213 protein-coding genes and 1 tRNA gene (1 of these 214 running past the window's edge) are annotated in these 226041 nt (G+C 72.6%); 83 read left to right on the top strand and 131 right to left on the bottom strand.

What is annotated here, in order from left to right; all coding sequences use genetic code 11:
* The first annotated feature begins 128 nt into the window (after positions 1 to 128).
* Positions 129 to 689, top strand: coding sequence for a GNAT family N-acetyltransferase (locus JOD48_RS05140; RefSeq protein ID WP_191791729.1), 561 nt, complete (start codon positions 129 to 131; stop codon positions 687 to 689).
* A 240-nt stretch (positions 690 to 929) separates the two neighbouring features.
* On the opposite strand, the gene JOD48_RS05135 is transcribed toward JOD48_RS05140, so the two are convergent.
* From JOD48_RS05135 to JOD48_RS05120, 4 genes are all read right to left on the bottom strand, one after another.
* Entirely contained in the window at positions 930 to 2564 is a 1635-nt protein-coding gene (locus JOD48_RS05135) for a S1C family serine protease (RefSeq protein ID WP_204807873.1), read from the bottom strand.
* A 113-nt stretch (positions 2565 to 2677) separates the two neighbouring features.
* Complete coding sequence (menD, locus tag JOD48_RS05130) at positions 2678 to 4516, bottom strand: 2-succinyl-5-enolpyruvyl-6-hydroxy-3-cyclohexene-1-carboxylic-acid synthase (protein ID WP_204807871.1); 1839 nt, start codon at positions 4514 to 4516, stop codon at positions 2678 to 2680.
* Positions 4513 to 5523 carry an o-succinylbenzoate synthase gene (locus tag JOD48_RS05125; protein WP_372440689.1) on the bottom strand — a complete coding sequence of 337 codons (1011 nt, stop codon included), beginning with the start codon at positions 5521 to 5523 and terminating at the stop codon, positions 4513 to 4515. The genes menD and JOD48_RS05125 overlap by 4 nt, the downstream gene beginning before the upstream one ends.
* A gap of 42 nt (positions 5524 to 5565) precedes the next feature.
* Entirely contained in the window at positions 5566 to 6174 is a 609-nt protein-coding gene (locus tag JOD48_RS05120) for a TetR/AcrR family transcriptional regulator (protein ID WP_191791725.1), read from the bottom strand.
* A 266-nt stretch (positions 6175 to 6440) separates the two neighbouring features.
* On the opposite strand from JOD48_RS05120, the gene JOD48_RS05115 reads away from it, so the two are divergent.
* Positions 6441 to 7406 carry a 1,4-dihydroxy-2-naphthoyl-CoA synthase gene (locus JOD48_RS05115; RefSeq protein ID WP_191791724.1) on the top strand — a complete coding sequence of 322 codons (966 nt, stop codon included), beginning with the start codon at positions 6441 to 6443 and terminating at the stop codon, positions 7404 to 7406.
* A gap of 35 nt (positions 7407 to 7441) precedes the next feature.
* Here JOD48_RS05115 and JOD48_RS05110 read toward each other — a convergent pair whose 3' ends face one another.
* Positions 7442 to 7696: a hypothetical protein gene (locus JOD48_RS05110; protein ID WP_191791723.1), complete on the bottom strand. Its 255-nt coding sequence runs from the start codon at positions 7694 to 7696 to the stop codon at positions 7442 to 7444.
* A gap of 196 nt (positions 7697 to 7892) precedes the next feature.
* On the opposite strand from JOD48_RS05110, the gene JOD48_RS05105 reads away from it, so the two are divergent.
* Positions 7893 to 8555, top strand: a complete 663-nt coding sequence (locus JOD48_RS05105) for an RBBP9/YdeN family alpha/beta hydrolase (RefSeq protein WP_204807867.1) — start codon at positions 7893 to 7895, stop codon at positions 8553 to 8555.
* Here JOD48_RS05105 and JOD48_RS05100 read toward each other — a convergent pair.
* Positions 8548 to 9612, bottom strand: a complete 1065-nt coding sequence (locus JOD48_RS05100) for a DUF3048 domain-containing protein (protein WP_239527335.1) — start codon at positions 9610 to 9612, stop codon at positions 8548 to 8550. The genes JOD48_RS05105 and JOD48_RS05100 overlap by 8 nt on opposite strands.
* A gap of 67 nt (positions 9613 to 9679) precedes the next feature.
* Here JOD48_RS05100 and JOD48_RS05095 point away from each other — a divergent pair, with 67 nt between their 5' ends.
* Complete coding sequence (locus tag JOD48_RS05095) at positions 9680 to 10897, top strand: AMP-binding protein (RefSeq protein WP_204807864.1); 1218 nt, start codon at positions 9680 to 9682, stop codon at positions 10895 to 10897.
* Positions 10898 to 10907: 10 nt separating this feature from the next.
* Entirely contained in the window at positions 10908 to 11777 is an 870-nt protein-coding gene (locus tag JOD48_RS05090; protein WP_138825685.1) for a 1,4-dihydroxy-2-naphthoate polyprenyltransferase, read from the top strand.
* Here the strand turns inward: JOD48_RS05090 and JOD48_RS05085 are convergent.
* Complete coding sequence (locus JOD48_RS05085) at positions 11774 to 12115, bottom strand: DUF4229 domain-containing protein (RefSeq protein ID WP_225227339.1); 342 nt, start codon at positions 12113 to 12115, stop codon at positions 11774 to 11776. The genes JOD48_RS05090 and JOD48_RS05085 overlap by 4 nt on opposite strands.
* A gap of 90 nt (positions 12116 to 12205) precedes the next feature.
* Between JOD48_RS05085 and JOD48_RS05080 the strand changes: the two genes are divergently transcribed.
* A complete protein-coding gene (locus JOD48_RS05080; RefSeq protein WP_191791719.1) occupies positions 12206 to 12691 on the top strand; it encodes a PLD nuclease N-terminal domain-containing protein in 486 nt (161 codons plus the stop codon).
* Between the two features lie 67 nt (positions 12692 to 12758).
* Here JOD48_RS05080 and JOD48_RS05075 read toward each other — a convergent pair whose 3' ends face one another.
* The 7 genes from JOD48_RS05075 to JOD48_RS05045 all read right to left on the bottom strand — a co-directional run bounded on the left by JOD48_RS05075 (position 12759) and on the right by JOD48_RS05045 (position 19792).
* Entirely contained in the window at positions 12759 to 14069 is a 1311-nt protein-coding gene (locus JOD48_RS05075; protein ID WP_204807862.1) for an LCP family protein, read from the bottom strand.
* Between the two features lie 104 nt (positions 14070 to 14173).
* Positions 14174 to 15136, bottom strand: a complete 963-nt coding sequence (gene ccsB / locus JOD48_RS05070; RefSeq protein WP_191791717.1) for a c-type cytochrome biogenesis protein CcsB — start codon at positions 15134 to 15136, stop codon at positions 14174 to 14176.
* Positions 15133 to 17010, bottom strand: coding sequence for a cytochrome c biogenesis protein ResB (gene resB, locus JOD48_RS05065; RefSeq protein WP_204807860.1), 1878 nt, complete (start codon positions 17008 to 17010; stop codon positions 15133 to 15135). Before resB ends, ccsB begins: the two co-directional genes overlap by 4 nt.
* Entirely contained in the window at positions 17010 to 17831 is an 822-nt protein-coding gene (locus JOD48_RS05060) for a cytochrome c biogenesis CcdA family protein (protein ID WP_204807858.1), read from the bottom strand. Before JOD48_RS05060 ends, resB begins: the two co-directional genes overlap by 1 nt.
* A gap of 3 nt (positions 17832 to 17834) precedes the next feature.
* Positions 17835 to 18452 (bottom strand): TlpA family protein disulfide reductase, encoded by a 618-nt coding sequence (locus JOD48_RS05055; protein WP_191791714.1) that lies wholly within the window; start codon positions 18450 to 18452, stop codon positions 17835 to 17837.
* A 52-nt stretch (positions 18453 to 18504) separates the two neighbouring features.
* On the bottom strand, positions 18505 to 19194 hold the full coding sequence (locus JOD48_RS05050) for a histidine phosphatase family protein (RefSeq protein WP_138825696.1): 690 nt from the start codon (positions 19192 to 19194) through the stop codon (positions 18505 to 18507).
* Positions 19195 to 19282: 88 nt separating this feature from the next.
* On the bottom strand, positions 19283 to 19792 hold the full coding sequence (locus JOD48_RS05045; protein ID WP_204807856.1) for a MarR family winged helix-turn-helix transcriptional regulator: 510 nt from the start codon (positions 19790 to 19792) through the stop codon (positions 19283 to 19285).
* A 196-nt stretch (positions 19793 to 19988) separates the two neighbouring features.
* Here JOD48_RS05045 and JOD48_RS05040 point away from each other — a divergent pair, with 196 nt between their 5' ends.
* Positions 19989 to 20540, top strand: a complete 552-nt coding sequence (locus tag JOD48_RS05040; protein ID WP_191791712.1) for a YceI family protein — start codon at positions 19989 to 19991, stop codon at positions 20538 to 20540.
* A gap of 101 nt (positions 20541 to 20641) precedes the next feature.
* Here JOD48_RS05040 and JOD48_RS05035 read toward each other — a convergent pair whose 3' ends face one another.
* The gene (locus JOD48_RS05035; protein WP_191791711.1) at positions 20642 to 21337 is read right to left on the bottom strand and encodes a redox-sensing transcriptional repressor Rex; all 696 of its coding nucleotides are present in this window, start codon (positions 21335 to 21337) and stop codon (positions 20642 to 20644) included.
* Positions 21338 to 21434: 97 nt separating this feature from the next.
* A complete protein-coding gene (locus JOD48_RS05030) occupies positions 21435 to 21770 on the bottom strand; it encodes a glutaredoxin family protein (RefSeq protein WP_307823979.1) in 336 nt (111 codons plus the stop codon).
* A 106-nt stretch (positions 21771 to 21876) separates the two neighbouring features.
* On the opposite strand from JOD48_RS05030, the gene JOD48_RS05025 reads away from it, so the two are divergent.
* Positions 21877 to 22686 (top strand): HAD family hydrolase, encoded by an 810-nt coding sequence (locus tag JOD48_RS05025; protein ID WP_204807853.1) that lies wholly within the window; start codon positions 21877 to 21879, stop codon positions 22684 to 22686.
* A 117-nt stretch (positions 22687 to 22803) separates the two neighbouring features.
* Here the strand turns inward: JOD48_RS05025 and JOD48_RS05020 are convergent, their stop codons facing one another.
* Both JOD48_RS05020 and JOD48_RS05015 read right to left on the bottom strand, forming a co-directional pair.
* Positions 22804 to 22902: a 30S ribosomal protein bS22 gene (locus JOD48_RS05020; RefSeq protein ID WP_003792170.1), complete on the bottom strand. Its 99-nt coding sequence runs from the start codon at positions 22900 to 22902 to the stop codon at positions 22804 to 22806.
* 191 nt (positions 22903 to 23093) lie between these two features.
* The gene (locus JOD48_RS05015; RefSeq protein WP_307823978.1) at positions 23094 to 24290 is read right to left on the bottom strand and encodes an acetoin utilization protein AcuC; all 1197 of its coding nucleotides are present in this window, start codon (positions 24288 to 24290) and stop codon (positions 23094 to 23096) included.
* Positions 24291 to 24506: 216 nt separating this feature from the next.
* On the opposite strand from JOD48_RS05015, the gene JOD48_RS05010 reads away from it, so the two are divergent.
* Both JOD48_RS05010 and JOD48_RS05005 read left to right on the top strand, forming a co-directional pair.
* Positions 24507 to 25883, top strand: coding sequence for a TrkH family potassium uptake protein (locus tag JOD48_RS05010; protein WP_191791709.1), 1377 nt, complete (start codon positions 24507 to 24509; stop codon positions 25881 to 25883).
* A 99-nt stretch (positions 25884 to 25982) separates the two neighbouring features.
* On the top strand, positions 25983 to 26654 hold the full coding sequence (locus JOD48_RS05005) for a potassium channel family protein (protein ID WP_191791708.1): 672 nt from the start codon (positions 25983 to 25985) through the stop codon (positions 26652 to 26654).
* A gap of 48 nt (positions 26655 to 26702) precedes the next feature.
* Here the strand turns inward: JOD48_RS05005 and JOD48_RS05000 are convergent, their stop codons facing one another.
* The 18 genes from JOD48_RS05000 to JOD48_RS04905 all read right to left on the bottom strand — a co-directional run bounded on the left by JOD48_RS05000 (position 26703) and on the right by JOD48_RS04905 (position 54988).
* Entirely contained in the window at positions 26703 to 27437 is a 735-nt protein-coding gene (locus JOD48_RS05000; protein ID WP_204807851.1) for a hypothetical protein, read from the bottom strand.
* 96 nt (positions 27438 to 27533) lie between these two features.
* On the bottom strand, positions 27534 to 28253 hold the full coding sequence (locus JOD48_RS04995; RefSeq protein ID WP_191791768.1) for an ABC transporter permease: 720 nt from the start codon (positions 28251 to 28253) through the stop codon (positions 27534 to 27536).
* Positions 28254 to 28354: 101 nt separating this feature from the next.
* A complete protein-coding gene (locus tag JOD48_RS04990; RefSeq protein ID WP_204807849.1) occupies positions 28355 to 29131 on the bottom strand; it encodes an ABC transporter ATP-binding protein in 777 nt (258 codons plus the stop codon).
* Positions 29121 to 29771, bottom strand: coding sequence for a TetR/AcrR family transcriptional regulator (locus JOD48_RS04985; protein WP_191791705.1), 651 nt, complete (start codon positions 29769 to 29771; stop codon positions 29121 to 29123). Before JOD48_RS04985 ends, JOD48_RS04990 begins: the two co-directional genes overlap by 11 nt.
* 225 nt (positions 29772 to 29996) lie before the next feature.
* On the bottom strand, positions 29997 to 32792 hold the full coding sequence (locus tag JOD48_RS04980; protein ID WP_204807847.1) for an immunoglobulin-like domain-containing protein: 2796 nt from the start codon (positions 32790 to 32792) through the stop codon (positions 29997 to 29999).
* Positions 32793 to 32906: 114 nt separating this feature from the next.
* Positions 32907 to 37895 carry a family 43 glycosylhydrolase gene (locus JOD48_RS19440; RefSeq protein ID WP_239527334.1) on the bottom strand — a complete coding sequence of 1663 codons (4989 nt, stop codon included), beginning with the start codon at positions 37893 to 37895 and terminating at the stop codon, positions 32907 to 32909.
* 214 nt (positions 37896 to 38109) lie between these two features.
* The gene (locus JOD48_RS04960) at positions 38110 to 41940 is read right to left on the bottom strand and encodes an alpha-L-arabinofuranosidase family protein (protein WP_204807844.1); all 3831 of its coding nucleotides are present in this window, start codon (positions 41938 to 41940) and stop codon (positions 38110 to 38112) included.
* Between the two features lie 355 nt (positions 41941 to 42295).
* Positions 42296 to 43405, bottom strand: coding sequence for an ABC transporter permease subunit (locus JOD48_RS04955; RefSeq protein WP_239527333.1), 1110 nt, complete (start codon positions 43403 to 43405; stop codon positions 42296 to 42298).
* Complete coding sequence (locus tag JOD48_RS04950) at positions 43402 to 44544, bottom strand: ABC transporter permease (protein ID WP_191791702.1); 1143 nt, start codon at positions 44542 to 44544, stop codon at positions 43402 to 43404. The genes JOD48_RS04955 and JOD48_RS04950 overlap by 4 nt, the downstream gene beginning before the upstream one ends.
* Positions 44541 to 46079, bottom strand: a complete 1539-nt coding sequence (locus tag JOD48_RS04945; RefSeq protein WP_204807842.1) for a sugar ABC transporter ATP-binding protein — start codon at positions 46077 to 46079, stop codon at positions 44541 to 44543. The genes JOD48_RS04950 and JOD48_RS04945 overlap by 4 nt, the downstream gene beginning before the upstream one ends.
* A gap of 145 nt (positions 46080 to 46224) precedes the next feature.
* Complete coding sequence (locus tag JOD48_RS04940) at positions 46225 to 47214, bottom strand: ABC transporter substrate-binding protein (protein WP_191791700.1); 990 nt, start codon at positions 47212 to 47214, stop codon at positions 46225 to 46227.
* 205 nt (positions 47215 to 47419) lie between these two features.
* A complete protein-coding gene (gene araA / locus JOD48_RS04935) occupies positions 47420 to 48928 on the bottom strand; it encodes an L-arabinose isomerase (RefSeq protein WP_204807840.1) in 1509 nt (502 codons plus the stop codon).
* A 65-nt stretch (positions 48929 to 48993) separates the two neighbouring features.
* Positions 48994 to 49707, bottom strand: coding sequence for an L-ribulose-5-phosphate 4-epimerase (locus JOD48_RS04930; protein WP_191791698.1), 714 nt, complete (start codon positions 49705 to 49707; stop codon positions 48994 to 48996).
* Entirely contained in the window at positions 49704 to 51458 is a 1755-nt protein-coding gene (gene araB, locus JOD48_RS04925; protein ID WP_307823976.1) for a ribulokinase, read from the bottom strand. Before araB ends, JOD48_RS04930 begins: the two co-directional genes overlap by 4 nt.
* A 147-nt stretch (positions 51459 to 51605) precedes the next feature.
* A complete protein-coding gene (locus JOD48_RS04920; RefSeq protein WP_307823975.1) occupies positions 51606 to 52691 on the bottom strand; it encodes a LacI family DNA-binding transcriptional regulator in 1086 nt (361 codons plus the stop codon).
* Entirely contained in the window at positions 52688 to 53554 is an 867-nt protein-coding gene (gene proC / locus JOD48_RS04915; RefSeq protein ID WP_191791696.1) for a pyrroline-5-carboxylate reductase, read from the bottom strand. Before proC ends, JOD48_RS04920 begins: the two co-directional genes overlap by 4 nt.
* Before the next feature lie 117 nt (positions 53555 to 53671).
* Positions 53672 to 54370 (bottom strand): hypothetical protein, encoded by a 699-nt coding sequence (locus tag JOD48_RS04910; RefSeq protein WP_204807836.1) that lies wholly within the window; start codon positions 54368 to 54370, stop codon positions 53672 to 53674.
* Between the two features lie 87 nt (positions 54371 to 54457).
* Positions 54458 to 54988, bottom strand: a complete 531-nt coding sequence (locus tag JOD48_RS04905; protein WP_191791694.1) for a potassium channel family protein — start codon at positions 54986 to 54988, stop codon at positions 54458 to 54460.
* 151 nt (positions 54989 to 55139) lie between these two features.
* Between JOD48_RS04905 and radA the strand changes: the two genes are divergently transcribed.
* Both radA and disA read left to right on the top strand, forming a co-directional pair.
* Positions 55140 to 56624: a DNA repair protein RadA gene (gene radA / locus JOD48_RS04900; RefSeq protein ID WP_204807834.1), complete on the top strand. Its 1485-nt coding sequence runs from the start codon at positions 55140 to 55142 to the stop codon at positions 56622 to 56624.
* 116 nt (positions 56625 to 56740) lie between these two features.
* A complete protein-coding gene (disA, locus tag JOD48_RS04895) occupies positions 56741 to 57796 on the top strand; it encodes a DNA integrity scanning diadenylate cyclase DisA (RefSeq protein WP_191791764.1) in 1056 nt (351 codons plus the stop codon).
* Between the two features lie 68 nt (positions 57797 to 57864).
* Here the strand turns inward: disA and JOD48_RS04890 are convergent, their stop codons facing one another.
* Complete coding sequence (locus JOD48_RS04890; RefSeq protein ID WP_204807832.1) at positions 57865 to 58695, bottom strand: hypothetical protein; 831 nt, start codon at positions 58693 to 58695, stop codon at positions 57865 to 57867.
* Between the two features lie 147 nt (positions 58696 to 58842).
* On the opposite strand from JOD48_RS04890, the gene JOD48_RS04885 reads away from it, so the two are divergent.
* Positions 58843 to 59814 (top strand): iron-sulfur binding domain-containing protein, encoded by a 972-nt coding sequence (locus JOD48_RS04885; protein WP_204807830.1) that lies wholly within the window; start codon positions 58843 to 58845, stop codon positions 59812 to 59814.
* A 42-nt stretch (positions 59815 to 59856) separates the two neighbouring features.
* On the opposite strand, the gene JOD48_RS04880 is transcribed toward JOD48_RS04885, so the two are convergent.
* Positions 59857 to 60384, bottom strand: a complete 528-nt coding sequence (locus tag JOD48_RS04880; RefSeq protein ID WP_191791690.1) for an amino-acid N-acetyltransferase — start codon at positions 60382 to 60384, stop codon at positions 59857 to 59859.
* Between the two features lie 37 nt (positions 60385 to 60421).
* A complete protein-coding gene (locus JOD48_RS04875; protein ID WP_191791689.1) occupies positions 60422 to 61426 on the bottom strand; it encodes a sugar-binding transcriptional regulator in 1005 nt (334 codons plus the stop codon).
* 252 nt (positions 61427 to 61678) lie between these two features.
* Here JOD48_RS04875 and JOD48_RS04870 point away from each other — a divergent pair, with 252 nt between their 5' ends.
* From JOD48_RS04870 to JOD48_RS20080, 5 genes are all read left to right on the top strand, one after another.
* The gene (locus tag JOD48_RS04870) at positions 61679 to 63427 is read left to right on the top strand and encodes a glycerol-3-phosphate dehydrogenase/oxidase (protein WP_191791688.1); all 1749 of its coding nucleotides are present in this window, start codon (positions 61679 to 61681) and stop codon (positions 63425 to 63427) included.
* Positions 63428 to 63645: 218 nt separating this feature from the next.
* Entirely contained in the window at positions 63646 to 64407 is a 762-nt protein-coding gene (locus tag JOD48_RS04865) for an MIP/aquaporin family protein (protein WP_191791687.1), read from the top strand.
* 184 nt (positions 64408 to 64591) lie between these two features.
* Positions 64592 to 66109, top strand: a complete 1518-nt coding sequence (glpK, locus tag JOD48_RS04860; protein WP_204807827.1) for a glycerol kinase GlpK — start codon at positions 64592 to 64594, stop codon at positions 66107 to 66109.
* Between the two features lie 95 nt (positions 66110 to 66204).
* Entirely contained in the window at positions 66205 to 67503 is a 1299-nt protein-coding gene (locus tag JOD48_RS04855) for an alpha/beta fold hydrolase (protein ID WP_204807825.1), read from the top strand.
* Between the two features lie 220 nt (positions 67504 to 67723).
* Entirely contained in the window at positions 67724 to 70354 is a 2631-nt protein-coding gene (locus JOD48_RS20080) for a helix-turn-helix transcriptional regulator (RefSeq protein WP_191791684.1), read from the top strand.
* A 57-nt stretch (positions 70355 to 70411) separates the two neighbouring features.
* Here the strand turns inward: JOD48_RS20080 and JOD48_RS04845 are convergent, their stop codons facing one another.
* Positions 70412 to 71011: a hypothetical protein gene (locus tag JOD48_RS04845; RefSeq protein WP_191791683.1), complete on the bottom strand. Its 600-nt coding sequence runs from the start codon at positions 71009 to 71011 to the stop codon at positions 70412 to 70414.
* 386 nt (positions 71012 to 71397) lie between these two features.
* Here JOD48_RS04845 and JOD48_RS04840 point away from each other — a divergent pair, with 386 nt between their 5' ends.
* Positions 71398 to 72354, top strand: coding sequence for a hypothetical protein (locus JOD48_RS04840; RefSeq protein WP_191791682.1), 957 nt, complete (start codon positions 71398 to 71400; stop codon positions 72352 to 72354).
* A 153-nt stretch (positions 72355 to 72507) separates the two neighbouring features.
* Complete coding sequence (locus tag JOD48_RS04835; protein ID WP_191791681.1) at positions 72508 to 73779, top strand: hypothetical protein; 1272 nt, start codon at positions 72508 to 72510, stop codon at positions 73777 to 73779.
* 98 nt (positions 73780 to 73877) lie between these two features.
* On the opposite strand, the gene csrA is transcribed toward JOD48_RS04835, so the two are convergent.
* The 32 genes from csrA to JOD48_RS04675 form a co-directional block, all read right to left on the bottom strand.
* Complete coding sequence (gene csrA, locus JOD48_RS04830) at positions 73878 to 74135, bottom strand: carbon storage regulator CsrA (protein ID WP_307823973.1); 258 nt, start codon at positions 74133 to 74135, stop codon at positions 73878 to 73880.
* Positions 74136 to 74184: 49 nt separating this feature from the next.
* Complete coding sequence (locus tag JOD48_RS04825; protein WP_191791680.1) at positions 74185 to 75033, bottom strand: hypothetical protein; 849 nt, start codon at positions 75031 to 75033, stop codon at positions 74185 to 74187.
* Complete coding sequence (locus JOD48_RS04820; protein ID WP_191791762.1) at positions 75005 to 77053, bottom strand: flagellar biosynthesis protein FlhA; 2049 nt, start codon at positions 77051 to 77053, stop codon at positions 75005 to 75007. The genes JOD48_RS04825 and JOD48_RS04820 overlap by 29 nt, the downstream gene beginning before the upstream one ends.
* A 178-nt stretch (positions 77054 to 77231) precedes the next feature.
* Positions 77232 to 78380, bottom strand: a complete 1149-nt coding sequence (locus JOD48_RS04815; RefSeq protein ID WP_191791679.1) for an EscU/YscU/HrcU family type III secretion system export apparatus switch protein — start codon at positions 78378 to 78380, stop codon at positions 77232 to 77234.
* Complete coding sequence (locus JOD48_RS04810) at positions 78380 to 79132, bottom strand: flagellar biosynthetic protein FliR (RefSeq protein ID WP_191791678.1); 753 nt, start codon at positions 79130 to 79132, stop codon at positions 78380 to 78382. The genes JOD48_RS04815 and JOD48_RS04810 overlap by 1 nt, the downstream gene beginning before the upstream one ends.
* A 5-nt stretch (positions 79133 to 79137) precedes the next feature.
* On the bottom strand, positions 79138 to 79413 hold the full coding sequence (fliQ, locus tag JOD48_RS04805) for a flagellar biosynthesis protein FliQ (RefSeq protein ID WP_191791677.1): 276 nt from the start codon (positions 79411 to 79413) through the stop codon (positions 79138 to 79140).
* A 1-nt stretch (position 79414) separates the two neighbouring features.
* Positions 79415 to 80263: a flagellar type III secretion system pore protein FliP gene (gene fliP / locus JOD48_RS04800; protein WP_204807823.1), complete on the bottom strand. Its 849-nt coding sequence runs from the start codon at positions 80261 to 80263 to the stop codon at positions 79415 to 79417.
* Positions 80260 to 80937: a FliO/MopB family protein gene (locus JOD48_RS04795; protein ID WP_204807821.1), complete on the bottom strand. Its 678-nt coding sequence runs from the start codon at positions 80935 to 80937 to the stop codon at positions 80260 to 80262. Before JOD48_RS04795 ends, fliP begins: the two co-directional genes overlap by 4 nt.
* Before the next feature lie 4 nt (positions 80938 to 80941).
* Positions 80942 to 81646, bottom strand: a complete 705-nt coding sequence (gene fliN, locus JOD48_RS04790) for a flagellar motor switch protein FliN (protein ID WP_191791674.1) — start codon at positions 81644 to 81646, stop codon at positions 80942 to 80944.
* Between the two features lie 3 nt (positions 81647 to 81649).
* A complete protein-coding gene (locus tag JOD48_RS20075) occupies positions 81650 to 82549 on the bottom strand; it encodes a flagellar motor switch protein FliM (protein WP_307823972.1) in 900 nt (299 codons plus the stop codon).
* 61 nt (positions 82550 to 82610) lie between these two features.
* The gene (locus tag JOD48_RS04780; RefSeq protein WP_191791673.1) at positions 82611 to 83513 is read right to left on the bottom strand and encodes an OmpA/MotB family protein; all 903 of its coding nucleotides are present in this window, start codon (positions 83511 to 83513) and stop codon (positions 82611 to 82613) included.
* Positions 83513 to 84286: a motility protein A gene (locus JOD48_RS04775; protein WP_191791672.1), complete on the bottom strand. Its 774-nt coding sequence runs from the start codon at positions 84284 to 84286 to the stop codon at positions 83513 to 83515. Before JOD48_RS04775 ends, JOD48_RS04780 begins: the two co-directional genes overlap by 1 nt.
* A gap of 5 nt (positions 84287 to 84291) precedes the next feature.
* Complete coding sequence (locus tag JOD48_RS04770) at positions 84292 to 84597, bottom strand: flagellar FlbD family protein (RefSeq protein ID WP_191791671.1); 306 nt, start codon at positions 84595 to 84597, stop codon at positions 84292 to 84294.
* A gap of 238 nt (positions 84598 to 84835) precedes the next feature.
* Positions 84836 to 86017 (bottom strand): flagellar hook protein FlgE, encoded by a 1182-nt coding sequence (locus JOD48_RS04765; RefSeq protein WP_191791670.1) that lies wholly within the window; start codon positions 86015 to 86017, stop codon positions 84836 to 84838.
* Between the two features lie 15 nt (positions 86018 to 86032).
* A complete protein-coding gene (locus tag JOD48_RS04760; protein ID WP_191791669.1) occupies positions 86033 to 86551 on the bottom strand; it encodes a flagellar hook assembly protein FlgD in 519 nt (172 codons plus the stop codon).
* A 12-nt stretch (positions 86552 to 86563) separates the two neighbouring features.
* Complete coding sequence (locus tag JOD48_RS04755; RefSeq protein WP_204807819.1) at positions 86564 to 88102, bottom strand: flagellar hook-length control protein FliK; 1539 nt, start codon at positions 88100 to 88102, stop codon at positions 86564 to 86566.
* A complete protein-coding gene (locus JOD48_RS04750; RefSeq protein WP_204807817.1) occupies positions 88099 to 88848 on the bottom strand; it encodes a C40 family peptidase in 750 nt (249 codons plus the stop codon). Before JOD48_RS04750 ends, JOD48_RS04755 begins: the two co-directional genes overlap by 4 nt.
* Positions 88845 to 89282, bottom strand: a complete 438-nt coding sequence (locus JOD48_RS04745; RefSeq protein WP_191791666.1) for a flagellar export protein FliJ — start codon at positions 89280 to 89282, stop codon at positions 88845 to 88847. The genes JOD48_RS04750 and JOD48_RS04745 overlap by 4 nt, the downstream gene beginning before the upstream one ends.
* A complete protein-coding gene (locus JOD48_RS04740; RefSeq protein ID WP_191791665.1) occupies positions 89282 to 90685 on the bottom strand; it encodes a FliI/YscN family ATPase in 1404 nt (467 codons plus the stop codon). Before JOD48_RS04740 ends, JOD48_RS04745 begins: the two co-directional genes overlap by 1 nt.
* Positions 90682 to 91371 (bottom strand): FliH/SctL family protein, encoded by a 690-nt coding sequence (locus tag JOD48_RS04735; protein WP_204807815.1) that lies wholly within the window; start codon positions 91369 to 91371, stop codon positions 90682 to 90684. Before JOD48_RS04735 ends, JOD48_RS04740 begins: the two co-directional genes overlap by 4 nt.
* Positions 91361 to 92518, bottom strand: coding sequence for a flagellar motor switch protein FliG (gene fliG / locus JOD48_RS04730; protein WP_239527331.1), 1158 nt, complete (start codon positions 92516 to 92518; stop codon positions 91361 to 91363). Before fliG ends, JOD48_RS04735 begins: the two co-directional genes overlap by 11 nt.
* Positions 92515 to 94140: a flagellar basal-body MS-ring/collar protein FliF gene (fliF, locus tag JOD48_RS04725; protein ID WP_204807813.1), complete on the bottom strand. Its 1626-nt coding sequence runs from the start codon at positions 94138 to 94140 to the stop codon at positions 92515 to 92517. The genes fliG and fliF overlap by 4 nt, the downstream gene beginning before the upstream one ends.
* 1 nt (position 94141) lies before the next feature.
* Entirely contained in the window at positions 94142 to 94483 is a 342-nt protein-coding gene (gene fliE / locus JOD48_RS04720; RefSeq protein WP_204807811.1) for a flagellar hook-basal body complex protein FliE, read from the bottom strand.
* A 5-nt stretch (positions 94484 to 94488) separates the two neighbouring features.
* Positions 94489 to 94881 (bottom strand): flagellar basal body rod protein FlgC, encoded by a 393-nt coding sequence (locus tag JOD48_RS04715; RefSeq protein ID WP_191791661.1) that lies wholly within the window; start codon positions 94879 to 94881, stop codon positions 94489 to 94491.
* Position 94882: 1 nt separating this feature from the next.
* Entirely contained in the window at positions 94883 to 95224 is a 342-nt protein-coding gene (locus JOD48_RS04710) for a flagellar basal body rod protein FlgB (protein WP_191791660.1), read from the bottom strand.
* 266 nt (positions 95225 to 95490) lie between these two features.
* A complete protein-coding gene (locus JOD48_RS04705; RefSeq protein ID WP_204807809.1) occupies positions 95491 to 95988 on the bottom strand; it encodes a hypothetical protein in 498 nt (165 codons plus the stop codon).
* Complete coding sequence (gene fliS, locus JOD48_RS04700) at positions 95978 to 96403, bottom strand: flagellar export chaperone FliS (RefSeq protein WP_191791658.1); 426 nt, start codon at positions 96401 to 96403, stop codon at positions 95978 to 95980. The genes JOD48_RS04705 and fliS overlap by 11 nt, the downstream gene beginning before the upstream one ends.
* A 21-nt stretch (positions 96404 to 96424) precedes the next feature.
* Positions 96425 to 97795: a flagellar filament capping protein FliD gene (gene fliD / locus JOD48_RS04695; protein ID WP_191791657.1), complete on the bottom strand. Its 1371-nt coding sequence runs from the start codon at positions 97793 to 97795 to the stop codon at positions 96425 to 96427.
* A 120-nt stretch (positions 97796 to 97915) separates the two neighbouring features.
* Positions 97916 to 98776, bottom strand: a complete 861-nt coding sequence (locus tag JOD48_RS04690; RefSeq protein WP_191792309.1) for a flagellin N-terminal helical domain-containing protein — start codon at positions 98774 to 98776, stop codon at positions 97916 to 97918.
* Positions 98777 to 98969: 193 nt separating this feature from the next.
* Positions 98970 to 99857 carry a flagellin N-terminal helical domain-containing protein gene (locus tag JOD48_RS04685; RefSeq protein ID WP_138825796.1) on the bottom strand — a complete coding sequence of 296 codons (888 nt, stop codon included), beginning with the start codon at positions 99855 to 99857 and terminating at the stop codon, positions 98970 to 98972.
* A 263-nt stretch (positions 99858 to 100120) separates the two neighbouring features.
* Positions 100121 to 100975, bottom strand: a complete 855-nt coding sequence (locus tag JOD48_RS04680) for a flagellin N-terminal helical domain-containing protein (protein WP_138825798.1) — start codon at positions 100973 to 100975, stop codon at positions 100121 to 100123.
* A 145-nt stretch (positions 100976 to 101120) separates the two neighbouring features.
* Entirely contained in the window at positions 101121 to 101921 is an 801-nt protein-coding gene (locus tag JOD48_RS04675) for a sigma-70 family RNA polymerase sigma factor (RefSeq protein WP_191791656.1), read from the bottom strand.
* A gap of 233 nt (positions 101922 to 102154) precedes the next feature.
* On the opposite strand from JOD48_RS04675, the gene JOD48_RS04670 reads away from it, so the two are divergent.
* From JOD48_RS04670 to fliW, 4 genes are read left to right on the top strand one after another with little or no spacing between them, the layout of a single operon-like run.
* Positions 102155 to 102643: a flagellar protein FlgN gene (locus JOD48_RS04670; protein WP_138825802.1), complete on the top strand. Its 489-nt coding sequence runs from the start codon at positions 102155 to 102157 to the stop codon at positions 102641 to 102643.
* 12 nt (positions 102644 to 102655) lie between these two features.
* Positions 102656 to 104074, top strand: a complete 1419-nt coding sequence (gene flgK, locus JOD48_RS04665) for a flagellar hook-associated protein FlgK (protein ID WP_204807807.1) — start codon at positions 102656 to 102658, stop codon at positions 104072 to 104074.
* A 59-nt stretch (positions 104075 to 104133) separates the two neighbouring features.
* Entirely contained in the window at positions 104134 to 105009 is an 876-nt protein-coding gene (flgL, locus tag JOD48_RS20070) for a flagellar hook-associated protein FlgL (protein WP_307823970.1), read from the top strand.
* Positions 105009 to 105374 (top strand): flagellar assembly protein FliW, encoded by a 366-nt coding sequence (gene fliW, locus JOD48_RS04655; RefSeq protein ID WP_191791654.1) that lies wholly within the window; start codon positions 105009 to 105011, stop codon positions 105372 to 105374. The genes flgL and fliW overlap by 1 nt, the downstream gene beginning before the upstream one ends.
* 125 nt (positions 105375 to 105499) lie before the next feature.
* Here fliW and JOD48_RS04650 read toward each other — a convergent pair whose 3' ends face one another.
* From JOD48_RS04650 to trpS, 12 genes are all read right to left on the bottom strand, one after another.
* Positions 105500 to 105985, bottom strand: a complete 486-nt coding sequence (locus JOD48_RS04650; RefSeq protein WP_191791653.1) for a hypothetical protein — start codon at positions 105983 to 105985, stop codon at positions 105500 to 105502.
* Positions 105986 to 106044: 59 nt separating this feature from the next.
* Positions 106045 to 106407 carry a response regulator gene (locus JOD48_RS04645; protein WP_191791652.1) on the bottom strand — a complete coding sequence of 121 codons (363 nt, stop codon included), beginning with the start codon at positions 106405 to 106407 and terminating at the stop codon, positions 106045 to 106047.
* Positions 106404 to 106874 (bottom strand): chemotaxis protein CheX, encoded by a 471-nt coding sequence (locus JOD48_RS04640; RefSeq protein WP_204807805.1) that lies wholly within the window; start codon positions 106872 to 106874, stop codon positions 106404 to 106406. The genes JOD48_RS04645 and JOD48_RS04640 overlap by 4 nt, the downstream gene beginning before the upstream one ends.
* Positions 106871 to 107254 carry a response regulator gene (locus JOD48_RS04635; protein WP_138825814.1) on the bottom strand — a complete coding sequence of 128 codons (384 nt, stop codon included), beginning with the start codon at positions 107252 to 107254 and terminating at the stop codon, positions 106871 to 106873. The genes JOD48_RS04640 and JOD48_RS04635 overlap by 4 nt, the downstream gene beginning before the upstream one ends.
* Positions 107251 to 108063 carry a CheR family methyltransferase gene (locus JOD48_RS04630; protein WP_204807802.1) on the bottom strand — a complete coding sequence of 271 codons (813 nt, stop codon included), beginning with the start codon at positions 108061 to 108063 and terminating at the stop codon, positions 107251 to 107253. The genes JOD48_RS04635 and JOD48_RS04630 overlap by 4 nt, the downstream gene beginning before the upstream one ends.
* Positions 108060 to 109124 carry a protein-glutamate methylesterase/protein-glutamine glutaminase gene (locus JOD48_RS04625; RefSeq protein WP_204807800.1) on the bottom strand — a complete coding sequence of 355 codons (1065 nt, stop codon included), beginning with the start codon at positions 109122 to 109124 and terminating at the stop codon, positions 108060 to 108062. The genes JOD48_RS04630 and JOD48_RS04625 overlap by 4 nt, the downstream gene beginning before the upstream one ends.
* Before the next feature lie 103 nt (positions 109125 to 109227).
* On the bottom strand, positions 109228 to 110829 hold the full coding sequence (locus JOD48_RS04620) for a methyl-accepting chemotaxis protein (protein WP_204807797.1): 1602 nt from the start codon (positions 110827 to 110829) through the stop codon (positions 109228 to 109230).
* A 160-nt stretch (positions 110830 to 110989) separates the two neighbouring features.
* The gene (locus tag JOD48_RS04615; protein ID WP_307823969.1) at positions 110990 to 112753 is read right to left on the bottom strand and encodes a methyl-accepting chemotaxis protein; all 1764 of its coding nucleotides are present in this window, start codon (positions 112751 to 112753) and stop codon (positions 110990 to 110992) included.
* Between the two features lie 49 nt (positions 112754 to 112802).
* The gene (locus tag JOD48_RS04610; protein WP_204807795.1) at positions 112803 to 114416 is read right to left on the bottom strand and encodes a methyl-accepting chemotaxis protein; all 1614 of its coding nucleotides are present in this window, start codon (positions 114414 to 114416) and stop codon (positions 112803 to 112805) included.
* 110 nt (positions 114417 to 114526) lie between these two features.
* Positions 114527 to 114937, bottom strand: coding sequence for a chemotaxis protein CheW (locus JOD48_RS04605; protein WP_191791885.1), 411 nt, complete (start codon positions 114935 to 114937; stop codon positions 114527 to 114529).
* Positions 114934 to 115176 (bottom strand): hypothetical protein, encoded by a 243-nt coding sequence (locus JOD48_RS04600; RefSeq protein ID WP_204807793.1) that lies wholly within the window; start codon positions 115174 to 115176, stop codon positions 114934 to 114936. Before JOD48_RS04600 ends, JOD48_RS04605 begins: the two co-directional genes overlap by 4 nt.
* 45 nt (positions 115177 to 115221) lie before the next feature.
* Positions 115222 to 116364 (bottom strand): tryptophan--tRNA ligase, encoded by a 1143-nt coding sequence (trpS, locus tag JOD48_RS04595; protein WP_204807791.1) that lies wholly within the window; start codon positions 116362 to 116364, stop codon positions 115222 to 115224.
* 186 nt (positions 116365 to 116550) lie between these two features.
* On the opposite strand from trpS, the gene JOD48_RS04590 reads away from it, so the two are divergent.
* Positions 116551 to 117420 (top strand): SMP-30/gluconolactonase/LRE family protein, encoded by an 870-nt coding sequence (locus JOD48_RS04590; RefSeq protein WP_204807789.1) that lies wholly within the window; start codon positions 116551 to 116553, stop codon positions 117418 to 117420.
* An 82-nt stretch (positions 117421 to 117502) separates the two neighbouring features.
* Here JOD48_RS04590 and JOD48_RS04585 read toward each other — a convergent pair whose 3' ends face one another.
* Both JOD48_RS04585 and JOD48_RS04580 read right to left on the bottom strand, forming a co-directional pair.
* Entirely contained in the window at positions 117503 to 118360 is an 858-nt protein-coding gene (locus tag JOD48_RS04585; RefSeq protein WP_204807787.1) for a fumarylacetoacetate hydrolase family protein, read from the bottom strand.
* 41 nt (positions 118361 to 118401) lie between these two features.
* Positions 118402 to 119406, bottom strand: a complete 1005-nt coding sequence (locus JOD48_RS04580; protein ID WP_191791874.1) for a C-terminal binding protein — start codon at positions 119404 to 119406, stop codon at positions 118402 to 118404.
* Between the two features lie 91 nt (positions 119407 to 119497).
* Between JOD48_RS04580 and JOD48_RS04575 the strand changes: the two genes are divergently transcribed.
* The 5 genes from JOD48_RS04575 (at position 119498) to JOD48_RS04555 (ending at position 123326) form a co-directional block, all read left to right on the top strand.
* A complete protein-coding gene (locus JOD48_RS04575) occupies positions 119498 to 120265 on the top strand; it encodes an SDR family NAD(P)-dependent oxidoreductase (RefSeq protein WP_191791873.1) in 768 nt (255 codons plus the stop codon).
* A 42-nt stretch (positions 120266 to 120307) separates the two neighbouring features.
* Positions 120308 to 120646: a nuclear transport factor 2 family protein gene (locus tag JOD48_RS04570; protein ID WP_204807785.1), complete on the top strand. Its 339-nt coding sequence runs from the start codon at positions 120308 to 120310 to the stop codon at positions 120644 to 120646.
* Between the two features lie 202 nt (positions 120647 to 120848).
* Entirely contained in the window at positions 120849 to 121436 is a 588-nt protein-coding gene (locus JOD48_RS04565; RefSeq protein WP_204807783.1) for a hypothetical protein, read from the top strand.
* Between the two features lie 7 nt (positions 121437 to 121443).
* Positions 121444 to 122664, top strand: coding sequence for a sensor histidine kinase (locus tag JOD48_RS20065; RefSeq protein WP_204807781.1), 1221 nt, complete (start codon positions 121444 to 121446; stop codon positions 122662 to 122664).
* Entirely contained in the window at positions 122661 to 123326 is a 666-nt protein-coding gene (locus tag JOD48_RS04555; protein ID WP_191791869.1) for a response regulator, read from the top strand. Before JOD48_RS20065 ends, JOD48_RS04555 begins: the two co-directional genes overlap by 4 nt.
* 68 nt (positions 123327 to 123394) lie before the next feature.
* Here the strand turns inward: JOD48_RS04555 and JOD48_RS04550 are convergent, their stop codons facing one another.
* From JOD48_RS04550 to JOD48_RS04510, 9 genes are all read right to left on the bottom strand, one after another.
* Positions 123395 to 124474: a fatty acid desaturase family protein gene (locus JOD48_RS04550; protein WP_204807779.1), complete on the bottom strand. Its 1080-nt coding sequence runs from the start codon at positions 124472 to 124474 to the stop codon at positions 123395 to 123397.
* Positions 124475 to 124516: 42 nt separating this feature from the next.
* Positions 124517 to 125143, bottom strand: coding sequence for a hypothetical protein (locus JOD48_RS04545; protein WP_191791867.1), 627 nt, complete (start codon positions 125141 to 125143; stop codon positions 124517 to 124519).
* Positions 125144 to 125274: 131 nt separating this feature from the next.
* A complete protein-coding gene (locus JOD48_RS04540; protein ID WP_191791866.1) occupies positions 125275 to 125772 on the bottom strand; it encodes a DUF1269 domain-containing protein in 498 nt (165 codons plus the stop codon).
* Positions 125773 to 125884: 112 nt separating this feature from the next.
* Positions 125885 to 126673: a cation efflux transmembrane domain-containing protein gene (locus tag JOD48_RS04535; RefSeq protein ID WP_191791899.1), complete on the bottom strand. Its 789-nt coding sequence runs from the start codon at positions 126671 to 126673 to the stop codon at positions 125885 to 125887.
* The gene (locus JOD48_RS04530) at positions 126670 to 127002 is read right to left on the bottom strand and encodes an ArsR/SmtB family transcription factor (protein ID WP_204807777.1); all 333 of its coding nucleotides are present in this window, start codon (positions 127000 to 127002) and stop codon (positions 126670 to 126672) included. The genes JOD48_RS04535 and JOD48_RS04530 overlap by 4 nt, the downstream gene beginning before the upstream one ends.
* 54 nt (positions 127003 to 127056) lie before the next feature.
* Complete coding sequence (locus JOD48_RS04525) at positions 127057 to 127980, bottom strand: SDR family NAD(P)-dependent oxidoreductase (RefSeq protein WP_204807775.1); 924 nt, start codon at positions 127978 to 127980, stop codon at positions 127057 to 127059.
* A complete protein-coding gene (locus tag JOD48_RS04520) occupies positions 127977 to 129302 on the bottom strand; it encodes an enolase C-terminal domain-like protein (RefSeq protein ID WP_204807770.1) in 1326 nt (441 codons plus the stop codon). Before JOD48_RS04520 ends, JOD48_RS04525 begins: the two co-directional genes overlap by 4 nt.
* A complete protein-coding gene (locus JOD48_RS04515; protein ID WP_204807768.1) occupies positions 129299 to 130111 on the bottom strand; it encodes an SDR family NAD(P)-dependent oxidoreductase in 813 nt (270 codons plus the stop codon). The genes JOD48_RS04520 and JOD48_RS04515 overlap by 4 nt, the downstream gene beginning before the upstream one ends.
* Positions 130108 to 131748, bottom strand: a complete 1641-nt coding sequence (locus tag JOD48_RS04510) for a hypothetical protein (RefSeq protein WP_204807766.1) — start codon at positions 131746 to 131748, stop codon at positions 130108 to 130110. Before JOD48_RS04510 ends, JOD48_RS04515 begins: the two co-directional genes overlap by 4 nt.
* A gap of 218 nt (positions 131749 to 131966) precedes the next feature.
* On the opposite strand from JOD48_RS04510, the gene JOD48_RS04505 reads away from it, so the two are divergent.
* Entirely contained in the window at positions 131967 to 132671 is a 705-nt protein-coding gene (locus JOD48_RS04505) for a GntR family transcriptional regulator (RefSeq protein WP_204807764.1), read from the top strand.
* A 28-nt stretch (positions 132672 to 132699) separates the two neighbouring features.
* Here JOD48_RS04505 and JOD48_RS04500 read toward each other — a convergent pair whose 3' ends face one another.
* Both JOD48_RS04500 and JOD48_RS19845 read right to left on the bottom strand, forming a co-directional pair.
* Positions 132700 to 133191: a hypothetical protein gene (locus tag JOD48_RS04500; RefSeq protein ID WP_204807762.1), complete on the bottom strand. Its 492-nt coding sequence runs from the start codon at positions 133189 to 133191 to the stop codon at positions 132700 to 132702.
* Positions 133188 to 133322, bottom strand: a complete 135-nt coding sequence (locus JOD48_RS19845) for a hypothetical protein (RefSeq protein WP_275581435.1) — start codon at positions 133320 to 133322, stop codon at positions 133188 to 133190. Before JOD48_RS19845 ends, JOD48_RS04500 begins: the two co-directional genes overlap by 4 nt.
* A gap of 274 nt (positions 133323 to 133596) precedes the next feature.
* On the opposite strand from JOD48_RS19845, the gene JOD48_RS04495 reads away from it, so the two are divergent.
* The 12 genes from JOD48_RS04495 (at position 133597) to JOD48_RS04440 (ending at position 148893) form a co-directional block, all read left to right on the top strand.
* Complete coding sequence (locus JOD48_RS04495; RefSeq protein ID WP_204807760.1) at positions 133597 to 134658, top strand: GNAT family N-acetyltransferase; 1062 nt, start codon at positions 133597 to 133599, stop codon at positions 134656 to 134658.
* Between the two features lie 297 nt (positions 134659 to 134955).
* Entirely contained in the window at positions 134956 to 137220 is a 2265-nt protein-coding gene (locus JOD48_RS04490; protein WP_307823967.1) for a peptidase C14, read from the top strand.
* A gap of 56 nt (positions 137221 to 137276) precedes the next feature.
* Positions 137277 to 139532, top strand: coding sequence for a peptidase C14 (locus tag JOD48_RS04485; RefSeq protein WP_204807758.1), 2256 nt, complete (start codon positions 137277 to 137279; stop codon positions 139530 to 139532).
* Positions 139533 to 139815: 283 nt separating this feature from the next.
* Positions 139816 to 141087 carry a Gfo/Idh/MocA family protein gene (locus tag JOD48_RS04480; RefSeq protein ID WP_204807756.1) on the top strand — a complete coding sequence of 424 codons (1272 nt, stop codon included), beginning with the start codon at positions 139816 to 139818 and terminating at the stop codon, positions 141085 to 141087.
* Positions 141088 to 141226: 139 nt separating this feature from the next.
* A complete protein-coding gene (locus tag JOD48_RS04475; RefSeq protein ID WP_191791857.1) occupies positions 141227 to 142498 on the top strand; it encodes an ABC transporter substrate-binding protein in 1272 nt (423 codons plus the stop codon).
* A gap of 78 nt (positions 142499 to 142576) precedes the next feature.
* Complete coding sequence (locus tag JOD48_RS04470; RefSeq protein ID WP_239527329.1) at positions 142577 to 143590, top strand: carbohydrate ABC transporter permease; 1014 nt, start codon at positions 142577 to 142579, stop codon at positions 143588 to 143590.
* Positions 143587 to 144513 (top strand): carbohydrate ABC transporter permease, encoded by a 927-nt coding sequence (locus JOD48_RS04465; RefSeq protein WP_051703238.1) that lies wholly within the window; start codon positions 143587 to 143589, stop codon positions 144511 to 144513. The genes JOD48_RS04470 and JOD48_RS04465 overlap by 4 nt, the downstream gene beginning before the upstream one ends.
* A 5-nt stretch (positions 144514 to 144518) precedes the next feature.
* The gene (locus tag JOD48_RS04460) at positions 144519 to 145625 is read left to right on the top strand and encodes an NAD-dependent epimerase/dehydratase family protein (RefSeq protein ID WP_307823966.1); all 1107 of its coding nucleotides are present in this window, start codon (positions 144519 to 144521) and stop codon (positions 145623 to 145625) included.
* Positions 145625 to 146779 carry a dihydrodipicolinate synthase family protein gene (locus JOD48_RS04455; protein ID WP_239527328.1) on the top strand — a complete coding sequence of 385 codons (1155 nt, stop codon included), beginning with the start codon at positions 145625 to 145627 and terminating at the stop codon, positions 146777 to 146779. The genes JOD48_RS04460 and JOD48_RS04455 overlap by 1 nt, the downstream gene beginning before the upstream one ends.
* A gap of 7 nt (positions 146780 to 146786) precedes the next feature.
* Positions 146787 to 147812 carry a hydroxyacid dehydrogenase gene (locus JOD48_RS04450; protein ID WP_191791856.1) on the top strand — a complete coding sequence of 342 codons (1026 nt, stop codon included), beginning with the start codon at positions 146787 to 146789 and terminating at the stop codon, positions 147810 to 147812.
* A 156-nt stretch (positions 147813 to 147968) separates the two neighbouring features.
* On the top strand, positions 147969 to 148433 hold the full coding sequence (locus JOD48_RS04445; RefSeq protein WP_225227372.1) for a tRNA (cytidine(34)-2'-O)-methyltransferase: 465 nt from the start codon (positions 147969 to 147971) through the stop codon (positions 148431 to 148433).
* 127 nt (positions 148434 to 148560) lie between these two features.
* A complete protein-coding gene (locus JOD48_RS04440; RefSeq protein WP_138825874.1) occupies positions 148561 to 148893 on the top strand; it encodes a hypothetical protein in 333 nt (110 codons plus the stop codon).
* Between the two features lie 83 nt (positions 148894 to 148976).
* Here the strand turns inward: JOD48_RS04440 and JOD48_RS04435 are convergent, their stop codons facing one another.
* The gene (locus JOD48_RS04435) at positions 148977 to 149507 is read right to left on the bottom strand and encodes a hypothetical protein (RefSeq protein WP_204807754.1); all 531 of its coding nucleotides are present in this window, start codon (positions 149505 to 149507) and stop codon (positions 148977 to 148979) included.
* A gap of 119 nt (positions 149508 to 149626) precedes the next feature.
* On the opposite strand from JOD48_RS04435, the gene JOD48_RS04430 reads away from it, so the two are divergent.
* From JOD48_RS04430 to JOD48_RS04415, 4 genes are all read left to right on the top strand, one after another.
* A complete protein-coding gene (locus JOD48_RS04430; RefSeq protein ID WP_204807752.1) occupies positions 149627 to 150181 on the top strand; it encodes a hypothetical protein in 555 nt (184 codons plus the stop codon).
* A 155-nt stretch (positions 150182 to 150336) separates the two neighbouring features.
* Entirely contained in the window at positions 150337 to 151077 is a 741-nt protein-coding gene (locus JOD48_RS04425; RefSeq protein WP_204807750.1) for a YcnI family copper-binding membrane protein, read from the top strand.
* Positions 151078 to 151085: 8 nt separating this feature from the next.
* Entirely contained in the window at positions 151086 to 152771 is a 1686-nt protein-coding gene (locus JOD48_RS04420; protein ID WP_204807748.1) for a copper resistance CopC/CopD family protein, read from the top strand.
* Complete coding sequence (locus JOD48_RS04415; protein ID WP_204807745.1) at positions 152768 to 153373, top strand: DUF1775 domain-containing protein; 606 nt, start codon at positions 152768 to 152770, stop codon at positions 153371 to 153373. Before JOD48_RS04420 ends, JOD48_RS04415 begins: the two co-directional genes overlap by 4 nt.
* Positions 153374 to 153458: 85 nt before the next feature.
* Here JOD48_RS04415 and xylB read toward each other — a convergent pair whose 3' ends face one another.
* Together xylB and xylA are read right to left on the bottom strand one after the other, a co-directional pair.
* The gene (xylB, locus tag JOD48_RS04410) at positions 153459 to 154955 is read right to left on the bottom strand and encodes a xylulokinase (RefSeq protein ID WP_204807743.1); all 1497 of its coding nucleotides are present in this window, start codon (positions 154953 to 154955) and stop codon (positions 153459 to 153461) included.
* Positions 154955 to 156172, bottom strand: coding sequence for a xylose isomerase (xylA, locus tag JOD48_RS04405; RefSeq protein ID WP_204807740.1), 1218 nt, complete (start codon positions 156170 to 156172; stop codon positions 154955 to 154957). Before xylA ends, xylB begins: the two co-directional genes overlap by 1 nt.
* Before the next feature lie 61 nt (positions 156173 to 156233).
* Here xylA and JOD48_RS04400 point away from each other — a divergent pair, with 61 nt between their 5' ends.
* Together JOD48_RS04400 and JOD48_RS04395 are read left to right on the top strand one after the other, a co-directional pair.
* Positions 156234 to 157493 (top strand): ROK family transcriptional regulator, encoded by a 1260-nt coding sequence (locus tag JOD48_RS04400; RefSeq protein WP_191791847.1) that lies wholly within the window; start codon positions 156234 to 156236, stop codon positions 157491 to 157493.
* Positions 157494 to 157661: 168 nt separating this feature from the next.
* Entirely contained in the window at positions 157662 to 158435 is a 774-nt protein-coding gene (locus JOD48_RS04395; RefSeq protein ID WP_191791846.1) for an ABC transporter ATP-binding protein, read from the top strand.
* 81 nt (positions 158436 to 158516) lie between these two features.
* Here JOD48_RS04395 and mgrA read toward each other — a convergent pair whose 3' ends face one another.
* Together mgrA and JOD48_RS04385 are read right to left on the bottom strand one after the other, a co-directional pair.
* Positions 158517 to 159560 carry an L-glyceraldehyde 3-phosphate reductase gene (gene mgrA, locus JOD48_RS04390; RefSeq protein ID WP_191791845.1) on the bottom strand — a complete coding sequence of 348 codons (1044 nt, stop codon included), beginning with the start codon at positions 159558 to 159560 and terminating at the stop codon, positions 158517 to 158519.
* 71 nt (positions 159561 to 159631) lie between these two features.
* Positions 159632 to 161908: an LLM class flavin-dependent oxidoreductase gene (locus JOD48_RS04385; RefSeq protein WP_204807737.1), complete on the bottom strand. Its 2277-nt coding sequence runs from the start codon at positions 161906 to 161908 to the stop codon at positions 159632 to 159634.
* Between the two features lie 117 nt (positions 161909 to 162025).
* Between JOD48_RS04385 and JOD48_RS04380 the strand changes: the two genes are divergently transcribed.
* On the top strand, positions 162026 to 162544 hold the full coding sequence (locus JOD48_RS04380) for a MarR family winged helix-turn-helix transcriptional regulator (protein WP_307823964.1): 519 nt from the start codon (positions 162026 to 162028) through the stop codon (positions 162542 to 162544).
* Between the two features lie 6 nt (positions 162545 to 162550).
* On the opposite strand, the gene JOD48_RS04375 is transcribed toward JOD48_RS04380, so the two are convergent.
* Both JOD48_RS04375 and JOD48_RS04370 read right to left on the bottom strand, forming a co-directional pair.
* Positions 162551 to 163219 (bottom strand): YrhK family protein, encoded by a 669-nt coding sequence (locus JOD48_RS04375; protein ID WP_191791842.1) that lies wholly within the window; start codon positions 163217 to 163219, stop codon positions 162551 to 162553.
* A 45-nt stretch (positions 163220 to 163264) separates the two neighbouring features.
* Positions 163265 to 164287 (bottom strand): beta-ketoacyl-ACP synthase III, encoded by a 1023-nt coding sequence (locus tag JOD48_RS04370; protein WP_191796437.1) that lies wholly within the window; start codon positions 164285 to 164287, stop codon positions 163265 to 163267.
* Positions 164288 to 164484: 197 nt separating this feature from the next.
* On the opposite strand from JOD48_RS04370, the gene bsh reads away from it, so the two are divergent.
* Positions 164485 to 165432: a choloylglycine hydrolase gene (gene bsh / locus JOD48_RS04365; protein WP_191791840.1), complete on the top strand. Its 948-nt coding sequence runs from the start codon at positions 164485 to 164487 to the stop codon at positions 165430 to 165432.
* A 38-nt stretch (positions 165433 to 165470) separates the two neighbouring features.
* Here the strand turns inward: bsh and JOD48_RS04360 are convergent, their stop codons facing one another.
* On the bottom strand, positions 165471 to 166940 hold the full coding sequence (locus JOD48_RS04360; RefSeq protein ID WP_204807733.1) for a carboxylesterase/lipase family protein: 1470 nt from the start codon (positions 166938 to 166940) through the stop codon (positions 165471 to 165473).
* Positions 166941 to 167055: 115 nt separating this feature from the next.
* On the opposite strand from JOD48_RS04360, the gene JOD48_RS04355 reads away from it, so the two are divergent.
* From JOD48_RS04355 to JOD48_RS04335, 5 genes are all read left to right on the top strand, one after another.
* A complete protein-coding gene (locus JOD48_RS04355) occupies positions 167056 to 167469 on the top strand; it encodes a hypothetical protein (RefSeq protein ID WP_191791838.1) in 414 nt (137 codons plus the stop codon).
* A 10-nt stretch (positions 167470 to 167479) separates the two neighbouring features.
* The gene (locus tag JOD48_RS04350; protein WP_204807730.1) at positions 167480 to 168076 is read left to right on the top strand and encodes a hypothetical protein; all 597 of its coding nucleotides are present in this window, start codon (positions 167480 to 167482) and stop codon (positions 168074 to 168076) included.
* Between the two features lie 39 nt (positions 168077 to 168115).
* The gene (locus tag JOD48_RS04345) at positions 168116 to 168787 is read left to right on the top strand and encodes an AIM24 family protein (RefSeq protein WP_191791836.1); all 672 of its coding nucleotides are present in this window, start codon (positions 168116 to 168118) and stop codon (positions 168785 to 168787) included.
* 57 nt (positions 168788 to 168844) lie between these two features.
* The gene (locus tag JOD48_RS04340; RefSeq protein ID WP_204807716.1) at positions 168845 to 170446 is read left to right on the top strand and encodes a Na+/H+ antiporter; all 1602 of its coding nucleotides are present in this window, start codon (positions 168845 to 168847) and stop codon (positions 170444 to 170446) included.
* Positions 170447 to 170609: 163 nt separating this feature from the next.
* Positions 170610 to 172262, top strand: a complete 1653-nt coding sequence (locus JOD48_RS04335) for a peptide chain release factor 3 (RefSeq protein ID WP_191791834.1) — start codon at positions 170610 to 170612, stop codon at positions 172260 to 172262.
* 128 nt (positions 172263 to 172390) lie between these two features.
* Here JOD48_RS04335 and JOD48_RS04330 read toward each other — a convergent pair whose 3' ends face one another.
* Complete coding sequence (locus JOD48_RS04330) at positions 172391 to 172957, bottom strand: ArsR/SmtB family transcription factor (RefSeq protein WP_191791833.1); 567 nt, start codon at positions 172955 to 172957, stop codon at positions 172391 to 172393.
* 90 nt (positions 172958 to 173047) lie between these two features.
* Between JOD48_RS04330 and JOD48_RS04325 the strand changes: the two genes are divergently transcribed.
* The gene (locus tag JOD48_RS04325) at positions 173048 to 174430 is read left to right on the top strand and encodes an MFS transporter (protein WP_204807662.1); all 1383 of its coding nucleotides are present in this window, start codon (positions 173048 to 173050) and stop codon (positions 174428 to 174430) included.
* 69 nt (positions 174431 to 174499) lie between these two features.
* Here the strand turns inward: JOD48_RS04325 and JOD48_RS04320 are convergent, their stop codons facing one another.
* Together JOD48_RS04320 and JOD48_RS04315 are read right to left on the bottom strand one after the other, a co-directional pair.
* On the bottom strand, positions 174500 to 175444 hold the full coding sequence (locus JOD48_RS04320) for a threonine/serine dehydratase (RefSeq protein WP_191791831.1): 945 nt from the start codon (positions 175442 to 175444) through the stop codon (positions 174500 to 174502).
* Between the two features lie 137 nt (positions 175445 to 175581).
* On the bottom strand, positions 175582 to 176268 hold the full coding sequence (locus tag JOD48_RS04315; RefSeq protein WP_191791830.1) for a FadR/GntR family transcriptional regulator: 687 nt from the start codon (positions 176266 to 176268) through the stop codon (positions 175582 to 175584).
* A gap of 255 nt (positions 176269 to 176523) precedes the next feature.
* Between JOD48_RS04315 and JOD48_RS04310 the strand changes: the two genes are divergently transcribed.
* Genes JOD48_RS04310 through JOD48_RS04300 form a run of 3 tightly spaced genes read left to right on the top strand, consistent with a single transcriptional unit; the run spans position 176524 to position 179590 of the window.
* Positions 176524 to 177330, top strand: coding sequence for a (Fe-S)-binding protein (locus JOD48_RS04310; protein WP_204807651.1), 807 nt, complete (start codon positions 176524 to 176526; stop codon positions 177328 to 177330).
* Positions 177327 to 178928, top strand: a complete 1602-nt coding sequence (locus JOD48_RS04305) for a LutB/LldF family L-lactate oxidation iron-sulfur protein (RefSeq protein WP_191791828.1) — start codon at positions 177327 to 177329, stop codon at positions 178926 to 178928. The genes JOD48_RS04310 and JOD48_RS04305 overlap by 4 nt, the downstream gene beginning before the upstream one ends.
* Positions 178925 to 179590 carry a LutC/YkgG family protein gene (locus JOD48_RS04300; protein ID WP_204807648.1) on the top strand — a complete coding sequence of 222 codons (666 nt, stop codon included), beginning with the start codon at positions 178925 to 178927 and terminating at the stop codon, positions 179588 to 179590. The genes JOD48_RS04305 and JOD48_RS04300 overlap by 4 nt, the downstream gene beginning before the upstream one ends.
* A gap of 34 nt (positions 179591 to 179624) precedes the next feature.
* Here JOD48_RS04300 and JOD48_RS04295 read toward each other — a convergent pair whose 3' ends face one another.
* From JOD48_RS04295 to JOD48_RS04280, 4 genes are all read right to left on the bottom strand, one after another.
* On the bottom strand, positions 179625 to 180173 hold the full coding sequence (locus JOD48_RS04295; RefSeq protein WP_204807646.1) for a TetR/AcrR family transcriptional regulator: 549 nt from the start codon (positions 180171 to 180173) through the stop codon (positions 179625 to 179627).
* 5 nt (positions 180174 to 180178) lie between these two features.
* Positions 180179 to 180763, bottom strand: coding sequence for a sugar O-acetyltransferase (locus JOD48_RS04290; RefSeq protein ID WP_204807644.1), 585 nt, complete (start codon positions 180761 to 180763; stop codon positions 180179 to 180181).
* Between the two features lie 32 nt (positions 180764 to 180795).
* Positions 180796 to 181380, bottom strand: coding sequence for an NUDIX domain-containing protein (locus JOD48_RS04285; RefSeq protein WP_204807642.1), 585 nt, complete (start codon positions 181378 to 181380; stop codon positions 180796 to 180798).
* Positions 181381 to 181490: 110 nt separating this feature from the next.
* Positions 181491 to 184130, bottom strand: a complete 2640-nt coding sequence (locus JOD48_RS04280; RefSeq protein ID WP_204807640.1) for a glycosyl hydrolase family 18 protein — start codon at positions 184128 to 184130, stop codon at positions 181491 to 181493.
* Positions 184131 to 184388: 258 nt separating this feature from the next.
* Between JOD48_RS04280 and JOD48_RS04275 the strand changes: the two genes are divergently transcribed.
* Positions 184389 to 185015 carry a uridine kinase family protein gene (locus JOD48_RS04275; RefSeq protein WP_204807638.1) on the top strand — a complete coding sequence of 209 codons (627 nt, stop codon included), beginning with the start codon at positions 184389 to 184391 and terminating at the stop codon, positions 185013 to 185015.
* A 40-nt stretch (positions 185016 to 185055) separates the two neighbouring features.
* On the opposite strand, the gene JOD48_RS04270 is transcribed toward JOD48_RS04275, so the two are convergent.
* Both JOD48_RS04270 and JOD48_RS04265 read right to left on the bottom strand, forming a co-directional pair.
* On the bottom strand, positions 185056 to 186591 hold the full coding sequence (locus JOD48_RS04270) for an MFS transporter (RefSeq protein WP_239527327.1): 1536 nt from the start codon (positions 186589 to 186591) through the stop codon (positions 185056 to 185058).
* 242 nt (positions 186592 to 186833) lie between these two features.
* The gene (locus tag JOD48_RS04265) at positions 186834 to 187325 is read right to left on the bottom strand and encodes a hypothetical protein (RefSeq protein WP_204807636.1); all 492 of its coding nucleotides are present in this window, start codon (positions 187323 to 187325) and stop codon (positions 186834 to 186836) included.
* A gap of 176 nt (positions 187326 to 187501) precedes the next feature.
* On the opposite strand from JOD48_RS04265, the gene JOD48_RS04260 reads away from it, so the two are divergent.
* The 5 genes from JOD48_RS04260 to JOD48_RS04240 all read left to right on the top strand — a co-directional run bounded on the left by JOD48_RS04260 (position 187502) and on the right by JOD48_RS04240 (position 191853).
* On the top strand, positions 187502 to 188176 hold the full coding sequence (locus JOD48_RS04260) for a DUF998 domain-containing protein (RefSeq protein WP_204807634.1): 675 nt from the start codon (positions 187502 to 187504) through the stop codon (positions 188174 to 188176).
* A 44-nt stretch (positions 188177 to 188220) separates the two neighbouring features.
* Complete coding sequence (locus JOD48_RS04255; protein ID WP_204807632.1) at positions 188221 to 188592, top strand: YciI family protein; 372 nt, start codon at positions 188221 to 188223, stop codon at positions 188590 to 188592.
* A 1-nt stretch (position 188593) separates the two neighbouring features.
* Positions 188594 to 189877 carry an RNA polymerase sigma factor gene (locus tag JOD48_RS04250; RefSeq protein WP_204807630.1) on the top strand — a complete coding sequence of 428 codons (1284 nt, stop codon included), beginning with the start codon at positions 188594 to 188596 and terminating at the stop codon, positions 189875 to 189877.
* Positions 189878 to 190112: 235 nt separating this feature from the next.
* A complete protein-coding gene (locus JOD48_RS04245; protein WP_204807628.1) occupies positions 190113 to 191300 on the top strand; it encodes an aminotransferase class I/II-fold pyridoxal phosphate-dependent enzyme in 1188 nt (395 codons plus the stop codon).
* A gap of 139 nt (positions 191301 to 191439) precedes the next feature.
* Positions 191440 to 191853 carry an SRPBCC family protein gene (locus JOD48_RS04240; protein WP_191792274.1) on the top strand — a complete coding sequence of 138 codons (414 nt, stop codon included), beginning with the start codon at positions 191440 to 191442 and terminating at the stop codon, positions 191851 to 191853.
* A gap of 104 nt (positions 191854 to 191957) precedes the next feature.
* Here the strand turns inward: JOD48_RS04240 and JOD48_RS04235 are convergent, their stop codons facing one another.
* From JOD48_RS04235 to JOD48_RS04225, 3 genes are all read right to left on the bottom strand, one after another.
* Positions 191958 to 192416, bottom strand: coding sequence for an OsmC family protein (locus JOD48_RS04235; RefSeq protein ID WP_191792273.1), 459 nt, complete (start codon positions 192414 to 192416; stop codon positions 191958 to 191960).
* Positions 192417 to 192615: 199 nt separating this feature from the next.
* Positions 192616 to 195183 carry an ATP-dependent Clp protease ATP-binding subunit gene (locus JOD48_RS04230; RefSeq protein WP_138825941.1) on the bottom strand — a complete coding sequence of 856 codons (2568 nt, stop codon included), beginning with the start codon at positions 195181 to 195183 and terminating at the stop codon, positions 192616 to 192618.
* Between the two features lie 230 nt (positions 195184 to 195413).
* Positions 195414 to 196361, bottom strand: coding sequence for a YwiC-like family protein (locus JOD48_RS04225; protein ID WP_204807626.1), 948 nt, complete (start codon positions 196359 to 196361; stop codon positions 195414 to 195416).
* Positions 196362 to 196544: 183 nt separating this feature from the next.
* Between JOD48_RS04225 and JOD48_RS04220 the strand changes: the two genes are divergently transcribed.
* A complete protein-coding gene (locus JOD48_RS04220) occupies positions 196545 to 197177 on the top strand; it encodes a hypothetical protein (RefSeq protein WP_191792271.1) in 633 nt (210 codons plus the stop codon).
* Positions 197178 to 197329: 152 nt separating this feature from the next.
* Positions 197330 to 198238, top strand: a complete 909-nt coding sequence (locus JOD48_RS04215; RefSeq protein WP_191792270.1) for a universal stress protein — start codon at positions 197330 to 197332, stop codon at positions 198236 to 198238.
* 6 nt (positions 198239 to 198244) lie between these two features.
* On the opposite strand, the gene JOD48_RS04210 is transcribed toward JOD48_RS04215, so the two are convergent.
* From JOD48_RS04210 to JOD48_RS04190, 5 genes are all read right to left on the bottom strand, one after another.
* Positions 198245 to 200269, bottom strand: coding sequence for a sigma-70 family RNA polymerase sigma factor (locus JOD48_RS04210; protein ID WP_204807624.1), 2025 nt, complete (start codon positions 200267 to 200269; stop codon positions 198245 to 198247).
* A gap of 186 nt (positions 200270 to 200455) precedes the next feature.
* Positions 200456 to 201076 carry a pentapeptide repeat-containing protein gene (locus tag JOD48_RS04205; RefSeq protein ID WP_191792268.1) on the bottom strand — a complete coding sequence of 207 codons (621 nt, stop codon included), beginning with the start codon at positions 201074 to 201076 and terminating at the stop codon, positions 200456 to 200458.
* 39 nt (positions 201077 to 201115) lie between these two features.
* On the bottom strand, positions 201116 to 201388 hold the full coding sequence (locus JOD48_RS04200) for a hypothetical protein (RefSeq protein WP_204807622.1): 273 nt from the start codon (positions 201386 to 201388) through the stop codon (positions 201116 to 201118).
* Between the two features lie 118 nt (positions 201389 to 201506).
* On the bottom strand, positions 201507 to 202433 hold the full coding sequence (locus JOD48_RS04195) for a ribonuclease Z (RefSeq protein WP_191792266.1): 927 nt from the start codon (positions 202431 to 202433) through the stop codon (positions 201507 to 201509).
* A 3-nt stretch (positions 202434 to 202436) separates the two neighbouring features.
* A complete protein-coding gene (locus tag JOD48_RS04190) occupies positions 202437 to 204524 on the bottom strand; it encodes an ABC1 kinase family protein (RefSeq protein WP_204807620.1) in 2088 nt (695 codons plus the stop codon).
* Between the two features lie 206 nt (positions 204525 to 204730).
* Here JOD48_RS04190 and JOD48_RS04185 point away from each other — a divergent pair, with 206 nt between their 5' ends.
* Together JOD48_RS04185 and JOD48_RS04180 are read left to right on the top strand one after the other, a co-directional pair.
* Positions 204731 to 206344, top strand: a complete 1614-nt coding sequence (locus JOD48_RS04185; protein ID WP_204807618.1) for an alpha/beta hydrolase — start codon at positions 204731 to 204733, stop codon at positions 206342 to 206344.
* Between the two features lie 136 nt (positions 206345 to 206480).
* The gene (locus JOD48_RS04180; RefSeq protein WP_191792263.1) at positions 206481 to 207074 is read left to right on the top strand and encodes a DUF6993 domain-containing protein; all 594 of its coding nucleotides are present in this window, start codon (positions 206481 to 206483) and stop codon (positions 207072 to 207074) included.
* A gap of 51 nt (positions 207075 to 207125) precedes the next feature.
* On the opposite strand, the gene JOD48_RS04175 is transcribed toward JOD48_RS04180, so the two are convergent.
* On the bottom strand, positions 207126 to 207362 hold the full coding sequence (locus JOD48_RS04175; protein ID WP_191792262.1) for a hypothetical protein: 237 nt from the start codon (positions 207360 to 207362) through the stop codon (positions 207126 to 207128).
* A 137-nt stretch (positions 207363 to 207499) separates the two neighbouring features.
* On the opposite strand from JOD48_RS04175, the gene JOD48_RS04170 reads away from it, so the two are divergent.
* Together JOD48_RS04170 and JOD48_RS04165 are read left to right on the top strand one after the other, a co-directional pair.
* The gene (locus JOD48_RS04170) at positions 207500 to 208378 is read left to right on the top strand and encodes an SDR family oxidoreductase (protein WP_204807615.1); all 879 of its coding nucleotides are present in this window, start codon (positions 207500 to 207502) and stop codon (positions 208376 to 208378) included.
* Positions 208379 to 208520: 142 nt separating this feature from the next.
* On the top strand, positions 208521 to 208853 hold the full coding sequence (locus tag JOD48_RS04165) for a cupin domain-containing protein (protein WP_191792260.1): 333 nt from the start codon (positions 208521 to 208523) through the stop codon (positions 208851 to 208853).
* Between the two features lie 24 nt (positions 208854 to 208877).
* Here JOD48_RS04165 and JOD48_RS04160 read toward each other — a convergent pair whose 3' ends face one another.
* Positions 208878 to 210092, bottom strand: coding sequence for an alpha/beta hydrolase family protein (locus JOD48_RS04160; protein WP_191792259.1), 1215 nt, complete (start codon positions 210090 to 210092; stop codon positions 208878 to 208880).
* Between the two features lie 191 nt (positions 210093 to 210283).
* Between JOD48_RS04160 and JOD48_RS04155 the strand changes: the two genes are divergently transcribed.
* From JOD48_RS04155 to JOD48_RS04135, 5 genes are all read left to right on the top strand, one after another.
* Positions 210284 to 212551, top strand: coding sequence for a heavy metal translocating P-type ATPase (locus tag JOD48_RS04155; protein WP_372440687.1), 2268 nt, complete (start codon positions 210284 to 210286; stop codon positions 212549 to 212551).
* Positions 212552 to 212563: 12 nt separating this feature from the next.
* On the top strand, positions 212564 to 213016 hold the full coding sequence (locus tag JOD48_RS04150; protein WP_204807613.1) for a DUF6153 family protein: 453 nt from the start codon (positions 212564 to 212566) through the stop codon (positions 213014 to 213016).
* 84 nt (positions 213017 to 213100) lie between these two features.
* The gene (locus JOD48_RS04145) at positions 213101 to 213712 is read left to right on the top strand and encodes a DUF305 domain-containing protein (RefSeq protein ID WP_204807611.1); all 612 of its coding nucleotides are present in this window, start codon (positions 213101 to 213103) and stop codon (positions 213710 to 213712) included.
* Positions 213713 to 213829: 117 nt separating this feature from the next.
* Positions 213830 to 214405, top strand: coding sequence for an alpha/beta hydrolase family protein (locus JOD48_RS04140; protein WP_204807609.1), 576 nt, complete (start codon positions 213830 to 213832; stop codon positions 214403 to 214405).
* Positions 214406 to 214615: 210 nt separating this feature from the next.
* A complete protein-coding gene (locus tag JOD48_RS04135) occupies positions 214616 to 215386 on the top strand; it encodes a hypothetical protein (protein WP_204807607.1) in 771 nt (256 codons plus the stop codon).
* A gap of 114 nt (positions 215387 to 215500) precedes the next feature.
* Here JOD48_RS04135 and def read toward each other — a convergent pair whose 3' ends face one another.
* The gene (def, locus tag JOD48_RS04130; RefSeq protein WP_204807605.1) at positions 215501 to 216184 is read right to left on the bottom strand and encodes a peptide deformylase; all 684 of its coding nucleotides are present in this window, start codon (positions 216182 to 216184) and stop codon (positions 215501 to 215503) included.
* Between the two features lie 249 nt (positions 216185 to 216433).
* Here def and JOD48_RS04125 point away from each other — a divergent pair, with 249 nt between their 5' ends.
* Positions 216434 to 217279 (top strand): M15 family metallopeptidase, encoded by an 846-nt coding sequence (locus JOD48_RS04125; protein ID WP_204807602.1) that lies wholly within the window; start codon positions 216434 to 216436, stop codon positions 217277 to 217279.
* Between the two features lie 431 nt (positions 217280 to 217710).
* The gene (locus JOD48_RS04120; protein ID WP_204807599.1) at positions 217711 to 217878 is read left to right on the top strand and encodes a hypothetical protein; all 168 of its coding nucleotides are present in this window, start codon (positions 217711 to 217713) and stop codon (positions 217876 to 217878) included.
* Between the two features lie 112 nt (positions 217879 to 217990).
* Here JOD48_RS04120 and JOD48_RS04115 read toward each other — a convergent pair.
* The 4 genes from JOD48_RS04115 to JOD48_RS04100 form a co-directional block, all read right to left on the bottom strand.
* A tRNA-Thr gene (locus tag JOD48_RS04115) sits at positions 217991 to 218063 on the bottom strand.
* Positions 218064 to 218272: 209 nt separating this feature from the next.
* Positions 218273 to 219817 (bottom strand): alpha/beta hydrolase, encoded by a 1545-nt coding sequence (locus tag JOD48_RS04110; protein ID WP_204807597.1) that lies wholly within the window; start codon positions 219815 to 219817, stop codon positions 218273 to 218275.
* A 128-nt stretch (positions 219818 to 219945) separates the two neighbouring features.
* The gene (locus JOD48_RS04105; RefSeq protein WP_204807595.1) at positions 219946 to 220509 is read right to left on the bottom strand and encodes a hypothetical protein; all 564 of its coding nucleotides are present in this window, start codon (positions 220507 to 220509) and stop codon (positions 219946 to 219948) included.
* 106 nt (positions 220510 to 220615) lie between these two features.
* Positions 220616 to 221554 carry a LysR family transcriptional regulator gene (locus tag JOD48_RS04100; RefSeq protein ID WP_204807592.1) on the bottom strand — a complete coding sequence of 313 codons (939 nt, stop codon included), beginning with the start codon at positions 221552 to 221554 and terminating at the stop codon, positions 220616 to 220618.
* A gap of 71 nt (positions 221555 to 221625) precedes the next feature.
* Here JOD48_RS04100 and JOD48_RS04095 point away from each other — a divergent pair, with 71 nt between their 5' ends.
* On the top strand, positions 221626 to 222939 hold the full coding sequence (locus JOD48_RS04095; protein WP_204807589.1) for an MFS transporter: 1314 nt from the start codon (positions 221626 to 221628) through the stop codon (positions 222937 to 222939).
* Here JOD48_RS04095 and JOD48_RS04090 read toward each other — a convergent pair.
* Both JOD48_RS04090 and JOD48_RS04085 read right to left on the bottom strand, forming a co-directional pair.
* The gene (locus JOD48_RS04090) at positions 222869 to 223429 is read right to left on the bottom strand and encodes a hypothetical protein (protein ID WP_204807587.1); all 561 of its coding nucleotides are present in this window, start codon (positions 223427 to 223429) and stop codon (positions 222869 to 222871) included. The two genes, JOD48_RS04095 and JOD48_RS04090, sit on opposite strands and share 71 nt — an antisense overlap.
* Positions 223426 to 224070 (bottom strand): LysE family translocator, encoded by a 645-nt coding sequence (locus JOD48_RS04085; RefSeq protein ID WP_191791782.1) that lies wholly within the window; start codon positions 224068 to 224070, stop codon positions 223426 to 223428. The genes JOD48_RS04090 and JOD48_RS04085 overlap by 4 nt, the downstream gene beginning before the upstream one ends.
* Before the next feature lie 241 nt (positions 224071 to 224311).
* On the opposite strand from JOD48_RS04085, the gene JOD48_RS04080 reads away from it, so the two are divergent.
* The 3 genes from JOD48_RS04080 to JOD48_RS04070 all read left to right on the top strand — a co-directional run.
* A complete protein-coding gene (locus tag JOD48_RS04080; protein WP_204807584.1) occupies positions 224312 to 225199 on the top strand; it encodes an alpha/beta fold hydrolase in 888 nt (295 codons plus the stop codon).
* A 62-nt stretch (positions 225200 to 225261) separates the two neighbouring features.
* Positions 225262 to 225633 (top strand): YybH family protein, encoded by a 372-nt coding sequence (locus tag JOD48_RS04075; protein ID WP_191791784.1) that lies wholly within the window; start codon positions 225262 to 225264, stop codon positions 225631 to 225633.
* Between the two features lie 76 nt (positions 225634 to 225709).
* On the top strand, positions 225710 to 226041 hold the 5' end (the start) of the coding sequence (locus JOD48_RS04070; RefSeq protein ID WP_204807581.1) for a low temperature requirement protein A. The gene runs 976 nt beyond the window's last position; 332 of the gene's 1308 nt are visible here — the first part of the coding sequence; it begins with the start codon at positions 225710 to 225712; its stop codon lies off the right edge, out of view.

Genomic DNA, 226041 nt, shown 5'->3' with positions numbered 1-226041 from the left:
CGCGTGACCACCCTGGGAATGGCGTCAGGACGCCGAACTCCACCGGTAGTTTCGTGAAGTACGCGACGAATGGACCGTTCGACGGACACCTTCCGGAAGTGTGCGGTTCCGCCTGTTAAGTTCACCCGGTGACCGACGCGACGACGATGACTCTGGCCCCCACGCACGACGACGTCACCGTACGTCGCGCCACCACCGCCGACCGCGAGGACCTCTGGCTCCTCGTCGTCCGTCTCCAGCCGGACGCGCCGGACCGCGCCACCCACGACCGCGTCGTCGGCCCCCTGCTCCGGGCCCTCGACACGCTGCTGCTGGTCGCCGAGGACGCGACGGGCGTCGTCGGCTACCTCCTGGCCAGCCAGCGCCTGACGTTCACGGCCAACGGAGCCGTCGTCGAGATCGACGAGATCGCGGTCGACCCCGCCGCCGACCGGACGACCGTCGCCAGCCAGCTCGTCGCCGCGGTCGAGGCGTGGGGCCAGGAGTTCCGCGCGACGCGCGTCACGCTCGCCGACGTCCTGCCCCGCGAGGTCGCCGACGGGCTCGGGTACACGACGACCGAGGTCCGCTCGACCAAGGCCCTCGTGCTGCTCGACGCCGACCCCGTCCTCACCTCTCCGTGGGACGGACCCGCCGTGCCCGCCCGGCCGACCCCGGACGACGAGGCGCTGCCGGTCCGCGACCAGTAGGCCTGGCCGCCCCGAGCACGACGACGCCCCGGCCCGTACGGCGAACCGTACGGACCGGGGCATCCGTGCCGAGGGGCACCTGCAGGGGAACAGTGCCGCACCTCGGCGGTCCCGCCGGTCGACAGGGGGGAACGCGGACCGGGGGACGGTCGAAGGACCGCGGTGGCGTCGGCCCACGGCGGGCACAGGGGGAGGTTCCCACCGTCACCGCCGACGCCACCGGGTCCGGCTCGTGCTGCCTCAGCCCTGACCGTTGAACCAGTCGAAGGGGTTGGGCAGGTTGTTCGGGTTGGTCTGGTCGGACTGCCCCTGACCGGAGCCGTCCTGGCTCGAACCGTCCTGGCCGGAGCCCGGGAGCTGCTGGCCGGAACCGCCCTGGTCGGAACCCGAGCCCTGCTGGCCCGAGCCGCTCTGGCCGTCCGTGCTCGTCTCGGTCGGCTTCGCGGCGAGCGTCACGTCGACGTCGACCGTCTTGCCGTCCCGGACCAGAGTGACCTTCGCGACGTCTCCGGTCGCACGCTCGCGCACGAACCCGGTCAACGACTCCGCGCCGCTCACGGGGTTGCCGTCGATCGCGACGATCACGTCACCGGTCTTGATGCCGGCCTCGGCGGCCGGGGAGCCGTCCGAGACGGACTTGACCTCGGCGCCGCGGCGCGTGACGCCGTCGGCCGTGGCCGTCGCGTCCGTCATGCTCACGCCCAGGAACGCGTGCTCGGCCGTGCCGTTCTCGATGAGCTGCGCGCTGATGTTCTTCGCGAGGTTCACCGGGATGGCGAAGCCCAGGCCGATCGAGCCGGACTGGTTCGAGGTCGTCGCGATCGACGAGGTGATGCCGATGACCTCGCCCTGCGCGTTGAACAGCGGCCCGCCGGAGTTGCCGGGGTTGATCGCGGCGTCGATCTGGATCGCGTTCGTGACCACGGTGCTGCCGCCGTCGGAGCCCGACGCGGCGACCGGGCGGTCGAGCGCGGACACGATGCCGGTCGTGGCCGTGTTGGCCAGGCCGAGCGGGTTGCCGACGGCCAGGACCGACTCGCCCACGGTGACGTCGTCGGAGTCGCCGAACGAGGCCGGCGTGAGGTTGCTCGGCGGGTCGACGAGCTCGACCACCGCGAGGTCGGTCGTCGGGTCGAGACCCACGATCTTCGCCTCGTACAGGCGGCCGTCGCTGAGCGTGACCTGGACGGTGTCGTCCTGCGCACCCTCGACGACGTGGTTGTTCGTCAGGACGTGGCCCTCGGTGTCGATCACGACACCGGATCCCTCGGCTCCACCCGCGGCCGTGGTGACCTGGATCGAGACGACCGACGGCGCGACGGCGCTCGTCACGGCCTGCCAGTTCGGGTTCTCCGACGTCGAGTCGGCGACGGGGACCGTCGAGTTCTCCTTGGTCTCCCCGACCGAGGCCAGCGAGCTGGGCGACGAGCCGTTGCCGTCGAGCACGCCGAGCAGACCGGCGGTGCCGGCGCTCGCGAGGACGGCGGCCGCGGCGGCCGCGCCGACCACGGGGATCCAGGTCTTGCTCTTCCTGGTCGCGACCTGGGGCTGCTCGGGCGCCACCGGCGCGGGCGGCATGCCGGCCGCGGAGTACGGGGTGCTCGTCGGGGCGCCGTGCTGAGCCTGCGCCCCGTAGGGAGCCTGCGCGCCGTAGGGGGCGTGCTGCGGCTGCTGCGGTGCGTGCTGCGCGGGCGGCGCGGGCACGGGCGCCGGGTGCGGGGCCGCGAAGTGCTGCTGCGCGGGGGCCTGCGGCGCGGGGGCGGCAGGGGCCGTCGGGGTGACGGGAAGCTGCTGCGTGGGCTGCGCCTCGATGCGCTGGGTGTCGCCGTCGCGCGGAGCCTGGTGCTCGGGGACCTGCGGGGTGTTCTCGGTCATGGGGTGTTCCCTCCTCGTTCGTTCTGAGGACTACTTCACACCCCGGCGCTGGAACGTCGCTTGAACGATCCTGTGAGTTCGCTGCGAGTTCCGGACGACTCCTGGGAGGGTTCTCAGGCGTCCCGACCTGCGGCGTCCTGGCCCTCGCGCCCCCGCGGGAGGCTCCGCGCGACCGCGGCGCCCACGTCGGCCGCGAGGGATGCGCCCTCCGCGCGGCGCCCCGCACGTTCGACCCGCACCTCGACGACCTCGACACCGTGGGACGGGCGCGCGAGCTCCGCCCGCAGGGCCGCGGTGTCCGTGACGAGCCGGTGCCGGACGCCGTACCCCGCGCACAGTGCGGCGAGGTCCGCCCCGTGCGGGGTCGAGAACACGCGCTCGAACGCGGTCGCCGTCTCGGGGGCGTCCTCGGCGAGCGCCCCGTACTCGAGGGTCGCGAAGATCGACCCGCCGTCGTCGTTGACCACGACGACCTGGAGGTCGGCGGCCGGCTCGTGCGGTCCGCGCAGGAGCCCGCCCACGTCGTGCAGGAACGTGAGGTCGCCCACGAGGGCGCGCGTGCGCCGCCCGGCACGCGCCGCGGCGAGCGCGACGCCCGTCGCGGTCGAGAGCATCCCGTCGATGCCCGCGAGCCCGCGGTTGGCGAGCACGAGCGGCGACACGTCCCAGTCGACGACGAGGTCGAGGTCCCGCACCGGGTTGCTCGACCCGACCACGAGCACGTCGTCGGGGCCCGAGGCCTCGGCGACCGCCGCGGCGACGGCGAGCGGCGTCATCGGGCCGGGGGCGGACACCCGGTCGGCGACGGCCTTCCGGGCCGCCTGCCCCGCACCGCGCCACGCGTCGAGCCACGTCCGGTCACCCGTCGGCCCCGACCACCACGCGTCCGGGACGCCGGGCAGGATCGCGCTCGCCGAGCGTGCCGCGTCGGGCCAGGGCCCTCCTCCGGGCGCGACGACGAGCACCTCGACGTCCTCGCGCGCGAGGAGCTGCTGGACCGGGCGCGAGAGCGTGGGGCGTCCCAGGACGACGACGCGCTCGACCCCGTGACCGAGGCTCCCCAGCACGAGCCGGTGCGCGGCGACCGCGTGGCTGCCCGCGGCCGCCCCGGACGACGCCTCGGCGAGCAGGGGCCAGCCCCGCGCCTCGGCGAGCCGCCGGGCGTCCGCGCCGGCACCATCGCCCGCGACGAGCACGGTCGCCGGGGCGGGGTCGAGCGGCCACGGCCCGACGTCGTCGCGCGCGCCCGCCACGAGGGCCCGGTCGGGCGAGACCCCGGCCTCGTGGGCAGCGGACGGCAGCGCTCCCAGCGGTGCGGGCGGCACGAGGGGCTCGCGGAACGCCACGTTGACGTGCACCGGCCCGGGGTACCGGGACCGGGTCCCGCGGGCCGCGACGAGCGCCCGCACCAGGAGCGCACGCAGGTCGCGCAGCTCGCCCGGACGCCCGTCAGGAGCCGGGACGTCGGCCGACTGGCGCACGGCGGTCCCGTACAGGGCGACCTGGTCGGTCGTCTGGTTCGCCCCCGTGCCGCGCAGCTCGTGCGGCCGGTCGGCCGTGAGCAGCACGAGCGGGACCCCCGCGTGATGGGCCTCGAGCACCGCGGGGTGCAGGTTGGCGGCAGCGGTGCCCGACGTCGTGACCACGGCGACGGGGCGCAGGCCGCCCGGTCCCTCGGCCTGCGACCCGCGCGAGAGCCCCAGGGCCAGGAAGGCTGCGGCCCGCTCGTCGATCCGCACGTGCAGCGTCAGCAGGCCCGCCGCGTCGGCCGCGGCGAGCGCGTAGGCGAGCGCCGCGCTGCGGGACCCCGGCGACACGACGACGTCGCGCACCCCGTCCGCGACCAGGCCCGCGACGATCTCGCGCGCCGCGGCGACGGCCGGCGGCAGCACCGGGGAACCGGCGGGCACGGCGGGCACGGCGGGCACCGCGGGCACCGCGGCGGCGCTCATGCCGCTGCTCCGTCGAGGAGGGCACCCACGCGCCGGTACCGCTCGGCCCAGCGCTCGGCCGTGGCCGGCTCCGCGCGCGCGAGCGCCAGTGCGGCGGCCGACGGCTCGGGACGCCGCACCGCGATCTCGCCGCCCACGGGGAGCAACGGCTCGTCGACCACGTCGTGGGCCAGGAGCTGGGACGTCGCGAGGCCGCACGCGAAGGGCAGCTCGGGCAGCGCGGCAGCGAGCGCCAGCCCCGCCGCGAGCCCGACCGAGGACTCGAGCGCCGACGAGACCACCACGGGCAGACCGACCCGCTCGGCCAGGTCGAGGCACGCCCGGACCCCGCCGAGCGGCTGGACCTTGAGCACCACGACGTCCGCGGCCTCGGCCCGCAGCACCTCGAACGGGTCCTCGGCGCGGCGGATCGACTCGTCGGCCGCCACCAGGACCGACGTCGCACGTCGCACCGTCGCGAGGTCCGCGACGCTCGCGCACGGCTGCTCGACGTACTCGAGGCCGCCGGCCGCGCGGTCCAGCAGCGGCAGTCTCCGCAGGGCCTCGTCGAGCTCCCAGCCACCGTTCGCGTCGAGCCGGATCCGGCCCCCCGGCCCCAGGGCGTCCCGCACCGCCTCGAGGCGCGCGATCTCCCGGTCGACGGACTCGACGACGCCGGCGGCGTCGCGCTGGGCGACCTTGACCTTGGCGGTCCGGCACCCGTCCGACGACGTCACGATGTCGTGCGCGCGCCGTGGGTCCGTCGCGGGGACCGTGACGTTGACCGGCACGCTCGCCCGGACGGGCGCCGGCCAGCCGAGGTCCGCCGCCTCCCGCGCGGCACGCAGCCACGCCCCCGACTCGGCGTCGTCGTACTCCCAGAAGGGCGAGAACTCGGCCCAGCCCGCCTCGCCCCGCACCAGCAGACCGTCCCGGACGTCGAGCCCGCGGAAGCGGGTGCGCAGGGGCGTGGACCAGGCGACGAGACGAGGGGTCCGGCTCGAGGGGGACGTGGGAGGCACGGTCACAGGCTATCTCCGCGACCGCGCCGAGGCCGCGCAGCCCCCGCGTCAGGAGGTGCCGAGGAGCTCCGTGACGCAGTCGACCGCGAGGTCGCGGACGTTGCGCCCCTCGCACAGCGCGGTGACCGCGGCGCCGTCGACGACCGCGATCAGCAGGACCGCGGAGAAGCGCAGACCGAGCTGGGCGAGCAGTGCGTCGACCACGACGTCGAGCTCTCCCCTGCCCTGCGCGAACGCCGAGGCGAGGACCGGGCTGCGCCCCGCGCTGACCACGTGCTCGTAGAAGCCCAGGAGCTCCCCGTGGTCCCCGGGCGGGAGCACGGCGTCGACGAGCAGGAGGGCCCGTGACCGCGTGCTGAGCGCGTCGACCCCGCCGTCGGTGACGGCGTCCGCGACCGCATGGCCGATCGCCTGCGCGCGCTCCGCCCAGTCCCGGACGATGCGCTGCCCCGCCGCCGCGAGGAGGTCGTCGAGACCCGAGAAGTAGTAGGTCGTCGCGGCGAGCGGGACGTCGGCCTGCGCGGCCACGGACCGGTGCGTCACGCTCGAGGGACCGTCACGCAGGATCAGCTCGGCCGCGGCCGACACGATGAGGTCGCGGCGCTGCGTGCCTCGGGCCTGCCTGCGGGGGACGTGCTTCTCGGACTCTGGCGCCATCAGTGACTTCCTCCGGGACGGTACGAGGCCGTCGATCCCGCCACGACGAGGACCAGCGACATGATCTTGAACACAGAAAGGGCTTCACCGAATTACACGACCGCACGCACTGCCGTCAAGACCTCCAAGGTCCCCACCCCCACACCGTAGGGCACGAGGACGGGCCACGACGCCCGGGTCCGGGCCCGCGCGGTCCCCGCCACGCGGTCCGGCGCCCGGTCCGGCGCGCCGCTCACCCACCGCCACGGGCGGCTAGGGTGACGGTCGTGAGCAGCATCCCCGCACAGGTGTCCGAGACGTTCGACCCCCAGGCATGGCGCACCGTCGCCGGCTTCGAGGGGCTCACCGACATCACCTACCACCGTGGTGTCGAACGCGGCACGCGCGACGGCGTGGCGCACGAGCGCGACCTGCCCGTCGTCCGTGTCGCCTTCCACCGGCCCGAGGTCCGCAACGCGTTCCGTCCCCACACCGTGGACGAGCTCTACCGGGTGCTCGACCACGCGCGCATGACGTCCGACGTCGGCACCGTCCTCCTCACGGGCAACGGCCCCTCGGCCAAGGACGGCGGCTGGGCGTTCTGCTCGGGCGGCGACCAACGCATCCGTGGCCGTGACGGGTACCGGTACACGACGAGCGAGGACGCCCAGACGGCCGACGCGATCGACCCTGCCAAGGCGGGGCGGTTGCACATCCTCGAGGTGCAACGCCTCATCCGGACCATGCCCAAGGTCGTGATCGCGGTCGTCAACGGCTGGGCCGCGGGCGGCGGGCACTCGCTGCACGTGGTCGCGGACCTGTCGATCGCGAGCCGCGAGCACGCCCGCTTCAAGCAGACCGACGCCAACGTGGGCTCGTTCGACGCGGGCTACGGCTCGGCGCTCTTCGCCCGGCAGGTGGGCCAGAAGCGCGCGCGCGAGGTGTTCTTCCTCGCCCGCGAGTACTCGGCCCAGGACGCGTACGAGTGGGGCGCGGTCAACGAGGTCGCGGACCACGCGGACCTCGAACCGCTCGCGCTCGAGTACGCGCGGATCATCGCGACCAAGTCTCCGCAGGCGATCCGCATGCTCAAGTTCGCGTTCAACCTCGCGGACGACGGTCTCGCGGGTCAGCAGGTCTTCGCCGGCGAGGCCACCCGACTGGCGTACATGACCGACGAGGCGGTCGAGGGACGTGACGCGTTCCTCGAGCGCCGGGACCCGCAGTGGGACGAGTTCCCGTACTACTTCTGACGGGCCAGGTCCCGACGGGTCGGCTGGCGGACCGGTCAGGAACCGGCGGCGAAGCCGCTGAGCATCTCGACGATCCCGCGCCCCGCGAAGGCCACCGCGACGGCCAGGCCGAACAGCAGGACGATCGAGACGACGACCGGCCCGATCGACGCGGCCGGGCGTGCGCCGGTCTCGTCGTCGTCCGGCTCCTCGGCGCGCAGGGCAGGGCGGGTAGGGGCGATCGAGGGCGGGAACGGGGTGACCGTGGGCGCGGGCTCGAACGGGCTCTGGGTGGGGTTCATCGTTGCCATGCCTCTACGTTCCCGCGGACCCCGCAGTCGCCGCATCGGTCCAGCGTCTCGACCTCACCGGTGCGCCGTCAGCCTCAGGGGTGAGCGCGTCCTCCCCCGTGAGGATGAGGGGTGGGCGGGGGCTTCGGGCGCCTCTCACGGCGCGACCCGCGGCGACCGCCCGCACGCCCCTCGCGCGGGGCGATACGGTTCCGGCATGACCGTTCTCGACGACGCCGCGGCGTCCGACCGCTCCGCCGCACAGCCGCTCGACACGCTCCCACCCGTGACCAGGGTCGTGGTCGTGCACGGCCTGGGCGCCACGGCCGACAACCACTGGTTCGGGGCGGTCCGCGACCGCTACGCGGCCCAGGGCCTCGAGGTCGTCGTCCCCGACCTGCCGCACTCGCAGGCGCCCGACCTCGACGTGTGGCTCGTGACCCTCGCCGGAGTGATCGGCCCCCTCGACGAGAGGACCGTGCTCGTGGGGCACAGCCTGGGCTGCGTCACCATCCTCCAGCACCTCGGAGCCCGGCAGGACGACTGGCGGCTCGGTGGGCTCGCCCTGGTCGCCGGGTTCGTCGACGAGGTCCCGGGGATCCCCGAGGTCGACCGTTTCGTCGAGCGTCCGCTCGACCCGGCCGGCATCGCGGCCCGCACCGCACGGCGGCACGTCGTGGTCGCCGACGACGACCCGGTCGTCCCGCGGGCCCACACCGAGGCCCTCGCGCGGGTCCTCGACGCCGAGCTCACGGTCGTCGAGGGCGGCGGGCACTTCGTCGCAGGGGGAGGGTTCGACCGGCTGCCGGCCCTCGAGGACGTCCTGGACGCCTGGGTGTCTCGCCCCGGCCGGGACGAGCGCCTGACGACGGTCAGCTGACCGCGTAGCTCCCGGACCCGCGCGGGACGAGCTCGACCCAGGTCGTGCCCTGCTCCAGGAGGACGGGGGCGCCGTCGGGCCCCGTGAGGACCAGCGGCGCCTCGACCGCGTCCTTGGACCACGTCACCGCGACCTGCTTGCCGCCGCTCGCCACGAGCCCCTCCCCCGTGCCGACGAGCTTGGTCTCCGGCACGGGAGTTCCCGCCGGGTCCACGAACGTGGTGTTGACCATCTCGACGCTCAGCACGACCACGTTCGCCGCGGAGAGACGCACCCCCTCGGGGGAGACCGCGGGGGTCGTGCCCTCGCTCCGCAGGAAGGCGTTCTCCGCGGTCCCCCACTGCCACTGCGCCCGGCTCGAGTGGGTCAGCTTGACGTCGAGGAGCGCGAAGGGCGCCCCGGCCACCGTGGCCGTACCCTGCCCCGGGGTCCGCGTGTGCCGGAACTGCTCGGGCGGGGCCGTGCGGTCCCCTTCTGCCTGCGAGAAGAAGTCGGCCATGGTGCCGTACAGGTTGTGCGGGGCTCTCTTGCCCTTCTTGAGGAAGAAGCCGCCGTCGCCCTCGTCGTGGACGATCGACTGCAGGCCCGCCTCACCGACCGCCGCGACGAAGGGCGGCTGCCCACCGCTGTAGACGAGGACGCCCGCGGTCGGGCCGAAGATCGACGGGTCCATGGGTCGCACGGACCGGATGGGACCGACGGTCTCCGGGACCTGGGAGTGGAAGACCGCGACGAACCGGGTGATCCCGCCCTCGACCACCTCCTCCCAGACCATGTCGGCCTGGTCCAGCCCGGTCTGGGGGCGGGCCGCAGGAAGGTTCTCGATCTTCACCGCCACCGCCGGGCGTGCGTCCACGGTCTCCGTGGCGACTCCCGTGAGCGGCCACACGACGGGCACGACGGGCGCGGGCGGAGAGGCCTTGGCCGCGTCGACAGCGGACGGGACGACCTTCGTCGTGGCGTCCGTCGGCGCGCCCCCGCCACAGGCGGAGAGCACCAGCAGACCTGCCACCACCGTCGTGGCCCATCCGACCCGCGACATCCTCACCTTGTCCATCCGTACCCTCACGCTCGTCGATTCCGCTGGTTCCCCGTCACCCTACGGCTCGATCTACGCTGGAGGGATGCCACGCGCCGAGGGAACCGCACCTGCTGACGTCGCCGACCTGCGGGCCGCGGTGGCCGACGCCCTCGCCGGGCGCGGACCGGCCGTCGCACCCTCCCCGCTCGCGTTCTCGGGCCCCCTCCCGGCGGGGACGGCGCTCGTGCTGCAGACCTCTGGCTCGACCGGGCTGCCCCGCGAGGTCGCGCTCGGCGCGGACGCGCTGGTCGCCTCCGCGCGCTCGACGCACCAGCGCCTCGGTGGGGACGGGCAGTGGCTCCTGACCCTGCCCCCCACGCACGTGGCCGGGCTCCAGGTCGTCCTGCGGTCGGTCGTCGCCGGGACGCGGCTCGTCGCCGCCGACCTCGACGCCCCGTTCACCGCCGCGGGCTTCGCCGCCGCCGCGGCCCGCATGGACGCAGGCCGTCGGTACGTGTCGCTCGTCCCGACCCAGCTCCACCGACTCCTGCACCCGGGACCGGGGAGCGAGCCCGCGCTCGCCGCGCTGCGCTCGTTCGACGCGATCCTCCTCGGCGGCGCCGCGGCGTCGCCCGTGCTCCTCGCGCGAGCGCGCGAGGCGGGCGCCACGGTCGTCACCACCTACGGCATGACCGAGACGAGCGGCGGCTGCGTGTACGACGGCGTCGCGCTCGAGGGCGTCCGGGTGCGGGTCGTGGACGGGGCGTCCGGGCACGAGCTCGGGCCCGACACCGCGGGCGTCGTCGAGATCTCGGGACCCGTGCTCGCCACGGGGTACCTGGGCGACGAGGCGCTCACGGCCGCGACCTTCCGCATCGACCCTGACGGGACACGGTGGCTGCGCACGAGCGACCTGGGCGCTCTCGCCCCGGACGGCGTCCTGACGGTGCTCGGGCGGGCGGACGACGTGATCGTCACGGGTGGGGTCAACGTGGCGCCGGCAGCGGTCGAGGCCGTGCTCGCCGCGGCGCTCGCAGGCACCGACGGGCTGGGCGAGGTCAGCGTCGTCGGCGTCCCGGACGCCGAGTGGGGGCAGCGCGTCGTCGCCGTGGTCGAGACGACGACCGGCGAGCGACGCTCCCCGTCGGCGGACGGGGAGCTGCTGGCCCGGGCGCGCCACGCGGTCGCGACTACGCTGGGACCGCCCGCCGCCCCACGCGACCTGCTCGTCGTGTCGGCCCTGCCCCGCCGGGGGCCGGGCAAGATCGACCGGACGGCCGTGACCGAGCTCGCCGTCCGCACCGCACCACGCACCCACTGAACGGAGCACCATGGCCACCTCTGCCGAATGGGTCGCAGGCGCCCGCCTGCGGACCCTCCCCGCGGCGGCCGCACCCGTCCTCGTCGGCTCGGGCGCTGCCGCCCAGGTCGACTCCTTCGCGTTCTGGCCCGCGCTCCTGGCGCTGGGCGTCGCGCTCGCGCTCCAGGTCGGCGTGAACTACGCGAACGACTACTCGGACGGGGTCCGTGGGACGGACGTCGACCGCGTCGGGCCCATGCGGCTCACGGCCTCGGGGGCGGCCCTCGCGTCCCAGGTGCGCAACGCCGCGTTCGCGTGCTTCGGGGTCGCCGCCGTGCTGGGACTGGGTCTCGTCGCCCTCACGGGGCACTGGTGGCTCCTGGCCGTCGGGGCGCTCGCGATCGTCGCGGCGTGGTTCTACACGGGCGGCAAGAACCCGTACGGGTACCGGGGCCTCGGGGAGGTCGGCGTGTTCGTGTTCTTCGGGCTCGTGGCGGTCCTCGGCACCACGTACACGCAGGCCGACCGCGTGACGTGGGTCGCGGGGGTCGGGGCCGTGGCCGTGGGCCTCCTCGCGTGCGCGCTGCTGATGATCAACAACGTGCGCGACATCCCCACGGACGTGCTCGCGGGCAAGCGCACCGTCGCGGTACGCCTCGGCGACTTCCGGGCCCGGCGCGCGTACGTCGCCATGATCTGGGTCCCGCTCCTGCTGGGCGTGGTGTGCGCGTTCGCCGCGCCGTGGTCGCTGCTCGTGCTGCTCCTGCTGCTGCCCGCGGTGCTGCTGACCCTGCCCGTGGTCGCCGGGGCGCGTGGCCCGCTCCTCGTCCCCGTCCTCGCGGGCACGGGGATGTTCGAGCTCGGGTACGGGGTGCTGCTGGGCCTGGGGCTCGCGCTCTAGGCGTCCGTGGCCGGGGTGCGCCCCGGTCGGTCCGCGGGCGCCTCGGCCGGGGTGGCCGAGGCCGTGGACCCGGCGGACTCGACGGCAGCGTCCTCGAACGCCGCGTCGTCCTCGATCTCCCGCGAGAACTTCTCGCCCGTTACCCTGCGCCGCGCGGCGCGGTCGGCGAGGTACTGGGCGGCACGCTCGCGCGGGCCGCGCAGCGCGAGGTAGGAGACCAGGAACGCCAGGACGGCCGCGATGACCGCGCACACGACCCAGTGACCCAGGTTCAGGGCGTACAGGACGACGAAGAGGACCGCGAAGATCGCCAGGCGCAGCGCGGAGTAGATGACCATAGGCACCCGTCCAGGGTAGGTGCCTTACCTGGGTGCGCCGAACCGTGCCCTCCCGTGCCTCCGGGTTGCCAGGACGCATAGGCTGGGGTCATGTCCCGCGTCCTGCTGACCCTGCTCGCCGTAGGCCTCGCGGTCTACGCCCTCTCCGACTGTGCCACGAGCGACGAGAACGACCGGAGCGGGATCCCCAAGGGCCTGTGGATCGTGATGATCATCTTCCTGCCCTTCGTCGGGCCGCTCGCCTGGATCCTCGTCTCGCGCACGCAGCGCGCCCGGCACGCGACCGCGGGCGGCTCGCCTGCGCCGGGCCGGGCCCGTCCTGGGGCACGTCGACGCCCGGCGGCCCCGGTAGCCCCGGACGACGACCCGGACTTCCTGTGGAAGCTCGAGCAGCAGCGCCGCCGCGAGGCCCGCGGCGAGGGCACGGACCCCGGCCCGACGGCGGGCCCCACCCCGGGAGGCCCCTCTGGTTCCCCCCGCGGGACCTCGGACGACGACGGCCCGCGCGACACCTCGCCCGGCGAGACGGACGGGGCACCCGGCACGCCGTCGTCGGGCAGCGGCGACCCCGCCTAGACCACGTCTCGCAGGCCTCCTGGCAGCGGCGACCTGCGCCGCGCCTGCCGACGGGCGCCGTGCACGCTCAGCACGCGGCCTGGGCGTCGGCCGAGGTGATCGCCTCACCAGGCTTGCGGTCGGCCAGCGGGTCGACCGGCGCCGCCGGCTCGGGGGTCGTCGGGGCCGGCGGGACCGGGTCGGCTCCGTTCGGCGTGCTGGGCTCCTGGGGCGTCGTGGGCGTGGGTGCCACGGGTTCGACCTCCGGCTCGGGGACGACCGGCTGGTCCGCCGCGAGCCTCGCCCACACGTCGGCGGCGGCCGGCGTCAGTATCACGCGGTTGACGTTGCTCGGCTGAGGACCCGACGGGATCGTCAGGAACGTCACGGCGTCGGGCCGCACCGACCTCAGCGAGAACGCGAGGCCCTTGAGGTCGACTCCCCCGCTGATCGACAGCGAGCTGGTCGCGGCGTCCAGGAACTGGAGCAGGTTCGGCAGGTCCGTGAGGACGTTCTGCGACAGGACGGACTTCGTCATCGCCGCGAGCAACGCCTGCTGCCGGCCCATCCGATAGGTGTCGGACCCGTCGCTCAGGCCGTGCCGGGCGCGAGCGAGCGCGAGCGCCTGGGCTCCGGTCAGGGTCTGCGTCCCCGCGCTGAGGTGAAGGTTCGACTCCTTGTCGTCCATGTCCTCGGGGATGCACATCGGCACCCCGTCGAGGGCGTCGACCATGGTCTGGAAGCCAGCGAAGTCCACGACCAGGAAGCCGTCCGTCCGCACGCCCGACATCTTCTCGACGGTCATCTGCGTGCACGTCGCCGCCGACGCGAGGTCCTTGCCCCCGACCCAGCCCCGGGAGAACGCCTCGTTGAACGTCGCCTGGGACGACGCCCGCGTCGTCCCACCTCCCGTGACCGTGCACGACGGGATGGCGATCCGCAGGTCGCGCGGGACCGAGACGAGCTCGACGCGCGAGCGGTCGGCCGAGACGTGCAGGAGCATCGTGGTGTCCGAGCGCATGCCGTCCTCGGCTCCGCCGATCGCTGCGTTCGCCCCGGACCGGTCGTCCGACCCGATCAGCACGAGGTTGACGGGCAGCCCCGCGAGCGGGTCCTCGGGGTCGGGCACCGGGGCCGGTGGGCGGTCGGCCTCCGGGGCGACGAGCCCCTTGTTGTCGACCTGGTCGACGTTCCCCAACGTCTTGACGAGCACCGCGGTCGCCCCCGAGACCCCGAACGCGAGGACCGCCGTCGTGACGAGGCCGACGACCCTCAGGACGCGATGCTCACGCCGCGACCGGACGTGGCGCTCCCCCTGCCCGCCGCCTGCCGGCATGTCGCCGCCGCCCGTCTCGTGGTCCGTGCCGGACGCCTTGCGTCCCCCTCGTGCTTGTCTCACGAGGGGTCACGCTAGCGGTTCCGCGGTCCCGGCCGGGGGACGTCGCACCGGGAACCTGTCGACGTGCGGTGAAGGTCGGGTGCGGACCGCCCAGGAGGTGCCGCTCACTCCTGCGTCGTGATGCCCGAGTACGAGTGCTTGCCGTTGAAGATCAGGTTGACGCCCGTGAAGTTGAAGAGCACGCACGCGTAGCCGACGAGCACGAAGTACGCCGCGCGACGCCCCGACCAGCCGCGCGTGGTCCGGGCGTGCAGGTAGGCCGCGTACACGACCCACACGACGAAGCTCCAGACCTCCTTGGGGTCCCAGCCCCAGTAGCGGCCCCAGGCGTGCTCGGCCCAGATCGCTCCGCCGATGATCGTGAAGGTCCACAGCACGAAAGCGACCGCGTTGAGGCGGAAGCTCAGGGCTTCGAGCTGCGCGGGCCGGGGCGTCGTGTCGAGCCACCGCCAGGCCGGGTGCCCCAGGAAGCCGTTGCCGTTCTCGCGGGAGTCGCGCAGGAGCTGGATCGAGGACATGACGAACGCGACCGTGAAGATGCCCGTGGCGATGATCGCGACCCCCACGTGGATCACGAGCCAGTAGGACTGGAGTGCGGGCTGCACGCCCGTGGCGTCGAGGAAGAACGAGTTCTGCGCGACCACGAGGAACAGCACCGCGAGCCCCGTGACGAACGCCCCGAGGAACCGCACGTCGCGGCGCAGGCTCACGCCGAGGAAGACCGCCATCGCGACGAACGCGCCGACGAGCGTGAACTCGTACATGTTGGCCCAGGGCGCACGGCCCGCCGCGATGCCCCGGGTCACGATCGCGGCGAGCAGCAGGGCGGTGCCCAGCCAGCCCGTCGAGATGCCGATGCCGGCGGCCTTGCGCGAGACCGGCTTGGCGGGGGTGGCGAGGGCCACGGCGACCGAGGCGTCCCCCTCGGCGGCGGTGGTATCGACCTCCGCCGGGAGCGGCTCCTTGGCGCCCAGCCTGGACAGGTCGATCGCGAACGCGACGAACGCGACCGTGAGGGCGGTCGCGGCCGCCCACACCAGGTCGGAGCTCAGGTCGGCAACGGTCATCGGTCAGCCTTTCGTGGTCGGTCGGTGCGAGCCTGACCGGTCGAGCGGGGGGAGGACGGGGTGCGTGGCGCAGCGGGGCGCTCGGCGGGTGGGTCGGTCGTGGGCGGGGCGCCGGGCAGCGACTCCACCACGCGGTCGACCTCGCCCTGGAGGCCCGCGTCGTCACCGCGGGCGAGGCCCGCGACACTCACGACGGTACGCCGTGCGGGCGACGCGCCGTCGGGCGTCTCCTCGCTCCACACGCGCAGCCAGACGCGACGGCGCGGCGTGAAGAGCGAGACGGCGAGCCCTCCGAGCGCACCGAGCGCGAAGACGAGGATCCAGACGAGCGCCGGGTCGTGGCGCAGGTCGAGCGCGACGTAGCGCGGGACCTCGCCCTCGGCGAGCGTGATGGTGCCCAGTCCGTCGGGCAGCTCGACGGTCTCGCCCGGGGCGACGAGCACCCTCACGCGTTCCCCCTCGGCGTCGACCGAGGGCGTGAGCGTGTCCGTGTTGAGGCGGTACACGTTCTGCGGCAGGCCTTCGTCGAGACCCAGGTCGCCCCGGTAGACCTCGAGCACCAGCAGGGGGTTGATCGGTTGCGGGAAGGTCGAGCGCGCGCCGACCTCGTCGACCTCGGCCGTGGGCAGGAAGTACCCGACCAGCCCGATCTGGTCGAGACCGGCCGAGGTGTCCGGGACCTTCACGACGCCGCGCGAGGTGTACATGGTGTCCTCGGGCAGGAAGGGCACGCGGCCGGCGAACGCGACCTGGCCCTCGGCGTCGTGGATCGTGATCTCGGGCGCGTAGCCGTTGCCCTGGAGGTAGATCTTGGCGCCGCCGGCCACGATGGGGTGGTTGACCTTGATCTGCTCCTGCTGGGACGTGCCGTCGGGGTCGCGCACCGTGACGTGGGCCGTGAAGTCGCGCGACTGCGCGAACGCCACGGCGTCCATCGCGAACTGCGCGTCGAACGAGTCGAGCGTCATGGAGAACGGGACGAGCGAGGACGGGCTGAACAGCGAGCCGTTCTCGAACGTGTCGTAGTCGACGACCGCGTTCGCGAACCCGCGCCCCTCGGTGATGATCGCCTGGCCGCGGAAGTGCAGGAGCTGGCCCGTGGCGACGGCCACGAGCAGCCCGAGGAGCGACAGGTGGAAGACGAGGTTCCCGGACTCGCGCAGGTAGCCGCGCTCTGCGGCCACGGTCCGCCGCTCGGGCAGCCCCCGGGCCGGGTCGGCGGGCTCGGTCCCGACGTCGACGCGGAACGTCGGCAGCCAGCGCAGCCGACCACGCAGGTGCTTGACCGCCGCGTCCACGACCTCGTCGGGCGTCGCGGTGCTGGTCGTCTCGGCCTTGGCCGGGAAGCGGTCGAACCTGCGGGGGGTGCGGGGTGGGCGGTTGCGCACGGCCTGGAGGTGCGCCTTGGTGCGCGGCAGGATGCAGCCCACGAGCGAGACGAACAGCAGGATGTAGATCGCGGAGAACCACACCGACGCGTAGACGTCGAAGAACCCGAGCCGGTCGAGCCACTCGCCGGTGCCGGGGTTGTCCTGGAGGTAGGTGAGGACGGCGGCCGGGTCCTGGGGGCGCTGCGGCAGCACCGAGCCGGGGACGGCGGCGACGGCGAGCAGCATGAGCAGCATGAGCGCGACGCGCATGCTGGTCACCTGGCGCCACGTCCAGCGCAGCGTGCCGCGCAGGCCGAGCGCGGGGAGCTGCGGGGCAGGTCCGCCGGCGGCGTCGGTGCCGGTGGGCGTCGCGCGCCCCTTCCGGCCCGACGGCGCCGCTCCCGTCGGCGGGGTCGTCTCGCCGTCGGTCCGGCCCGCGTCGGGCTCGGGGTGGCTGAACGCGTCGTCGATGCCCTCGGGGCGGTACAGGTCCTTGTCGCTCATCAGATCACCGTCTCGAAGCCGGTGATGAGCCCGCTGAGGCGCGCGGTCCAGGTGCCCCAGACGCCCGTCACGAGGGCCAGGCCGATGAGGATGAGCATGCCGCCGCCGATGCGCATGATCGCGACGCGGTGGCGACGGAGGAACGCCACGGCCTTCTTGGAGCGCTCGAGCCCGATCCCGATGAGCAGGAACGGGATGCCCAGGCCCAGGCTGTAGGCGATCCCGAGGATCGCCCCCCGTCCCACGGTGGCCTCGTCGAGCGAGAGCGCCACGACGGCCGTGAGGGTCGGGCCGATGCAGGGCGCCCAGCCGAGCCCGAACACGATGCCGAGCAGCGGGGCGCCCCAGAGTCCGGCGGTGGGGCTCAGGTGCAGGCGGCGGTCGCGCTGGAGGAACGGCATGGCGCCCATGAACGCGAAGCCCATGAGGATCACGACGACCCCGAGGACGCGCGTGATGACGCCCTCCCACTCCTTGACGTGGACCCCGATGGCGCCCGCGGCGACCATGAGCAGCACGAACACGAGCGTGAAGCCCGCGACGAACAGCCCCACGCCGGTCACGACGCGCCATCGCCCGGTGGTCCGGCCCGTCTTCAGGGCGGTGCCTCCGCCACCCGCACGGGTGCCGGTCCCGGCGTTGGCCGCCGCGAGCCCGCTCACGTACCCGACGTAGCCGGGGACGAGCGGCAGGACGCACGGAGACGCGAACGACACGAGCCCCGCGAGGATCGCGACGGGCACGGCCAGGAGCATCGAGCCGCTGAACGCGGTCGTGGCGAACGTGCTGCCGACGTCGCCGGCGAACGAGAGGGGACCCATGCGTCAGACGCTCTCGGCGAGCAGGTCGTCGACGATGGCTCCGAGCGTCGAGCCCTCGGCGCGGCCGATGACGCGCGCGGCGACCCGGCCCTCGCGGTCGAGCACGACCGTCGTCGGGACGGCCTGCAGCGGGACCGAGCCCTCGAGCGTCGCGATGGCCTCGCCGCGCGTGTCCTCGATCGAGGGGTAGGGCACCTCGAACGTGCGCTCGAACGCGAGCGCCGCACCGGCGTCGTCGGTGCTGTTGATGCCGAGCAGGTGCACGCCCTCGGGGCCGCGGTCGTTCGCGAGCGCGACCAGGTCCGGCGCCTCGGCCCGGCAGGGCGCGCACGCGGCGTACCAGGTGTTGATGACGACCACGTCGCCCAACCACTGCGAGGTGTCGACCGCGCCGCCCTCGAAGTCCGTGCCGGTCAGGACCACGGGCTCGTCGCGGTCGGAGACCTCCCAGGTCTTGACCGAGCCGTCGCCCGAGACGTAGCCCTGGCCCACGACGTCGTCGGGGCTCGTGGCCCCCGACTCCTGGGAGCAGGCGGACAGGACCAGGCCGAGCGAGACGAGCGCGACGATCCCGGAGGTCGCGCGGGCGCGACCTGGCCGGGCACGGAAGGGGCGGATCATGGCAGCACTGTCTCCCACCTGCCTGGGCACAACCTGAGAAGCGGCTGGTGCGTCACGCGCCCGAGACCTTCGCAGCCCCGGGCAGCAGGTCCGCGACCGGCTCGGTGTAGTGGATGCCGACGAGACGGTCGCCGTCGAAGCGCAGCGACGTGAGCGACGCGAGCGAGCACTGGCGGTTGCGCGGGTCGTGCCACAGGCGCTTGCCCTCGAAGGCCAGGCGGGAGATCCAGATGGGGAGCTGGTGGCTCACGAGCACGACCTCGCGCCCCTCGGCCTGGGCGCGGGCGTCGTGGATCGCGGCGTGCATGCGCGCGACCTGCTGCTTGTACGGCTCGCCCCACGACGGACGCATCGGGTTCCACAGGTAGGGCCAGTGGCCGGGGTGGCGCAGCGAGCCGTCGCCGACGCCGAACTTCATCCCCTCGAAGTGGTTGCCTGCCTCGATGAGGCGCTCGTCCGTCCCGAGCGGCAGCCCGAAGGCCTCGGCGACGGGCGTCGCGGTCTCCTGCGCCCGCTGGAGCGGGGAGGCGATGACCAGGGCGACGTCGAAGGGTTCGGGCGTGACGTCGTCGGGCAGCGCGGGCGCACCCTCGGCGGGCTTGCCCGACAGGTGCCCCGCGACGCGACGCGCCATGGTGTGCCCGAGCTCCGAGAGGTGGTACCCGGGGATTCGACCGTAGAGGATGCCGTCCGGGTTGAAGACTTCACCGTGACGCATGAGGTGGACCGTGGTTGCGACCATGGGGACCAGTGTCCCAAAGTTCTGCCCGCACGGTGCACGCAGGCGGCGTGCTCCCGGACACAGCGCCCGCGCGCCCGAGCCCGTGCGCCTAGCGCGGCTCGGGCTCCTCCGCGAGGCGGCAGGCCTCGGCGATCGCCGCCATGGCCTCGCCGAGGTTGCGGAGCTGCTCGGGGGTCAGGACGTCGACCATGAAGCGGCGCACCGCACGGACGTGCCCCGGCGCCGAGGCGACGAGCTCGGCGTACCCCGCGTCGGTCATGACGCAGTTCACCCCGCGACGGTCGGTCTCGCTCGCGGAGCGGCGGACGAGGCCGCGCTGCTCCATGCGGTGCACGGTGTGCGTGACGCGGGACCGGGACCGGGCGAGCCCGTCGGCCAGTGCGGACATGCGCATGGTGTGGTCGCCGGCCTCCGAGAGCCGTACGAGCAGCTCGTACTCGCCGAGCGTGAGGGCCGAGTGCTCCTCGTGGTCCCTGCCGAGAGCTTCGACGAACCGCGCCGTGCCGTCGAGGTACTGGCGCCACGAGTGCTGCTGTCCCTCGTCGAGCCAGGGTGCGTCCTGCGGCGCGTCCGCGCGCCTGTCCTGCTGAACCGTCATCTCCGCCTTCATCCGCCACGCCCCCACCGTCCGAACAACCGTCCCAGTCTCCCATCCGAGAACTGGTCCGCCCACCAGGGAATAGAGGGGTGGGGGCTTGCGTTGATGCGTTCGTATGAAGTTGAATCTTCAACTAATGGCGCGTCGGACGGCGCGCCTGACGCATACGCACCACGACTTCCACAGGAGAGCACCCATGGCCACGACCCTTCCCGCCGGACTGACCGCAGGCACCTACGCCATCGACCCCTCGCACTCGCAGGCGACCTTCACGGTCCGCCACGCAGGCATCTCCAAGGTCCGCGGCTCGCTCGCGATCGCCGAGGGCACGCTGAACATCGGCGACGACGTCGAGTCGTCCAACGTCGTCGCGGCGATCGACGCCAAGTCCGTCAACACCGGCGACGCAGGGCGCGACGGCCACCTCCAGTCGGCCGACTTCTGGGACGCCGAGAAGAACCCCACCTGGAACTTCGTCTCGACCGCCGTCGAGGCCGACGACGACGACTTCGTCATCGCGGGCGACCTGACGATCAACGGCGTGACCAAGCCGGTCAAGCTCGAGACCGAGTTCACGGGCACCGCAGTCGACGCCTACGGCAACTCGCGCGCCGGGTTCGAGGCCGAGACCGAGATCTCCCGCAAGGAGTTCGGCCTGACCTGGAACGTGGCCCTCGAGGCCGGTGGCGTGCTCGTCGGCGACAAGATCAAGATCGCGCTCGACCTCTCGGCGATCAAGCAGGCCTGAGCCTCTCGCCCCCGACCGGCCCCCGCGTCCTGACGCGGCCCGGTGTGCCAGGAGCCGGCGACCCGTGACGGGTCGCCGGCTCCTGCGCTGTCCGGACGCCCCTAGGCGCCCTCGCTCTCGGCCCCTCGGCCCTCCTCGCCCCGGCCCCGGTTCGCGAGCGCCCTGGCCTGCGCGTGGAACGCCAGGATCTGCAGCTCGCTCCCGACGTCGACCGACCGCACGATCACGTCCTCGGGAAGCTGGAGCGCGCGCGGTGCGAAGTTCAGGATCTCCCGCACCCCCGCGGCGACGACCCTCTCCGCGACGTCCTGCGCCACGTGCGCCGGGGTCGCCAGGACGACGATCGTCACGTTCTCGCGGGCGAAGACCTCCTCGAGCGCGTCGACGTGCTCGATCACGAGCCCCGCGGCCTCGGTGCCGACGACGTGCGGCGAGGCGTCCAGCAACGCCGCGACCTCGAACCCTCGCGTGCCGTAGCCCGAGTAGTTCGCGAGGGCGTGCCCCAGGGAGCCGATGCCGACGATCGCGATCCGGTGCTCGTCCTCGACCCCCAGCGCGGACGTGATGTACGTCGCGAGCGAGTCGACGACGTATCCCACCCCGCGGGTGCCGTACGACCCCAGGAAGGACAGGTCCTTGCGCAGCTGCGCGGACCCGACGCCCGCGAGCTCCGCGAGCTCGGTCGACGAGGTCGTCTCGACGCCGCGCCCCTCGAGGTCGCGCAGCGCGCGCAGGTACGCGGGGAGGCGCGCCACGGTCGCGCCAGGAATGCCGGTATCACCCAGGGTCTCTGCCACCCGAACCACCCATGCTTCGTCATGTCGTCGTCATCGTTGACGATCTCGCTGTCCTGCTGTCTCGGATCATCCCAGGCTCGGCGCCCGCGGCGGAACGTCAGCCAGTGGCGCGCCCCCGCGAGAGCGCCCGGGCGAGCCTCGCCCGGTCGACCTGCCAGAACCCCTGCTGGACGCCGTCCACGGTCACGACCGGGACGTAGTCACCGTACTGTGCCGCGAGCGCGCCCGACGGGTCGGAGTCCACGTCGACCTCGGTCCAGCCCGCCCCCTGGTCCGCGCACACGGAGCCCACCACCTCGCGGGCCTCCTCGCACAGGTGGCACCCGACGCGGCCGTAGAGCACGACGCGCACGGGCGCGCTCACGACCTGGTCTGCGTCACGTCCGGCGGCGGTCTCAGGAACCTGTCCTGCGGCGGGATCTGCGGGGCTCACGACCTCAGCCTACGCATCTCGGACACCCCCTTCCGCCGACCCCCCGGCGGCCGTGCCCGGTGAACGCCGTCGGCGAGGGTCTGCGAGCGCCGATAGAGTGGACGCCATGCCGACGTCTGCTCCTGGGTCCACCCATCCCACGGCAGCCTTCTTCGACGTCGACAACACGATCATCCGCGGCGCCAGCTCGTTCCACCTCGCCCGCGCGCTGTACCAGCGAGGCTTCTTCTCCACGCCGGACCTCGTGACGTTCGCCCTCCACCAGGCCCGCTACCTCCTCCTCGGCGAGAACAAGCGCCAGATCGACCAGGTGCGCAGCCGGGCCCTGGACCTCGTCGCGGGCCGCTCGGTCGCGGAGGTCGTCGCGATCGGCGAGGAGGTCTACGACCAGGTCCTGTCGCTGCGCATCTTCCCCGGCACCCAGAAGCTCCTCGACGAGCACATCGCGGCCGGCCACCAGGTGTGGCTCGTGTCCGCGACCCCGCTCGAGATCGGGCAGCTCATCGCCCGCCGCCTCGGCGCCACCGGTGCCCTCGGTACGGTCGCCGAGCACGAGGAGGGCCTCTACACGGGTCGGCTCGTGGGCGACATGATGCACGGACGGGCCAAGGCGGCAGGTGTGCGCGAGCTCGCCGAGTTCCACGGGATCGACCTGGCGTCGTCGTACGCCTACGGGGACTCGCTCAACGACGTGACCATGATGCAGTCCGTGGGGCACCCGTGCGCCATCAACCCGGACACGCGCCTGCGCCGTCACGCCAAGGACGTGGGCTGGCCCATCCGCGAGTTCCGCGGCAGGCGCCGTCGGGTCGCGGGGCGGGGGCTCAAGACCGCGAGCTGGGCCGGGGCGGCGTGGGTCCTCGGGCTCGTGCTGCGCTCCATCCGGCGCTCGATCAAGGGCCGCGCAGGACTCTGACCGGCCCTGGCGCCCGCCCCGGGCGCGCACGGCGGGATCGGTCCAGGCATGCGAAGAGCCCGGACCCCTGCGGGGACCGGGCTCTCGCGACAGCATGCGCGTGACCGCGCAGAGCTGCTACTTCTTGTTGCGACGCTGGTGGCGCGTCTTGCGAAGCAGCTTGCGGTGCTTCTTCTTGGCCATACGCTTGCGGCGCTTCTTGATGACGGAGCCCATGGGTCCTCACAATGCTGGATCGGTGTGCGATCGGGATCGCCCCGATCATGGTGGTCCACGGCTGATCGGGAACCGACCAACACGAGAAAAAGTCCGTCTCCTAGACTACCTGCTCCCGGCGGGTGGCCCGAAATCGACGCCGGGTGACGTCGTCGGGCCGCACGGTCCGGCGCTTGCCGTAGGCGCTCGGGTCAGTCGAAGTGTGCGTCCAGCCCCAGCAGCGGGAAGACCGCCTTGCGGGTCGCGACCACGGCGCGGTCCACCTCGTCCTCGGGGTCGTACCCCTTGCCCCACGCGCTGAACTCGACGTCGCCGTCGCCCATGAACGCGGGGGTCTCACGGTGCGCGACCGCACTGATGTGGTCCCGCCACGCCCCCGGTACGGGCGTCGAGGGGGCCACGGGCGCGTGCACGACCTCGGCCACGACGTTCGACCACGCGTACGGGACGACCGACGTGACCGAGTAGCCCCCGCCGCCCAGGGCGACCCAGCGCCCCCCGGCGAGCTCGTGCGCGAGCTCGTGGATCCAGTGCACGGCGGCACGCTGCGCGTCGACGCTCACGTCGAGGTCGCTGAGCGGGTCGTGACCGTGCGCGTCGCACCCGTGCTGGGACACGAGGACCTGCGGCTCGAAGGCCCGCAGGACGGCCGGGACCACGGCGTCGACGGCCCGCAGCCAGCGCGAGCCGTCGGTGCGGCGCGGCAGGGCCACGTTGACGGCCGTCCCCGCGGCCCGGGGGCCGCCCGTGTCGGTGGCGTGCCCCGTGCCGGGGAACAGCGTCGCGCCGCTCTGGTGCACCGAGACGGTCAGGACCCGCGGGTCGTCCCAGAACGCCTGCTCGACCCCGTCGCCGTGGTGCGCGTCGAGGTCGACGTACGCGACGCGCTCGGCCCCGTCGTCGAGCAACCGGCGGACCGCGGCCGCGGCGTCGTTGTAGATGCAGAAGCCCGACGCCGCCCCGCGCTGGGCGTGGTGCATGCCGCCGGCGATGTTGACGGCGTGCAGCGCCCGCCCCGACCACACGGCCCCGGCGGCCTCGTACGAGCCGGACAGGATGCGGGCCGCGGCCTCGTGCATGCCCGCGAAGACGGGGTCGTCCTCGGTACCCAGCCCCAGGGCCGGGTTCTCGACGCCGTGCTCCGAGGCCTCGTGGACCGCGGCGACGTAGGCCGGGTCGTGGACCAGGGCGAGCACCTCGTCGGACGCGGGCGACGTGCCGACGACCTCCACGCCCGGCGCGTCGAGCAGGCCCAGCGCGCGCACGAGGCGCATCGTCAGGTCGAGCCGCGTCGGGGACATGGGGTGCCCGTGCCCGAAGTCGTAGCCCAGGAGGTCCGGGCTCCACACGACCTGCGCGGCGAACGGCACGGCGCCTGGCTCGTTCACGTGCGCTCCTTGGTCCGGTGGTCGGTGGCGGGCAGGGAACACGGTATCCCCCGCACGGCCCGACGGCGCCCCGCGGTTCAGCCGGTGGGCACCGGCCGTCCTGTGGCAGAGTTGGGCGACACATCGGCACGCACGGCGACCGGTTCGGTCCCGCAGGGGCCCCGGCACCACCCGTCCACCCGGACGAGGACGCACGGACAGGGAGACGGAGGACCGATGGCCCAGGGCGTCTCCGGGCGTTTCTTCGCAGGTCGCGAGCTGGTCGACCGCCTCGCCCGACACTCCCCTGCCCGCCTCGCGGTGACGGTCTTCGCGGCCGTGATCTCCCTCTTCACGCTGCTCCTCATGGCGCCGTGGGCCACGACGTCCGGGAGATCGGCGCCGTTCATCGACGCGCTGTTCACGGCGACGTCGGCCGTGTGCGTCACGGGCCTCGTGGTCGTCCCGACCGGGACGTACTGGTCCACCTACGGGCAGGTCGTGATCCTCGTGGGGATCAAGATCGGCGGCCTGGGCGTCATGACGCTCGCCTCGATCCTCGGCATGGCCGTCTCGCGACGCATCGGCCTCACGCAGAAGCTGCTCACCGCCTCGGAGACCAAGACGACGCGGCTCGGCGAGGTCGGCTCGCTCGTCCGGGTCGTCATCATCACGTCGACCACCATCGAGCTGACCATCGCGCTCCTGCTCCTGCCGCGCTTCATCGTGCTCGAGGAGACGTTCGGGGAGGCGGCCTGGCACGGGTTGTTCTACGGGATCTCGGCGTTCAACAACGCGGGCTTCATCCCGACGGCCGAGGGCCTGACGCCCTACGTGGGCGACTGGATGCTGCTCATGCCGATCATCGTCGGCGTCTTCATCGGGTCGCTCGGCTTCCCCGTCATCCTCAACATCATGCGCAACCGCAGGCGCGCCTCGCGGTGGAGCCTGCACACCAAGCTGACGCTGACGACGAGCGCGGTCCTGGTCGTCGTGGCCGTGGTCCTGTTCGCGGCGTTCGAGTGGACCAACGAGAAGACCCTGGGGCCGCTGAGCCTCAACGAGAAGGTCCTCGCCTCGCTCTTCGCCGGGGTCATGCCGCGGTCGGCGGGCTTCTCGACGATCGACATCAACGGCATGCACGAGTCGAGCTGGCTCATCACCGACGCGCTCATGTTCGTCGGTGGCGGCAGCGCGTCGACCGCAGGCGGCATCAAGGTCACGACGCTCGCTGTCATGCTGCTCGCGATCGTCTCGGAAGCCCGCGGGGACCGCGACCTGGAGGCCTTCGGACGTCGCGTCCCGCGCGAGACCCTGCGGCTCGCGGTCGCCGTGTCGTTCATCGGCGCCACGGCCGTGCTCGTCGCGAGCCTCCTGCTCCTGGAGATCACGGGCTGGACGCTCGACGTGATCCTCTTCGAGACCATCTCCGCGTTCGCGACCGTGGGCCTGTCGACGGGCGTGACCGCCGACCTGCCGACGGCCGGCAAGTACGTGCTCGTCGTGTTGATGTTCATCGGCCGTACCGGGACCATGACATTGGCGGCAGCGCTCGCGCTGCGCGACCGGCGCCGCGTCATCCGCTATCCCGAGGAACGCCCCATCATCGGCTGACCGGCCCGGGCCGGCCGCCGCACAGGTCGCTCAGAACCCCTCAGAGACCCCAGTACCTACCCCAGCCTCCAGTACCCCTCTCGACGAAAGGCCCCCAAGGTGCCCGACAAGAAGGCCCCCGAGAAGAACGCGGGCGTGCTCGTGATCGGCCTCGGCCGGTTCGGGTCCGCGATCGCGGCGACGCTCGACCGGCTCGGGCAGGACGTGCTCGCGGTCGAGCGCTCCCCCGAGCTCATCGCGCAGTGGTCGGGCCAGATCCCCCTCGTCGAGGCCGACGCCTCGAACCCGACCGCCCTCGAGCAGCTCGGCGCGCGCGACTTCCCCGTCGCGGTGGTCGGCGTGGGCACGTCGCTCGAGGCGAGCGTGCTCATCACGGGCAACCTCGTGGACCTCGGGACCCCGCAGATCTGGGCCAAGGCCATCTCCGCCGAGCACGGGCGTATCCTGCAGCGCATCGGCGCGCACCACGTCGTCTTCCCGGAGGCCGACGCGGGCAGTCGCGTCGCGCACCTGGTCTCGGGCAAGCTGCTCGACTACATCGAGGTCGAGGACGGTTTCACGATCGTCAAGATGCGCCCCCCGAAGGAGACGCAGGGCTTCACGATCGAGCAGACGAAGGTCCGCGAACGGTACGGCGTGACGATCATCGGCGTGAAGTCCCCGGGGCAGGACTTCGTGTACGCCGAGCCCAGCACGCGCATCTCGGCGAACGACCTGCTCATCGTCTCGGGGCACGCCGAGCTGCTGGAACGGTTCGCGGCCCGCCCCTGAGGGCCCGCCGAGGTGGCTCGCGCAGGCGCCCGGGCCCGACGGCGTCGCTCAGGTCGTCCGCGCGCGTCGCCGGCGTCGGGCTCCCGTGAGCGCGACGACGCCCGCGACGACGAGCGCTCCCGCAGCGGCGAGCGCCCCCACGACGGCCGCCCCGGTGAACGCCAGGCCTGCTGCGTCGTCCGCCTCGAGGTGCGCCTTCCCGGCAGCGACCGGCTCGGCGTCGAGCGGGCCGGTCGCCGCCAGGCCTCCGTCGTCGGCGCCGCCCACCACGGGTCCCGCCCCGGTGCCCGGCTCTGCGCCGCCCGCGCTCCCGCCGGGCTCGGCAGGCGCCCCGATCTCGAAGGGCGCCGTGTCGAGGTAGCCCCCGGTCCCGGGGTCGGTCACGCGCACGAAGTGCGTCCCTGGCTGCACCGAGCCGGGCAGGAGGGCCGAGAGCCCGAACGTGCCGTCGGCGAGGGAGATCGCGGTGGCGAGCCGGACGGGTGCCGCGTAGGCGGAGTGGAGGTGGACGTCGTAGGGCGTGAGCGGGACCAGCCCCGAGCCGCGGACGCCCAGCGCGCCGCCTGGCACCGCGCCCTGCGCGTCGGCCTCGACCTGCGACTGGCTGGTGACCCCTGAGACGTCGACCTGGAGGCCGACGCCCTGCGGGTCGCGGTCACCGGTGAGCGACCCCGCGCTCGCCGCAGCGGGTCCGGTGCCGAGCAGCAGGCCGCCGAGCAGCAGCGAGGCCGCTGCCGCACCGCCGAGCGGGCGGGAGCCTGCCCGTGGGTCCACGATTCGCACGTACGTACTCCTTTGTCGCTTTCCGCCCCCGAGCGCGCTGATCCTCCCACGGAGGTCGGCCCCGTCGGAAGGTGGGAGCGGGTGAGAAGTCGTCTGCTAGACCGTGCGGCGCCGCAAGGTCAGGGTCCCCAGCACGATCGCTCCGACGATGAACGCGACGATGACGGCGACGGCGCCGCTCACGTCCGCGAAGGTCCCGCCGGCTGCGACGTCCTGCAGCGCCGAGACGCCGTACGTCAGGGGCAGCACGCGGCTGATCGCCTCGAGCACCGCGGGCATCTCGTCGCGGGGCATGAGCAGCCCGCACGTGATGAGCTGCGGGAACAGGATCACGGGCATGAGCTGGACCGCCTGGAACTCCGAGCGCGCCAGCGCCGAGGCCGCGAGCCCGAGGCACGAGCCCAGGATCGCGTCGAGCACCGCGACGAGCACGACGACCCACACCGGTCCGGACACCTCCATGCCGCAGACCCACACGGCGAACGCCACGACGACGAGGGCCTGCACGGTCGCGAGCAGCGCGAACGCCAGGGCGTACCCGCCCACGAAGTCGCCCTTGCCGATCGGCATGGTCATGAGGCGCTCGAGCGTCCCGGACTGACGCTCGCGCAGCGTCGTGACGCTCGTGACGAGGAACATGATGATCATGGGGAACAGGCCCACGAGGATCGGGCCGAACTGGTCGAGCACGGGCGTGCCGTCGAACATCCAGGCGATGAGACCCAGCAGCACGCACGGCAGCACGACGAGCAGGGCGATGGTCCGCGGGTCGTGGCGTACCTGGCGCAGGACCCTGCCTGCGGTCGCGAGGGTCAGGCGCGGGCTGGCCGCACGCGGGGCCCGCCGGTCGGGCGCGGCTCCCTGGTGCGTCGACGTGCCCGTCGAGAGGGTGGCCGAGCCGCGTGCGTCGGGCGTGCTCACGACGGCTCCCCTCCGAGGTGGCGCGGACTCCTGGCGGGCGCGGCGCCGTCGGGCACGGACGTGTCCTCGACGAGGCGCAGGAACGCGTGCTCGACGTCGTGGGCGCCCGTGCGCTCCAGGAGCCCGGGGAGGGTGTCGTCCGCGAGCAGGCGACCGTCGCGCAGCAGCAGGAGCCGGTCGCAGCGGGTCGCCTCGTCCATGACGTGCGACGACACGAGCAACGACGTCCCGGCGTCGCGCAGCCGGGCGAACAGGTCCCACAGGTCACGGCGCAGGACGGGGTCGAGACCGACGGTCGGCTCGTCGAGCACGAGCAGCCGCGGCTCGCCCAGGAGCGCGGCCGCGAGCGAGACGCGCGAGCGCTCGCCGCCCGACAGCGTGCCGACCCGGCGGCGAGCGTGCCGTGCGAGGTCCACCGCGTCGATCACGCGTGAGACGTCGCGGGGGCCCACCCCGAGGATCGACGCGAAGTAGCGCAGGTTCTCGGTCACGCTGAGGTCGGCGTAGACGCTGGGCGACTGGGTCACGTAGCCGACCTGGTGGCGCAGCGTGGGGTGCCCCGCGGGCCGCCCGAGCACGTGCACGGTCCCGGCCGTGACCATCTGGACACCGACGAGCGTGCGCAGGAGCGTGGTCTTGCCGCTGCCGCTGGGCCCGAGGAGCCCGACGACCTGCCGCTCGGGCACGGTGAGGTCGAGGGCGTGCAGCACCGTGGTCCCGCCGCGGTCGACGCGCAGCCCCTGGACGCTGATGACGGGCCCGTTATTCCCCATGTGAGGAATTGTGCTCCTCGTGCGGACCCGGCACAAGACCCTCGTCCGCACCCTCGAGGAAGCGCTGGAGCGTCGGAGCGATCGAGAGCGCGAGCTCGTCCGCCGGCATCGACGCCACGGGCTCGAGGCGCAGCAGGTGACGCGCGACCAGCACCCCGAGCACCTGGCTCGCCACGAGGCTCACGCGCCGGGCCGCGACGGCCCGCGGCAGGAGGGCCGCGACCTGGTCGAACACCGTCCGCTGGAGATAGCGCGGCAGCTCCTGGACGTGCTCGTCCGCCGACAGCATCCCGGACAGCACGAGCCGCAGCTGGACCTGGCCGTCCGGGGCGTCCCACACCGCGAGGACCGTGCGGGCCAGCCGCTCCCCCAGCCCGTCCAGCCCGCCCTGCGCGAACCGGCCCGCGAGCGCCTGCGGGTCCGCTCCAGCGGGGACGAGCGAGGCCGCGAACAGCTCGCCCTTGCCGTCGAAGTAGTGCCGGACGAGCCCGGGATCCACCCCGGCCGCCCGGGCCACGCCGCGCATGCTGACCGCGTCGAAGCCCTTGGCGGCGAACTCCTCGCGCGCCGCGGCCACGATCGCCGCCCGGGTGTCCTCCCCCGCGGGTCGACGCCCCCGCCTCACCGCACCAGCGCTCATGCCCCGATTGTGCCCGACGGCGCGGCACGCCCGCGCTCCCGGGTGCGCTGCCCTGGGCGGCGACGCGAGTCGCGACGACTCTCGCGGAATCACGATCAACCCGTGTCGTCGAGCACCCGGGGGACGGCGACGCCCGGTCCTCTCCCGGCGCTCCGTCGCGCGGCCGGGGCGGACCGTGGGGCGAGGCAGGACTCCTCGCCCCACGGCTGTCGTCGGGTCAGCGCATCAACCGCACGCGAGGGCCGGGTACGAGGCCTCGATCGTCGCGGTCACGGGCGAGGCGCCCGTCGTGCTCGCGGTGATCGTGACGACCCCCTCCGCGACCGAGCCCTCGCGCGTCGCGAACGCCTGGGACGCCGACCTGCCGGGAGCCACGCCGGTGAACGTCTTGGACCCGAACGGCGAGGTCGCCTTGAGGTCGACCGGCACGTCCTCATGGTTGACCGCACGCACCGACACGGCGACCTTGCCCGCCACGCACTTCGCCGTGGCCGAGACCTCGACCGCGAGGTCGGGGTCGGGCTCGGGGTCGACGGGGGCCGTCACGGTGACCGTGGCGGCGGCCCGCGTCGTGATCGACGGACCGAACGACCCGCTGACCGCGAACGTGCCGGCCTGCGCCCAGGACGCGGGGTCGACCGCGTCCCACGTGACCGCGAGGTCCTTGGTCGCACCGTCGCCGTACGTCGCGGCGACCGTGGCCGGCAGGACCGGCGCTGTACCCGCGGCAGTCGTGACCGTGACGGGGGCGGCCGAGGCCACGAACGCGTCGGGCTGGTAGTGCGCGAGCAGGCGGTCGTACTCGGCCTGCGTGACCGGGAGCACCGTGCCGTGGCGAGGGCTCACAGGCAGCGTCGCGGGCTCGGACTTGGTCCAGACCCCCGAGTCGAGGTCCGTCGACTCGAACGGGACGTAGCCCTTGCCGCCGTGGTAGCTGGGCTGGTCCATGAAGACGTACCACTTCTCCTCGGTGTTGGACTTGAAGACCGTGGGTCCCTCGCCCGCCGTGAAGGTGCCGCCGTAGCCGTTGGGCTGCCCCACGCCGATGTTCTCGGTGATGAGGTCCCAGCTCGTGGCGCGCAGGTCCGTGGACTTCTCGCTCCGGACCGTCATGTACTTCTCGTCCTTGATGAAGCGGTAGTACGTGTCGCCCACCCTGGTCACCGAGGCGTCGATGATGCCGAGGCCCGTGCCGCGCTTGTTGTCGACCCAGATCCGGGGCTCGCTGAAGGTCACGAAGTCACGCGTCGTGGCGTACATCATGCGCTGGTAGCTCGTGGCGATCTTGCGGTCGCTGCTGTCGGTCGTCGGGTAGAGAGCCGAGGCCCAGTACACGACGTACTCGCCCGCGGCCTCGTCGTAGAACGCCTCGGGGGCCCAGGTGTTGCCCGCGTAGTCGCTCGAGACCTTGACCATGCGCTGGTCGGACCAGCTCACGAGGTCGGTCGACTCCCAGACCATGAGGCTCAGCGAGCCGCGCTCCTGCGCGTTGCCGAAGTTGTTGCCGCCGTAGATCTTGAGGTCGGTCGCGACGAGGAAGAACTTGTCGCCCTCGGGCGAGCGGATGACGAACGGGTCGCGCAGACCCTTCTCCCCCAGGCCCGAGTGCAGGACGGTCTTGTCGTCGTTCAGCTCCTGCCACTTGAGCGGGTCGTTGCCCTGGCTCGCGGCGAAGTAGATCTCCTCACCGTCGGCCGTGCTCTCGCCCTTGAAGTAGGGGAAGAAGTACGCCGCGGGCTCCTGGGCCTCGGGGGCCTGGCGGACCGTCGCGGTGCGGGGCTGGGTCGAGGTCGCGGTGCCCTTGGTCGCGGTGACCGTGAGCGTCACCTCGGTGTCGCCCGCGCCGTGCACGGGGCGGTGCACCACTCCCGTGTCGCTCACGGTGCCGGGCGCCGAGGACGTCCACGTCAGGGTCGAGCCCTGCGCACCCTTGGTCGGGAGCGTGAGGTTGCCGCGGACGTCGGCGATGTTGGTCACGACGGCGTGCTGCGCGTCCCAGGCGGCCGCCTGGGCGTCGTCGAGGGCCGGGGGGACGACCACGGTGAAGGCCCGCGGGAGCGTCACGGCGCCGCGCGTGACCGAGGCCGTCAGGGTCACGCTCGCGGCCGGCCGGCCGGCGGCGGGCTGGGTGACCTTGCCCGACGACGTCACGACGTCCGCGTGCGAGGTCGTCCACGCGATGGTCGAGCCCTGCGCGCCCGTGACCGGGAGCGTGAGGTTGCTCGTGACGGCGCTCGTGTCGCCCAGGTCGAGGGCGGCGGCGTCGGCTCCTGCGGCCGCTGCCGAGGTCTTCTGCGCGAGGTCCGCGACGTCGTTGGCGGGCAGCGCCCGGTCGTAGACGCGGAAGTCGCGGACCTGGCCCTTGAGGTACTTGTCGCCCGAGTAGAGCGAGCGGCCGATGTAGTTGGCGGTCGTCGTCCCGGCGCCGATCGAGCCGGGGGTCGTGGTGACCGCGGTGTTCTGCGCGACCTGGACTCCGTCCTCGTAGAGGGTCCCGGTCGTGCCGGTCTGCGTGTAGGTCAGGTGCTTCCACACCCCGCGCGCGAGGTTGGTGCCCTTGGTCGTGTTCTGCTCGGTCGACCAGTTGCCGGACGCGATCCCGGTCCGGTAGGCGTTGCCCGTGGTGAACAGGTAGCCGTTGCCGTTCGAGCCGCTCGTGTTGCCCATGCCCCAGATGAAGTAGGGCGTGGCCTGGGCCGTGTCGACCAGGACGTCGAGGTCGACCGTGACCGAGGTCAGGTTCTTGAGCAAGCTGTCGGGGAGCCGGACGTGGTCGTCGGTCCCGTCGAGCGTGATGCCGTTCGCGCTGCGCGCGGCCCCGACGACCGTGGCCGCCCCGAACGTAGAGCCCGGCGCGGAGTTCGCGGCCGACGTGCCGCTCGCCTCGTCGAGCTTGTACCAGGCGACGAGCCCGGCCTCGGGCAGGGCCGGATCAGCGGCTGCCACGGCGGTGGTCGTCAGCCCGGTGCTCAGGGCGACGGCGACGCTCGCTGCAACGAGACGTCCCCTGGTTCTTCTCACGATGTGCTCCTTCGGTTCGTGGTGCGGGCGGGACCCTCGCCGAGAAGTGAGTAGATGCCCCTCTTGAGCCCACATCTGGGGCATCTACTCACTTCTCGGCGGGGGCCAGGTGGGTCAGCCGCAGCTGGTCGCTGCGTAGGTGACGTCGTAGGCCGTGGTGACCGGGGCGCCGTCGAGCACGGCCTGGGCCGTGACCGTGACCTTCCCGGCCGCGAGCGTCACCGCGCGGGCCGAGAGCGTCTGCGACGCGAGCCTGCCCGGCGCGACCTGGAGGAAGGTCTTGGTCCCGAGCGGCGTGGTCACGACCACGTCGACGGGCACCTCCTCGATGTTCCGTACGAGCACCGTGAGCGCGGCCTTGCCGGCCACGCACTTGGGCGCGACCGTGACGTCGACCTCGACCTGGGCGGGCTCGGTCACGTCGAGCGGCGGCACGCTCTCGAGCGTCGGGACGACCTTCTGGATGAGGCCGTCCTCACCGAACGTGAGCCGGTCGATGGTCGTCTCGCGGTGGTTCCCGTCGCCGCCGGGGATCGCGAAGCGGTGGTACGCGATGTACCACTCGTCGGTCCCGGGGACCTGGACGATCGAGCTGTGGCCGGTCCCGAGGATGCCCTGGGACACGTCCTTCTCGAGGATCACGCCGCGGTAGGTCCACGGCCCGTCGATGCTCGTCGACGTCGCGTACCCGACCCGGTAGTTCTCCGAGCCCGTGTCGTCGATCGAGTAGGTCAGGTGGTAGGTCCCCTCGCGGTAGTTGAGGAACAGGCCCTCGCGGAAGTTCGTCAGACCACCGAACTTCGTGATGGTGTCCTGCTTGACCGAGACCATGTCGTCGTTCAGCTCCGCGTACAGCGGCGCGTTGCTGCCGTTGCCCCAGAACAGGTAGAACGTGCCGGTCTGCGGGTCCTCGAACGCCGCTGGGTCGATCGCCTGCCCCGTCGTGACGGCCTCCCCGTTGGTGATCATGGCCGTCGGCTGCGCGGTGAAGGGCCCCTCGGGGCTGTCCGCGACCGCGACACCGATCGTCTTGCGGTCGTAGGTCGGGTTGTGGCCCGAGAAGTAGAAGTAGTACTTCCCGTCGCGCTCGATGATGGTCGGCGCCCACGCGTTGCCCGTGGCCCAGGAGACGTCGCCCGCAGCGCCGTCGAGCGTGAGGAACGGCTCGGCCGAGCGCTCCCAGCTCGCGAGGTCGGTCGACTTCCACACGTAGAAGTCCTTGCCGCCCCAGCCGGGGGTGCCGTCCGTGGTCGCGTAGATGTAGTAGACCCCGTCGAAGACCGCGATGTTCGGGTCCGCGTACAGGCCCGGCAGGACCGGGCTGCGCATCTCCTTGGCCTGGACGGTCCACGTGCGCGCGGCCCCGTCGGGGCCGGTCACGGTGTAGGTCACGGGCTGCGTGAGGTCCTGCACCGAGCCGTTGGCGGGCGTCACGGTCGCACGGTCGGACACGACCAGGCGAGGCGCGAGCGCGGAGCGGTCGGTGCCGGGCACCACGGGGAGCGTGACCGTGCTGGACCCGCCGTCGACGATCGCGGCGACCTTGAGCTCGGCGAGCTCGGCTCCCGTGACGGCCGAGTGGTCCTGACCGAGGTCCTTGACCTCGTCGGCGCTCAGGGCGTGGTCGTAGACGCGGAAGTCGCGGACGTCGCCCTTGAGGTACTTGTCGCCCGAGTAGAGCGAGCGGCCGATGTAGTTCGCGACCGTGGTGCCGTTACCGATCGATCCGGGGGTCGTGGTCACGTCGGTGTTCCGCGCGACCTGGATCCCGTCCTCGTAGAGGGTGCCGGTGGTGCCCGACTGCGTGTACGTCAGGTGCTTCCACACGCCGCGGGCGAGGTTCGAGCCCTTGGTCGTGTTCTGCTCGGTCGTGTAGTTCCCCGAGGCGATGGCCGTGCGGTACGCGTCCCCCGTCGTGAAGAGGTAGCCGTTGCCGCTCGACCCGCTCGTGTTGCCCAGGCCGTAGATGAAGTAGGGCGTGGACTGGGCGATGTCGATGCGCACGTCGAGCGAGACGGTGATCTCCGTCAGGCCCTTGAGCACGTCGTCGGGCAGCCTGACGTGGTCGTCGACCCCGTCGAGACGCACGCCGTCCGTGCCGTTTCGAGCGGCCCCGCCCACGACGGTCGCGGGACCGACGGCGCTGCTCGGCGCCGAGTTCACGGCCTGCGTGCCGCTCGTCTCGTCCAGGCGGTACTGGACCACCAGGCCCGGGATCTCCTTCGTCACGTCGATCGTGACGGTCGCGGTGCGCGACCCGTCCGCGGTCGTGGCGGTCACGGTCGTGCTGCCCGCCGCGACGCCGCGCACGGTGCCCGCGGAGGGCCCGTTGGAGACGACGGTCGCGACCGACGGGTCGGCGCTCGTCCAGGTGATGGTGCGGGCCGTGGCGTTGGCGGGGGTCACGGTCGCGGTGAGCGAGCGTGCCGATCCGACCGTGACCTGCGTCGAGGTGGGCGAGACCGTCAGGCCCGTGACGGGGACGTCGCCCTCGACCACGGTCACGACGGCCTTGGCACGCACGCTCACGCCGGCGCCGAGCGAGCCCGTGACCTCGAAGGTCCCGGCCTGCGCGTAGCTCGCGGGGTCGATCGCGTCCCACGTGACCGCGGTCTGGGTGGTCGTGCCGGCTGCGGTGCGTGTGGCGACCGTGGCCGGCAGGACCGGTGCGTCACCGACGCTCACGACGGCCGTGACGTCCTGCGCCGACTCGACGAACGCGTCGGGCTGGTAGCCCTTGAGCAGCGCGTCGTACTCGGTCTGCGTCACGGGCAGGACCGTGCCGTGGCGCGGTCGCGAGGGCATCTCGTAGCCCGTGGACATCTTCCACTCGTCGGCGTTGAGGTCGGTCGTCTCGAAGGGCACGTAGCCGCGGCCGCCGAACTCGTCGATGAACAGGTACCACTTCTCCTCGGTGTTCGACTTGAAGATGGTCGGGCCCTCGCCCTGGTTGATGCCGCCGCCGAGCGAGTTGGCCTTGCCGATGCAGTCGGTGATGAAGTCGTAGCTCAGCGAGCGCAGCTCGCTCGCCTTCTCGCCCAGCACGAACTTGGAGCACGGCGTCGTGGACGTGTTGTTCCGCTCGTCCTTGGTGAAGCGGTAGAACTCGCCGTCGTGCTCGATCACGGTCGAGTCGATGACCGAGTAGCCCGGGTCGACCCACACCTGCGGCTCGGTGAACGTGTAGAAGTCGCGGGTCGTGGTGTACATCATGCGGTTGTAGGTGTTGGCCGTGTGGCCCGGGTCGTCCTCCTCGTAGAGCTTGGAGGCCCAGAACACGACGTAGGCGCCGATCGTCTCGTCGTAGTACGCCTCCGGGGCCCACGTGTTGCCCGCGGTCTCCGGGGAGACCTGGACGAGGCGCTGGTCGGTCCAGCTCACCAGGTCGGTCGACTCCCAGACCATGATCGACTTGGAGCCCGTGCGCTGGGACGCGTCCCAGTTGCCGTTGCCGTGGATCTTGAGGTCGGTCGCGATCTGGTAGAACTTGTCGCCCTCGGGCGAACGGATGACGAACGGGTCGCGCAGCCCCTGCTCCCCCAGGCTCGACGTCAGCACGGGCTGGTTGTCGTTGAGGTTGCGGTACCTGAGCGGGTCGTTGCCCTTGCTCAGGCCGAAGTAGACCTGCTCGCCGGTCGCGTAGCCCTCACCGATGAAGTAGGAGAACAGGTAGCCCGCGAAGTCCTGCTGCTCGGGGAGCGCGGGGACCGTCGCGGCGAACGCCCGCGTGGCCGTGGCCTGCCCCTTGCTCACGGTCGCGGTCAGCGTGACCGTCTGGTCGGCCTGGCCGTGCGCGGGGCGCGTGACCTCGCCCGACGGCGTGACGACCGTGGGGGCCGTGGTCGCCCAGGTGACCGTGGTGCCCTCGGATCCCGTGGTCGGCAGCGTGAGGTTGCCGCGGACGTCGTCGAGGTTCTTGACCTCGAGCGCGGCGGCCGCGGCGTCGACGACGCCCTGGTCGCCCGTGCCGGGCACCACGGTGACGTCGAACGTCCTGGTGGCGCTCTGGCCGCGCAGCGAGAGCGTCGCGGTCAGTGTCGCGGTGTGCGCCTGACCGACGGGCTGGGTGATGACGCCCGACGACGTCACGACGCTCGCGTCCGAGGTCGCCCAGGTGACGGTCGAGCCGCCCGTGCCCTTCGCGGGCAGCGTGAGGTTCTTGGCCACGGCGCTCGTGTCCCCGAGGGACAGGGCGCTGACGTCGGCGGAGAGCGACGCCGCGGCGTTCGTGGTGCTGAGGTCGGCGACCTCGGCGGCCGTGAGCGCGCGGTCGTAGAGGCGGAAGTCCTTGATGCGCCCCTTGAAGAGGTTGTCGGCCGCATAGGCGGACTTGCCGAGGTAGTTGGCGGTCGTCTTCCCGTTGCCGATCGAGCCCGGCGTGTGGGTCACGGCCGTGTTGACGCCGACCTGCGCGCCGTCCTCGTAGAGGCGCCCCGTGCCGGCGCCCTGCGTGTAGGTGACGGTCTTCCAGACGCCACGCGCGAGGGCCGCGGACGGCGACTTGGCCGTGTTCTGCTCGGCACCCCACGCGGCGTTCGAGACGGACGCGCGGTAGTTCGCGTTGCCCGAGGAGAAGAGGTAGCCGCTGCCCGACTGCGGTGAGCCCACGGCCGTGTTGCCCAGGTTGTAGAAGAAGTAGTTGCCGCTCAGCGACGAGTCGATCCACACGTCGGCGCTGACCGTCACGGCCGAGTAGCCGGCCAGGAGGTCGTCGGGGAGGTCCACGTAGCTCGAGCCGCCGAACGTGAGCCCCTGCCCGTCGGTCCAGTCTCCGCCGCCGACGAGCGTGCCGTCACGGCCCGAGCCCGAGGCGTCGTGGGCGACCGTGCCGCTCAGCTCGTCGAGCTTGTACCAGAGCTTCAGGCCGTCGGCCGTGGGGGTGGGGGCCTCTGTGGCACTCGTCTCGGTGGCGGCCGGCACCGCCGGGGCGAGCGCCGTCGTCGGGCGTGCGGGGGCCGGGGCCAGGGCCGCCGCCGGTCCTGCCAGGGCCATCGGGGCGAGCAGAGCGATGCTCAGCGCGCCCCCGAGGACGTCTCTCGCCCCGCGGGGGGCCCTCCGTCGGGCCGAGGGCGTGGTCTGCGCCGGGTCGTGTCGGGTGGTCATGTGGTTCGTGGCCTCTCGCCGTCTCGTCGTTGAGCGCCCCCTGCTGGGGGCCGTCGGGCCGGTCGTGCCGGCCCGACGGTCCCCCGCGTCCTTGTGGTGCGGGTGGTGCAGGTACTGCAGGTCGTGCTCGTGCTGTCACCGGCCCGGGTGGACCGGAGGGGTCACGCCGGGTCCGCGAGGTGGTCCCGCGACCCCGGCGGAGCTGGTGCGGTCGTCAGCCGCAGGTCGTGGCCGGGTACTCGACGTCGAACGTGGTCGAGCGGGCCCCCGGCCCCGTGCCGATCGTGCCCACGACCGTCGCGGTCCCCGCAGGGACCGAGACCGCGCGCGAGTTGAACGACTGCGACGCGCTCTTGCCGGGTCCGACCGACGCGAACGTCTTGGTCCCGAACGGCGTCGTGAACGCCACGGTCACGGCTTCGTCCTCGCCGTTGACCGCACGCACCGAGAGGTTCGCGCGGCCCGCGACGCACTGCGCCTTGGCCGTGACCGCGAGGTCCACGGGCTCGGCCTCGGTGCCGGCCGCCTGCAGGCGCAGGAACGTGACCGAGTAGGCCGGGAACGTGTAGTCGAACGCGTTGGACGCCCCGCCCCAGGTCCGCTCGACGGGCACGATCGCCCGCGGGTTCGCCTTGGTGTTGGTGTCCGTGGGCGCGCCGACCATCTCGGTGACCGTGGCCTGGGCCGCGATCTCCTGGCCCGCGACCGTCACGGCCGTGTCCGCCGCGGTCGCGGTCGGGTTGACGACCTTGACCACGAGGTCGCCGGACTCCTCGTCGCGCGTGACGACCTGGTAGAGCGACTTCGCGGCGGGCTGCTCGTACGAGATCTGGAGCTGGCCGTCCAGGTAGAGCTCGATGGTGCTGCCCTGGACCACGACCTTGACCTTGTAGCCCTGGCCCGTCTCGACGCTCTTGTTCTCGACCGCGGCGATCTCGGCGGCGCTGCCGCCGTCGGCCCGCTGGAGGACCGAACGGGTGTTGTTCCAGCCGCCGATGTTCCACCAGTAGTAGTCGTCCGGGCCGCCCGCGGCGAAGCCCACCAGGAACCCCTCGGACCCGGCGATCTTGCGGGCGTCGAGCTCGAGCGTGTAGTTCTTCCAGTCCTTGGCGTACGCGCCCGTGACGATCGAGCGCGCGTCGGTCACGGACGTCGAGGACTGCGTGTAGACGCCGTCCTGCGCGGCCCACGTCCCGGTCACGGGAGACCACTGGGTGGCGTCGTCGAACCCGTCCTGGAACAGGACGTCGCCGCTCGCGTTGTCGGTGACCACGACGTTGTCGTACGACGCGCTGGTCGACCACGTGGACAGGAAGACACCCCCGTCCAGAAGACCGGCCGCGTCGCCCGTGCTTGCCGTGTGCACCGACGGGACGACCTCGTCACCCACGTTGTTCGCGAACAGCTCCTGGACGTAGTAGTTGGGCGTGCCCCACGACTCGTCGTTGTCGAACCAGATCGCGTCGGGCGACCACTGCACGTACGACTCGTTGGAGAGCAGCGGCGCGTACGACGCGAGCTCGACGACGTCGGAGTTGCGCTCGAGGCCCGTCATGAAGGCGGCCTCGGACAGCGCGTTGAAGAACGTGTTGCCGCGCGACGCGTACTCGCCGAGGAACACGTGCGGGCCCTCGCGGTCGTAGTCGTCGTAGCGGTCGGCGTTCTCGAGGAACCAGCTCGGGTCGTTGTAGTAGTGCTCGTCGACCAGGTCGACCTCCTGCGCACGGTTGAACTCCCAGAGCTCGTCGAACCGCTGGCCCGTGTCGTCCGGACCCGAGTTCGAGATGATCTGGACGTCGGGGTACGCGGCGCGCACGGCGTCCTTGAACTTCGGGAAGTTCGCCTCGAACGTCTTGGTGTTCTCCTCGTTGCCGAGTCCGAGGTACTTCAGGCCGAACGGCTCGGGGTGGCCTAGCTCGGCGCGCACCGCGCCCCACTCGGTCGTGACGTCACCGTTGGCGAACTCGACGAGGTCGAGCGTGTCCTGGACCCAGCGCTGGATCCGGACGTCGTCCTTCATCTCGGGGATGGTGCTGCCGCAGCCGTTGGCGCCGACCGACAGGACGGGCAGGGGCGTCGCGCCGAGGTCCTCGGCGAACGTGAAGTACTCGTAGTACCCGATCCCGTACGACTGGTTGTAGCCCCAGAAGTTCCAGTTCGTGGCCCGCTCCTCGACCGGCCCGATGGTCTCCTTCCACTGGTACGTGCGCCGACGGTCGGTGCCGTTGCTCTCGAGGTAGGTGTCGAACGTGCCCGCGTTGGTCACGCAGCCGCCCGGGAACCGCAGGAACTGCGGGTTCATGGCGTCGATCTTCTCGGCGAGGTCCTTACGCAGGTGGGTCTTGCCGTTGACCGGCCCGACCCAGGTGTCCTGCGGCATGAGCGAGACCATGTCGAAGCGCACGGTGCCTGCGGCCCCCGCGAGGACCGCGAGGCGCCCGGCCGAGGTGGTCTCGGTCGCGGTGAGGGTCACCGAGTACTTCTTCCAGGTGTCGGTGCCGGCGACGGTCACCTTCCCGGTCGCGTAGGTGGTCCCCGCCGCGGCGTCCTCCACCTGCACGGTCAGGTCCTGCCCGACGGCGGAGCGCGCCCACACCGAGAAGTCGTACTTCTGGCCCTTCTCGAGGAAGAGGCCCGTGTTGAAGCCCGCGTTGCGCACGCCCGCGCCGGCCGCGGTCGCGTCGAGCCGGAGGTAGTAGCGGTTGCTGTCGTTGAGGCGCTGCGCGTCGGTCACCACCGTCGTGGTCGCGGTGCCGCCGTTGCGGTCGACCCGCTCCCAGGCCGTGAGCCCCGTGAAGGACGAGTTGTCCGACGAGTTGAACTCGAACGAGCGGTTGCGCACGAGCTCGGCGTACAGCCCGCCGTCCGCGGCGTAGTTGATGTCCTCGTAGAAGATGCCGTACAGGTCGTCGCTCATCTCGACGGTCTCGCCCGCGGCGTCGATCGCGAGCGTGTGCTCGGCCGACGACAGTGCGGTGAGCGTGAGCCTGACGGCCGCGTCCTCGGCGCCGAGCACCAGGGCTCCGTCCGCGGCGCGCACCCCCGCGAACTCCCCGGCAGCGGCGCCCGGCACGCGCAGCGCGAGCTTGCCGCCGCCCACGTCGGTCAGCCGCACCTGGGCCGGGGCGGCGTCGGCGGCCCCGAGCGTGATCCGCCCGTCGCTCGCGACGACCACCGGCAGACCGGTGCCCGCCTGCGCGAGCGTCGCGGCGCCGTCGGGCCCGCCGGCGACCGCCGTGGCCACCAGGCCCAGCGGCGACGCCGGGCGTTGCGCGACGAACGACAGGCCCGTGTCCGTCAGGACGAGGTGCTTGTGGTCGGCCGGGCCGTCGAGCGAGAACGTGCCCGTCGGGACGACGTCCTGGCCCTCGGCCGCGTCGACCGCGACGTAGTCGAACGTCGCGGCGTGCGTCGAACCGTCCTGCGCCGCGAGGGCGTAGAGGCCGACCTGGGTGACGTCGAACGTGACCGTCGTCGAGCCCGCGGGCTTCCAGTCCCCCGCGGTGGCGTCCCAGTAGGACACCGCGAGCGTGTCACCGGTGCGCTGCATGCGCAGCGTCTCGCCCGTCGAGCCCGCACGGTCGGTGAACGACGCGGCCGTGAACTTCCCGCCCGTCTCGTTGTCGAGCTCGATCGCGCGCGCCGAGGGCGACAGGCTGCCCACGTACGTCAGACCTGCACGGACGTAGTTGTCCATGTCCTTCCACGCGATGAGGCCCGCGCCCTGGTAGACCTTGCCGACCGGGGCCGACACCTTGGTCACGACCGTGAAGTCGCCCACGGGGACGTCCACCATGAAGACGTTCTTCGCGGTGTTCGCCTCCTGGTAGGTGTCGCCCGTCTGGGACGTCAGGGTCAACGACCCGGGCGTCGTCGCGAGCGACCACGCCGACGGGACCGGGTTGACGACGTCCCAGGCCGAGCCGAGCTCGGCCGTGTCGAACTGGTCGACCCAGGCGCCCGCCGGAAGGACCGGCTCGGTGGCCGCGAAGGCCGCCGGGGTGACCGCGAGGGCGGTCGTCGCCCCCAGTGCGAGGACCCCCACGGCGGCCGCCCACGGTCGCGCCGTCCGGCTGCGGGACGGACGGGACGTCCGGCCTCGGGTTGTGCTGCGGGCAGGGGAATCAGAGATGATCACGTTGCTCCAACCTTGCTGCGACGAGGAAGGGAGCGATGCCGGGTGTATCCCGTGCGCTCCATTGCTGTACGGGGTGCGCCCGGCAGCCACGCCCTCCCGGTCGTCCGAGCCCGTCCCGGGTACCAGCCGGGACCTGCTCGACCGGGAGGGGGTGGCCTCCGGGTCCTTCTCGGCCCGTCACCCTCGACGGTCCGCGCTGTGACGCCTCGCACGGGGCCCGGCTCCATGGCCGACGCGCGCGAGGCGGTGGTGCTGGGGGGGGCTAGGTGGCGGCCCCTCGTCCCTGACGGAACGTCATGGCCCGCTGCAGCAGGACGAACGCGAGCAGGACCACGCCGATGAAGACCTTGGTCCACCAGGAGTCCAGGCCCTCGCGGGCGATGAGCACCTGGATCAGCCCGTAGACGAGCACGCCCGCGACCGACCCCAGGACGAACCCGCCGCCGCCCGTCAGGAGCGCGCCACCGATCACGACCGCCGCGATCGCGTCGAGCTCCATGCCGATGCCCGTGAGGTTGAAGCCCGACTTGGTGTAGAGGGCGAACAGGATGCCCGCGATCCCGGCACACGTGCCGCTGATCACGTAGACCCACACCTTGGTCGAGCTGCCCTTGAGACCCATGAGGTTCACGGCCGTGCCGTTGTCACCCGTGCCCAGCCCGTAGACCGTGCGGCCGAAGCGCGTGTAGTGCAGCAGGTAGATCGCGATCAGCAGGACCACGAACGCGACGACCATGCTCAGGTTGATGCTCCAGGCCTCACGACCCTCGCCGAACTTGATCTTCCACGAGGCCAGGGCCGCAAAGCCCTCGTCCTTGATCGCGAGCGACTGGACGCTCACGACGTTGGCCAGGCCGCGCGCGAGGAACATCGCGGCGAGCGAGGCGATGAAGGGTTGTATGTCGAAGTACTGGACCATCACGCCGATCAGCAGGCCGAACGTCGTGCCGATCAGCACGCCCAGGATCAGGACCACGGGGAGCGGCGCTCCCGCGATCAGGAGCTTGGCAACGACCAGGCCGACGAGGGCGACCACGGCACCGACCGACAGGTCGATCCCACCCGTGATGATCACGAACGTCATGCCGATCGCCAGGACGATCAGGTACGAGTTGTCGACGAGCAGGTTGGAGAAGAGCCGCATGCTCAGGAAGTCGCGGCGGTCCGTGCTGTAACGGACCTGCCCCACGATCAGGATGACCGCGAGGGCCACGAGCGTGCCCGTGACGGGCAGGAGCCGGCGGTCCGAGAGCCTGCGGACCACAGGGTTGGTCATGAGGCGGGCGACGAAGCCCGTGTCGTGGCCTCCGCGCGGCCCCTTGCCCTCGTGGGGATTCTTGGACGCCCGGGGCGCCGTCTGGACGGTGCTCATGCTGCGACCCCCTTCACACTCGTCGTCGCCGTGCCCGCGCCCAGGGTGGGTCGCTTCCTCGGTCGTCGGGACGTGAGGAGCGAGCGCAGACGCTCGGACGCCGCGATGCACACGACGATCAGCACGAGCGCCTTGAACAGCGGCGTGATCTGCGAGCTGATGTGGAAGATGACCACGGCCCGCTCGAGCGTCGACAGGAGCAGCGCCCCGACGACCACGCCCGCGAGGCTGAACTTGCCGCCGTCGAGCTTGGTGCCGCCCAGGACGACGACCATGATCGCGTCGAGCTCCTTCATGAGGCCGATGTTGTTGGCGTCGGCCGCCATCGTCGGCGCGCCGTAGACGATCCCCGCGAGCCCGGCCAGGAGGCCGCACAGCAGGTAGACGAACCACGTGATGTTGCGCGACTGGACGCCCGCGAGGCGGCTGGCCTCGCGGTTGATGCCGATGGACTCGACCAGCATGCCGAGGGCCGTCCGACGCACCAGCAGCGCGACCAGGGCGAACACGACCGCGGCGATGACCACGGGGGTCGGGATGCCCAGGACGAAGCCCGAGCCGATCGACTTGAAGGGCGGGCTCGTGGTCGTGGTGATCTGGCCCTTGGTGATGAGCATCGCGATGCCCCGACCCGCGACCATGAGGATCATGGTCGCGATGAACGGCTGGATGCCCAGGACCGTGACCAGGAAGCCGTTGAACGCACCGATCACCGCGGCGACCAGGAGGCCGATCGCGACCGCGGTCAGGGCCGTGCCGACCGTCCCACCCGTGCCGCTCGCGTCGATGTAGGTCAGCGACACCGCGAGCGAGATCGCCATGACGGCGCCCACCGAGAGGTCGATACCGCCCGTCGCGATCACGAGGCACATGCCGATGCCGAGCAGGAGCGGGGTCGCGCTCGCCCGCATGATGTCGATCAGCTGGCCGAACAGGTGGCCGTCCATGATCGTCACGTCGAGGAAACCGGGGCTGCGCAGGCCGCACGCGAGGAGCATGACGACGAGCGCGACGACAGGCCAGAACAGGTGGTGGTGCGTCACGCGGCGCAGCGCGCCCTGGGCGCCCCGCGGTGCGGGACCGCCGGACACGGGCGGCGACGCCGACGGCGTCGTCGGAGTCGTGGTGGTCGTGCTCATGATGCGCTCCCGCTCGCTGCGATCGTCTCGAGGATCGTGGTGGACGTGACGTCCGGGCCGTTGGTGATCTCGCCGATCTTCTGGCGGTCACGCATGACGACGACGCGCTGGCTCAGGCGCAGCACCTCGTCGAGCTCGGACGAGATGAAGACCACGCCCATCCCGTCACCTGCCAGCTCGGCGACGAGCCGCTGGATCTCGGCCTTGGCCCCCACGTCGATGCCACGCGTGGGCTCGTCGAGGATGATGAGGCGCGGTGCGGTCGCGAGCCAGCGGGCCAGGAGTACCTTCTGCTGGTTGCCGCCCGACAAGTTCTTGATGAGCATGTTCGGGTTCGCCGGGTAGACGTTGAGCGCCTTCATGTAGCGGTCGACGACCGCGTCCAGCTCCTTGGCCGGGATGGGGCGCCACGGGCCGCGGCTCGCCTGCATCGCGAGGGCGATGTTCTCGCGGACCGTGAGGTCACCGATGATGCCCTCCTTCTTGCGGTCCTCCGAGGAGAACGCGACGCCTCGCTTGATCGAGGTCAGGGGGGCCGCGCCTCGCGTCGCGCCGTCGAAGGTCAGCTTTCCGCTGCCCGCCCTGTCGGCGCCGTAGAGGAGGCGGGCGACCTCCGTGCGGCCCGAGCCGAGCAGGCCCGCGACGCCGACGATCTCGCCCGCGTGCACGTCGAGGTCGAACGGTTCGACCGAGCCGTCGCGTCCCAGCGCGACGGCCCGGAGCAGAGGCTCCTCGTCGTGCTCGGAGGCGACGCGGTGCGCGCGCTCCTCGACGTCGGCCAGGGCCTCACCGGACCTGCCGATCATCGCGGAGATGAGCTCCATGCGCGGAAGCTCCTTCGTGAGGTGCTCGGAGATGAGGCGTCCGTTGCGCAGGATCGTCAGGCGGTCGGTGATCTCGTAGATCTGGTCGAGGAAGTGCGACACGAAGAGGATCGCGACGCCCTTGTCCCGCAACGAGCGGATCACGTCGAAGAGCTCGGCGACCTCGGCCTTGTCGAGGCTCGAGGTGGGCTCGTCGAGGATCAGGACCTTCGCGTCGACGACCATGGCCCGCGCGATCGCGCAGAGCTGCTGCACGGCGATCGAGTGGGAGGACAGAGCCGACGAGGGGTCGATGTCCAGGTTGAGGAGGGCGAGGTGCTCGCGGGCCTTGCGGCGCGTCGCGGGCCAGTTGATGAAGGGACCGAACCGGATCTCGTGCCCGAGCATGATGTTCTCGGCGACCGAGAGGTTCGAGCAGAGGTTGACCTCCTGGTACACGGTGCTGATGCCCGCGTCCTGGGAGTCGCGGGTCCGCGTGAACCGGTGCTCGGCACCCGAGACCACGATGCGGCCCGCGTCGATCTGGTAGACCCCCGTGAGGGCCTTGATGAGGGTGGACTTGCCGGCGCCGTTCTCACCCATGAGGGCGTGGACCTCGCCGGGGCGGAGGGTGAGGTCGACGCCGTCGAGAGCCTTGACGCCCGGGAACTCGATGGTGATCCCGGTCATCTCCACCACGGGCGCCGCGTACGCGGCGGTCGTCGTTGACATGTGTTCTTCCGTCCTGGGGAAGGGGATGGAGCTCAGGCACCGGCCGGCAGGGACGAGGGCTCGTCCCTGCCGCGCGGTGTGTGCGCCCGCCCCGGTCGCCGCGCCGAGGAGGGCGGCGACCGGGCGGGCCGTCAGGTGCTGCGCGTCAGAACGAGCGGGCGTCGATGACGTCCTGCGTGATGGTCTGGTCGAACGCCTGGTCGACGACGATGGTCTCCTTCTCCACGTCCTCGCCGGCCGCGACCTGCTTGATGAGCTCGAGGAGCTGGTCGCCGAAGGCCGGGTTGCACTCGACCACGAAGTTGAACTTGCCGTCGAGGAGAGCGGTCAGGCCGTCCTTGACCCCGTCGACCGTGACGATCTGGATGTCCTTGCCCGGGACCTTGCCCGCGGCCTCGATGGCCTCGATGGCGCCGAGGCCCATGTCGTCGTTGTGGGCGAAGATGAGGTTCATGTCGGGGTATGCCTGGAGTGCTGCCTCGGTGGCCGCCTTGCCCTCGGCGCGCGTGAAGTTGCCGGTCGCCTCGCCGACGATCTGGTCCTCGACGACCGAGCGGAAGCCTTCCTGACGGTTGGTCTGGGCGCCCGAGCCCATGGTGCCCTGGAGCTCGAAGACCTTGGCGTCGGGTGCGTTCTCCGCGACCCACTCGCCCGCGGTGACTCCCTCTGCCGTGAAGTCGGCGCCGATCCAGGTGACGAACGGGTCCTCGACCGTGGTGTCGACCGTGCGGTCCACGAGGACGACGGGGATCTCGGCGTCCTTGATCTCCTGGAGGACCTCGTCCCATCCGGTCTCGATGACCGGGGAGAACGCGATGACGTCGACGTCCTGGTCGATGAAGTCGCGGAGGGCCTTGATCTGGTTCTCCTGCTTCTGCTGCGCGTCGACGAACGTCAGGTCGATGCCGTTCTCGGCCGTGAGGTTGGCCTTGACCGACTCGGTGTTGGCGGTGCGCCAGCCGCTCTCCGCGCCGAGCTGGGAGAAGCCGACGCGGATGTTCTCGCCGCCTCCGCCCGCTCCGGCGGTGCCGTCGGCCGAGTCGGTGCTGCCGCCGCTGCAGGCCGCGAGCGCGAGGACCGCTGCGCCTGCGAGGATCCCGGTGAACCGCACGCGTGCCGTGGTCTTGTTGAACATGATCTCCTCCTTGAGATGTCCCGCTGCGCCCGCCGTGGGCGTCGAACGGTTCTTGCGGGCCTGAGCCCTGTCAGTCGATGGGATGGTCGGTCGTGCGTGGTGAGCGCTCACACGAGCGCTCGGCCTACCGGGGCTACCGGGCGGTAAGTGTTCCCCATCGCCCGGGTCCCCCCGCACTGCGTCCGGTCTACGAGCAGGTCCGTCCTCAGAAGCCCTGCGCGAGCCGGTAGTACGCCTGGTTCCATCGCAGCTCTCGCGCGAAGGACCGGGTGGTCGTGGACTCGTCGATCACGGCGAGCTCCGTGCCGGCGATCTGGGCGAAGTCCTCGAAGGCCTCGAGCCCCAGGGCCGTGGTCATGACGGTGTGGTGCGCGCCTCCCGCGGTGAGCCACGCCTCGGCCGAGACCGCGAAGCTCGGCGCGGGCTCCCACAGGGCACGTGCCACGGGCAGCCTGGGCAGGTCGTGCTCCGGCGCCACGACCTCGATCACGTTGGCCACGAGGCGGAACCGCTCGCGCATGTCGCTCAGGGCGACGACGAGAGCGGGACCCGCGTCGGTGTCGAACACGAGCCGCACGGGGTCCTCGCGGCCCCCGATCCCCAGCGCGTGCACCTCGAGGCGGGGCCGCGCCGTCGTGAGGCTCGGGCAGACCTCGAGCATGTGCGCCCCGAGGATCCGCTCGGCACCGGGCACCATGTCGTAGGTGTAGTCCTCCATGAGCGAGGCCCCGCCGGGCAGCCCGTGGCCCATGACCTTCGCGGCGCGAACGAGCAGCGCGGTCTTCCAGTCCCCCTCCGCGCCGAACCCGTAGCCGTCAGCCATGAGGCGCTGGACGGCGAGCCCAGGGAGCTGGCGCAGCCCACCCAGGTCCTCGAAGTTCGTCGTGAAGGCGCCGAACCCGCCCTCCTCGAGGAAGGAGCGCAGCCCCAGCTCGATGCGTGCCCCGTAGCGCAGCGACGCGTGCCTCTCCGCACCGGGGAGCAGCTCGGGGGCCACGTCGTACATCCCGACGTACTCCTTGACGAGGATGTCGACGTCGCTCTCGTCGACCGCGTCGACCCGTTCGACGAGGTCGTTGACGCCCCACGTGTTGACGGAGACGCCGAACCGGACCTCGGCCTCGGTCTTGTCGCCCTCGGTCACGGCCACGCCGCGCATGTTGTCGCCGAACCGGGCGAGCCGCAGCGAGCCCACCTCGGCCCAGGCCGTCGCGGCGCGCGCCCAGGTCCCGATCCTCGCGGTGACGTCCGGGTTGCTCACGTGACCCACGACGGTCTTGCGCGAGACTCCGAGCCGCGACTGGATGTACCCGAACTCGCGGTCGCCGTGGGCGGCCTGGTTGAGGTTCATGAAGTCCATGTCGATCTCGGACCACGGCAGCTCGACGTTGGCCTGCGTGTGCAGGTGGAGCAGCGGGGTGCCGAGGGCCTCGAGCCCGCGGATCCACATCTTCGCCGGGGAGAACGTGTGCATCCACACGACGAGCCCCACGCACGCGTCGTCCGCGTTGGCGTCGAGCGCGGCCCGTCGGATCGCGTCCGAGTCCTTGAGCACGGGCTTCCAGACGATGCGGACCGGGACGTCGCTCGACGCGTCGATCGCCGCCGCGATCTCCTGGGACTGCGCTGCGACCTGGCGGAGGGTCTCCTCGCCGTAGAGATCCTGGCTCCCGGTCAGGAACCAGATCTCCCTGGTGTCGAAGGGGTTCTTCATGTGCGTCGTTTCCTCACTGAAATAGCACGCGGTGGTTCTGGTCGTGGGGTGGGCGGGGCCCGGGGTCAACCGCCCGCGGGCGCCTGGCCGTACACGTTCTGGTAGCGGTCGTGGAGCGAGTCGACGTCGCCCTGCGCGATGGGCAGCGGCTCGCCGAGCTGGCGCGCGACGTGCACGGTCCGCGCGACCTCCTCGCACATCACGGCGGCCTTGACCGCGCCGCGCGCGTCCTTGCCGATCGTGAAGGGGCCGTGGTTGCGCATCAGGACGGCGGGGCTCCGCGAGGTGCGGAGCGTGTCGACGATGCCTTTGCCGATCGAGTCGTCGCCGATCAGCGCGAAGGGTCCTACGGGGATCTCGCCGCCGAACTCGTCGGCCATCATCGTCAGGACGCACGGCACGGGCTCGGCGCGCGCGGCCCAGGCGGTCGCGTACGTCGAGTGCGTGTGCACGACCCCCCCGACGTGCGACATGTGCCGGTAGACGTACGCGTGCGCCGCGGTGTCCGACGACGGTGCGCGCGTCCCCTCGACCAGGTTCCCGTCGAGGTCGCACACGACCATCGACCCGGGAGTCAGGTCGTCGTACGCGACGCCGGACGGCTTGATGACGAACAGGTCGGCACCCTCGACGCGCTCGGAGACGTTCCCTGCGGTCCAGACGACGAGCTCGTAGCGGGTCAGCTCGCGGTGCAGGGCCGCGACCCGCTCGCGCGAGGCCTCGACCGCCGCGCGGACCGCGGGGGCGAGCTCCGCCGTCGCGCTGGTGGTGGCGCTCATGCGGGGACCCCCTCGAGAGCGACGCCCCGCGTGCCGGTACCCGACGGCGCCACGCCCGCGCGCAGCGAGCGCGCCTCGCGGCGGATCGCCTTGAGGCGGTGCATGACCGGGTCGACACCGGGGGTCTCGAGCCGTCCGAAGTGGTCGTGCAGCCCGGAGTAGAGCGCGAACAGCTCGTCGTAGCGCACCGCGTTCTCCTCGATCGGGAGGTAGGCCGCGACCGTGCGCCGTCCCATGACCTGGGCGGCGGCGCGCACGTCGGGGTACGCGCCCGCGGCGACGGCCGCGTGGATCGCCGACCCGAGCGCCGGCCCCTGCTCGGAGTCGATCGTGCTGAGCGGCAGTCGCGTCACGTCCGCGTAGATCTGCATGAGCAGGCGGTTCTTGAGCAGCCCGCCCGCGACGACCAGCTCGACGACCGGGACGCCGGCGCGCTGGAACTCCTCGACGATGGTCCGGGTCCCGAACGCCGTGGCCTCCAGGAGCGCGCGGTAGGTGTCCTCAGGTCGGGTCGCGAGCGTCTGCCCGACGAGCAGGCCCGACAGCTCGTGGTCGACCAGGACCGAACGGTTGCCCGAGTGCCAGTCGAGCGCGACGAGGCCGTGCTCGCCGATCTCCTGGCCGGCCGCGAGATCGGTGAGGTACTCGTGCACCGACTGGTCACGGTCCGCCGCCGCCTGCGCGTACGAGCCGGGGACCGCGGTGTCGACGAACCAGCCGAAGATGTCCCCGACGCCGCTCTGCCCCGCCTCGTAGCCCCACAGGCCCGAGACGATCCCGCCGTCGACGACCCCGCACATGCCGGGCACCTCGTGCAGCTCCTCGCCGTTCATGACGTGGCACGTGGACGTGCCCATGATCGCGGTCATCTGCCCGGGCTCGACGGCCTGCGCGGCCGGAGCCGTGACGTGCGCGTCGACGTTGCCGACCGCGACCGCGATGCCCTCGGGCAGTCCGGTCCAGGCCGCCGCCTTGGCCGTGAGCGTGCCCGCGACCTCGCCGAGCCGACCGATCGCGTGCTCGAGCTTGTCGGCCACGAACCCCGCGAACTCGGGGTTGAGCGCCTCGAGGAACTCGGTCGAGGGGTAGCGGCCGTCCTGGTAAATGCCCTTGTAGCCTGCGGTGCACGCGTTGCGCACGTAGACCCCGCCGAGCTGCCACACGATCCAGTCGGCGGCCTCGACCCAGTGGTCGGTCGCGGCGTAGACCTCGGGGTCCTCCTCGAGGAGCTGGAGCCCCTTGGCGAACTCCCACTCCGACGAGATCAGGCCGCCGTAGCGTGAGATCCACTGCTCGCCACGCTCGTGCGCCAGGATGTTGATGCGGTCGGCCTGTGCCTGGGCCGCGTGGTGCTTCCACAGCTTGACGTAGGCGTGGGGACGGTCCGCGAACCGCTCGAGCTCGCACAGCGGGGTCCCGTCGGCGGTCGTGGGGACCATGGTGCAGGCCGTGAAGTCGGTCGCGATGCCGATCACGTCGACGGGATCGACCCCCGCCGCGACCAGCGCGGCCGGGACTGCGGTGCGCAGGACGTCGACGTAGTCGGAGGGCACCTGCAGGGCCCACTCGGGCGGGAGGGGCAGGCCGGCGGTGCCCTCGAAGGGTCCTGCGACGAGCGCGGTGTCCATGACGGCGTGGGAGTACTCGTGCACCCCGCTGCCCATCTCGGCCCCGTCGCTCACGCGCACCACGACCGCTCGTCCCGAGAGCGTCCCGTAGTCGACGCCGATCACGTACGAGGGGGGCTGCACTGCCTGCTCCACCGCCATTGGTGTGTCTCCAGTCGTTCTCCCTTGCGGCCTCGCAAGGATGTGAGCGCTAACTTAGTGCCGAACGAGACAATTGTTAGCGCTCACATCCGACCCTGTCAAGAACCTGCCCGGTCCGAGACCGGACCGTTACGCAGAGGCCGCTCCCGTCAGGGCGGGCCCCGAGCTCGACCGCACCACGAGGATCGGGGGGATCTGCGTCGACTCGGGCGTCACACCCGCGAAGGCGTCGAGCAGCAGCGCCATGCACCGGCGTCCCAGCTCGGCGAAGGGCTGGCGGACCGTCGTGAGCGGCGGGATGAAGTGCGCCGCCCCCTCGACGTCGTCGAACCCCACGACCGACACGTCGCGCGGCACCACGACCCCCGCCTCCCAGAACGCCTGCAGGACACCGAGAGCCAGGTGATCGTTCCCCGCGAAGACCGCGCTCGGCCCGTCCCCGGCCAGGACACGCCCGGCCAGGCCCCGCCCGACCTCGTACCCTGCGTCTGACGACCACGTGCACCGGATCATCTCCCGCTCCTCCTCCGGGACCGCCCGCGCAGCGAGGGCGTCGTTCCAGCCCGTGGCCCGCTCGCGCGCGTCGAACCAGTCGAGAGGGCCACTGAGGTGCACGACCGTGCGGTGCCCCATGTCCAGCAGGTGCTCGGTGGCCAGTCGCGCTCCGAGGCGCTGATCCACCGCGATGGGCAGGATGCTCGCTGCACCGACCCGATCCTCGACGGTCGACACCTCCCCCGGCTCGCGCGCCGCGATGAGGATGACGGGCACCGGCGCGCGGAACGAGTCCACCGCGGCGGCGACGTCGGTCTGGGGCGCGATGACGACGATCCCCTCGACCCCCTGCGCCATGAAGTGCTCGAGGACCGTGTGCATGGTCGTGGCGTCGTAGCTGCGGATCGTCGCGACCGACACGAAGTAGCCCTCCTCGCGCGCCGCGCCCTCGACCGCGATGAGCGTGCTCGTCGGCCCGTACAGCGCCGAGCCCGTCGTCACGACGCCGATCGTCCCCGAGCGCGCCGTGGCAAGCGCGCGCGCCGCGCTGTTGCGCCGGTAGCCGAGCGTCGCGATCGCGTCCATGACCCGATCGCGGGTCTGCGGCCGCACGCTCGGGTGGTCGTTGAGGACCCGGGACACCGTCTGGTGCGAGACCCCGGCGAGCTCCGCGACGTCGGACATCGCCGGGGGCCGAGCACGCCCCGGCTCTCCGGTCACGACCGTTCCTCGAGGGCCGCAGCCAGCTCCTGGGACCGGTCGCGCGCCGCCTCGAGCGCGGACAGGAACGAGGCCCGGACCCCGCCCTCGTCGAGCGCCCGTAGGGCCGCGACCGTGGTCCCGCCGGGCGAGGAGACCTTCTCGCGCAGGATCACGGGGTGCTCGCCCGTCTCGTCGAGCATCCTGGCCGAGCCCAGCACGGTCGCCGTCGCGAGCTCGAGCGCCACGGACCGTGTCAGGCCGAGCAGCACGCCGGCCTCGGCGAGCGCGTCCACGACGTAGAAGACGTAGGCGGGCCCGGAGCCCGACAGCGCACCGACCGCGTCCTGGTCCTTCTCCGCGACCCGCACCACGAGGCCCGTCTCGCTCAGGAGCCGCTCGACGAGGCGCACGTCGTCCTCGCTCGCCGCCGACCCGCCGCTGACCGCGCTGACCCCGGCGCCGATCACCGACGGCGTGTTGGGCATGACGCGCACGACCGACGTCCCGGCCGGGAGCCTGTCCTCGTAGAAGCGCGCCCGGAGCCCGACGACGACGCTCACCACGACCGCACCCTGGCCCAGGTGCTCCGAGACCTGCGCGAGCAGGGCGGCCACGTCCTTGGGCTTGACGGCGACCACGACCAGCCCCGCGCCGCGCACGGCCTCGGTGTTGTCGGTCGTCGTGGTCACGCCATGACGCTCGCGCAGCTCCTCGCCGCGCTCGGGGCGTCGTACGGTCGCGACCACGTCGGACGCCGACCAGCCGGCGCGCAGCGCCCCCGCGAGAACCGTCTCCCCCATGACACCGGTCCCGAGGACCGCGAGCCGCGGGGTGAGGCCGGCAGGCTCTGCCTGGTGGGTCGTCGTGCTCGAAGTGGACATGGTCGTCTCCTGCTTCCTCGTCGTGCGTCCCGGTCGACCGCTGCGGGCCTGCCGAAGGGGCGAGACCGACGACGAGCACCGGAGGGCCACCGTTCCCTCGGTGCCCCTCGTCGCAGACTAGAGGGGGAACGCCGTGTAGAACGTCTCGATCTCGTCGGCGGGCCCCGTCGCCTGCAGGACGACCGTGCCGTTGCGCCACGTGACCGTCGCCGTCGCGGCCGCGCCGTCGACGGGAGCGACCGGGGTGACCGCGTAGGCGCCGGCAGGTTCACCGTCGACCTCGACGTCCCCCGTCGACGTGGCCGCACCGCCGGCCGCGACGGCCGTCGCGAGCAGCTCGTCGTACGCGGCCGTCGCCTCGTCGTCGGTGCCCCACTGGCCCGCGAGCACCGTGACGCTGGTCGCCCCCTCGCCCTCGGCGTCCGCGTAGGTCAGCTCGTGACCCTCGATCGCCCCCGCGTCGACGTACGCCTCGGTCGGCGCCTCGGAGCGGAGCGCGAACTGGAGCACGCTCGCCGGGAGAGCCTTGGCCAGCTCGGTCGTCGCGGTGCGCTCGACCGGTGCGATCGTCGGGGTCGCGGGCGGCGCGGTCACCGTGACCTCGTCCGGCTCCTCGGCCCCGCCGCTCGCGGCGAACCCGGGCCACACGAAGGCGAGGAGGGCGACGACGGCACCTACCAGAGCGAGCAGGAGGACCAGGGCGACCAGGCGCCGTCGGGCGAAGACGGCCGACGAGCGAGCCCGGTGGTGGCGACTGTCCCGCAACCCCGGCCCGGCCGGGGTGGACTGACGCGGGCGTCCCGTCTGCTGGCTCATTGCACTCTCCTCGTGGCGACGCTGTGACCGCGCCAGACTAGTGCGCACGCGCCCCCGGTCCACGCAGGCCGCGCAGACCCGCGCGGGTCAATTCCCGCCGGGGGGATGCGGATGGTGCAGCTCCGCGCGCTCCTTCAGCCGTTGCGTCGCGACCGCGACCAGCACACCGATGACCGCCAGGTCGAACAGGATCTGGACCATCGTGATGACGCGCGCCGCCTGCCCCACCGGATGGACGTCCCCGAACCCGACGGTCCCGAGCGTGACGACCGTGAAGTACAGCGCGTCGGTCCGGGTCTCGATCCCCACGAACTCGGCGTCGCTGTGGATGGCCAGGAGGTAGTAGGCGAGCGAGAAGAACACGATGATCGGGGAGAGGAGCCCGACGACCGACTGGACCCGAACGCTCGGCTCCCGCCCGGCGCGGAGCTGGCGGCGCACCTGGAACCTGATGAGGTAGCAGAGCCCCACGAAGCCGACCGCGAACAGCAGGATCTGCACCCACTCGCGGTCGGAGTCCCCGAGCGGCACGCCGTAGTAGAGGAGCAGGCACGCCGCGAGCGAGCCGAGCGTGGTGATGACGGTCCACCACGGGCTGTCCTTCCGGAGCCTGCGCATGGGTTCATGATGGGCACGCGCCGCGTGCTGCGCCATCGGGACGGCCGGCACGCACCGGCACGCACCACCCGCGCCCCTCGGCCGAGGGACGCGGGTGGTGGGAAGCCGGTGGGAGCGGGGACGTGTGGGTGCCGGCGGCTAGCGTGACCGCGTGACCACATCGACCTCCGCCTCGCGCGCCACCAGCAAGCGCCCGGCAAAGCCCGCCTACCGGTGCAGCGAGTGCGGCTGGACCACCGCCAAGTGGGTCGGTCGCTGCGGCGAGTGCCAGGAGTGGGGCACCGTCACGGAGGAGGCCGCGGCGAGCGCCGGGCCACGCACCGCGGCCGTCGCCCCGACCCGCAACCCGGCGCGTCCCATCGGGGAGATCGACGTCGAGACCGCGCGCGCCACGCCCACGGGCGTCGCCGAGTTCGACCGCGTGCTGGGCGGCGGCCTGGTCCCGGGGGCCGTGGTGCTGCTCGCGGGCGAGCCGGGAGTGGGCAAGTCGACGCTGCTGCTCAAGGTCGCGAGCAACGTCGCGGCGGGCGTGAGCGACAAGGCCACCACCCCGGACGACGCCGGACGTCCCGCGCCCCGGCCCCGCACCGTCCTGTACGTCACGGGCGAGGAGTCCGCCGGGCAGGTCAGGCTGCGCGCCGAGCGCGTCGGGGCGCTGGCCCCGGGGTTGCTGCTCGCGGCCGAGACGGACCTCGCGACCGTGCTCGGGCACATCGAGGCCACCGACCCGGCGCTGCTCGTCGTCGACTCGGTCCAGACGATCGCCTCGGCACAGGTCGACGGCTCGCCCGGAGGCGTGAGCCAGGTCCGCGAGGTCGCCGCAGCGCTCATCGCCGCGGCCAAGGAGCGGGAGCTGCCCGTCATCCTCGTGGGGCACGTGACCAAGGACGGGTCGGTCGCCGGACCGCGCACGCTCGAGCACCTCGTCGACGTCGTGTGCCAGTTCGAGGGCGACCGGCACTCGCGACTGCGCCTCGTGCGGGCCGTCAAGAACCGCTACGGGCCGACCGACGAGGTCGGTTGCTTCGACCTCTCGGAGACCGGGATCGTGGGCCTCGCGGACCCCAGCGGGCTCTTCATGTCGCACGCGGGGGCCGGGGCGCCCGGCACGTTCATCACCGTGACGCTCGAGGGGCGCCGCCCCCTCGCGCTCGAGATCCAGTCGCTCGTGGTGCCCAGCTCGCTGACCAACCCACGACGCACCACGAGCGGCGTCGACTCGAGCCGGCTCGCGATGATCCTCGCGGTGATGCACCGGCACGCCGGGGTCCGGCTCGTCGACCAGGACGTGTACGTCTCGACGATCGGCGGTGCCCGCGTCACCGAGCCCGCCGCGGACCTGGCGATCGCGCTCGCGACCTTCTCGGCACGCGAGGACCAGGTGATGCCGCCCGGGACCATCGCGATCGGCGAGGTCGGGCTCGCGGGCGACATCCGCCCGGTCTCGGGCCTGGATCGGCGTCTGGGCGAGGCCGCACGCCTCGGTTTCACGCGGGCGGTGGTGCCTCGCGGGTCCTCGCCCAAGCCCCCTCCGGGCATGACCGTGCTGCCTGCGCAGCACCTCGGCGAGGCCGTCGAGCTCGCCCGGGGTGGCCACCTCCCGCCGCAGCAGGAGCGCACCCGGTTCGACGAGTGAGAACCGTTGCGCCATCGTGACCTGCGGATGTCCCACGGAGGGCGTTTTCCCACCCCTGGGACGGCCCGGCAGCGTAGGATGCCCACGTGGCCAACTCCCCCGTGCACCCTGACGACATGCTCCGGGAGACCCTCGCAGCAGTGGCTCCGGGCACCGAGCTCCGTGACGGCCTCGAGCGCATCCTGCGGGGCCGGACGGGCGCACTGATCGTCCTCGGCCTCGACAAGGTCGTCGAGACCATGTGCTCGGGTGGCTTCGTCCTGGACGTCGGCTTCTCCGCGACCCGTCTGCGCGAGCTCTCCAAGATGGACGGCGCCGTGGTCCTCGACCGGGACGCCAACCGCATCCTGCGCGCCGCGGTCCAGCTCCTGCCGGACGCGACGATCGAGACCACCGAGTCCGGCACGCGTCACCGCACGGCCGAGCGCGTCGCCAAGCAGTGCGGGTTCCCCGTGATCTCGGTGAGCCAGTCCATGCGGATCGTCGCGCTCTACGTGGGCGGCCAGCGCTACGTGCTGGAGGACTCGGACACCATCCTGTCGCGCGCCAACCAGGCCCTCGCGACGCTCGAGCGCTACCGTGCCCGCCTCGACGAGGTCAGCGGCACGCTCTCGGCCCTCGAGATCGAGGACCTCGTCACGGTCCGGGACGTGTGCGCCGTGGTGCAGCGCCTCGAGATGGTCGGCCGCATCTCCGAGGAGATCGCGGGCTACGTCGTCGAGCTCGGCACGGACGGCCGCCTGCTCGCGCTCCAGCTCGACGAGCTCATCGGCGGGATCGGCTCGGACCGCGAGTCCGTCATCCGCGACTACGTCGAGCTCGGCCGCAAGGACCGCTCGCTCGCGGACGTCAAGAACGCGCTCGGAGCCCTCGACTCGACGCAGCTCCTCGACCTCACGCTCATCGGCCGGGTCCTCGACCTCCCCGGCGGCGGAGAGGCTCTCGACGCCGCGGTCGCCCCGCACGGCTACCGGCTCCTGTCCAAGGTCCCCCGCCTGCCCGGCACCATCATCGACCGCCTGGTCTCCCACTTCGGCGGGCTGCAGAAGCTCCTGGCCGCGAGCATCGACGACCTCATGGCCGTGGACGGCGTGGGCGAGCAGCGGGCGCGTGCGGTGCGCGAGGGCCTGTCGCGCCTCGCCGAGTCGAGCATCCTCGAGCGGTACGTCTAGCCCTTCCCGAGCGCACAGCTCGGGCGAGGCCCGAGGCGCCGAGCCGTGAGCGGTCGTTCAGCGAGCCGTCAGCCCTGCGGCGGCGCGTCGCCCGCCGGTGTGCCGGTCCCGTCCTCGGGGGCCGCCGCTCCGCCTGCGGGAGGTTCCGCGCCCTCCGCGGGGACCTGAGCGGTCCCGTCCGTCGGCGGCTCGCCCTCAGTGGGGGCCTCGCTCGCGGGTGCCTCGGGCGGGGGTGCAGGAGCCACGAGCGTGAACGGCACGGCCGGGCTCGTCAGCCCCTCGGCCTCGTTCGACGCCGCGACGGCGCTGTAGCTCCCCGCCTGTGTCGCGGGCAGACCGGTCGGGCACCCGGGAGCCGAGCGGTCCCTGTTCCACGTGAGGGTCTCGGGCCACACGTCGCCCGGTGCCATGAGCAGGTCCTTCGACGGGGCCGGGCAGTCGGCCGACGACCAGATGCGGTCGGTGCCCGACGTGATCGTGATCTCCTGGACGGCGGACGAGGCGTCGATCAGGCAGGGTCGGGGTCCCACGTGCGTGAGGGTCGTGGTGAAGGAGGGCTGCTCGCCGACCGCGTACTGGGTCTTGGAGACCGTGAGCGAGAGCGTCACGTCCTTGGCCTTGCAGGCCTTGTACCCGGTCGCCGTGACCTCCTGGGGCGCGGGCGGTGCGACCTTGCCCTGCGGTTCGTCGGCGAGCAGGCCCGCCCCGAACGCGATCGCGGCCTTGACCAGCATCACGACTCCGACGACGATCACGGCGAGCAGGACGAGCGCCATGACCCGGCGGACCCGCAGGGTCCTGGACGTGGGTCTGCCCGACGCCGCCGCGCCGGAGCCCGCGGGTCGCCCCTGGCCCGGGGTCGGCCCGGTCGGTGGCCGGGTGCCCTGCGGCGTGCTCACGTGCTGCTCCGTTCGACGGTCGGCGCGGGTGCTTCCTGCGCTGGGGCAGCGGTACGTCCCCTCGGGCGCCCTTCCGGCGCTGCCACACCGCGCGACGGTCATCGTGGTGACGACCGGATCGCGCGCGTCGGTGAGAATGGTCGGACAATGTCGCCCTCGTCGCCCTCCCCCGCCACGTCCGCTCCTGCGGCCGCCACCCGCTCGACCGGCCCCCGCACGCCCCTGACGACCCTCGCCGGCCCGGACCCGCACGCGGACCTGCGCGACGCCGTCGGGCGGTGGTTCGTGGCGAACGCCCGCGACCTGCCGTGGCGTCACGACGACTGCTCGCCCTGGGGCGTCCTGGTCAGCGAGGTCATGCTGCAGCAGACGCCCGTGGTGCGGGTCGAGCCCGCGTGGCGCGCCTGGATGGAGCGGTGGCCCGAGCCCGCGGACCTGGCCGCAGCCTCGACGGCCGACGTGCTGCGCGCCTGGGGGCGCCTCGGCTACCCACGCCGGGCGCTGCGCCTGCAGGACTGCGCGCGGGCGGTCGTCGAGCGTCACGCGGGCCGCGTCCCGCAGGACGCCGACGCGCTGCTCGCGCTGCCTGGCGTCGGGGAGTACACGGCCGCGGCCGTCTCGGCCTTCGCGCACGGGCGGCGGGCCGTCGTCGTCGACACGAACGTGCGACGGGTCCTGGCGCGCGCCGTGTCGGGGACGGCGCTTCCCGCACCGTCCTACACCGCGGCCGAGCGCCGGCTCGCGATGCAGGTCGCTCCCGCCGAGGACGCCGACGCCGCGCTGTGGGCCGCGGCCTCGATGGAGCTGGGCGCGCTGGTGTGCACGGCGCGCTCGCCGCGCTGCGAGGCGTGCCCGGTCGCGGACCGCTGCGCGTGGCGCGCCGCGGGCAGCCCGCCGGACGAGCACGGTGCCCGACGCCGGACCCAGGCCTGGGAGGGCACCGACCGGCAGGCGCGGGGCCGGGTCATGGCCGCGCTGCGCGGGGCGGACGGTCCGGTGCACCGCGAGGTGGTCGCGGGGCTGTGGCCCGACGCGACCCAGCTCGGGCGGTGCGTCGCGAGCCTGGTCGAGGACGGGCTGCTCGAACAGGACGGCGACGTCTACCGGCTGCCGGCCTGAGGCACTGCCCGCTCGGGCGTTCGGAGGGTGATCAGAGGGGGATCAGAGGGTGATCAGCATCCGGGTGTTGCCGAGGGTGTTGGGCTTGACCCGAGCGAGGTCGAGGAACTCGGCCACGCCGTCGTCGTGCGAGCGCAGGAGCTCGGCGTACACGTCGGGCGAGACGGGGGTGCCCTCGATCGCCTCGAACCCGTGCGCGCGGAAGAAGTCGACCTCGAACGTCAGGCAGAAGACCCGCTTCAGGCCCAGAGCCCTCGCGCGGTCGAGGAGCTCGACCACGAGGCGGTGGCCGACCCCGGTGCCGAGCCACGCGCGGTCCACCGCGAGCGTGCGGATCTCGGCCAGGTCGTCCCACATGACGTGCAGCGCGCCGCACCCGACGACCTCGGGCGCATCCGGTCCCCCGACGTCGGCGACCACGAACTCCTGGACCGCCTCGTAGTAGCCGACCATCTCCTTGGCCAGCAGGATGCGTTCCTCGGCGTACGGCTCGACGAGCGATCGGATCGCGCGCACGTCGGCCGGCAGGGCGGGGCGGAGCGTCAGGGTGGGCGTGGGGCTGCTCGTCACGCGGACAATCTACGCCTCCTCGACGCCGGGTGCGTACTCATGCACCGGACTGCATACCTTCGAGCCGTGTCCGTGCGACCGCGATCCTCCCCGTCTCCTGCTCGATCAGGTGCGAGGCGGTGATCTCGTCGACGACGAGGTGCGTCACGACCCCCGCGCGCAGCGCTGCCCGCAGCGGGGCGACCTTGTTGTCCCCCGCGACCGCGCAGATGCGCTGCGGGATGCGCTTGAGCTCGTCGGGCCCGGGACCGGTGGCCCGCTCGTTGAGCGCGATGTCCTTGTAGGTCCCGTCGGCGCGCAGGAAGACCGTGCACACGTCGCCGACCACGCCCTCGGCGTCCAGGACCGCGATGTCCTCGGCCTCCAGGTAGCCCGCCGAGTACACGTGGCTCGGCACGCCGCCCGAGACGGCCCCCACCGAGAACAGCGCGACGTCGGCGCGTCGCTGGACGTCGAGCACCCGCCGGACCGACCGCTCGCGCCACATCGCCCGCTTGGTCTCGGCGTAGTCGAAGAACGCGGGCACTGGGAAATGGTGCACGTGCGCGTCGAACGCCTCGCCGAACCCCGCGATGAGGTCGCCCGCGTAGTGCACCCCCGACGTACGGGTGTTGGCCGCCCCGTTGAGCTGCACGACGGCCGAGCCCCGCGTCGGCTTGCGGCTCAGGTGTCGCGAGACGGCCGCGAGCGTGGTGCCCCACGCGATCCCCAGGATCATGTCGGAGTCGAACCATGACCCGAGCAGGCGGGCGGTCGTGAGAGCCACCTGGTCGAGCCGGTCGACCTGCTGGGTCGAGTCCGGGACGGGGACGACGTAGGCGTCGATGCCGTAGGTGGCGGAGATGTGCGCCCCGAGCCCGGGGGCCCTGCTCTGGGTAGGCCGGAGCGTGATCTCCACCAGACCCGTCTCACGCGCTCTCTTGACCAGACGCGAGACGGTCGAGCGCGAGGTGCGCAGGTGCTTGGCGATGGCCTCCATCTTCATGTCCTGGAGGTAGTACATCGAGGCTGCCCGGAGGACGTCCTGCTCCCGATCGGCCATCTGCTGGTCTCCTGCCACTGGTACCGCCCCGGCTGCACGTTTGTGCACTGCGCTTGCGCGTTCGTTCCTGACATGTTGACGTTAATACGTGCAGCGCCGTTCCGACAGCGCTGTACTGCGGCACGGTGCCCTCCTGGGTCCCGCCACGCACCGCTAGCGCGGGACGCGGAGCCGTGGGAACGTCACAGGAGGGAGTCCTTCACGGGACCCCGCCGATGACGCACCAGATCGACGACGAGAGAAGGCCATCGGATGACTTCCAGCAGACTCACCGCAGAGTCTCGCCAGCGGGCGCTCAACGCGCTCGAGGCGAGCACGAGCGCGGACCAGGAGCTCGACGTCCTCGTGATCGGCGGCGGCGTGACCGGGGCGGGGATCGCCCTCGATGCCGTGACCCGCGGGCTCTCGACCGCGATCGTCGAGGGCCAGGACTGGGCGTCCGGCACGTCGAGCCGATCGAGCAAGCTGGTCCACGGAGGTCTGCGCTACCTCCAGATGCTCGACTTCCACCTCGTCCACGAGGCCCTGACCGAGCGCGACCTCCTCATCAAGGACCTCGCGCCGCACCTCGTGCGCCCGGTCCCCTTCCTCTACCCGCTCGAGCACCGTGTGTGGGAGCGGGCCTACGTCGGTGCCGGCATCGCGCTGTACGACACGCTCGCGAGCATGGCTCCCGGCAAGCGCGCCCTGCCCCTGCACCGCCACCTCTCGCGCAAGCAGATGGAGCGCAAGTTCCCCGACCTCGCGCACGACGCCGCGATCGGCGCCGTCCAGTACTGGGACGCCTCGGTCGACGACGCGCGCCTGGTCTCGACGCTCGTCCGCACCGCGACGTCCTACGGCGCGCACGCCGCGTCCCGCACCCAGGTGGTCGAGCTGACCAAGGGGTCGACCGGGGCGGTCAACGGCGCGATCCTCGAGGACCTCGAGACGGGCAAGCGCATCACGGTCCGTGCCCGCGCCGTCATCAACGCGACGGGCGTGTGGACCGAGGACACCGAGTCCCTCGCGGGCTCCGAGGGCGGACTGCGCGTCCTCGCCTCCAAGGGCGTGCACATCGTCGTCCCGCGCGAGCGCATCAAGGGCCAGGTCGGACTGATCCTGCAGACCGAGAAGTCGGTCCTGTTCATCATCCCGTGGTCCCGCTACTGGGTCATCGGCACGACCGACACCCCCTGGGAGCAGGACCTCACGCACCCGGTGGCGACGGCCGCCGACATCGACTACATCCTCGAGCACGCCAACGCGGTCCTCGCCCAGCCCCTGACACGCGACGACATCATCGGCACCTACGCGGGCCTGCGTCCGCTGCTCCAGCCCGGGACCAAGGAGGGCACGAGCTCGGCCAAGGTCTCGCGCGAGCACACCACGGCCTCCCCGACGCCCGGCCTCACGGTCATCGCGGGCGGCAAGCTCACGACCTACCGGGTCATGGCCAAGGACGCGGTCGACTTCGCGATCGGCCAGCGCTCCGCGGCACTGCCCTCGATCACGGACAAGATCCCGCTGGTCGGCGCCGTCGGTCTGGGTGCCGTCCGCCGCCAGGCCCGCCCGTGGGCCTCGAAGTTCGGCTGGACCCCGCAGATGGTGGACCACCTCCTGCACCGCTACGGCTCCAACCTGCGCGACATCGTCGCCCTGTGCGAGGCAGACCCCACGCTCGCACGGCCGCTCGAGCACGCGCCCGCCTACCTGCGGGCCGAGATCAGCTACGGCGTGACCCACGAGGGAGCCCTGCACCTCGAGGACCTGCTGCTGCACCGTACGCGGCTCAACTACGAGGTGCTCGACCGCGGGATCGGCGCCCTCCCGGAGATCGCCGACATCGCGGCACCGCTCCTCGGGTGGGACGACGAGCGCAAGGCCGCGGAGATCGCGTCCTACACCGCGCGCGCCGCCGCGGAGGAGGCGGCGGAGCAGGAGCCCGACGACGCCACGGCCGAGCGCACGCGCCTCGCCGCCGACGACGTCGCCCCGCTCAAGCCCCTCTCCGGAGCCTGACCACCGCGACCGACGCACCTGCCCCGGGAGCCGCGCCGGCTCCCCCGAGAACAACTTCATAGCCCGGCCCCGGCTCCGCCTCGACTCGCGCGAGGTGGAGCCGGACCGGCACCCCTCAACCTCACGGATGCGCGCAGTGCGACGCACGCCGGGGCCCCGCCGCACGGATGCGTCGGGGTGGTTGCGACAACGAAGTCCACCAAGAAAGAGAGAATCTGATGGACACACTCATCCTCAACGCCTTCTGGTCCGAGATACTCGGCACCGCGACCCTGATCCTGCTGGGTGCCGGCGTCGTAGCCAACGTGATCCTCCCCAAGACCAAGGGCTTCAACGGCGGCTGGCTCCTCATCAACTTCGGATGGGGCCTCGCCGTCTTCACCGGCGTCTACGTCGCGTACAAGTCAGGGGCGCACCTCAACCCCGCGGTCACCATCGGTCTCTTCACCGCGGACCGCCCGTTCTACTCGGTGACGGGCCCCGAAGGGATCCTCACCGCCACGATCGAGCCCACCGTGGGCAACATGTTCATCTACTTCGGTGCGCAGATGATCGGCGCGATCATCGGTGCCGTGCTCGCGTTCATCGCGTACAAGAAGCACTTCGACGAGGAGGCGCCCCCCGCCACCAAGCTCGCGGTCTTCTCGACGGGCCCCGAGCTCCGCTCGTACGGCTGGAACTTCATCACCGAGGTCATCGCGACGTTCGTGCTCGTGTTCTTCGTCGTCGCGTCCGGCAACACCCCCTCGGGGCTCGGCCCGCTCGCGGTCGCGCTGGTCGTGGTCGGTATCGGCGCCTCCCTCGGTGGTCCCACCGGGTACGCCATCAACCCTGCTCGTGACCTCGGTCCGCGCATCGCCCACGCCCTGCTGCCCATCAAGGGCAAGGGGTCGAGCGACTGGGCCTACTCGTGGGTCCCGGTCGCGGGCCCGCTCGTCGGCGGCGTGCTCGCCGGCCTCCTCGGCAAGGCCTGGGGCTGACCCCGGGCGCCTGCTCCTGACAGCCATCTGACACACACCGTGTGACCGGGACGGGGCGACCCGCCCCGGTCACACGACCACCCGCCGTCGGGCCTCTTCGCGGGCCCCGACGCCACCCTCGCACCCGGCCGCGCACCGCGCGGCACCCGCTCTCAAGCACACCGACGTGAAGGACTGACACACCATGGCCGACTACGTTCTCGCCATCGACCAGGGAACCACCAGCTCCCGGGCCATCGTCTTCAACCACTCCGGGGAGATCGTCTCCTCCGGCCAGCTCGAGCACGAGCAGATCTTCCCGCGGGCCGGCTGGGTCGAGCACAACCCCGAGCAGATCTGGAACAACGTCCGCGAGGCCGTCGGCCTGGCCCTGACCCGCGCCAACGTCACGTACACCGACATCGCCGCGGTCGGCATCACCAACCAGCGCGAGACCGCGGTCGTGTGGAACCGCAAGACGGGCAAGCCCGTCTACAACGCGATCGTCTGGCAGGACACCCGCACGCAGAAGATCGTCGACGAGCTCGGCGGCGACGCGGGACCCGAGAAGTACAAGGCGATCGTGGGCCTGCCGCTCGCGACCTACTTCTCCGGCCCCAAGGTCAAGTGGATCCTCGACAACGTCGAGGGCGCCCGCGCGGCGGCCGACGCCGGCGACCTCGTGTTCGGCAACACCGACACCTGGGTCCTGTGGAACATGACGGGCGGCGTCGACGGCGGGGTGCACGTCACCGACGTGACGAACGCGTCGCGCACCATGCTCATGGACCTCGACACCCTGTCGTGGCGCGAGGACATCGCGGCCGACATGGGCATCCCGCTCTCGATGCTCCCCGAGATCAAGTCGTCCTCCGAGGTCTACGGGAACGGGCGCCCCGGCGGGCTCCTCCCCGGGGTCCCGATCGCGGGCATCCTGGGCGACCAGCAGGCCGCGACGTTCGGCCAGGCGTGCTTCGAGGTCGGCCAGGCCAAGAACACGTACGGCACGGGCAACTTCATGCTCCTCAACACGGGCACCGAGAAGGTGGCCTCGAAGAACGGCCTGCTGACCACGGTCTGCTACAAGATCGGCGACCAGCCGGCCCGCTACGCGCTCGAGGGCTCGATCGCCGTCACGGGCTCGCTCATCCAGTGGCTGCGCGACAACCTGGGCATGTTCTCCGACGCGCCCGACGTCGAGTGGCTCGCCCGCAAGGTCGACGACAACGGTGGCGCGTACTTCGTGCCCGCGTTCTCGGGCCTGTTCGCACCGCACTGGCGCTCCGACGCCCGTGGCGCCCTCGTGGGCCTCACGCGCTACGTCAACAAGAACCACATCGCGCGCGCCGCGCTCGAGGCCGTCGCGTTCCAGACCCGTGAGGTCCTGGACGCCATGAACGCGGACTCGGGCGTCGACCTCACCGAGCTGCGCGTCGACGGCGGCATGGTCCAGAACGAGCTGCTCATGCAGTTCCAGGCGGACCAGCTCGGCGTGGACGTCGTGCGGCCCAAGGTCGCGGAGACGACGGCGCTCGGCGCCGCGTACGCCGCGGGCATCGCGGTCGGGTTCTGGCAGGGCGAGCAGGACGTCATCGCCAACTGGGCCGAGGACAAGCGCTGGACCCCGTCGATGGACGAGGACGAGCGCGAGCGCCTCTACCGCAACTGGAAGAAGGCCGTGAGCAAGACCCTCGACTGGGTCGACGAGGACGTCGAGAAGTAGCCCTTCTCGCCTCCACCGCCTGTCAGGACCAGCGTGACCTCGAGGTCACGCTGGTCCTGACATGTCCAGGGGCATTCGTGGCTAGGCTCGTCACCATGACCTCCGTGAGCTACACCCTCCCCGGGATGCACGTGACCGACCACGAGGTCGAGGTCCCCCTCGACTGGTTCGACGAGCGGGACCCGCGCCGGATCACGATCTTCGCGCGTGAGCTCGTCGACCCGGTCCGGCGGCGCGAGGACCTGCCGTTGCTCGTCTTCCTCCAGGGCGGCCCGGGCGGCAAGGGCCCGCGGCCGACCGGCCCCGAGGGATGGGTCGGGACCATGCTCGCGACGCACCGGGTGATCCTGCTCGACCAGCGCGGCACGGGCCGCAGCTCGGCCGTGCGCGGGCGCGCGCTCGCGGGGCTCGGCGACGCCGCCGCGCAGGCCGAGCACCTCACGCACTTCCGCGCGGACTCGATCGTGGCGGACGCCGAGCACCTGCGGCGCACCCTGTTCGGCGGTCGCCGCTGGGAGTCCCTCGGCCAGAGCTACGGCGGGTTCCTCACGCTCACGTACCTCTCGCGCGCCCCCGAGGGCCTCGCGGCCTGCTACGTCACGGGCGGCCTCGCGGGCCTCGAGGCCGACGCGACCGAGGTCTACCGCCGCACGTACCCGCGCACCGCGGCCAAGAACGCCCGTTTCGCGGCACGCTACCCCGACGACGTCGCGCTCCTGGGGCGTGTCGCGGACAGGATCGCGGTGGGTGACGTCACGCTGCCCGACGGTGACACGCTGTCGGTGCGTCGGCTCCAGACGCTCGGCATGGACTTCGGCATGAAGCCGGGCTTCGAGCGCGTGCACTGGCTGCTCGACGAGGCGTTCCACCACGGTGACGACGACCTGAGCGACACGTTCCTCAGCGAGGTCCGGGACCTCACGTCCTACCGGACGAACCCGCTGTACGCGGTGCTGCACGAGTCGATCTACGCCTCGGGTCGCGGGGCGACCGGCTGGGCCGCCGAGCGCGTACGTGCCGAGCACCCGCAGTTCGCCCCCGACGCCCGCCCGCTGCTCTTCACGGGCGAGATGATCTACCCCTGGATGTTCGAGGAGATCGCGGGCCTGCGGGACTTCCGCGGCGCGGCCGAGGAGCTGGCGCGGCGCGAGGACTGGACCGCGCTGTACGACCTCGACGCGCTCGCGGCCAACGAGGTCCCGGTCGCGGCCGCGGTCTACTACGACGACATGTTCGTCGACGCCCACCTGTCGCTCGACACGGCCTCCCGGGTGGGCAACGTGCAGGCGCTCGTCACGAACGAGTTCGAGCACGACGGGCTCCGGACGGGTGACGTGCTGGAGCGGCTGCTCCCCCTCGTGGACCAGCAGGGAGGGCCGCTCCCCCGCGGCTGACCCCACGCGGGCGTGATTGCCGGCCGCCCCTCCGATGCGGCCGCGCGCACCGAGCTCCGGGGTGTGTCGCGGACCGCCTACCCCGCGAAAACGCTCACCGTCACATAAAGTGGCACTCCGGAGAGCGGCGCGGTGCCGGCTCCAGTGCCAGAGGCGACGCAGCCGACGGCAGGCTGCCCAGGCACCTCACCAGGAGAGGGCGGGAGGCAGGATGCCGGTAGTGAGCACGACCCCCGGCAGACTGCACGGCGCTCCGCGACCACCCCACCTCGAGCTCGTGCGTGAACGGCTCGTCGACCGGCTCGACGCCGATGCGGCCCTGCGCGTGGTCCGTGGCCCGTCCGGCGGTGGGAAGACGTCCCTCCTCGCCGAGTGGGCGCGACGACGGGGGGCGGACGGGGTCTGGATCTCGACGAGCCCCGGCGCGACCCGGACCGAGCTCTGGCGCACCGTCGCCCGTCGGGCCACCCAGGCCGGCCTGCTGCGCTCGGAGACCACGACCGGTCTCGACGAGCTGACGACCGCGGCGCTGACGGCACGGCTCGCCGAGGCGTTCCTCACGGTCCCGGGCGAGGTGCTCGTCGTCGTCGACGACTACCAGAACGTCCGGGACGCCGAGGTCCACCAGGACGTCCTCGGGCTGCTGCGCACCTGCCCGAACCTGTCGTTCGCGCTCGCGACGACCACGAGCTCGATGCTCGAGGCGCCCGTCGTCGGCCTCGAGCTGACCCGCACCGTGATCACGGCCGACCAGCTCCCGCTCACGCTCGACGAGACCGCGCGGATGCTGCGTCAGGTCGGCGCGGACCTCGACCCGGCGCAGACGCACGTGAGCACGGGCGGGCAGCCCCTCTACCTGCGGGTCGCGATGCTCGCCGCCGAGCTCGCCGGCTCGCACGGCACCCCCGCCCATGTCCAGGTCGCGGCCGAGCTGCTCCGGGCGGCCGTCGACAAGCAGCTCCAGGGCCCCACCCGGCACCGGCTCGAGCTGTTCCTCGCGCGCTGCGTCGTCCCGGAGATCCTGACCGGAGACCTCGCGGTGGCGCTCACCCTCGATCCCGACGCGCCCGAGCTGCTGTCCGACCTCGAGGCGCGGGGACTCGGCACGTGGGAACGGCGCCCCACGGGTCTCGTCTTCGTCCTCTTCCCCGTCGTGCGGTCCCTCCTCCTGGAGACGTGCCGGCTCGAGGACCCCGAGGCGTCCCGCGTGGTCGAGGCGGCGACGGCCCGGTGGTACCTCCAGCACGGGTACCCGGTCGAAGCCGTCCGGCACGCGGTGACGGCCGGCGACCTCGCGATCGCCTCGGCCGCGGTGTCCCGCTACTGGACCCAGGTCTTCGAGGAGCGCACGATCGCGCACCTCGACGTCCTGCGCGCCGTCCCGGTCGCCGAGCTGCGCCCCTGGCCCCTGCTCGCGGGAGCGCTCGCACGGCACTACGACGCGATCCCCGGCGGGCGGGACGAGGCGATCGAGCTCTACCACGCAGCGCTCGCCGGGCTGCGTTCGGCGCCACGCCCCGCGGCACCGGGCGACCGCGTCGTGCTCGAGGTCCTCGAGAGCCTCGCGCTGCGGTCGACCGGCTCGGCCGAGCGCGCCCTGTATCCGGCGCGCCGCGCGGGGCGCATGCTGGGCGAGCTCCGGGTCACCGAACGACGCTCCATGGCGCGCGAACTGCCGCGGCTGCGCGCCGAGATCGCACGGTCGATGCTCCGTGGCGGCGCGGTGAGCGAGGCGCTCTCGATGCTGGAGGACCTCGGCGACCCGTTGGGGGACCCGCCCGGCGAGCCCCTGGCGCTGCACGGTCTGACGCTGCGTGCGCTCGCCCACGCCGTGCACGGCAACATGCCCGAGGCACGCCGCGACCTCGCCGTCGTCGAGGAGTCCTCGCACGAGGAGAACACCCCGCGGCGCAGCAAGGACGTCTACCACCTGGCGCACGCGCTCGTACGCATCGAGCGGTTCGACGCACGGGGTGCGCAGGCCCACCTGGACGCCGTGCGTCCCTACCTCTCGACGCTCGAGTCGCGACCGCAGTTCGCGCTGGCCCAGGCCTCGGTCGACCTCCTGACGTTCGAGCCGGCGCTCGGCGCGGAGCGGCTGCGCCGGTACATCGAGTCGGAGCGGGGCAGGCAGCGGATCTCCGCGCGGGACAGCGACCAGCTCGGCTACGCCGGCGGCCTGCTCGACCTCGCCCGTGGTCGGCTGGGCGCGGTGCACGCGACGCTCCGGGGCGCTTCCCCGTCGTCCGAGAACGCCCCGCTCCTGCGCGCCCACCTCGCGCTGCTCACCGAGTCCTGGCAGGTCGCGCGGGACGTCCTGGTCGAGCACACCCCGCCGGTCGACGCGTCGCCGCGCCTGAGGGTCGCGCACTCGCTGCTCCTCGCGGCCGCCCTCGTCAACGGCACCGACGAGTCCCACGCGTGCGACGCGCTCGGAAAGTTCGCGGCCGTCGCCGACGACCGCCAGCTGCTCTTCGCCCTCACGCTCCCGCCCCGGCGGGAGCTCGTCGCGCTCGTCGACCTGGCCGCGCGCAGCAAGGACAGGACGGCGCAGCGGGTGCTCGCCGCCGCAGGTCCGGTCCCCGAGAGGTTCGCCGCGATGGTGGGCTTCCCGCAGGCGCTGACGGACCGCGAGATCGTCGTGCTCGACAGCCTGCGCCGGCACGCCACGGCGGCCGAGATCTCGCTGAGCCTGACCGTCTCGGTCAACACCGTCAAGAGCCAGCTCCGGTCGGTCTACCGCAAGCTGGGGGTGCGCCGACGGGAGGACGCGCTCGCGAAGGGGATCGAGCTCGGGCTCATCGTGGCCGACCACGTCGACCCCGCGTCGGCGCGCGACGACCGGTGGTGACGCCGCACGACCGCGGGAGTCCCGACCGACCGTGACGACGCCGTCACACCGGGCGTGTCAGACGAGGTCGTCGACGATCCTGGCCGCAGCCCTCGTCCGCTCGTGCGACTCGCCGTCGTCGATCTGCCGCCCCGCCGCGACGAGAGCCGCGCGGCGGAGCCAGGAGAAGACGACCAGGACGGGGTACGTGTCCTCGCCGACGTAGACGCGGCGGCGCCAGGACGCCCAGGCGACCACACGGGCCAGCACAGGGACCGGGTCGTCGAGCTCGCTGGCCCGGTGCGCGACGTTCTCCCAGCCGTGCTCGGCGTCGCTCATGAGCTGTGCGCCGTCTCGGCCCAGCGGACGCGCGAGCGCTGCGAGTCCGATGTCCTCGCGGATCTCGGTGGCCTCGGTCGGGACGAGGTCCAGCCCGTCGCGGTACGTCCCGAACGCCGCGGGGTCGACGTGACGCCAGGGGTCGGCGTCCGGGAGCGAGTCGAGCAGGTCGGTGAGGGCCCCCGCGAGGAGGGTCACCGCGCGCAACCGCTGCTCGCGGGCCTGGGCTCTCATCGCCTCGAGGTCGGCGACACGGTCGTACGGATCGATCAGCGGTTCGACGAGCCCGACGGCCCACGCCGCCCAGGTCGTGTCGTCCCACGGGGCCGGGGTCGTCATCGCCGGCTCGCCCCGGCACGTCGTCGACGACCGCCTGCAGGGAGGCAGGTCCGACCCGGCGAGCACGCGCCGCGCGGGTGTGCGCCCGAGGAGTGCCTCGTCGTCGAGGACGGTGCGCAGGTCCTGCCGCCCATGCTCCACCTCCTGCTCGTCTGCGTGTCCGCGCCCAGGTCGGCGAGCGATCGCCGACGCGGAAGTGTATCCATCACCGGCACCGGCACAGAAGGGGCGGACGACACGAATCGCCGTCCGCGCGGGTGAATTCTCGACCCCGGGCCGCGGCAAGTCCCAGCATGGCACCACCTATAGCACCAGCGAGGGTGAACTCCGGTGTGAAAACCGTGTTCAGACGTGAAAGTAGTGCGAAGCGGCCGCATGCTGAGGGCATGAACGTGCGGCCCCCATCCGGCACGTGCCCGGACCGGGCGCGTGCAGCGCGCTCCCTGCGTGCCGCAGAGGAGCCGCTCCTCGACGACGACCACGACGCGCCCTCCGACGCCATGCGCTCCGAGGTGGCGCGCATCGTGCAGCTCGGCGACGACACCCGCTACGGCGCGGAGGTCTCCAGCTTCATCGCCGGCCACCGCGACCACTGGCGACGCATCGCCGCGAGGCTGTGCCGGACCAACTCGGTGCCGGTGACCCAGCACCTCGAGGACGTCGAGGCGATCGTCACGGAGACCGTCTGGGAGATGCTCGAGCGGTCGCGGCAGGACCCGACGTACCTGTCCACCATGCGCTCGTTCCTGGCGATCGTCGTCTACACCGCGCGCCCCAAGGTCCGCTCGTTCGTGGACCACGCGACGGCGCCCGCGTCGGGCATGGTCTCGGCCCAGCGGCGCCGGCGCGAGCTGGCCCGCACCCGCGCCGAGCTCGCCGCGCTGCGCGGCACCGTCCCGACGGTGCAGGAGGCGGTGCAGGCAGCCAACGACAGGCTCGGCGCACACCGCTCCGACGTCGTGCGTCAGGGGATGGTCGTCACCGAGGCCGACGAGCTCGTCCTGTCCGGCACGCTCTCCTTCGACGAGACCCTCGACTCCCCCCGGCTCGTCCAGGACGACCACGACTGCGTGCTGCACCCGGTCGAGGCGCCCACCCTGGTGCGCTCGGTGGTCGACGCCGCTCAGGCCGAGAACCCGACACGGGGCAAGGTCGCCGCCCTGTGGATGGCCGAGGCGTACGGCAGCGGACCGCTCCCGGGCCAGGACACCGTCGTGTGGATCTCCCGGACCCTCGGCCTGCCCCGTCGGAGCACCGCAGCCCACATCGACCGGGTCCGCGAGCTGGCTGCCGCCCGCCTGCACGCGATGGGCATCGGTACCGACCTCCTGGAGTCGGCGTGAGCGCGGCCGCCCTCCCGTCTCCTGCGGCTCTGCGCACGGGCACGTCCACCGACGGCACGAGGGCCTCGCGCCGGCGGGTGCCCGCACCACCGCACGATCGCCGTGACCACGGCCGTACCGACCTGCGTGCCCGTGGGCAGGAGAGAACGCTGCATGTCTGACGCACTTCCTGCGCGTCAACCCCTCGGGGTCGACGCACTTTCCGCCCTCGCCGCCCTGCCCGCACACGCCCGCGAGCACGCCCTCGCCGAGTTCCTGGCCTCCCGTGCGGGTGAGCTCGCCCGCGAAGCACGCCGCGTCGTGCGGACGTACCGGGTCGCTCCCGCCGACCGTGCGGCAGCGCACGACGCGGTGACTACCGCCCAGCAGGCGCTGATGCGCGACGTCGCCACGGGGCGCCGTAGCGTCGACGCCCGGAGCTGGGCCCCCACCGTGCGCGCCGAGTCGGCACGAGCGGTCCGCCGCTCGGCCGCCCAGGGCGCCTACGCCGTCGTTCCCTACCGGCAACGCCTCGCGGCGCAGCGCGCGACCCTGCTCGCGGTGCGTGAGACCGCCGCGGAGGGGGTCCCACCCGCTGCGGACCCACGGCCGGCCGCCGTCGCCCTCGCCTCGGCCGGGGTGCCGTCGGCAGTCCCCCCGACCTCTTCCCTCGTGGGTGGGACCGCTGCAGCGCATGTCGTGAAGGTACCGGTCGAGCACGTGACCCGCAGGCCCACCGGGCCCGCCGGCACTCCCCGGCACGCCCGCCGACAGGCCCGAGCCGTCCTGGGCAACGGCCTGTCCCCCCGCAAGTCCCTGCGGTGGAGTGCGGCGGCGCTGCTGTCCACCGTCACGATCGTGGTCGGCGCAGCGGTCGCTCCCGCCGAGGAGCGACCCGACGACGGGACGGGCGCATCGAACGTGACGTTCGTCGACCGGCTCACGATGCCCATCGTCGGCCTGTGGGACAACCTCGTCGGCAACGGCAAGGACAACGGCAAGGGCACCGTCGTACCGGTACCCGTCGAGTCCCCCACCCCGTCCCCTCCTGCGGTGCAGCCGACACCGGCTCCGACGGCCACGCAGGTCCCCGTCGCGCCGGCCGTGCCGGCGGTTCCAGCCGCACCCGCCGCGCCCGTCCCCGGCGGCGGGCCGGGTCGCTCGCAGGCCCCCCAGGACGGTGGTCGGCACGGCAACGGTGGCGGCTGGCGCGACCACGACGACCTCGGGCGCGGAGAGTGGCACGAGCGCGACGACGAGGACGACGACCGGGACGACGACGAACGGCGCGGCGACCGGCACGGACGCGACGATCAGCGAGGCCAGGGTCGGGGCGACCGGGACGGTGACCGCGGCGCCGGTCACCGCGACGACCGGTCGCGAGGCCGGGGTCGGAACGTCGGCGAGCGCAGGCACGGCCGGTCGAGCTCGGTCCCGCGCGTCTAGCGCGCGCGGACGACCCGGCACGGCGGCAGCCAGGTCGCGCCGCACGGCTGCCGCGGACTCCTGAGGCTCTGCGGGTACGTCGCCACGTCGTCGAGGACTCAGGACGCCGGTCGCAGGGCGAGCAGCGCACGCACCTCGTCGGCGCTCCCGTCGCCCGCGGCGGCTGCACGGTTGCCCTCGGCCACCTGGTCGACGATCTCCGCCCGGTGGATGCGCACGTCGCGCGGCGCCTCGATCCCGATCCGCACCCCGTCGCGGCCCGCGGAGACCACCGTCAGGACGATGTCCTCGCCGACGAGGATCCGTTCGCCCACCTTGCGCCCCAGCACCAGCATCGACGTCCTCCTGACGTTCACGACATGTCGTCCTGACCTTCCGGGAGCACCTATGCGGACCTGCCGTCGGTCAGCCCGCGTCCCATCCCTCGGGCAGCCCGAGGAGCTGGACCGTCTCCGGGGTGCGGGTCAGCGACCTGCCGACCACCACCATGGCGTGCACGTGCACGACCGCCCGCAGGCCGTCGACCCACGCCGCGGTGTCCGCGTGCTTGCGCGAGGCGTCGACCACGACCCACACCTGCTCGGGCGCGAGCTCGTCGAGCACCCGGAGACCGTCCACGAGATCCGCGGCGACCCCCACCGCGACCGCGGTCGCCGTGCCGGCGTGCACGCCGCGTGCCCGCGCCTCGGTCGCACCGCGCCGGTCGACGACCCGGTGGGACTCGCCGTCGTGCGCGTGGCCCGCCGAACCCGTGAGGAGGCCGAGGCGCGCGCGCATCGCGCGTGCGACCGGCAGGGCGTCACCCCCCAGGCCGACGAGGGCGACGAGGTCGCCGGGGGCTGTCGAGGGCCCCACCTGGCTCGGGGCCCGCGCCGGTTCGGGGAGGGCCGTCTCGGCGATCAGCTCGTCGAGCATCGCCGCGAAGTCGTCGCCCCCGGTCGACATCTCGAGGTCCTCCGACCGTGCCGAACGGGCCGGCTGGAGCCGGTCGGCCTCGTCGGCGTCGTCGAGCAGGGCGGCGATGCCCGCCCGGCGCGCCGCGGGGAAACGGACCGGGTGCTCGGTGGGACGCGACGGGGCCGGGGACGCGACCTCGACCACGGCCTCGTAGTGCTGCCTGCCGAAGAGTCCCTTGATGCCGCCCGTGATGACCCTCTCGGCGGACACGATCCGCACGTCGGGGCCGTGCTCGCGCCGTGCCTCGTCGAGGATGGCCTCCAGGGTGTCACCCGCGAGCCGCAATCGCCGGGGCATCGTTCACCACCCCGACCGTCTCGATGAGGGCGTTGCCCGAGGTCACCTCGGTGTACGAGAGCACCGCCAGGTCGGCGAGCTGCGTCGCCACCAGGCGACGGATCGCCGGGCGCAGCGACGGCGCACAGACCAGGACCACGTCGTGCCCGACCGCGCGCGCGGACTCGGCGACGTCGGCGACCGAGGTGCGGAACGCGTCGAGCCGGGCCGGGTCGACGACGATCACCGTGCCGTGCTCCCCTCCCGGTTGCCTGCCCGCGAGCATGGCCTGCTCGAGCACGGGCGCGATCGTCACGACCCGGATGGTCCCGTCGACCGTGTAGCGCGCCGGGACCGCCGGCCCGAGGGCGGCGCGCGCCGACTCGACGAGGTGCTCCGCGTCGGTCGACCGCTTGGCCGCGAGCGCGAGCGCCTCGTAGATGCGCGGCAGGTCGTTGACGGCCACGCGTTCCTCGAGCAGCCCCTGGAGCACGCGCTGGATCTCGGCGAGGGACAGCAGCGTCGGCGTGAGCTCGTCGACCGCCGAGGGGTTGGTGCGCTTGACCTCGTCGGTCAGCACGCGCACGTCCTCGCGCGAGAGCAGGCGCGCGGCGTTGGCCGAGATGATGGCCGACAGGTGGGTCACGAGCACCGAGACGCGATCGACGACCGTGGCGCCCGCCATCTCGGCGCTGTGCCGCATCTCGACGGGCACCCACTTGCCCTCCATGCCGAACACCGGGTCCACGGTGGCCTGACCGGGCAGCGACGCGAGGTTGTCCCCGAGCGCGAGGACCTTGCCCGCGGGTGCCTGGCCCCGACCCGCCTCGACGCCCGCGATCCGCACGGCGTAGGTCGAGGCGACGAGCTCGATCGAGTCGCGCGTGCGCACGGGCGGCACGACGACGCCCAGGTCCATCGCGATCTTGCGCCGCAGGGCGCGCACGCGCCCCAGGAGGTCGTCGTGCGCGCCCGTGACCAGGTCGACGAGGTCGGGGGCCAGCAGGATCTCCAGGGCGTGCACGCGCATCTGCTCGATGAGGTTCTCGGTACCGTCCGTCGAGGCGGCCGCGCCCTTCTCGAGCTGCTCGGCCGCGGCCCGCGCGACCTCGGCCCGCTGCTGGCGCGACTTGATCTGCTGCGCCGCCACGAGGAGGCCGATCCCGAGGACCAGGAACGGCAGCTTGGGCATGCCCTCGATGAGCGCCATGGCGAACGACGCGACGCCCGCGATCGCGATGGCGTGCCGCGACTGGACGAGCTGGCTCGAGGCCTGCGACCCGACGTCGCCCTCGCCCGAGTTGGAGCGGGTCACGATCATGCCGGTCGCGACGGCCATGAGCAGCGCCGGGACCTGCGTGACGAGGCCGTCGCCGATCGTCAGGATCGAGTAGGTGTCGACCGACTCCCCGATCGGCATGCCGTGCATGACGACGCCGATGACGATCCCGCCGACCAGGTTGATGATCGTGATGACGACGCCCGCGATCGCGTCGCCCTTCACGAACTTCGAGGCGCCGTCCATCGCACCGTAGAAGTCCGCCTCCGCGGAGACCTCGGCACGCCGCTCGCGGGCGTCGGTCTCGGAGATGAGGCCCGCGTTGAGGTCGGCGTCGATCGCCATCTGCTTGCCGGGCATCGCGTCGAGGGTGAACCGCGCCCCGACCTCGGCGACGCGCTCGGCGCCCTTGGTGATCACGAGGAACTGGATGACCACCAGGATCAGGAACACGACCATGCCGATGACCAGGTTCCCGTTGACCACGACGTGGCCGAACGCGCTGATGACCTCGCCCGCGTACCCGTTGCCCAGCACGAGGCGGGTCGAGGCGACGTTGAGGCCCAGCCGGAAGAGCGTCGCGACGAGCAGCAGCGACGGGAAGACGGAGAAGTCGAGCGGCTTGGTGACGAACATCGACGTCAGCAGGATCACGAGCGAGAGCAGGATGTTGACGATGATGAGCACGTCGAGCATCCCCGCGGGGATCGGCACGACGAGCAGCAGGACGATGCCGACGACGCCGAGGGGCACGGCGATCATGGCGAGGGAGCGGTTCTTCACGCGGAACCCTGGTCCTTCCCGGTCCGGAACGGTGGCAGGTGCTGCCGCGAGGCCCTATGCACGTCGCGCCGACGGCAGCGCGGGTCGGCCTCGCGGTCGGCCTCGCGGTCGGCCTCACGGTGGGCAGCGGCGCGGTCGGTCGGGCACGTCGGTCGCCTCACGCCGTGCGCGCCTCGCCGTCCCCCGCGGCGCCCTCGACCGGCCACTCCCCCGGCGCGATCGCCGGACGGCCCAGCCGGTGCGGCACGGAGGAGACCGCGGCCCCCCGGCGTGCGAGGGCCATGACGAACGCGAGGACGCGCGCGACGGCCATGTACAGCTCGACCGGGACCTCCTGCCCGACGTCGCAGACCTTGTGGAGGGCGCGCGCGAGCTGGACGTCGCGGACCATCGGCACGCGCGCCTCCTCGGCCTTCTCGCGGATGCGCGCGGCGAGGTGGTCCGCGCCCTTGGCGACGACGCGCGGTGCGGACTTCCCCGCTTCGTAGCGGATCGCGACCGCGACGTGCGTGGGGTTGACGATCACGACGTCGGCGTCAGCGACCGCGGCGAGCATGCGGTTGCGCGACAGGGAGCGCGCCATCGACCGGCGCTGCGACTTCACCATGGGGTCGCCGTCGCTGTTCTTGTGCTCGTCCTTGAGCTCCTTCTTCGTCATGCGCGTCTTCTTGCGGTTGCGCTTGGCGACGACGAGCACGTCGAGCAGCGCGAGCGAGATCCCCGCCGCGGTCGCCCAGAGCAGCAGCGCCCTGACCCCCGACCCGGCTGCCTCCAGCAGCGACGAGACCGGCAGCCCACCCGCGGACAGCAGCACGGGCATGAGCGACTGGATCACGACGTACAGCACGACCCCGACCACGGTCGTCTTGAGCAGCGCCTTGACGCCGTTCCACAACGCCTGCGGGCCGAGGATCCGCTTGAACCCGGAGACCGGGTTGAACTGCTGGAACTCACCCCGGAACTTCTTCAGGTGCAGGCCGCCCTGCACGACCGAACCGATGATCGCGGCGAGCGCCACGGCCGCGAGCAGCGCGCCGATCGTGGGCAGGATCGACCCGAGGGCCTCCTGCAGGAGCACGACCGCGACGGCCGGCTCGGGGTTCTCGATCACGGTGCGGATCGAGAGCACCTGCTCGGTCGCGGCACCCGCCGCGTTGCCGAGCGTCAGGGGCAGCAGCGCCCCCGCGACCGCGATCCCGACCCAGGCCGTGAGGTCCTGCGACCGGCCGAGCTGGCCCTTCTCGCGGACCTCCTTCATCTTGCGGTCGGAGGCCTGCTCGGTCCTCTCCTCGGACGTGTCCGCCATCAGCCCACGCCTCCCATCAGCTTCAGGGCCTGCGCCGTGAGCGCGGACAGGGCGTGCGGCAGGGCGATGAGCACCGTCCCGACGAGCGAGAGGGTCAGGAAGATCTTGAGCGGGAAGCCGAGCGCGAACGCGTTGAGCGCGGGGGCGACACGGGTGACCAGGCCCAGTCCGACGTCGGCCAGGAAGAGGACAACGACGATGGGCCCGGCGATCTGGAGACCCGCGACGAACGACCCCGTGAGCGCGTCGACGAACGACCCGGCCGGGACCCCGGCGAACGCCCCCACGGGCACCACGTCGTACGAGCGCGCGAGGCCGAGGATCACGAGCTGGTAGGCGTCCGAGGTGAACATCAGGACGACGGTGGCCAGCGCGAACAGACGCGTGAACTGCGACCCGCTCACGTTCGTCTGCGGGTCGAACGCCATGCCGACCGAGAATCCCCCGAACAGGTCGAGGTGCGAGCCGGCTGCGGTCACGGCCGAGAAGACGATCATGACCATCGTGCCCAGCATGGCGCCCGTCGCCGCCTCGGCGACCACGTGGGCGAAGAACGTCGCCGTGCCCACGGGTTCGTACGTCGGCGCGACCCGGCCCGAGACCACCAGGCCCAGCGAGACCGCGAGGATGGCGCGCACCTGGCGCGGGATGGCCTTGTGGGAGAACGGCGGCGCGAGCAGCATGAACGCGGCCAGGCGGACCCCCGCGAGCAGGGTCGCCTGGAGCCACGCCTGGTCGATGTCGAACGTCACCGACGTCAGCCGCCGCCCAGCAGCGACGGGATGAGGTCGAACATCGAGTGGGTGAACGAGACCAGCTCGCCGATCATCCAGTTCCCGCACACGATGAGCGCGACCGCGACCGCCGCGGCCTTGGGCACGAACGAGAGCGTGACCTCCTGGATCTGGGTCACCGACTGCACGAGCGAGATCGAGAACCCCACCACGAGCGAGGTGATGAGCACGGGGGCCGCGAGCTTCGCGGCGAGGATCATCGCCTGCGTCGCGATGTCGAGGACTGCCGAGGTCTCCATGTCACCCCACCCCGTACGAGCCGATGAGCGAGGTCGTGATGAGCGCCCACCCGTCGACGAGGACGAACAGCAACAGCTTGAACGGCAACGAGATCATGGTGGGCGGGAGCATCATCATGCCCATGCTCATGAGCGCCGCCGCCACGACCAGGTCGATCACGAGGAACGGCACGAAGATCACGAAGCCGATGATGAACGCGGCCCGCAGCTCCGAGATGACGAACGCCGGCACGAGCGTGGTCAGCGGGACGTCGGCCATGGTCGCCGGGTTGTCGAGGTCGGCCGCGCGCGTCATGAGCGCGAGGTCCTCCTCGCGCGTGTGCGCGAGCATGAACTCGCGCAGCGGCACGGAGCCCGCGTCGAGCGCCTGGCTGAACGTCGTGGTGCCCTCGAGGTAGGGCTGGACGGCGGCGTCGTTGATCTCGCCGAACACCGGCCACATGATGAACATCGACAGGAACAGCGCGAGCCCCGCGAGGACCATGTTGGGCGGCACGGTCCCCGTGCCGAGCGCGTTGCGCGTCAGGGACAGCACCACGAAGATCTTCGTGAACGACGTCATCATGAGCAGCAGCGTCGGGGCCAGCGACAGCAGCGTGATGCCCACGAGCGTCACGAGGGACGACGACGGCTCGCCGTTCGGACCGTTGATCTCGACCGAGAAGCTGCTGCCCCCGTCGGGAGCGGTCGGGTCGACCGGGGCGGTGGGCGCCGTGGGGTCGGTCGGGGCGGCGCTCGCGGACGGGGCGAGCAGCACGGTCGCCACGAGGACGAGCGCGACGAGGAGAAGGGCCGCGGCCAGGGCCACGACGCGGCGCGACCCCTGACGCGCCGGGGTGTCGAGGGTCATCGCCGGGGCCCCCACACGGCCCGCGCGGCCTGCCGCCAGGTGTCGACGGCCAGGAGCGAGCGCGCCGCGGCGGGCTCGAGCAGGGCGGTGGGGACGCCCGACGGCGCACCCGCCACCGCGAACACGGCCGCCGCGGGCGCGGGCGCGGGCCCTGCCGGACCGGAGGCCGACGGGTCGGTGGCCGCGTCGTCCGTCGGGACGGTCGTCTCGCCGAGCCAGACGTGCGCGGCGAGGACGGCCTCGTCGAAGGACTGGCTCGGCTCGGCGGGACCGGTGTCCCCGAGCGGGCCTGCCTCCGCTCCACCCACGGGGGCGGCCACGACCTGCGGCCCGGTCGTCGACTTCACCACGTTGAACGGCCCCACGCGCGAGGCCGTCGCTCCGCGCAGCGCGTGCTTGGGGGTCGCGGGGCCGGTCGTCGCGGGCGCGGGGCCCTGGTCGATCACCGTGACCGACGACTCGGTGACCCCCAGCAGGTAGCGGGTACCGCCCGAGTCGAGGAGCACGGCGGCGCTCTTCTGGCTCAGCCCCTGACGGGCGACGACGGTGAGCTGCGCGCCACGGCCCGCGGGGGCCGTGCGCCTGCTCCGGTCGGCGACCCGGTACGACAGCCACAGCAGCCCCATGACGACCGCCAAGGAGAAGGCGACGCGCAGCACGGTGGTGACGTCCACGGGCTCAGTCGTCCGCGTCGAGGATCTTGGTGATCCGCACGCCGTAGTCGCCGCCGTCGACGACCACGACCTCTCCCTTGGCGATGGTCCGACCGTTGAGCTGGACGTCGGCGGGCGCACCTGCCGAGCGGTCGAGCTCGACGACGGCGCCGGGCTCGAGGTTGAGCACCTCGCGCACGGGCATGCGCGTGTGCCCGACGACGACCGCGAGCCGCATCTCGACGTTGGAGATGCGCGCGAGCCTGCTGCCCGTCATGGCCTCGTCGGGCAGGCCGCGCAGGGTCTTGCGCGTGCGGACGACGAACCAGCCCGCGGTCGGCCCGCCCCCGGCGGAGAGCTCGAAGACGACGGCCTCCTCGTCCTCGAAGAGCTCGGTCGCGTCGGAGACGCGGACGTCGCCGAGCACACCGACGCCGGTCGTGGCACCAGCCGCCTCGAGCGCCGGGCGCAGGAGGTCGGTCACGTCGAGCGTCGGGGTCTCGGACGCGTCGGCGAGCGAGGACTCGTCGATGAGAGCGAGCGCCATGTCGGTGCCGGTGTCCCCGACGTACGAGGCGACGACGGCGGTCACGGCCTGCGGGCCGACCGGGGCCCCGCCGGAGATCGCGGCCGAGAGCGGCGTGCTCGTGGGGACGAGCTCGACGAGTGCCCGGGCGGCCTCCGCCGCGGCCTCGACGGCCGTGCGGTCGGCGGTGGTGGCGGTGCTCATGTGTCAGTTCTCCTCGGTGGTGACGATGCGGCAGGCGAGGCGGGAGCCGGACGAACCGACGGCGCCGCGCGCCAGGACGTGGCCGTCGACGATGACGTCGAGCGGGCGGGAGCGGTTGTGCGGCAGGCGGATGACGTCGCCGACCGCGAGGTCGACGACCTCGACGGGCGTCATCACCGCGCTCGAGAGCTCGACCGTGACGTCGACCAGGGAACGTGCGAGGTGTCGTCGCGTGCGGGCCGCGGCGTCGGCCGGGTCGTCGGCAGGGTTCGCCTCGCCGAGGTGCGGGAGCAGCGCGATCGCGGGCAGCGCCAGGGTGGCCGTGCACGGTCCGTCTCCGACGCGCAGGTTGAACTCCGCCACGATCATGAGCTCGGCGGTCGGCGCGGCCTGCACGAACTGCGAGTTGTGCTGGATGGACCCGATCTTGAGGGGGGTCTCCAGGAGACGCCCCATCGAGTGCCGCAGGTCGCGCAGCGTCTCCGTGACCAGCGAGGTCACGAGCGCTCGCTCGACGTCGGTGAACTTGCGGTCGATCGCCGGGATGTACGGGCCGGCGCCGAGCATGTGCGCGATCCACGTGAGTGCGTCGGTGTGGGGGAACTGCAGCACGGCACGCGGGTTGATGCCGTCGATCTCGCACACGACGACCGCGGTCGTGACCGGCAGGTCGGCCACGTAGTCGTCGTACGTGCGCATGGTCACCGCGGCCAGGCTCACCTGGGACACGACCCGGACGCGCGCCGTGAGCTGCGTGCCCCACTGGCGGGCGAAGCTCTCGAACGCCATCTCGAGGATGCGGTGGTGCTCACGCACGAGCGTCGTCGGACGACGGAAGTCGTAGACCTCGACCTTGCGCCGGTCGGCGGGACCCTGGACCCTGACGGGTGTCGTCGTGCTCACGCTGGTCTCCTATGCACGCACGCGCCGCAGAGCCTGCGCGTCGGCGGGAGCCCGTGGTGGGTCAGTCCTGCGCGGTCGCCGCCTCCGCCGCGCTCGCCTGGGCTGCGCGCTGCGCCGCCTCCGCCGCCGGCACGTCCGCCGCGGTGAGGGTGCCGCCGAGCACCTCGGGGATCAGCGCTCGCACGGCCTCGGGCTGGGCGGACAGCACCATGATGTCGACGCGCCGGTTCGTGGCGAGCGCCTCGTCGTGGGTGCCCGCGGCGAGCGGGCGGGCGGACCCGAACCCCACGGCCGCGATCCTGTGCTCGGTGAGTCCGCTGTGCTCGACGAGGTAGCGCAGCACCGAGGTGGCACGCGAGGAGGACAGCTCCCAGTTCGTCGGGTAGCGCGAGCCCACGGTCGCCTTGTAGTCCGCGTTCCCCTCGACCTGGATCTCGTAGGGCGTCGGAGCGAGCACGGGGCCGATGATCGCCAGCACCGCCCCCGCCTCCTCGGTGAGGTCGGCGCTGCCCGGCGAGAAGAACGTGTCGGCCGACACGAGACGGACGGTGAGGCCGCGCTCGTCGATCTCGAACCGCACGGTCTCGGACATGCCGTACGCCTGCAGGTCCTTCGACATCGCGTCGCGCAGCCCGGTCAGGTCGGCGACCTCGGCCAGGGCCCGCTCGAGGTCGGTCTCGACGTCGGCGGGCGGCTCGGTCGCGGGGTTGTCGATGACCGCCTCCACGACGTCGGCGTCCTCGATCGTGCCGAAGCCCGCCGCGAGCGACGACTTGAGCTCCTGGTACTTGTCCTGGTCGACCGAGCTGATCGCGAACAGCACGATGAACAGGCACATGATGACGGTGACCATGTCCATGTAGGACACCATCCAGCGACCGCTGCCGCCCGTGTCGTGCCCTCCACCACCACCGCCACCGCCACCGCCTCGCCTGCTCCGGCCGTGCCCACCGCGCCGGCTCATCAGGCTGCCTTGCCCGGGGGCAGCGACCACTCGGGGACCATGGTCTTGAGGCGTTCGTCGATGACGCGGGCGCGGGCGCCCGCCTGGATCGACATGTACCCCTCGAGCAGCACGTCGAGCCGCTGGATCTCGAGGTCGGAGATGCGCTTGAGCTTGGCGCCGATGGGCAGCCAGATGAAGTTCGCGGACAGGATGCCCCACAGGGTCGCGATGAACGCGGCGGCGATCATGTGCCCGAGCTCTGCGGGGTCGGACAGGTTCTCCAGGACGTGGGTCAGCGAGACGACGGTGCCGACGATGCCGATGGTCGGGGCGTACCCGCCGATCGCGTTGTAGAAGTCGTACGCGACCGCGTCCTCGCGGCTCTTGGTCTCGATCCGTTCCTCGAGCAGGGTGCGCAGCTGGTCCGCGTCGGCACCGTCGGCCAGGGACTGCAGGGCGCTGCGCTGGAACGGGTCGTCGGTCTTCTGCGACTCCGCCTCGAGCGCGAGGAGGCCGCCGTCGTTCTGCACGATCTCGGCAGCGCGCACGACCTCCTCGATCGCGTCCGCCGGGCGGGCGGGCTTGCTCATGAAGGCCCTCGGCAGCGCCTTGACCGCCTGGAGCGCGTCGCGCACCGTGCCCGACGCGACCGCGACGAGGATGCTGGCCCCGAAGACGAGGATGATCGGCGCGGGCAGCAGGATCGACGTGATCTGGGCGCCCTCGAGGAGCACCATCGCGACGAGCGCACCGAACGCGAACAGGATGCCGATGATGGTTGCGGGATCCATGGGGCCTACTTCCTCGGGGTGGGCAGCGGGGTCACGGGGACCGGGACCCGGTCGTGCGCGGCCGGCTCGGGCCGGTCCGGCACGATGCCGAGCGGCGTGCGCTCGTTCGTGACGGTCATGGACTGCGCGAGCAGCAGGACGCGAGCCTTGTGCTCCTCGACCAGCCGGATCACGTCCTCCATGGACTCGGTGACGATGTATCGAGAACCGTCGATCAGCGTGACCCGGGTGTCCGGGTTGGTCTCGACTCGGGCCACGAGGTCCGCGTTGATCGCGATGCGCTCGGAGCTGAAGCGCGTGAGGACGATCACGGTTCCACCTTCGGGTCGGGTCGGGTCGCAGGGTGCGAAGGGCGTCTGGCCAGGTCTTTCGCGGCGCGGTGCACCGGTCGGCCCTGCCCCGCTGATCCGTACTCTCGGCAGCCGTCGGGCTCTCGTGAAGGCGAGGGTGGCTGAACCGTCCGGGCCGCCCCGAGCATGACGGTGCCCCCGGGACGGGTCGTCCCGGGGGCACCGTGGTGACCGCGCGCCGCCCCGCGCGCGGCCGTCGTCAACGCTTGAGGTTGACGAGCTCGGTCAGCACCTCGTCGGAGGTGGTGATGACGCGCGAGTTCGCCTGGAACCCGCGCTGGGACACGATGAGGTTCGTGAACTCCTGCGAGAGGTCCACGTTCGACATCTCCAGGTAGCCGGCCGTGATGGAGCCCATGCCCTGGTCCCCTGCACCGCCCACGATGACCTCGCCCGAGTACTGCGTGGCGGCGTAGGTCGAGCCGCCCGCCTTCTCGAGGCCGCCCATGTTGGTGAAGGACGCCAGCGCCACCTGGCCGAGGACGGCCGTCTTGCCGTTCGAGTAGGTGCCGATGATCGACCCGTTGCCGGAGACCGAGTACGACTTGAGCGAGCCGGCCGCGGCGCCGTCCTTGGCCGAGACCGCGACGTTCGACAGCCCCGCGTAGGACGTGACGGTGCCGAGGTCGATGGCCACGCCCGCGACCGTGAGCGACCCGCCCGCCGTGAGGGCGCCGTCGGTGAAGGTCAGGTCCTGCGGCCCTCCGATGACGGTCCCCGTCGCGGCGTCGAGCGCGCTCACCGACCACGTGCCGCCGGTCGCGGTGAACTCGAGCGACATCTTGGTCGACGTGCCGAGCTCGTCGAAGATCTCGATGTCGCGCACCACCTTGGTGCCGTCCTTCGCGTCGGCCGGCAGGTTGCCGCCGAGCGTGACGCTCGTCGTGGCCTCGGGCGGGGCGACGTCGCCGACCGGGATCGTGAGACGGCCGAGGGGGCCGCTCGTGTTGACGACCCCGTTGACCGCCGTCCAGCCGCGGACGAACGCGCCGTCTGCGTTGACCAGTCGGCCGCTGGCGTCGAAGTCGAACGCACCGTTGCGGGTGTAGAGCTGCTGGCCGCCGCTCTCGACGACGAAGAACCCGTCGCCGTCGATCATGAGGTCGGTCGCGACGCCAGTGGCCTGGGACGCACCCTGCGTGAACTGCGTCGTGATCGCCGCGGTCGTGACGCCGAGGCCGATCTGGGCGGGGTTGGAGCCACCGACCTGCTGGTCAGGGGCGACACCCGCGGCGACGAGCTGCGAGAGCGTGTCCTGGAACTGGGTGCGCGAGGACTTGAAGCCCGTCGTGTTGACGTTGGCGATGTTGTTGCCCGTCACGTCCAGCATGGTCTGGTGGGCTCGCAGACCGGAGATTCCGGTGTTGAGAGAACGGAGCACGAGAGTCCTTTCGGGTCAGGCGGCTGCGCCGGCCTGGCTGTCGGTTGCGCCGTCCGTGGCGGGTGGGGGGTCGGTGGCATCCGTGCTGACCGTGCCGGTGACGCCGGAGACCTTGTCGAGCGCGATGCTCTTGTCGCCGATCGTCACCGTGGGGACGGCGTCCTTGTAGGACACCGCGGTGGCGATGCCCGTGTGCTCGACGCCGTCCGCGTCGAGGTAGGACACCTCCTTGCCGAGCAGGGTGGCGGCCGCGTCGCGCATCTGCAGCGCGAACGCCTCCTGCTGCCGCACCGCGGAGTCCTCGACGAGGGTCCGCATGGCGCTGAGGGACTCCATCATGGCCAGCGACGTCGTCTGGGCGACGATCTCGCTGGTCTCCATGGAGCTGGACGGGTCCTGGTTGCGGAGCTGCGTCACGAGCAGCCCGAGGAACAGCTCGCTGTCGTACTCCTGCTTGGGGGCGCGCGCGTTCTGCGTGCGCGGGGCGGTCTCCACGGGGGCGGAGACGGGCCCGGTGACGGGGGGGACCGGCACGTCGTTCCTCTCTCAGACGAGGACGTCGAGGCGCCGGGAGGCCCCCGGCGTCGTGTCGTCCACTGTCGGCTGGATGGTCTGGTCGGTGGTCGCCCCGGGGACACCGGGACGTGCACCGGTGCGGGACTGCCACGGGTGCTGCTCGCCGGGGCGACCGGCGGTGCCGGCTCCTGCGTCTCCCGCGGTGCCGTCGCCGGACCCGGCCTGGTGGCCGGTCCCCTGCGCCGGTGCCTCCTTCGCGTCCGAGACCGACAGCGACGCCGTGGGCGCGATGCCCGCGAGGTCGCGGCGGAGCTCGGCCGCGAGGGCACGCAGGGCGTCGCGGCCCGCGTCGTGCGGGGCGAAGAGCTCGATCCGCAGCTCGCCGCCCGCGATGTGGGCCCGGACGGTCACGGGGCCCAGGTTGTCGGGGGTCACCGACAACGTGAGCACGTGGTCGCCGTCGCCCGCGTCGAGGAGCTGGAACACGGGTCCGGAGACCTGGGCGTGGAGCGTGGGCGTCGCCTGGGGCGTGGCGGGGGCAGGGACGACCTGCCCGACGGCGCCGCTCACCGGGGCCTGCACCACCGGCACCGGCGCGGGGACGACCTGGCCGGGCGCCGCCGTCGGCTCGGGGGCGACCTCGGCCGCGCCGGTCGGGAGAGCCGCGCCGGAGCCGGGAGCGGTCGCGGCCGGTGCCGTTCCGGAGGTCGGCGACCCCGTCGACGTCACCGTCACGGCAGCGCCGGGGTGCTGCTGCCCGCCGCCCGACGAGGAGCCCGCCCCGCCGGAGCTCTGCCCGGCGGTGGTGGGAGCGGTCGCGGCACCGAGGGGCGGGGCGTCGGTCGGAGCGGTACCCGGCGCGGTCGCCCCTGTCGAGGTCCCGCTCGGAGCGACGCCCTGCCCGGCGATCTGCTCCGCCGTCCGGCCGACGCCGTCCGCAGGCTCCCCCGCGCCGCCGACCGGTGGCACGGGCGCGCTGGCCTGCTCTTCCGGTCCTGACGAGGCGGGCCCGCCGACGTCCACGTGGCCGCCCGCAGCGCCGAGAAGGCCGGGGACGCCGGCGCTCCCCGCCGTGCCCACCTCGTCCAGCGTGCCGGTCGGTCCCGGCAGCACGGGGACGACGGGCAGGAGCACGGCGGCCGCCTGACCGTCGAGCGTCCCGGCCCCCTCGACGCCGCTCCACCCGTCGGACCCGTCGGTGCCGTCGGCCCCGGCAGCGCCAGCTGCGCCACCGGACCCCGCAGCGCCTCCGGCCCCGACGAGACCGTCGGCCACCGTCCCGTCCGCCCCCGGCCCCCACCCCTGGCCCCCGTCGACTGGCGTGCTCGCCTGTCCGCCCGAGGACCCGGGCAGGCCGGGACGCCCCGGGTGCGCGGCGCCGTCGGGCAGGGTGCCCACGACGCTCGACCCCTCACCGGAGGTCGGTGCGTCCCCCGGCCCGGCGGCCTCGTCCGACGCCGCGGCGAGCGACCGGCCGAACGCGTCCGAGGAGTCCCCGGCACCGCGGCGCGCACCGGGCGCGGCAGCGGGCGCGAGGATGCTCGCGAGCGACGACGTGACCGCGGTCATGCCGCCACCCCCGCGCCCAGCACCCGACGGATCGTGGTCACGGACGCGTCCGTGACCGAGGTGATCTCGACCGTCTGCCCGGGCTTGGGCGAGTGGATCATCTGCCCGTCGCCCAGGTAGATGCCGATGTGCTTGCCACCCCGCTGGACGATCAGGTCGCCGGGCTGCGCCTGCGCGAGCGACGCGACCTCGGTGCCCTGACGCATCTGGTCGCGCGCGACCCGCGGGAGGTCGATGCCGTGCGCGCCGAACACGAGCTGGACGAGTCCCGAGCAGTCGAGACCGCCCTCGGCCAGGCTCTCCCCTCCCCAGACGTACGGCACCCCCAGATACTGCTTGGCGGTCTCGAGGATCGCTCCCGCGCTGCCCGTGGCACCCGTGCCGGCGGCCGGGGCCCCCGACGCCGGGGACACGGCAGCGGTCGCGCCCGCCGTGGTCGCGCGCCCCGTCCCGGCGAGCGACGAGAACAGCCCCGCGAGGTCGAGCGTCCCCGTCCCCGTCCCGGTGCCCGTGGCGGACCCGCCGAGCGAGGACAACAGGCTGCCGAACAGGTCGGACGAGCCGGCCCCCTCCCCCGCGCCGACGGCGGCGAGGACCGACGCGAAGTCGGTCGCGCCCGTCGCGCCCGTGCCCGAGGTGGTGCCCGTCCCGGACGTCGACGTGCTGCGCGTCGCCGTGGGGTCCTGGAGGGTCGCGATCTCGGTGCGGATCTCCCCGACGCGAGCCAGGGCCTGGGTCATGCTCATGCTCCGGTGGTCCTTCCGGTGGTCGGTCGCCACGTCGACGAGGCGACCTCGTCGAGCGTGACCTGCTCGGCGCGGCCCTCGGCGCGCGCGACGTCCTGGTCGTGGCGGTCCTCGAGCTTCTCGAGCCCGAGGCGCGCGGTCCGCGCTCCCTGGAGCCCGCTGAACGCCGCGTCGACCTCGGCCGACTTCCGTCGCGCCTCGGCCTCGAGAGCCGCGAACATCGCGCTCGTGGCGGCCCGCGAGGCCGCGATGGCGGCGAGGGACGCCCCCGTCGTCGCACGGTCGGGCGACGACTCGAGGTACGCCGAGAGCCCGCCCGCCTCCTCGACGGTCTGCGCGAGGTCCGCGTGGGCGCTCGCGAGCCGTGCCTTGGCCGTGTCCTCCTCGAGCCGCCGCAGCCGCAGCACCCCCGCGAGCCGGAACTTGGTGCTCATCACGCCTCCCCGTCGATCAGGGCCTCGGTCAGCCGCGCGAGGCGCGACCACGTCTCCTCGGCCGGTGTGCCGTCCGTCATGGCTTGCTGGAGAAAGGCGTCGATCGCGCGCTCGTGCGCGATCGCCGCGTCCACGAGCTGGTCGGTGCCCTTCTTGTAGGCCCCGATGTCGAGGATGTCCTGGGCCTTGCGACGTGCCGCGAGCACCTTGCGCAGGGTCAGCGCGAGCGACCTCTGCTCGGGAGTCGTCACGCGCGACGCGACGCGCGAGATCGACCCGAGCGGGTCCACGGCCGGGTAGTGGCCCGACACCGCGATGGCCCGGTCGAGCACCACGTGCCCGTCGAGGATCGAGCGCGCCTGGTCGGCGATCGGCTCGTTGTGGTCGTCCCCGTCGACCAGGACCGTGTAGATCCCCGTCACCGAACCGCGCACGCCCGTGCCGGCCCGCTCGAGCAGGTTCGCCATGAGGGAGAAGGTCGACGGCGGGTAGCCCCGCGTCGCGGGTGGCTCGCCGACCGACAGCCCGATCTCGCGCTGCGCCATGGACACGCGCGTGAGCGAGTCCATCATGAGGACGACGTGCGCGCCCTCGTCCCGGAACGCCTCGGCGATCCGGGTCGCCGTGAACGCAGCCCGACGGCGCATCATGGCCGGCTCGTCCGACGTCGCGACCACCACGACCGACCGGGCCAGGCCTTCGGGCCCCAGGTCGTCCTCGAGGAACTCGCGGACCTCACGACCGCGCTCGCCGACGAGGGCGATGACCGAGACCTCGGCGTCGGTCCCGCGCGCCACCATCGACAGCAGCGACGACTTGCCCACGCCCGAGCCCGCGAACAGGCCGATGCGCTGCCCGCGCCCGAGGGTCACGAGCGAGTCGAGCACGCGCACGCCCGTCTGGAGCGGCGTGTCGATGCGGGCACGATCCATCGCCGAGGGCGCCTCGTTGTCGACCGGCACCCGCGCGTCGCTGACGATCGGTCCCAGCCCGTCGACCGGGCGCCCGAGCGCGTCGATGACGCGGCCGAACAGGCCGCGACCCGTGGGGACGAGGATGCCCGTCCCGCTCGTGCGCACGGGGGCGCCGGCACCCACCCCGGTCAGCCTGCCCAGCGGCATGCACCGGGCCAGCCCCTGCGACGTCGCCACGACCTCGGCCGCGACACCGTGCGGCGCGTCCCCGATGTGCACCAGGTCGCCCAGGGCGCACCGCAGACCCGCGACCTCGACGCTCAGACCGACCGCCGACGACACGACCCCGACCCGCTCGGGGCGGGCGGCCGCGGCCAGCGCGTCGAGCGCGGCAGGGCGCCACGAGGCCCGCCCGAGGGCGTGGGCCGGCGCTGACGGAGCGCCAGGTGCGGGCCCGGACGGCTTCTCGGCCACGTCGGTCGCGGTCATGCCACGGCCCTCCCGGCACCGGGCCGTCGGCCCGGGTGGCGCCCCTCGGCCGAGCCGTCGAACCCACCCGTCCCGGGGTGCTCCGCCGCCTCGACGAGGGTCGCGAGCTCGGCCCGGGCGCGCTCGACCGCCGCCCCGACGCGGGCGTCGAGGTAGCCCTTCTCGAGGTCCGCCACGGCGTCGCCACGACGGAGCGACGCGTCGGGCACGAGCACGGGCTCCCGGACACCGGCCTCGGTGAGCAGGCGCACGTCGTCCGGGTGCAGGCGGACCTCGACGATCGCAGCCTCGGCGCTCGACGTCACGCGGGCGAGAGCCGCGTGCGCGGCCAGGGAGCGATCGGCGAGCTGCAGGCCGACGATCGCCTCGGCGAGGTCCAGCGCCCCGCGCAGGGTCGCCTCCTGCGCGGCCTCGACGACCGGCACCGCCCGCTCGGCGAGCGCTCGCGCGGCCTCGTGCAGCAGCACGACCGTGCGACGGATGCTCTCGACCTGCTCGGCCGCCCGGCGTGCGTGCTCCTCCTCGAGGGAGGCCCGCAGCCGGTCCACGCCCTCCTGTGCAGCACGGGCGCCCGCGGCGTACCCCGCGGCGTACCCGCGGGCGGACGCGGCCGCCTCGACCTCCTGGGCCCGCGAGCTGTGCAGCACCGGGACCGCGTTCGGGACGAACGCCGACTCAGTAGACAAGCTCGTCCCCGTCCGTGCGGTGGATCGTGATCTTCTCGTCGGCCTCGAGGTCCCGGACGATGCGGACGATCTCGGCTCGTGCCTCCTCGACCTGGCTCACGCGCACGCCACCCAGGCCCGCGATCTCCTCGTCGAGGAGCGTGCGGTTGCGCGCCGAGATGTTGGTCGTGACGGCCTCGACGACCCGCGCGGTCGTCCCCTTCATCGCGAGCGCGAGCACGGACATCTCCACGCCCCGCAGGATGATCTGGACGTCGCGCGCCTCGAACGAGGCGATGTCCTCGAACGTCAGCATGCGCGAGCGCACCTCGTCGGCGAGGGCAGGGTCCCGCGCCTCGAGGCCCTCGAGCAGCGCCTTCTCCGTCGCGACGTCCGAACGGTTGATGATGTCGACGAGCGGCTGGACGCCGCCGATGATCTCGACCGGCTGCCGAGGCGCGATGCTCGCCCCCATCCGGGCGCGGAACTGGTCCGAGACGAGCTTGACCGCCTCGGGGGACGCCGTACCCATCGTGGCCAGCGCCTGCGCCACGTCGGTGCGGTAGTCGTCGGCGAGGTTGGCCAGCACCGACGACGCGACGGTCGCGCTCAGGTGCGCGAGCACGAGGGCGACGGTCTGCGGGTGCTCACCGTCGAGCAGCGAGATGATCTGCCCCGGCTCGGTCCCGTCCAGGTACTCGAAGGCCTTGCCCTGCATGCTCGCCACGAGGCGCTCGACGACGTCGGCAGCCTTGTCGACTCCCAAGGAGGCCTCGAGCAGGCCCACCGCGAGGTCCTTGCCTCCTCGCGGGCGAGGGCTGCCGGACAGCGCCATGTCGTAGAACTCGTCGAGCGCAGCGACCGCGAGGTCCGGGTCGACGACCTGGGTGCGCATGATCTCCGCCGCGACCTCGCCCGTCTCCTCCTCGGAGAACAGCGACATGACCGTGGCCGCACGCTCCTGGCTCATCTGCATGAGGACGAGCGCGACCTTCTGGACACCGGACATGCCGGCGATCCTGCGCACCGTCTCGACAGGGAGCTGCGGCTCCCCGGAGGCCGGGGCGTCGACCGTGATCGTCTGCGTCACGCCCGCCCCCGAGGTGCCGACCGTCCCCGCCGGTGCATCCTGCACGCCGGTGCCCGGCGCGTTCGTCGTGATCGTCATCGCCGCACCGACCGGTCCTCGGCCAGCAGCACGCGCAGGTACTCGGCCGTCTTGTCCGGGTCGGCCCCGGCGAGCGCGTCCACCTCGGCCCGACGCTGGTCCAGGCTCGAGAAGCGGGGCGTCGGAGGCTGGATCTCGGGGCGCGTGGGCACCGGCTCGAGCAGACCGTCGCCGTCGTCACGACCGCCGCGCACCGGCCCGAACTCGTCGAGGCCGTCGTGCACGGGGCGCAGCTCGAGGTCCGCGATGTCGACCGTCTCGCGGCGCTCCCGGCGCCGGCGGGCCCGTGACCAGACCACGAGACCCAGGACGACGAGCAGGAGGATGCCCGTGACGACCGCCCCGGTCCTCAGCATCTGGCCCTGTTGCTCGGCGGCCGCTGCCGCCTCGGCAGCGGCGAGCGCGGCCTGGGCGGCATCCGCAGCCCCCGTGTCGAAGACGAGACGCTCGACCTCGATCACGTCCCCGCGCTCCGCGTTGATGCCGGCCGCAGCCGCCACGAGGCTCGTGATCGCCGCGGTGTTGCCCGCCCCGGCCGCGTCGGCGTTGAGCGCGACCGACACCGTCTGGCGCGTCAGGGCGCCCGCGGGCCGCGTCGTCGTCTCCGTGGTCTTGTCGATCGCGTTGTTGCGCGTCGCGTCCTGCGACGTGTAGCTGCTGTCACCGGTGCCGCCGTTGGGGACCGCGATGTTGTCCGGCCCCAGCACTCCCGCGCCGCCGCCTCCCATTCCGGTGTACTCCTCGGTCGTGGTCGACTCGTTGAGCACCGGCGCGTTCTCGGGAGCGGTGAACGTCTCCTCGAGACGCTCCGAGCTCGACACGTCCATCTCGGCGGTCACCGCGACGGTCGAGTTCCCCGCACCGACGACGCGGTCGAGCATGGCCTGCACCGCGCGGGCCGTGCGCTCCTCGTACTCCGAGCTCTGCTTGCCCGACGACCGGGTGCCCACGCCGACCTCCGAGAGGACCGCGCCGCTCTGGTCCACGACCGCGACGTCGGTGGGCGACATGCCGTCGATCGAGGCCGACACCAGGTGCACCATGGCCTCCACCTGCTCGGGGGCCAGCGACTTCCCACGGGTCGGGGCCACGAACACCGACGCCGTCGGGGTGCCCTTCTCCGCGGCGAAGACCGTGGCCTCCGGGATCGCGAGCTGCACGGTCGCGGTCGAGACGTTGTCCATGGCGCCGATCGTGCGCGCCAGCTCGCCCTCGAGCGCACGCTTGTACGTCACGTCCTGCTGGAACTCGCTCGACGTCACGCCCATCTCGTCGAGCAGCGAGTACCCGCCGGTCGACTCGTCGGCGGGCAGCCCCGCCGCGGCGGCCGCGAGCCGCTGCTCGTACACCTGCTCCTCGGGGACGAGCACCGTCGCTCCGCCGTCGGACAGCTGGTAGGGGACGCCCTGCGACCGGAGCTGGTCCACGATCGCCGAGGCGTCCGCGCTCGACATGCCCGAGTACAGGGGCGCGTAGCTCGGACGCGACACCCAGGACACGAGGCCGACCACGGCGACCACGAGGATCGCGAGGGCGAGGACCGCGAGCGTGCGCTGCGCGATCGTGAAGTCGCGGACGGCGCCGAACGCGCGCCCGAACGACGACTTGATCTTCTCCGGCATGTCAGGCCTGCATCCTCATGATCTCGTTGAACGCGTCGACCGCCTTGTTGCGCACGGTGGCGACGAGCTCGAGGGTGGTCGCGGCACGCGTCGAGGCGATCGTCGCCTGGTGGATGTCCGCCAGGTCGCCCGAGACGGCGGCGATCGTCAGCTCGTTGGACGCCGCCTGCAGCTGCTGGGTGTTGTCGACCGCGCCGCCGAGGGCCGAGGCGAACGCGCTCGCGCCCACCTGTCCGGTCGACGCGGGGGCCGTGGCCGGCGACAGGGCGGACAGGGCGGACGCCGCCTCGGCGCCCGACAGGTAGCCGGTCGCGGTCGTGGGCTCGATGGGAGACACAGGCATGGGGCTCACTTCCCGATCTGGAGTGCTGCTTCGTAGGCCGTCTTGGCCCGGTCGACGACCGCCGCGTTCGCCTGGTACCCGCGCTGGGCCAGGATGAGATGCCCCATCTGCTCGGACATGTCGATGTCCGGATAGCGCACGTACCCGTCCTCGTCGGCGAGCGGGTGGTCCGGCTCGTACGTGACGCGCCCCTCCTCGCTGCCCCAGGCGGCGCCCGCGACGAACGCTCCGGGGCTGTCGTTGCCACCCTCCTGGACGGTCACGTAGCGGGCGCGGAACGCGGCGTCGTCGGTCGACGTCACGGTGTTCACGTTGGAGAGGTTGTCGGCGACCGCGTCGAGCCACTTGCGGTGCACTGTCAGGCCGGAGCCGGCGATGCCGATCGCGTCGAAGGTCATCTCAGCTCGTCCTCATCGCCGCGCGCAGCGAGGCCGCCTCGCCACCGACGGCCTGCGTCGCGAACTGGTAGCGCAGCACGGTGTCGATGTTCGAGAGGGTCTCGGTGTCCAGGTTGACGTTCGAGCCGTTGAGCTGGGTCGGCTCGAGCGAGCGCGCCACGCTGAACGCCACACGTCCCTCGCCCGAGGCGACGGAGGAGGCCAACGCCTGCTCGAACTGCACCCGCTTGGCGGTGTACCCGGGGGTGTTGATGTTGGCGATGTTCTCCGCGATCACGCGTTGACGGGCGGAGAGCCCGTCGAGCGCGCTCTGGAGCGCCAAGGAGGTCACGGAGTCGAACACGTTCGCGGTATCCCCACGTCGAAGGTGTGTCGGCCGTCCCATGGCCTGCGGAGTGAGCGGTCCGTGCTCACCATGACCTCTCGGCCGCTCCGCGGCCGTCGTGCGTCGCGCACCCTGACCCGGGTCGCGGGTGAGGTGATGCGTCGTCGTGTCACTTCGAGCCCTATGCAGGGCTGCGGGGAGTCAGTCGTCGTCGACCGCGTGGCGGCGTGCGCGGAGGCGTCGGGCGCGCCGGGCGGCGTCGTCGAGCGCGCGGAACGGAACGGTCAGGCCTCGACGTCGAGGTAGGCAGCGACCGGTGCGTCGTGCACGGTCGGCACGGCGGACAGCGCTCGCGCGTGCCGGCGGTTCTCCGCGACCGCGTCGTGCAAGTGGTCGACGACGTGCGCATGGCCCGCCAGGACCTCGAGCGCGCGGTCCACCAGGGAGGCGGGCAGACGCCCCAGGTCGGTCGGCGGGGTCCACAGGACGAGCCTGCCCATGACCTCGCCGCCGGCGTCGGGGCCCGCGCCCGCCGCCATCGCCGCGAGGTCGTCCAGGACGCGGGACCAGGCGGCGTGCGGGTCCGCGGCCGCGTCGGTGTCACCGTGCGGGTCGAGGGCTCCGCGAAGGTCGAGGGCGGGGTCCGGCTCGGGAGCGGCCGGCGGTTCGGGCGCGTCCGCGAGGGGCGGGGCGCCCTGCATCCGCGAGGGCTCCCACACCGCCGGTGCCGCCGGTGCCGTCGTCCCTGGCCTGGCAGCCACGAGCTGCGAGTCAGGCGACACCGGACACACCGCCCGTGCGGACGGACGAGGTGCTGTCGTGCCCCGCCGGGAGCACCTCCGCAGCCTGGCGCCACGTCTCCTGCAGCGGCAGGACGAGCTCGAGCACCTCGTGCGTGCGCGCGATGTCCCGGTGGACGTTCGCCGCGACCAGCGCCTCGTGCACGTAGACGTACACGGCGAGGAGGTCCTCGCCGCCGTCCCAGACGGAGGTGTCGAGCGAGCCCATGAGCTCCGCGACGATCGCCTGCGCGTGCAGGAGCTGCTCGGAGGCCGCCGTCCAGCGCTCCTCGCCCTGCGCGACCTCGGCCCGGCGCAGGTCGAGCACCAGCCGGTCGTAGAGCATGGTCAGCAGACGCGCCGGCGACGCGGTGAGGATGGCGTCGCGCCCGTAGGCGCTCTGGGCGAGGTTGGTCACGGGGTTTCCTTCGCGGGAGGGTCAGCGCTTGGACGGGTTCAGGGCGTTGAGCTGTCCCGTGAGCCACTGCTGCTGGGAGTCGAGCTTCGCGAGCTGCACCTCCATCGAGGTGAACTGCGCGCTGAGCCGGTTGTAACGCTGCTCGAGGCGCGTGTCCCACCGGACGATCTGCTCGTCCATCCGCTTCGCGTTGGTCTCGCGGTTCTGGATCGAGGTGGTCAGCTGGCCGTCGTACTTGTCCGACAGCGACTCCGCGGCCTCCTGGACGCGGGCAGCGACCTTGTTGAACGTGGCCGTGACCTTGTTCGGGTCCGCGGCCAGGGCTGCGTCGAGCTTCTTGGGGTCGAACACGACCTCGCCGGTACGCGTGATCTCGATGCCGATCGCGGACAGCGACTCGCCGTCGATCGGGTAGGACGCGGCGTCGGTCAGCATCTGGCGCGCGTTGCGCACGACGGACTCCCCGGCCAGCGTCGCGCCCGTCGTCGATCCGTCGGCCGCGATCGTGACCTTGGTCAGCGCGGCCATGCGGGACAGGATCGACTGGACCGAGTCGACGAAGCCCTTGACCGTGGCGGTCCGTGCCTCGGTGTCCTCGTTGACCGTGATGGTCACCGGGTTGGCGGAGGCCTTGGCGACCGTGACGTCCACGCCCGGGAGCAGATCCGTGAAGACCGCGGTGGACGACGTCACGGTCTGCTCGGCGGGCGTCCCTGCCCACAGGCGCACCTTCGAGTCGGCGGCGGCCGTCACGGTCGCCGCCCCCGGGGCGGTGAGGAGGTCGGTCGCGGTGCCGCCGTCCACCTCGGCCGCGGTCCCGGCGTGGAACGAGAACGCGTTCTCGGCACCGGTCTCGGTCGACGTGAGCTGCAGGCGGTAGAGCTTCTCGCCCGTGCCGGGGTCGGTGCCGGCGGACACCTTGACGGCACGGACGCCCGTGTCCGACCCGTTGAGGGCCGTGACGACGTCGTCGAGCGAGGAGGAAGCCGCCGTGACCTCGGTGTGCGCGCCCTTGGCGTCGGTGATCGTGAACTTCGTGCCGGGGGCCGTGCTCATGGCACCGGTCACGGACTTCTGGCCCGCGGCGACCGAGTCGACGACGAGGTCGATCGTGCCCGCTCCGGCCGCCGGCTTGGCCGTCACCGCGACGGCGTCCGACGAGCTCGTCGCCTTGAACTGCGCGAGGGCGTTGGGAGACGTGAGGTCCTTGGCGGACTTCGCGAGCGCGGCGATGCGCGTGTTGAGGTCCTGGAGCGCCGTGATCTCGGTGCGCTGGAGCTTGACCTTGGCCTGGAGGTTGAGCTGGGGGATCGATTCGACCTTCATGAGGTCCGCCACCAGCGCCTTGACGTCGAGACCGCTCGACGTCAGGCCGGAGAGAGTGATGCCCACGGGAAAAGCCTCCAGGACGTTGGGGTCGGCTGGGTCAGCCAGGATCAGGTCGGTGAGGGAAGAGCACCCGACGGACGGCGACCTGTGCGGACGCCGCCGCCCGTCGGGTGGCTGTCAGTCTCAGCCGAGGAGCTGCAGGACTCCGGCGTTGGACTGGTTGGCCTGGGCCAGCATCGCGGTCCCGGCCTGGGACAGGATGTTGGTGCGCGAGTAGTTCATCATCTCCTTGGCCATGTCGACGTCGCGGATGCGCGACTCCGCAGACGTCAGGTTCTCCGCGGCCACGTTGATGTTGGAGATCGCGTACTCCAGACGGTTCTGCGTCGCACCGAAGTTCGAACGAGCCGTCGACACGGCCTTGAGCGCCGTGTCGATCGTCTCGATCGACGTCCGGGCGTTCGTGGCGTCCGCGACGTTCAGCGCGGTGCCGCCGGCTCCCGCGTCGTCGTACACCGTGTCCTTGATGATGTCCTGCAGGTTGTTGGCTGCGAGGGCGATGGTGATGGTGTTGCCGCTGCCGGCGCCCTCCGCGCTGACCTGGACCGTGAGGTCCGCGGCAGCGTCGGTGAGCAGGTTGATGCCGTTGAAGTTCGTCGAGTCGACGACGCGGTTGAGCTCGTTCGCGAGCTCGTCGAGCTCCGAGCTGATCGCGGTGCGGGCGTCGGCGTTGTTGGTGTCCGAGGACGCCTGGACCGCGAGGTCACGCATGCGCTGCAGGATCGACTGGGCCTCGCCCAGCGCACCTTCAGCAGCCTGCACGACGCTGATGCCGTCCTGCGCGTTACGAGCAGCGACCGAGTAACCGTTGACCTGAGCCTTGAGGCCCTCCGCGATCGACAGACCCGCCGCGTCGTCCGCGGCACGGTTGATACGAAGACCCGACGACAGCTTCTCGAGCGACTTGCTCTGGCTGTTCTGCGTGTTCGTCAGGTTACGGAACGTGTTCAGTGCAGAGACGTTCGTGTTGACGCTGAAGCCCATGATGAGTCCTCCGTGAGACGGGCGAGAAGAATGGTCCCCCAGCCCATCCATGGGCCGGTCACCCACCACTGTCGGCAGCACCGGCACCACCGTGGGGGGTGAGTTCCGGACGCACGACGGCGCCGCACCGGGTCTCCGGTGCGGCGCCGTCGTCGGCAGGCCCCGTCAGGGGCCCGTCGGGTGGCTGTCAGTCTCAGCCGAGGAGCTGCAGGACTCCGGCGTTGGACTGGTTGGCCTGGGCCAGCATCGCGGTCCCGGCCTGGGACAGGATGTTGGTGCGCGAGTAATTCATCATCTCCTTGGCCATGTCGACGTCGCGGATGCGCGACTCCGCCGAGGTCAGGTTCTCCGCGGCGACGTTGATGTTGGAGATCGCGTACTCCAGACGGTTCTGCGTCGCACCGAAGTTCGAACGAGCCGTCGAGACGGCCTTGAGCGCCGTGTCGATCGTCTCGATCGACGTCCGGGCGTTGGCCCCGGTGTCGACGGTCAGGCCGGTCCCGGGGGCGGTGCCTGCAGCGGCGCCCGTGGCGAAGAAGATGCTTCCTGCGGCGTCCCCGAGGATCGTCTCGAGGTCGTTGGCTGCGAGCGCGATGGTGATGGTGTTGCCACCACCGGCCACGCCCTCGGCGCCGACCTGGACCGTGAGGTCCGTCGCCGCGGCGGTCAGCAGGTTGATGCCGTTGAAGTTCGTCGACTGCACGACGCGGGTGAGCTCGTTCGCGAGCTCGTCGAGCTCGGACTTGATCGCGATGCGGGCGTCGGCGTTGTTCGTGTCCGAGGACGCCTGGACCGCGAGGTCACGCATGCGCTGCAGGATCGACTGGGACTCGCCCAGCGCACCTTCAGCAGCCTGCACGACGCTGATGCCGTCCTGCGCGTTACGAGCAGCGACCGAGTAGCCGTTGACCTGAGCCTTGAGGCCCTCCGCGATCGACAGACCCGCCGCGTCGTCGGCCGCGCGGTTGATACGAAGACCCGACGACAGCTTCTCGAGCGACTTGCTCTGGCTGTTCTGCGTGTTCGTCAGGTTACGGAACGTGTTCAGTGCAGAGACGTTCGTGTTGACGCTGAAGCCCATGATGAGTCCTCCGTGAGACGGGCGAGAAGAATGGTCCCCCAGCCCATCCATGGGCCGGTCATCCACCACTGTCGGCATCACGGGCACCGGCGTGAGCGGGGATCGGGTGAATCGGTGCCGGTCCCGGTGCCTGGCTCCCGGCGCGCACGTCGGCAGAGGCCCACCGTGGCCGTCCCGGGACGCACGACGGCGCCGCACCGGGTCTCCGGTGCGGCGCCGTCGTCGGCGGGTCCCCTCAGGGCTACCGCCAGTGGCTGTCAGTCTCAGCCGAGGAGCTGCAGGACTCCGGCGTTGGACTGGTTGGCCTGGGCCAGCATCGCGGTCCCGGCCTGGGACAGGATGTTGGTGCGCGAGTAGTTCATCATCTCCTTGGCCATGTCGACGTCGCGGATGCGCGACTCCGCAGACGTCAGGTTCTCCGCGGCCACGTTGATGTTGGAGATCGCGTACTCCAGACGGTTCTGCGTCGCACCGAAGTTCGAACGAGCCGTCGAGACGGCCTTGAGCGCCGTGTCGATCGTCTCGATCGCGGCCTGACCGTTCGCCGCCGTGGCGACCGTCAGCGACGACCCACCACCGGCGGCGGAGATCCCGGCCCCGATGATGGTCTCGAGGTCGTTGGCTGCGAGCGCGATGGTGATGGTGTTGCCGCTGCCGGCGCCCTCCGCCCCGACCTGGACCGTGAGGTCCGTCGCCGCGGCGGTCAGCAGGTTGATGCCGTTGAAGTTCGTCGACTGCACGACGCGGGTGAGCTCGTTCGCGAGCTCGTCGAGCTCGGACTTGATCGCCGTGCGGGCGTCGGCGTTGTTCGTGTCCGAGGACGCCTGGACCGCGAGGTCACGCATGCGCTGCAGGATCGACTGGGACTCGCCCAGCGCACCTTCAGCAGCCTGCACGACGCTGATGCCGTCCTGCGCGTTACGAGCAGCGACCGAGTAGCCGTTGACCTGAGCCTTGAGGCCCTCCGCGATCGACAGACCCGCCGCGTCGTCGGCCGCGCGGTTGATACGAAGACCCGACGACAGCTTCTCGAGCGACTTGCTCTGGCTGTTCTGCGTGTTCGTCAGGTTACGGAACGTGTTCAGTGCAGAGACGTTCGTGTTGACGCTGAAGCCCATGATGAGTCCTCCGTGAGACGGGCGAGAAAGATGGTCCCCCAGCCCATCCATGGGCCGGTCGACCACGACTGTCGGCACGGATCGCGCCGTCGTCTGGCACCGAGCGGGTGAGATCTCGCCGCAGGTCGTCGCCGCGACCTCGGGGTCAGGAGGCCGCGGGGGTGGACCAGGCGGCACGGCGGGTCGCGCCACCGGCGACCCTGTCCCCCACGTCGGCCAGGTACTCGCGACGGCGTGCGGACAGCGGCGCCGTCGAGCCCCGTGCCTCCCGGTCCGAGTAGTGCGCCTCGAGCCCCTCCCGCAGCAGGCGGACCGCCTCGATCCGCGCGTGGGAGACCGTCGAGTGCCCGATGCCGAGCTCCTCGGCGAGCGCGCCCACGGTACGGCCGCCGAAGTAGACCTCCTCCACGATGTACCGCAGCTGCTCGGGCAAGGCCGCGACGGCCTCGCGCACGACGTGCCGCTCCTCGGTCGCGAGCACCTGCTCCTCGGGGCTCGGTGCGTCGAGGACCACGTGCTCGTACATCGTGTCGTCGACCGCGACGATCGAGCGGCCGGCGTCGTCGCGGATCGCCCGGACGTCCGCGACCACGACGCCCATCGCCTCGGCGACCTGGGCGTCGGTCGGCTCCCGGCCCAGCGACGCCGTCAGCGTGGCCTCGACCGCGGTGAGCTCCTTGATCCGCTTGCGCGCCGACCGGGGCGCCCAGTCCTGGGACCGCAGCTCGTCCGACAGGGCGCCGACGATGCGGCGTCGGGCGTACGCACCGAAGGGCACCCCCCGGGCCGGGTCGTACGCCGTCGCGGCCGTCGTCAGCGCGATCGCCCCCACCGACGCGAGGTCCTCCCGCGAGAGGTGGTCCGCTCGGGCGCACAGGTCGGACACGAGGAAGCCGACGAGGGCAAGGTTGTCGACGACGAGAGCGTTGCGCTCGGAGAGGTTCACGCCGAAGCACCTTTCTGCTGGGCATCTGCTGGGGCACCCTGCGTCGCACCGCCCCGGGTGGGCACCGGGGAGGACGCTGCGAGGTACGCGGTAGCGACCGCGTCAAGGACTCCCATGCGGATCGGTCGACGATCAGTCGCCACATCCGCGCCGCAGCGACCGACAGTGGTCTCCGAGCGGGCCTCGCGGCCCGCCGTCCCGACCGACCACGCCGCACGTAAGGGAGAGCCGCATTGGGCCCTCAGGAGCTGTCGACCCTGTTGTGGCGAGAGCGTGAGCTGTTGGAGATGCTGCTCTTCAAGCTCGAGGAGGAGCAGCTGCTCCTCACGGCCGGCCGCACCCGCTGGCTCGCGCACGCCAACCGTGAGGTCGAGACCGTCATGGAGAAGGTGCGCGAGGCGACCCTCGTGCGCACCGTCGCCTCCGAGACGGTCGCCTCGTCCTGGGGGTTGTCCCCCGACGCCACGCTGCGTGAGATCGCGGCGGCCGCGCAGAGCACCGGACCGTGGCGCGAGATCTTCGAGGGGCACCTCGCCGGCCTGACCGAGCTGACCGTGCGCATCAAGACCGTCCGGGACACCAACACCCAGATCGTCAACCACGCCTCACGTTCGACGCAGGAGACCCTCGCGACGCTCGGCGGTGAGGCGCGGACCTACGACGCGACCGGCGCCGCCACGGCGCAGTCCGCCGTCGCCCGCCTCTTCGACACGATCCTGTAAGGAACCGCGCCCATGAGCTCGTTCGCCATCCTCAACACCGCCCGTCAGGGCCTGAACGCCGCACAGGCCGGTATCGACGTGACCGGTCAGAACGTGGCCAACCTCAACACGAACGGCTACACGCGTCAGCGCATCCAGCAGTCGTCCGTCTCCCCGCTGGCCGAGATGGGCCTGGCGCGCTTCGCCCAGCCCGTGCGCAACGGCCAGGGCGTGAGCATCGACGGCGTCGCACGGCTCGGGAACCTGTTCCTCGAGTCCCGGGTGCGGCAGACCGCGTCGAACGAGGGGTACTCCGTGGTGCGCGCCACGGCCTTCAACGCGGTCGAGGACATCCACGGCGAGCCCTCGGACACGGGCATGTCCGCGACCCTGCAGTCGTTCTGGAGCGGTTGGCAGGACGTCGCGAACGCCCCCGGGAAGGAGGCCCAGGCGCGCGTGGTCATCGAGCGCGCGGTGGGCATCGTCGACCGGCTCGTCGCGGGTCGCGCGGAGGTCGCCGGGCAGTGGCAGCAGTCCCGCACGAGCGCGACCTCCCTCGTCTCGGAGGTCAACGCGATGGCGGACAAGGTCGCGGCCCTCAACGCACAGATCCGCGACGCCGCAGGTCAGGGTGTCTCGACCAACGAGCTCGTGGACCACCGGAACCAGGTGACGGCCTCGCTCGCGCAGGTCGCCGGCGCCCAGGCCAGCATGAACCCGGACGGCACGGTCAGCGTCCTGCTGGGCGGCAACCTGCTCGTCGACGGCACCACGACCAACCCGGTCAAGCTGGCCGGGTCGCAGTCGATGGACGGCGCGACCACGGACCCTGTCCGCCTCGAGTGGGCGCACCGCGCAGGCGCGCAGGTCGCCCTCGAGGGCGGGGACCTCGCGGGGCACCTGTCCGCCCTGGCGCCCGCGTCGTCCGGTGGCGTGTACGCCCAGGCCGCGGCGGGCTACGACGCCCTCGCCTCGACGATCGCCGCCCAGGTCAACGCGCTCCACACGACGGCCCAGACGACGACGGGCGCGCCGGGCGGTCCCTTCTTCGTCTTCGACGCGGGCAAGCCCCCGGCGTCGGGCATCAAGGTCGCCGTCACCGACCCCTCGCAGGTCGCCGCTGGCGGCGGCGGTGGCGCGCTCGACGGGTCCGTCGCGGACAAGATCGCACGACTCGGCGTCGCGTCCGACGGTCCCGATGCCGGCTGGTCCGCGCACGTCGCGACGATCGCCGTGAAGTCGAGCTCGGCGACGTACGACGCGAAGCTCGCGACCATCGCGTCCACCGCGGCGTTCTCCGACCTGCTGTCCAACTCGGCCGTCTCGCTCGACGAGGAGACCGTGAACCTCGTCCAGTACCAGCACGCCTACCAGGGGGCCGCGCGCGTCCTCACCGCGGTCGACGAGATGCTCGACCAGCTCATCAACCGCACGGGCCGCGTCGGCCTGTGACCCACCAGAACCGTCCGCCGCGCCGGCCCGCCGGCCCGCCCGCCTCCTAGGGGAGAACCGTGCGCATCACCAACCAGATGCAGGCCTCGTTCGTCACACGAAGCATGCAGGCCAACCTCGCCCGGATGGCCGAGCTCCAGGAGCAGGGCACGTCCGGACGCAAGCTCGTCCGTGCGTCGAGCGACCCTTCTGCGGCGGCCGACGCCCTGTCCGTGCGCAACCAGCTCGCCACCGAGAAGCAGTACCAGCGCAACATCGAGAACGGCGACGGCTGGCTCTCGACGCTCGACTCGGCGCTGCGGTCCGTCACGGACGTCGTCCAGCGCGTGCGCGACCTCGTGATGCAAGGGGCCTCGGACACGGCGTCGCCCGACGCGCGCGAAGCCATCGCGGTCGAGCTCGACGAGCTCCGCTCCGAGCTGCTGCGCCAGTCGAACACCACCTACCTGGGGCGCAACGTGTTCGCCGGCACGTCCGACGAGGGGGTCGCGTTCCGTGACGACTACACCTTCACCGGTGTCCCCGGCAGCAGCGTCGAGCGCCGTATCGGTGCCGACTCGACCGTCCAGGTCGACATCGACGGGGCCGCGGTCTTCGGCGCCGGAGCGGGCTCCGTCTTCGCCCTCCTCGACACGGTCGTGGCCGACCTGCGGGCCGGCACGAACGTCCGGAGCCACCTCGGGGCCGTGGACTCCCGGCTGTCCGCCGTCCTGACCCAGCACACCACCGTCGGCGCACGGCAGAACCAGCTCGAACGCGCCACGGACACCAACGCCGACTCTCAGCTCGCGCTCAAGACGCAGCGCGCCGGGATCGAGGACGCCGACATCGCCGAGATCGCGATCGACCTCCAGCTCAAGCAGGTCGCCTACCAGGCGACCCTGAGCATCGGGTCCAACCTCCTGCAGCCCACTCTCATGGACTACCTCCGCTGATGACCACCATCACCTTCGTGACCCCGCCCCCCGGCCTCGCGGCCCGCCGGTTCGAGCTGCTCGAGGAGCAGACGGACGGTGTCTACACGCTCGCGGCGCTCGACACCCCTGGAGTCGACCTGCTCGTCGTCGACCCGAGCCGCTGGGTGCCCGACTACGCGCCCGCCATCCCGGCGGGCGACCTCGACCTCATCGGGGCGACCGACGAGGACCCCGTGGTCCTCGTGGTCGCGACCGCACGGGACGGGGTCGTGAGCGTCAACCTCATGGCCCCGGTCCTGGTGCACCCGGACACCGGTGCCGCGATCCAGACGATCCTCGACGGCCAGGGCCTCGACCTTCGTCGGGAGCTCGTCCCGGCCTGACCGCCGTCCGCACCGCACCGGGCGCTCTGCTCGTCCACCCCCGCTCGACGCACGACGCACGACGCACGAAGAGAGGCCCGTCCGGTTCCCGGACGGGCCTCTCTTCGTGCGTGGAGACGTGACGACTACCGCAGGACGACCGTGTACGCGCCCCCGCCGTAGCCCGCGACCTCCACCTCGGCGTCGAGCCGGCGTCCCGTGCTGCGCAGGAACGACACGGCGGTGCCGGGCAGGGCGGCCCTCGTCGAGTCGAACACGTCGGCGAGCACCAGGTGCGGGGCGTCCTCGGTGTTGAACAGCCCGGCCGTGACGTTGAGGACCTCGGAGACGTTCTCGAGCAGGACGTCGCTGAGACGCCCGTCCGCCGCGGCGTCCTTCGCCGGTCCGGGAGGCATGAGCCCGATCGACGCGCCCAGGTACGCGCCCAGCGGGACGTCGACCGCGACCACGGCCTCGACCTGGCCGCGGTTGCTCAGGTACGTGGCCACGACGAGTCCCTTCGTCTCGGGCGTCATGAGCCGGCCGGCCGGCACGGCCGTGCACGCACGGCCGACCAGGCCCGCGTACAGGTCCTTGATCTCCTTGAGCTGGGGCAGGGGCGTGGTGGTCACGAGTGGGGTCCTCCGGGGTCTCTCGGTGGGTGGTGCGCTGGGGGTGCGCGTGGATGAGGTCAGCGGAAGTGCGGGCGCAACGCCGACTCGAACGTGCCGGCGTCGAAGGGCTTGGCGATGAGGAACAGCGCCCCCTCGCTCTCCGCGAGCTCGCGCATCTGCGGCGAGCCCTCCGACGTGACGAAGCCGAACGGGACGCTCGAACCGCCCGCGCGCAGGGCACGCAGGAAGTCGATCCCGTTCATCTCGGGCATGTTCCAGTCCGACAGGACGAGGTCGGGCTTCTCCGCGCGGGTCAGGGCGAGCGCCTCGGCGCCGTCACCGGCCTGGACGACGTCCCAGTCGCCGAAGCCCGCCTGGCGCAGGGTCCGCAGGACGATCTGTCGCATGACGCGGCTGTCGTCCGCCACGAGGACTCTCACAGGTCTTCTCCGTTCGTCGAGGTCCACAGCTGGATGAGGATCGGGCCGCCCCACCAGAGCAGCGCCTGCTCGTGGTCGGCCGGGCGGGAGGCCGAGGGCTCGGAGTGCTCGACCACGGGCAGCGTCAGCGAGGACCCCTCGGGCATCATGGCCTTGAGGTTCCCGCCGACGACGTTCGCGACCTCCCCGAGCGCGTCCTGGACGTCCTCGAGCGTCACGGGCTCGTCGTCCTCCTTGAGCAGGAGCGAGCGGGCGAGACGGTCCGCGGTCTCGCGGGCCGTGACGACCAGCGTGCGAGAGACCGCCGGCCCCACGATGTCGACCCAGGCGTACAGGGGGTCGGCGATCGGCTCCTCCAGGGCCTCCATGGGCAGGAGGAGCCCCGGCTCGCCGTCGACCATCGCCGTGAACAGGTCCTGCGCCATCGGGACGACGCTCTGTGCGAGCGTCCAGGTGGTGTCGGTCATGCGAGCTCCTTCTGCGGCAGCAGCCCGAGCATGTCGAGCTTGGCCTCGAGCGCATCAGGGGTGAACGGCTTGATGAGGTACTCGTGCGCTCCGGCCGCGAGGGCACGCACGATCTGGTTCTGCTCGGACTCGGTCGTGACCATCATGAGCGTGAGGTCGCGCCAGTCCCGGCGCTTGCGGACCTCCTGCACCAGCTCCAGGCCGTCCATGACGGGCATGTTCCAGTCGACGCACGCCAGGTCGAAGCGTTCACCGGCCTCGAGCAGGTCGAGCGCCGCGCGCCCGTCCCCGGCCTCGGCGATCTCGAAGCCGAGACCCTTCAACGTCGACGCGACGATGCGGCGCATCACGCGCGAGTCGTCGATCACCAGCGCTCTCATGCGCTGCCTCCTCGGAGTCGGTAGATGGAGCCGTGTGCGCCGTCGACGCGTTCCCACGCGGGATCGACACCGACGGTCGTCTCGGCGGCACCCAGGATCAGGTAGCCGCCGGGTCTCACCCGGCTACGGAGCCGGGCGAGGATCGACTGCTTGGTGGGCATGTCGAAGTAGATGAGGACGTTGCGCAGGAAGACCACGTCGAACGTCCCGACGCCGGGAGGCGGCGTGAGCAGGTTGTGCTTCTCGAACGTCAGGTTGCGGCGCAGGGCCGGGTCGACCTCCCACTCCGCGCCGGCCCGCCGGAAGTGGCGGACGAGCATCGGGGCGGGCAGCCCCCGGTTGACCTCGAGCTGGCTGTACCGCCCCCCACGGGCACGGTCGAGCACCTGCGCGTTGATGTCGGTCGCGAGGATCCGGAAGCGCTGGTGCCCCTGCTCGGCCAGGACCATCGCGATGCTGTAGGGCTCCTGGCCCGTCGAGCACGCCGCGGACCAGATCGACAGGTCACCGTCGCCGTGGGCCGGCAGCACGACCCGTCGCAGGGCCGTGAACGGCGAGGTGTCACGGAACCACGACGTCTCGTTGGTCGTCATGGCCTCGACCACGCGCACGATCTCACCGCTCGAGCCGGTGCGCACGTACCTCTGCACGTACTGCTCGACGGCGTCGATGCCGTGGAGACCCTTCTCCCGGGCCAGCGGTCCGAGACGAGACTCGACGAGGTACTCCTTGCCGGGCGCGAGCTGGATCGCGCTGTGCCGGCGGACCAGGTCGCTCACGAACGAGAACGACTGGGTGGACACGGTCATGCGCGTGCTCCTTCGAGCGCCGAGACGACGGCGCGGGCGAGGTGGTCGAGCGGGAGGATCTGGTGGGCGTGCCCCGCGGTGGCCACGGCACCAGGCATCCCCCACACGACGGACGACTGCTCGTCCTGGGTGATGACGTGCCCCCCGGCCCCTGCGACCGCTCCGGCGCCGTCGCGCCCGTCCGAGCCCATGCCGGTCAGCACGAGCGCGAGCAGGTCCCCACCGAGCACCTGGACCGCTGACCGGAACAGGACGTCGACCGAGGGGCGCGTGAAGTTGACCGGCGGACCGTCCGTGACGGCGGTCGCCAGGCTCGCGCCCCGCCGCACGACCTCGAGGTGCCGTCCCCCGGGCGCGAGGTAGGCGTGGCCCGGTACGAGGATCTCGCCCCCGGTGGCCTCGACCACGGTCGTCGGCCCTTCGCGGTCGAGTCGTTCCGCGAGCTGGCGGGTGAAGACGGGCGGCATGTGCTGGACCACGAGGACCGGCACGGGCAACGGCTCGCGGATCGCCGAGAAGACCCGTCGCAACGCGTCGGGCCCTCCGGTCGAGGAGCCGACGACGACGGCGCGGACCGGACGTCTCGGCGCCGCCCTGCGCGTGGTCGGCACGGCGACCGGGGCAGCCCCTCCTGACCGGGCCGCCGCGGGCAGGCGGGCACCGGGCACGAGCGCCTTGATCTTGGGGACGAGCTCGAGCCCGACCCGTTCGAGTGCGGTCTGCACGGAGCCCGTGCCGCTGGGCTTGGTCACGTAGTCCGTGGCCCCGGCCGTGAGCGCGTCGAGCGTCGCCCCTGCTCCGCGCTCGGTGAGCGTCGAGAACATGATGACCGGCATCCGCCGCCCCGCGGCACGCAGGGCGCGCACCGTCTCGATGCCGTCGAGCACGGGCATCTCGATGTCGAGCGTGATCAGGTCGGGCTCGAGCTGCTCGACCTTCGCCAGGGCGAGGCGGCCGTCGGCGGCGGTCCCCACGACCGTGATCTCGGGGTCGCGCTCGAGGGTCTGCGTGACGAGGCGTCGGATGACGACCGAGTCGTCCACGACGAGCACGCGGATCACGCGTGACCTCCTGGGGCCGTGGACGAGGCCGTGCGTCCGGCCGGGCACCTCGCGGTGCTCGCGGCCGGACGCACGGTCGACGGGCTGTGCTTCACCGGCGGGCTCAGATCCGGAACTGGGCGACGCGGGTGCGCAGCTCGACCGAGACCTGGGCCAGCTCGTCGACCGCGACGCTCATCCGCTGCATGGTCGCCGCGCTCTCCTGCGCGGCGGTCGCGATGCCCGTGATGTTGCCCGCGATCTCCGAGGCCCCCGTCGCGGACTCCTGCACCCCACGAGACATCTCCGTCGTCGTCGCGGTCTGCTCCTCCACCGCCGAGGCGATCGTCAGCTGATAGTCGTTGATCCGCCCGATGATGTCCGCGATCTCACCGATCGCCCCCACCGCACTCGACGTGTCGTCCTGGATCGCCTCCACCCGACGAGCGATGTCCTCCGTCGCCTTCGCCGTCTCCTGCGCCAGCTCCTTGACCTCAGAAGCCACCACCGCGAACCCCTTGCCCGCCTCCCCCGCACGAGCCGCCTCGATCGTCGCGTTCAACGCCAACAAGTTCGTCTGCTCAGCGATCGACGTGATCACCTTCACCACATCACCGATCTCCTGCGAGCTCGTCCCCAGCTTCTGCACCGTCACATTCGTCGACGCCGCACGATCCGTCGCACGATTAGCCACCTTCGCCGCCTCGTTCGAGTTCTGCGCGATCTCCCGAATAGAAGCCCCCATCTGCTCCGCCCCCGCAGCCACCGTCCGCACGTTCTGCGACACCTGCTCCGCAGCAGCCGCCACCACCCCCGACTGCGCCGCCGTCTCCTCCGACGACGCCGAGAACTGCGACGACACCCCCGCCAACGACTCCGCACTCGACGCGATCGTCACCGACGACTCGACCACTCCCGTGATGAGAGCACGCAGGTTCGCCTGCGTGCGTTCGAGGTCGACGGCCAGGGTGCCGATCTCGTCACGCCCGGTCACGCCGGAGGAGACCGTCAGGTCGCCGTCGCCCACCGCTGCCAGGGCAGAGGACACCGCGCCGATCCGGCGGGCGATGTTGCGAGCCACGACGTAGGCCAGGGCGGACGCCGCAACCGCACCGAGCGCCGCGACCAGGATCGTGAGGAGGATCGATCGTGCCGCCACGGCATCCGTCTCGTCGGCGAGCGCGGCCGCCTCCTCGCCCTGCGAGACGGTCTCCACCTGCATGGCGTCGAGGACACCCGTCGTCAACGGACGGATGGTCTCGTCGAAGTACGTGGCGAACCCTTCGGCGTCGCCCTCGTCCGCGAACGGGAACAGCGTCCCCTCGGCCGCTGCGTAGTACGTGTCGAGCGCGGCGACCAGAGCGTCGACGTCGGCCTCGTCCACCGCGTTGGGGCGATAGGCCTCGATCTGCGAGTGGAGGTCGACCTTGCGCTCGGCCAGCTCGTCCACGAGCGTCCCGCGGGTCTCCTCGTCGGCGATGCCGTACTGGACGACCCGGGCCCGGTCGCCCTGGTAGGCGCGCTGGATCTCCGTGAGCTGTTGGAGCGGGACGACGTTGCCGCTGTACATCAGCGCGGCGTCTGCCCGCAGCGTACGCATCGAGCTGAGCGCGAACGCGGTGACGACCGCAGTCACCACCACCATGAGAAGGACGGACATGACGATCTTGACCAGCACCGGGCGGTCGGCCCACAGCCGGCGCGGTGCGTTCTGCTGCTCGCTCATCGCTCGCCTCTCGATCTGGGGGGACCCGTGTCCCCTGCTGGCGGCCGCGCGTGGCGGCCGAGTCGGTTGCCTGGGGGCGAGAGCCCCGAGGTCGTGCTGATCCGTTCCGGTGATGCGGGTGGTACGTGTCGTGCTGAGGTGCGAGGTGCTGGGGGCCGCGTCAGATCCGGAACTGGGCGACGCGGGTGCGCAGCTCGACCGAGACCTGGGCCAGCTCGTCGACCGCGACGCTCATCCGCTGCATGGTCGCCGCGCTCTCCTGCGCGGCGGTCGCGATGCCCGTGATGTTGCCCGCGATCTCCGAGGCCCCCGTCGCGGACTCCTGCACCCCACGAGACATCTCCGTCGTCGTCGCGGTCTGCTCCTCCACCGCCGAGGCGATCGTCAGCTGATAGTCGTTGATCCGCCCGATGATGTCCGCGATCTCACCGATCGCCCCCACCGCACTCGACGTGTCGTCCTGGATCGCCTCCACCCGACGAGCGATGTCCTCCGTCGCCTTCGCCGTCTCCTGCGCCAGCTCCTTGACCTCAGAAGCCACCACCGCGAACCCCTTGCCCGCCTCCCCCGCACGAGCCGCCTCGATCGTCGCGTTCAACGCCAACAAGTTCGTCTGCTCAGCGATCGACGTGATCACCTTCACCACATCACCGATCTCCTGCGAGCTCGTCCCCAGCTTCTGCACCGTCACATTCGTCGACGCCGCACGATCCGTCGCACGATTAGCCACCTTCGCCGCCTCGTTCGAGTTCTGCGCGATCTCCCGAATAGAAGCCCCCATCTGCTCCGCCCCCGCAGCCACCGTCCGCACGTTCTGCGACACCTGCTCCGCAGCAGCCGCCACCACCCCCGACTGCGCCGCCGTCTCCTCCGACGACGCCGAGAACTGCGACGACACCCCCGCCAACGACTCCGCACTCGACGCGATCGTCACCGACGACTCGAGGACACCAGCGAGCGTGGCGCGCAGCGACGCCTGGGCCGAGGACAGGGCGCGGGCCATGTCCCCCAGCTCGTCCCGGCCGCGGACGTCGGGCTCGTGGGTCAGGTCGCCGTCCGCGATCGCCTCGACCGTGCGCTGCACCCCGACGATCGCTCTCTTGATCCGTCCCGAGGTGATCCAGCCGAACGCCAACCCTCCGAGCGCGCCGACCGCGATGATCACGACGAGCGTGACGATCGCCGTCGACGCCTCGCTCGCGGCCGCTTCCGTCTCTCCCGCGAGGATGTCGTCGATGTACGACTGGAGGCGGTCCAGCGCGCCGCCCATCTGCTGACCGACGTTGTCGAGGTCCGTGTCCGCGGACCGGAACGCCGCGCGGTCCCCGGCCTCGAAGGCCGGCAGCTTGCGCTCCTCGACGATCGAGATGTACTCGTTCACGGACAGCGCGAACGATCCGTACTGGTCCGGCACCGGCTCGCCGATGCCCGCGTAGATGTCCTCGAACGCCCGCATCTCGGCCGTGACGGCGCCGTGGGCCCCGTCGATCGCGACGAACTGCGGGCCTGCCTCCTCGGGCTCCCCCATGTAGTCGCCCAGGCCTCCGGTCGCGAGCCGGTACGACCACACGGAGCTCTGAAGAGCCATGACGCGCGCGTTGAGGGTGCTCTGGATCGTCGCGATCGTCTCCGTGCGCTCCCGGAGCGAGACCGTGGTCGAGACGGCCACCGCGCCCAGCACGATCATCGCGACCACGAGGACCGCGACGAGGCCCAGGATCCTGGTGCGGACCGAGCGCAGGACGCTGCCCCCTGCGGCGTGTGCCGTCCGCTCTCCTGCTCCCTGCGCGGGGTCCACGTCGGACACCTCGCCCGACGTCGCGCCGAGGTCGGACAGGCCGTCGGGGTAGGGCTCGACGAACACCTCGGGCGCGTGCTCGAGCGTGGGTGCGAGGTCGTCGGGTGCTTCGCTCTGCCGGTTCACGGGCTGGTCCTTCCTCTGGAGCTGACTGCGGCGGGTCGTGGGGAGCGGGTCAGTAGACGAACTTCGCGGCGTCCGACTGCAGGTCGGCACTCATCCGGGCGAGCTCGGCGATCGAGTCGTTCATCTGCTGGATCGCTTCCGCGGTCGACGACGCGGCGGTCGCGATGCCTGTGATGTTGCCCGCGATCTCCGAGGCCCCCGTCGCGGACTCCTGCACCCCACGAGACATCTCCGTCGTCGTCGCGGTCTGCTCCTCCACCGCCGAGGCGATCGTCAGCTGATAGTCGTTGATCCGCCCGATGATGTCCGCGATCTCACCGATCGCCCCCACCGCACTCGACGTGTCGTCCTGGATCGCCTCCACCCGACGAGCGATGTCCTCCGTCGCCTTCGCCGTCTCCTGCGCCAGCTCCTTGACCTCAGAAGCCACCACCGCGAACCCCTTGCCCGCCTCCCCCGCACGAGCCGCCTCGATCGTCGCGTTCAACGCCAACAAGTTCGTCTGCTCAGCGATCGACGTGATCACCTTCACCACATCACCGATCTCCTGCGAGCTCGTCCCCAGCTTCTGCACCGTCACATTCGTCGACGCCGCACGATCCGTCGCACGATTAGCCACCTTCGCCGCCTCGTTCGAGTTCTGCGCGATCTCCCGAATAGAGGCCCCCATCTGCTCCGCCCCCGCAGCCACCGTCCGCACGTTCTGCGACACCTGCTCCGCAGCAGCCGCCACCACCCCCGACTGCGCCGCCGTCTCCTCCGACGACGCCGAGAACTGGGCGCCCGCGTAGGACAGGCGGTCGGCTGCACCAGCCACCTCCTGGGCCGTGCCGGCGACCGTGGAGATGATGGCCCGCAGGCTCGTCTGCGCGGTCGTGAGAGCCACGGCCATCTGACCGATCTCGTCCCGGCTGTCCACGTCGGCGCGGACCGTCAGGTCGCCCTCGGAGAGCGCGACCAGGGAGCGTCGCACCTTCTCGGCCGACCGGCGGATCCCGTTCGCGACCACGAGCGCGACGACCAGGGCGATCACCAGGCCGACCAGCCCGAGGACGACCATCATGGCGACGGTGCGGTTCGCGTGCTCCGTGGCCTCGTCGGCGATCGACGCGGCGTACTCGTTCGCCGCGTCACCGGCGCGCGACAGAGCGGCGACGTGGGCGGCGATGAGAGCGTCGTTGCGCGACTGGATCTCCGGCGTCACGGCCTTGTCCTCGACCGCCGGCATGAGGGTCGAGTCGCGGTAGGCGACCCAGTCGGCCCACGCCGTCTTGAACGCCTCCCAGTTCGGCTCGGTCATCGTCCCCAGCATCGTGTCGTACGCGGCGATGTCCGCCTCGAGGTCCGCGTCCGTCGCGTCCATCTGCGCGACGACGGCGGACCGGGCCGACCCCTCGACGAGGTCGTACTGGTACGTCAGCCGCCAGGCCTCCTGGGCACCGTGGTCGATCTGAGCATTGAGGCGCAGCGCGGTGTTGCCCACGTCCGCGACGGTCGCCGTGTCGTCGAGGGTCGAGCGCAGGCCCTGCAGGGCGACGGCGACGGTCGCGACGAGCACGAGGACGAGGACGCCGAGCGCGACGATGATCCGGGTCCGGACCGAGAGGTCGCCGAATCGGGAGCGGCGTGCCCGAACGGTCGGGGGCGTCAGGGACGAGGACATGGGGGACTCCTGGGCGGTGTGATGAACGGGGAGGGGGGTGCTGGCTCGACCTGCGGGCCTGGTCGCGGGCCGGCTGGCGGGCTGGCTCGCGGGACTCGTCACGAGTCGGCTCACGACGCCACGGCGTCGACGTCGAGCGCGAGCAGGAGCTGGTCGGAGAGCTTGTAGGTGCCGAGGATCACGGCGCGCAGCGCCTCGGACAGGGTCTGGGGAGGCAGCTCGAACTGTTCCTCGTCGACCACGAGCACGTCGCCGATCCGGTCGACGAGCAGGCTCACGGTCTCGTCGCCCACGAAGACGACGGCCATCATCTGCTCGCCGTCGTGCGCGGGCATGCCGAGCCGTCGTCGGAGGTCGACCGTGAGCACGACCTGGCCGCGAAGGTTGACGAGGCCCGCGACGTCGTCCGGCGCGAGGGGCACCCGCGTGCGTGGGCGGCTCGGCAGGACCTCCTGGACCCTGTCGACGGGGATCCCGCAGAGCCGGTCGCCCAGCGTGAAGGTCACGAGTCTCGTGCTCATCGCACACCTGCCAGGAGGTCGTCGTCGAAGGCCGCCCGGTCGGCGAGGCCGTCAGGATGGTCGTCGTCGAAGAAGCCTGCGTCCGCGGCGCGGACGGCGCTGCGGACGTCGAGCAGCTCGGTGACGCGCTGGTCGAGGACGGTCGAACCGACCAGCCCGTTGTCGTCGATGTCGCTGTGCAGCCGGGCGTCGTCCTCGACGATGTCGAGGGTGACCGACGCGCCCGCCGAGGGTGACATCTGATGTCACCCTCGGCGGGCGTTCGCGTCACCCGGTCAGCCACGTCACCCTCGGCGGTAGACCATGCCCATCAGCTCGCGCACGTCGTCGAGCGTGCGGTCCGCGATCTCGTTGGCCCGTGCGTTGCCGCGCGCGAGGATGTCGAGCACCTCGGGACCGTCGCCCGCCGCGAGCGCCGCCCGCCGAGCCCGTATCGGCCGCAGGTGCTCGACGAGAGCCTCGGTCACGAGGGCCTTGAGCCTTCCCGCCCCCGCGCTGCCGACCTCGTCGGCGATCTCCTCCGGGGCCCGTCCGGTGCACAGCGACGCGATCGTCAGGAGGTTCGCGACCTCGGGTCGGGTCTCGGGCTCGTAGGTGATGGCCCGCTCGGCGTCGGTCTTGGCCCGCTTGACCCACCGGGCCGTCTCGTCCTCGCTCGCCCCGAGCGGCAGCGTGTTCCCGCGGCTCTTGCTCATCTTGGTCCCGTCGGTCCCGAGGATCGTGGGCGAGGGCGCGAGCAGCGCGTCGGGCTCCGGGAAGTACGGGTTCGCGGCGGCGTACCGCTGGTTGAAGCGGCGCGCGACGGTGCGCGTCGTCTCGAGGTGCGGCAGCTGGTCCTGCCCGACGGGCACGAGGTTGGCGTGGCAGAACAGGATGTCGGCGGCCTGGTGCACGGGGTAGGTGAGCATGAGTCCGCTCATGGCCCGCCCGCCGGTCGCTGCGGTCTCGGCCTTGACGGTCGGGTTGCGGTCGAGCTCGGCGACGCTCACGAGGCTCAGGAACGGCAGCAGGAGCTGGTTGAGCGCGGGGACGGCGCTGTGCGTGAAGACCGTGGTCCGGTCCGGGTCGATCCCGGCCGCCAGGTAGTCGAGCAGGATCTCGCGCACGGTCCCGCGCAGGTCTCCGGCTTCGTCGCGGTCGGTGATGACCTGGTAGTCGGCGAGGATCAGGAAGACCTCGACGCCTGCCTGCTGGAGCCGCACGCGGTTGGCGACGGTCCCGAAGTAGTGCCCGATGTGCAGGGCGCCCGTCGGTCGCTCGCCCGTGAGGACGCGGAACTCCGCAGGGTCGGCGGCGATCCGTGCTTCGACCGCGCGGCTGCGGGCGCGGGCCGCGTCGAGGGTCCCGACGGCGGAGCGCGCCTCGGGCGGGCGGGTCCCCTGGGCAGGGGTGGTGGCTGCGGCGGTGGCCGCGCTGGTGAGGGTCATGGTGCTCCTGGAGTCAGGAGCCGCCCTCGTTCGCCGGAGGCGACGGAGGGCCGACCCGGGCTGCACGCAGGGCAGCTCGGGGACACGACTGGTCACGGCTGCGAGGGCAGCCACCACCAGTTGCGCATTGTCATGGGGCCAAGGGTACGCCTCGTGTCACCCGCGGCGGTCCGGGACAATAGCCTCATGCGCGCCGAGAACATCACCGGTCCAGTCGCCCACCACGGCGAGGGGCCCGTGTGGTCCCCGACCTGGGGCGGGCTGCGGTTCGTCGACATGATGGCCGGCGACCTCCTGACCCTCCAGCCCGACGCCACGGTGACCCGCCGCCACGTGGGCGACTACGCGACCATGGTGCGCCCGCGCTCCCAGGGGGGCTACGTCGTCGGGCTGGAGCGGGGGCTCGCGCTCGTGGACGACGAGGCGCCCGACTCCCCCGTGCGTCCCTTCCCCGAGCTGTGGAGCGACCCGACGGTCCGCCTCAACGACGGTTCGACCACCCCGGACGGCGCGTTCTACGCGGGGTCCATGCCGTTCGACGACCGGTCGGGCGCGGGCGCCCTGTTCCGCGTCGAGCCCGACGGCGCCGCGCGCCTCGTGCTGTCGGGCGTCACGTGCTCGAACGGGCTGGGTTTCTCGCCCGACGGGACGCTGGCCTACTACGTGGACACGCTCACGTGCCGGGTCGACGTGTTCGACTACGACGCGGGAGCGCCCGAGCCCCTCGCGAACCGGCGGGTCCTGGTCGAGATCCCGCGCGAGGACGGTCTGCCCGACGGGCTCACGGTCGATGCCGAGGGGGGCGTGTGGGTCGCGCTGTGGGGCGGCAGCGCGGTGCGCCGCTACGCGCCGGACGGGACGCTGACCGCGGTGGTCGAGCTGCCCGCCTCGCACGTCACGGCGTGCACCTTTGGCGGCGAGGACCTCGACGAGCTGTTCATCACGACGTCACGGCTCATGATTCGCGAGCCGTTCGAGCCCGAGCTCGACGCGGGGTCGGTCTTCCGGGTCGTCCCGGGTGTGCGGGGCCTGCCGGTCCTGCCGTTCGCGGGCTGATCCCCGCCGAGATGCTGCTCGTGGTCGCCGCCGTGGTGGGCGGGGCGACCACGAGCAGCATCTCGGCGGGCGCAGGACGGGATCACACGACCGCGTCACGGACCTTCTGCTCGCAGCGTCCCAGGCCCTCGATCTCGACGGCCATGACGTCGCCGTCGACCAGGTAGGGGAAGCGCCCCGAGAGGGCGACGCCCTGCGGCGTCCCGGTGTTGATGACGTCGCCCGGCTCGAGCACCATGTACTGCGACAGGTGCCACACGAGGAAGTCGACGTCGAAGATCATGTCGGCCGTCGAGGAGTCCTGGCGGATCTCCCCGTTGACCCACGAGCGCAGGCGCAGGTTCGAGGCGTCGACCTGGTCGGCCGGGACGAGCGCGGGACCCATCGGGTTGAACGTCTCGCAGCTCTTGCCCTTGGACCACTGGCCGCCCGAGACAGCCATCTGGTAGTCACGCTCGGACACGTCGTTGGACACGGTGTACCCGGCGACGTGCGCGGCCGAGTCCGCGGGGGACGCGAGGTAGCGGGCCTTCTTCCCGATGACGATCGCGAGCTCGACCTCCCAGTCGACCTTCTGCGCGCCCGGGGGGAGCAGGACGTCGTCGTCGGGCCCGACGACGGTGTTGGAGTGCTTCCAGAAGATGATCGGGACGGTCGGCGGCTCGGAGCCGGACTCGGCGGCGTGCGCGGCGTAGTTCATGCCGACGCACACGACGGCCGTGGGGCGGGCGACCGGGGCCCCGACGCGCAGCGCGTCGGCGTCCGCGACGACGGGCAGCTCGCCCGCGTCGAGGGCGGCCCGGGTGCGCGCGATCCCGTCGGCCGCGAGGAACTCGCCGTCGACGTCGCGGGTCAAGGAGTCGAGCGAGTAGGTGGTGCCGTCCGCGGTGCGGACGACGGGACGTTCGTGGCCGGGGAGGCCGAGGCGCATGAGCTGCACGGGGTGCTCCAGGAGGTCGTCTTCAGGGATGAAACAGGACGTCAGCGTGCCAGGGCGCGCGCGTAGCCCGGGTTGACGATCGAGCCGACGGGACGGCCCGCGAGGAACTCGATCGCGTTCTGCGCGGTGTGCACGGGCAGGTCGGCCATGGCCTCGGGCGAGAACCACGCGGCGTGCGGGCTGAGCAGCACCTGGTCGAGCGTGCGCAGGCGCGAGTCGGCGGGCAGCGGCTCGTGCGAGAACACGTCGAGGGCCGCGGCCCCGAGGTGGCCGGCCTCGAGAGCGTCGGCGAGCGCGTCCTCGTCGATCAGCGGGCCGCGGCACGTGTTGACCACGACGGCGCCCGGCTTCATGGTCGCGATCGACGCGGCGTCGAGCAGGTGGCGGGTGGCCTCGCTGAGCGGGGCGTGCAGGCTCAGCACGTCGGCCTCGGCCACGGCCTGCTCACGGGTCACGGGCAGGTAGCCGGCGGCGGCGACGTCGACGTCGGGCACGAAGGGGTCGTGGACCAGGACGCGGTAGCCGAGCGCGGCGCAGCTGCGCGCGACGAGCGACCCGATCCGGCCGTAGCCGATCACGGACACGGTGGTCGCGGACAGGCGCGCGGCCATGGGGCGCGGGGCGGTCGCGGCCCAGACGCCGTCACGCACGGCACGGTCGTAGCCGACGAGCCCGCGGCTGAGGCCGAGGACCATCGCGACGGTGTGGGACGCGACCTCCTCGATGCAGTAGGTCGGGGTGTTGGCGACGGCGATGCCGCGCTCGGTCGCGGCGGCGACGTCGACCATGTCGTAGCCGATGCCCATGCGGCTGACGAAGCGCACGCCCTCGATCTCGTCGAGGACGCGGGCGGTGAGTGGCGCCCACTGGACGACCAGGGCGGACGGGGCGGCACCTGCGGCCGCGGCGTCGCGGACGAGGGCGATGACGTCGTCCTCCGTGCGGGCCGTCCCGCGCACGACACCGAGGCCGGCGGCCGTGACGGTGTCTTCGCACGCGGTGCCCGGGAGGTCGCAGTCGGTGATGACGACGGTGTCGGGGTTCATGAGCCGAAATGCTATAGCATCTAGCAACTGACGGCCAGCGTCCATGGACAGGACGCTTGCGGTACCCGCAATTTGCTATAGCGTTCACGTCATGGCTCGACGACTTGCGCTGATCACGGGCGCCAGCTCCGGGATCGGTTCCGCGACCGCCCTCCAGCTCGCCCGTGACGGATACGACCTCTGGCTCACCTACGCCCACGACGAGCTCGGGGCCCGCACCACCGCGGACCTCGCGACCGAGCTGGGCGCGAGCTGCCACGTCTCGCGCCTCGACCTGCGCGACGTCACGTCCGTCGACAGGCTCGTCACCCAGGTCACCCGACGCTGGGGCAGGCTCCACGTCCTGGTCAACAACGGCGGCATGTGCCCCTACCGCGCGCTCGACGACATCGAGCTCGACGAGTGGGACGCCGTCATGGAGACCAACGCGCGCGGCACCTTCGTCCTCTCGCGGGCCGCGCTCCCCCTCCTGCGGGCGGCCGCCGCCCCCGAGGGCGAGGAGCCGGTCGACCGAAGCATCGTCAACGTCGCCTCGATCGCGGGCCAGCAGGGCGCGCTCAAGACCGGCGTCCACTACGCCGCGAGCAAGGGCGCACTCCTCGCGATCACGCGGAGCTTCGCGCGCCTCCTGGCCGCCGAGGGCATCCGCGCGAACGCGGTCACGCCCGGCCCGGTCACGAGCAACATCACGAACCAGCTCGACGACGCGGGCCGCGAGGCCCTCACGTCCTCGATCCCGCTGGGGAAGTTCGGCACGCCCGACGACGTCGCCTGGGTCATCGCGTCCCTCGCCTCCCCGCGGGCCGGGTTCGTCACGGGCGCCACGTACGACATCAACGGCGGCGTCCGCATCGACTGACCGACCGGCCCGCACGACGCCCCCCACGAGACGAGGACTCCCATGCCGCAGCACCCGACCGCCCACGCCGTGGTCACCGAGCAGGTCGACGCGTTCAACGCGCACGACCTCGAGCGATTCCTCGCGACCTACGCGCAGGACGTCGTGGTCGTCGGCGTGACACCCGAGCCGATCGTCGGCAAGGACGCGCTGCGCGCCTTCTACGGCCCCCGCCTTGCAACGGGCGATGTGCATTGCACAATCGACGCCTCCGTGGCGTACGGTGAGCGATGGGTGGTCGCACGCGAGATCGTGTCGACCTCGAACGGGTCGGGCGAGACCATCGCCACCTTCGAGGTCCAGGACGGCGTCATCACCCGGGCGAGCATGCTCAAGGCCTGACGCCCCCACGGACGCGGAGCCCGGTCGGTCACCCCCCTTGATCGGCCGGGCTTCGCTCTGCCCGGACGCACCCTGCGCAGGCTGCGTCTCCACCTGGCCACGGCCAGGATCTCCACCCAGATCTCCACCCACGGGCCGTGTGCGGCCGAGCACCGACCGGGCAGGCTGACGACGTCGTCCCGCCTCGCCCCAGGAGCCCACCGTGAACTCCGAGAACCTCGAGCCCGCACTGATCGCCGTCGCCGTCCTCTGCTGGCTCGGCTACCGCCAGACGACCTGGCGTGCGGTCTCGGCGCGCATGTGGACGCTCCCCGCGGTCCTGGGAGCGGTCGGGCTGCTGGCGCTCTCGTCCGCGATCACCGTCCGACCGACCGCGCTCGACCTGGTCGTGGTCACGAGCGAGCTCGTGGTCTCGGTCGGCGTCGGCGCCCTGATCGGGATGATGACCTCGTTCCGGGCGATCGACATGGCCGCCGCACCTGCCCCGGGGGTGGCGGCCCGCCGTCGGGCCCGCGCGGTCGCCGCGGGGGCGACGCTCGAGGCCCGCGCCGGCTGGGCGGCGCTGGCACTGTGGATCGCGCTCGTCGTCGCACGCCTCGTGACCGGCATCCTCGCAGGCGCCGCCGGCGCGCACCTCGCGGCCTCGGCCGGCGTGATCCTGCTGCTCCTCGCGGCCAACCGAGCCGCCCGTGTCCTGGTCGTGAGCGCACGGGCAGGGCGCGTCGAACGCGAGCACGGTGCGTCCGCCGCTCGGGGTGCGGGCCTGCGCACTCCCGCGCAGGTCGCATGATGGTCGGGTGAGCACGCCCACCCTCGCCGAGGACATCCCCGTGACGCCCCGTGGTGAGACCACCCTGCGGCAGCAGGTCCTCGCGGCCGACACCGGGCACAGCCGGACCGGGCAGATCCTGAACCTGGCCGGCGCCGCGGTGGTCGCCTACGTGCTCGTGACCCAGCTCGTGCGGCCCCCCGCTCAGCCCCTCCCCTCCCTCGTCCTGTGGCTGGGGCTGGCCGCGGTGACCGCCTGGGTCGTCCGTGTGCTCGTCCCGCTGCGGCGCGTCGGCGTCGTCGCGGCGGCCGAGGTCGTGATGACGGTCTGCGGCGCGCTCGTCGTGGTGCCTACGGGCGGCCTCACGATCGCCCCCGCCTTCGCGGCCGTCGTCATGGCGATCGGCCGACCCGCCCGCCCTCTGGGCTACGGGATCGGGCTCGCCGCGACGGCCGTCGCACTCCAGGGAACGTTCCTGGTCGTCCACGGCGACTTCCCCGCGGTGCTCGTGCTCGGGATGGTCGCGATCTTCGTGCTCGCGGCGACGCTCGGGTTCAGCCGTCGACAGTCGCGCCTCGCGACCGCCGGAGCCCAGCTCCTCGCGGCCGAGCGGCTCGTCGCCGCGCACGACCGCGTCCGCTCCGCAGCCCTCGAGGAGCGCGCCCGGATCGCCCGGGACATCCACGACGTCCTGGCGCACAGCCTGGGGGGTCTCGTCGTCCAGCTCGACGCGATCGAGGCGCTGCTCGAGGTGGGGGACGTGGCCGGAGCGACGTCCCGCGTCTCGGCCGGACGACGGCTGGCCGCGTCGGGCCTGCGGGAGGCGCGTTCCGTCGTCAGCACCCTCGCACCCCTCGCGCGTCCCGAGGACGACCTCGACTCGCTCCTCGCCGATCATCGGGACCTCGGCGGCACGGTGAGCCTGGTCGAGTCGGGCGATCCTCGCACCCTCGACGAGCGCCAGTCGGCCGCGCTCCGCCGGGCGCTGCAGGAGGGGCTCAGCAACGCGCGCAAGCACGCCCCCGGGATGCCGGTCCGGGCGACGATCGTCTGGGACGATGCTCGCGTGCTCCTCACGCTCACCACTCCCCGCGCGCCGGGCCCCCACCCCTCCCTCGCCGGGACGGGGGCCGGTCACGGACTGGCAGGGATGCGCGCCCGCGTCGCCGCCCTCCCGCTCGGCGGTGCCGTCCACGTCGACGACGGCGCCGAGACGTTCACCGTCACGGTCGCCGTGTCCCTGCGATGACCGGCGAACGCATCCGGCTCCTGGTCGTCGACGACCAGGCGATCGTGCGGGACGGCCTGGTGACGGTCCTGTCGCTCGTCCCCGACTTCGAGGTGGTCGGCGAGGCCTCCGACGGCGGGCAGGCCGTGCGGCTCGCCGCGAGCCTGCACCCCGACGTGATCCTCATGGACCTGCGCATGCCGGGGGTCGACGGGGTCGAGGCCACGACCCGGATCCTCGCCGAGCACCCGGCCACCGCCGTCCTCGTCCTGACGACCCATGCCGACGACGAGTCGATCCTCGGCGCGCTGCGTGCCGGGGCCCGCGGCTACCTGACCAAGGACGCCGGACGGGCCGAGGTCGCGCACGCGATCCGCACGGTCGCGCTCGGTCAGACGCTCCTGGCGCCCGCGGTCAGCGAGGTGCTCGTCGGGTCGCTGACCGGGCGTCACGTGGGGACCGTCTCGGCCACACCCGCCCCGCTGCCGCTGTCCCGGCGGTTCCCCGCCCTGACCGCCCGGGAGCGCGAGGTCCTGGAGCTGGTGGGGCAGGGGTTGAGCAACACCGAGATCGCCGAGCGGCTCGTCGTCGGTATGACGACCGTCAAGACCCACATCAACGCGATCTTCGCGAAGCTCGGGGTACGCGACCGGGCGCAGGCGATCACGCTCGTGCGCTCGTAGCACGGTGCGTCCCCGGCGCCCCGCACGATGACGACCCCGGCGTCCGGCAGGCGCGACGAGGAGGCGCACTACCTCCCCAGCGACGCCGCGAGCGGGCACGTGAACGGCTCCTGCGCCCGCAGGCCCACGCGGTTGAGGTACCGCACGACGATCCCGTACGACCGGAACAGCCCCACCTCGGTGTACGGCACCCCCACGTCCTCGCAGTAGGAGTGCACGATCGGTCGCACCTTCCTGAGGTTGGGCCGCGGCATGCTCGGGAAGAGATGGTGCTCGATCTGGTAGTTGAGGCCCCCCATCACCGCATCGACCGCGTACCCGCCGCGCACGTTGCGCGACATGAGGACCTGGCGCCGCAGGAAGTCCAGCGTCAGGTCCGGTGGCACGATCGGCATGCCCTTGTGGTTCGGGGCGAAGGACCCGCCGAGCAGCACCCCGAACACGGCGAGCTGCACCCCCAGGAAGGCCGCGGCCTTCCCCGGAGGCAGGAGCAGCGCGAGCACCCCCACGTACACGGCGAGCCTTCCGAGCACCAGGGGCGCCTCGACCCCACGGTGGGGCACCGATCCCCTGCGCAGCACGGTCCGCACGCTCGCGACGTGCAGGTTCAGGCCTTCGAGAGTCAGCAGGGGGAAGAAGAACCACCCCTGGTGGTGGGCGAACCACGACCGCCACCCCGTCCTCGCCGCCAGGGCCGTAGGGGTGAACGCGATGACGCCGGGCGAGATGTCGGGGTCCTGGCCCTCCTGGTTGGGGGCCGAGTGGTGCTGCTCGTGCTTGGTCCGCCACCAGCCGTAGCTCAGGCCCACGAACCCGCCCGCGAGCACGCGGGCCGTCCAGTCGTTCCAGGCCCTGGACCGGAAGATCTGCCGGTGCGCGCTGTCGTGCCCCAGGAACGCGATCTGCGTCACGACCACGGCCATCGCGGCCGCCAGGACGAGCTGCCACCACGAGTTCCCGACGAACGCGACCGCGACCCAGATCCCCCCGAAGGCCAGCACCGCGAGGACGAGCCGCGTCCAGTAGTACCCGTAGCGGCGGCGGAGCAGGCCCGTCTCCCGGACGAGCCGGGCCAGCGCCGAGTACTCGTTCGTCCCCCGGCGGGCGGCAGGCCGCGCTCCCGGGGGGTCGCTCGGCACGGTGTCCATGGGGTCCTCATCACTCGACGGCCGCTCGACGACCGCTGTCGGTCACTCGAAGCGGATCTGCTCCGCCTCGACGAGGACGGCGGCGGCGCGCCGGTCCTCCTCCTTCTGCAGCTCCGCGATCTCGGCCGCCAGGCGGTCGTGCTCGGCGACGAGGTCCCGGCCGAGGTCACGCAGGGTCTGCGCGATCTCGTGCGCGAGGCCTCCTCTCAGCGCTGCGAGACTCGTGTGCTCGATGAGCAGCCGACGGTCCGAGACCCTCAGCTCGACGTCCTCGAAGCCGGCGTCCGCGAGGCGATGCCGGACCGCGTCTCCCTCGATCACGTCCTGCTCCTCGCGGGTGACCCGCCGGGAGAAGACCGCCGGGACGGTGTACGTGACGGGCTCGTGAGGCGTGCCGATCTCGGGGGGCAGCGCCGTCGCCAGGACGCCGGTCAGCCACAAGGCGTCGGGCGGCCGCGCGGTCTCCCGGTCGGAGGCCGGCGGGTGGTGGGCGACGTGCCCGCGCTCGTGCCCGCCCTCGTTGTCCCAGTCCCGGGTCGCGTCGTCCTCGTCGGCCGGGGCGACCTCCTCGAGAGGGCTCCACGCGGCCGCACCGGGCGGCTCCGCGAGCGCACCCCGTCCCCCGCTGCGGAGGGTTCCAGCCGGTCCGTGCGTGTCGTTTCCGGACATGCTTCGACGCTACGCCCGATCCGGCAGCGCGCCGGGCGCGCCGACGTGCAGGTTGCGTGTGGGTCGGACCCACGACGACGGCCCCGGTCCGCGAAGGACCGGGGCCGTACGTCTCGCGGGTGCGGAGGTTCTCAGACCGCGTCGTCGAAGGCCGCGCGGAGCTTGGCCTCCTCGTCGGCCGACAGGTTCGTCTGGATGAGCTCGCCGTGGATGCCCTGCGCCTTGAGCGAGTCGTGCACCCGGTCCATGACCCCACCGGACGTCATGACGAACAGCGCCGACGTCCCGGGCGTCACCTTGGACCGCACCGAGTCGATGAAGTCGTCGTCGATGCCCACGTCGGTCAGCGACCCCGCGAGCGCCCCGGACGCCGCGCCGATCGCGACGCCGATGAGCGGGATGAAGAAGATGATCCCGAACAGCAGGCCCCAGAACGCGCCGCCCAGCGCGCCGATGCCCGTCGTGTTGTTCGACTGGTGCGTCTTGGGCTTCTTCTTCCCCTCCTCCCACGACACGATCGCCGCGTCCTGCACCTGGATGAGCTCCTGCTTCTGCAGCGCCAGCAGGGCGTCCTCCGCCTGCTGCGCGCCCTCGGGAGTCTCGAACTTCCACACGGTCAGTGTTGCCACCACAGCCTCGTTCCGTCGTCGGTACTCGCAGGACGCCGTCCGGTCCGGGCGGGTCCTCCTCGACCGTAGGTCGGGTCGTCCGGGGCCGCCATCGGAGCCGGCTCAGCCGGGCTCAGTCGGCGCAGCAGGTGCAGCCGTCCGCGGCGGTCGCTGCGCCGTCCGGGCGAGCGGCCGTGCCCGACGGCGCAGCCTCCCCGCTCTGGTGGCGTGCACCCGGCGCGTGGTGCGCCGCGGCGACATCGGTGTGCAGGCCGGCGACCGGCGAGCAGCACGCGTCCCCGCGCCAGGCCTCGACGCCCTCCTTGATCGCGACGGCGGCGATGACGAGGGCCGCGATCGGGTCGGCCCACGTCCAGCCCAGGGTCGAGCTGAGCAGCAGGCCCACGAGCAGCACCGCGGACAGGTAGGTGCACAGCAGCGTCTGGCGCGAGTCCGCGACGGCCGAGGCCGAGCCCAGCTCACGGCCCGTGCGACGCTCGAACCAGGACAGGAACGGCATGATCGCGAGGCTCACGGCCGCGAGCACGATCCCGACGGTCGAGTGGTCGGGCTCGGAGGCTCCCAGCAGGGTGCGCACCGCGTCGACGCTCACGAAGACCGCGAGACCGAAGAACGACACCGCGATGAGGCGCATCGCGGTCCGCTCGCGGCGGTGCGGGTCGGGGGCCGCGAACTGCCACGCCACGGCTGCGGCGGACAGCACCTCGACCACCGAGTCGAGGCCGAACCCGACGAGCGCGGCCGATGACGCGATGCGCCCGGCGGTGATCGCGACGACCGCCTCGACCACGTTGTAGGCGATCGTCGCCGAGACGATCCAGCGCACGCGGCGCTCGAGGAGGGCCCTGCGGGCGGGGGCGAGGCCTGCGGGCGGCCGAGGACCGATCGACACCGAGGTCATGAGCACGTGCACCCGTCGGGCGAGCAGCACGTCGGGTCGACCGTGACCACGAGGCGGAGCAGGTCGTCGAGGGCGGGCGCGAGGTGGCTGTCGGCCAGGCGGTACCAGGTGCGGCGACCGTCGGGGATCGCCTCGACGAGCCCGCAGCCGCGCAGGCACGCGAGCTGGTTGGACATGACCTGGCGGGAGACGCCGAGCGCGTCTGCGAGGTCCGAGGGGTAGGCGGGCGCCTCGCGCAGCGTGAGCAGGATGCGCGCGCGGGTCTCGTCGGACAGCGCGTGCCCGAGGCGCGCGAGCGCTGCCGTGTGCGTGAGGGTGACGGTCTCCATGCGTCGGACAGTACACGGGATCCTGAATCCAGAAAAGCGTGTACTCAGCCGGTCTCAGTCGAGCCCGTACCGCGCGTCGAGCCCGGCGTCGTGCGGCAGCGTCCCGAACGACGCGGTCCACGCGCCGTCGGCCGCGATCGACTGACCGGAGACGTACGACGACTCGTCCGAGAGCAGGAACGCGACCACGGCCGCGATCTCGGCCGACTCGGCGATGCGGCCGAGCGGCGGGCCCTCGGCGAGCCCGCGCTCCTCCGCCTCGGGGTCGACGGCGTTCGCGATCTGCGCGTCGAGGTGCGGCGTGCGGACCCCGCCCGGCGCGACCGTGTTGGCCCGGATGCCGTACCGCCCGTACGTGACGGCGACGCTGCGTGCGAGGGCGTCGATCCCGCCCTTGGTCAGCTCGTAGGCCGCGTGGTCGACGAACGAGGACCGCCCGTGGATCGACCCGACGTTCACGATCGACCCGCCGCTCACCTGGTCGGTGAACGCCTCGACCGCGGCGGCGGCCCCCCAGAGGTAGCCCAGGCCGTTGATCTCGACGATGTCTCGTGCCGTGCGCTCGATCTCCGCGGCGCGCGCGGGGTCGCCGAGCGCGTGCAGCGGCGTGGTCCGGGTGATACCCGCGTTGTTGACCCAGCCCGCGAGCGGCGCGAGGGCCCGGGCGACGCGCGCGGCCTCGCGATGCGACTCACGGTCGCGCGAGTCGGCGAGCACGACGGCCGCGCAGACGCCCTCCTCGACGGTCCCCGAGCCGGCGCTCCGTTCGAGCCCGACGACGGTCCAGCCGTCCGCGGTCAGCCGCGCCGCGATGGCACGGCCGATGCCCTTGCCGCTCCCGGTCACCACGACGCTGCGGGTCGCGGCTGGTCCTGGCACGGAGGCTTGTCCGGTCGGGTTCTGGGCGGACACCGGTCCTCGCTCGTCGTCGTGCCCGACGACGGAGCCCGCCCGGGGCGTGCTGGTCGGGTCGGTCATCGGTCCTCCTGGTCGCCGAGCATGCGGTTGTCGTCGGTCGAGCATGCGGTTGGCGTCGTCCCGGGGCCCGTTTCGGACGCCAACCGCATGCTCGGCAGCGAGGGGGCGGGCTCGAACGTGAAGTACGTGGGCGAGAGGGTGAAGCCCAGGCCGGGGACCTCGGGCGGCAGCGCCGTGCCGGCCGAGAACTCGGGGCCGCCCTCGACGAGCAGCGGCGCCGGGTCGTAGGGGTTGCCCTGCGGCGAGCGCTCGAACGTCTCGACCCCGATCCCCTGGGCGCCACCGAGGTGCACGCTGACCTCGGGGTACACGTGGCTCGACGTCACGAGCCCCGCGTCCTGCCACGACCGGACCAGGGGGTCGGCCGCCGTGAGGCCGCCGATCCCGACCACGTCCACGCGCGCCACGTCGAGCGCACCGAGCGCAGCGAGCCGCGCGAAGACCTCGGGGTCCGTGACCTCGTCGCCGATCGCGAGCGGCAGTCCCGTGACCTCACGGATGCGCGCGGCGCCGTCGGCGTCCTCGGGCAGCACGGGGTCCTCGAGCCAGGCGAGCGCAGGCGCTCCCGCCCCTGCGGGACCGCCGATCCCCCACGCGTCCAGGTCGGCGAGCGCGTCGTCCGCGTCGCGCCAGCCGAAGCCCACGTCCACGACGACACCGCTGCGACCGGCCTCGGTCTCACGGCCCGTCACCCCGGGCAGCTCGGCGCGAAGGATCGCAAGCAGGTCGCGCATGAGGTCGCGGTCGGGGGATCGGGAGATCTTGAGCAGCGGCCAGCCGGCGCGGGCACGGTCGAGCACCTCGTCGGCGACGGCGCGGGCCGTACGTCCCGGGGTCGGGTAGGCCGCGACGAGGATCGCCGGGCGGGCCGAGGGCGCGACCGGGCCGGACTCCAGGAGGCGCCACACCGGGACGCCCGCGACCTTGCCCGCGACGTCCCACAGCGCGACGTCGACCAGACCGATCGCCCGGCGGACCAGGCCCACGCGCCCCACGATCGCCGAGCCGCGCAGCGCGGCGTCCCACGCCGCGCGCACCCCTGCGGCCGGGTCGTCGACCGGGAGGTCGCGGCCCACGACGTGCGGTGCGACGAGGCGCTCGACGATCTCGGCCATGGGCGCCTCGCGCGTCAGGGCGTACGAGACGCCCGTGACCTCGGTGCCGTCCGGCAGCACCGCTCGGACCTGGACGCCCACGTACTCGCGGCGCGTGACCGTCATGGCCCCGAGCTGCAGGGGCTGCGGCAGGGCGACCACGGTCGTCGACGTGCGGACCTCGGTGATGCGCGCGAGCCCGCCCGGGCTCGTTGCTCGGCTCGTCATTCCGGCTTCTTCGCGAGCGGGACGCCGTAGTCGACGATGAACCCGCCGTCGACGTAGAGGGTCTGGCCGATCACGTACTGCGACTGGTCGGACACGAGCCAGCTCACGGCGTTCGCGATCTCCGAGGCGTCGGCGAGGCGGCCCGCAGGGATGCGCGCGAGGATCGTCTCCTCCTTGAGCGTCCCGGCCGCGACGCCCTGGCGGAAGACGCCCGTGTCGATGTACCCGGGCGCGACCGCGTTGACCCGCACCCCGCGCGCGGCCCACTCGGCCCCCGCGGTCGAGGTCAGGCCGATCACGGCCGCCTTGGTCGTCGAGTACGGGGCCCTGCCCGCGGAGCCGCGCGCCGAGACCGACGAGATGTTGACGATCGCGCCGCGGCCCGCGGCGAGCATGTGCCGCGCCGCAGCCTGGAGGCAGGTGAAGACGCCGTGCAGGTTGACGTCGACCACGGCCTTCCACTCGTCCCAGCTCAGGTCCTCGATGCCGCGGTGACGCTGGATCCCGGCGTTGTTGACCAGGACGTCGATGCTGCCCGTCGCGGCGGCGACCGCGTCGAACGCCGCCCCCACGGCCGCGTGGTCCGTGACGTCGAGGGGCATCCAGACCAGGCTCGGCTCGGCGGGCAGGGCCGCGAGGTCGAGCGCGGGCAGGTCGTGCTGGACGACGTCCGCGCACACCACGCGGTGGCCGTCGGCCGCGAGCCGCTCGGCGATCTGTCGGCCGATGCCCGCGGCGCCGCCCGTGACGATCGCGGTGCGGAGCGGGTTGCCCGCGGGCGTGCCGGTCGGGGTGGTCGTGGTGCTCACTGGTCCTCCGTGGAAGTCTGCGCGGGTGCCGGCGTCGCCGCCGTCAGGGTGTCGATGAGGTGGTTCGCGTGCTGCTCGAGCCGTGCGAGCGAGCCGGGCGCGAGCGGCGACTGCCACGCCTGGTAGGCGCCCCGCACGTACGCCTGGTCGGTCGGCAGGTACACGAAGCCGGGGCCGTTGGTCAGGTTCGCGACCACGACCGGACGGTCGCCCGCGTGCTCGCGGACAGTGCGCTGGAAGCGCGAGTAGGCCTCGCCCGGGTGCGCGACGAGGAACCCGTCCCCGATCTGCCACACCCACGTGGGGTGCTGGACGGTCGGGCCGGTCACGTAGCCGTCGCGCAGGTTGCGCGCGCGTCGCAGCCGCTCGTCGCGGCTGCGCGGGTCGATGTCGGCCCACTCGGCCTCCATCTGCGCGAGGCTCGGCAGGTCCCGCAGCTCCAGCACGACGACGTCGCTCACCGCGCGCAGCACGCGTGAGCCCTCGACGGGGCGCGGCTCCCACACGCCCAGCGGCGCTCCGGACTGCACGACGCGCGTGAGCTCGAGAGCCGTGCCGGGCGGCGGCAGCTCGGCGAGCGCCGCGAGGACCGCGTGCCCCAGCGAGGTGCCGTGCCGGTCGGCGACCGCCACGTCCCCCGTGTACTGCTCGCGCGGGGCCAGCTCGCCCGAGGCGCCCTGGAAGAACGCGACGGGGGCCCCGGTCGACTCCTCGACGAGGTCGCGCATCGCGCCCACGTAGTCCGGGGAGACCAGGGTGTTCTGCCACGCGAGCGTCGTGGGGTGGCACGCATAGTTGACGATGGTCGCGAGAGGCGTCGTGGTCGGCAGGGGCTCTCCGGTGGGCCCGGGCTCGATCCGGCTGAGGCGGCCGATCACGACGGTGTCGTCGACGGCGGCCCGCGGAACCGTCGGGTTGAAGCCGATCACGGGGAGCCCGAAGTCCTCGGTCACGTCCACCGGGGCGCCGGGACCGGCGGACGCCGTGGCACCGGACGCGTCGGGTGCCGTGACGACGGGTTCGCCGTGCGACCCGCCCGCGCCGAGGATCAGCTCGCGGTCGGCCGCGAGCGAGCAGCGCCCGGTCGTCCACTCGAGCGTCGCGGGGGCGAGCGAGGCGACGGCCTCGCGGCCCGCGTCGACGGCCTGCGCCGCGAGGTGCTCGAGGTAGGCGGGGACGAGCTCGCCACCTTCGAGGTCGGCGTCGTGGCTGCACAGCACCGGGCCCGCGTGCGTGTGGGACAACGAGACGAGCAGCCGCTCGGGCGGCAGGCCGAGGCCCGCGAGGACCGCGTCCCGGACGCCGCGCTCGTCGTCGACGCGGCGCCACCACGTGGCGTCCACGGTGATCATCACGAGCGGGTCGGCGTGGGGAACATCGGGGTGCTCAGGGGGAGCAGGGGGCTCGGGGTGAGCGGCGCCGTCGGGCGTGGGGCGCGACGACGCGCTGCCGGGCGTCTCCTGCCCGAGGGCGATCGCGGTGAGGGTCATCGCGCGGTGCGTGCCCTGCGAGGCGTTCCAGTCGGCGGGCCCCCAGTTGCGGGCGCGGATGCCCACGGGCGGCGTGACGTCTCGGCGGGCGACGCCCGCCAGTCCGCGGAAACCAGGCACCTTCACCTGGTCGTGCAGGGACACCATGGATCCTCCTCGAGCCTGTGCGTCAACCCTCGAATGCTATAGCATGTAGGGAGGGGGCAAGCCGTCCGGTGGCCCTTCGCCTCGATGGTGGCACAACGGTGCGCCCCGCACAGCCCTCGCCCCGGCACGCACCGCGGGCGGGCAGCCGGGCCCAGTTCGCCGACCGCTATCCTTCGGGGCACCTCCCGGATCGGACCGCAGAACACTACGGAGAACCCATGGCGCTCAAGAGCGTGCCCGACCTGAACGTCGCCGACCGCGTGACCGTCGAGCTGCGAGAGGCGATCTTCAGCGGCGACCTCGCGCCCGGTTCGCGCCTCGTCGAGCGCAAGCTCGCCGAACGCCTCGGCACGAGCCACATCCCCGTGCGCGAGGCCCTGACCCGCCTCACCGAGGAAGGGCTCGTCGAACGCCTCCCCCACCGGGGCGCCCGCGTCGCCGCGCTCACGAGCCGCGACCTCGAGGAGATCTCGAGCCTGCGCACGCTCCTGGAGCAGTTCGTCGTCGTGCGCGTCCAGGCCGAGTGGGACGCCAAGACCGAGGCCCGCCTGCGCAAGACCGTGCAGCAGATGGTCGACGCCGCCGAGCGCGGCAGCTCGGCGCGCGTGTTCGAGCTCGACCGCCGCTTCCACGAGCAGCTCTGGGAGCTCGCCGACCACCGCATGCTCATGACCATCACGTCCCAGCTCCGCTCCCGGATCACGGGCTTCCTGCGCGCCGCGAACGTCGCGCTGGACCCCGAGGCCCGCGTCGCGCACGCCGAGACGCACAACCTCATCATCGACGCGATCGCGAGCGGCAACCCCGAGCGGGCGCGGGCCGTCATGGCCGAGCACATCGGCGAGGCCGCGGCACGGCTCGAGAGCCACACCGAGGACGGCGACGTCGCCGAGGAACCCACGGAGGAGGCCGGCGGCGCCTGACCGGGGCTGCGGCGTGGGCGCCGCCGATTCAGGCCTGCCGGTAGCGGAGCAACAGTCGCGCGACGAGGGCTTCGTACGCGTCACGCGCGAAGACCAGGTGCAGGGGCGGAGTGAACGGCACGTCCTCGACCTCGTCGTCGGCACGGTCGCGCGGGATCTGCCAGCCGAGGTCGCGCCACTCGACGACACCCTGACCGATCACGAGCCGCGCACTCACCGCGCCGCACCCGAGGTCCGCGCACACCGGGCAGACGAGCAGCGGTACACGACCGTCGGCGAAGAGGCCCACGTCGTCGGGGGCTCCGCCGCCGAGCAGCGCGTCGAGGTACTCCGACGCGGTGGTCGGCAGGAACGGGCTCGGGTCGACCAGCGGGGCCGCAAGCCCTCCCGGTCCCTCGGCAAGGGACACGCGACCGACGAGCCGGGTGAGCGTCCCGCCGTCGACAGTCCACTCGTCGCGATACGACAGCACGCCGGAGCCGGACGCCTCCATGTGCGTCCGGATGCCCAGCTCATTCATGCGCCCTCCTGTGGTGTCGAGACCAGGGTGGCACGGAGCCACAGCAGCCCCCGCAGGACGCTGCGTGCGACGAGGGTGTTGTCGAGGTCGACGAGCACCGCCCCGGGGACGGTGCGGCGATGGTCGAACATGCGCAAAACGCTCCTCGAACATGCGGTGGGCGTCGGAATCGGGGCGATTCACGACCGTAACCACATGTTCGGCAGCGAGGGGGACGGTCGAGGGATGGACACTTCGTGCGAGGTCCAGCCCGACCTCGCACGTGCTTCGTTGCCGTGCATCGTTCACTCGAGAACGTGGATGCGAGACTATTCTTGCTATAGCAAACCGTCAAGGCGAGGCCGCCGACCGCCCTGCGCACACGCCCCACCTGCACCGACGCGCCCCCGCTCACCGAGGAGCCCCATGGAATTCCGCACCGCGACGCCCGCCGACGTCCCGTCGCTGTACGCGCTGTGGGCCGCCGCGTTCGACGCGCCGCTCATGGTCCCCGTCTACGAGACCGACGACGGCCGGCTCGACCGCACGGTCGTCGCGGTCCTTCCCGGCCCCACCCCCGCCGCGGACCGCGTCGTCGCCTCGGTCTGCTGGACCCCGCGCACGCTCGTGGGCCTCCCCGGCCCCGACGGGGCAGCCACCACGCTGGCCGTGGGTGGCGTCTCGAACGTCGCCTCGGCGCCCGACGTGCGCGGCCGCGGCCTGGTCCGCCTCGCGCTCGCCGAGGCGGTCGCACGCATGGACGCTGCGGGCATGGACGCCTCGCTCCTGTTCACGGGCACGCCGGGCGTCTACCGACCGAGCGGCTGGGAGGTCTTCGAGGTCCCCGTCACCCGTGGCCCCCTCCGGCCCGACGGCGCCGCTCGCCCCGAGCGGCCCGGCTCGGCCGGGGTCGTCGCTCGCCACGAGCGGCCGCTGCGCACGGGGTCCCCCGTCCGCACGACGTTCCCCGCCTGGGGCGCCGACCTCCCGTGGCGGGACCTCGCGGCCCTGCACGACGCGTTCCACGACGCCCCCCTGACCACGCGCCGCACGGCCGAGCACTGGCAGCGCCGGATCCCCCTCTGGTACTCGTCGGCCGAGCTCCTCACGGCGCGACGCCCCGACGGGTCGATCGTGGGCTACCTGGTCGTGGAGGTCGAGGGCGAGGTGCTGCGCGTGCGGGAGCTCGCCGTCGGGCACGGTGAGGCGCGGTCCCCCGAGGATCGCGACGCTCTCGACGTGCTCGCGCTCGCTGCACGTTCGCTGGCCCACGAGCGCGGGGTGGCCCGCGCCGAGGTGCGCCTGCCGCACATCCCGGCCACGGCGGTGCTCACCGACGCGCTGCTGACGCCGGGCGGACGCGAGACGGTGTCCGACGCGACCGGGATGCTGCGCCCGGTCCGGCGCTCGACGGCGGAGAGCGACGCCCTGCGCGCCGCGGCGGGCGGCCCCGCGGCAGGCTTCCACTGGCCCGGCGACTACCTGTGAGACGGCCACCGGCGCGGCTGCCCAGGCGTGCCCGGCGGACCTGGCGAGTCGTCACCAACCTCTTGACATTGCTATAGCACCGGCCTAATCTCCGGGAAATGCCCGGTTCATCCGGACGCAACGAAGCGCATCCATCCTGCTGTCGCGGCCTGCCGCACACAGCCTGAACCGTCCATCTCGCCCCGTCCCTCGGTGACCGCAGCCCCGGCCCGCCGGACTCCACCCGCACGCCCGTTGCCGCGCGTCGGCCACGCCTGAACGGACCCGTCTCATCGACCTGTCCGAAGGGTGACCCACGTGAAGACCCCCCTGACTGCCCGCGACAGCGCGGCAGCCCCCGACCTCTCCCCCGACCCCGCAGCCCCCGCCGACCCCTCGCGCCGCAGCCTGCTGCGCGTCGCGGGCATGGGCGCGCTGACCGCGACCGCATTCGCTCTGTCCACGGGCCTCGCCCCGTCGGCACTCGCCGCACCGCTGGGCCTGAGCAAGGACGAGCCCGACGACGAGCTCACCGTCGCGTCGTCCGTCGCCCAGCTCGTGGGCTGGCACGCGAAGAAGATTGACGACGGGACCGTCGTCCAGCTCCTCGGCCATGCGACCCCCGGCGACGGCGCCGCACGCCTGGTCCGCTACGACGCCACGAGCGAGGCGGCGGCTAACGGCGGCACCGTGCTGGCACCCCTCGGCGCGGCCGGCCGCGGCCGGTGGCACACGCTCCACACCGGCACGGCCGACTTCCGCTGGTTCGGGATCTTCGGCGCAGACGCCCCCGCGGGCAGCGCCGACGACGCGCTCGACGCGCTCGTGAACGACCCGACCGTGAGCCGCGTCGAGGGGCACACGGACCTCAACTTCGTGCGCCGCCACACCTACGCACGCTCGCACCTCGAGCTCGACTTCGGCGGCCGGACGATCACGACCGAGGGCATCGAGCGCAACGCGCACGACAACCCGTTCGGCGCCGTGCTGTTCTTCCAAGGGACCGTGACCGACGTGGCCCAGCAGCGCACGCTCGCCCAGACCCTGCCCGACCAGCGCGACGTGTTCGAGGTCGCGGACTCGTCCGCGTTCGCGGTCGGCGACTGGTGGACCGTGCAGGTCGACCCTCGGCCGGGCGGCGGGCGCGACGAGCGCGAGCTCCAGCGCCTCGTGCAGGTCACCGAGGTCGTCGATGCGGCGCACGTGCGCGTCGACTACCGCAACGGCTGGGAGCTCGCCCCGGGCCGCGTGCTCGAGTGGCGCAAGGTCGTGCCCGTCGAGCAGGTGCACGTGCGGAACATGACGTTCGTCGGGGCCGGCCCCTACGACGGCCCGCTCGACGGCGAGCTGCCCGACGACCGCGAGTACACCGGCTCGCACCCGGTCGCGTACGAGTTCGCGGTGCGCTGCGACGTGTCGGACGTGCACGGCTCCAGGACGTGGTGGCCCGTCATCATGCGCCGCTGGAACACGTTCTTCGCGACCGAGCGCTGCTCGGTCGCGAACCCGCCGACGGTCTTCTACGGCGGCGCGGGCTACCTCACGCAGCAGATCTACTGCCTGTACGGGCGGATCGCGGACTGCCGCTCGCACAACGCCCGCCACCTCAACGACCTCACGGCCTCGGCCTACTGCCTCGTCGAGAACTGCCACGGCGACGGCGACGACCAGGGCGGCAACCCCTTCACGACGCACGGCCAGTACGAGCACGACCTCGTGTTCCAGGGCAACAGCGGCCTCATGGACATCGCCAACTCGGGGGCGCAGTGGGGCATCAGCGCCAAGCGCATCACGGTCAAGGGGCACGTGGCCTCGTGGTTCACGGTGAGCACCAAGATCACGGACCTGACGCTGGAGGACGTGCACGTGGTCGCGCGCTCGACGTTCGACCAGCAGGGCAGCCTCACGGTCAACGCCGACGGCGTGCAGATGCGCGGGTGCACCGCGTCGTTCTTCGCGGTCGCGCAGCGCTCGAACCTCTCGAAGCGGCCCAACGTCATCGAGGACTGCCACTTCTCGCTGCCGGTCGCCAGCGTGCTGCACCAGACCCCGGTCGCCAACCCGGTCCACTTCGTCCGGACGAGCTTCACCGGGTTCGACGGCACGATCCTGCGCGGCGCGGGCCCGGTCACGTTCACCGACTGCACGTTCGTGGGCTCGACCGACGAGGCCTCCCCCGCGGCCCCCGCGCTCGTCGGGTCGGCCGACGTCACGATCAGCGGCGGGACCCTCACCGGCACGGGCATCCATCTCAGCGGGGTCCGCGACCAGCGGCTCACGGTCCGTGGGGCGACGGTCTCCGGCACGACGACGGCGGGCGCCCTGGTCTCGCGGGCACCTGGCCCCGGGACGGTCCAGGTGGACCTGCGGGGCGCGACGCTCGCCGCGAGCGGGACCACTGCCCACGTCGCCCTCGCGGGCACCGACGCGCTGACCGCGGTCGGCACGCGCCTGCGCGGCGGTCGCTACGACCTGGCACCGACCACGCGCGTGCTCCAGTCCGGCTGCGTCGAGCAGGGCGTCGACCGCACCGGCTTCCCCGAGGGCGACCACGTCCTCGTCACCGACTCGCTCGCGCTGTGAACCGCACGAGCTCCCCCTGCCCACCCGGAAGAACCCCTGATGAAAGGCCCCTGCAGATGACGAACCTCCTCCCGTCCGGACAGACCCCCGGCGAACCGGCGACGACGCCGATCTCGCCACGCCAGGCCCCCACGGTCGAGGCCCCCTCGCGCCGCAACCTGCTGCGCGTCGCCGGGATCGGCGGCCTCGTGGCCGCTGGCGCCCTGATGGGCACGCACCCGGCCGCAGCCGCCACGCCGACCGCCGCGGCGCCGTCGGGCGTGCTGCCCCTGAAGAAGGACGAGCCCGACGACGAGGTCCTGGTCGCGGCGTCCGTCGCCCAGCTCGTGGGCTGGCGCGCGAAGAAGATCGACGACGGGACGGTCGTCCAGCTCCTCGGCCACGCCACGCCGGGCGACGGCGCCGCACGCCTGGTCCGCTACGACGCGAAGAGCGAGGCGGCGGCCAACGGCGGCACCGTGCTGGCCCCGAAGGACGCTCCGGGCAAGGGGCGGTGGCACACGCTCCACACCGGCACGGCCGACTTCCGCTGGTTCGGGCTGTTCGGGACGGACACCCCGGCCGACGACGCGCTCGACGCGCTCGTGAACGACCCGACCGTGAGCCGCATCAAGGCGCACTCCGACCTCAACTTCGTGCGCCGCCACCGGTTCACGCGCTCGCACCTCGAGCTCGACTTCGGCGGGCACACCATGACGACCGAGGGCATCGAGAAGGCCGGGCAGGACGACCCGTTCGCGGCCGTCCTGTTCTTCCGCGGCACCGTGACCGACGACGTCCGCACCCACAAGCTCACGGCCGTCATGCCCGAGCTGCGCGACGACTTCGAGGTCGCCGACTCCTCGCAGTTCGCCGTGGGCGAGTGGTACGCGCTCGAGGTCAACGCCCTCGCGGGCAAGTGGGAGCGCGAGCTGCAGCTCCAGGTCCAGGTCACGCAGATCGTCGACGCGACGCACGTGCGCGTCAACTACCTCAACGGCTGGGAGCTCGCCGCGGGGCGCACGCTCACGTGGACCAAGGTCGAGCCCGTGCAGCAGGTGCACGTGCGCAACCTGTCGTTCGTGGGCGTCGCGGGCGGCGACCAGTACACGGGGTCGCACCCGCTCGCGTTCGAGTACGCGGTGAGCTGCGACGTCGAGAACGTGCACGGGGTCGCGACGTTCTGGCCCCTGGTGATGCGCCGCTGGTCGACGTACTTCACGACGACGCGCTGCTCGCTCGCCAACCCGGCCTCGATCACGTGGGGCGGCGCGGGCTACCTCACGCAGCAGATCTACTGCCTGTACGGGCACGTGTCCGACTGCCACACCTCGAACTGCCGCCACCTCAACGACTGGACGGCCTCGGCGTACGGCCTCGTGGAGAACTGCCACGGCGACGGCGACGACCAGGGCCCGTTCGTCACGCACGGCCAGTACGAGCACGACCTGACGTACGTCGGGAACTCGGGGCTCATGACGTTCGCCAACTCGGGCGCGGCGTGGGGCTCGTCGGCCAAGCGCATCACGGTCAGCAAGCACGTGTGCTCGTGGTTCGTCGCGCGCGTCAAGGTCACCGACCTGACGCTCGAGGACGTCCAGGTCATCCGCAAGGAGGGCCTCGCGGGCTCGGGCATGCTGTGGGTCAACGCCGACGGCGTCCAGCTGCGCGGCTGCCAGGCCGACGACACCCTGATCGTGTCGCAGGCGTCGAGCCGCTCGAAGCGCCCCAACGTCATCGAGGGCTCCCGCTTCAACGTCCTGCCGGGGACGCCGATCACGCAGGCCAACGTGACCAACCCCGTGCACCTGGTCCGCACGACCTTGAACGGGCTGGAGGGTGCGTCGTTCGCGGGCTCGGGCCCGGTGGTCCTGGACCAGTGCACGCTCGAGGCGGCCGAGGGCAAGGGCACCGTGACGGCGTCGGGAGGCCTGACGATCCGTGGCGGCGTGGTGCGCAACGTCGCGGTCGTCGCGGCGGGCACCGCGGAGCAGACCGTGCGTGTCGGCGACGGGGCGCGGCTCGAGGGCTCGCCCGCGGGTGGCACGTTCCTGAGCCGGGCGAAGGCTGACAAGCCGGTCACCTGGAACCTGGACGGTGCACGATCGGTGGCCGCGTCGGGCGACACTGGTCACGTGAAGCTAGACACAGGTATCAATCGCTGGTCGGCCGTGGGGTCCACCTTCACGGGTGGCCGCCTCCAGCTCGCCGACGGCGCGTTCGGCGCGGGCTCCTACCTCCTGCACACCGGCAACGTCGAGTCCGGCGTGCAGCGCGTCGCGATCCCGGCCGACGGCCCGACGGTCTCGACGGCAGGCACGCTCATCCTCTGACGCGGCCAGCCGAGCCTCGACCACGGGGTTGAGGTCGTCAACCGTGATGTGACGACCTCAACCCCGTTCTCGGCACCGGCCGAAGATAACGACTCGGTCGCAAGTTGACCTGACGGGCTGTCAGGGCGCAGGATCATCTGTCATAGTTGCTATAGCAAATAGCAAATGGAGCCGCACTCGCCCGGCTCTCCGCCCGCACCGACCGTTCGACCCGCACCACCAGCTCTCCCCCGCAGCCCCCGCAACGACGCAAGGACCGCTCGTGACCCGCAATGATGCACCCGTGACCGTCGCCCTCGTGGGCGCCGGCAACCGTGGTCAGACCTACGCACGCTGGATCGCCGCGCACCCCGACCGTGCGCGCCTGGTCGCGGTCGCAGACCCGCGCCCGTTCCAGCGGTCCCTCGTGAGCGACGGCGCGGCCTCGGCGAACCCCGACGCCGCCCCCGTCGCACAGTTCGCGGACTGGGAGGACCTGGTCGCAGCGGGCAACCCGGCCCGCCTCGCCGACATGGTCATCGTCGCGACGCAGGACCGCGAGCACCGCGACCCGGTCGTGGCCCTCGCCGCCCAGGGCTACGCGATCCTGGTCGAGAAGCCGCTCGCGCCGAGCGCCGAGGAGTGCCGCGACGTCGTCGACGCGGTCGAGGCCTCGGGCGTCCTGTTCGGCGTGTGCCACGTCATGCGCTACATGCCGTACACGGACCTCATGAAGTCGGTCGTGGACTCGGGCGTCCTGGGCGAGATCGTCAACGTGCAGCACCTGGAGCCGGTCGGCTGGTGGCACGACGCGCACTCCTACGTGCGTGGCCCGTGGCGCTCGGAGAAGACGTCGAGCCCCATGCTGCTCGCCAAGTCGAGCCACGACCTGGACTGGATCCGGTACGTCACGGGCAAGCGCATCCAGACCGTCGCGAGCTTCGGCTCGCTCAAGCACTTCCGTCCGCAGGAGCGCCCGGCGGGTGCTGCGGACCGCTGCCTGGACTGCCCGCTCGAACCGACGTGCCCGTACTCGGCACCCCGCCTGTACCTCGGCACGCTGCGCGAGAAGGGCGCGATCTGGCCCGTCACGGTCGTCACGGACGGCACGGACGAGGCGTCGGTGGTCGAGGCCCTGCGCACGGGCGACTACGGGAGGTGCGTCTACGCGTCCGACAACGACGTCGTGGACCACCAGGTCGTCGCGATGGAGCTCGAGGGCGGCGGTGCGGCGACGTTCACCATGACGGCGTTCTCGGAGCAGGACCACCGCAAGACGCAGATCTTCGGGACGCACGGCTGCCTCGACGGCGACGGCGAGAAGATCCGGGTCACCGACTTCCGGGACGGCTCGGTCACGGTCCACGACTCGGGGCACCACGGCGCGACCAACGCGGCCGACGACCACGGCGGCGGCGACTCGGGCGTCATGGACGCGTTCGTGCGCGCCGTCGCGACGGGCGACCCGAGCCACGTCCGGTCGGGCGCGGTCGAGTCCCTCCAGAGCCACCTCGCCGTGTTCGCGGCCGAGGAGTCGCGGCACTCACGCACCGTCGTCGAGGTCCCGGCCCGTTAGCAGCACGTCCCGTCCGGGCGGCCCTCCGGCCGCCCGGGCAGAGCAGCACCCCGCACGCGCGACGACGCGCAGGGCGGGCTCAACACCACACGGATCAACCAGCACGGTAGTCATCATTCGACGTCAAAGGAGCACGAAAATGACCATGCCGAAGAAGCACGTGGTGACCGCTCTCGCAGCGATCACCGCCCTCGGCGCTCTCACGGCCTGTGGCGGCGGCGACGCGGCCGGCGGCTCGACCCCCGTCCCCTCGGACGGCGCGGCCTCGGGGTCCGTCACCATGTGGACCTACCCCGTCATCGCGGACGAGGCGGCCCACAAGGCGTTCTGGGACGAGCAGATCGCCGAGTTCACCAAGGAGAACCCGGACGTCGACGTCAAGGTCGAGATCTACCCGTGGGCGGGTCGCGACGAGACGCTCGCGACGGGCATCGCGGGCGGCAAGGGCCCCGACGTCGTCTACCTCATCCCGGACCAGCTCCCGAAGTACGCGAAGTCCCTCGCGGCGGTCGACAACTACATCACGGACAACACGGGCGACCTGCGCGAGAACGCCGCGAAGTCCGTGAGCATCGACGGGGCCATGATGGGCGCGCCGCTGATCATGAACTCGAAGCCGCTCGTGTGCAACGCCGCAGCGTTCGACGCGATCGGCGAGTCGGGCAACTACCCGGCCACCTGGGACGACCTGATGACCTTGGCCCCGAAGTTCAAGGACGCCGGGTACGACGTCACGAACTACTGGGGCGCGGTCGACGCGACGCTCAACGAGTCCTTCTACCCGCTGCTGTGGCAGGCGGGCGGCTCGGTGTTCTCCGAGGACGGCACGGAGGTCGCGTTCGACTCCCCCGAGGGCGTCGAGGCGCTCCAGTTCGTCACGGACCTCGCCGAGGGCGGCTTCGTCGAGAAGGACCTGCTGACGACCATCCCGGCGTTCGAGCAGACCCGCACGGCGCAGGGCAAGATCGCCTGCACGTGGCAGCAGGGCCCCGGCGACGTCGCGAGCTTCTGGGGCGAGGAGAACACGGTCGTGCTCCCCTCCCTCAAGCAGGCCGAGTCGATCGGCTACGGCACGGTCGGCTCGCTGGCCCTCATGAAGAAGGCCGAGAACCTGGACGCGGCGGGCAAGTGGCTCGCGTTCGCGACGCGCCCCGAGGCGTCGGCCGAGTACGCGAAGGCGGCCGGCTGGTTCACGCCGTACACCTCGCAGACGGGCCTGTACGGCGACGACGCGACCATGGCCGCGCTCGAGGCCACGCTCGACGCCACGACCTCCGGCGACCTCAACGAGAAGTCGCGCGAGGTCATGGGCATCCTCGCCCCGGAGATCCAGGCCGCGCTCATCGGCCAGAAGACCCCTGAGCAGGCCATGAAGGACGCGGCCGCTGCCGCGAACCCGCTCCTCGGCTGATCTCGCACCACACCCACCGGGCCGGGTGGCCGCCGCTGACGCGGCCCTCGGCCCGGTGAGGCGAAGGAGAAGAACCCCATGACAGCAACCACCCCGTCCGGAGACGTCCTCGGGCCAGGTCTCGAGGGCTCCGTGCCCGACGGCGCCGCGTCCGTCGCGCGTTCCACGTCCGGTGGGCCCTCGGGCCCGTCGAAGGGGACCCGCCCGACAGGACCATCAGCGTTTCGCCGCACCATGGCCCGCCGCGAGGCACGGATCGGCCTGCTCTTCGCGCTCCCGGCCTTCCTGCTCTTCCTCGCGTTCCGCTTCGGTCCGGCGATCGCGGGCGTGGGGCTGAGCTTCTTCGAGTACACGATCGGCGGCACCGCCGAGTGGACCGGCCTCGACAACTTCGAGCGCATGGTCAACGACCCGATCTTCTGGTCCGCGATGCGCGTGACCCTGATCCTCAGCGTCCTGATCGTGCCGTTGTCGCTCGCGATCTCGACCTTCATGGCGCTGCTGGTCCGCCGCTCGTTCCGCGGCTCGGGCTTCTACCGCTCGGTGTTCTTCCTGCCGGTCGTCACGAGCCTCGTGCTCGCCGCGACGGTGTTCACCTGGGTCTTCTCGACGGGCGGCCCGTGGTCGCAGCTCATGGGACTGATCGGCCTGTCGACCGACTCGTGGCTGGGGAGCACGACCCTGGTCCTGCCGGCCCTGGCGCTCGTGTCGATCTGGTCGCGCTTCGGGTACGGGATGCTCATCCTCCTGGCCCGCATGCAGGACCTGCCGCGTGAGCTCGAGGAGGCCGCGGCGCTCGACGGCGCGAACGCCTGGCACCGGTTCTGGCACATCATCATGCCGCAGCTCAAGCCGACGCTGTTCTTCCTGGCGGTCATCGAGACCACGGCGTCGTTCCAGATCTTCGACCTGGTCTACACCATGACGGGCGGCGGGCCCGCCCGCGCGAGCTACAGCCTCGTCTACCAGATCTACGACCAGGGCTTCAAGTACTTCGACCTCGGCTACGCCAGCACGCTCGGCGTAGCGCTGTTCATCATCACCATCGTCGTTGCGCTGGTGCAGCGTCGCCTCATCGGGAGGGACAAGTGACCACGCTCGCCACCCCCGGCACCCCGGGGCACCCCGGGACCGCTGCCGGCACCACCACCTCGCCTGCCCTGACACCACGCCGCAGGCGCAGCAAGAGCTCGGGCATGGACCTGACGTGGCGCGGCAAGGTCGTGCGCTACGTCGTGCTGAGCCTCGCCGCGGTCGTGACGATCTTCCCGTTCTACGCGATGGTCGTCCTCTCGCTCAAGCCGGCCGCGGCGATCCAGTTCCCGCAGAGCCTGATCCCCACGAACCTGGGCTTCGCGGCGTACGACCGCGTGCTCGGCGCGGGGAACATCTGGACCTGGTTCGGGAACACGCTCATCTACTCGGTCGTGTCCGTGGTCCTGGTCCTCGCGTTCTCCGCGATGGCCGGCTACGCGTTCGCGAAGAAGAAGTTCCCGGGCCGCGAGGCCATGTTCTGGTCGTTCCTCGCGATGGTCATGGTCCCGTACCACGTGACCCTGATCCCGACCTTCATCCTCATGGCGCAGGTCGGCGGCCTGGACACCTACTGGGGCCTGATCCTGCCGACGCTCGCGAACGCCCAGGCGGTGTTCCTCATGCGGCAGTTCATCATGGACATGCCCGACGACCTCTTCGAGGCGGCCAAGCTCGACGGCGCGTCCGAGTGGCGCATCTTCACGCGCATCGTGCTGCCGCTGTGCAAGCCGATCCTCGCGACGCTCGGCACGTTCGTCTTCCTGTGGCACTGGAACGACTTCCTGTGGCCGCTCATCATGGGCCAGGGCACCGACCACTGGACCCTGACCGTGGGCATCGCGTCGCTGCAGCAGCAGGACGTGCCGCTCAACATGATCCTCGCCGGCGCGACCATCTCCTTCGTGCCGATCTTCGCCGCCTACCTCGTGGCCCAGCGCTACTTCCAGGAAGGCGTCACCATGTCCGGAATCAAGGGATAGCACTCGTGTCTTCGACCTCACCCAGCCCCCTGCCCGCCGCCGCCGTCGCTCCTGCCGGCGCCTCGGCCGTCGGGCGCTCCGCCGGTCCCTCCTCGCTCGCCGAGCTCGAGGACCTTCTCACCACGCCCTCGCCCGCGCTCGTCGCGGACATGGCCGCCCGCTCGGGCGACCTGGTCGTCCTGGGCGCGGGCGGCAAGATGGGCCCGAGCCTCACGGTCCTCGCCCGGCGCGCGCTCGACGCCGCAGGCCGCACGGGCGACGCCGTCCACGCGGTCTCGCGCTGGTCGGACCCGGCCCAGGCCGACCACCTGCGCGACGCGGGCGTGCACGTCGTGACGGCCGACCTCATGACGGGCGACCCGGCCGTCCTGGCCGGCCTGCCCGACGGCGCCGACGTCGTCTACATGGTCGGCGCCAAGTTCGGCACGTCGTCGGCCCCCTCGCTCGCGTGGGCCGCGAACGCCGCGCTCGTGAGCGACGTCGCGCGCCGCTACGCGGACTCGACCATCGCCGCGTTCTCGACCGGGAACGTCTACCCCCTCGTGCCCGTGTCCTCGGGCGGCTGCTCCGAGGACGACCCGACGGGTCCGGTCGGCGAGTACGCCATGAGCTGCCTCGGGCGCGAGCGCCTGTTCCAGCACGCGGCCCTCACGCGCGGCACCAAGGTCGCGAACATCCGCCTCAACTACGCGGTCGACCTGCGCTACGGCGTGCTGTGCGACGTCGCGGCGCCGATCCTCGCGGGCGAGCCGGTCGACCTGACCACGAGCCACGTCAACGTCGTGTGGCAGGGCTACGCGAACGAGGTCGCGCTGCGCGCGCTCGGCCACGCGTCGTCCCCCGCGTTCACGGTCAACCTCACGGGTCCGGAGACCGCGTCGGTGCGTCGCCTAGCAGGGCTGCTCGGCGCGGGCCTGGACCGCGACGTGTCGTTCACGGGCGCCGAGGCGGGGACGGCCCTGCTCAACGACGCGAGCCTGTGCCACGAGCTGTTCGGGTATCCCGACGTCTCGCTGCGCACGCTCGTCGACTGGCAGGCGCAGTGGCTCGCCGCGGGCCTGCCCACGAGCGGCAAGGCCACCAAGTTCACCGTGCGCGACGGGAAGTTCTGATGGGCTCGGTGGTCGACGCCATGAAGCCCGAGTCGCTCGCGCTCCTGCGCGCCGGCACGGTCATCCCGGCCCAGCCGCTCGCGCTGACCGCGGACCGCCGCTTCGACGAGCGCCGCCAGCGCGCCCTGACGCGGTACTACCACGCGGCCGGGGCGGGCGGCGTGGCCGTGGGCGTGCACACGACGCAGTTCGAGATCCGCGACGTCGGGCTCTACCGGCCCGTGCTCGAGATGGCGGCCGAGGTCTCGCGCGAGACGCTGGGTGGGCACGCGCCCGCAGGGTCCACGGTCACCGACCCGCGCCCGCTCGTCCAGGTCGCCGGAGCCGCGGGCCCCACGGCCCAGGCCGTGACCGAGGCGCAGGTCGCGGCCGAGCTCGGCTACGACGCGGTGCTCCTCGCACCTCGTGTCGCGGGGCTCGGCGGCACGCGCGAGGAGGTCGAGCGCTACCTGCTCGACCGCGCGAGGGCGGTAGGCGAGGTCCTGCCCGTGATCGGCTTCTACCTCCAGGAGGCGATCGGCGGGCCGCGGCTCTCGGTCGACTTCTGGCGCGAGCTCGCGTCGATCGAGGCCGTGGTGGCCGTCAAGGCCGCGCCGTTCGACCGGTACCGGACGATCGACGTGCTGCGCGGCGTGGCCGAGTCCGGCCGCGCCGACCAGATCTCGCTCTACACGGGCAACGACGACGCGATCATCGCCGACCTGGTCTCCGAGGTCGACGTCCCGGTCGCGGGGAGCGCGAGCCCGTACACCGCGCGCTTCGTCGGCGGCCTGCTCGGCCAGTGGGCCGTGTGGACGCGGGGTGCGGTCGAGACCCTGCGCCTCGCGCAGGCCGCGCGCGGCGTCACGTCCGACGGCACGCTCACCGTGCCCGACGACGCGGCCCTGCGCCTCCTGGTCGCCCGTCAGACCGGGCTCACCGACGCCAACGCCGCGGTGTTCGACTCCGCGAACGACTTCGCGGGCGTCATCGCGGGGGTGCACGAGGTCCTGCGCCGCCAGGGTCTGCTCGAGGGCATCTGGTGCCTCGACCCCGCCGAGACGTTGTCGCCCGGGCAGGCCGACGAGCTCACGCGCGTCACGGCCGCGTACCCGTGGCTCGGTGCGTCGGACGACGCGTTCATCGCCGAGCACCTCGACGCGTGGCTGGGATGATCCTGCGATGAGCCGCACCACGAGCGTCGTCAGCGTCTCCCCCGCGCTGCGGGCCGAGTTCTTCACGCCCGCGGCATGGGAGACTCTGACGGCGCTGACCGACGTCGTCCTCGTCGACGACCCGGCCACGCTGGGCGCGACGCTCGACGCCCGGACCGGTGCTGCGCCGTCGGGCCTCTCACGTGCTCAGGTGCTCGTCATCTCGTGGGGCACCCCGCGCCTCGACGCCGCGCTGCTCGACCGCCTGCCGGGCCTGCGGCTGGTCGCGCACACGGGCGCGAGCGTCAAGCCGTTCGTCACGCCCGAGCTGTTCGCGCGCGGCGTGCGCGTGACGCAGGCCGGGCAGGGCATGGCGCAGTCGGTCGGCGAGGTGTCGGTCGTGTTCGCCATGGCCCTGCTGCACCAGCTCCCGCGGTTCCACCACGGCCTCGCGTCGGGCGCCTCGTGGGAGGACGCCGAGGACGCGCCACCGCGGTTCGAGATCGCGGGCACGCGCGTCGGCGTGATCGGCGCGTCCCGGACCGGGCGCGCGGCGATCACGATGCTCCGCGCGCTCGGGGCCGAGGTCGTGGTCGCGGACCCGACGCTGTCGGCCACGGACGCCCAGGCGCTGGGCGTCACGCTCCTGAGCCTCGACGACCTGCTCGCGACGAGCCGCATCACCATGCTCCACGCACCCACGCTGCCCGAGACGCACCACCTCGTCGGGGCGCGCGAGCTCGCGCTCATGCCCGACGGCGCCGGGCTCGTCAACACCGCCCGGTCCTGGCTGACCGACGAGGAAGCCCTGCTGCGCGAGGTCGCGAGCGGACGGATCGACGCTGCGCTCGACGTGTTCGACGCCGAGCCGCTGCCCGTCGACCACCCGCTGCGGACACTGCCGAACGTGCTCCTCACGCCGCACCACGCCGCCGCGACGGTCCAGGGGCGGCTGCGGCAGGGGTCGATCGTGGTCGAGGAGATCGCGCGCTTCCTGGCGGGAGATCCGCTGCAGCACGAGGTCGACGAGGCTGCGCTCACCCAGATGGGCTGAGCCCCCCCGACACGTCGGCCGCGGGGCGGTGGGAGAATCGGGACCATGCCCGACGACGTCCCCTCCTCCCCCGTGCCCGCACCCTCGCCCGGGGTCACCGGCGCAGAAGACTGGCGCCCGCACCTCGGCACCGGCGCCGAGCGCCCCGCCCCGACGCTGCCCCACCTCGTGTTCTTCGAGCCGCGCATCCCCGGCAACACGGGCAACGCGATCCGGCTCGCGGCCGTTACCGGCGCGCGCCTGCACCTCGTCGAACCCCTGGGCTTCGACCTCGACGAGCCCAAGCTCCGCCGCGCGGGCCTCGACTACCACGACCTCGCCGCGCTGGAGGTCCACGCCGACCTCGACGCAGCCCTGGCCTCGATGCCCGAGGCACGCGTCTTCGCCTTCACGACCAAGGCCACGACCCGCCACACCGACGTCGAGTACCGCCCGGGCGACGTGCTGCTGTTCGGCCCCGAACCCACCGGCCTCCCCGACGACGTCCTGGCCCACCCCCGGATCACCGACCACGTCAAGATCCCCATGCTGCCCGGGCGCCGGTCGCTCAACCTGACCAACAGCGCGTCGATCGCAATCTACGAGGCGTGGCGACAGACGGGGTTCGCGGGCGGCGTGTGAGGGATTCCCCGTACAGGGTGAAATGTCCATGGAAGGGTTTTCACGGATGTCCTGGCACCGGCGTCCAGGATGGACTGGACAGGTCCGGGGGACGACGACGTCCCCTCACCTGAAGCGAAGGAGCTCCATGCGAACCACCGGGAAGCGCGCCCTGGCAGTCTCAGCCCTCGTCGCCGCCACCGTCGCCCTGGCGCCGGCCGCGAACGCGGCCCCCTACGACGCCGGGCCCTGCACGTTCGACCTGACCCGCACCGGGAACACGTTCCGCCTCGACGCCGGCACGTGCGACTGGGTGCACCTCGAGGTGACCGCCAACGCCTGGGGCATCAACCTCTCCCGGTCGGCCTCGACGACCGACGTCACCACGTTCACGATCGAGGGACCGGCCTGGTCGGTCACCAAGGGGCTCGCCGTCGGGCGCCTCGGCGCAGTGACCGGGCCAGTGGTCCGGGTGCTCTGACGCCATGACCTGAGACGTGAGCCCAGGTGGGCCCGGTTCCCGCTCGGGGACCGGGCCCACCTCGTGCGTGCGCCCGGAGCGGGTCAGCCGTCGAGGACCGAGAGCCGACCGGTCTGGACGTCCTGGACGATCACCTGACTCGGCACACGGCCCGGTGGGAAGGCCACGGCCACCATCACAGCCACAGCGACCACACAGGCCACCACGACGACCAACCACCGGGCCCGAGCCGGCCGGGCTGATGCGGCGACGTCGGGCCGCGCCAAGGAGTCCACGAGGCGCGCCGCTCGAAGCACCGCCACGGTCAGCACCGCCGCTCCCGCCCCGACGGACAGGACGTGCGCCGCGAACGCCCCCTCGCCGACCGACCACTGCCAGCTCGAGAGGTCGACGCTCCCGAGACGGTCGACCGCGGACGCCTGGAGCACGCGCCCGAGGTGCCTCAGCAGCGATGAGGCGCCGAGCAGCAAGACCCCGGCCACGAGGAGAGGGAAGACCCGAGCAGCATGTGGTCCCGCCGCACCGGCCGACTCGGACGCCTCGTCCGGAACGGGCGGTTCGAGGGCGTCAAAGCCCTCCGCGTCCACAGGGATGAGGTCGATGGGATGCACCATCCGTGCATCCTGGCAGAAAGTCCGGTCTGCGGACGGGTCCCTGCCTGGAGAGGCGCACGCAGATGGCCGTTCCTGGACACGGGGTCCTTTTCTGACGCTCTGCCCGCTACAGTCGTCGCGTGCTGTCGCCGGCGGTCGGTCTGCTGCGCGGGGTTCGAGCAGGGTTGCTCGCCACCGCGGTCGTCGGGCTGTCCCTGGTCTCGCACCGCCTCGCCGGGGGCGCGGCACCGGGAGCCGTCCCGGTCGTGGTCCTCGTGATGCTCACGGCCGTGATGCTGCGCGGCATCCTGGGCCGCCGCCTGGCGTTGCCGCTCCTGCTGGGCGTGCTCGGTCTGGGCCAGGTCGTCCTGCACTACACGTTCGAGCAGTGCGCGCTCCTCGCGGCGTCCCCGGTGCCCGCGCACGCGCACTCCGCCGAGAACCCCGTGCCCATGCTCGCCGCGCACGTGCTCGCGACGCTCGTCGTCTCGGTGCTCCTGACCCACGCGGACCGCGCGCTGTGGGCCCTGTGGTCATGGCTGACCATGCGCTCGGTCCCGCGCCTCCTGCGTCCTCCCGCTGCCCGGGGGCGGGGCGTCCTCGTCCTCGCCTCGACGTCCCCCGCCCCCGCCGCCCCCGGCAGCGGTGCGGTCATGGGGCGCGCCCCTCCCGTCCTGGTCCACGCAGCACCTTGACCTCGGTCGCGGCTCCCTGCCGCGACCCGCTCCCTGCCGCCTCGACGGCGCACACGTCGTCGAGCCGCACCCCCACGCGTCCAGCGACCGCGGGGCCCGCGTGCCCGCGGCGGGAGCGACCCTGCGTTCGACCACGGAAGGCCTGTGCCCCGATCATGAAGCGTTCACCGAAGCTCCTCACCGTCGCCGCGGCGACGACCCTGCTCCTCGCGCTCGGCGCGAGCGGCGCGTCCGCCCACGTGTCGGTCAACCCCGACACGACCACCGCGGGCTCCTACGCCCTCCTGACGTTCGGCGTCCCGCACGGCTGCGGCGAGTCGTCGACGACGAAGGTCTCGATCCAGATCCCCGAGCCGATCACGAGCGTGACCCCCACGGTCAACCCCGGCTGGGACGTCGAGAAGGTCATGGTGACCCTCGCGACCCCGATCGACGACGGTCACGGCGGCCAGCTCACCGAGCGCGTCGGCGAGATCGTCTACACCGCGAGGACGCCGCTGCCCGACGGGTACCGGGACGCCCTCGTCCTGTCGACCAAGCTCCCCGACGCCGTCGGCGAGACCCTCGTCTTCCCGACCGTCCAGACCTGCCAGGAGGGCGAGTCCGCCTGGGTCCAGGTCGCGGCCGAGGGCGAGGACCCGCACGACCTCGACCTCCCCGCCCCGACCCTGACGATCACCGAGGCTGAGGAGGCGCACGGGGACGTCGAGACGGTCTCCGACGCGGCCGCCTCGGAGGCCGCGAGCGCCGACGGCACTGACGACACGGCCGACGCGGCCGGGTCGTCGGACGAGCCGTCGTCGCTGCCCCTCGTCCTGTCCGGGGTGGCGCTCGTGCTCGGTGCGGCGGGGCTCGTCCTGGGCGGCGCCGCGTTCGCCCGTCGCCCCAAGGCCTGACGCGACCGATGAACGTCGCCCGCGTCCTGCGCGGGGTGACGGCGGTCGTGGTGTCGGCCGTGGCCGGGGTGGTGCTGATGCTCGCGTCAGCGTCCCCGGCCGCGGCCCACGCCGTGATCGTCGACAGCGATCCTCGGGACGGCTCCGTCGTCGAGGACTCCCCCGCCCTGCTGACCCTCACTTTCAACGAACCCGTACAGGTGCCGCCCGGCGGCGTCGCGCTGCTCGACGCCGCGGGGACGGCCGTGGCCGTCACGCCCACGGCGGTCGACTCCCGCGTGGAGATCGCGGTGCCCGCTGTGCTCGACGACGGCACGTACGTCGTGAGCTGGCGCGTCACGTCCGGGGACACCCACCCGGTCGCGGGGGCGTTCACGTTCTCGGTCGGAGCACCGAGCGACACCGTCGCCGCGGTCCCCGAGCCCTCGACGTCGGCGGCGGTCTCGACGCTGCGGCGGGCGTCCCAGGCGCTCGTCTACGTCGGGACGCTCGGGGTGGCCGGCCTCGTGGTCTTCGAGCTCCTGCTGCTCGACGCGACCCCGGGGGCCATGCCCGTGCTCCGGCGTCGGCTCGACCGCACGCGCCGGGGGCTCGCGGTCCTCGCCGGGGCGGGGCTGCTCGTCTCGGTACCGGTCACGGCCGTGTGGCAGGCGGGCCGCGCGGCCGGAGCGCTCCTGGAGCCGGAGGTCTGGACCGCGGCCCTGGGGTCCGAGTCGGCCCTGGCCGCGCTCCTCGGCCTGGTGGGACTGGTCGTCGCGACCATCTTCTGCCCCCGGGCGGGCCGGGCGACGCGTCGGCGGTGGCCCGTCCCGCTCGCGCTCGGCACTGCCGCGCTGGCCGCGACCTCGCTGACGGTCGTGGGGCACACCCGGACGTTCGGCCCGGCGTGGCTCGTCCTCGGTGCCGACGTGCTGCACGTGGCCGCGGGGTCCGTGTGGTTCGGCGGGATCGTGGGGCTGTGCCTGCTGCTCGCGCGCTCCTCGGGGGCGTCTGCCCAGCGCTCGGCGCGCACGGTCCTGCGCTTCTCGACCGTGGGCGCGTGGCTCGTCCTCGCGCTCGCCCTGAGCGGCGTGCTGCTGGCCTGGCGCATCCTCGGCTCGCTCGACGCGCTGGTGACCACCGGGTACGGCCGGACGCTCCTGGTCAAGGTCGCCCTTGCGCTGAGCCTCGTGGCGATCGCGGCGTGGAACCGGTACGGGTTGGTCCCGCACGTCGCGGAGGGTCCCGAGGGCCGTCTGCGTCTGCGCCGGACGGTCGTTGCCGAGGCGTCTGTCCTGACGGTGCTGCTGGTCGTGACCGGGGTGCTCGTCTCCCAGAGCCCGGTCGAGGCGCGGACCCGGGTCCCCGTCGAGGCGCAGAGCACTGCGCCCGCCCAGGAGTTCGACGAACCCCTCGGGTCCGGGTCGCTCCAGGCCAGGGTCACGCCGGGCGCGCTCGGCATCAACTCGCTCGAGCTGACCGTGCTCGACGCCGACGGCGCCCCGTTCGACCCCGTCGCGCTCCCCGAGGTGGGGCTCACGCAGCCCGAGCTGGGCATCGGCCCCTTCACGCCCACCGTCACACGGACCGGCACCGGGACCTACCTGGCCTCGATCGACCTGCCGATGGCCGGGGCGTGGGACGTCACGGTCGGCGTCCGCACCTCGAAGTACGAGAACCCGGTCGTCACGCTTCCCGTGGAGGTCTCCCCATGACGCGCCGTTCTCGCGCAGCCGCGGCCCTCGGTCTCGCCGCGCTGCTGACCGTGGCGGGCGTGCAGGGCGCGGCGGCCCACGTCCTCCTGGAGACCGCGACGCCGAACGGGGACGGCACCACCACGCTCACGTTCTCGTTCGAGCACGGGTGCGACGGCGCCCCGACGACGGGCCTCGACCTCACGCTCCCCGCAGGGGTCGAGGCCGTCTCGACCGCCGAGCCGGAAGGATGGGTGTCGACCCAGGAACCGGGAGGGGTCCGCTGGGAAGGGACCCCGGTCGCCGACGGCACCGCTGCCCGGTTCGAGCTCGTCGCCAGGGTCACGGGCACCGCCGGGCAGGCCTTCTGGTTCCCCACGACGCAGACGTGCACCGAGGGCTCGTACGACTGGGTCGACACCGACCCGGCGGGCGGGCACCCCGCGCCGAGCTTCGTGGCGACCACCGCGACGCTCGCCCCGCAGCCGGTCGCGCCGGGTGGGCCCGGCGCGACCTCCGGGCCTGCGGGCGCGAACCTCGCGCAGACCCTGGCGGCGGTCGCGGCCGCCTCGCTCGCCGCGGCGGCCGCGGGCACCTGGTACCTCGCCCGGCGTCGCGCCTGAGCGGCACGTCGGGCCGTGCACCGCGAAGGGGCCGCCGTTCCCGCAGGAACGGCGGCCCCTCGTCAGGACACCAGCGACGACGACCTCAGGTCAGGTCGCGCACCGCCGCGTACCCCGCGCGGATCCCGGGCTCGGGGTCCGCGTCGTAGCCCGTGCTCGACGACGTCTCCCACCGGGAAGCCTCCGCCTCGCCCGACAGCACCCACGCCGCCTGGCGAGCGGCGCCGTCGGCCACGTACTCGCCCGGCTCGGGGACCGTGACGGGCAGGCCGAAGACCTGCGGTGCGATGCGCCGCACCGCCTCGGACTGCGCGCCGCCGCCGATGAGCTGGAGGCGCTCGACCTGCACGCCCTGCGCGCGCAGGGCGTCGAGCCCGTCGGCCAGGCCGCACAGCATGCCCTCCACGGCGGCCCGCGCGAGGTGCGCGGGCGTCATGGTCGCGAGACGCATGCCGTGCAGGGTGCCGCTCGCGTCCGGCCGGTTCGGCGTGCGCTCGCCCTCGAGGTAGGGGACGAGCACGAGGCCGTCGGCGCCCGCCGGGGCCTGGAGCGCGAGCCGGGACAGGCCCGCGTGGTCCACGCCCAGGACCCGCGCGGTCGCGTCGAGGACGCGGCTCGCGTTGAGGGTCACCCCGAGCAGCAGGTAGTTGCCCGTGGCGTCGGCGAAGCCGTTGACGAGCCCGCTCGCGTCGGCCGTGGGGGACGTCGCGATCGCGGAGACGACGCCTGAGGTCCCGATCGAGACCGCGACGTCGCCCGCGCGCATGCCGAGGCCCAGGGCCGCGGCCGCGTTGTCCCCCGCGCCGGGGCCGATCAGGGCCCCGTCGCTCACCGCGGCACCGGCGACGGTGGCCGAGGCCACCCCGCCGTCCTCCCCCGGGCCGAGGACCCGGGGCAGCACCACGTCCGAGCGTCCGAGCGCGAGCTCGAGCAGGTCGGTGCGGTAGGCCCCGCGCCCGCCGTCGGCCGAGGCGTCGAAGTAGCCCGTCCCGGACGCGTCGGAGCGGTCGGTCACGAGCGCGCCGAGGTCGGGCTCGAGCCCCTCGCTCCGCGGGCCGTAGCCGGCGATCCGCCACGTCAGCCAGTCGTGCGGGAGCGCGACGGCCGCGACCCGTGCCGCGTTCTGCGGCTCGGCGTCGCGCAGCCAGCGCAGCTTCGTCACGGTCAGCGACGCGACGGGCACGGACCCGACGGCCTCGGCCCACGCCTTGGCCCCGGCACCGGTGTCCCCGGCGCCGAGCTCACGGACCAGGTCCTGCGCGGCGCCGGCCGAGCGGGTGTCGTTCCACAGGAGCGCGGGACGGATCACCTCGCCGTCGGCGTCGAGCACGACCATGCCGTGCTGCTGCCCGCCCACGGCCAGGGCCGCGACGTCGTCGAGCCCGCCCGCGACCTCGGCCGCGGTGCGGAACGCGGCCCACCAGGCGTCGGGCGAGACCTCGGTGCCGTCGGGGTGCGACGCCGAGCCCGAGCGCACCAGCGCCCCGGTGCGCGCGTCACGGACGACGACCTTGCACGACTGCGTCGACGAGTCGACCCCTGCGACGAGGACGCCGGCGGCCGACCCGGGAGAGCCGCCCATCAGCCGATCAGGTGCTTGAGCGCGAGCTGGTTGAGGCGCACGAAGCCGAAGTCGCGCTCGGCGGCGGCCTCGACGTCGAACTCCTCGTAGGCGCCGCGGTCCGCGATCAGGTCGGCGACGGTCTCGCCCGCACCCAGGGTGCTCTCGCCGAGCTCGAACACGCCCGCGTGCTCGAACGCGGCCTGGACCTCGGGGTCGGCCCGGTACTCGGCGGACTTGCGCGCGAGCATCGAGTAGGTCTCCATGTTGGCCTTGGCCGAGTCCCAGACGCCGACCTCGTTCTCGGTGCGCGAGGGCTTGTAGTCGAAGTGGCGGGGGCCCTCGTAGCGGGGTCCGCCGTTGGGGAAGCCGCTCTCGATGAGGTCGACCGTGAAGAACGCGGAGAGCAGGTCGCCGTGGCCGAACACGAGGTCCTGGTCGAACTTGATGGACCGCTGGCCGTTGAGGTCGATGTGGAAGAGCTTGCCGGCCCACAGCGCCTGCGCGAGGCCGTGCGTGTAGTTCAGGCCCGCCATCTGCTCGTGGCCCGTCTCGGGGTTGAGGCCCACGATGTCGCCGTGCTCGAGCTTCGCGATGAGCGCGAGGGCGTGCCCGATGGTCGGGAGGAAGATGTCGCCGCGGGGCTCGTTGGGCTTGGGCTCGAGCGCGATCTTGATGTCGTAGCCCTGGTCCTTGATGTACGCGGCCGTGAGGTCGAGGCCCTCGGCGTAGCGCTCGTGCGCGGAGTGGAGGTCCTTGGCGCCGTCGTACTCGGTGCCCTCGCGGCCGCCCCACATGACGAACGTCTTGGCGCCGAGAGACGCGGTGAGGTCCACGTTGCGCAGCACCTTGCGGAGCGCGTAGCGGCGGACGCCGCGGTCGTTCGAGGTGAGGCCGCCGTCCTTGAAGACGGGGTGGCTGAAGAGGTTGGTCGTGACCATCTCGATGGTCAGGCCGGTCTCGTCGGCGGCCTTCTTGACCTCGCCGAGGAGCTGCTCGCGGGTCGCGTCGTCGGAGCCGAAGGGCACGACGTCGTCGTCGTGGAACGTGAAGCCCCACGCGCCCAGGTCGGCGAGCTTGCGCACGGACTCGGCCGGGTCGAGGTGGGGGCGGCTGGCTCCGCCGAACTGGTCCTGGCCGGTCCAGCCCACGGTCCACAGGCCGAAGGAAAAGTTGATGTTCTGGTCGATCGCGTCAGCCACGACAGTCTCCTCGTCGAGATGGGCCGGCTCAGTCATCGAGCAGGCCGTCATTTGTTGTATGGATGAACTTATGCGGTCCTGTCGGTAAGGTCAAGACGTGAACCGCGACGAGTCCTCGACCGGCGTCAGGACGCCCACCCGGGCGCGCCCCACGGCCGCCCGCCAGCACACCCTGCGCGAGTACAACCTCGCCCTGGTCTCCCAGGCGCTCTTCGACGCGCCACGCCCCCGCTCGCGCGCCGACATCGCCGCCGCCACCGGGCTCACGCGCGCCACGGTGTCCGTACTCGTCGACCAGCTCATCGAGGCCCGCCTCGTGCGCGAGCTCCCGCCCGTGACCCCGCTGCGCGCCGGACGCCCCGCCGTCCCCCTCACGCCCGCCGAGCGCACCATCGTCGGGCTGGGCCTCGAGGTCAACGTCGACTACCTGGGCGGCACCGTCCTCGACCTCACGGGGCAGGTCGTCGCGCAGGAGGTCGTGCCGGGCGACCTGCACGGCAGCGACCCGGCCGAGGTCCTCGGACGCCTGGGCGCGCTCGCCCGCCGCCTCGTCGAGGACGTCGAGGCCCAGGACATGCAGGTCGCGGGCGCGCGCCTCGCGCTGCCCGGCCTGGTCGACGCCCGCGCGGGCCGCCTCCAGGTCGCCCCCAACCTCGGCTGGTCCTCGTTCCTGCCCCTGCCCCTGCTCGGCCTGCCCGACCGCCTGCCCGTCGAGATCGCCAACGAGGCCAACCTCGCAGGCCTCGCGCAGCTCGTCGCGGGTGCGCAGGACCACAGGCCCGACGACGCCGCTCCCCCCGTGCCGTCGTCGTTCCTCTACGTCTCGGGCGAGGTGGGCATCGGCTCCGCGATCGTGATCGACCGCGAGCTCTTCCTCGGGAACCGGGGCTGGAGCGGCGAGATCGGGCACGTCGTGGTCGACCCGCACGGGCCGCGCTGCCTGTGCGGCGCCACGGGCTGCCTCGAGCAGTACGCCGGCAAGGACGCCATGCTGCGCGCGGCCGGCATCCCCGTCGACGCGCCCGTCGAGACGTTCCTCGAGGCTCTCGCGGAGGGCACGCCGTCGGCCCGCGAGGCCGCGACCTCGGCCGGGACCGCGCTGGGGCGCGCGCTCGCGAACTTCGTCAACCTCGTCGACATCGAGACCGTGCTGCTGGGCGGCATCTACACCGACCTGCTGCCCTACCTGCGCGAGGCCCTGACGACCGAGCTCACGACCCGCGTCCTCGCGTCGCCCTGGACCGAGCTCGACCTGAGGCCCGCGCTCGTCGCGGGGCACGCGGCCATGATCGGCGGCGCACGCACCGTGCTGCGGGACGTGGTCGCGGCGCCGTCGGCGTGGACGACGAGCGACTGACCCGGTCACCTCGAGGCGTCGCGGGCGCGCACCGGGCGCGCACCGGCCGGTGGCCGGTGTGACCCGCGACGCACCGTCCACCGGGAGAACGCGGGTACCGTCGTTCGTTGGACCACCGGGGACACCCACGCCCCTGATCTGGTTGACCCACCCTCGGAAGGACCGGGCATGACGACCACCCACATCCTGCAGGCGCGCGACCTCTGGGCCGGGCACGGCGGCGAGGACGTCCTGCGCGGCGTCTCGATCGAGCTCGCGGCGGGGCAGGAGCCCGTGGGGATCGTCGGCCCGTCGGGCGTCGGGAAGTCGACGCTCGTGAGCGCGCTGCTGGGCGAGGTCAAGCCCTCGAGCGGGGCCGTGACGTGGGGCGGACGGACCGTGACGCGCCTCGGACGGCGCGACAAGAAGACGTTCAAGGCCGCGGTGCGACGCGTGTCGCAGGACGGCCTGCCGGGCATCGACCCCGCGAGCACCGTGACGCACGTGCTCAAGTCGGGGCTCACCGACGCACGCAAGGGCGGGCGCCCCTCGGGGCAGTCGATCGAGGACCTCCTGGACCTCGTCGCCCTCGAGCACCGCTACGCGGACCGCCCGCTGCGCACGCTGTCGGGCGGCGAGCGTCAGCGCGTGGCCATGGCCCGTGCGCTCGCGACGCGACCCGACGTGCTGCTCCTCGACGAGCCGCTCACGGCGCTCGACCCGACCATGCGCGGCGAGATCGCCGGGCGGGTCAAGGAGACGGCCACGCGGCTCGGCACGGGCGTGCTCCTGGTGTCGCACGACCTCGAGCTCGTGCACCGCATGACGTCGTCGGCGCACCTGCTGGTCGACGGCGAGTTCGTCGAGTCCGGTCCGCTGCAGCAGGTCCTCGCGGAGAGCGAGCACCCCGTGGTCCGTGAGCTCGCGGAGGCCGCGCCGCTCGCGGTCCAGCGCTGGAGCTGAGCACCTCGGTGCCGCGCCCGAGGTCGGTCAGGCACGCGCCTGACCGACCTCGGGTACCGCCGCCGGGTCGAGCGGGTGGGCTCAGCGCGTCGTGCCGTCGATGGCGAACGGCTCGATCGCCGCGATCTCCTCGGCCGTGAGCGCGGGAGCGTCGAGCGCCGCGACGTTGTTCTCGAGCTGCGCGACGCTGCTCGCCCCGACGAGCGCCGACGTGATGCGCTCGTCGCGCAGGACCCAGCTCAGCGCGAGCTGCGCGAGCGACTGACCGCGCCCGGCCGCGATCTCGTTCAGCGCACGGGCGCGCTCGAGGTACGTCTCGGAGATGGCGGCGGGCTTGAGGAAGTGCCCGACGGCGGCGCGCGAGTCCGCGGGCACCTCGCCCGAGAGGTAGCGGTCCGTGAGCAGGCCCTGCTGGAGGGGCGAGAAGACGATGGTCCCGACGCCGAGGTCCTCGACGACGTCGAGCAGGTTCTCGCCGTCGTCGTGCCCGGCCTCGGGCAGCTCGACGTGCCGGTTGAACATCGAGTAGCTGGGCTGGTGGATGAGCAGGGGCGTGCCGAGGTCGGCGAGGATCTGCGCGGCCTCGCGGGTCTGGGACGGCGAGTAATTGGAGACGCCGACGTACAGCGCCCGCCCGCTCACCACGGCCGTGTGGAGCGCGCCCATGGTCTCCTCGAGCGGGACCGTGGGGTCGAACCGGTGCGAGTAGAAGATGTCGACGTAGTCGAGGCCCATGCGAGCGAGGGACTGGTCGAGCGAGGACAGCAGGTACTTGCGCGAGCCGCCGTCGCCGTAGGGGCCGGGCCACATGTCGTACCCGGCCTTGCTCGAGATCACGAGCTCGTCGCGGTAGGGCCGCAGGTCGCGCGCGAGGTGGCGCCCGAAGTTCTCCTCGGCCGAGCCGTAGGGCGGGCCGTAGTTGTTCGCGAGGTCGAAGTGCGTGATCCCCAGGTCGAACGCGCGGCGCAGGATCGCGCGCTGGTTGTCGAACGGGTTGACGTCGCCGAAGTTGTGCCAGAGGCCCAGCGACAGCGCGGGCAGGGCGAGGCCGCTGCGACCGGATCGCCGGTACGTCATGGACTCGTAGCGGTCGTCGGCGGCGAGGTAGCGGGGTGCGAGAGGCATGCTGCCATTCTGCACCCAGCCCCCCACGGCGGTCTGCGGGCCGCTCGCAGTCAGGAGCGACCCGCAGGAACTCAGGCGTCCGCCGGCGGGATCGGGAAGTTCGCCGAGAACAGGTTCGTCGGGTCGACCTGACGCTTGACCTGACGCAGGCGCGAGAGCGTCGGCTCGGGGAACGCCTCACGCAGGCGCTCTGGACGCGGGTCGGTCTCGAACGACAGGTAGAGCCCGTCGGTGTGCGGGTGCACGAGCTCGTCCCACGCGCCGTCGATCCCGCCGGGTCCGCGGCGCGACCCGAAGGCCGCGACCGAGAAGTTCTGCGTGCGGTGCGCGTACGCCGTCGCGTCGGGCGCGACGTCGTTGACCGCCCCGCCGACCGCGCGGAGCTGGAGGAGCTGCGCGCCGCCGCCGTCGAGGAAGCGGGCGAGGTCGCGGGCCGTGGCCTGGTCGACGTGCTCGATCAGGCCCGAGCGCGAGCCGGGCTCTCCGCCGCCCGAGTGCTGGGCGTCGGCCCGGCGCACGATGCCCGAGTACGGCGTCAGCACGGCCTGGTGGTCGAGCAGAGGGGCCGAGTCGGCGAGGGACTCGAGCGCGCGGATCGCTGCCCCCGTGTCGTCGTCGGCCCACACGGTCATGAGCTGGGCCATGGGGCCACGTCCGCCGCGAGCCCCGCTCATGTGCAGGAAGCTCGTGAGCTCGCGCGGCGCCGACTCGACCGTCGCGGCCCAGCGCTCGAGCAGTCCCGCGGTGTCCGACGCGTCGAGCACCATGGTCGAGTAGACGAGGTCGGTCACGGGCGTCGCCTCGACGTCGACCCAGGTCACGACGCCCATGTTGCCGCCCGCGCCGCGCAGGGCCCAGAAGAGCTCGGGGTCGTCCTCGGCGTCGACGACGCGCACCCGACCGTCCGCGGTCACGATCTCCGCCGCGACCACGTGGTCGATCGTCAGGCCGTGCTTGCGGCCCAGGAGGCCGATGCCGCCCGTCGTGGCGAGGCCGCCGACGCCCACGCCGCCCGAGTCGCCCGAGCTGATCGCGAGGCCGTGCGGGGAGAGCGCCTCGGCGACCTGGCCCCACGTCCCGCCCGCACCCAGGCGCACGCGGTGCGAGCCGTCGTCGGGCACGGTGACCTGGTCCAGGGCCCCGACGTCGAGCAGCACGCCGCCGTCGTTGGTCGAGCGACCGCTGATGCCGTGGCCCGCCGAGCGGACCGCGAGCGGCACGCCCTGCTCGCCGGCCCAGACGACGGCCTCGGCGACCTCGTCCGCGGTGCGCGGGCGCAGCACGATGCCCGGGGCACCCGAGCGCATGTAGGTGTGGCGGACCGTGTCGTAGGCGCGGTCGCCCGGCTCGACGGCGCGCTCGGTCAACGAGTCGGGCAGGCCGTCGTAGTCGATCCCGTCGCGGCGGGCCGCCAGCGCGAGGGCGCCGCGACGGCGACCGGCGGGAGCCGTGCCGACCGACCGGCGCTCGGCCGCGACGAGCTCGCGCAGCGCCGGGGCGACCTCCTCGCCGAAGACCTGGATCTCGCGCGGGTCGTCGGTCGCGAGGACGAACCCGGAGACGCCGTCCTCGAGCGCGAGGTTGCCGAGCTCCTCGACCCACTGCTCGACGGGGCCCTGGAGGTAGCCCAGGCGGCTCGGGGTGAACCTGCCGTTGACGTTGACCATGCGGCGCACCGCGCTCGGGTCGCGTCCGGCCGCGACCGCGGCCTCGTCGATCACCGCGTTGCCCTTGGCGAGGTCGCCGGGCTGGAGGTATGACAGGGACGGCAGCCAGCCGTCGCCCTTGCGGCCGATGAGCCGCTGCATGCGCGGCTTGACGGCGCCGATCCAGATCGGGATGTCGTGCGCGGGGGCCGGGCCGCGCTTGGCGCCGTCGACCTGGTGGTGCGTGCCGTGCACGCGCAGGGGCGTGCGGTCGCTCGTGTCCCAGATGCCGCGGATGATGTCGACGGCCTCGTCGAGGGCCGTGACCGCCTCGCCCGGCGTCAGGCGCGGCGTGCCCATGGCCTCGATCGCGTCCCAGAACGCACCCGCCCCCAGCCCCATGGCGTACCGCCCGCCCGAGAGCAGGTCGAGGCTCGCGGCAGCGCGCGCCAGGACGGCCGGCGGGCGCAGCGGCAGGTTGAGGACGTTGCCCGCGACGTGCACGCGCTCGGTCGCCGCGGCGACCCAGGTCATGAGGGTCCAGGTGTCGAGGAACCCCGCCTGGTAGGGGTGGTCCTGGAAGGTCACGAGGTCGAGCCCCGCGTTCTCGGTGATCTGCGCGAGGCGCACGGGCGCCTGCGGGTCGCTGTTCTGCGGGGTCAGGAAGGTCCCGAGGATGAGGTCGTGGCCGTAGTCCGTCATGCGTGCGCGCTCCGTGTGCCGCGGGGGCGGCGGTCGTCTCCAAAGATCGTCTGAGTGACAGACGATATCACCAGCAACTCATCTTCCATCGAGATCATTCCGATGTATCCTGGTCCCGTGACCCTCACGACGCCGGACACCACCCGCACCCCCAGCCCCCTCGGCTGGCCGCTCACCGCGCTCCTGCGCGAGTGGAGCGCACGGGTCGACTCGCTCGCCGAGGACCTGCCCGACGGGACACGCTGCTACCAGGTGCTCTCCGCCGTCGTGCACGACACCCCGCCCAGCCAGGCCGCGCTCGCCGCGCGCCTCGGCATCGACCGGACCGTCATGACCTACCTCATCGACAAGTACGTCGGCTGCGACCTCGTCGAGCGGCAGGCCGACCCGACCGACCGTCGGACCCGTCGCATCGTCGCGACCGCCAAGGGACGCGAGGTCCTCGCCGACCTCGACGCCCGCGTCTCCGCCGCCGAGGAGGACCTGCTCGGAGGCCTCGACGCCGCCGAGCGTGCGACCCTGCGCCGCCTCCTCGACCGCGCCGCCGACGGGGCGACCCACGACGAGGACCGGTGCGCCGTCGTCGTGCAGGGCATGGACGCCGCGTCCTCGACACGGGCCCGCACCCCCCGCTAGCCGCGCTCAGGGCGCAGGACGCGGACCGCGCGACGCCGCAGGAGCCGGGGCGTCGATCGTGCGGCGCGACAGCAGCGCCGCGACCAGGAAGCACACCGCCCCCAGGAGCGTGCCGAGGTTCGCCCAGAACGCGCTCACGAGCGAGTCCGTCTGCGGCACCACGTACGCCCCCACGGCCGACGCGCCGAACGCGACCGACCCCACGAGGTTGAGCCACGTCCCGTGCCACGTGCGCGCGTCCGCGTCCCACAGGTGGCCCCGGTCCCGGGTCGCGACGACCGCGAACGCGCTCGCGACGAGGAACGCGACCGACCCGTAGGCGTCGGGCCGCCAGCCCGCGCCCAGGCGCGCGGGGTCCGCGATCGCCGCCCCCAGGGCGGCCGCGGTGCTGATGTTGAAGAAGAGGGTCCCGACGAGCTGGACCGCCGCGGCCCACCAGTCCCACCGGTCGGCCGGGAGCGTGCCCCGACGCGGCACTCGGCGACCGCTGAGGCTGAGCTGGATCGCCGCCGCGAGCGTGAAGAAGACCGAGCCCACGCAGAACGTCACACCGACGACGACGGGACCCACGGCCTGCGCGTAGAACGGCACCGCGCCGACCAGGAAGCACGCCGACCCGACGACGAACCCCCACGCCTCGCGGCGCAGGCGGCGCACGCGCGCGTCACCAGCCATGCGCCCAGCGTGGCACGCGGGGGCACGGCCGTCTCGGCGGGCGGATCAGCGCGTGGGCGTCTGCACGACCTGCCCGGCCCACGCGAAGCCGCCGCCGAAGCCGATGAGCAACGCGGGCACCCCCGCCGGGATCTTGCCCGAGTGCCACCACTTCGACAGGCCCAGCGGGATGCTCGCGGCCGACGTGTTGCCCGACTCCGTGATGTCCGTGACGACGACCTTGTCCTCGAGGCCCAGCGCCTTGGCGAGCGGCTCGATGATGCGCAGGTTCGCCTGGTGCGCGACGAGCACCTCGATGTCGTCGAGCGTCAAGCCCGACTTCTCGACCGCGGCGCGCGCCCGGTCCGCCGCGCGCGTGATGGCCCAGCGGAACACCGCGCGCCCGTCCTGCACGAACTTCTCGTCCGGGGCCTCGATGAGCACGGCCGGGGTCAGCTCGGGCTCCGAGCCCCACGCGACGGGTCCGATCCCCGGGGTGTCGGTGCCCTGCACCACGAACGCGCCCGCGCCGTCGGCCGTGAGGATGCACGTCACCCGGTCGGTCCAGTCGGTGAAGTCGGTGAGCTTCTCGGCGCCGATCACGAGGGCCGTGGTCGCGGAGCCCGTGCGGATCGCCTGGTCCGCGAGCGCCAAGGCGTGCGCGAAGCCCGAGCACGCGACGTTGACGTCCAGGATCACGGGCCCGACGACGCCGCGCAGGTCGGGTGCGTCCTCCTCCTCGGGCGTGGACTGACCGGGCATGACGCCCGTGCGCAGGTTGTACGCCACGCGGCCCGCGGTGTTGGGCGAGCGGTCGCGCGCCGTGGCCGTCGCGACGATGACCATGTCGACCTCGCTCGCCGCGACGCCGGCGTCCTGCAGGGCGTGCCGGGCGGCCGCGGTGGCCATGTCGGCCACGGTCTCGTCCTCGGCCGCGACGTGCCGCGTCACGATGCCCGTACGGGACCGGATCCACTCGTCGTTGGTCTCGACCAGCTGGGCGATGTCGTCGTTGGTGAGCGTCCGCTCGGGCTGGTGGTGGCCGATCCCGACGATGCGCGAGCCGGCGGCTCCGGTGAGGGTGAGCATGGGTCGATCATTCCCCCGGGTGGGCGGATCGACCAAGTCGTCGGCGTCGACGGCCGGTCGACGAGCCGAGGAGCGGAACCGGCCCCACCGAGCACGATCGTCACGCCGGCACGACGATGGGAGGAAGGGGGCACGACGCGGTGGCTCGGCGAACCGCGCACGCCTCACGTGGCAACCACGACGAAAGAGGCATCGGCATGTGCACAGGCATCAGGTTCTCGGACGGTCAGGGCAGCACCTATCTCGCACGAAACCTCGACTGGACCAGCGGTTACGGTGAGCAGGTGGTGCTGACGCCCACGGGCTACGCGCCGAGGTCCCCGTTCGGCGCGGTGTCCGGCATCAAGCACGCGACCATCGGCATGGGCATCGTGGAGGAGAGCACGCCGCTCTACTTCGACTGCGGCAACGACGCGGGCCTGGCCGTCGCAGGGCTCAACTTCCCGGGGTACGCGGCCTACGCCCCCGGCCCCGTCGACGGCGCGGTCAACGTCGCCGCGTACGAGTTCCCCCTGTGGGTGAGCTCCCAGTTCGCGAGCGTGGACGAGGTCGAGGCAGCGCTCGCGGACGTGGTCATCGTCGACAAGCCGATCAACGACAAGTACCCGAGCTCGCTGCTCCACTGGATCATCGCTGACGGGAAGCGCGCCATCGTGGTGGAGCACACCAGCGAGGGCATGCAGGTCTTCGACGACGACGTCGACGTCCTGACGAACCAGCCCGGGTTCGCCTGGCACCACGAGAACCTGCGCAACTACCTCAACACCTCGCCCGAGTTCCCCCAGGAGACCCAGCTGGGCAGGGCGCACCTCACCCCGTTCGGCTCGGGCTCGCACATGCGCGGCATCCCCGGGGACTACTACTCGCCCTCCCGGTTCGTCCGTGCCGCGTACGTCAACGCCCACTACCGGACCAAGGGGACCGAGGAGGAGAACGTCTCCCGGGCCTTCCACACGCTGCAGCAGGTCGCGATGGTCGACGGGTGCGCCGCGATGGGCTCGGGCGAGTTCGAGATCACGATCTACACCGGGCTCTTCTCCTCGCGGACCGCGACGTACTACTGGAACACCTACGACGACCCGACGGTCCGCAGCGTCGCGATGGCCGAGCACGCGACGGACGGCGAGGAGCTCGTCCTCGCGTAGACCTCTGTCGCGGGCCGACCCCAGGGCCCTCCCACCGTCTACCGACGGTCGAGCGCAGCCCGTTCGTCGTCGCGCGGTGCGAGGACCACGGGGTCGCCCTCGCCGTCGAAGACCCGCACGGGGCGGGTCTCGTCCCAGTGCTGCCAACCCGGGTCGCCCGTCGTCGCGAACGCGACCCAGGCGGAGTGCATCGAGGTCGCGAGCGACTGCGGGGCCTCGGGCCCGGCGAGCGCCCGCGAGTCCGGCGTCGCCAGGCCGTCGAACACGAACCCCAGCTCGACGGCGTGGGCCGCCCCGAGGTCCGCGACCGGGCTGCGCCAGGCGAACTCGTACACGTAGGTCTCGGCTCCCGCGGACCGGCGGGCGTCGGCGACCCGCTGGAGCGGGACGCGCAGCAGGACGTCCGTGGCGAGCGCCCCGAGGACGGCCCCCACGGGCGCCCCGGGGCGGTTGCGGCGGAACAGCCGGACTGCCCGTGCCGAGATCCCGACCTTGCGACGGGCCACCGCCAGGTGCAGGCGCCTGAACGTACCGAGCAGCCCCGTGGGGACGAACCAGAGGCGGTACTCCTCGGTCGTGGCGCCGACGAGCAGCGGGATCTCGCGCCCGGCCCCCGCCACGAGCGCGTCCTCGGGAGTGCGGGGCACCAGGTCGTCGTCGAGGCACAACGCGAACCCCGGTCCTCCCGTGAGCGGGGTCGCCCCGGCCGTGACGCGGTCCTGCGAGGCGACCAGCGCCTCGGGCAGGACGGTCGCGAACCCCTCGCGCGTCGTCGGGACGGCGAGGTCCTTGCCCATGGCGCGCGTGATGCGCCCTGCCCGGGCTGCCGGCTGCGCGGACAGCGGTCCGCTCTGCACGATCGCGCGCGCGACGAGCCCCGGCGCCGAGGGGTGCGCCAGGATCGCCGAGACCGTGTTCCCGCCCGCCGACTGGCCTGCGAGCGTCACGCGCCGCGGATCGCCGCCGAACGCCGCGACCTCGTCCTGGACCCAGGCGAGCGCCGCGAGCTGGTCGGCCAGGCCCAGGTTGCGCGGCGCACCGTCGAGCACCGAGAACCCCTCGGCGCCGAGCCGGTAGTTGACCCCGACGAACACGACGCCGTCCTGCGCGAACCGCGTCCCGTCGTAGCCCGCCAGCGCGTTCGACCCGTGCGCGAGCGACCCGCCGTGCATCCACACGAGCACGGGCAGCAGCTCGGTGCCCCGCTGCGCCGGGGTCCACACGTTGACGTGCAGGACGTCCTCGCCGTCGATCGTCACGGTCGGCAGCAGCTCGCCGAGCGCACCCGGGTACGGAGACTGCGGGGACGTGGCCCCGTACCGGGTCGCGTCCCGCACCCCGGCCCAGGGCTCGACCGGACGGGGCGCGGCGAAGCGACGGTCACGGAAGGGCGGCGCCGCGTACGGCACCCCGAGGAACCGCTCGACGCCGTCCGCGACCGTCCCCTCGACCGCGCCCTTGCCCGTCACGACCCGTACCCGGCCGGCGACCTCGCTGTCAGCACTCATCCCGTCATGGTCTCTCCGGTAGGCCCGTGGTGTCGGCGGCGCGCCGGTCGCATGCGGGACGGGCGTGGCGCCGTCGGGCCTGGCGGGATCGGGTCGGACTTGCCAGACTGCTGCGATGCCCGACGACGAGGTCGCGACCAGCCCCTCCGGGGCAGCACACCCGATGGCGCCCACCGCGCAGGCCCGCCCGGCCCACCCGGTCCTGCGCGCCGTGCTGCTGGCCGCGGCCGCGCTGGTGGTGCTGGTGTGGAGCGCCAACCTCGAGGTCGTGTGCGCCCTGGCCGGGGGTGGACCGGACGGTTCCTTCGTCATGACACCTCCCTGCCCGGCGCAGAGCACCCGGACGGCCGCCGCCGTGGTCGCGGCGGTCGTCGTCCTCGGGGCGCTCGTGCTCCTGCTGGTCGTGCGCCGTCGGCCGTGGGCCCTGCGCCCGGGGACGGGACGCGCCCTGTTCGTGGCGTTCGTGCTCGTGACCGCCGTAGCGGTCGTCGCGGCGTTCTTCTCGACCGGGGTCGCTCCGGCGATCTAGGGTTCGGTGGATGTCGAGCATCCAGCGGTTCCGCGGCCGCATCGCCGGTTGGGGCACGACGTCGGGGACCCGACTGGTCGTCGGCAGGTGGGACGTGTCCCCGTTCGGCGCGTTCGCCGACGTCATGGTGGAGCGGCCCGACGGCGAGCGCGTCCTTCTCGCCCCGTCGCACCAGGTCGCGGACCTCGTCGCGACGACGTATCGCTTCGACCGGGTCGAGGTGTGCCCCGTCGCCGTGTCCGAGGACTGGCACGTGGTCGCCGGGCCGCTCGAGGCGTGGGTCGGCGTCGGGCGCCGGACGGTGCTCGGCGGCGTACTGCGCGTGGTGCCCCGGCGGGTCGCGGCCTCCCACCGGACGACGGTCCTCACCGACCCGGTCGCTCGGGTCCTCCTCCGCGGTGTCCGGACGCGTGGGAGCGCCGGACCCGGCCGGGTCGAGCACTACGGCGCCACGGACGTGCACGAGATCACCGGCGCCTGCACCGAGTGGGCCGGCGAGCCGCTCGGGGACCTGCGGGACGTCGACCCGCCCGTCCGGTTCGGGTTCGGTTCCACGCCGCGCCGACCGGCCGTGACGGACGTCGTGACGACGATCGTCGGGCGCTGACGCGTGCACGGGCGGCCCCGTTGCCGGATGATCGGTGCCATGCGCAGCACACTCATGAACCACGTCGAACAGCCGGGCGAACCGGGGAGCTTCCAGCTGCAGAACGACCGCATGCTCAAGGTCGACCTCGCGGGCACGGGCGGGTTCTTCTACGCCCGTCAGGGCTCGATGGTCGCCTACCAGGGTGACGTCGACTTCGCGTACGAGGGCTCGGGCGGCGTCGCCAAGATGTTCAAGAAGGCCTTCACGGGCGAGGGCATGTCCCTCATGAAGGTCTCGGGCAGCGGCGACGTCTTCCTCGCGCAGGACGCGGACCAGGTGTTCGTCCTGCACCTGGAGGACGAGGCCGTCACGGTCAACGGGTCGAACGTCCTCGCGTTCGAGAGCACCCTGACCTGGGACATCAACCGTGTCGAGGGCGCGTCCATGATGAGCGGCGGCCTCTTCAACACGACGTTCACGGGGACGGGTTCGCTCGCCGTGACGGCGTACGGGACACCCGTGGTCCTCGACGTCGACGAGCCCACGTACGTCGACATGCAGGCCGCGGTCCTGTGGTCGAGCTCTCTCACGTCCACGATCCGCAAGACCGCGAAGCTCTCGGCCGCGATCGGCCGCGGGTCGGGCGAGGCGTACCAGCTCGGTCTCACGGGGCGCGGCATCGTCGTCGTGCAGGCCTCGGAGGGGCACCCGGTCCCGACGGCGAAGTAGCACGGGGTACCGGCGGCCGGGACGCCGGACTGCCGACGGAGCCGAGAGGAGGAGGCCGTGATCGGGCTCGAGCTCGTCGTCGTCCTCGGCGTCGTCATCGTCGTGTGCGGGATCCTCGCGCGCCGCACCCGGGTCGCGGACCCGATCCTGCTGCTCGTCGCGGGGATCGCGCTCGGGTTCGTCCCGGCGCTGCGGCAGGTGCACCTGCCGCCCGAGCTCATGCTGCTGGTGTTCCTCCCGGTGCTCCTCTACTGGGAGGCCATCACCATCTCGCTGCGGGAGATCCGCGCGACGCTGCGCGGGATCGTGCTGACGAGCACGCTGCTCGTGGTCGTGACGGCTGCCGCGGTCGCCGCGGCGGCCCATGCGCTGGGCCTGCCCTGGGGACCCGCGTGGGTGCTCGGGGCGGCGGTCGCGCCGACCGACGCGACCGCCGTCGGGGTCCTCGCGCGGGCGCTGCCCCGACGCACGGTCACGGTCCTGCGGGCCGAGAGCCTCGTCAACGACGGCACCGCGCTCGTGCTCTACGGCGTCGCGGTGGGCGTGACCGTGGGTGAGGAGACGCTCAGCGCCGGGCACGTGACCTGGCTGTTCGTGCTCGCGTACGGGGGCGGCATCGCGGTGGGTCTGCTCGTCGCGTGGCTCGCCGTCCAGGTGAGGCGCCGCATCGACGACCCGCTGCTGGGCAACGTCGTGGTCCTGCTCATCCCGTTCACGGCGTACCTGCTCGCCGAGCTGATCGAGGCGTCCGGGGTGCTGGCCGTGGTGGTGTGCGGGCTGGTCATGAGCCAGGTCGGGCCGCGGATCGGGCGCGCGGTGACCCGGCAGCAGACCGTCGCGTTCTGGTCGGTCTCGACGTACCTCATCAACGCGTCGCTGTTCGTGCTCGTGGGGCTCGAGGCGCAGTCCGCGGTACGCAACCTGGTCTCGGAGGACCTCGTGACGGCGGTCGTCGGGGTCGCGGTCGTGTGCGCGGTCATCCTCGTGGTCCGGTTCGGCTTCCTCGTGCTCTCGGCGTACACGATCCGGCTCGTCGACCGGCGACCCTCCCAACGCGGGCGGCGCGTCACGAACCGGGCGCGCGCGGTCAGCACCGTCGCGGGGTTTCGGGGCGCGGTCTCGCTCGCCGCGGCGCTCGCCGTACCGGCGACCCTGAGCTCGGGGGCTCCGTTCCCCGACCGGGACCTCATCGTGTTCATCACGTGCGGCGTGGTCGCGACGACGCTCGTGGTCCAGGGACTCCTGCTGGCTCCCACGATCCGGTGGGCCCGCCTGCCCGACGACGACGGGGTCGCCCGCGAGCGCCGGCTCGCCGACGAGACGGCTGCGCAGGAGGCCCTCGACGCGTTGCCCGACGTCGCGGCGGCGCTCGGCACCGACCCGTCGGTCGTCGACCGCCTGCGCGGTGAGTACGAGGAGCACCTGACGCTGCTGCGCGCCCGGGACGCGGAGGGCGACGAGGGCGGCGAGCCGGACCCCGCGGTGCGCCTCGACGACGAGTACACCGAGCTGCGGCTAGCGCTCCTGGCCCGCAAGCGCGACACGGTCGTGCGGCTGCGCGACCAGCGCGCGATCGACGACACCGTCCTGCGTCAGGTCCAGGCGCGCCTCGACCTGGAGGAGATCCGGCTCAGCCGGGGCGGCCCTGCGCCGGAGTGAGCGGGCCCCGCCGCGGCCAGTCGACCGGGGCTCTCGGCACGTGGTCAGCGCGACCTCGATCTCGCGGGAGAATGGAGAGCTGGGTGCTGCGTCCCGCGCGGATGCGCCCCACCCCCTCGACCTCGATCGCGCAGGAAACTGCAGGAAGCCACAGGACGTTCCAGTGCCCTCAGCGGACCAGCCCACCACGACCTCCAGCACCACCGCTCCCGCGGCCGCCTCCCCGGCGAGCCCCGCGAAGGAGCGGGCGACCGTCCTCGCGGAGGCCTCGCGCCGCCGCTCGTTCGCGGTCATCAGCCACCCGGACGCGGGCAAGTCGACGCTCACCGAGGCGCTCGCGCTGCACGCCAACGCGATCCGCGAGGCGGGGCGCGCGGACGGCAAGGCGGGCAAGCGCACGGTGTCCGACTGGATGGACATGGAGCAGGACCGCGGGATCTCGATCACGTCGGCCGCGCTGCAGTTCACCTACCGGGACGCCATGATCAACCTGGTCGACACCCCGGGCCACGCCGACTTCTCCGAGGACACGTACCGCGTGCTGTCCGCGGTCGACGCGGCCGTGATGCTCGTCGACGCGGCCAAGGGGCTCGAGGTCCAGACCATGAAGCTCTTCGCGGTCTGCAAGCACCGCGGCATCCCCCTCATCACCGTCATCAACAAGTGGGACCGTCCAGGCAAGGACGCGCTCGAGCTCATGGACGAGATCCAGGAGCGCACGGGCCTGGTCCCGACCCCGCTCACGTGGCCCGTGGGCGTCGGCGGCGACTTCCGCGGTGTCCTGGACCGCCGGACCGGTCAGTACGTGCACTACACCCGCACGGCCGGCGGCACCACCATCGCGCCCGAGGAGGTCATGGACCCGGACGCGGCCCTGACACGCGAGGGCGACGCCTGGACGACCGCCGTCGAGGAGGCCGAGCTGCTCGCCGACACCAACGGCGACCACGACCAGGAGTCGTTCCTGGCCGGCCAGACCACGCCGGTGCTGTTCGGCTCGGCCGTGCAGAACTTCGGTGTCCACGCGCTGCTCGACGTCCTGGTCGACGTCGCCCCCTCCCCCTCGCCGCGCGTCACCGTGAACGAGGACACACGTCCCGTGGAGGCGCCCTTCAGCGCGTTCGTCTTCAAGATGCAGGCTGGCATGGACACCGCGCACCGCGACCGCCTCGCGTTCGCGCGCATCTGCTCGGGCGTGTTCGAGCGCGGCATGGTCGTGAGCTCGGCCCGCACGGGCAAGCCGTTCGCGACCAAGTACGCCCAGCAGGTCTTCGGGCGCGAGCGCACGATCGTCGACACGGCCTACCCGGGCGACGTCGTGGGCCTCGTCAACGCGGCGGGCCTGCGCGTGGGCGACACGCTGTACCTGGACAAGAAGGTCGAGTTCCCGCCCCTGCCGACGTTCGCGCCCGAGCACTTCGCGGTCATGCGCGCCAAGGACGTCTCGCGCTACAAGCAGTTCCAGCGCGGCGTCATGCAGCTCGGCGCCGAGGGCGTCGTCCAGGTCCTGCGCTCGGACCTGCGCGGTGACCAGGCGCCCGTCCTGGCCGTGGTCGGGCCCATGCAGTTCGAGGTCGCCGAGCACCGTATGGCGACCGAGTTCAACGCGCCCGTGACGCTCGACCGCCTGGGCTACTCGATGGCGCTGCGCACCACGAAGGACTGGGTCGCGAAGCTCAACGAGCAGCCGGGGGTCGAGGTGCTCCAGCGCGAGGACGGCGAGTACCTGGCGCTCTTCCCGGACCGCTGGCGCGTGACGTCGGTGCGCAACCGCCTCGACGACGTGGTGCTGCTCGAGGACGAGATCTTCGGCTGACGCGCCGGGCGCGACGGCCGCAGCGCCGTAGATGCCCGCAGAGCCCTCGACGCCCGACGGCGGAGCACCCCCACGTACCCGGGTGCGCTCCGCCGTCGGGCGTCCTCGTGCAACGACGTGACGGCACCTCAGTGCGTGTCGTCGCTCCTGTCCTGCCCGTGGGGAGCCAGCACCGCAAGCACCTGGTAGGCGCGCCGCGCCGGGTCGGGCGACTCCTTGGCCTCGGTCAGCGCGCGGTCGGCCCAGCGTTCGAGCAGGTCCGCCAGGTCCTGCGTCATCTCCGCGGCCAGACCTGGCGTGAGGACGAGCGCGTTGATCGCGAGCAACCGGTCGTCCAGCCGGGCCTTCTCGTCGTTCGCCTCGACGAACAGGCGCTCGGCCCACACCAGTGCCGGGCGGACGACCTCCCGGACCGTCTCGGGCGACCCGGGGTCGACGACGTACCTCTCGGCGACGTTGGTCCACACGCGGTCGCGCCGGTCGCGCGCGTGCTCGGGTGCCTCGGCGATCATGCCCGCCTTGGCCAGCACCCGCAGGTGAAAGCTGATGGAGTTCGCGGGCTCTCCGATCGCCTGTGCGAGGTCCGCGGCCCGGGCGTGCCCGAGGGCCGCGAGCTCGGTGAGGATCCGCTGCCGCATGGGGTGCGCGACGGCCCGGAGCGCCGTGGGGTCCTGGACGTGGAAGGTCTCGCGCATCCCCCGAGGCTAGCAACGCCGTCGCCGTCCGCACGACCACTTGCGCAATCATCATTGCGCATCAGTTGTTGCGAGACTACGGTGTGTCGCATGTCGACCACCCAGAGCACGCCGCCACCTCCCCGCGCCTCGACGGACACCGCGGCCCCGGACCCGGTCCTGCTCTCCGACTCACCCGCAGCACCCGTCTCGCCAGAGCCCCCCGGCGACGCCCCCTCCCCCGCTCCACCCCTCCTGCGCAACCGGTCGTACATGCTCCTGATGTCCGGGCTGACGACCGAGTCGCTCGGAGCCGGCCTCGCCCTGTTCGCCGTCCCGCTCGTCGCCTACTCGCTGACCGGGTCGGTCCTCCAGGCCGGAGCCGTCGCAGCGGTCGGCCAGGTCGGGGCCCTGCTCGCGACGCTGCCGGCCGGCGTCGTCGCGGACCGCGTCGACCGGCGTCGACTCATCGTCGCCGCGAGCGCCGTGGGCGCCGCCCTCTGGGTGACCGTGGGCGTCGCAGCAGCGCTCGGATCGCTCACCGCCTGGCACCTCGCGCTGGTGCTGTTCGGCGCCTCGGTCGTGGGAGCCTTCGTCGACCCCGCGACGAGCGGAGCCTTCCGCTCCGTCGTCCCGACCCCCCAGCTCCCGACCGCGCTCGCCGCGTCCCAGGGGCGGGACGCCGTCGCGAGCCTGCTCGCAGGCCCCGTCGGCGGCCTGCTCTTCGCCGTCGGGCACGCGGTCCCGCTCGTCGCAGCGGCGATCGGGTCGGCCGCGACCGCGGCATGCACGTGGGCTGTGCGCGAGCCACTCAACGGCGACACCGCGGAGGCCCGCACGACCCGACCCGTCGAGGCGCTGCGCCAGGGGCTGCGCTTCGTCTGGTCGGTCCCGCTCTTCCGGACGCTCCTGGGCCTCTTCGTCGTCATCAACGTCGCGTTCGGCGGGCTGCTCGTCGGGATCAACCTCGAGCTCGTCCGGACCGGGGTCGCCCCCGTCCTCATCGGGATCATCGACCTCGCCGTGGGTGCGGGCATCCTCGTCGGGGCCGTGCTCGCACCGCGGCTCGTCGCGCGCGTCCGGGCCGGGGCGCTCACGGTCGCCGCACTGGTCACCCTCGCCCTCGGCGCGACCCTCATGGCCGCCCTCCAGACCTACCCCGCCTACGTGGCCGTGCTGCCGCTCGCCGTCCTCCTGGTCCCGGCCGTCAACGCGGGTCTCGCGGGCTACGCAGCGGCGATCACCCCGCTCGAGATGCAAGGACGCCTCGCCTCGATCATGGGACTGACCGGGCTCGCCGCCGGACCCCTGATCCCGCTCGTCGGGGCCGGGTTGCTCGACCGGTTCGGGATCGGGACCGCGCTCGTGGCGCTCGCGGGGCTGCTCGTCGCCACGGTCGCCGTCATCGCAGCGGCACGCCCGCTCTGGCGCGTCGGCACCCCGGAGACGTGGGCCGACGACGCGCTGCCGTCGGCCGCCAGGACCACGGACTGACCTCGCGCCGGCCGGGCGCCGGTGTCAGGACGAGCGTGCACCGCAAACCGTGCTCGTCCTGACAGGCGCTCAGCGCGCCAGGTCCGCAGGGTCCGTGTTCGCCCCGCACAGCACGACGGCGACGCGCTCGCCGGGGTCGGGCACGTACGTGCGCGACTCGAGCGCCGCGAGCGCCGCCGCGGCCCCGTGCTCGACGACGAGCCGCCGCTCGTCCCACAGGTGCCGGCGCGCGGCGACGATCGCGTCGTCGGACACCAGGACCGAGCGCACGTCCGCGTGCTGCGCGAGCGACAGCGCCATCTCGGAGGTGCGGCGGGCGCCGAGCGAGTCGGCGGCGACCGACGCGACGGGGACGTCCACCACGCGACCCGCGTCGAGCGCGGCGCGCAGGGCCTGCGCACCGTGCGGCTCGACCGCCACGACCCTGATCCCGTGCGGACGTGCCGCGGCGGCCACGCCGCTGAACAGCCCGCCGCCGCCGACCGCGACGACGACCGTGCTGACGTCGGGGCGGACCGCGACGATCTCCTGCAGGAGCGTGCCCGCGCCCGCCGCGATCAAGGGGTTGTCGTAGGCGTGCGACGCCAGGGCCCCGGTCTCGTCCGCGAAGGACTGCGCGGCGTCGAGGGCCTCGGCGTACTCGGACCCGACCTGGTGGACCTCGGCGCCGAGGGTGCGCAGGCGCGCGACCTTGACCGGCGGCGCGGTCTCGGGCACGAACACGGTCGCCCGGACCCCGTGCGCCCTCGCCGCCCACGCGTTCGCCATGCCCGCGTTGCCGCCCGACGCGATCACGATCCCGGCGTCGGGCAGCGTGCCTGCGTCGAGGTGGGCACCCACGAAGTTCAGGGCTCCGCGCGCCTTGAACGAGCCCGTGTGCTGCATGAGCTCGAGCGCGAACACGCCCGTCGCGGCACCGAGAGCACCCGGGTCCATGGGGGCGAGCGCGACGGGCCGAACCTGCCCCGCGATGCGCTGCGCCGCGGCGAGGACGTCGAGGTGGTCGATGGTCATGCGGAGTCCTCCGGGGGTGGGCGGCGGACCGGTAGGCCCAGAGGAACACTACGACGTGGCCGCCCGGGCCCGCGCCTCGCGGGGACGAACGCCGAGGTAGGGGGCTGCCCCCTACCTCGCGCGCCCCGGGTTCTGACTCACAACCCCGCCTCGCGGTAGAAGCCCTCGATGTGCTCGCGCACGGCCACGACCGCGCCCGCCGCGTCACCGTTCGCGACCGCGTCGAGGATCGCGCGGTGCTCGGCGCGCAGCCGCACCGCGGTGCGGGGCCAGTCCTCCAACCGTTCCGTCCCGGCAGCGACGTAGGACTCGATCGCCCCTCGGAGCCCGGTCATGACGGCCTCGACGAGCGTGTTGCCCGCGAGCCGGACGAGTTCCACGTGGAACGCCGCGTCGAGCTCGCGGAAGCGGGCCGCGTCGAGCGAGGGGTCGTCCATGGCGTCGAGCAGCGCGACGGCCTCCGCGAGCCCGGCGCCCGCGGCCTTCGCGGCGGCCTGGCCGACCGCCCAGGTCTCCAGCAGCACCCGGGTCTCCACGACGTCCCGGACCACGAGGGTCCCGGACGCGACGTGCAGTCGCACGGCCGCCCCCAGGCCTGCTGCGGGCCGGTCGATGACGGTGGCTCCGGCGTCGGGCCCTGAACCGACCGCGGTGCGGACGATGCCCATGGCCTCCAGGACGCGCAGCGCCTCGCGGACCGAGGGGCGCGAGACGCCGAGCTCCTCGGCGAGCGCACGCTCGGCCGGGAGGCGTTCGCCGAGGCCCCAGCGGCCGGCGGTCAGGTCCGCCTCGATCCGGGCGAGGACGATCTCGTGGGTGCGCACGAGGTCAGCGTAGTGCTGCACGTGCGTATCGGAACGAGTACGACGGTGGTGTCGCGCCGGTTCTGACACATCGTGCCCATGTGGTCCGACCACAGGGCACGATGGTCTACAGTGGCTCGGACACTGTGTGGTCAGACCACAACCTGCTCGTCGCCGAGCAGGGGCCGGGAGGGCCGCGCGGCACCTCCGACGGGCACTCGCCGCCCGCCGGGACCAGACTGAATCCCACCGCCCCCTGCCCGGCTGGAGTACCCAGTGCGTATCGCCCTCGCCGCCACCTGCATCGCCGACGCGATGTTCCCCCAGGCCCCCCGGGCCACCGTCCAGCTCCTCGAACGCCTCGGCCACGAGGTCTACTTCCCCGAGCAGCAGACGTGCTGCGGGCAGATGCACGTCAACACGGGCTACTTCGACGAGGCCGTGCCCGTCATCAGGAACCACGTCGAGGCGTTCGCGCCCGCGCTCGACGGCGAGTGGGACGCGATCGTCGTGCCGTCGGGCTCGTGCACCGGCTCGATCCGCCACCAGCAGGCCATGGTCTGCCGGCGCGCGGGCCAGGAGAAGCTCGGCGCGACCGCCGAGGCCCTGGCCGCCAAGACCTACGAGCTGTCCGAGCTGCTCGTCGACGTGCTCGGCGTGACCGACGTCGGCGCGCACTTCCCGCACCGTGTCACCTACCACCCGACGTGCCACTCGCTGCGCATGATCCGCGTGGGCGACAAGCCCCTCCAGCTCCTGCGCGCCGTCGACGGGATCGACCTCGTCGAGCTCCCCGGCGCCGAGAGCTGCTGCGGGTTCGGCGGGACCTTCGCGCTCAAGAACTCCGAGACGTCGACCGCGATGCTCAGCGACAAGATGTCGGACGTGAAGTCGACGGGCGCCGAGGTCCTGACGGCGGGCGACTATTCGTGCCTCATGCACATCGGCGGCGGCCTGTCGAAGCTGCGCACGGGGGTGCGCACCATGCACCTCGCGGAGATCCTGGCCTCGACGCAGGACGCGCCGACGCTCGTGGCCGAACCGGCCCACGCCCACTCCGACGACGAGGAGGCCGCACGATGAGCACCTTCCTGGGCTTCCCCACCCGTCGCGGCGCGACGACCCTGCCCGACGGCGGCACGCACCACGGCTCGCCCGGCACCACCGCGAGCCCCGGCTGGGCCGACGACGTGCCGCACCCCGACGCTCCGCTGCGCTGGGGCGAGACGTTCCCCGAGGCCGCCAAGCAGGCGCTGCAGAACACGCAGCTGCGCCGCAACCTGGCCCACGCGACCTCGACCATCCGGGCCAAGCGCGCGGCCGTCGTCGGCGAGGTGCCCGACTGGGAGGCGCTGCGCGACGCGGGCTCGACCATCAAGGCCCACGTCATGAGCGACCTCCCGCACCTCCTCGAAGAGCTCGAGCGCAACGTGACGGCACGCGGCGGCGTCGTGCACTGGGCGCGGGACGCCGCCGAGGCCAACCGCATCGTGACAGAGCTGGTCAAGGCCACGGGCGAGACCGAGGTCGTCAAGGTCAAGTCCATGGTCACGCAGGAGATCGGGCTCAACGAGGCGCTCGCCGAGGAGGGCATCGCGGCGTTCGAGACCGACCTCGCAGAGCTCATCGTGCAGCTCGCCGACGACATGCCCTCGCACATCCTCGTGCCGGCGATCCACCGCAACCGCTCCGAGATCCGCGAGATCTTCCTCGAACGCATGGGCGACGCCCCGCCCGACCTGACCGACGCCCCGCGCGAGCTCGCCATGGCCGCCCGTGCGCACCTGCGCCGCAAGTTCCTCTCCGCGAAGGTCGCGATCAGCGGCGCGAACTTCGCGGTCGCGGACACGGGCACGCTCGCGGTCGTCGAGTCCGAGGGCAACGGGCGCATGTGCCTCACGCTCCCCGAGACCCTCATCACCGTCATGGGCATCGAGAAGCTCATCCCCACCTACCAGGACCTCGAGGTCTTCATGGCGCTCCTGCCCAGGTCCTCGACCGGCGAGCGCATGAACCCGTACACGTCCCTGTGGACGGGCGTCACGCCGGGCGACGGACCGCAGGAGTTCCACCTGGTCCTGCTCGACAACGGGCGCACCAAGGCCCTGGCCGACGACGTGGGCCGCGCGGCCCTGCACTGCATCCGCTGCTCGGCCTGCCTCAACGTGTGCCCGGTGTACGAGCGCGTGGGCGGGCACGCGTACGGCTCGGTCTACCCGGGCCCCATCGGCGCGGTCCTCACGCCCCAGCTCACGGGGTCGACGGGGAAGTCCGACCCCAACAACTCGCTGCCGTACGCCTCGACGCTGTGCGGTGCGTGCTACGACGTGTGCCCCGTGAAGATCGACATCCCGTCGCTGCTCGTGCACCTGCGGGCACGCGAGGTCGACCAGGACCGGGGCCGCCCCACGGCCTGGGGAGCGGCCATGAAGGCCGCGTCGTTCGTCATGGCCAAGCCCGGCCGTTTCGAGCTCGCCGAGAAGGCCGGCGGCGTGACCCGGGTCCTGGGCGGCAGCTCCGGCCGCATCTCGTCGCTGCCGTTCCCGGGGTCGAGGTGGACCGACGCGCGCGACCTGCCGGTCCTGCCCAAGCAGAGCTTCCGCGAGTGGTGGGCCACCGACCACGCTCCGCGCGAGCCGGTCCCTCCCGTCTCCCCCGATACGACCGGAGACGCCCGATGAGCGCGCGCGACGACATCCTGGCCCGCGTGCGCGCGGCCGTCATCACCGACGGCGCGCACCTCGGGGACGCCGTGGCCGCACAGGCACCGGTCTCGCGCGAGTACCGGACGACGGGCGAGCACTCCCCCGGGTCCCCCGAGGCGGTCGAGATCCTGGTCGACCGGCTCGTCGACTACCGGGCGATCGTCCACCGGGCCGCGACCGAGACCGACCTGGCCCGCACCGTGGGCGAGCTGCTTGCCGACGCGCGCTCCGTCGTCGTGCCCCCGGGTGTTCCCGCAGGCTGGACGAGCGCGCTCGGGGCCACGACCGCCGTCGTGCACGACTCGCGGGAGGACCGGCGGACCGCGGCCGAGCTCGACCATGTCGACGCGGTCCTCACCGCGTCGCGGCTGGCCGTCGCGGACACCGGGACGATCGTCCTGGACGGCGAGGACGACCAAGGGCGCCGCGCGATCACGCTCGTCCCGGACCTGCACGTGTGCGTCGTGCGGACCGGCGACGTCGTGCACACGCTGCCCGAGGCCGTGACGATCCTCGCCGCACACCCCACGCGCCCGCAGACGTGGATCTCGGGGCCGAGCGCGACGAGCGACATCGAGCTCTCGCGCGTCGAGGGCGTGCACGGGCCGAGGACGCTGCACGTGATCCTCTGGGGCTGAGCCCCTCACCCCACCCTCGGTGCCGAGCAGGCGCTCAGCCCACCTGGCGTCGCACCGCGCGGCGCACGCGCTCGGGGTCGAGCGATGGCCGCCCGTCGGGCCCGGTCGACAGCACGGAGTGCAGCACGAGCCCCTCGATGAGGGCGTCGAGGTCGGGCACGACGTCCGCGTCCACGTGCCGCCGCAGCGCGGCCTGGCTCGCGGCCATCCACCGCTGCGTGACCGCGCGGAAGGCGGGCTTGCGGGCCACGAGCACGTAGAGCTCGAGCGCGACCAGCAGGTCCCGCTGGTAGCTGCCCGACTCGTCGCAGACCAGCGCGACGAGAGCCTCGACCGGGTCGCCGCCCTCGGGGACCGCGTCCATCGCCGCCTCGAAGCGCGCCGCGGCCTGGGCCGCGTGCCGCTCGAACGCGAGCCGCAGCACGTCGTCGAGGTTCTCGAAGTGGTACGTCATGGACCCGAGCGGCACGTCGGCCGCGGCGGCGATCACCCGGTGAGTCGCGCCCGCGACGCCGTGCTCGGCGATGACGTCGAGGGCCGCGTCGACGATCCGGTCCTTGCGGTCGGGGTCGACGCGGCGCACCGCGGTCACTCGTCGATGTGGCGCAGCACGCGGGCCGGGTTGCCCACGGCCACGACGTTCGCGGGCAGGTCGCGCGTGACGACGGACCCTGCGCCCACGACCGTGTTCTCGCCGATCGTCACGCCCGGGCACACCGTCACACCGCCGCCGAGCCACACGTTGTCGCCGATCGTGATGGGCTGCGCGGCCTCCCACTTGTCCCGGCGCGGGCCGGGCTCGACGGGGTGCGTGGGCGTCAGGAGCTGGACGTTGGGGCCGATCAGTACGTCGTCACCGATCGTGACGGGCGCGACGTCGAGGCACACGAGGTTGAAGTTCACGAAGACGCGCGCGCCGACCGTGGTCCGGTAGCCGAGGTCGCAGCGGAACGGGGGGCGGATGTCGCTGCCCTCGCCGAACGCGCCGAGCAGCTCGGTCAGCACCTCGCGGCGAGCCGTGCCGTCGTGGGGGTCCAGGGTGTTGAAGCGGTGGCTGAGCGACATGGCACGCTCGGAGTCGGCCGCGATCTGCGGGTCGTCGGCGAGGTAGAGGTCGCCCGCGAGCATGCGCTCGCGCATGGTGCGCTGGTCGGAGGGGTCCGGGAAAGTCATGTGTACAAGCGTACACATGACCGTGGGCACCGTCAGTCCGAGGCCCGACGGCGGTGCGTCATCTCCTCGAGGACCGTGCGGAGCCGCACGGGGAAGTCCTCGGGCGTGTCGGGCGGGAGCCGGTCGACACGGAACCACGCGACGGCCTCGCTCTCGTCGCTGACCACGGGCAGCGCCTCGAGGTCCGCGAACGCGACATAGCCCACGTCCCAGTGGACCAGGCACGTGCCGAAGCGGGAGGACAGCGCGTGCCGGTGCAGGTCCACGGGCGCGCCGCCGGGCTCGAAGGGCTCCAGCCCGACGATGCCGCTCTCCTCGCGGGCCTCGCGGAAAGCCGCTGCCGCCAGGCTCTCGTCGCCCGGCTCGACGTGACCGCCGACCTGGACCCAGAACTGGCCCTTGCGGTGGAAGCACAGCAGCACGTGCAGCAGGTCCGGGGTCAGCACGAAGCAGCTCCCCGTCAGGTGCTCGGCGCCACCGCGGAAGATCACGTCCCCCCGCCCCTCCTCGACGAACGCCACGTACTTTTCGCGCAGCGCGGCCTGCGCGGGGCTCAGCGGCACCCAGGACCGGATCGAGTCGAGGGCGGTGGCGGCAAGGTCTTCGGCGGAGGTCACCCGGGAAGCCTACGACCGACGTGCGCGAGGTAGAGGGCCGCCGCCGAGGGAGAGGGCTCCAGCCCTCCACCTCGGCGCGGTCCCTCTACCTCGGCACCGGCATCAGGGGGTCAGCACGCCCCTTCGTCCTTCCACGGCCCCCAGTCGCTGGCCACGGGGGCGTTGCCCTGCGTCCAGTACCTGGCGGACCACCTGTGGCCCGCGTGCGTGACCTGCGCGCTGCCGTTGTACGCCGTCCCGGCGGCCCACGGGGCCGCCGAGCACCCGGCGCCGCCGGTGTTCCCGCCCGGGGTACCCCCGGGAGTGCCGCCCGTCGTCCCGCCGGAGACCACCGGGTTCACGACCTTCACACCGCGCGGGTGGTCGTAGGTCGTGGCGTAGGTGTTCGTCCCGATCGTCACGCGGACGTTCGAGATCTGCGCCATGGGCAGCCGCCACGACAGCTTGGTGTACGCCGAGCCGCCCGCCGGGATGCCCCCCGAGGGCACCTTGAGCGTCGCCGAGTGCAGGTCCCCCTTGAGCCCGCCCACGTTGTTGCCCGAGTGCCCCGCGACCGTCGTGATGCCCCAGCCGTTCTGCTCACCGATCGTGGCCGAGGTGGTCGTCGCGAAGTCGAACGAGATGGTCGACCCGGCCGGGATCGCGACCGTCGACCGGTTGGAGAACGTCACCCGGGGGTTGATCGGGTAGTTGTTGTCTCCGAGCGCGAACTCCGAGAACGACACCCCGAGGTCGATCGCCTGCGCCGGCGTCGCGGTCTTGGACTTGGCCGCGCCGTAGGGCGCCGCGGAGGAGAACGTCGAGTGCATGCGCGTCACGAGGCTGTCTCCCATGCCGTACTCGCCGCTCGCCGCGTCCAGGCCGTAGTCCCCGGCCAGCTCCCAGATCATCAGGCCGCCGTAGCCGCCCGCGACCACGTAGTCGGCCTTGGCCTGGATCGCCTGGTCGGAGTCGCCCGAGATGAACGACTTCGTCTGCGCGTTCCACCACCACTCGGTCTTGGTGACCGGGTCGAAGTTGTGCTGGTAGGTCCCGGTCAGCGGACCGGTCGGCGCGCCGTAGGCCGCCGCGTACGAGCCGACCTTCCCGTTCTGCAGGTTCAGCATGTGCCAGATCGGGTTGCCGCCCGCGGGGATCTTGGCCCCGGCCTTGTCGACGTCGTACCAGACGTTGTCGATCCCGCCCGCGCCGTTGCCGCACTTGGACGTGCCGCCCAGCGAGGGCCCGGTGCCCGGCGGGCACTTGGTCTGGTCGGGCAGCGCCGCCTTGCCCCACAGCCCGTTGGTCCCGCCCTGGACGTTGGTCCAGCCGCGCGTGTAGAACGGGACGCCGATGTTGATGCGCCCGGCCTGCACGGCGCCGCGGAAGTAGTGCGCGGCCCAGTCGGCGTTGAGGTACCCGATCCCGTCGTACGCCCCGTACACGCCGGCGGCCGCGAGCTCACCGTCCTTGCCGTCGTCGTACAGGGCGCCGTTGCCGCCCACGAAGTCGTTCCACGTCCCGTGCAGGTCGTACGACATCACGTTGACGTAGTCGAGGTACGGCATGATCTGGAAGACCTCCATGCCGCGCAGCAGCCACCCGGACGCGGGTGCCGCGATGGTCAGCATGTAGTACTCGCCGTCCTGCGCCGCGGCCTTGTCGAGGGCCTCGCGCGTGGTCTTCATGAGCTGCTCGTAGTTCTTCCAGAGCTGGCCGCGCCGCGCGTCGGCGATCTGGAAGTCGTCCGGGTTCCCGGCCTTGACGTTCGAGGTCGGGTACTCGTAGTCGATGTCGATCCCGTCGAACCCGTAGGTCCGCACCATCGCGACCGCGGACGCCGCGAACGCGTCGTACTCGGCCTGCGTGTCGAGGGTGTAGAAGCCACCGGAGGCGACGCGGTTCCCGTCGGCCCCGAAGTAGCCGCCGGTCTCGGCCCAGCCGCCGACCGACACGAGCGTGCGCACTCCCGGGTGCTGCTTCTTGAACTTGGTGAGCTGGTTGAAGTGGCCTTTGTAGGGAACGGTCGGGTCGAGCGCGTTCTCGGCGCCCGTGAACGTCAGGCCCGTCGCCTCGCTCGTCGCCGACTCGGCGTTCACCGAGATCTTCGAGTCCGGTCCGACGTGCGCGAACGCGTAGTTGATGTGCGACAGCTTGGTCCACGGGATGTCGCTCGCCAGGTACGACGGCGTCCCCTCCTTGCCGGTCCGCCACGACGTGAAGTACCCGATCACGCGGCGGTCGAGACCGTTGGGCAGCTTCTCGCGCCCGGCCTCGTCGTACACGTCGCAGTAGGGCACGTCGACGGTCTTGTTGACGGCGAGCCCGTCGGGGCGGCACTTCTCCTGCGGGTTCGTGGAGATGGGGGTGCCGGGGTCGGCGCCGGTCGGGTCGCCTCCGGTCGTCCCACCGGTCGTGCCGGTCGTGCCGCCGGTCGTGCCCGTGGTCCCGCCGGTCGTGCCCGTCGGGTCGCCGCCCGTCGTCCCACCGGTCGTGCCGGTCGGGTCCGTCCCGCAGGGCCCGACGACCTTCCACGCGCCCCACTGCTGCGTGCCGGGCGTCTCGCCCTGGGTCCACCAGGACGCCTTGTAGTTGGACCCGCTGTACGACGCGACGCTGCCGCCCGTGTACGCCGACGACGCCGACCACGCGGGCGCGCACGCCTCGGCCGCGGACGCCACGGGTACCTGCGCGACGAGCGGGACTGCCACCACTGCCGTCGCGGCGACTCCTGCGAGCCACCGCCTCACGGACCGTCTGCTTCGTTGCATGATCGACCGCCTCCCCAGCACGGCTGCGGCACCGTTGCCGCGGCATCGTGTGCCGTCACGCTAGGCCGCGCGTCGCGGCGCCCACATCAGGGGCGCCCGCACAGTTCGCTACGTACGTGGTTCCCGCAGCCCTCCGATGTGGCTCTCAGGCGTCGCGTCAGGACGAGCGTGGCCTCGGAGCCACGCTCGTCCTGACACCAAGCAGCGGCCCGACGGCGCCGCGCACCAGGTGCGTCCGCGGGCTGGGAGAATGGTCGGGTGACGAACGGCCTCTTCGACCTGCCCGAGGGCACGCGTGTCCCACCCCGTCGGATCGTCCTGCTGACGGGGCCGTCGGGCTCGGGCAAGACGTCGCTCACCCGCCGCCTGGGCCTGCCGGTCGTCGAGCTCGACGACTTCTACCACGACGTCGACCACCCCGGGATGCCGCAGCGTTTCGGGATCGTCGACTGGGACTCCCCCGGGAGCTGGGACTCGGCGAGCGCCATGGACGCGCTGCTCGCGCTCGTCACGACGGGCCACTCGGACGTCCCGGTGTACGACATCCCCACGTCGCGCCGCACGGGCACGACGCATCTGGACGTGTCCGGGTCGCGCCTCGTGATCGCGGAGGGGATCTTCGCGGCCGAGCTCGTCGCGGCCTGCCGTGCCGAGGGCATCCTGGCCGACGCGATCTGCCTGCGCAGGCCGCGGCTCATGACGTTCTGGTTCCGGCTGCTGCGCGACCTCGGGGAGTCGCGCAAGCCGCCCCTGACGCTGCTGCGCCGCGGCTGGGGGCTGCTGCGCGACGAGCCACGCCTGATCCAGGGCTGGGTCGACAAGGGCTGCCGCACGGCGTCGCCCGGTCAGGCCGAGCGGGACATCCGGGCGCTCCTCGCGGGCTGACGCGGCCCGCAAGGGCGAGCGACGCCGTCGGGACGGCGGCTCAGCCCAGGTGGACCGCGACCTGGTCGCCCTGCGGCAGGAGGCGCTCCTTGCTCCCGCGGATCAGCACGGCCGCGAGGACGGCACCCACGACCATCGTGACCGCGGTCGCGACGAACGCCGCCGAGTAGCCGTCGACGAACGCCGCGAGCCGTGACGCCTCGTCCGTGACGACGGCCCCGGCGACCGCGCCGGCGTAGAGCGTGGTGAAGACGGACAGCCCGATCGAGCCGCCGATCTGCATCGAGGCGTTGACGGTCGCGCTCGCGGCCCCCGCGTCGTGCGGCTCGACGCCCGCGAGCGCGACGTTCTGCAGCGGCACCAGCACCAGGGCCATCCCCGCACCCAGCACGAGGAGAGCCGGCAGGACCTCGACCGCGTACGACCCGTCCACCGTGATCCGGCTCAGGTAGGCGAGCGCCGCGGCGGCGACCAGCGGCCCGCCGATCATGAGGGGCCGGGGACCGAACCGCGCGAGGAGCTGGGTGACCACGGGCGCCAGGACGAGCGTCATGATCGTCATGGGCAGCGTGCCCAGGCCGGCCTGCAGGGGCGAGAGGCCCATGACGATCTGCAGGTGGAGCGCGAGGTACAGGAGCGCACCGATCATGAGCGCACCGAAGATCGCCTGCAGCAGGAACGCGCCCGCCCGGACCTTGTTCGTCAGGACCCGCAGCGGCAGCAGCGGCTGCGCGACGCGCGACTCGATCCATACGAACAGCGCGAGGAGGACGACACCCGCTGCGAGGCACGCGATCGTCTCGGGCGCGGCCCAGCTGTGCTCGGCGAGCGTGAACCCGTAGACGAGCGAGCCGAGGCCGAGCACCACGACGACCGTCCCCAGGACGTCGTACCGGTTGTCCCCGTCCGCCTTGCTCTCACGGATCAGCACCTGGCCGGCGACCAGCGCGACCAAGACGACGGGCACGTCGACCCACAGGCACCAGCGCCAGTCGGCGAACTCGGTCAGGGCACCGCCCAGCACCAGCCCGACGGCGGCGCCCACCCCCGCGACCGACCCGAAGACCGCGAAGGCCGTGTTCCGCTCCTTGCCGCGCGGGAACGAGACCGTGAGCAGCGCGAGCGCGGCCGGCGCGAGCAGTGCCGCGAACACGCCCTGGAGGCCGCGCATCGCGACGAGCTCGGTGCCGTTGCGCGCGAGCCCGGCGAGCAGGGACGCGACCCCGAACCCGACCATCCCGAGCAGGTAGGTGCGCTTGCGTCCCCAGTAGTCGGCGATGCGCCCGCCGAGGAGCAGGAGCGCGCCGAACGCGAGCGCATAGGCCGTGACGACCCACTGGCGCTCGGTGTCGGTCAGGCCCAGCTCGAGCTGGGCCTGCGGGAGGGCGATGTTGACGATCGTGCCGTCGAGCACGACCAGGAGCTGCGTGAGCGCGAGGATGACGAGGATCCACCAGCGACGGGGGCCGGTCGCGACCGGCGCGTCCGGCTCGACCGGTGCGGAGCCGTGGGGCTCGGCGGAGGGAGGGAGCACCTGGGCCGAGGGCACAGAGGTGGAGGGAGGGGAGACGGGCATGACCGACCTTCGGGGACGCAGCGGGGATCGTGGGGTTTCCAGCCCGGATCGAGACGTGTCGCGAGATGCCGCAGACCGTTCGACCGCCCCAACTACGAAGTCGGACAGACGGACCATCTTAACGTGTCCCGGCGTCAGCAACCGGTGTGAGGTCGCCCACGGTCCGTCCCTGCGACGGGGCGAGCGCGGGGCGCACGGCGCCGTCCTCCGCGCGCTGCCCGTCGCGCGGAGGACGGCTTCGCTCAGCGGCGGGTCATGGTCGAGGCGTACCCGCCCCCACCCGGGTAGACCCACTCCCCGACGACCGAGTCGCCGTCGGCGTCGAACAGGCCCTCGAAGTAGGCAGGCCCACCCTTGGCCACCGCCCAGATCGTCAGACGGTCACCGGCCAGCTCGTACACGTAGTCCAGCGTGTTGCCCAGGGAGTCGTAGAAGCGGGAGACGACGTCGTCGCCCACGGGCTCGCCGAACGGGTGGAGGTTGCCGATGACCTCGAGCCCGGCGATCTCCTGGCCGAACTGCGAGAGGCGGACCCGTTGGAGGAGGAAGTACCCGCCCTCCATCCACTCGTAGGTGACCTCGCCCTGCGCGCCGCCGGTCACCTGCCAGGTGCCGACGAGCCGTTCCAGGGCACGCAGGCCCGCGCTGGGCGGAGCCTGCTCGTCGAGGCCGTAGGCGTCGACGTCGGTCACCGCCGGCTCGTCGACGCGGGCCACGTGCGGGGTGTCGTTCATGATCTCTCTCCTTCGCTCTCGCGCTGCGCCGGTCGGTGCAGTCAGGGACACCTCGTCGCGACCCGCGATCTCTCGACACGCCTGCGGTGTGATGCGCGTCACATCGAAGGGATGTCGAGATCTCTGCCGGGGCACCGAGGTAGCCGTGAACCGTCCCGTCACCCGAGGAGATCCCGATGACCAGCCAGACCCGGCCGACCACGCCACCCACCGGATCGAACCCGCCGCCCGACCGCCACCCGCACACCCGCTCGCTGCTCGTCGCGGCGACCCTCGCCGGTCCCTTCTTCGTCGTCTCCGCGGGCGTGCAGTCCGTCGCTCGCGAGGGTTTCGACCTGCGTGTCCACCCGCTCAGCCAGCTCTCCACGGGAGACCTCGGCTGGGTCCAGATCCTCACCTTCGCCCTGACCGGCCTCGGCCTCATCGCCCTGGCGGTGGCCCACCGACGGATCGTCAGGGAAGGAGCAGGTCGACGCGCCGTCCCCGTCCTGCTGGGGATCGCCGGGGTCGGCTTCGTGCTCGCAGGCGTCTTCGTCATGGACCCCGAGAACGGCTTCCCCGTCGGCACGCCGGACGGACCGGCAGCGTCGATGTCGTGGCACGGCATCGCTCACTCGGTGGTCGCCGCCGTCGCCTTCACCGCGCTCGCCGCAGCGGCGGTCGTCCTCACCGTCCGCGCGGTGCGTGCCCGCCGGGTCCTGGCCGCGGTCGGTCACGGTGTCGTCGGCCTCCTGTTGCTCATGCCCGTCTCACCCGAGACCGCGAGCCTCCAGGTCGCCGTCAACGGCCTCGTCGCCTTCACCTGGACCACGGTGCTCGCGCTGCGGCTGCGGACCCTCGTCACCGCCTGAGAGTCTGGTCACGGACCCGGCCAGCCCGTTCGGAGGAGAACCACATGAAGTACCTGTTGCTCGGATACACCCCGACCGCCGCGTGGGACGCCGGCAACGCCGACACGCCGACCGACGACGCCCTCACGGCCTTCGCGGCCTACCAGGAGTTCGAGGCGGAGCTGCGCCGGACCGGCGAGTTCGTGTCGAGCGAAGGTCTGGGCCACCCGGCGGTGAGCACGACGGTGCGCCTGACCGACTCCGGCGTGGTCGCGACCGACGGGCCGTTCGCCGAGCTCAAGGAGGTCCTCGCGAGCTTCGCGATCATCGACTGCACGAGCCACGAGCGCGCCGTCGAGATCGTCAGCCGCATGGTCGAGGTCCTGGGCGAGCCCATGGAGATCCGCCCGATCATGGGCGACGACTTCGCGGCCTGACATGACGCCCGCACCGGGGTCCGGCTCTCCCCCGGGCCTGAGCATCGAGGACCTGCTGCGCACAGAAGCGCCGCAGGTCCTCGGCGCGCTCGTGCGCCGGTTCAGCCGGTTCGACGTGGCCGAGGACGCCGTCCAGGAGGCGCTGCTCGTCGCGAGCACCCGGTGGCCCGTCGAAGGAGTGCCGTCCGAGCCCCGGTCATGGCTCGTGCGCGTCGCCTACCGCCGGATGATCGACCTCCTGCGCACGGAGCAGGCGCGCCACCGCCGGGAGCGGACGGTCGGGGAGGCCGTGCTCGCGGAGCACGCGTCGGGCCGCGAGGTGATCGACGACGACGACAGCCTCGCCCTGCTGCTCCTGTGCGCCCACCCCTCGCTCAGCCCGACCTCGCAGGTCGCCCTGACCCTCCGTGCCGTGGGCGGCCTCACGACCGCGGAGATCGCCCATGCCTACGGCGTGAGCGAGGCGACCATGGGAACGCGGGTCAGTCGCGCGAAGCAGCAGCTCCGCCAGGAAGGGACCCGCTTCGTCCCCACCACCTCGACCGACCGCGACGTGCGCCTCGCGTCCGTGCTGCGGGTGCTGTACCTCGTGTTCAACGAGGGATACACGGCGACCTCGGGAACGCGGCTCGGCCGGGTCGACCTCGCGCGCGAGGCCGTCCGGCTCGCCCGGCTCGCCCGAGCTCACAGCCCCCGCGACCCCGAGGTCGCCGGACTGCTCGCCCTCATGCTGCTCACCGAGGCCCGCCGGGACGCCCGGACCGACGACCAGGACCACCTGGTGCGCCTCGAGGACCAGGACCGGTCACGCTGGGACCACGAGATGATCGAGGAGGGCCGCGCGACCCTCGACGCCGTCTGGCCGTTGCGCTCCGTCGGGCCGTACCAGGTGCAGGCCGCGATCGCGGCCGTCCACGCCTCGGCGACCGGCGACGCCGACACCGACTGGCCGCAGATCGCCGCGCTCTACCTCTGGCTCGAACGTCTCGCGCCGACCGGCCCCGTCCGTCTGGCGCGCGTCGTGGCGGTCGCGCGGGCGTTCGGCCCCCGGCGGGGCCTCGACCTCCTCGATGCGCTCGACCGAGAGCACGGGCTCGCCACCGACCCTCTCGCGGGCCCGCGCGAGCCCGCGGTGCGCGCCCACCTGCTCGACGACCTGGGGCGCCGCGCCGAGGCAGCCGACGCGTTCCGCTCCGCGGCAGCCCGCACGCAGAACGCGGTCGAGCAGGACTACCTGCTCGAGCGGGCTCGGGCCAGCGCGGCACGCGATCCCGGCACACGCTGACGGTCGGACGCCTCCCGGACGGGCGAGCCGGCCCGTGCTCCGTCTCCGCGACGACACCTGCCCGCCCAAGGCGAGCGGCGCCGTCGGGCCTCCGCGGCTCCCCGGCCCGTCTGCGGGCCCGGTGCTAGTGTGGAGACGCCTGATCCTCGCGGCCCTGCACCGCCGCCCGTCGCCGCCCGGCGACCACTCACGGACACCGCCGTCCACACCGCCGTCGCCCGAGCGAGGAGCTCCCATGGCCGACGAGACGATCTCCCGACGCGCACGCGACCTCGCGCGGTCCACCCCGTTCGACTTCTTGCTGGGCTTCTTCGCGCACGAGTACCCCGAGCGCCGAGCCCGCCCCGGGGTCCTCGACCTCACGTTCGGCAACCCGCACGACCCCGCCCCGACCGAGTACGTCGAGGCGCTGCGCGCGAGCGCCGTCCCGCGCGACGAGCACTGGTTCGGGTACAAGGTCAGCGAGCCCGCGGCGCGGGCCGCCGCCGCGGAGTCCCTGCGCGGCGTGGTGGACCTGCCCTTCGAGCCCGACGACGTGCACCTCACCACGGGCGGCTTCACCGCGCTCGCCCTCGCGCTCAAGCTCGTGTGCGACCCGGGCGACGAGGTCGTCTACAGCGTGCCGCCCTGGTTCGCGTACGAGGTGATCGTGCGCGAGGCCGGGCTCGTGCCGGTCAAGGTGCCGGTCTCTGCCGAGACGTTCGACCTGGACCTCGACGCGATCGCCGACGCGATCACGCCGCGCACCCGCGTCGTGCTCGTCAACACGCCCAACAACCCGACCGGGCGCGTGTACCCCCTGGGCGAGCTGCGCCGTCTGGCCGCTCTGCTCGACGAGGCGTCGGCACGCGCCGGACGCCGCATCTTCGTGGTCTCCGACGAGCCCTACCACCGGATCGTCTTCGACAGCACGGAGTTCCACAGCCCCGCCGAGGTCTACCCGTGGACCCTGCTGGCCTACAGCTACGGCAAGACGCTGCTCGCGCCGGGGCAGCGCATCGGGTACCTCGCGGTCCCACCGACCCTGCCGGGGCGCGCGGAGCTGCGGCCCGCGATCGAGGCGCTCCAGATCGCGATCGGGTACGCGTTCCCCAACGCCGTCCTCCAGCACGCGCTGCCGCTCCTGGAGCGCATCCCGTTCGACGTCGCGCTCTACCAGCGCAAGCGCGACCTGATGGTCGCCGGGCTGCGCAACATCGGCTACGACGTGCACCGCCCCGAGGGCACGTTCTACCTGTTCCCCCGCTCCCCCGACCCCGACGACCGCGCCTTCGAAGCCCTCCTCGCCGAGCACGACGTCCTGGTCCTCGGCGGGAAGTACTTCGAGACGCCGGGCCGGTTCCGCATCTCGCTCACGGCGAGCATGGACACGCTCGAGGCGAGCCTGCCGCGCTTCGCGGCGGCGTTCGGCGAGGCGGGCTGAAGACTCGCTGCCCGACGGCGCCGCTCGTCTCGTGCTCTCGGGCGCGGGCTCGTGGACGGCCGGGTCCGTGCGCCCCGCACGTGCCGACCACGGCCCCGAGGGCTACGGTCGGGGAAAACCGCTCGAAGAGGAGAGGTCCATGACCGGACTCGTCGCCACCGCCTCGATCCACATCGCCGCCCGCCCCGAACGCGTGTGGGCCGAGCTCGTCCACCCCTCCGCGACGTGGATGCTGGGGGCCAACGTCGAGACGGACTACCAGCCGGGCAGCACCATCACGTTCGAGGGCCAGTACCAGGGCAAGCACTTCGAGGACCACGGCACGGTGCTCGAGGTCGACCGGCCCCGCACCCTGCGCTTCACGCACTTCTCACCGAGCAGCGGCCTTCCGGACGTCCCGGAGAACCACCACGAGGTCGCGATCACGCTCGCCCCGGATCCCAAGGGCACGCGGGTGACCATCCGTCAGGACAACAACGACACCCCCGAGGCGGTCGAGCACTCCGAGGAGCTGTGGCGCTCGGCGCTCGCCTCGCTCGCGGGCCACGACTGACCTCGCCGGAGCCGACCCGGCACCGTCCCGGGTCGGCCTGCGGGCGGGCGGCAGCCGGACGGCCACAGCCTCGGGCCCTGACGGTGCGCCCTTGCTCCGGGACGTCAGACCGCCGAAGCCGTGGCTCCCGCGCGCACGACGCTGACCGGGGTCGCGTTCATCAGGTTGTCCGCGACGCAGCAGCGTTCCTCCGCGGCCAGGAGGAGCGCGTCGATCTCCTCGGGGCTCGCGTCGGCGTCGACGTCGATCTCGAGCCGGATGCCCTGGAAGCCTGCCCGGTCCGGGGTCGGGCGTCCCATGAGTCGCTGGGGGTTGAGCGATCCCGTCGCCGTGACGCTCAGGCTCCGCACCTCGATGCCGCGTTCCTTGGCGACCATGTGGGTCGTGATGTTGAGGCAGCCGGCAAGCCCGGACAGGACGAGCTCGACAGGGTTGGGGCCGGTGTCGTCGCCGCCGAGCGACGCGGGTTCGTCGATCGTGACGGAGAAGTCCCTGATCTGGACGTCGAGGCGGGTCGGGGACTTCGCGGTGCCGGTGACCGTCGCGGTGTACTGGGGGGCCATGTGCCTGCCGTTCTCTTGAACTAATACGGATGTACCAGTTTCGCGCGGCAGGGCGCCCCGCCGTCAGGGACGTTGGTCCTGAACCCGCGGCCCTACGTCCCCGGACGCGCCGAAGGGCCCCGATCCGTGAGGATCGGGGCCCTTCGTGCCGGTCGGCGTCAGACGACCGGGGATCGACAGCCGGTGGCTGCCGGGAGGATCACTCCGCGCCGGCCTGCAGCTCGCCGGTCGGCGGGAGGTCGGCCGTCGAGATGCCCGCGGGAGCGTTGAGCGCTGCCGTCGCGGCGACGCTCACCGGGCCACGCTCGTGGTCGTCCTTGGAGACGCCGCGGAACGTGAACTCGCCCAGCAGGCCCTCGCCCTCGGCGTCGACCAGGACGATCTGACCGGCCTTGAGCTCGCCGAACAGGATCTTCTCGGACAGCACGTCCTCGATGTCCCGCTGGATCGCGCGACGCAGCGGACGAGCACCGAGGACCGGGTCGTAGCCCTTCTCGGCCAGCAGTGCCTTCGCGGCGGTCGTGAGCTCGATGCCCATGTCCTTGTCGCGCAGGCGCTTGTCCAGCTTGGCGATCATCAGGTCGACGATCTGGACGATCTCGGTCTGCGAGAGCTGCGGGAAGACCACCACGTCGTCGACGCGGTTGAGGAACTCCGGGCGGAAGTGCTGCTTCAGCTCGTCGTTCACCTTGGCCTTCATGCGGTCGTAGCTCGTCACGAGGTCACCGCCGGCGTTGAAGCCGGTCTGGAGACCCTTGGCGATGTCCCGCGTACCGAGGTTCGTGGTCATGATGATGACGGTGTTCTTGAAGTCCACCACGCGGCCCTGCGAGTCGGTCAGGCGACCGTCCTCGAGGATCTGCAGGAGCGAGTTGAAGATGTCGGCGTGCGCCTTCTCCACCTCGTCGAACAGGACCACGGAGAACGGACGGCGACGGACCTTCTCCGTCAGCTGGCCACCCTCGTCGTATCCGACGTAGCCGGGGGGCGAACCGAAGAGACGCGAGACCGTGTGCTTCTCCGAGAACTCGGACATGTCGAGCTGGATGAGCGCTTCCTCGTCCCCGAAGAGGAACTCGGCGAGCGCCTTGGCCAGCTCGGTCTTACCGACACCCGTGGGGCCGGCGAAGATGAACGAGCCACCCGGACGCTTGGGGTCCTTGAGGCCTGCACGCGTGCGGCGGATCGCCTGGGAGAGGGCCTTGATGGCCGTCTCCTGGCCGACGACGCGCTTGTGCAGCTCGTCCTCCATCTTCAGCAGGCGCGACGACTCCTGCTCGGTGAGCTTGAGCACCGGGATGCCGGTGGACATCGCGAGCACCTCGGCGATCAGGTCCTCGTCCACCTCGGCGACGGTGTCCAGGTCTCCGGCCTTCCAGGCCTTCTCCTTGTCCGCGCGCTGCTGCGTGAGCTGCTTCTCGGTGTCGCGCAGGCGCGCGGCCTTCTCGAAGTCCTGCTCGTCGATCGCGGACTCCTTGTCGCGACGCGCCTCGGCGATCTGCTCGTCGAGCTCCTTGAGCTCCGGCGGGGCGGTCATGCGACGGATGCGCAGGCGCGCACCGGCCTCGTCGACCAGGTCGATCGCCTTGTCCGGCAGGTACCGGTCGTTGATGTACCGGTCGGCCAGCGTCGCGGCGGCCACCAGCGCGGCGTCCGTGATGGACACGCGGTGGTGCGCCTCGTAGCGGTCGCGCAGACCCTTGAGGATCTCGATCGCGTGCGGCAGGCTCGGCTCCGAGACGAGGATCGGCTGGAAACGACGCTCCAGGGCCGGGTCCTTCTCGATGTGCTTGCGGTACTCGTCGAGCGTGGTCGCACCGATGGTCTGGAGCTCTCCACGGGCCAGCATCGGCTTGAGGATGCTCGCAGCGTCGATCGCGCCCTCGGCAGCACCCGCACCGACGAGGGTGTGGATCTCATCGATGAACAGGATGATGTCGCCGCGCGTGCGGATCTCCTTGAGGACCTTCTTCAGGCGCTCCTCGAAGTCACCGCGGTAGCGGGACCCGGCGACCAGGGCGCCGAGGTCCAGCGTGTAGAGCTGCTTGTCCTTGAGCGTCTCCGGCACGTCGCCGCGGACGATGTCCTGGGCGAGGCCCTCGACGACGGCCGTCTTGCCGACGCCCGGCTCACCGATCAGCACCGGGTTGTTCTTGGTGCGGCGAGAGAGAACCTGCATGACGCGCTCGATCTCCGAGGTGCGTCCGATGACGGGGTCGAGCTTGCCCTCGCGTGCGGCCTGCGTGAGGTTGCGGCCGAACTGGTCGAGCACGGCCGAGCCGGAGGGCTGGCCCTCGGCGGGGCCGCCCGCGGCGACGGGCTCCTTGCCCTGGTACCCGGACAGCAGCTGGATGACCTGCTGGCGCACGCGGTTGAGGTCGGCACCCATCTTGGTGAGGACCTGGGCTGCGACACCCTCTCCCTCACGGATGAGCCCGAGCAGGATGTGCTCGGTGCCGATGTAGTTGTGGCCGAGCTGAAGGGCCTCGCGGAGCGAGAGCTCCAGGACCTTCTTGGCGCGCGGCGTGAACGGGATGTGCCCGCTGGGGGCCTGCTGGCCCTCGCCGATGATCTCGGTGACCTGCGAGCGCACACCGTCGAGGGAGATGTTGAGGGACTCCAGCGCCTTGGCTGCGACTCCCTCTCCCTCGTGGATGAGGCCGAGCAGGATGTGCTCGGTGCCGATGTAGTTGTGGTTGAGCATCCGTGCCTCTTCTTGGGCAAGGACGACGACCCGACGGGCTCGGTCGGTAAATCTCTCGAACATGTGCTGCTCCTCACGAGCGGCGTACACCCGCACCGGTGGTGCTCAGGCCTGACCGCAACGACTCTATCCGGGACCAACGGGGCCGACCCCACGGATATGCCCTTGTTCGCCAGGGGCGTGACGAGGGGCTCGCTCCGTGACCTTCGGCAGGACCGTGACCGGTGTCCGGAGGCTGTCCGTTCCGCCCGTCGGTGACCGTTAGGCGAGGTGGGGATGACCGAAACGCGAGGTCAGGGCACCACGGCCGTCGCGGTGCCCGTCCCGAGGGCGACCGACGCGACGGACCCGGCCACCTCGGACGTCTGCGGCAGCACGAGCGCCACGACCGCCACCAGAACGCTCGCCACGACCTCGCCCATCCCGAACTGCAGGGGCTTCGCTGCGGTGCGCGGCACCCAGACCGCCCGCACCGTGAGCCCGGCGAACAGCACCCCGGCGGGCCACCACACGAGCCCTGCCGCCGCGAGGGCGGCGGACGCGACCACGCCGGCCGCCAGGTGGTAGACCACCGACGCGACGAGGTAGGAGCGCTCGCCGCGCTCCCGGATCAGCGTCTTGACGTAGAGGATCGTCCCCGCGAAGTAGGCCAGCACGAGCACGAACAGCGCCCACACCTGGGGCCACCCGATCCCCGCGACGCCCGTGACGCCGTCGGGCAGGCGCGCGTCCGGCCAACCGCCCAGCCACGCCGTGCCCGGCCACCCACCCGGCACCGGGTCCACGCCCGCCGCGAACGCGACCGGCAGCATGAGGCACGCCGCGAGCACCGTGGCGCCGTCGTTGAGCAACGAGCGCTCGCTGCGTCGGTACGAGCTCCACAGGCTCACTGCGACGAGCGGGAGGAAGAGCGGCACCCACGCGAGGAGGTCGGGGCGCACGAGCAGGACCGCGACGGCTGGGACGACCGTCGCGATCCCGTACGCCCGCACGGGCGGCCACCAGCGCGCCTTGAACCGCGACTTGAGCCACAGGCCCGTCGCGAAGAACGCGAAGTACCCGACGAACCACAGGACGGCGAGCGGCACGTGCACCCACGCAGGCCCGCCGAGGAAGATCCCGACCAGCAGCGGCACCGCGAGCATCGCCCAGGCGCCGTGCTGGTCGGGCACCCAGCCGGGGCCGCGGCGTCGTCGACGCCTCGTGGGACGCCGCTCAGGCTGCGAGCTCCCCTGGGTCATGCCCCGAGGTTGGCACGCGTCGTCGCAGACCAGGGCGTCGTCCCGGCGGGCGGACCACACGTTCCGCCGACCGGACTCACCCGCTCCCGACGTGCGCGACGGACGCGCCGCCACCATCGTTGACCCCAGGACGCCACAGGGGCAGTCTCGAGGCAGGGGCACGCGCCAGTCCGAGGGAGGACGATGCACAAGCCGGACGAACCAGCAGGAGCCCACGAGTCGTGGGAGCAGATCGTCGCGCGCTTCGCCCGCTTCAGCGGTGTCGTCGGCGAGATCACGGACCCGCTCACGTGGGGCCTGGACCTCGAGGAGGAGACCGTCACCGGGACGGGCGCCGGGGACGACGACCGCGACCCGACCGAGGAGCGCTTCCTGCGCGCCTATGTGTCGTTCGTCGGCGAGGCGGTCGACGTCGAGACGCTGCGCGTCGGGACGGACGACCCGCAGCAGATCGAGGACATCGTGCGCGCGGCCTTGAGCGGTGCGCTCGCCGCACCCCTGCACAACGACGCCCCCGACGGCACCGAGGGGCCGACGGGCGCGGACTTCGCCGACGCCTACCAGGACTACCGCTCCGCGATGCGGGCCATCGTCGAGGAGGTCGACCAGGCGCCTCTCCAGCACACGGCCTTCGTGGTCGACGACGTCTCGCACCCGTGCGTCCGGGTCGCCGTCCGGGCGACCGTCGCGGTGTACGTGCCCCTCGCCGACCGGGCCGTGATCGTGTCCGGGCCGACCGACCTCGTGGACCGCGTGGACATCTCCACGGCCCCGATCCGCAACCTCCTGCACGGCGACGACGGGCCTCGTTTCTAAGGCCCTGGCACGGTCCGGGCGATGCTGACGGCCCCTCGTGATCAAGCAGACACGCCCAGGCGTGACGTGGCTCGCGGGAACGGCCAAGATGGAGGTGCGGACGGTGCGCAGGAGCCCCGGCTGGTCGTCGAACGAGAGAGCAGGTGACGTCGATGAGTGACGTGGTCGTCGGTGTGGACGGATCGGCCCGGTCCCAGGAAGCCCTCGACTGGGCGCTCGTCGAGGCGGGTTCGCGGGGTGTGCCGCTCACGGCGGTCCTCGCCTGGGAACCGTCCTGGAAGGACGGTCCTCGTCCCTCGGAGCCGGCCGACTTCAGCCATCTCGCGGACCTCAAGCAGGACCAGGTCCTGACCCTCCTGGACGAGGCCCGGCACCGCACGGGGGTCGACGCGGTCACGCACGCGGAGCAGGTCCAGGGCTCGGCGGCCACCGCGCTGTTGGCCCGCGCGGAGCACTCGGAGATGCTCGTGGTGGGCAGCCGTGGGCTGGGTCGGCTGGGTCGGCTCGTGCTGGGCTCGGTGTCGTCGGCCGTCGTCCAGGGCGCGACGCAGGTCCCGGTGACGGTCGTGCGGTCCGCCGGTGACGACGAGACGGACGACGCCGGAGCCCCTGCCGCGGCCGACGCGCCCCCGCGTGTCGTGGTGGGGGTGGACGGCTCGCGCACGTCGGTGCATGCGCTGCGTCACGGGCTCGAGGTCGCCCGCCGCAGGGGCTCGGTCCTGGACGCGGTGTTCTGCTGGCAGATCGTCACGCTGGCCCCGCTGCCCGACTCGTGGGGCTGGACCCCGCCCATCGACGACTACGAGAAGTTCGCCGGCGAGCAGCTCGACCGTGCGCTCGAGGCTGCGGGCGTGGACCTGCCCGAGGACCAGGTCCGCCGCAGCGTCGTGCACGCCCACCCTGCGAAAGGGCTCCTCGAGGCGTCGGAGGGCGCCGAGCGCCTGGTCGTCGGCAACCGGGGTACGGGCGGGTTCGACCGCCTCCTCCTGGGCTCGGTGAGCCGGCAGGCCGTCGAGTACGCGACGTGCCCGGTGACCGTGGTCCGGCGCCCGGCCGACTAGGGCCGACTAGCTGGGTAGCGGGCCGATCGTGAACGTCGACGTCACGATCGGCCCGACGGCGCCGGTCGCGCGGTCGACGTAGCGCAGCCCGAGCGTGTGCTCGCCCGGCGCGAGCCCTGAGGCGACGAGGCCGAGCGGCCTGCCCGTCATCGTGTGCGTGTTGCCCGTCGACCGCCCGTCGAGGAACGCCTCGGTCGTGAGCCCGGCGCGTCCGTCGATCCGCACCGTGATCGACGGCGCCCAGTCGACGACGTCGCCGTCCGCGGGGGCGAGGATCGAGGGCAGCAGGAACGTGAACGGCCCCGGGACGTTCGTGGCCTCGGAGGTCGTGCCGTTGCGCTCCTGCGTCGCGGTGAGCGTCTCCCACACGGTCGCACTGCCCGACGGCGTCGCTCGCCACGTGCCGTCGGGTGCGACGTCCGCGCTGGCGACGACGGCAGAGGCTCCGTGGCCGGTCGCCGAGATCGTGACCGTCGCACCGGGCTCGCCCGTGCCCGAGAGCTCGGGCAGGTAGACCAGCTCGCCCGCGGGCGGGGCGACCAGGGTCGGCGCGCCGAGCTCCGGGTCGACAGGGGTCTCCGGGTCGACGGGGGTCTCCGGGTCGACAGGGGTCTCCGGGTCGACAGGAGTCTCGGGACTCGGCGGAGGCACCGGCGCAGGGTCCACGGGCGGCCCGGACGGTGGCACCACCGGAACGGCTGGAACCGGCGCCGGGACGACCGAGGTCGTCGCGCGACCGGTCCCCGCCCCCCGGGACGGGAGGTCCGCCGCGGTGCCCTCGTCCTGGCCCGCAGCAGGTGCCGGCACCGGCAGCACCTCGTCCGGGACCGTCGTGGGATCTGTCGGGTCCGCCCCCGGCACGAGGGCCAGCCCGTCGTCCGACGGGGCCTGGGACGCCCCGTCGGACGAGTTCTCGGGGCTCGGTCCTGAGTGCTCCGCCACGACGGGCGGGGTGGCTCCCCACGGCTGCGCGACCGCGACCGCACCGACCGCGACGGCGACTCCGGCGGTGACGAGAGCGAGGATCGCCCCGCCCGAGAGCCCGGAGGCCGCGGCCGCCCCCGTGACCCCGGCACCTGCGGCCCCCACCGGGACATTGCTCGCGGCCCCGCCCGTGGACCCGGTCGACCCACCGCCCGCTCCACCACCGGACCCGCCCGCAGTGCCCTCGGCGCCCGCGACACCCAGGGCGAGGTCCGCCGTCGGGTCGATGAAGACGCCCTTGGCCGGGACGAACCCCGCTCCCCCGAGCGCCGCCGAGGTACCGCCCAGGACTGCCGGGACACCCAGCACCAGCGGGACGAGCAGGAGTCCCAGCCGCGAGGCGACCTGGTCGACCTCGTCGACCAGGATCGAGCACGGCAAGCACCCCGTGAGGTGCTCCTCGAAACGGTCCTTGTTCCGCGCGCTCAGGGCGCCGCGGTTGTAGTCGCCCATCTGCTCCGCGGCCCACCGGCACTCGTCGGAGACCGCGGCCGTGTTGACGTGGGCCTGGAGCCAGGACCGGCGCAACCCCTCGCGCGCCCGGTAGGCCAGGGCCGAGACCGACCCCGCGCTGAGGCCGAGCAGCGGCGCGACCTCGCGAGCCTCCATGCCCTCGACCTCGGTGTACCAGAGCACGGCCTGCCACCGTGCGGGCAGCGCCTTGAAGGCCGTGACCGTGACCGACCCCTCGACCACGACGTCGGCCATGTCGACCGGGTCGGCCACCTCGGGCACCTGGTCGACCGAGATCGGGTCCGGCGCGTGCGACCACGTGATCGCGACGCTGCGCACCGTCTGGTAGAGGTAGGGGCGGAAGGGGCCGGTCGGTCCGTTGCCCGCCTGGATCGCGCGCAGGATGCGCAGGAAGGACTCCTGGACCAGGTCGTCCGGGTCGAACGACGACGTGACGCGGCGCGCCGCACCGCGTCCGGCCCCCGAGTGGCGCGACCACAGGACCGCGTACGCGTCCTGCGAGCCACCGCGGACGGCGTCGACCAGCTCCTCGTCGGCCAAGGCCCGGAGGTCGGTCTCGCTCGTCGTCGACATGGGTGGGTCCTTCCGCGGCGTGCCCGAGGGTCGGGCGTGAAGCGCCTGTCAGGGGAAGAGACACGATCCTGAGGCGATCATGACGCGAACGTGACGCGTCTCACCGCGCCGCCGGGGAGCCTCGGCGTGTCGTCGGTGCGCGCCCCGCCCCACCGCACTCGGCGAGTCCGCACTGCCCACCCGCACTCAGTGCGTCCGCACGTCCAGGCCCAGGGCCTCGGCGACCACGAGCGCCTGCGCCGGGTCCACGATCGCCCCCTGCACGATGCTGCTCAGAGGGTCGAGCGCGCTGAGGTCGCTGCCACGCAGGTCCGTGCCCGTGAAGTCGGCCTTGTGCAGCCAGGCCCCGGACAGGTCGAGGTCGCGCAGCACGGCCCCCTGGCAGCGGGCGCCCGTCAGGTCCGCCTCGCGGAAGCGCGCCCCGGTGACGGTGACGCTGCGCAGGTCCGCCCCGACCATCGTCACGAACGACCAGTTCCCGCCCACGACCTTGAGGAGGTCGAAGCTGCACTCGGTGAACGTCGACCCCACGGTCTTGCAGCGCGTGAACGTGGTGTCGAAGAAGGAGCAGCGCGAGAAGGTGCAGTTCGCGAAGGCCGAGTCGGTGTGGGTCGACGCGTTGAACCGGACGTTGCGGAACGTGCACTCGGTGAACGTGGCGCCCGTCGTCGTGATCTCGGAGAAGTCGCAGTCACCGAACGCGACGCGCTCGAACGTCTCGCCGTCGAGGTCGCGGCCGTACCAGTCCTCGCGGTCGACCGAGGAGTCGGTGGGCGGGGTGGGGGTGCCGTGCGCGCGATCAGCCATGAGGTGGACCGTAGCGGGAGGCACCGACGGCCCTGGCGCCTACCGCCGACCGAGCCCCCGGCGCACCGCATAGATGACGAACCCCGCTCCAGCGAGACCGACGAGCCAGCCCCCGGTGCCGAGCACGGGGCCGCTGGTGCAGTAGGACGCACCGGGCGTGACGGAGTCGACGCACCGGCCGGACTGGACGCTCACGGCGAGGAAGGACACGACCGCGACCACCACGGCGAGGAGCAGCCAGCCCCAGCGAAGGCGGCGGGGGGCGTCGTCGGGCGCGTCGGGCTGGTCCTGCTCATCGGGCGCGTCGGGCATGCTCCGAGGGTAGTGGTGCCGACCACGGGACTCTGCGCCGTCGAGCACGGGAGAAAGGCCGCCATCCCCACGAGAACGACCTCGGACACGTTCTCGGCCGCCCCCGTCCGACGCCGGGTCAGTGTGCGCGCGGGGGGACCTGCACACGGTCGAGGTCCTCGGCGACCGTGAGCTCGCCGTCGAACACGGTCCTTGCCTCGGCCCAGAACTCGGCCGGGTCCTGGTAGCGCTGCGAGAAGTGCGTCAGGACGAGCGACCGGACGCCGCACTCGGCCGCGACCGTCGCCGCCTGGAGCGCGGTCAGGTGACCGAACGCGTGGGCGAGGTCGCGGTCCCTGTCGAGGAACGTCGCCTCGATGACGAGCAGGTCGACTCCCCGCGCGAGCGAGAAGACCGCGTCGCACAGGCGCGTGTCCATGACGAACGCGAACGACTGCCCAGGTCGCACGACGCTCACGTCCTCGAGCCCGATCGTCCCGGCACCCACCTCGACGACGCCCTCGCGCTGGAGCAGCCCGACCGTGGGCCCGTGGATCCCGGCGGCCGCGAGCAGCTCCGGGACCATGCGCCGTCCCGCCGGCTCGTCGAGCCGGTAGCCGAACGCCTCGACGCCGTGGTCGAGCCGCTCGGCGCGCAGGACGAACCCGGGTTCGGCCCGGACTGGCGGGACGACCCCGTCATCGGAGAGCGGCTGCAGCGCGAGGTCCGCACGGTGGTGGTAGGACGTGGCGTCGAGCAGGTGGTCGACCCACGTCGCGCCCGAGGCCGGGAAGGACACCGGGACCGTGTGCGGCACGCCGTCCAGGCTGATCCGCTGCACGACGCCGGCCAGCCCCAGGCTGTGGTCGCCGTGCAGGTGCGTGATCGCGATCCGCGTCAGGTCCGTCGCCGACACCCCCGCCCGCAGCATCTGCCGCTGCGTGCCCTCGCCCGGGTCGAACAGGACCGCCTCGTCGTCCCAGAACAGGACGTAGCCGTTGTGGTTGCGGGTACGCGTGGGCACCTGGCTGGCGGTGCCGAGGACGACGAGCTCGCGACGGGACATCTCCTACCAGCTCCGGTCGGCCGGGGCGCCCCGGAACGCGTAGATCAGCACGCGGATGCTGAGCACCGCACCGATGAACAGCATCACGGCGCCGAACACCGAGTACCAGCTCAGGTCGTTCGTGAGCTGCGGGCCGTTCTCCGCGATGAGGAGGAAGACCCCGCCCACGACGCTCGCGGCCGCGATGATGGTCGAGATGACCTGCTGCACGAGGCTCGTGACGAACTTCCGGTCACCCGGGTCGGCGAACGCCCGGACGTTGACGGTGAACCTGCCCGCCTCGAGGTCCGACGTGATCTTGTTGAGGCGCCGGGGAAGGCGTTCGATCGACGGGGCGAACGCCAGGAGCTGGGACCCGGCTTTCGCGCGGATCTTGCGCAGGCTGACCATGTTGCGCAGCAGCTCCTCGCCCTCGTCGCGCGCCGAGGAGACGAGCTCGAACGAGGGCGAGAGCAGGTGCAGCGTCCCGTCGAGCGCCGCGATCGTGCGGAACGCCGCAGCGACCTGCGGCGGCACGCCCATGCCTGCGTCGTTCACGAGGCGGACCATCGCCGCGAACAGCGAGCCGCTGCTCGCCGCCCCTGCCCCGCGGAACCGCAGGATGAGCCGACCGACCGAGCGCTCGAACCTGCGCTCGTCGAAGCTGTCGGGCTGGTCGAGCAGCTCGATGAGCGCGTCGGTCGCCGCGATCGAGTCGTCGGCCTCGACCGCGAGCAGCACCGCCGCGAGAGCGACCCGCTCGGCCTCGTCGAGCCGGCCGACCGAGCCGAAGTCGAGCAGCCCGAGCGAGCCGTCGTCACGCAGGAAGACGTTGCCCGGGTGCAGGTCGGCGTGGAACACCCCGGTCACGACGATCTGGTCGAGCGTGACGCGCAGCAGGCGGGCCGCGATGTCGTGGCGCGTGTCGTCGTCGAACGTCGCGAGCAGGTCGGCCGCGTCCCCGACGGGAGTGCCGTCGAGACGGTCCATGACCAGGAGCGTCGAGCTCGACAGCTCGGGGTGCACGTACGGGATCTCGACGAGAGGCACGTTCGCGTCGGGATCCTCGACCTGGTGGGCCCCGGGCAGCGGGTGCCGCTTCGACCGGCGGATCGTCGCGAGCGCGCCCTGCACGTTGAGCGTGTTCTCGAGCTCGGTCGTGTAGTCGAGCTCCTCGCGCAGGGAGGCCGCGAAGCCTTCGGCGAGGTCCATGATGCCCAGCGACGGCCCCCACGACGTGTCGCGCTGGAGCCTGCGCGCGATCCGCAGCACGATGCGCAGGTCGCCGAGGACCTGCTGGCGTGCTCCTGGCCGCTGGACCTTGACGACGACCTCGCGTCCGTCGAGCAGGGTCGCGCAGTGCACCTGGCCGACCGAGGCGGACGCGATGGGATCGGGGTCGAAGTATGCGAACACGGTGTCCACGGGCGCGCCGATCGACCGCGTGACCATGGCCTCGATGTGCGCCCAGGGCGCGGGCGGGACCTGGCTCTGGAGCCGGGACAGCTCCTCGACGTACACCGCGGGCAGCAGGTCCGCACGGGTCGAGAGCATCTGGCCGAGCTTCACGAACGTCACGCCCGCGTCGCTCAGCGCGGCCCGCAGCTCGCGCGCGACGGCCCTCTCCTCGGAGTCGGTGGTCCTCTGGTGGCTGCGCCGCCGTGCGCCGCGACCGAAGAACCCGCCCAGGCCGTGGCGGATCATGATCCCCATGATCTGGGTGTAGCGCCACAGGTCCTTGGACCCCCTGCGCAGCTCGACGACCGCGCGCCACGGGGTCGGGATGCTGCCCGTCGGTACCAGGAGCTCCAGGACGAGCAGCAGACCGAGGCCGATCACGAACGACCACGCCCACGCGAGGACGACGATCACGAGGACGACCCCGGGGTGGACCGTGAGCGACCCGTCGGCCTCCAGGACCCCGAGCTGCTGGAACCCCTCGGTGAGCCCCCACGACCCGAGCGAGACCACGAAGACCGTCATGAGGATCGACCGGATCCACCCGACCGGCACTCCCAGGACCCTGCGGGCCGTCGCCGCGAGCAGGAGGACCATGACGATCGTGGCGGCACCGGTGAACAGGGCCGTCCCGATCGAGGAGAGGATCTGCATGGCCCCTACTCTCCCGCGCCGGGCGGGCGAGCGCAGGAGGACACGCACCGGGCGGGGACGGTCGTCGCGTCGAGGGACTCGTGCCGAGCCTCGAGGTGCATGTCCGACATGGTCGTGCTCGGATGGTCCCGATGACTTCGCGATCGACGACGACACGAGTCCGCGCCGCAGCGTCCACGCTGGCGGCGGTCCTTCTCCTGGGTGGCATGCCTGCCGTGGCCGCCACCGGGCCGGGGGGTGATCCGCCGTCGCCGGGCGGGCAGGTCGAGGCCGGGCAGGTCGAGGCCGCGGTGCCCCAGATCGCGTGGGGGCCGTGCGACGGCGCGGGCCTCGAGGCGTTCGAGTGCGCGAGCGTCGAGGTCCCCACGGACTACGACCGTCCGCGGGGCCGGACCACCACGATCGGCCTGACCCGGCTGCCCGCGACCGACCCGACGCAGCGCGTCGGGAGCCTGTTCACGAACTTCGGCGGGCCGGGCGGCCCGGGCGTCGAGGGCCTCCACCAGCTCGGCGGCAGGCTGTTCGACGACGAGGTGCTCGCCCGTTTCGACGTGATCGGGTTCGACCCGCGCGCGGTCGGGACGTCCGACCCGGCGACGTGCTTCCGCGACGCCGAGCGCGAGACGGCGTTCATGTCGAGCGTGCCGGCGTTCCCGGTCACCGACCGCGAGGAGCGGCGCTTCCTCGGGCAGATGGCGACCCTCGGGGCGTCGTGCACCCTCTTCTCCGGGGACCGCATCTCGCACTCGTCGACCGCGAACGTCGCTCGCGACATGGACCTGCTGCGCCAGGCCGTGGGCGACGACGAGCTCAGCTACGTCGGCTACTCGTACGGCACGGTCCTCGGGGCCACGTACGCGGCGCTGTTCCCGGACCGGGTCCGCGCGATGGTGCTCGACGGGACGATGGACGTCGACGCCTGGTCGGGCGTCGGGTCCGACGAGCTGCTGGGCGCGCGCATCGGGCAGGCCGCGGGCGCGACCGAGACGTTCGGCGAGTTCGCGCGGCTGTGCACCGAGGCGGGCCCGACGGCCTGCGCGCTGGCGTCGCTCGGCGACCCGGCCGAGGTCGTCGAGGCGACGTACGCAGCCTTGCGCGAGACACCCGTCGAGGTGCCGCTCCCGGACGGTTCGACCGTCCCGATCGGGTATCCCGAGACCGTGGCGCTCGTCTTCTCCTACCTCTACGAGCCCGTCGCCTGGGGCGACCTCGACCTGACGCTCGCGAGCCTCGCGGTGCTGAGCGGCGCCGTCGGGCCGCCTGCCGCGGACGCGCCCGGCGCCCGCAGCGCCGCCCCGTCCCTCGGGGAGCTCCTGCGCCGCGCCGGGTACGCGCAGGACTACCCGTCGGTCGGCGGCGCGCTCGCGAGCCTGTGCGTGGACGTCACCACGCCGGGCGCCCCCCGGTCGTACGCGGCGAAGGTCGACGCGCTCGACGCGCAGTACCCGCACTTCGGCCGCTACCGCGGCTGGGTCGGCATCCAGTGCGAGTTCGTCCCGGTGACCGACCGCGACGCGTTCACCGGTCCGTGGGACCAGACGACCGAAGCGCCGGTGCTCGTCGTCGGCACCCGGTTCGACCCGGCGACGCCCTACGCGTTCACGCAGCCGTACGCCGACCGCTGGCCCGACGCACGCGTGCTCACCGTCGAGGGGTGGGGACACACGATCGTCGGCAAGTCCGCGTGCGCCGACGCCGCGGTGGCCCGCTACCTCGTCGACCTCGAGGCGACCGACGGCGCGACGTGCGCCCAGGACATGGTGCCGTTCCAGGGGCCGTCGGTCCCGCTCGGCGAGGCGCTGAGGCTGCCGGTGACGTAGGCCGTGATGCGGACGGCGCGGCACGGGGCGAGGGCGGTCCGACCGCCCTCGCCCCGTCGCGTCCGCTCGTGGAGATCTCGCGCAGGGTCGCGCCCTGCGCTGGACGCGTGGGTCGCCGGGCCGCGAGACTCGCCGGATGAACCGCCCCCTGCCCGACGGCGTCACGCCCGCTGGTCGTTCACGTGCGGCCACGTGGGTCGTCCGGGTCGTGGTCGGGCTCGTGGCCCTCGTCACGGTCGCACTGGTCGCGGCCTTCGTGGGCTTCGTGGTCCTGATCGGCCGGTGGCCCGACGCGTTCGACACGTCCGGCGGGCCCGACGCGCCCCAGGACGTGTCCTCCTCGGTCACCGGGTCGACGGGCCAGACCCCCGAGCCGGAGAACCAGGGACTCGACTCCTCGAACGAGGCCTACCGCGAGCGCCGCGGGACCCCCGCGTCGGACGCCGAGGCCGCGCTGTCCGTCCCCGCGGTCGAGGCCGCGCTCACCCCGCTCGTCACGGGCGAGACCCTGCGCCGCGACGAGGTCGTGGCCGCGCTGACGGGTGCGGGGTTCGAGACGTTCGGCGTGACTCCCGAGACGACGGTGTCGGGCGACCCCGCGACGACCTTCGGGGTCGGTGTGAGCGTCCCCGGGGGCTGCGTCTACGGCGGGATCGCACCGGAGGGCGTGACCCTCGAGGCGGGCGGCCCGATCGCCGACGGCGGCTGCCTGGAGATGCCGACCCACTGACTCTGCTGACGCCGACGGCCCGCAGCCGGGCACCGGATGCGGCGCGCGGTGCTAGGCCGACGCGGCCTCGGGCTGGGACTCGCCCGGGTTGGCGCGCTCGAGCGCTGCCCGGTAGACGCGCAGGCGCTCGACCTGCAGGTCGGAGAACAGGGGCGCGTCGACGTCCTCGACGGGCTGCGTCCGCAGGAAGTCGAGGATCTCGGTCTCGGTCTCGTCGATCTCGGCGAGACGTTCGCGATCGGCGTCGTTGAGGAGCTGCCAGACGTCGACGAAGGTGGGCACGTGCATCACCCCATGCTCTGTCACCCGTCCCCGGATCGCGCGCCGACCTGCCGACGAGTGACCGGCGTCACACCCCGGAGGGGGCGTGCAGGCGGCTGCGAAATGGCCTGGAGACCGTTTCGCCGAGTCGCTACGGTCGCCGCATGACGACCCCTCACCTCCCTCTCGCCGGCCGTACCGCCCTCGTGACCGGCGTGTCCCGGCGCAAGGGGATCGGTTACGCCGTCGCCCGCGAGCTCGCCGCCCAGGGCGCCAACGTCTTCACGCACCACTACGCCCCGCACGACGCCGCCCTGCCCTGGGGCGGGGACGATCTCGACGCGGTCGCCGACGGCGTCCGGGCGGCGCTCCGTGGCGAGGCGGTGTCAGGAGCGGCGAGCGCCGACCTGCGCGATCCCGCTCGGCTCGACGCACTGTTCGATGCCGCTCTCGCGCTCACCGGGTCGGTCGACGTCCTCGTGTGCAACCACGCGCGCAGCGGCGGCGACGGCTCGATCCTCGACATGGACGCCGACACCCTCGACGCGTTCTGGGGGGCCAACACGCGCTCGACGCTCCTGCTCACGCGCCGGTTCGCGCTCGAGCACGCCCGGACCGACGGGAAGCCCGGAGCCCGGCCCGGAGAGCGCTCCGCCCGCCAGGGCCCGGCCGACCCGGAGACGGCGCCCAAGGTCTTCTGGATGACTTCGGGCCAGCAGGCCGGGCCGATGCGCGGCGAGGTCGCCTACGCGGCGTCCAAGGCCGCGCTCGCCGGAGTCACCGCGACGGTCGCGGCCGAGCTGCTCGACCTGGGCATCGTGCTCAACACCGTCAACCCTGGCCCCGTCAACACCGGGTACCTCGACCCGGGGTCGACCGACCGGCCGCTCGCCGAGCTCGAGGCCCTGCGCGCGGCGACCCCGTTCGGCCGCTGGGGCGAGCCCGCCGACCCTGCCCGCCTCATCGCGTGGCTCGCCGGACCGGCGGGCTCGTGGGTCGTCGGGCAGGTTCTCACCACCGATGGCGGGTTCGGGATCCAGTAGCCCGGCGCCCGCCCCAGGCCACGTACCCGGGCGCGCCGACGAGGCGCGGTGAGCGACGCCGTCGGGCACCCGCGCACACCGGGCGAACCGGACGCCCGACCGCCATGATGGAAGCCCCACCCCCGGCCGAACGGAAACCCCCATGACGAACCTCGAGCTGCTCACCGACGCGCACCTCACGCGCGCCCGGGACGGCGACAACGGCCGCAGCGCGGAGGTCGTGCTGCACGACGGCGTCCTGCGCCAGACCATCATCGCGATCCTCGCGGGCGTCGAGCTCGGCGAGCACAACTCGCCGCCCGCCGCGAGCATCCAGGTGCTGCGTGGCCGCGTCCGCGTCACGGCGCTGGAGGGCGACGAGGAGGTCGGTCCGGGCGAGCTGCGCGTGCTCACGCACGAGCGGCACGCCGTCGCCGCCCTGGAGGACTCGGCGTTCCTCCTGACGACGGTCACGAGCGTGCCCACGGCTCCCTGACGGGCGCACCCCGGCACCGGGAGGCTACGCGGGGGTGCCGTCGTATCCGAGGGTCTCGTCGAGCCAGTCGTACACGCGCCGGTGGAAGACCCCTCGGCCGGTCATCTCGCAGTGGCCCGTGACGCCGTCCCCGGGGCCGAGCTCGACGTACTCGGTCGGGCACGTGAGGTTCTCGGCGAGGGTCCGGGACGAGACCGACAGGTCGTCGCCCACGGTGCGGCACACGAGCACCGGGCAACGGATGAGGTGCTCACGCCCGCGCAGCGTGTAGTCACGGGACATCCTGACGAAGTCGAGCGGGTCGCGTACGCCGTGCACCCACAGGTTCCGGCGCAGCGCCCAGCCCGCCGAGGGCTTCTTGAGGAGCTGGTGCAGCGCGGTCTCGACGACCCGGAGAGCGGCCCCGTGGTCGTCGCCGAGGTGGCCTGCCAGGAGCGAGGGGAACTTCGCAGCGACCGTGTCGAACAGGTCGTACGGTCCGCTGTCGGCGACGCAGGCCGCGAGGCGGTGCTCCCCGGTCGCGGCGCGGGGCGCGAGGTAGCCGCCGAAGCTCCAGCCGTGCACCACGATGCGCTGCGGGTCCACCTCGTCCAGGGTCAGCGCGTGGTCGACGACGGCGCTCACCACGGTCTCCCAGTCCGGCCGGAACGCGATGCCCTGGTCGAGGATCACGCTGCCCTGACCCGGGCCGTCGAACGCGAGGACGTCGTACCCCCGGTCGAGCGCCGCGACCGCGTTCGCGAAGTACAGCTCCTCGGCCGTGCCGTCGTAGCCGTCGACGAGCAGGACCGTGGGACGCGGGCGTCCGTCGTCGGCGGCCCGGTAGAAGTAGCCGGGGAGCGTCCCGCCCTCGAAACCGATCTCGAGCACGTCCGGGGGAAGGTCCAGGAGTGCGGCCCCCTTGCGGAAGGTCTCGGTCTGACGGCGCGAGCTCTCGCGGAACCTGTCGTCGACGGGCGCCCCCATGAGAAAGAGCCCAGCCGTGCGGTAGTAGTTCGAGGCGCGCAGCCAGGCACCGCGGGCACTGGCCCGGTGGCCTGCGATGTCGCTCTCCTCGGCAGCCTTCTCGACGCGCGCGGCGGTCGCGGACCACTCGTCGTACCACTGGTTCCCGTCGGTCCGGGTGATGCGGCGGGCGGTCTCGAGGCACTCACCGATCTCCGCGCCGCCCTGCGCGGTGTACGCGAGCGCTCGGACGAGCTGCGCGTCGAAGAGCTCGTCGTGAAGGACCAGGGTCATGGCTGCTCCGCCCGTCGTCGGGCTTTCAGGCTAGGTCCGCGACCGGGGCACCGCGCGTCGGCGTCTCGCGGCTTCCTCTTGACGGACCGGGAATGCTGCGGCAGTATCAAGAGTTATCGATACCCCTAGGGGGTATGCTGGGCGCCAAGGTCGCCCGGCGCGATACGAGGGAGGACGGGACAGTGAATCCCATGGACCACGACGAGCACGGTGAGCACGACGAGCACGGTGACCGCACCGGTCACGGCGGGCACGCAGGTCGCGACGACGCGCAGCACACGGGCGACGACGGCTCGCACGCGGGCCACGCCGAGCACCGGAGCCACACCGAGCACCAGGGCCACGCAGGTCATGACATGGCGACCATGACCGCGACCGACCACTCGGCCCACGCCGGCGGCCACGAGGACCACTCCGCGCACGACGGCCACGCCGCTGCCCACGCAGGTCACGAGGGCCACGGCGGGCACGGCGGTCACGCAGGCCACGTCGCGATGTTCCGCCGCCTGTTCTGGATCATGCTGGCCCTCGCGGTCCCGACGGTCCTCGCGAGCGAGATGTTCGCGTCGATCATCGGCTACTCGCTCCCGGACGTCCCGGGCATCGCGTGGATCTCGCCGGTCCTCGGCACGGTCATGTACGTGTGGGGTGGCAAGCCGTTCCTCACGGGCGCGTTCGACGAGCTCAAGGCGCGCAAGCCCGGCATGATGCTGCTCGTCGCGCTCGCGATCACGGTCGCGTTCGTGTCGTCGTGGGGCGCGAGCCTGGGGATCCTGTCGCACGAGCTCGACTTCTGGTGGGAGCTCGCGCTGCTGGTCGTGATCATGCTGCTGGGCCACTGGATCGAGATGCGGTCGCTCGCGCAGTCGTCGTCGGCCCTGGAGTCGCTCGCGGCGCTGCTGCCCGACGAGGCCGAGCGCGTGAGTGACGACGGCCAGGTGTCCACGGTCTCCCCGACGGACCTTGTCGTGGGCGACGTCGTCGTGGTGCGTCCTGGTGGGCGCGTGCCCGCGGACGGCGTGGTCTCGGAAGGGACTGCGGACGTCGACGAGTCGATGATCACGGGCGAGTCGCGCCCGGTGCGCCGGACGGTCGGCGACCACGTCGTGGCCGGGACGGTCGCGACCGACCAGGCGCTGCGCGTCAAGGTCGACGCGGTCGGCGACGACACGGCGCTCGCGGGCATCCAGCGCCTGGTGACGCAGGCGCAGGCGTCGTCGTCGCACGCGCAGCGTCTCGCGGACCGCGCAGCAGGCTGGCTCTTCTGGTTCGCGCTCGGCGCCGCGGTGCTGACGCTGATCTCCTGGACCGTGTGGGGCACGCCGGAGAGCGCGCTGATCCGGACCATCACGGTCCTCGTCATCGCGTGCCCCCACGCGCTTGGCCTCGCGATCCCGCTCGTCGTGTCGATCTCGACCGAGCGCGCGGCCAAGGCGGGCGTGCTCGTCAAGGACCGCATGGCGCTCGAGCAGATGCGCACGGTCGACGCTGTCCTGTTCGACAAGACCGGCACCCTGACCAAGGGCGAGCCCGTCGTGACACACCTGGTCGCGACGTCGGGCAGCGAGGACGAGCTGCTCGCGCTCGCGGCGGCCGTCGAGGCCGACTCGCAGCACCCCCTGGCCCGCGCGATCGTGGGCGCCGCTGCGGACAGGGGCGTGCGGGTGCCGCGCGCCGAGGACTTCCAGTCCTCGACCGCAGTGGGCGTCTCGGGTCTCGTGGACGGTCGCCGGGTGGCGGTGGGCGGCCCGTCGCTCCTGCGGGAGCACGGCCTCGACCCCGTGCCCGACGCCGCCGCATGGGAGGGCGAGGGCGCGACGGTCCTGCACGCGCTCGACCTGGGCTCCGGCACTCCGCGGGTGCTGGGCGGCTTCGCGCTGGCCGACGAGATCAGGCCCGAGTCCCGGGAGGCGATCGACGCCCTGCACCGGCGCAACATCCGGGTCGTCATGATCACGGGTGACGCGCAGGCCGTGGCGCAGTCGGTGGCCGACGAGCTCGGCATCGACGAGGTGTTCGCCGGGGTCCGTCCGGGCGACAAGGGCGACAAGGTCTCCGAGCTCCAGGCGCGCGGGCACAAGGTCGCGATGGTCGGCGACGGCGTCAACGACGCCCCCGCGCTCGCCCAGGCGGACGTGGGCATCGCGATCGGCGCGGGCACCGACGTGGCCATCGCGTCGGCCGGGGTCATCCTCGCGAGCGACGACCCGCGCTCGGTCCTGTCGGTCATCGAGCTCTCCCGGGCCAGCTACCGCAAGATGAAGCAGAACCTGTGGTGGGCCGCCGGGTACAACCTGGTGTCGGTGCCGCTCGCGGCAGGCGTCCTGGCGCCGGTCGGGTTCGTCATGCCCATGGCGGTGGGCGCACTGCTCATGTCCCTGTCGACCGTGATCGTGGCCCTCAACGCGCAGCTCCTGCGCCGCCTGGACCTCGACCCCGAGCGTGTGGCAGCCTCGTAGACGATGTCCGTGATGTCCCCGACCGCCCTGGCCAGGACCCTGTCGACCGCCCACCTGGGCGACACGGTCCGGCCCGCCCGAACCGCCGGCCTCGTCCGGCGGTTCGCGGTGCTGCTCGGGATGGTGGTGCTGCTCGGCGGGTTCGTCGGGATGCACCAGATGTCGGGCAGCCCCGTGGCGCACGGGCCCGCGCACACGGTCGCCGCCGAGGCGGCTCCCACCCTGGGCCACCCGCTCGGCGACGTGGGCGCGGAGGAGGGGGCGCCGTCGGGCACGGGGCACGGCGAGATGGAGGCCATGTGCCTCCTGGTGCTCGTCGCGCTCTTCTCGCTCGGCGGCCCCGCGCTCGTGCGCCGCCTGCCCGACGGCGTCACGTACCTCGCGCGCGTCGTCGCGCCCTGGCGGCGGCTCGGGTCGGCGCTGCGGCCGCCGTCGCTCGTCGCGCTCGGGATCAGTCGGAGATAGGAGCCCGGCCCGACCAGGGCCGCAGCGACCGTCACCGCCACGGGGCACCCGTGGCACACCGACCGATCACCTGAAGGACGACTCATGAACAAGCACACCCTGACCAAGGTCGGCATCGGCCTGACCCTCGGCTCGACGCTGGCACTCGCGGGCTGCGCCGACGCGGGCGACGGCGCAGACATGGAGGGTCACGACATGGGCAACGGCTCGCCGTCGCAGGACACGGGGGCCGACGCCGCCGGGGCGAACGACGCGGACGTCATGTTCGCGCAGATGATGATCCCTCACCACGAGCAGGCGCTCGTGATGTCGCGCATCGTGCTCGACACGGAGGGCGTCGACCCTGCGGTCGTCGATCTCGCGACCCGCATCGAGAGCGCGCAAGAGCCTGAGATCGCGACCATGGAGGGCTTCCTCGCCGAGTGGGGCGCCTCGACGACGGGCGACCACTCGGGCCACGAGATGGACGGGATGCTGAGCGACGAGGAGATCCAGGCGCTCGAGGCCGCGGACGCCGCGACCGTCTCACGCCTGTTCCTCGAGGGCATGATCGCCCACCACGAGGGGGCCGTGGACATGGCCGAGGCCGAGCTCGCGGACGGCGAGAACGCCGAGGCGCTGGCGTTGGCCCAGGAGATCATCGACGCCCAGGAGCAGGAGATCCAGGAGATGCGCGAGCTCTTGGCGACCCTGTAGCGGTTGCAGCCAGGTGCCGAGCACGGGGTTGAGGTCGTTCTGAGCAGACTGACGACCTCAACCCCGTGCTCGACCGCAGGAAAGGTCCTGGTCAGCCGCCGCTGCCAGACTGGAACCATGACGCGATCATCAGGCGCAGCGGTCGGCGGGCTCCTCCTCACGCCGGGGGCCGGGGCCGGTCGCGACCACCCGACCCTCGTCGCGGTCGAGGAGGCCGTGGCTCCGCTGCCCGTGCGCCGGGTCGACTTCCCGTACCGGCTCGCCGGGAAGCGCATGCCGGACCGGGCGCCCGTCGCGGTCGCGCACCTGGTCGAGGAGGCCGCGCGCTTCGCGGCCGAGGAGGAGTTCGCGTCCGACCGGCTCGTGCTCGGCGGTCGGTCCTACGGCGGACGCATGTGCTCGCTCGCCGTGGCCGAGGGCCTGCCCGCGGCCGGCCTCGTGCTGCTGAGCTATCCCCTGCACCCGCCGGGCAAGCCCGACAAGCTGCGCGTCGAGCACTTCCCGCAGCTCACGGTCCCCGTGCTGTTCGTGTCCGGGACGACCGACCCGTTCGGCTCGCCCGAGGAGTTCGACGAGCACGTCGCGGCGATCCCCGGGCCGGTCACCCAGGTGCGACTGCCCGGCGCCCACGACGTGCGCAACGACCACGCGGCGGTGAGCGACGCCGTCGTGCGGTGGCTCGCGACGCTCTGACCCCTCCCCGCGCCGCGACACGCGAGCGACACGCTGGGAGCGCTTCCACAATCACCCGGTCCCGAGTACCTTTGGCGCTGATATGTCGCGTTCGCCCCGTCGATCCGGGCATGTCGGACGAGTACGGTGATCAACCGTCCGGCACCAGCCCCGCTCGCTCCCGAGAGCCGAGGGCGTCCCCCTCCGACCACCCTCGAAAGGTCCTCCTCGATGCGCGCAGCGCCCGTCGCCCTCCTCACGGCAGCGATCCTCGTGGCCACCCCCACGATCGCGTCCGCAGGGTCCGACTCCCCCACCCCGTACACCGTGACCGCGAGCGGCGTGAGCCTGCCCGCGGGCCAGGTGTTCCGCGAGCACGGGCACGTCAACTACCGCGCGACCGCGCTCGACGGGACGGGCGAGCAGAGCTTCAACGTCCACCTCGAGACGGCCAACGGGCGATCGACTGCCGCGTATGTCGGTGCGAGCTTCCTCGACTTCGCGGGCGCCGTCGCCGCGTTCCCCGCAGGCTTCTGCGTGACGTGGGTCCAGGTCGAGGGCTTCGACGAGCACTTCGGCGAGGGCGGCCAGGCACCGGAGTGCACCCCGAAGCCGACGCCCCTGCGCCCGGCCCCGCCCGTCACGCGTCCCATCCCGTCGCCGGCCCCGAGCAGCGAGGTGCCCGACGGCGGAGCACCGGTCGAGGCGCCCGTGTCGCCTCCGCTCACGGAAGCCCCGACGACGCCTCCGGTCACCGAGCGCGAGCTCGCCGCGACGGGCCCAGCGCCAGAGGACGCTCCCGTGGCGGGTGCGACCACGGTCGCCCGGGCCGTTCCGTCGGCGGCGCCCGGTGCGGCGGCGACCGATGCTGTGACCGCGGCCGCCGACGAGGGACTCGCGGCGACCGGCTCGAACGCGCTGCTCGTCGCGGGCGGCGCGGTTGTCCTGCTGGCCGCCGGGACTGGTGCGGTGCTGCTGAGCCGCCGGTCGCGGCGCGCCTGACCCGACCCCCCGGAACGAGAGGGGTGGTTCGGTCTGAGACGGGTTGCTGGGTCGCGTCCCCAGCAACCCGTCTCAGACCGAACCACCCGTCTCACCCGGACCTCGTCGGAGGGGTCAGCGCAGCGGCGCCTCCGGGTACTCGGCCGGGGTCTTGCCCAGTGCCTCCGACAGCTCGAGCCGCTCCTCCAGGACCCCGGGCCGCTCCCGGTGCATCTCGGCGATCACGGCCTCCTGCGCGGCGGGCGTGAGGTGGTCGAAGTAGAGCGTCCCGTCGAGGTGCTGCGCCTCGTGCTGGAGCGCACGGCCCAGGAAGTGCGACCCGGTGAGCTCGACCGGCTTCCCGTGCTGGTCGAACCCGCGCACGATCGCCTTCACGGGGCGGGCGAGCGGCGAGTACGCGCCCGGGATCGAGAGGCACCCCTCGTCGCTCTCCTCGATCTCGTCCTCCGGTCCGTCGAAGACCTCGAGCACGGGGTTGACGACGTGCCCGACGTGACGGTCTTCGTTCTCGTCCTCGACGTCGTACACGAAGACCCGCAGGTCCACACCGACCTGCGGCGCCGCCAGACCCACACCCTCCGCGACGAACATCGTCGTGAACAGGTCGTCGACGAGCTGCGCGAGCTCGGGCGTGCCGAAATGTGTGACCTCACGGCACGGTGCGTGCAGGACGGACTCGCCGATCTCGGTGATGCGCAGGATGTTGCCCCGCTCGACCTCGGGGGCGATCTCCGGGAAGGACTTGACCGGCTGGCCCAGGACGTAGGTGACAGGGCGACGACGGCCGAAGGTGAACATGGGACAAGCGTAGGTGGTTACCCCCGCGTGCCCTTCCCGCACCAGCGTGGTCCGCACGAGGCGGTCCGACGGTGCGCCGAGCACAGCCGCCCGCCTCGCGGCCGACGTGCGAGGCACGCGTGCGGGACCCGCCCTCCTGCGCGCAGACTGGAAATCCCACTCAGGCCGGGTGAAACCTCGCATAGCGGTTGCGGACCGAGAGAAAGATGCCAAGGTGATTCCACTCGACAAACGGTGCGAAGGGGGACCATGAGTACAGAACAACCTGCTCGCGCAGAGCCCGAACCAACGCTAAGCAGGCGACACGCGCTGCAAGCCTTGGGGCTCAGCGCGCTACTTGGAGCGGCTGTTGTCGGCACAGCTCCACGAGCGGCCGCCTGGGATGGCTACCAGAATGGGCGACTGCCAGCATCGGCCCTCGTCGGGCTTTCCATCGGCGGCACTCTCCACGCGGATGCGGCAGCCGCGTTCGAGCGGCTCCGTCCAGCTTTCGAAGCTGGCACCGGCGTCCCTTTGCGCGCGACGGACACGTATCGAACCTACGCGGTCCAGGAGAGCATCTTTCTTGACCGTTATCGGCCTCAGGCCACCGGGAGCGGAACACTGGGCGACGTCCGCATCTGGAACGGCGTGCGCTACGTCAGGATCAAGGACGCGGCAGCGGCGGTTCCCGGGACGTCGAACCACGGCTGGGGACTGGCCGTGGACTTCTCATCAGGAATCAACTCGTCATTCTCCTCACCGACATACCTGTGGATGGCGGCCAACGCTCCGTCCTACGGCTGGTCGAATGCCGTCGGGCGCCTCATCGGCGAGCCCTGGCACTGGGAGTTTGCCCTTGGCGATGCACCCGAACCCGAACAGCCCACCTTGGAGGAAGAAACCATGAAGATCATCTCCCGCATTGGCGACGAGGCCGCCTACCTCGTTTCTGGTACCTCCATGGTCCAGATCACCTTCGAGCAGGCACAGGCCCTGGGCAAGGTCAACGTGCCCATCTACCGCCTCAACCCCGCCGAGGTCCTGGCGGTCATGACGGCAATTCACAACGCCGCCGTCGACGAGAAGGTAACCCAGAACGCAGCCGGCGTCTGAGCGTCTCCTTCGCCACAAGCAGCCCCGTCGCCCTTCGGGATGGCGGGGCTGTTCGTCGTTGGCGAGCAACCTACCCTGCGCGGCGTGTGCGCGCTGTCGCGAAGTCGATGACCTTCGGCGTGCCACGAGGGCCGCGATACAGCCGCGCGTCCCTGTGTCTCAGCTTCGAAGTCATCGAGGTTGTCAACGACCCCGATTCCGAACCGCTCCACGGCTCGGATCGCGTTCTTGGGCAGCGAAGTGCGCCTTCACGAACTCGACCTGCGCGGGCCTGAGGTGCCACCGGGTGACCGGAGGAACGAGCAGCCCGTACTCCGCACGCAGCACGCGCCGAACCTCAAGCGGAGCACGCCTGAGCTCGCGCGCCAAATCGGCAGGTGTCACATCATCGTCAGCCATGGCCGGGAGCCTAGCCGACCTACCCTGAGCAAATGCTCCTCCACGCGATGCTCGAGCAAGCACCCGCCGACTCGACCGGCGAGGGCGAGCGCGTCACGCGCGAGACGCGCGTCGAGGCACCCACCTACGACGACGCCTGGGCCAAGCTGCACGCCGAGCTTCCCGACGGCTGGCGCATCCCGCGGTTCCGGAGCGCGTGATCGCGACGAGCGACACAAGGCCCACCCGTTGGCCCACCTGGGTCGAATGAGAAGGCTGATCGGACCAACGCGAAAGGCCCGGAACCGTTGAGGTTCCGGGCCTTCCTGTCTGAGCCGCCTATCAGAATCGAACTGATGACCTTCTCATTACGAGTGAGACGCTCTACCGACTGAGCTAAGGCGGCGCGTACCGGACGTCACGCCGTGCGGCGCTCCGTTTCAGCAAGCGTCGCAACTGTACCCAACGCGAGGGCGTGAGGACAAACTGGCTCCCGCGACACCGTCGGGCAGCCTGCGTGGGCGCCGGCCGGCCCCGGCGCGAGCCGCCCACGAGGACGGCCCGGCCGCCTCAGCGACCGGGCCGTCCAGACCGCACAGCAGGGCTCGAGAGCCCTCAGCAGACCTTCCCGTCCTCCGGGACCTTCCCGTCCACCAGGTACGCGTCCACGGCGTCGGCGACGCACGCGTTGGACCGGCCGTAGGCCGTGTGCCCCTCGCCCTCCCAGGTGAGCAGCGTGGCGGAGTCGAGGGTCTTGGCGAGACCCTCGGCCCAGACGTAGGGGGTCGCGGGGTCGTTGGTGGTCCCGATGACGACGATGGGCGCGGCGCCCTTGGCGTGGAGGTCGAACTCCTGGTCCACGACGGGGTAGGCCCAGTCGACGCACGACAGACCGCCGTAGGTGAAGAACGAGCCCATGGTCGGGGCCGCCTCCTCGATCTGGGCGGCCTGCTCGGCCATGAACTCGGGGTCGGGGTTGCCGCGGGCGTCGAGGCAGTTGACGGCGCGGAACGCCTCGGCCGAGTTGTCGTTGAACGTGCCGTCGGCGTTGCGGCCGTTGTACAGGTCGGCGAAGCCGAGCAGCATGGTGCCGTCGCCGTCGTTGAGCGCGGCGTCCAGCCCGGCGGTCAGGGCGTACCAGCTCTCGTTGTTGTAGAGCGGCAGCGCGATGCCGTAGAACGCGAGCGTCGACGTCAGGCGGCGGTCGCTCGTGGTCCGCATGGGTCGCTCGGCGACCTGGTCGAGGAACGCCTTGACCTGCGCCATGCCCTCGTCGACCGAGCCGGTCAGCGGGCAGTCCTTGCCGCCTTGGCAGTCCTCGACGTAGGCGCGCAGCGCGTTCTCGAAGCCGACGGCCTGCTGCGCCGAGATCTCGTCGGAGGTGAGCGTGGTGTCGATCGCGCCGTCGAGGACCATGCGCCCGACCTTCTCCGGGTACAGCCCCGCGTACGTCGCGCCGAGCTGGGTGCCGTAGGAGAAGCCGAGGTAGTTGAGCGCCGAGTCGCCGAGGACGGCGCGCAGCATGTCCATGTCGCGCGCGGCGCTCTGGGTGTCGACGTTGCCGAGCAGGTCGCCCGTGTTCTGGGCGCACGCGTCGGCCCAGGCCTTGAGGTCTGCCGTCATCTCGGCGCGGCCCTCGTCGCTGTCGGGGTAGGCGCGGGACAGCGACGTGTCCTTGGCCGCGTCGTCGAGGCACACGACGGGGGTCGAGGCCCCGACACCGCGCGGGTCGAACCCGATGACGTCGTAGGCCTCCTTCACGGGCTCGCCGATGCTGCCCGCCGCGCTGGTGATGTACTCGATGCCCGAACCGCCCGGCCCGCCGGGGTTGGTCAGCAGGGAGCCGATCTTCTCGCCCGAGGCGGGCAGCCGCTTGAGCGCGAGCTCGATCTTGCCCTGCGCGGGGTCGTCCCAGCTCAGGGGCGCGATCGCGGTCGCGCACTCGAACCCGCCGCCGCAGTCGTCCCACGCGAGGCTCTGCCCGTAGAACTCGGCGAGCTCGGCCGGCACGTCCTCGCCGGTCCCCGCGGACCCCGTCGACGACGCCCCCGTCTCGGCGGGGCTCTGCACCTTGGGCGAGGGGGCGCACGCCCCGAGCAGCAGGGCGAGGGCGAGCGTCGCGGCGGACAGCGCTGTGGTGCGGCGATGGGGCGTCTTCACCCGGCAACGGTAACGGGTCGGGCTGGGCCGGGACCTCGAACGACGCCCCGGACCCAGCCCTTTCACGCGAACTTCACGGGCGAGCGGGCGGCGGGCCGCCCCGGTCTCGCGCGGGGCCCGTCAGCGGGTCAGGACTGGGCGACCCACGCGGCCTCGCCGACCTGCCCCGCGGCCGCGCGCGGCGCCAGCACGACCGTGCCTGCCTCGTCGAGGCGCACGGTCACGTCGGCGGACTCGTCGACGCCCTCGGGGGCCTTGACGACGGTGGTCCAGGGGCGCAGGTCCATGGTGCAGGGCTTGGTCTCGTCGACCTTCTGGAAGGTCACGACGACGTCGCTCCCGTCCAGGGTCGCGTCGCCCTCGGCGATGCTCGGGCACGTGCTCGACCCGAAGGTCACGACGTACAGATAGCCGTCCTCCGCGGTCCAGGCCGCGCCCGTCCCGCCGGTCGTGGGCGCGTCGATCCCCGTGGGCAGGTCGACGCCGTTCACGCCGGCCTCGATCGGCAGGTCGGCCGCGTCCAGCGGGGCCTCGGGGGACTCGTCGGACGGCGTGGTCTCGTCCGCGGTGCTCTCCTCGGCGCTGGGGGTGCCCGAGGCGTTCCCGCCCGAGTCGGTGTCCGTGCCGCACGCGGTGAGCGCCAGGAGCGCGACGAGCGAGACGGCGGGGGCGAGTCGGCGCAGGGAAGTCATGGGCGGGGTCTCCTTCGGGCTTCGGCATGGGCGCCGCGGTGGCGTGCACCCCTCACTCTCATCATGTCGTGGCGACCGCGGTTCTTGCGTGACGACACGGCGCCGCTCAGCGGAGGGGCGCGCCGCCGTCGGGCATGCTGCCGGCCACGATCCTCGCGCGGAGCATCTCGACGAAGGCCGCGAGCGTGGGCGAGGTGTTGTCGGGAGACCAGGCCGCGCCGATGTCGCGCGAGGGCACGGGCTCGTCGAGGCGGATCTCGACGACGTCGTGCAGGGGTTGGCGGGCCGGGGGCAGGACGCTCACACCGAGGCCCGCGGCGACGAGACCGCGCACGGTGTGCAGGTCCTCGCCCTCGAAGCCGATGGTCGGGCGCACGCCCGCGGCGGCGCACAGCGCGTCGACCGTGCCCCGCAGCCCGAACCCGTGCTTGAGCGTGATGAAGGTCGACCGAGCGGCCTCGCGCAGCGTGGCGGCGGGTCGCGACGCGAGCTCGTGCCCTGCGGGGACGATGAGGACCAGGGGCTCCCGGAACAGCGTGAGGATCTCGCGGCCTGCGGGGGCCGGGACGAGGCGCGAGACGAGCGCGATGTCGGCCTCGCCCGCGGCGAGCGCGTCGAGGCACGAGCGCCGCGCGCCCTGCGTCATGGTGAAGCGGACCGCGGGGTGGTCGGCGAGGAACTCCTTGATGAGCGCCGGGACGACGGACTCGCCGAGCGAGGTCTGGAACGCGACCGACAGCGTGCCGCGCGCCAGCGCCTCCCTCGAGCGGACGGCGTCCACTCCCGCGCCGAGTGCCGCGAGCGCCTGGCGGGCGTGCGGCAACAGGGCGCGGCCCGCGTCGGTGAGCCGGATGCCTCGGCCGTGCCGCTCGACGACGGGCACGCCCAGCACCTCGCCCACGCGGGCGACCGCGCGGCTCACGGTCGGCTGCGGGGCGCGCAGCATCGCGGCCGCGAGCGTCACCTGCTCGACCTCGGCGACCGCGACGAACGCGGGCAGGAGAGGCAGCAGGCGGCGGGTCTCTTCGTCCAGGGCAGCATCCATGCTCGGATCGTATATCTGGCTGCTGATACATGCATTGGACGCAATGGTCCGGGCTTCCTAGCGTCGACCCCATGCCCACAGCCCCCGCACCGGTCACCTCGCGTGCGCTCGTCGTCACGGCGCACCCCCCGTGGACAGGGCACCGACGCAGCTCCCAGGGCTACCGCAGGACGGTCGTCGCGCTCGTGTGCGCGGGGCTCGCGACGTTCGCCCAGCTCTACTCCCCGCAGGGCATCCTGCCGATGATCTCCGCCGACCTCCGGATCGCCGCCCCCACGGCCTCGCTCACGGTCTCGGCCGCGACGCTGGGCCTCGCGCTCGCGGTCCTGCCCTGGTCCGTGGTCGCCGACCGCATCGGCCGCGTCCGCGCCATCCGGATCGCGCTGGTCGCGGCGACCACCATCGGCCTGCTGGCGCCGTTCGCGCCCACGATCGAGCTGCTCGTCGTCGGCCGCTTCCTCGAGGGCGCCGCGCTCGGCGGCGTGCCGGCGCTCGCGATCACCCTGCTGCACGAGGAGATCCACTCCGCACACACCGCGGTCGTCGCGGGGATGTTCGTGGGCGGGGTGTCGATCGGCGGGCTCGCGGGCCGGGTCCTCGCCGCGGGCGTCGCCGAGCTCGCGGGCTGGCGCGTGGGCCTGGCCACAGTGTCGGGGCTCTGCGTGCTCACGACCGTCGCGTTCGTCGTGCTCGCGCCGCGGGCGCGAGGCTTCGTGCCGGACCGCGAGGGACTGAGGCACGTCGGCTCGCTCGTCCTGACGAACCTGCGCGACCGCGGTCTGCTCGTCCTGTACGCCAACGGAGCCCTCGTCATCGGCGGGTTCGTGACGATCTACAACTACCTCGGGTTCCGCCTCGAAGCACCGCCCTACCTGCTCCCCCCGGCAGTCACGTCGCTCGTGTTCTTCGCCTACCTGGGCGGGGCCGTGTCCTCCCGCCTCGCGGGCAGCCTCACCGCCCGGTGGGGACGCCGACGCGTCCTGGCCGTCGCGGGCGCCACGATGAGCGCGGGGGCACTCCTGACGCTCACCCCCCAGATCCCCCTGATCCTGCTGGGGCTCGTGGTCCTGACCGCCTCCTTCTTCGGTGCGCACGCGGTCGCGTCGGGGTGGGTCGGGCACCGGGCGGTCGTCGGACGCTCCCAGGCGACCTCGCTGTACAACGCGTTCTACTACGCCGCATCGAGCCTGCTCGGCTGGCTCGGCGGCGTGACCTGGGTGCACGCGGGCTGGCCCGGGGTCGCGATCTTCGTCGCCGCGGTGACTCTCACCGCGCCGCTGCTGACGCTGGGGTCGCGCTCGCTGCGCACACCCGTCAGCGGGACGACGCGACGAGCCGCCCGTCCCCGCCCTCGACCGACACCCGCCGGGGCAACGAGCTCTTAGGCGTCGTGAGACGCCCCGTCGACCCGTCGAGGCGCCACACCGCCTGAGCGCCCACGACCGAGTACTGCCGCCCGTCCGCCCCGACCCCCGACGGGTGGAGGAACACCAGGTAGCGCTCGCCCTCCTCGGGCGTCGGCGCAGCGTTGACGTAGTGGCCGGAGTCCTGGCGGAGCGCGACGAGGTCGTCCGCCACAAGCGGTCCACCGTCCGACGTGACGACCCGGACCTCGGTCACGGCGAAGGGCGCGGTGCTGATGTGCTCGGTCCACGTCCGGCCAGTCGGCTCGACGACCGCGACGTCCGTGGCCTCGACCGCCAGGTCGTCGACCGAGGAGTAGTCCCGGATCAGGTCGAGCTCCTCTCCCCCGTGGGCGACGAGCGCGGCGTCGGAGGACGTCCACCACACAACCGCTCCCAGCACCAGGACGGCGAGGACCCCGAGCCGGACCCACGACCCTCGGTCGACCTCGCCCAGGTCCACGGTCCTCACGCGGTCGCCGGGGACGGGGCATCGATCGCCAGCTTGACCCCGACAGCGCCCAGGAGCGTCCCGGTCGCGCGACGCTGCCAGCGCATCCACGTCGGCCGCGCGCGCAGGAACACCGCGATGCTGCCCGCCGCGAGCACGATCGCGGCGTTGACGACCATGCTGACCCCGATCTGCACGCCGCCCAGCACGAACCCCTGCGCCATGACGTCACCGGCCCCGGGGTCGATGAACTGCGGGATGAGCGCGAGGTACATGATCGCGGCCTTGGGGTTGAGCAGGTTGGTCAGCAGCCCCATGCGGAAGAGCCTCCCGCGGGAGTCCCGGGGCAGGTCCTGCGCCTCGAACGGGCCGCGGCCCCCCGGGCGCAGCGTCCGCCACGCGAGGTACAGCAGGTAGCAGGCGCCTGCGACCTTCAGCGCGACGTACAGCCACGGCACGACCACGAAGACCGCCGCGAGCCCTACGTTCGCCATCGTCATGTAGACGAGGAACCCCGCTGCCGTCCCCGCGAGCGAGACCATGCCCGCCTGCCACCCCTGGCTGATGCTGCGCGAGACCAGGTAGACCATGTTGGGTCCAGGGGTCAGGACCATGCCCAGGGCGACCGCCGTCATGCCCAGGACCGCTGCCGTGCCGACCATGCGTGGCCTCCTTCTCGTCTCCTGCATTGTGCCCGCGCCGACCCGTGGCGACCACCCCTCTCGCGACAGTGCCCGAGCGCGCCCGAACGCCTCGCCCGCTCACCGTGCACGACCACCACCCGCGAGGCAGGGTGGGAGGAGACGGTGCGATGAGTTCCGGCGACGCGGCAGGTCTTGGTCCCATACCGCTGAGACGGTCGGCGCCCATGCCGTCCCGCTCACCCGACCGAGAGGCACGACAGTGACCGACATCGAGACCCGCACCCTCGAAGCCCCGGGGGCGACCATCACCTACGACGTCCGCGGGAACCCCGCCGACGCCACGCCAGAGGCCCCGGTCCTCCTGATCGCCGGCTCCCCCATGGGGGCCGACGGGTTCGTGACGCTGGCCTCGCACTTCACGGACCGGCCGGTCGTGACGTACGACCCGCGCGGAGTGTCCCGGAGCACCCGCACCGACCCGTCCGCACCCGTCACTCCCGACCATCACGCCGATGACCTGCACCTCGTGATCGAGGCCCTGGGCGCCGGACCGGTCGACGTCCTGGCGAGCAGCGGCGGGGCGGTCAACGCCCTCGCGCTCGTCACCCGGCACCCCGAGCAGGTGCGGACCCTCGTGGCGCACGAGCCGCCGTCGGGTCCCGCGCTGCCCGACCGCGACGCCGCGCTCGCCGCGGTGCAGGCCGTCTCGCGGTCCTACCAGGACAAGGGGTTCGGCGCGGGCATGGCGCACTTCATCGCCCTCACGAGCTGGGAAGGCCCGTTCCCCACCGACTTCGCGGACCAGCCCGCGCCCGACCCGGGCGCGTTCGGGTTCCCCTCCGAGGACGACGGGTCGCGCGACGACGCGCTGCTGGGGCAGAACCTCATCAGCTGCACCCACTACGAGCACGACTACGACGCCCTCTCCCGCGTCTCGACGCGGGTGGTCCTGGCGGCCGGGGAGGAGTCGGGCGAGCAGATGGCCGCCCGCGCCGCCCGGGGGGTCGCGAAGAACATCGGCACCGAGGCCGTCGCGTTCCCCAGCGGGCACGGCGGGTTCATGGGGGACGAGTACGGCATGCCCGGTGACCCCGACGGGTTCGCCGCCGCGCTCCGCAAGGTCCTCGAAGGGACGGACGTCCGCTGACGGGCAGGTCGGGCGCTCCCGGCCAGGAGGCGCCCGGCCGCCCGACCGACAGGAGGGATCACATGGACCGCGACGGTGTCATGGCGTGGGTCGACGCGTACGAGACGGCCTGGCGCGCGGAGGACCCGCGGGCCGTCGCGACCTTGTTCACCGAGGACGCCGCGTACGCACGCTCACCCTACGACGACCCGCTGCGCGGGCACGACGCGATCCGCGACTTCTGGCTCGCCGACGCCGGGGAGACCTTCACCATGACGGCCGAGCCCGTCGCGGTCGACGGGCTCGCGGCCGTCGTCCGGGTCGAGGTCCGCTACGGCGGGGCGACGCCGCAGGAGTACCGCGACCTGTGGATCCTGCGCTTCGCGGACGACGGCCGCGTGGAGGACTTCGCGGAGTGGGCGTACTGGCCCAGCAAGCCGTACACCGCGGGCTGAGACCCCGCCCGCGCCGACGCGCACGCGCCCGTCCTCGCCCGCGCCGAGGCACGTCCCGCGTGCGAGGATCGCGACCATGAGCGCCGCCCCGCCGCCCCCGGCCCCGACCGGCCCGCCGGGCTCGTGGGGCATGCGTACCGACGTCCTGCGCCACGGCCACGGCCACGACTCGGACAAGGTCGGCTACGTCGAGCTCTTCTTCGACCTCGTGTTCGTCTTCGCGGTCACCCAGCTCTCCCACTCGCTCATCGCGCACCCCGACGGCACGACCCTGGTCCAGACTCTCGTGCTGGGGGCCGCGGTCTGGTACCTGTGGATCGACACGACGTGGGTCACGAACTGGCTCGATCCCGAACGCACGCCCGTACGGACGCTGCTGATCGTGCTCATGCTGCTGGGGCTGCTCAT

The organism is Oerskovia paurometabola (assembly GCF_016907365.1).
Classification (GTDB): domain Bacteria; phylum Actinomycetota; class Actinomycetes; order Actinomycetales; family Cellulomonadaceae; genus Oerskovia; species Oerskovia paurometabola.
The sequence above is the reverse complement of the archived record's forward strand: the minus strand, read 5'-3'. Positions and strand labels throughout refer to the sequence as shown.

Coding starts and splice junctions, on each gene's coding strand:
- JOD48_RS05135 (WP_204807873.1), bottom strand. CDS start 2,564: ATGACCGAGAACACCCCGCAGGTCCCCGAGCACCAGGCTCCGCGCGAC.
- menD (WP_204807871.1), bottom strand. CDS start 4,516: ATGAGCGCCGCCGCGGTGCCCGCGGTGCCCGCCGTGCCCGCCGTGCCC.
- JOD48_RS05120 (WP_191791725.1), bottom strand. CDS start 6,174: ATGGCGCCAGAGTCCGAGAAGCACGTCCCCCGCAGGCAGGCCCGAGGC.
- JOD48_RS05110 (WP_191791723.1), bottom strand. CDS start 7,696: ATGGCAACGATGAACCCCACCCAGAGCCCGTTCGAGCCCGCGCCCACG.
- JOD48_RS05105 (WP_204807867.1), top strand. CDS start 7,893: ATGACCGTTCTCGACGACGCCGCGGCGTCCGACCGCTCCGCCGCACAG.
- JOD48_RS05100 (WP_239527335.1), bottom strand. CDS start 9,612: ATGGACAAGGTGAGGATGTCGCGGGTCGGATGGGCCACGACGGTGGTG.
- JOD48_RS05095 (WP_204807864.1), top strand. CDS start 9,680: ATGCCACGCGCCGAGGGAACCGCACCTGCTGACGTCGCCGACCTGCGG.
- JOD48_RS05090 (WP_138825685.1), top strand. CDS start 10,908: ATGGCCACCTCTGCCGAATGGGTCGCAGGCGCCCGCCTGCGGACCCTC.
- JOD48_RS05085 (WP_225227339.1), bottom strand. CDS start 12,115: ATGGTCATCTACTCCGCGCTGCGCCTGGCGATCTTCGCGGTCCTCTTC.
- JOD48_RS05080 (WP_191791719.1), top strand. CDS start 12,206: ATGTCCCGCGTCCTGCTGACCCTGCTCGCCGTAGGCCTCGCGGTCTAC.
- ccsB (WP_191791717.1), bottom strand. CDS start 15,136: ATGACCGTTGCCGACCTGAGCTCCGACCTGGTGTGGGCGGCCGCGACC.
- resB (WP_204807860.1), bottom strand. CDS start 17,010: ATGAGCGACAAGGACCTGTACCGCCCCGAGGGCATCGACGACGCGTTC.
- JOD48_RS05060 (WP_204807858.1), bottom strand. CDS start 17,831: ATGGGTCCCCTCTCGTTCGCCGGCGACGTCGGCAGCACGTTCGCCACG.
- JOD48_RS05055 (WP_191791714.1), bottom strand. CDS start 18,452: ATGATCCGCCCCTTCCGTGCCCGGCCAGGTCGCGCCCGCGCGACCTCC.
- JOD48_RS05050 (WP_138825696.1), bottom strand. CDS start 19,194: ATGGTCGCAACCACGGTCCACCTCATGCGTCACGGTGAAGTCTTCAAC.
- JOD48_RS05045 (WP_204807856.1), bottom strand. CDS start 19,792: ATGACGGTTCAGCAGGACAGGCGCGCGGACGCGCCGCAGGACGCACCC.
- JOD48_RS05040 (WP_191791712.1), top strand. CDS start 19,989: ATGGCCACGACCCTTCCCGCCGGACTGACCGCAGGCACCTACGCCATC.
- JOD48_RS05025 (WP_204807853.1), top strand. CDS start 21,877: ATGCCGACGTCTGCTCCTGGGTCCACCCATCCCACGGCAGCCTTCTTC.
- JOD48_RS05020 (WP_003792170.1), bottom strand. CDS start 22,902: ATGGGCTCCGTCATCAAGAAGCGCCGCAAGCGTATGGCCAAGAAGAAG.
- JOD48_RS05010 (WP_191791709.1), top strand. CDS start 24,507: ATGGCCCAGGGCGTCTCCGGGCGTTTCTTCGCAGGTCGCGAGCTGGTC.
- JOD48_RS04990 (WP_204807849.1), bottom strand. CDS start 29,131: ATGGGGAATAACGGGCCCGTCATCAGCGTCCAGGGGCTGCGCGTCGAC.
- JOD48_RS04985 (WP_191791705.1), bottom strand. CDS start 29,771: ATGAGCGCTGGTGCGGTGAGGCGGGGGCGTCGACCCGCGGGGGAGGAC.
- JOD48_RS19440 (WP_239527334.1), bottom strand. CDS start 37,895: ATGACCACCCGACACGACCCGGCGCAGACCACGCCCTCGGCCCGACGG.
- JOD48_RS04955 (WP_239527333.1), bottom strand. CDS start 43,405: ATGAGCACCGTCCAGACGGCGCCCCGGGCGTCCAAGAATCCCCACGAG.
- JOD48_RS04950 (WP_191791702.1), bottom strand. CDS start 44,544: ATGAGCACGACCACCACGACTCCGACGACGCCGTCGGCGTCGCCGCCC.
- JOD48_RS04945 (WP_204807842.1), bottom strand. CDS start 46,079: ATGTCAACGACGACCGCCGCGTACGCGGCGCCCGTGGTGGAGATGACC.
- JOD48_RS04940 (WP_191791700.1), bottom strand. CDS start 47,214: ATGTTCAACAAGACCACGGCACGCGTGCGGTTCACCGGGATCCTCGCA.
- araA (WP_204807840.1), bottom strand. CDS start 48,928: ATGAAGAACCCCTTCGACACCAGGGAGATCTGGTTCCTGACCGGGAGC.
- JOD48_RS04930 (WP_191791698.1), bottom strand. CDS start 49,707: ATGAGCGCCACCACCAGCGCGACGGCGGAGCTCGCCCCCGCGGTCCGC.
- proC (WP_191791696.1), bottom strand. CDS start 53,554: ATGTCCACTTCGAGCACGACGACCCACCAGGCAGAGCCTGCCGGCCTC.
- JOD48_RS04910 (WP_204807836.1), bottom strand. CDS start 54,370: ATGAGCCAGCAGACGGGACGCCCGCGTCAGTCCACCCCGGCCGGGCCG.
- JOD48_RS04905 (WP_191791694.1), bottom strand. CDS start 54,988: ATGCGCAGGCTCCGGAAGGACAGCCCGTGGTGGACCGTCATCACCACG.
- disA (WP_191791764.1), top strand. CDS start 56,741: ATGCTCCGGGAGACCCTCGCAGCAGTGGCTCCGGGCACCGAGCTCCGT.
- JOD48_RS04885 (WP_204807830.1), top strand. CDS start 58,843: ATGTCGCCCTCGTCGCCCTCCCCCGCCACGTCCGCTCCTGCGGCCGCC.
- JOD48_RS04875 (WP_191791689.1), bottom strand. CDS start 61,426: ATGGCCGATCGGGAGCAGGACGTCCTCCGGGCAGCCTCGATGTACTAC.
- JOD48_RS04870 (WP_191791688.1), top strand. CDS start 61,679: ATGACTTCCAGCAGACTCACCGCAGAGTCTCGCCAGCGGGCGCTCAAC.
- JOD48_RS04865 (WP_191791687.1), top strand. CDS start 63,646: ATGGACACACTCATCCTCAACGCCTTCTGGTCCGAGATACTCGGCACC.
- glpK (WP_204807827.1), top strand. CDS start 64,592: ATGGCCGACTACGTTCTCGCCATCGACCAGGGAACCACCAGCTCCCGG.
- JOD48_RS04855 (WP_204807825.1), top strand. CDS start 66,205: ATGACCTCCGTGAGCTACACCCTCCCCGGGATGCACGTGACCGACCAC.
- JOD48_RS04845 (WP_191791683.1), bottom strand. CDS start 71,011: ATGACGACCCCGGCCCCGTGGGACGACACGACCTGGGCGGCGTGGGCC.
- JOD48_RS04840 (WP_191791682.1), top strand. CDS start 71,398: ATGAACGTGCGGCCCCCATCCGGCACGTGCCCGGACCGGGCGCGTGCA.
- JOD48_RS04835 (WP_191791681.1), top strand. CDS start 72,508: ATGTCTGACGCACTTCCTGCGCGTCAACCCCTCGGGGTCGACGCACTT.
- JOD48_RS04825 (WP_191791680.1), bottom strand. CDS start 75,033: ATGCCCCGGCGATTGCGGCTCGCGGGTGACACCCTGGAGGCCATCCTC.
- JOD48_RS04820 (WP_191791762.1), bottom strand. CDS start 77,053: ATGATCGCCGTGCCCCTCGGCGTCGTCGGCATCGTCCTGCTGCTCGTC.
- JOD48_RS04815 (WP_191791679.1), bottom strand. CDS start 78,380: ATGGCGGACACGTCCGAGGAGAGGACCGAGCAGGCCTCCGACCGCAAG.
- fliQ (WP_191791677.1), bottom strand. CDS start 79,413: ATGGAGACCTCGGCAGTCCTCGACATCGCGACGCAGGCGATGATCCTC.
- fliP (WP_204807823.1), bottom strand. CDS start 80,263: ATGACCCTCGACACCCCGGCGCGTCAGGGGTCGCGCCGCGTCGTGGCC.
- fliN (WP_191791674.1), bottom strand. CDS start 81,646: ATGAGCACCGCCACCACCGCCGACCGCACGGCCGTCGAGGCCGCGGCG.
- JOD48_RS04780 (WP_191791673.1), bottom strand. CDS start 83,513: ATGAGCCGGCGCGGTGGGCACGGCCGGAGCAGGCGAGGCGGTGGCGGT.
- JOD48_RS04775 (WP_191791672.1), bottom strand. CDS start 84,286: ATGGATCCCGCAACCATCATCGGCATCCTGTTCGCGTTCGGTGCGCTC.
- JOD48_RS04755 (WP_204807819.1), bottom strand. CDS start 88,102: ATGACCGCGGTCACGTCGTCGCTCGCGAGCATCCTCGCGCCCGCTGCC.
- JOD48_RS04750 (WP_204807817.1), bottom strand. CDS start 88,848: ATGAGCATGACCCAGGCCCTGGCTCGCGTCGGGGAGATCCGCACCGAG.
- JOD48_RS04745 (WP_191791666.1), bottom strand. CDS start 89,282: ATGAGCACCAAGTTCCGGCTCGCGGGGGTGCTGCGGCTGCGGCGGCTC.
- JOD48_RS04740 (WP_191791665.1), bottom strand. CDS start 90,685: ATGACCGCGACCGACGTGGCCGAGAAGCCGTCCGGGCCCGCACCTGGC.
- fliG (WP_239527331.1), bottom strand. CDS start 92,518: ATGACGATCACGACGAACGCGCCGGGCACCGGCGTGCAGGATGCACCG.
- fliF (WP_204807813.1), bottom strand. CDS start 94,140: ATGCCGGAGAAGATCAAGTCGTCGTTCGGGCGCGCGTTCGGCGCCGTC.
- fliE (WP_204807811.1), bottom strand. CDS start 94,483: ATGCCTGTGTCTCCCATCGAGCCCACGACCGCGACCGGCTACCTGTCG.
- JOD48_RS04715 (WP_191791661.1), bottom strand. CDS start 94,881: ATGACCTTCGACGCGATCGGCATCGCCGGCTCCGGCCTGACAGTGCAC.
- JOD48_RS04690 (WP_191792309.1), bottom strand. CDS start 98,776: ATGGGCTTCAGCGTCAACACGAACGTCTCTGCACTGAACACGTTCCGT.
- JOD48_RS04685 (WP_138825796.1), bottom strand. CDS start 99,857: ATGGGCTTCAGCGTCAACACGAACGTCTCTGCACTGAACACGTTCCGT.
- JOD48_RS04680 (WP_138825798.1), bottom strand. CDS start 100,975: ATGGGCTTCAGCGTCAACACGAACGTCTCTGCACTGAACACGTTCCGT.
- flgK (WP_204807807.1), top strand. CDS start 102,656: ATGAGCTCGTTCGCCATCCTCAACACCGCCCGTCAGGGCCTGAACGCC.
- fliW (WP_191791654.1), top strand. CDS start 105,009: ATGACCACCATCACCTTCGTGACCCCGCCCCCCGGCCTCGCGGCCCGC.
- JOD48_RS04640 (WP_204807805.1), bottom strand. CDS start 106,874: ATGACCGACACCACCTGGACGCTCGCACAGAGCGTCGTCCCGATGGCG.
- JOD48_RS04635 (WP_138825814.1), bottom strand. CDS start 107,254: ATGAGAGCGCTGGTGATCGACGACTCGCGCGTGATGCGCCGCATCGTC.
- JOD48_RS04630 (WP_204807802.1), bottom strand. CDS start 108,063: ATGACCGTGTCCACCCAGTCGTTCTCGTTCGTGAGCGACCTGGTCCGC.
- JOD48_RS04620 (WP_204807797.1), bottom strand. CDS start 110,829: ATGAGCGAGCAGCAGAACGCACCGCGCCGGCTGTGGGCCGACCGCCCG.
- JOD48_RS04610 (WP_204807795.1), bottom strand. CDS start 114,416: ATGTCCTCGTCCCTGACGCCCCCGACCGTTCGGGCACGCCGCTCCCGA.
- JOD48_RS04605 (WP_191791885.1), bottom strand. CDS start 114,937: ATGAGCACGAGACTCGTGACCTTCACGCTGGGCGACCGGCTCTGCGGG.
- JOD48_RS04600 (WP_204807793.1), bottom strand. CDS start 115,176: ATGTCACCCTCGGCGGGCGCGTCGGTCACCCTCGACATCGTCGAGGAC.
- trpS (WP_204807791.1), bottom strand. CDS start 116,364: ATGACCCTCACCAGCGCGGCCACCGCCGCAGCCACCACCCCTGCCCAG.
- JOD48_RS04590 (WP_204807789.1), top strand. CDS start 116,551: ATGCGCGCCGAGAACATCACCGGTCCAGTCGCCCACCACGGCGAGGGG.
- JOD48_RS04580 (WP_191791874.1), bottom strand. CDS start 119,406: ATGAACCCCGACACCGTCGTCATCACCGACTGCGACCTCCCGGGCACC.
- JOD48_RS04575 (WP_191791873.1), top strand. CDS start 119,498: ATGGCTCGACGACTTGCGCTGATCACGGGCGCCAGCTCCGGGATCGGT.
- JOD48_RS04570 (WP_204807785.1), top strand. CDS start 120,308: ATGCCGCAGCACCCGACCGCCCACGCCGTGGTCACCGAGCAGGTCGAC.
- JOD48_RS04555 (WP_191791869.1), top strand. CDS start 122,661: ATGACCGGCGAACGCATCCGGCTCCTGGTCGTCGACGACCAGGCGATC.
- JOD48_RS04550 (WP_204807779.1), bottom strand. CDS start 124,474: ATGGACACCGTGCCGAGCGACCCCCCGGGAGCGCGGCCTGCCGCCCGC.
- JOD48_RS04545 (WP_191791867.1), bottom strand. CDS start 125,143: ATGTCCGGAAACGACACGCACGGACCGGCTGGAACCCTCCGCAGCGGG.
- JOD48_RS04535 (WP_191791899.1), bottom strand. CDS start 126,673: ATGACCTCGGTGTCGATCGGTCCTCGGCCGCCCGCAGGCCTCGCCCCC.
- JOD48_RS04530 (WP_204807777.1), bottom strand. CDS start 127,002: ATGGAGACCGTCACCCTCACGCACACGGCAGCGCTCGCGCGCCTCGGG.
- JOD48_RS04525 (WP_204807775.1), bottom strand. CDS start 127,980: ATGACCGACCCGACCAGCACGCCCCGGGCGGGCTCCGTCGTCGGGCAC.
- JOD48_RS04520 (WP_204807770.1), bottom strand. CDS start 129,302: ATGACGAGCCGAGCAACGAGCCCGGGCGGGCTCGCGCGCATCACCGAG.
- JOD48_RS04510 (WP_204807766.1), bottom strand. CDS start 131,748: ATGGTGTCCCTGCACGACCAGGTGAAGGTGCCTGGTTTCCGCGGACTG.
- JOD48_RS04505 (WP_204807764.1), top strand. CDS start 131,967: ATGGCGCTCAAGAGCGTGCCCGACCTGAACGTCGCCGACCGCGTGACC.
- JOD48_RS04500 (WP_204807762.1), bottom strand. CDS start 133,191: ATGAATGAGCTGGGCATCCGGACGCACATGGAGGCGTCCGGCTCCGGC.
- JOD48_RS19845 (WP_275581435.1), bottom strand. CDS start 133,322: ATGTTCGACCATCGCCGCACCGTCCCCGGGGCGGTGCTCGTCGACCTC.
- JOD48_RS04495 (WP_204807760.1), top strand. CDS start 133,597: ATGGAATTCCGCACCGCGACGCCCGCCGACGTCCCGTCGCTGTACGCG.
- JOD48_RS04485 (WP_204807758.1), top strand. CDS start 137,277: ATGACGAACCTCCTCCCGTCCGGACAGACCCCCGGCGAACCGGCGACG.
- JOD48_RS04475 (WP_191791857.1), top strand. CDS start 141,227: ATGACCATGCCGAAGAAGCACGTGGTGACCGCTCTCGCAGCGATCACC.
- JOD48_RS04470 (WP_239527329.1), top strand. CDS start 142,577: ATGACAGCAACCACCCCGTCCGGAGACGTCCTCGGGCCAGGTCTCGAG.
- JOD48_RS04455 (WP_239527328.1), top strand. CDS start 145,625: ATGGGCTCGGTGGTCGACGCCATGAAGCCCGAGTCGCTCGCGCTCCTG.
- JOD48_RS04450 (WP_191791856.1), top strand. CDS start 146,787: ATGAGCCGCACCACGAGCGTCGTCAGCGTCTCCCCCGCGCTGCGGGCC.
- JOD48_RS04440 (WP_138825874.1), top strand. CDS start 148,561: ATGCGAACCACCGGGAAGCGCGCCCTGGCAGTCTCAGCCCTCGTCGCC.
- JOD48_RS04435 (WP_204807754.1), bottom strand. CDS start 149,507: ATGGTGCATCCCATCGACCTCATCCCTGTGGACGCGGAGGGCTTTGAC.
- JOD48_RS04425 (WP_204807750.1), top strand. CDS start 150,337: ATGAAGCGTTCACCGAAGCTCCTCACCGTCGCCGCGGCGACGACCCTG.
- JOD48_RS04420 (WP_204807748.1), top strand. CDS start 151,086: ATGAACGTCGCCCGCGTCCTGCGCGGGGTGACGGCGGTCGTGGTGTCG.
- JOD48_RS04415 (WP_204807745.1), top strand. CDS start 152,768: ATGACGCGCCGTTCTCGCGCAGCCGCGGCCCTCGGTCTCGCCGCGCTG.
- xylB (WP_204807743.1), bottom strand. CDS start 154,955: ATGGGCGGCTCTCCCGGGTCGGCCGCCGGCGTCCTCGTCGCAGGGGTC.
- xylA (WP_204807740.1), bottom strand. CDS start 156,172: ATGACTGAGCCGGCCCATCTCGACGAGGAGACTGTCGTGGCTGACGCG.
- JOD48_RS04395 (WP_191791846.1), top strand. CDS start 157,662: ATGACGACCACCCACATCCTGCAGGCGCGCGACCTCTGGGCCGGGCAC.
- mgrA (WP_191791845.1), bottom strand. CDS start 159,560: ATGCCTCTCGCACCCCGCTACCTCGCCGCCGACGACCGCTACGAGTCC.
- JOD48_RS04385 (WP_204807737.1), bottom strand. CDS start 161,908: ATGACGGACTACGGCCACGACCTCATCCTCGGGACCTTCCTGACCCCG.
- JOD48_RS04375 (WP_191791842.1), bottom strand. CDS start 163,219: ATGGCTGGTGACGCGCGCGTGCGCCGCCTGCGCCGCGAGGCGTGGGGG.
- JOD48_RS04370 (WP_191796437.1), bottom strand. CDS start 164,287: ATGCTCACCCTCACCGGAGCCGCCGGCTCGCGCATCGTCGGGATCGGC.
- bsh (WP_191791840.1), top strand. CDS start 164,485: ATGTGCACAGGCATCAGGTTCTCGGACGGTCAGGGCAGCACCTATCTC.
- JOD48_RS04360 (WP_204807733.1), bottom strand. CDS start 166,940: ATGAGTGCTGACAGCGAGGTCGCCGGCCGGGTACGGGTCGTGACGGGC.
- JOD48_RS04355 (WP_191791838.1), top strand. CDS start 167,056: ATGCCCGACGACGAGGTCGCGACCAGCCCCTCCGGGGCAGCACACCCG.
- JOD48_RS04350 (WP_204807730.1), top strand. CDS start 167,480: ATGTCGAGCATCCAGCGGTTCCGCGGCCGCATCGCCGGTTGGGGCACG.
- JOD48_RS04345 (WP_191791836.1), top strand. CDS start 168,116: ATGCGCAGCACACTCATGAACCACGTCGAACAGCCGGGCGAACCGGGG.
- JOD48_RS04330 (WP_191791833.1), bottom strand. CDS start 172,957: ATGCGCGAGACCTTCCACGTCCAGGACCCCACGGCGCTCCGGGCCGTC.
- JOD48_RS04325 (WP_204807662.1), top strand. CDS start 173,048: ATGTCGACCACCCAGAGCACGCCGCCACCTCCCCGCGCCTCGACGGAC.
- JOD48_RS04320 (WP_191791831.1), bottom strand. CDS start 175,444: ATGACCATCGACCACCTCGACGTCCTCGCCGCGGCGCAGCGCATCGCG.
- JOD48_RS04305 (WP_191791828.1), top strand. CDS start 177,327: ATGAGCACCTTCCTGGGCTTCCCCACCCGTCGCGGCGCGACGACCCTG.
- JOD48_RS04300 (WP_204807648.1), top strand. CDS start 178,925: ATGAGCGCGCGCGACGACATCCTGGCCCGCGTGCGCGCGGCCGTCATC.
- JOD48_RS04290 (WP_204807644.1), bottom strand. CDS start 180,763: ATGACTTTCCCGGACCCCTCCGACCAGCGCACCATGCGCGAGCGCATG.
- JOD48_RS04280 (WP_204807640.1), bottom strand. CDS start 184,130: ATGCAACGAAGCAGACGGTCCGTGAGGCGGTGGCTCGCAGGAGTCGCC.
- JOD48_RS04270 (WP_239527327.1), bottom strand. CDS start 186,591: ATGCCCGTCTCCCCTCCCTCCACCTCTGTGCCCTCGGCCCAGGTGCTC.
- JOD48_RS04265 (WP_204807636.1), bottom strand. CDS start 187,325: ATGAACGACACCCCGCACGTGGCCCGCGTCGACGAGCCGGCGGTGACC.
- JOD48_RS04260 (WP_204807634.1), top strand. CDS start 187,502: ATGACCAGCCAGACCCGGCCGACCACGCCACCCACCGGATCGAACCCG.
- JOD48_RS04255 (WP_204807632.1), top strand. CDS start 188,221: ATGAAGTACCTGTTGCTCGGATACACCCCGACCGCCGCGTGGGACGCC.
- JOD48_RS04250 (WP_204807630.1), top strand. CDS start 188,594: ATGACGCCCGCACCGGGGTCCGGCTCTCCCCCGGGCCTGAGCATCGAG.
- JOD48_RS04245 (WP_204807628.1), top strand. CDS start 190,113: ATGGCCGACGAGACGATCTCCCGACGCGCACGCGACCTCGCGCGGTCC.
- JOD48_RS04240 (WP_191792274.1), top strand. CDS start 191,440: ATGACCGGACTCGTCGCCACCGCCTCGATCCACATCGCCGCCCGCCCC.
- JOD48_RS04235 (WP_191792273.1), bottom strand. CDS start 192,416: ATGGCCCCCCAGTACACCGCGACGGTCACCGGCACCGCGAAGTCCCCG.
- JOD48_RS04230 (WP_138825941.1), bottom strand. CDS start 195,183: ATGTTCGAGAGATTTACCGACCGAGCCCGTCGGGTCGTCGTCCTTGCC.
- JOD48_RS04225 (WP_204807626.1), bottom strand. CDS start 196,361: ATGACCCAGGGGAGCTCGCAGCCTGAGCGGCGTCCCACGAGGCGTCGA.
- JOD48_RS04220 (WP_191792271.1), top strand. CDS start 196,545: ATGCACAAGCCGGACGAACCAGCAGGAGCCCACGAGTCGTGGGAGCAG.
- JOD48_RS04215 (WP_191792270.1), top strand. CDS start 197,330: ATGAGTGACGTGGTCGTCGGTGTGGACGGATCGGCCCGGTCCCAGGAA.
- JOD48_RS04210 (WP_204807624.1), bottom strand. CDS start 200,269: ATGTCGACGACGAGCGAGACCGACCTCCGGGCCTTGGCCGACGAGGAG.
- JOD48_RS04205 (WP_191792268.1), bottom strand. CDS start 201,076: ATGGCTGATCGCGCGCACGGCACCCCCACCCCGCCCACCGACTCCTCG.
- JOD48_RS04200 (WP_204807622.1), bottom strand. CDS start 201,388: ATGCCCGACGCGCCCGATGAGCAGGACCAGCCCGACGCGCCCGACGAC.
- JOD48_RS04195 (WP_191792266.1), bottom strand. CDS start 202,433: ATGTCCCGTCGCGAGCTCGTCGTCCTCGGCACCGCCAGCCAGGTGCCC.
- JOD48_RS04190 (WP_204807620.1), bottom strand. CDS start 204,524: ATGCAGATCCTCTCCTCGATCGGGACGGCCCTGTTCACCGGTGCCGCC.
- JOD48_RS04185 (WP_204807618.1), top strand. CDS start 204,731: ATGCCTGCCGTGGCCGCCACCGGGCCGGGGGGTGATCCGCCGTCGCCG.
- JOD48_RS04180 (WP_191792263.1), top strand. CDS start 206,481: ATGAACCGCCCCCTGCCCGACGGCGTCACGCCCGCTGGTCGTTCACGT.
- JOD48_RS04175 (WP_191792262.1), bottom strand. CDS start 207,362: ATGCACGTGCCCACCTTCGTCGACGTCTGGCAGCTCCTCAACGACGCC.
- JOD48_RS04170 (WP_204807615.1), top strand. CDS start 207,500: ATGACGACCCCTCACCTCCCTCTCGCCGGCCGTACCGCCCTCGTGACC.
- JOD48_RS04165 (WP_191792260.1), top strand. CDS start 208,521: ATGACGAACCTCGAGCTGCTCACCGACGCGCACCTCACGCGCGCCCGG.
- JOD48_RS04160 (WP_191792259.1), bottom strand. CDS start 210,092: ATGACCCTGGTCCTTCACGACGAGCTCTTCGACGCGCAGCTCGTCCGA.
- JOD48_RS04155 (WP_372440687.1), top strand. CDS start 210,284: ATGGACCACGACGAGCACGGTGAGCACGACGAGCACGGTGACCGCACC.
- JOD48_RS04150 (WP_204807613.1), top strand. CDS start 212,564: ATGTCCCCGACCGCCCTGGCCAGGACCCTGTCGACCGCCCACCTGGGC.
- JOD48_RS04145 (WP_204807611.1), top strand. CDS start 213,101: ATGAACAAGCACACCCTGACCAAGGTCGGCATCGGCCTGACCCTCGGC.
- JOD48_RS04140 (WP_204807609.1), top strand. CDS start 213,830: ATGACGCGATCATCAGGCGCAGCGGTCGGCGGGCTCCTCCTCACGCCG.
- JOD48_RS04135 (WP_204807607.1), top strand. CDS start 214,616: ATGCGCGCAGCGCCCGTCGCCCTCCTCACGGCAGCGATCCTCGTGGCC.
- def (WP_204807605.1), bottom strand. CDS start 216,184: ATGTTCACCTTCGGCCGTCGTCGCCCTGTCACCTACGTCCTGGGCCAG.
- JOD48_RS04125 (WP_204807602.1), top strand. CDS start 216,434: ATGAGTACAGAACAACCTGCTCGCGCAGAGCCCGAACCAACGCTAAGC.
- JOD48_RS04120 (WP_204807599.1), top strand. CDS start 217,711: ATGCTCCTCCACGCGATGCTCGAGCAAGCACCCGCCGACTCGACCGGC.
- JOD48_RS04105 (WP_204807595.1), bottom strand. CDS start 220,509: ATGACTTCCCTGCGCCGACTCGCCCCCGCCGTCTCGCTCGTCGCGCTC.
- JOD48_RS04100 (WP_204807592.1), bottom strand. CDS start 221,554: ATGGATGCTGCCCTGGACGAAGAGACCCGCCGCCTGCTGCCTCTCCTG.
- JOD48_RS04095 (WP_204807589.1), top strand. CDS start 221,626: ATGCCCACAGCCCCCGCACCGGTCACCTCGCGTGCGCTCGTCGTCACG.
- JOD48_RS04085 (WP_191791782.1), bottom strand. CDS start 224,070: ATGGTCGGCACGGCAGCGGTCCTGGGCATGACGGCGGTCGCCCTGGGC.
- JOD48_RS04075 (WP_191791784.1), top strand. CDS start 225,262: ATGGACCGCGACGGTGTCATGGCGTGGGTCGACGCGTACGAGACGGCC.